This is a genomic window from Candidatus Spyradosoma sp. SGI.093 (assembly GCF_050314555.1).
In the GTDB taxonomy this organism is placed as follows: domain Bacteria; phylum Verrucomicrobiota; class Verrucomicrobiia; order Opitutales; family UBA953; genus Spyradosoma.
Window position 1 is genome coordinate 170,700 of the sequence record NZ_JBNPNH010000001.1, and the last position, 230,686, is coordinate 401,385.

The 230,686-nt window shown below is 64.2% G+C and carries 186 protein-coding genes, 7 tRNA genes, 1 other RNA gene and 1 pseudogene (2 of these 195 only partly in view); 93 read left to right on the top strand and 102 right to left on the bottom strand.

The annotated features are described in order from the left end of the window. On the top strand, positions 1–98 hold the 3' end of the coding sequence (locus tag ACQREB_RS00680; RefSeq protein WP_427764081.1) for an ATP cone domain-containing protein. Its footprint begins 2,299 nt before the window's first position; 98 of the gene's 2,397 nt are visible here — the last part of the coding sequence; its start codon lies beyond the left edge, outside the window; the stop codon is at positions 96–98. A gap of 238 nt (positions 99–336) precedes the next feature. Here the strand turns inward: ACQREB_RS00680 and ACQREB_RS00685 are convergent, their stop codons facing one another. From ACQREB_RS00685 to gdhA, 3 genes are all read right to left on the bottom strand, one after another. Further along, on the bottom strand, positions 337–1,260 hold the full coding sequence (locus ACQREB_RS00685) for a phosphatidate cytidylyltransferase (RefSeq protein ID WP_427764082.1): 924 nt from the start codon (positions 1,258–1,260) through the stop codon (positions 337–339). A 39-nt stretch (positions 1,261–1,299) separates the two neighbouring features. Then, a complete protein-coding gene (gene uppS / locus ACQREB_RS00690) occupies positions 1,300–2,052 on the bottom strand; it encodes a polyprenyl diphosphate synthase (RefSeq protein ID WP_427764084.1) in 753 nt (250 codons plus the stop codon). A 118-nt stretch (positions 2,053–2,170) separates the two neighbouring features. Next, complete coding sequence (gene gdhA / locus ACQREB_RS00695; protein WP_427764087.1) at positions 2,171–3,511, bottom strand: NADP-specific glutamate dehydrogenase; 1,341 nt, start codon at positions 3,509–3,511, stop codon at positions 2,171–2,173. 138 nt (positions 3,512–3,649) lie between these two features. Between gdhA and ACQREB_RS00700 the strand changes: the two genes are divergently transcribed. The 3 genes from ACQREB_RS00700 to ACQREB_RS00710 all read left to right on the top strand — a co-directional run bounded on the left by ACQREB_RS00700 (position 3,650) and on the right by ACQREB_RS00710 (position 6,064). After that, a complete protein-coding gene (locus ACQREB_RS00700) occupies positions 3,650–4,615 on the top strand; it encodes a hypothetical protein (protein ID WP_427764089.1) in 966 nt (321 codons plus the stop codon). Beyond that, entirely contained in the window at positions 4,612–5,358 is a 747-nt protein-coding gene (locus ACQREB_RS00705; protein ID WP_427764090.1) for a site-2 protease family protein, read from the top strand. Before ACQREB_RS00700 ends, ACQREB_RS00705 begins: the two co-directional genes overlap by 4 nt. A gap of 121 nt (positions 5,359–5,479) precedes the next feature. Further along, the gene (locus ACQREB_RS00710) at positions 5,480–6,064 is read left to right on the top strand and encodes a hypothetical protein (RefSeq protein ID WP_427764092.1); all 585 of its coding nucleotides are present in this window, start codon (positions 5,480–5,482) and stop codon (positions 6,062–6,064) included. Between the two features lie 142 nt (positions 6,065–6,206). On the opposite strand, the gene ACQREB_RS00715 is transcribed toward ACQREB_RS00710, so the two are convergent. Beyond that, entirely contained in the window at positions 6,207–7,223 is a 1,017-nt protein-coding gene (locus ACQREB_RS00715; protein WP_427764094.1) for an aspartate-semialdehyde dehydrogenase, read from the bottom strand. Positions 7,224–7,274: 51 nt separating this feature from the next. Between ACQREB_RS00715 and ACQREB_RS00720 the strand changes: the two genes are divergently transcribed. Then, positions 7,275–7,823 (top strand): L,D-transpeptidase family protein, encoded by a 549-nt coding sequence (locus ACQREB_RS00720; protein ID WP_427764097.1) that lies wholly within the window; start codon positions 7,275–7,277, stop codon positions 7,821–7,823. Positions 7,824–7,837: 14 nt separating this feature from the next. Here the strand turns inward: ACQREB_RS00720 and ACQREB_RS00725 are convergent, their stop codons facing one another. Beyond that, the gene (locus ACQREB_RS00725; RefSeq protein ID WP_427764100.1) at positions 7,838–8,206 is read right to left on the bottom strand and encodes a winged helix-turn-helix transcriptional regulator; all 369 of its coding nucleotides are present in this window, start codon (positions 8,204–8,206) and stop codon (positions 7,838–7,840) included. Between the two features lie 84 nt (positions 8,207–8,290). On the opposite strand from ACQREB_RS00725, the gene ACQREB_RS00730 reads away from it, so the two are divergent. Further along, the gene (locus tag ACQREB_RS00730; protein ID WP_427764101.1) at positions 8,291–8,737 is read left to right on the top strand and encodes a cupin domain-containing protein; all 447 of its coding nucleotides are present in this window, start codon (positions 8,291–8,293) and stop codon (positions 8,735–8,737) included. Positions 8,738–8,743: 6 nt separating this feature from the next. Here the strand turns inward: ACQREB_RS00730 and ACQREB_RS00735 are convergent, their stop codons facing one another. The 9 genes and pseudogenes from ACQREB_RS00735 to ACQREB_RS00775 form a co-directional block, all read right to left on the bottom strand. Continuing rightward, positions 8,744–9,652, bottom strand: a complete 909-nt coding sequence (locus ACQREB_RS00735; RefSeq protein ID WP_427764103.1) for a PfkB family carbohydrate kinase — start codon at positions 9,650–9,652, stop codon at positions 8,744–8,746. A gap of 123 nt (positions 9,653–9,775) precedes the next feature. Further along, a complete protein-coding gene (gene cysK, locus ACQREB_RS00740) occupies positions 9,776–10,741 on the bottom strand; it encodes a cysteine synthase A (RefSeq protein ID WP_427764106.1) in 966 nt (321 codons plus the stop codon). Between the two features lie 104 nt (positions 10,742–10,845). After that, positions 10,846–11,367, bottom strand: coding sequence for a hypothetical protein (locus tag ACQREB_RS00745; protein ID WP_427764108.1), 522 nt, complete (start codon positions 11,365–11,367; stop codon positions 10,846–10,848). Between the two features lie 24 nt (positions 11,368–11,391). Then, positions 11,392–12,024 (bottom strand): HAD family hydrolase, encoded by a 633-nt coding sequence (locus ACQREB_RS00750; RefSeq protein WP_427764111.1) that lies wholly within the window; start codon positions 12,022–12,024, stop codon positions 11,392–11,394. Between the two features lie 43 nt (positions 12,025–12,067). After that, entirely contained in the window at positions 12,068–12,832 is a 765-nt protein-coding gene (locus ACQREB_RS00755) for an NERD domain-containing protein (protein ID WP_427764112.1), read from the bottom strand. A 5-nt stretch (positions 12,833–12,837) separates the two neighbouring features. Beyond that, positions 12,838–15,363: a DUF3656 domain-containing U32 family peptidase gene (locus tag ACQREB_RS00760; protein ID WP_427764114.1), complete on the bottom strand. Its 2,526-nt coding sequence runs from the start codon at positions 15,361–15,363 to the stop codon at positions 12,838–12,840. A 101-nt stretch (positions 15,364–15,464) separates the two neighbouring features. After that, positions 15,465–16,525: pseudogene (locus tag ACQREB_RS00765) on the bottom strand (virulence RhuM family protein). Further along, the gene (locus ACQREB_RS00770; RefSeq protein WP_427764116.1) at positions 16,522–17,541 is read right to left on the bottom strand and encodes an alpha/beta hydrolase; all 1,020 of its coding nucleotides are present in this window, start codon (positions 17,539–17,541) and stop codon (positions 16,522–16,524) included. Before ACQREB_RS00770 ends, ACQREB_RS00765 begins: the two are co-directional and overlap by 4 nt. A gap of 10 nt (positions 17,542–17,551) precedes the next feature. After that, positions 17,552–20,440, bottom strand: coding sequence for an alpha/beta fold hydrolase (locus ACQREB_RS00775; protein ID WP_427764118.1), 2,889 nt, complete (start codon positions 20,438–20,440; stop codon positions 17,552–17,554). A gap of 274 nt (positions 20,441–20,714) precedes the next feature. Here ACQREB_RS00775 and ACQREB_RS00780 point away from each other — a divergent pair, with 274 nt between their 5' ends. Then, complete coding sequence (locus ACQREB_RS00780) at positions 20,715–21,125, top strand: RrF2 family transcriptional regulator (RefSeq protein ID WP_427764121.1); 411 nt, start codon at positions 20,715–20,717, stop codon at positions 21,123–21,125. A gap of 123 nt (positions 21,126–21,248) precedes the next feature. Further along, positions 21,249–22,532, top strand: coding sequence for an O-acetylhomoserine aminocarboxypropyltransferase/cysteine synthase family protein (locus ACQREB_RS00785; RefSeq protein WP_427764122.1), 1,284 nt, complete (start codon positions 21,249–21,251; stop codon positions 22,530–22,532). A gap of 43 nt (positions 22,533–22,575) precedes the next feature. On the opposite strand, the gene ACQREB_RS00790 is transcribed toward ACQREB_RS00785, so the two are convergent. Together ACQREB_RS00790 and ACQREB_RS00795 are read right to left on the bottom strand one after the other, a co-directional pair. Continuing rightward, positions 22,576–23,328 carry a glycosyltransferase gene (locus ACQREB_RS00790; protein ID WP_427764709.1) on the bottom strand — a complete coding sequence of 251 codons (753 nt, stop codon included), beginning with the start codon at positions 23,326–23,328 and terminating at the stop codon, positions 22,576–22,578. 5 nt (positions 23,329–23,333) lie between these two features. Further along, positions 23,334–23,801, bottom strand: coding sequence for a dUTP diphosphatase (locus tag ACQREB_RS00795; protein WP_427764124.1), 468 nt, complete (start codon positions 23,799–23,801; stop codon positions 23,334–23,336). A 60-nt stretch (positions 23,802–23,861) separates the two neighbouring features. On the opposite strand from ACQREB_RS00795, the gene ACQREB_RS00800 reads away from it, so the two are divergent. Further along, entirely contained in the window at positions 23,862–24,809 is a 948-nt protein-coding gene (locus ACQREB_RS00800) for a hypothetical protein (protein WP_427764125.1), read from the top strand. Next, positions 24,749–25,465 (top strand): TatD family hydrolase, encoded by a 717-nt coding sequence (locus tag ACQREB_RS00805; protein WP_427764128.1) that lies wholly within the window; start codon positions 24,749–24,751, stop codon positions 25,463–25,465. The genes ACQREB_RS00800 and ACQREB_RS00805 overlap by 61 nt, the downstream gene beginning before the upstream one ends. A 271-nt stretch (positions 25,466–25,736) precedes the next feature. Here the strand turns inward: ACQREB_RS00805 and ACQREB_RS00810 are convergent, their stop codons facing one another. Then, entirely contained in the window at positions 25,737–26,024 is a 288-nt protein-coding gene (locus ACQREB_RS00810) for a hypothetical protein (protein ID WP_427764131.1), read from the bottom strand. Positions 26,025–26,072: 48 nt separating this feature from the next. Between ACQREB_RS00810 and ACQREB_RS00815 the strand changes: the two genes are divergently transcribed. From ACQREB_RS00815 to ACQREB_RS00835, 5 genes are all read left to right on the top strand, one after another. After that, a complete protein-coding gene (locus ACQREB_RS00815) occupies positions 26,073–26,819 on the top strand; it encodes a PEP-CTERM sorting domain-containing protein (protein WP_427764133.1) in 747 nt (248 codons plus the stop codon). A gap of 117 nt (positions 26,820–26,936) precedes the next feature. Next, positions 26,937–29,948, top strand: coding sequence for a sulfatase-like hydrolase/transferase (locus ACQREB_RS00820; RefSeq protein ID WP_427764136.1), 3,012 nt, complete (start codon positions 26,937–26,939; stop codon positions 29,946–29,948). A 19-nt stretch (positions 29,949–29,967) separates the two neighbouring features. After that, positions 29,968–31,512 carry a hypothetical protein gene (locus tag ACQREB_RS00825; protein ID WP_427764138.1) on the top strand — a complete coding sequence of 515 codons (1,545 nt, stop codon included), beginning with the start codon at positions 29,968–29,970 and terminating at the stop codon, positions 31,510–31,512. Positions 31,513–31,541: 29 nt separating this feature from the next. Continuing rightward, positions 31,542–32,207 carry a PEP-CTERM sorting domain-containing protein gene (locus ACQREB_RS00830; RefSeq protein WP_427764141.1) on the top strand — a complete coding sequence of 222 codons (666 nt, stop codon included), beginning with the start codon at positions 31,542–31,544 and terminating at the stop codon, positions 32,205–32,207. Positions 32,208–32,307: 100 nt separating this feature from the next. After that, positions 32,308–33,756, top strand: a complete 1,449-nt coding sequence (locus tag ACQREB_RS00835) for a phytoene desaturase family protein (protein ID WP_427764143.1) — start codon at positions 32,308–32,310, stop codon at positions 33,754–33,756. Positions 33,757–34,217: 461 nt separating this feature from the next. Here the strand turns inward: ACQREB_RS00835 and ACQREB_RS00840 are convergent, their stop codons facing one another. Then, the gene (locus ACQREB_RS00840) at positions 34,218–36,260 is read right to left on the bottom strand and encodes a M3 family metallopeptidase (protein ID WP_427764145.1); all 2,043 of its coding nucleotides are present in this window, start codon (positions 36,258–36,260) and stop codon (positions 34,218–34,220) included. A 127-nt stretch (positions 36,261–36,387) separates the two neighbouring features. On the opposite strand from ACQREB_RS00840, the gene ACQREB_RS00845 reads away from it, so the two are divergent. The 3 genes from ACQREB_RS00845 to ACQREB_RS00855 all read left to right on the top strand — a co-directional run bounded on the left by ACQREB_RS00845 (position 36,388) and on the right by ACQREB_RS00855 (position 39,756). Beyond that, the gene (locus ACQREB_RS00845) at positions 36,388–37,722 is read left to right on the top strand and encodes an ATP-dependent 6-phosphofructokinase (RefSeq protein WP_427764148.1); all 1,335 of its coding nucleotides are present in this window, start codon (positions 36,388–36,390) and stop codon (positions 37,720–37,722) included. Between the two features lie 99 nt (positions 37,723–37,821). After that, positions 37,822–39,216, top strand: a complete 1,395-nt coding sequence (locus ACQREB_RS00850) for an ATP-binding protein (protein ID WP_427764151.1) — start codon at positions 37,822–37,824, stop codon at positions 39,214–39,216. 60 nt (positions 39,217–39,276) lie between these two features. Next, a complete protein-coding gene (locus tag ACQREB_RS00855) occupies positions 39,277–39,756 on the top strand; it encodes a response regulator (RefSeq protein WP_427764153.1) in 480 nt (159 codons plus the stop codon). 183 nt (positions 39,757–39,939) lie between these two features. Here ACQREB_RS00855 and ACQREB_RS00860 read toward each other — a convergent pair whose 3' ends face one another. From ACQREB_RS00860 to ssrS, 3 genes are all read right to left on the bottom strand, one after another. Then, positions 39,940–42,084, bottom strand: a complete 2,145-nt coding sequence (locus ACQREB_RS00860; protein ID WP_427764156.1) for an ATP-dependent DNA helicase — start codon at positions 42,082–42,084, stop codon at positions 39,940–39,942. Positions 42,085–42,106: 22 nt separating this feature from the next. After that, entirely contained in the window at positions 42,107–47,884 is a 5,778-nt protein-coding gene (locus ACQREB_RS00865; protein WP_427764159.1) for an autotransporter domain-containing protein, read from the bottom strand. A gap of 105 nt (positions 47,885–47,989) precedes the next feature. Beyond that, positions 47,990–48,172, bottom strand: a non-coding RNA gene (ssrS, locus tag ACQREB_RS00870) — 6S RNA. A gap of 187 nt (positions 48,173–48,359) precedes the next feature. Here ssrS and ACQREB_RS00875 point away from each other — a divergent pair. After that, positions 48,360–48,671 (top strand): hypothetical protein, encoded by a 312-nt coding sequence (locus tag ACQREB_RS00875; protein WP_427764162.1) that lies wholly within the window; start codon positions 48,360–48,362, stop codon positions 48,669–48,671. 9 nt (positions 48,672–48,680) lie between these two features. Here the strand turns inward: ACQREB_RS00875 and menD are convergent, their stop codons facing one another. From menD to ACQREB_RS00920, 9 genes are all read right to left on the bottom strand, one after another. Further along, positions 48,681–50,453, bottom strand: a complete 1,773-nt coding sequence (menD, locus tag ACQREB_RS00880; RefSeq protein ID WP_427764164.1) for a 2-succinyl-5-enolpyruvyl-6-hydroxy-3-cyclohexene-1-carboxylic-acid synthase — start codon at positions 50,451–50,453, stop codon at positions 48,681–48,683. A gap of 188 nt (positions 50,454–50,641) precedes the next feature. After that, entirely contained in the window at positions 50,642–51,100 is a 459-nt protein-coding gene (locus ACQREB_RS00885; protein WP_427764166.1) for an acetolactate synthase, read from the bottom strand. Next, on the bottom strand, positions 51,091–51,303 hold the full coding sequence (locus ACQREB_RS00890) for a hypothetical protein (protein ID WP_427764169.1): 213 nt from the start codon (positions 51,301–51,303) through the stop codon (positions 51,091–51,093). The genes ACQREB_RS00885 and ACQREB_RS00890 overlap by 10 nt, the downstream gene beginning before the upstream one ends. 28 nt (positions 51,304–51,331) lie before the next feature. Then, the gene (gene hemL, locus ACQREB_RS00895) at positions 51,332–52,624 is read right to left on the bottom strand and encodes a glutamate-1-semialdehyde 2,1-aminomutase (protein ID WP_427764171.1); all 1,293 of its coding nucleotides are present in this window, start codon (positions 52,622–52,624) and stop codon (positions 51,332–51,334) included. A gap of 34 nt (positions 52,625–52,658) precedes the next feature. Then, a complete protein-coding gene (gene lpxK / locus ACQREB_RS00900) occupies positions 52,659–53,873 on the bottom strand; it encodes a tetraacyldisaccharide 4'-kinase (RefSeq protein WP_427764172.1) in 1,215 nt (404 codons plus the stop codon). Positions 53,874–54,040: 167 nt separating this feature from the next. Further along, entirely contained in the window at positions 54,041–55,006 is a 966-nt protein-coding gene (locus ACQREB_RS00905; RefSeq protein WP_427764175.1) for a tyrosine-type recombinase/integrase, read from the bottom strand. A gap of 151 nt (positions 55,007–55,157) precedes the next feature. Further along, positions 55,158–55,562 (bottom strand): preQ(1) synthase, encoded by a 405-nt coding sequence (gene queF / locus ACQREB_RS00910; protein ID WP_427764177.1) that lies wholly within the window; start codon positions 55,560–55,562, stop codon positions 55,158–55,160. Between the two features lie 7 nt (positions 55,563–55,569). Continuing rightward, entirely contained in the window at positions 55,570–56,202 is a 633-nt protein-coding gene (locus ACQREB_RS00915; protein WP_427764179.1) for a bifunctional 4-hydroxy-2-oxoglutarate aldolase/2-dehydro-3-deoxy-phosphogluconate aldolase, read from the bottom strand. Positions 56,203–56,420: 218 nt separating this feature from the next. Continuing rightward, entirely contained in the window at positions 56,421–69,053 is a 12,633-nt protein-coding gene (locus tag ACQREB_RS00920; RefSeq protein WP_427764181.1) for an autotransporter-associated beta strand repeat-containing protein, read from the bottom strand. A 1,493-nt stretch (positions 69,054–70,546) separates the two neighbouring features. On the opposite strand from ACQREB_RS00920, the gene speA reads away from it, so the two are divergent. Further along, positions 70,547–72,529 carry a biosynthetic arginine decarboxylase gene (speA, locus tag ACQREB_RS00925; protein ID WP_427764184.1) on the top strand — a complete coding sequence of 661 codons (1,983 nt, stop codon included), beginning with the start codon at positions 70,547–70,549 and terminating at the stop codon, positions 72,527–72,529. Continuing rightward, positions 72,526–73,536: an SAM-dependent methyltransferase gene (locus ACQREB_RS00930; RefSeq protein WP_427764187.1), complete on the top strand. Its 1,011-nt coding sequence runs from the start codon at positions 72,526–72,528 to the stop codon at positions 73,534–73,536. The genes speA and ACQREB_RS00930 overlap by 4 nt, the downstream gene beginning before the upstream one ends. Positions 73,537–73,543: 7 nt before the next feature. On the opposite strand, the gene ACQREB_RS00935 is transcribed toward ACQREB_RS00930, so the two are convergent. Then, entirely contained in the window at positions 73,544–75,076 is a 1,533-nt protein-coding gene (locus tag ACQREB_RS00935; RefSeq protein WP_427764189.1) for a pyridoxal-phosphate dependent enzyme, read from the bottom strand. A gap of 146 nt (positions 75,077–75,222) precedes the next feature. Here ACQREB_RS00935 and ACQREB_RS00940 point away from each other — a divergent pair, with 146 nt between their 5' ends. Continuing rightward, positions 75,223–76,773 (top strand): carbon starvation CstA family protein, encoded by a 1,551-nt coding sequence (locus tag ACQREB_RS00940; protein ID WP_427764191.1) that lies wholly within the window; start codon positions 75,223–75,225, stop codon positions 76,771–76,773. A 34-nt stretch (positions 76,774–76,807) separates the two neighbouring features. Continuing rightward, complete coding sequence (locus ACQREB_RS00945; RefSeq protein ID WP_427764192.1) at positions 76,808–78,256, top strand: sodium:proton antiporter; 1,449 nt, start codon at positions 76,808–76,810, stop codon at positions 78,254–78,256. A 5-nt stretch (positions 78,257–78,261) separates the two neighbouring features. On the opposite strand, the gene ACQREB_RS00950 is transcribed toward ACQREB_RS00945, so the two are convergent. The 5 genes from ACQREB_RS00950 to ACQREB_RS00970 all read right to left on the bottom strand — a co-directional run bounded on the left by ACQREB_RS00950 (position 78,262) and on the right by ACQREB_RS00970 (position 86,411). Continuing rightward, complete coding sequence (locus ACQREB_RS00950; protein WP_427764193.1) at positions 78,262–79,434, bottom strand: HAD-IA family hydrolase; 1,173 nt, start codon at positions 79,432–79,434, stop codon at positions 78,262–78,264. Between the two features lie 194 nt (positions 79,435–79,628). Further along, positions 79,629–82,142 carry an alpha-amylase family glycosyl hydrolase gene (locus ACQREB_RS00955; protein ID WP_427764196.1) on the bottom strand — a complete coding sequence of 838 codons (2,514 nt, stop codon included), beginning with the start codon at positions 82,140–82,142 and terminating at the stop codon, positions 79,629–79,631. Between the two features lie 120 nt (positions 82,143–82,262). Beyond that, the gene (thrS, locus tag ACQREB_RS00960) at positions 82,263–84,122 is read right to left on the bottom strand and encodes a threonine--tRNA ligase (RefSeq protein WP_427764198.1); all 1,860 of its coding nucleotides are present in this window, start codon (positions 84,120–84,122) and stop codon (positions 82,263–82,265) included. Positions 84,123–84,145: 23 nt separating this feature from the next. After that, on the bottom strand, positions 84,146–84,712 hold the full coding sequence (locus tag ACQREB_RS00965) for an FKBP-type peptidyl-prolyl cis-trans isomerase (RefSeq protein ID WP_427764200.1): 567 nt from the start codon (positions 84,710–84,712) through the stop codon (positions 84,146–84,148). Positions 84,713–84,788: 76 nt separating this feature from the next. Then, positions 84,789–86,411 (bottom strand): CTP synthase, encoded by a 1,623-nt coding sequence (locus tag ACQREB_RS00970; protein ID WP_427764202.1) that lies wholly within the window; start codon positions 86,409–86,411, stop codon positions 84,789–84,791. A gap of 154 nt (positions 86,412–86,565) precedes the next feature. Here ACQREB_RS00970 and ACQREB_RS00975 point away from each other — a divergent pair, with 154 nt between their 5' ends. The 4 genes from ACQREB_RS00975 (at position 86,566) to zupT (ending at position 90,087) form a co-directional block, all read left to right on the top strand. Then, on the top strand, positions 86,566–87,582 hold the full coding sequence (locus ACQREB_RS00975; protein ID WP_427764203.1) for an NAD-dependent epimerase/dehydratase family protein: 1,017 nt from the start codon (positions 86,566–86,568) through the stop codon (positions 87,580–87,582). Beyond that, on the top strand, positions 87,579–88,199 hold the full coding sequence (ruvA, locus tag ACQREB_RS00980; RefSeq protein ID WP_427764206.1) for a Holliday junction branch migration protein RuvA: 621 nt from the start codon (positions 87,579–87,581) through the stop codon (positions 88,197–88,199). Before ACQREB_RS00975 ends, ruvA begins: the two co-directional genes overlap by 4 nt. Before the next feature lie 12 nt (positions 88,200–88,211). After that, positions 88,212–88,853: a LysE family translocator gene (locus tag ACQREB_RS00985; protein WP_427764207.1), complete on the top strand. Its 642-nt coding sequence runs from the start codon at positions 88,212–88,214 to the stop codon at positions 88,851–88,853. Positions 88,854–89,250: 397 nt separating this feature from the next. Then, positions 89,251–90,087, top strand: a complete 837-nt coding sequence (gene zupT / locus ACQREB_RS00990) for a zinc transporter ZupT (RefSeq protein ID WP_427764208.1) — start codon at positions 89,251–89,253, stop codon at positions 90,085–90,087. Positions 90,088–90,098: 11 nt separating this feature from the next. Here the strand turns inward: zupT and ACQREB_RS00995 are convergent, their stop codons facing one another. Further along, positions 90,099–90,431 carry a cupin domain-containing protein gene (locus ACQREB_RS00995; protein WP_427764210.1) on the bottom strand — a complete coding sequence of 111 codons (333 nt, stop codon included), beginning with the start codon at positions 90,429–90,431 and terminating at the stop codon, positions 90,099–90,101. Positions 90,432–90,602: 171 nt separating this feature from the next. Here ACQREB_RS00995 and ACQREB_RS01000 point away from each other — a divergent pair, with 171 nt between their 5' ends. The 5 genes from ACQREB_RS01000 to fmt all read left to right on the top strand — a co-directional run bounded on the left by ACQREB_RS01000 (position 90,603) and on the right by fmt (position 94,992). After that, complete coding sequence (locus ACQREB_RS01000; protein ID WP_427764211.1) at positions 90,603–91,151, top strand: RNA polymerase sigma factor; 549 nt, start codon at positions 90,603–90,605, stop codon at positions 91,149–91,151. Positions 91,152–91,204: 53 nt separating this feature from the next. Beyond that, positions 91,205–91,732: a hypothetical protein gene (locus ACQREB_RS01005; protein ID WP_427764213.1), complete on the top strand. Its 528-nt coding sequence runs from the start codon at positions 91,205–91,207 to the stop codon at positions 91,730–91,732. Then, positions 91,725–92,306 carry a hypothetical protein gene (locus ACQREB_RS01010; protein WP_427764214.1) on the top strand — a complete coding sequence of 194 codons (582 nt, stop codon included), beginning with the start codon at positions 91,725–91,727 and terminating at the stop codon, positions 92,304–92,306. The genes ACQREB_RS01005 and ACQREB_RS01010 overlap by 8 nt, the downstream gene beginning before the upstream one ends. 133 nt (positions 92,307–92,439) lie before the next feature. Next, the gene (locus ACQREB_RS01015; RefSeq protein ID WP_427764216.1) at positions 92,440–93,831 is read left to right on the top strand and encodes an MATE family efflux transporter; all 1,392 of its coding nucleotides are present in this window, start codon (positions 92,440–92,442) and stop codon (positions 93,829–93,831) included. 117 nt (positions 93,832–93,948) lie between these two features. Further along, positions 93,949–94,992 (top strand): methionyl-tRNA formyltransferase, encoded by a 1,044-nt coding sequence (gene fmt, locus ACQREB_RS01020; RefSeq protein ID WP_427764218.1) that lies wholly within the window; start codon positions 93,949–93,951, stop codon positions 94,990–94,992. Here fmt and ACQREB_RS01025 read toward each other — a convergent pair. The 11 genes from ACQREB_RS01025 to ACQREB_RS01075 all read right to left on the bottom strand — a co-directional run bounded on the left by ACQREB_RS01025 (position 94,986) and on the right by ACQREB_RS01075 (position 108,279). Further along, positions 94,986–96,896 (bottom strand): amidophosphoribosyltransferase, encoded by a 1,911-nt coding sequence (locus ACQREB_RS01025; protein ID WP_427764220.1) that lies wholly within the window; start codon positions 96,894–96,896, stop codon positions 94,986–94,988. The genes fmt and ACQREB_RS01025 overlap by 7 nt on opposite strands. 128 nt (positions 96,897–97,024) lie before the next feature. Continuing rightward, a tRNA-Gln gene (locus tag ACQREB_RS01030) sits at positions 97,025–97,098 on the bottom strand. A gap of 71 nt (positions 97,099–97,169) precedes the next feature. Next, positions 97,170–97,985 (bottom strand): class II aldolase/adducin family protein, encoded by an 816-nt coding sequence (locus ACQREB_RS01035; RefSeq protein ID WP_427764221.1) that lies wholly within the window; start codon positions 97,983–97,985, stop codon positions 97,170–97,172. Positions 97,986–98,013: 28 nt separating this feature from the next. Then, positions 98,014–99,120, bottom strand: coding sequence for a redox-regulated ATPase YchF (ychF, locus tag ACQREB_RS01040; protein WP_427764711.1), 1,107 nt, complete (start codon positions 99,118–99,120; stop codon positions 98,014–98,016). 135 nt (positions 99,121–99,255) lie between these two features. After that, on the bottom strand, positions 99,256–100,104 hold the full coding sequence (gene panC / locus ACQREB_RS01045; RefSeq protein WP_427764223.1) for a pantoate--beta-alanine ligase: 849 nt from the start codon (positions 100,102–100,104) through the stop codon (positions 99,256–99,258). 82 nt (positions 100,105–100,186) lie between these two features. Then, entirely contained in the window at positions 100,187–101,869 is a 1,683-nt protein-coding gene (locus tag ACQREB_RS01050; protein WP_427764226.1) for a GspE/PulE family protein, read from the bottom strand. 120 nt (positions 101,870–101,989) lie between these two features. Next, the gene (locus ACQREB_RS01055; RefSeq protein ID WP_427764228.1) at positions 101,990–103,654 is read right to left on the bottom strand and encodes an NERD domain-containing protein; all 1,665 of its coding nucleotides are present in this window, start codon (positions 103,652–103,654) and stop codon (positions 101,990–101,992) included. Positions 103,655–103,700: 46 nt separating this feature from the next. Further along, positions 103,701–104,375 (bottom strand): 16S rRNA (guanine(527)-N(7))-methyltransferase RsmG, encoded by a 675-nt coding sequence (locus ACQREB_RS01060; protein ID WP_427764229.1) that lies wholly within the window; start codon positions 104,373–104,375, stop codon positions 103,701–103,703. Positions 104,376–104,498: 123 nt separating this feature from the next. Further along, complete coding sequence (gene lpxA / locus ACQREB_RS01065; RefSeq protein WP_427764232.1) at positions 104,499–105,272, bottom strand: acyl-ACP--UDP-N-acetylglucosamine O-acyltransferase; 774 nt, start codon at positions 105,270–105,272, stop codon at positions 104,499–104,501. Positions 105,273–105,331: 59 nt separating this feature from the next. Continuing rightward, positions 105,332–106,660: a bifunctional UDP-3-O-[3-hydroxymyristoyl] N-acetylglucosamine deacetylase/3-hydroxyacyl-ACP dehydratase gene (locus tag ACQREB_RS01070; protein WP_427764234.1), complete on the bottom strand. Its 1,329-nt coding sequence runs from the start codon at positions 106,658–106,660 to the stop codon at positions 105,332–105,334. A 98-nt stretch (positions 106,661–106,758) separates the two neighbouring features. After that, on the bottom strand, positions 106,759–108,279 hold the full coding sequence (locus ACQREB_RS01075; RefSeq protein ID WP_427764236.1) for a sigma-54-dependent Fis family transcriptional regulator: 1,521 nt from the start codon (positions 108,277–108,279) through the stop codon (positions 106,759–106,761). 127 nt (positions 108,280–108,406) lie between these two features. Here ACQREB_RS01075 and trpS point away from each other — a divergent pair, with 127 nt between their 5' ends. The 4 genes from trpS (at position 108,407) to ACQREB_RS01095 (ending at position 112,919) form a co-directional block, all read left to right on the top strand. Beyond that, positions 108,407–109,423, top strand: coding sequence for a tryptophan--tRNA ligase (gene trpS, locus ACQREB_RS01080; protein ID WP_427764238.1), 1,017 nt, complete (start codon positions 108,407–108,409; stop codon positions 109,421–109,423). A 103-nt stretch (positions 109,424–109,526) separates the two neighbouring features. After that, positions 109,527–110,816, top strand: a complete 1,290-nt coding sequence (locus ACQREB_RS01085; RefSeq protein WP_427764239.1) for a hypothetical protein — start codon at positions 109,527–109,529, stop codon at positions 110,814–110,816. 37 nt (positions 110,817–110,853) lie between these two features. Further along, on the top strand, positions 110,854–112,218 hold the full coding sequence (locus ACQREB_RS01090) for a hypothetical protein (RefSeq protein ID WP_427764241.1): 1,365 nt from the start codon (positions 110,854–110,856) through the stop codon (positions 112,216–112,218). A 14-nt stretch (positions 112,219–112,232) separates the two neighbouring features. Beyond that, the gene (locus ACQREB_RS01095) at positions 112,233–112,919 is read left to right on the top strand and encodes an RluA family pseudouridine synthase (protein ID WP_427764244.1); all 687 of its coding nucleotides are present in this window, start codon (positions 112,233–112,235) and stop codon (positions 112,917–112,919) included. A 354-nt stretch (positions 112,920–113,273) separates the two neighbouring features. On the opposite strand, the gene ACQREB_RS01100 is transcribed toward ACQREB_RS01095, so the two are convergent. Together ACQREB_RS01100 and ACQREB_RS01105 are read right to left on the bottom strand one after the other, a co-directional pair. Next, positions 113,274–114,434, bottom strand: a complete 1,161-nt coding sequence (locus tag ACQREB_RS01100) for a hypothetical protein (RefSeq protein ID WP_427764246.1) — start codon at positions 114,432–114,434, stop codon at positions 113,274–113,276. Between the two features lie 698 nt (positions 114,435–115,132). After that, entirely contained in the window at positions 115,133–116,764 is a 1,632-nt protein-coding gene (locus ACQREB_RS01105; RefSeq protein WP_427764248.1) for a formate--tetrahydrofolate ligase, read from the bottom strand. Positions 116,765–116,913: 149 nt separating this feature from the next. Here ACQREB_RS01105 and ACQREB_RS01110 point away from each other — a divergent pair. Further along, positions 116,914–116,989 (top strand) — tRNA-Ala (locus tag ACQREB_RS01110). A gap of 106 nt (positions 116,990–117,095) precedes the next feature. On the opposite strand, the gene ACQREB_RS01115 is transcribed toward ACQREB_RS01110, so the two are convergent. Together ACQREB_RS01115 and ACQREB_RS01120 are read right to left on the bottom strand one after the other, a co-directional pair. Continuing rightward, positions 117,096–121,475, bottom strand: a complete 4,380-nt coding sequence (locus ACQREB_RS01115) for an acyl-CoA dehydratase activase-related protein (protein WP_427764250.1) — start codon at positions 121,473–121,475, stop codon at positions 117,096–117,098. A 34-nt stretch (positions 121,476–121,509) separates the two neighbouring features. Then, the gene (locus tag ACQREB_RS01120) at positions 121,510–122,136 is read right to left on the bottom strand and encodes a TetR/AcrR family transcriptional regulator (RefSeq protein WP_427764252.1); all 627 of its coding nucleotides are present in this window, start codon (positions 122,134–122,136) and stop codon (positions 121,510–121,512) included. 242 nt (positions 122,137–122,378) lie between these two features. On the opposite strand from ACQREB_RS01120, the gene ACQREB_RS01125 reads away from it, so the two are divergent. From ACQREB_RS01125 to ACQREB_RS01145, 5 genes are all read left to right on the top strand, one after another. Further along, a complete protein-coding gene (locus ACQREB_RS01125) occupies positions 122,379–123,578 on the top strand; it encodes a pyridoxal phosphate-dependent aminotransferase (RefSeq protein WP_427764255.1) in 1,200 nt (399 codons plus the stop codon). A 136-nt stretch (positions 123,579–123,714) separates the two neighbouring features. Further along, complete coding sequence (locus ACQREB_RS01130) at positions 123,715–124,026, top strand: YbaB/EbfC family nucleoid-associated protein (protein WP_427764258.1); 312 nt, start codon at positions 123,715–123,717, stop codon at positions 124,024–124,026. A 10-nt stretch (positions 124,027–124,036) separates the two neighbouring features. Beyond that, positions 124,037–124,639 (top strand): recombination mediator RecR, encoded by a 603-nt coding sequence (recR, locus tag ACQREB_RS01135; RefSeq protein WP_427764260.1) that lies wholly within the window; start codon positions 124,037–124,039, stop codon positions 124,637–124,639. 13 nt (positions 124,640–124,652) lie between these two features. Further along, positions 124,653–125,825: a methyltransferase domain-containing protein gene (locus ACQREB_RS01140; protein ID WP_427764262.1), complete on the top strand. Its 1,173-nt coding sequence runs from the start codon at positions 124,653–124,655 to the stop codon at positions 125,823–125,825. A gap of 22 nt (positions 125,826–125,847) precedes the next feature. Then, positions 125,848–126,822 (top strand): hypothetical protein, encoded by a 975-nt coding sequence (locus ACQREB_RS01145; RefSeq protein ID WP_427764265.1) that lies wholly within the window; start codon positions 125,848–125,850, stop codon positions 126,820–126,822. Between the two features lie 18 nt (positions 126,823–126,840). On the opposite strand, the gene ACQREB_RS01150 is transcribed toward ACQREB_RS01145, so the two are convergent. Both ACQREB_RS01150 and ACQREB_RS01155 read right to left on the bottom strand, forming a co-directional pair. Then, positions 126,841–127,284 (bottom strand): hypothetical protein, encoded by a 444-nt coding sequence (locus tag ACQREB_RS01150; RefSeq protein WP_427764268.1) that lies wholly within the window; start codon positions 127,282–127,284, stop codon positions 126,841–126,843. 7 nt (positions 127,285–127,291) lie between these two features. Further along, positions 127,292–128,602, bottom strand: coding sequence for a M48 family metallopeptidase (locus ACQREB_RS01155; protein ID WP_427764271.1), 1,311 nt, complete (start codon positions 128,600–128,602; stop codon positions 127,292–127,294). 394 nt (positions 128,603–128,996) lie between these two features. Between ACQREB_RS01155 and ACQREB_RS01160 the strand changes: the two genes are divergently transcribed. From ACQREB_RS01160 to nth, 3 genes are all read left to right on the top strand, one after another. Next, positions 128,997–130,328: a malic enzyme-like NAD(P)-binding protein gene (locus tag ACQREB_RS01160; RefSeq protein WP_427764274.1), complete on the top strand. Its 1,332-nt coding sequence runs from the start codon at positions 128,997–128,999 to the stop codon at positions 130,326–130,328. Positions 130,329–130,347: 19 nt separating this feature from the next. Then, a complete protein-coding gene (locus ACQREB_RS01165) occupies positions 130,348–130,866 on the top strand; it encodes a CinA family protein (protein ID WP_427764276.1) in 519 nt (172 codons plus the stop codon). Positions 130,867–131,085: 219 nt separating this feature from the next. Continuing rightward, on the top strand, positions 131,086–131,733 hold the full coding sequence (gene nth / locus ACQREB_RS01170) for an endonuclease III (RefSeq protein WP_427764279.1): 648 nt from the start codon (positions 131,086–131,088) through the stop codon (positions 131,731–131,733). A gap of 165 nt (positions 131,734–131,898) precedes the next feature. On the opposite strand, the gene ACQREB_RS01175 is transcribed toward nth, so the two are convergent. Further along, positions 131,899–133,941, bottom strand: coding sequence for a TonB-dependent receptor (locus ACQREB_RS01175; RefSeq protein WP_427764282.1), 2,043 nt, complete (start codon positions 133,939–133,941; stop codon positions 131,899–131,901). Between the two features lie 401 nt (positions 133,942–134,342). Between ACQREB_RS01175 and ACQREB_RS01180 the strand changes: the two genes are divergently transcribed. From ACQREB_RS01180 to ACQREB_RS01190, 3 genes are all read left to right on the top strand, one after another. Then, positions 134,343–134,419, top strand: a tRNA-His gene (locus ACQREB_RS01180). Between the two features lie 55 nt (positions 134,420–134,474). Beyond that, positions 134,475–134,963 carry a low molecular weight protein-tyrosine-phosphatase gene (locus tag ACQREB_RS01185; RefSeq protein ID WP_427764284.1) on the top strand — a complete coding sequence of 163 codons (489 nt, stop codon included), beginning with the start codon at positions 134,475–134,477 and terminating at the stop codon, positions 134,961–134,963. A 10-nt stretch (positions 134,964–134,973) separates the two neighbouring features. Next, a complete protein-coding gene (locus ACQREB_RS01190) occupies positions 134,974–135,402 on the top strand; it encodes a hypothetical protein (RefSeq protein WP_427764287.1) in 429 nt (142 codons plus the stop codon). A gap of 22 nt (positions 135,403–135,424) precedes the next feature. Here ACQREB_RS01190 and ACQREB_RS01195 read toward each other — a convergent pair whose 3' ends face one another. Continuing rightward, entirely contained in the window at positions 135,425–136,939 is a 1,515-nt protein-coding gene (locus ACQREB_RS01195) for a UDP-N-acetylmuramoyl-L-alanyl-D-glutamate--2,6-diaminopimelate ligase (RefSeq protein ID WP_427764290.1), read from the bottom strand. On the opposite strand from ACQREB_RS01195, the gene ACQREB_RS01200 reads away from it, so the two are divergent. From ACQREB_RS01200 to ACQREB_RS01215, 4 genes are all read left to right on the top strand, one after another. Beyond that, entirely contained in the window at positions 136,938–137,069 is a 132-nt protein-coding gene (locus tag ACQREB_RS01200) for a hypothetical protein (RefSeq protein WP_427764293.1), read from the top strand. The genes ACQREB_RS01195 and ACQREB_RS01200 overlap by 2 nt on opposite strands. A gap of 466 nt (positions 137,070–137,535) precedes the next feature. Further along, the gene (locus ACQREB_RS01205; protein ID WP_427764296.1) at positions 137,536–137,799 is read left to right on the top strand and encodes a hypothetical protein; all 264 of its coding nucleotides are present in this window, start codon (positions 137,536–137,538) and stop codon (positions 137,797–137,799) included. After that, entirely contained in the window at positions 137,796–138,137 is a 342-nt protein-coding gene (locus ACQREB_RS01210) for a hypothetical protein (RefSeq protein WP_427764298.1), read from the top strand. The genes ACQREB_RS01205 and ACQREB_RS01210 overlap by 4 nt, the downstream gene beginning before the upstream one ends. Then, a complete protein-coding gene (locus ACQREB_RS01215) occupies positions 138,121–138,249 on the top strand; it encodes a hypothetical protein (RefSeq protein ID WP_427764300.1) in 129 nt (42 codons plus the stop codon). Before ACQREB_RS01210 ends, ACQREB_RS01215 begins: the two co-directional genes overlap by 17 nt. A gap of 139 nt (positions 138,250–138,388) precedes the next feature. On the opposite strand, the gene ACQREB_RS01220 is transcribed toward ACQREB_RS01215, so the two are convergent. From ACQREB_RS01220 to ACQREB_RS01260, 9 genes are all read right to left on the bottom strand, one after another. Continuing rightward, positions 138,389–139,078, bottom strand: a complete 690-nt coding sequence (locus ACQREB_RS01220) for a DUF6150 family protein (RefSeq protein WP_427764303.1) — start codon at positions 139,076–139,078, stop codon at positions 138,389–138,391. 641 nt (positions 139,079–139,719) lie between these two features. Beyond that, positions 139,720–139,995, bottom strand: coding sequence for a hypothetical protein (locus tag ACQREB_RS01225; RefSeq protein WP_427764306.1), 276 nt, complete (start codon positions 139,993–139,995; stop codon positions 139,720–139,722). A 106-nt stretch (positions 139,996–140,101) separates the two neighbouring features. Next, positions 140,102–140,674: a D-glycero-alpha-D-manno-heptose-1,7-bisphosphate 7-phosphatase gene (locus ACQREB_RS01230; protein ID WP_427764310.1), complete on the bottom strand. Its 573-nt coding sequence runs from the start codon at positions 140,672–140,674 to the stop codon at positions 140,102–140,104. Further along, positions 140,671–142,035: an alpha-L-fucosidase gene (locus tag ACQREB_RS01235; RefSeq protein ID WP_427764313.1), complete on the bottom strand. Its 1,365-nt coding sequence runs from the start codon at positions 142,033–142,035 to the stop codon at positions 140,671–140,673. The genes ACQREB_RS01230 and ACQREB_RS01235 overlap by 4 nt, the downstream gene beginning before the upstream one ends. 109 nt (positions 142,036–142,144) lie before the next feature. Beyond that, positions 142,145–143,206 carry an adenosylhomocysteinase gene (locus ACQREB_RS01240; protein WP_427764316.1) on the bottom strand — a complete coding sequence of 354 codons (1,062 nt, stop codon included), beginning with the start codon at positions 143,204–143,206 and terminating at the stop codon, positions 142,145–142,147. A gap of 67 nt (positions 143,207–143,273) precedes the next feature. Then, positions 143,274–143,564, bottom strand: coding sequence for a hypothetical protein (locus tag ACQREB_RS01245; protein WP_427764318.1), 291 nt, complete (start codon positions 143,562–143,564; stop codon positions 143,274–143,276). Between the two features lie 3 nt (positions 143,565–143,567). Next, positions 143,568–144,737, bottom strand: a complete 1,170-nt coding sequence (metX, locus tag ACQREB_RS01250) for a homoserine O-acetyltransferase MetX (protein WP_427764321.1) — start codon at positions 144,735–144,737, stop codon at positions 143,568–143,570. Continuing rightward, positions 144,734–145,198, bottom strand: coding sequence for a low molecular weight phosphatase family protein (locus tag ACQREB_RS01255; RefSeq protein ID WP_427764324.1), 465 nt, complete (start codon positions 145,196–145,198; stop codon positions 144,734–144,736). The genes metX and ACQREB_RS01255 overlap by 4 nt, the downstream gene beginning before the upstream one ends. 186 nt (positions 145,199–145,384) lie before the next feature. Then, on the bottom strand, positions 145,385–147,877 hold the full coding sequence (locus tag ACQREB_RS01260; RefSeq protein ID WP_427764327.1) for a beta-N-acetylglucosaminidase domain-containing protein: 2,493 nt from the start codon (positions 147,875–147,877) through the stop codon (positions 145,385–145,387). A gap of 135 nt (positions 147,878–148,012) precedes the next feature. Here ACQREB_RS01260 and tatA point away from each other — a divergent pair, with 135 nt between their 5' ends. Next, positions 148,013–148,312, top strand: coding sequence for a twin-arginine translocase TatA/TatE family subunit (gene tatA / locus ACQREB_RS01265; RefSeq protein WP_427764329.1), 300 nt, complete (start codon positions 148,013–148,015; stop codon positions 148,310–148,312). A gap of 159 nt (positions 148,313–148,471) precedes the next feature. Beyond that, complete coding sequence (locus ACQREB_RS01270; protein WP_427764331.1) at positions 148,472–150,652, top strand: protein-disulfide reductase DsbD family protein; 2,181 nt, start codon at positions 148,472–148,474, stop codon at positions 150,650–150,652. Between the two features lie 413 nt (positions 150,653–151,065). On the opposite strand, the gene ACQREB_RS01275 is transcribed toward ACQREB_RS01270, so the two are convergent. Beyond that, positions 151,066–154,119 carry a beta strand repeat-containing protein gene (locus ACQREB_RS01275; protein WP_427764334.1) on the bottom strand — a complete coding sequence of 1,018 codons (3,054 nt, stop codon included), beginning with the start codon at positions 154,117–154,119 and terminating at the stop codon, positions 151,066–151,068. Positions 154,120–154,258: 139 nt separating this feature from the next. Between ACQREB_RS01275 and ACQREB_RS01280 the strand changes: the two genes are divergently transcribed. After that, entirely contained in the window at positions 154,259–154,516 is a 258-nt protein-coding gene (locus ACQREB_RS01280; protein ID WP_427764337.1) for a helix-turn-helix transcriptional regulator, read from the top strand. 54 nt (positions 154,517–154,570) lie between these two features. On the opposite strand, the gene ACQREB_RS01285 is transcribed toward ACQREB_RS01280, so the two are convergent. The 5 genes from ACQREB_RS01285 to ACQREB_RS01305 form a co-directional block, all read right to left on the bottom strand. After that, the gene (locus ACQREB_RS01285) at positions 154,571–156,385 is read right to left on the bottom strand and encodes a peptidoglycan D,D-transpeptidase FtsI family protein (protein WP_427764340.1); all 1,815 of its coding nucleotides are present in this window, start codon (positions 156,383–156,385) and stop codon (positions 154,571–154,573) included. Positions 156,386–156,389: 4 nt separating this feature from the next. Beyond that, positions 156,390–156,788, bottom strand: a complete 399-nt coding sequence (locus ACQREB_RS01290; protein ID WP_427764343.1) for a hypothetical protein — start codon at positions 156,786–156,788, stop codon at positions 156,390–156,392. Positions 156,789–156,812: 24 nt separating this feature from the next. Beyond that, a complete protein-coding gene (gene rsmH / locus ACQREB_RS01295; protein ID WP_427764345.1) occupies positions 156,813–157,736 on the bottom strand; it encodes a 16S rRNA (cytosine(1402)-N(4))-methyltransferase RsmH in 924 nt (307 codons plus the stop codon). Positions 157,737–157,824: 88 nt separating this feature from the next. Further along, positions 157,825–158,283 carry a division/cell wall cluster transcriptional repressor MraZ gene (locus ACQREB_RS01300; protein WP_427764347.1) on the bottom strand — a complete coding sequence of 153 codons (459 nt, stop codon included), beginning with the start codon at positions 158,281–158,283 and terminating at the stop codon, positions 157,825–157,827. A gap of 400 nt (positions 158,284–158,683) precedes the next feature. Then, positions 158,684–162,841, bottom strand: coding sequence for a beta strand repeat-containing protein (locus ACQREB_RS01305; protein ID WP_427764349.1), 4,158 nt, complete (start codon positions 162,839–162,841; stop codon positions 158,684–158,686). 479 nt (positions 162,842–163,320) lie between these two features. On the opposite strand from ACQREB_RS01305, the gene ACQREB_RS01310 reads away from it, so the two are divergent. The 4 genes from ACQREB_RS01310 (at position 163,321) to ACQREB_RS01325 (ending at position 165,098) form a co-directional block, all read left to right on the top strand. Then, complete coding sequence (locus ACQREB_RS01310) at positions 163,321–163,533, top strand: DNA-directed RNA polymerase subunit omega (RefSeq protein WP_427764352.1); 213 nt, start codon at positions 163,321–163,323, stop codon at positions 163,531–163,533. 78 nt (positions 163,534–163,611) lie between these two features. Further along, positions 163,612–164,085 (top strand): SsrA-binding protein SmpB, encoded by a 474-nt coding sequence (gene smpB, locus ACQREB_RS01315; protein ID WP_427764353.1) that lies wholly within the window; start codon positions 163,612–163,614, stop codon positions 164,083–164,085. Between the two features lie 53 nt (positions 164,086–164,138). Next, positions 164,139–164,621: a hypothetical protein gene (locus tag ACQREB_RS01320; protein ID WP_427764356.1), complete on the top strand. Its 483-nt coding sequence runs from the start codon at positions 164,139–164,141 to the stop codon at positions 164,619–164,621. Between the two features lie 243 nt (positions 164,622–164,864). Beyond that, entirely contained in the window at positions 164,865–165,098 is a 234-nt protein-coding gene (locus ACQREB_RS01325) for a hypothetical protein (protein ID WP_427764358.1), read from the top strand. A 152-nt stretch (positions 165,099–165,250) separates the two neighbouring features. Here the strand turns inward: ACQREB_RS01325 and ACQREB_RS01330 are convergent. Then, positions 165,251–165,325: transfer RNA gene (locus ACQREB_RS01330), tRNA-Glu, on the bottom strand. Positions 165,326–165,469: 144 nt separating this feature from the next. Here ACQREB_RS01330 and ACQREB_RS01335 point away from each other — a divergent pair. Then, on the top strand, positions 165,470–166,669 hold the full coding sequence (locus tag ACQREB_RS01335) for an iron-containing alcohol dehydrogenase (protein ID WP_427764361.1): 1,200 nt from the start codon (positions 165,470–165,472) through the stop codon (positions 166,667–166,669). A gap of 36 nt (positions 166,670–166,705) precedes the next feature. Here ACQREB_RS01335 and ACQREB_RS01340 read toward each other — a convergent pair whose 3' ends face one another. After that, positions 166,706–167,146, bottom strand: coding sequence for a TOBE-like domain-containing protein (locus tag ACQREB_RS01340; RefSeq protein ID WP_427764364.1), 441 nt, complete (start codon positions 167,144–167,146; stop codon positions 166,706–166,708). Here ACQREB_RS01340 and ACQREB_RS01345 point away from each other — a divergent pair. Next, entirely contained in the window at positions 167,136–169,577 is a 2,442-nt protein-coding gene (locus ACQREB_RS01345; protein WP_427764366.1) for an NPCBM/NEW2 domain-containing protein, read from the top strand. The genes ACQREB_RS01340 and ACQREB_RS01345 overlap by 11 nt on opposite strands. A gap of 21 nt (positions 169,578–169,598) precedes the next feature. Here ACQREB_RS01345 and ACQREB_RS01350 read toward each other — a convergent pair whose 3' ends face one another. After that, positions 169,599–170,681, bottom strand: a complete 1,083-nt coding sequence (locus ACQREB_RS01350) for an exosortase/archaeosortase family protein (RefSeq protein WP_427764368.1) — start codon at positions 170,679–170,681, stop codon at positions 169,599–169,601. Between the two features lie 271 nt (positions 170,682–170,952). Between ACQREB_RS01350 and ilvD the strand changes: the two genes are divergently transcribed. From ilvD to thiM, 3 genes are all read left to right on the top strand, one after another. Next, positions 170,953–172,779 carry a dihydroxy-acid dehydratase gene (gene ilvD / locus ACQREB_RS01355; RefSeq protein WP_427764370.1) on the top strand — a complete coding sequence of 609 codons (1,827 nt, stop codon included), beginning with the start codon at positions 170,953–170,955 and terminating at the stop codon, positions 172,777–172,779. 125 nt (positions 172,780–172,904) lie between these two features. Then, positions 172,905–173,522, top strand: coding sequence for a thiamine phosphate synthase (gene thiE / locus ACQREB_RS01360; RefSeq protein ID WP_427764373.1), 618 nt, complete (start codon positions 172,905–172,907; stop codon positions 173,520–173,522). A gap of 37 nt (positions 173,523–173,559) precedes the next feature. After that, entirely contained in the window at positions 173,560–174,360 is an 801-nt protein-coding gene (gene thiM / locus ACQREB_RS01365) for a hydroxyethylthiazole kinase (RefSeq protein ID WP_427764376.1), read from the top strand. Between the two features lie 33 nt (positions 174,361–174,393). On the opposite strand, the gene bioB is transcribed toward thiM, so the two are convergent. The 4 genes from bioB to ACQREB_RS01385 all read right to left on the bottom strand — a co-directional run bounded on the left by bioB (position 174,394) and on the right by ACQREB_RS01385 (position 178,575). Then, positions 174,394–175,665, bottom strand: coding sequence for a biotin synthase BioB (gene bioB / locus ACQREB_RS01370; RefSeq protein WP_427764378.1), 1,272 nt, complete (start codon positions 175,663–175,665; stop codon positions 174,394–174,396). Between the two features lie 175 nt (positions 175,666–175,840). Beyond that, positions 175,841–176,542, bottom strand: a complete 702-nt coding sequence (locus ACQREB_RS01375) for a PEP-CTERM sorting domain-containing protein (RefSeq protein WP_427764381.1) — start codon at positions 176,540–176,542, stop codon at positions 175,841–175,843. A gap of 320 nt (positions 176,543–176,862) precedes the next feature. Further along, positions 176,863–178,179 carry an exodeoxyribonuclease VII large subunit gene (xseA, locus tag ACQREB_RS01380; protein WP_427764383.1) on the bottom strand — a complete coding sequence of 439 codons (1,317 nt, stop codon included), beginning with the start codon at positions 178,177–178,179 and terminating at the stop codon, positions 176,863–176,865. A gap of 12 nt (positions 178,180–178,191) precedes the next feature. Next, complete coding sequence (locus ACQREB_RS01385) at positions 178,192–178,575, bottom strand: Minf_1886 family protein (protein WP_427764386.1); 384 nt, start codon at positions 178,573–178,575, stop codon at positions 178,192–178,194. A 117-nt stretch (positions 178,576–178,692) separates the two neighbouring features. Between ACQREB_RS01385 and ACQREB_RS01390 the strand changes: the two genes are divergently transcribed. The 6 genes from ACQREB_RS01390 (at position 178,693) to ACQREB_RS01415 (ending at position 182,905) form a co-directional block, all read left to right on the top strand. After that, the gene (locus ACQREB_RS01390) at positions 178,693–179,922 is read left to right on the top strand and encodes an OFA family MFS transporter (protein WP_427764389.1); all 1,230 of its coding nucleotides are present in this window, start codon (positions 178,693–178,695) and stop codon (positions 179,920–179,922) included. A gap of 80 nt (positions 179,923–180,002) precedes the next feature. Further along, the gene (locus tag ACQREB_RS01395; protein WP_427764392.1) at positions 180,003–180,443 is read left to right on the top strand and encodes a YhcH/YjgK/YiaL family protein; all 441 of its coding nucleotides are present in this window, start codon (positions 180,003–180,005) and stop codon (positions 180,441–180,443) included. 47 nt (positions 180,444–180,490) lie between these two features. Next, positions 180,491–181,387, top strand: a complete 897-nt coding sequence (locus tag ACQREB_RS01400) for a dihydrodipicolinate synthase family protein (RefSeq protein WP_427764394.1) — start codon at positions 180,491–180,493, stop codon at positions 181,385–181,387. 103 nt (positions 181,388–181,490) lie between these two features. Then, positions 181,491–181,943 (top strand): acyl-CoA thioesterase, encoded by a 453-nt coding sequence (locus ACQREB_RS01405; protein ID WP_427764397.1) that lies wholly within the window; start codon positions 181,491–181,493, stop codon positions 181,941–181,943. Positions 181,944–182,007: 64 nt separating this feature from the next. Beyond that, positions 182,008–182,084, top strand: a tRNA-Asp gene (locus ACQREB_RS01410). A gap of 488 nt (positions 182,085–182,572) precedes the next feature. Beyond that, entirely contained in the window at positions 182,573–182,905 is a 333-nt protein-coding gene (locus ACQREB_RS01415; RefSeq protein WP_427764399.1) for a hypothetical protein, read from the top strand. On the opposite strand, the gene ACQREB_RS01420 is transcribed toward ACQREB_RS01415, so the two are convergent. Beyond that, the gene (locus ACQREB_RS01420; protein ID WP_427764401.1) at positions 182,902–183,705 is read right to left on the bottom strand and encodes a hypothetical protein; all 804 of its coding nucleotides are present in this window, start codon (positions 183,703–183,705) and stop codon (positions 182,902–182,904) included. The genes ACQREB_RS01415 and ACQREB_RS01420 overlap by 4 nt on opposite strands. Before the next feature lie 324 nt (positions 183,706–184,029). Between ACQREB_RS01420 and glgA the strand changes: the two genes are divergently transcribed. The 3 genes from glgA to ACQREB_RS01435 all read left to right on the top strand — a co-directional run bounded on the left by glgA (position 184,030) and on the right by ACQREB_RS01435 (position 187,603). Continuing rightward, positions 184,030–185,736: a glycogen synthase GlgA gene (gene glgA, locus ACQREB_RS01425; RefSeq protein WP_427764404.1), complete on the top strand. Its 1,707-nt coding sequence runs from the start codon at positions 184,030–184,032 to the stop codon at positions 185,734–185,736. 64 nt (positions 185,737–185,800) lie between these two features. Then, the gene (locus ACQREB_RS01430) at positions 185,801–186,619 is read left to right on the top strand and encodes an inositol monophosphatase family protein (protein WP_427764406.1); all 819 of its coding nucleotides are present in this window, start codon (positions 185,801–185,803) and stop codon (positions 186,617–186,619) included. Between the two features lie 84 nt (positions 186,620–186,703). Then, complete coding sequence (locus tag ACQREB_RS01435; protein ID WP_427764409.1) at positions 186,704–187,603, top strand: YicC/YloC family endoribonuclease; 900 nt, start codon at positions 186,704–186,706, stop codon at positions 187,601–187,603. 10 nt (positions 187,604–187,613) lie between these two features. Here ACQREB_RS01435 and ACQREB_RS01440 read toward each other — a convergent pair whose 3' ends face one another. From ACQREB_RS01440 to leuS, 8 genes are all read right to left on the bottom strand, one after another. Beyond that, positions 187,614–188,693 carry an NAD(P)/FAD-dependent oxidoreductase gene (locus tag ACQREB_RS01440; protein WP_427764412.1) on the bottom strand — a complete coding sequence of 360 codons (1,080 nt, stop codon included), beginning with the start codon at positions 188,691–188,693 and terminating at the stop codon, positions 187,614–187,616. A gap of 135 nt (positions 188,694–188,828) precedes the next feature. Continuing rightward, complete coding sequence (locus ACQREB_RS01445) at positions 188,829–190,358, bottom strand: NADH-quinone oxidoreductase subunit N (RefSeq protein WP_427764414.1); 1,530 nt, start codon at positions 190,356–190,358, stop codon at positions 188,829–188,831. Positions 190,359–190,377: 19 nt separating this feature from the next. Next, the gene (locus ACQREB_RS01450; RefSeq protein WP_427764417.1) at positions 190,378–192,012 is read right to left on the bottom strand and encodes a complex I subunit 4 family protein; all 1,635 of its coding nucleotides are present in this window, start codon (positions 192,010–192,012) and stop codon (positions 190,378–190,380) included. Between the two features lie 132 nt (positions 192,013–192,144). Beyond that, positions 192,145–192,219, bottom strand: a tRNA-Arg gene (locus ACQREB_RS01455). A 15-nt stretch (positions 192,220–192,234) separates the two neighbouring features. After that, positions 192,235–193,128: a GTP cyclohydrolase FolE2 gene (folE2, locus tag ACQREB_RS01460; RefSeq protein ID WP_427764420.1), complete on the bottom strand. Its 894-nt coding sequence runs from the start codon at positions 193,126–193,128 to the stop codon at positions 192,235–192,237. A gap of 135 nt (positions 193,129–193,263) precedes the next feature. Beyond that, the gene (locus tag ACQREB_RS01465; protein WP_427764422.1) at positions 193,264–194,235 is read right to left on the bottom strand and encodes a tRNA dihydrouridine synthase; all 972 of its coding nucleotides are present in this window, start codon (positions 194,233–194,235) and stop codon (positions 193,264–193,266) included. A gap of 170 nt (positions 194,236–194,405) precedes the next feature. Further along, positions 194,406–194,996 carry a hypothetical protein gene (locus ACQREB_RS01470; RefSeq protein WP_427764425.1) on the bottom strand — a complete coding sequence of 197 codons (591 nt, stop codon included), beginning with the start codon at positions 194,994–194,996 and terminating at the stop codon, positions 194,406–194,408. Positions 194,997–195,051: 55 nt separating this feature from the next. Then, positions 195,052–197,649, bottom strand: a complete 2,598-nt coding sequence (gene leuS / locus ACQREB_RS01475) for a leucine--tRNA ligase (RefSeq protein ID WP_427764427.1) — start codon at positions 197,647–197,649, stop codon at positions 195,052–195,054. A gap of 151 nt (positions 197,650–197,800) precedes the next feature. On the opposite strand from leuS, the gene ACQREB_RS01480 reads away from it, so the two are divergent. After that, positions 197,801–199,009 carry a saccharopine dehydrogenase family protein gene (locus tag ACQREB_RS01480; RefSeq protein ID WP_427764430.1) on the top strand — a complete coding sequence of 403 codons (1,209 nt, stop codon included), beginning with the start codon at positions 197,801–197,803 and terminating at the stop codon, positions 199,007–199,009. 78 nt (positions 199,010–199,087) lie between these two features. On the opposite strand, the gene ACQREB_RS01485 is transcribed toward ACQREB_RS01480, so the two are convergent. The 5 genes from ACQREB_RS01485 to ACQREB_RS01505 all read right to left on the bottom strand — a co-directional run bounded on the left by ACQREB_RS01485 (position 199,088) and on the right by ACQREB_RS01505 (position 203,218). Further along, the gene (locus ACQREB_RS01485; RefSeq protein WP_427764433.1) at positions 199,088–199,357 is read right to left on the bottom strand and encodes a DNA methyltransferase; all 270 of its coding nucleotides are present in this window, start codon (positions 199,355–199,357) and stop codon (positions 199,088–199,090) included. A 79-nt stretch (positions 199,358–199,436) separates the two neighbouring features. Next, complete coding sequence (locus tag ACQREB_RS01490) at positions 199,437–200,807, bottom strand: ammonium transporter (RefSeq protein WP_427764435.1); 1,371 nt, start codon at positions 200,805–200,807, stop codon at positions 199,437–199,439. 50 nt (positions 200,808–200,857) lie between these two features. Further along, positions 200,858–201,199 (bottom strand): P-II family nitrogen regulator, encoded by a 342-nt coding sequence (locus ACQREB_RS01495; protein WP_427764437.1) that lies wholly within the window; start codon positions 201,197–201,199, stop codon positions 200,858–200,860. Positions 201,200–201,544: 345 nt separating this feature from the next. Next, complete coding sequence (locus tag ACQREB_RS01500) at positions 201,545–202,363, bottom strand: biotin--[acetyl-CoA-carboxylase] ligase (RefSeq protein WP_427764440.1); 819 nt, start codon at positions 202,361–202,363, stop codon at positions 201,545–201,547. Positions 202,364–202,621: 258 nt separating this feature from the next. Further along, positions 202,622–203,218 carry an iron-sulfur cluster assembly protein gene (locus ACQREB_RS01505; protein WP_427764443.1) on the bottom strand — a complete coding sequence of 199 codons (597 nt, stop codon included), beginning with the start codon at positions 203,216–203,218 and terminating at the stop codon, positions 202,622–202,624. Between the two features lie 417 nt (positions 203,219–203,635). Here ACQREB_RS01505 and ACQREB_RS01510 point away from each other — a divergent pair, with 417 nt between their 5' ends. The 10 genes from ACQREB_RS01510 to ACQREB_RS01555 all read left to right on the top strand — a co-directional run bounded on the left by ACQREB_RS01510 (position 203,636) and on the right by ACQREB_RS01555 (position 212,729). Beyond that, entirely contained in the window at positions 203,636–204,031 is a 396-nt protein-coding gene (locus tag ACQREB_RS01510) for a hypothetical protein (RefSeq protein ID WP_427764445.1), read from the top strand. Between the two features lie 44 nt (positions 204,032–204,075). Continuing rightward, entirely contained in the window at positions 204,076–205,476 is a 1,401-nt protein-coding gene (gene dnaA, locus ACQREB_RS01515) for a chromosomal replication initiator protein DnaA (RefSeq protein ID WP_427764449.1), read from the top strand. Positions 205,477–205,495: 19 nt separating this feature from the next. Next, positions 205,496–206,629 (top strand): acyltransferase family protein, encoded by a 1,134-nt coding sequence (locus ACQREB_RS01520; protein WP_427764451.1) that lies wholly within the window; start codon positions 205,496–205,498, stop codon positions 206,627–206,629. 62 nt (positions 206,630–206,691) lie between these two features. Next, complete coding sequence (locus ACQREB_RS01525) at positions 206,692–207,957, top strand: amidohydrolase (RefSeq protein WP_427764454.1); 1,266 nt, start codon at positions 206,692–206,694, stop codon at positions 207,955–207,957. Positions 207,958–207,990: 33 nt separating this feature from the next. Beyond that, a complete protein-coding gene (locus ACQREB_RS01530) occupies positions 207,991–208,977 on the top strand; it encodes a YeiH family protein (RefSeq protein ID WP_427764456.1) in 987 nt (328 codons plus the stop codon). A gap of 80 nt (positions 208,978–209,057) precedes the next feature. Next, a complete protein-coding gene (gene aroC, locus ACQREB_RS01535) occupies positions 209,058–210,140 on the top strand; it encodes a chorismate synthase (protein WP_427764459.1) in 1,083 nt (360 codons plus the stop codon). A gap of 89 nt (positions 210,141–210,229) precedes the next feature. Next, positions 210,230–210,997, top strand: coding sequence for a hypothetical protein (locus ACQREB_RS01540; protein WP_427764461.1), 768 nt, complete (start codon positions 210,230–210,232; stop codon positions 210,995–210,997). 13 nt (positions 210,998–211,010) lie between these two features. Next, positions 211,011–211,907 (top strand): 1,4-dihydroxy-2-naphthoate octaprenyltransferase, encoded by an 897-nt coding sequence (gene menA, locus ACQREB_RS01545; protein ID WP_427764463.1) that lies wholly within the window; start codon positions 211,011–211,013, stop codon positions 211,905–211,907. An 86-nt stretch (positions 211,908–211,993) separates the two neighbouring features. Beyond that, positions 211,994–212,416, top strand: coding sequence for an HI0074 family nucleotidyltransferase substrate-binding subunit (locus ACQREB_RS01550; protein ID WP_427764465.1), 423 nt, complete (start codon positions 211,994–211,996; stop codon positions 212,414–212,416). 4 nt (positions 212,417–212,420) lie between these two features. Continuing rightward, the gene (locus tag ACQREB_RS01555) at positions 212,421–212,729 is read left to right on the top strand and encodes a nucleotidyltransferase domain-containing protein (protein WP_427764468.1); all 309 of its coding nucleotides are present in this window, start codon (positions 212,421–212,423) and stop codon (positions 212,727–212,729) included. A 29-nt stretch (positions 212,730–212,758) separates the two neighbouring features. Here the strand turns inward: ACQREB_RS01555 and ACQREB_RS01560 are convergent, their stop codons facing one another. Genes ACQREB_RS01560 through ACQREB_RS01575 form a run of 4 tightly spaced genes read right to left on the bottom strand, consistent with a single transcriptional unit; the run spans position 212,759 to position 216,268 of the window. Then, positions 212,759–213,409 (bottom strand): phosphopantothenoylcysteine decarboxylase, encoded by a 651-nt coding sequence (locus ACQREB_RS01560; RefSeq protein WP_427764469.1) that lies wholly within the window; start codon positions 213,407–213,409, stop codon positions 212,759–212,761. Positions 213,410–213,414: 5 nt separating this feature from the next. Further along, complete coding sequence (locus ACQREB_RS01565; protein WP_427764472.1) at positions 213,415–213,699, bottom strand: hypothetical protein; 285 nt, start codon at positions 213,697–213,699, stop codon at positions 213,415–213,417. Positions 213,700–213,718: 19 nt separating this feature from the next. Beyond that, complete coding sequence (locus ACQREB_RS01570) at positions 213,719–214,621, bottom strand: hypothetical protein (protein ID WP_427764475.1); 903 nt, start codon at positions 214,619–214,621, stop codon at positions 213,719–213,721. 12 nt (positions 214,622–214,633) lie between these two features. Next, positions 214,634–216,268 carry a hypothetical protein gene (locus ACQREB_RS01575; RefSeq protein ID WP_427764477.1) on the bottom strand — a complete coding sequence of 545 codons (1,635 nt, stop codon included), beginning with the start codon at positions 216,266–216,268 and terminating at the stop codon, positions 214,634–214,636. Positions 216,269–216,536: 268 nt separating this feature from the next. Between ACQREB_RS01575 and ACQREB_RS01580 the strand changes: the two genes are divergently transcribed. Further along, on the top strand, positions 216,537–217,355 hold the full coding sequence (locus ACQREB_RS01580) for a hypothetical protein (RefSeq protein ID WP_427764480.1): 819 nt from the start codon (positions 216,537–216,539) through the stop codon (positions 217,353–217,355). Between the two features lie 8 nt (positions 217,356–217,363). Here the strand turns inward: ACQREB_RS01580 and ACQREB_RS01585 are convergent, their stop codons facing one another. Then, positions 217,364–217,711, bottom strand: coding sequence for a DUF6150 family protein (locus ACQREB_RS01585; RefSeq protein ID WP_427764483.1), 348 nt, complete (start codon positions 217,709–217,711; stop codon positions 217,364–217,366). Between the two features lie 279 nt (positions 217,712–217,990). Here ACQREB_RS01585 and ACQREB_RS01590 point away from each other — a divergent pair, with 279 nt between their 5' ends. Beyond that, positions 217,991–218,920: a hypothetical protein gene (locus tag ACQREB_RS01590; protein ID WP_427764485.1), complete on the top strand. Its 930-nt coding sequence runs from the start codon at positions 217,991–217,993 to the stop codon at positions 218,918–218,920. A 404-nt stretch (positions 218,921–219,324) separates the two neighbouring features. Continuing rightward, the gene (locus ACQREB_RS01595) at positions 219,325–219,609 is read left to right on the top strand and encodes a hypothetical protein (protein WP_427764487.1); all 285 of its coding nucleotides are present in this window, start codon (positions 219,325–219,327) and stop codon (positions 219,607–219,609) included. Between the two features lie 205 nt (positions 219,610–219,814). Here ACQREB_RS01595 and ACQREB_RS01600 read toward each other — a convergent pair whose 3' ends face one another. The 5 genes from ACQREB_RS01600 to ACQREB_RS01620 all read right to left on the bottom strand — a co-directional run bounded on the left by ACQREB_RS01600 (position 219,815) and on the right by ACQREB_RS01620 (position 224,536). Then, positions 219,815–220,390 (bottom strand): hypothetical protein, encoded by a 576-nt coding sequence (locus tag ACQREB_RS01600; protein ID WP_427764489.1) that lies wholly within the window; start codon positions 220,388–220,390, stop codon positions 219,815–219,817. A 226-nt stretch (positions 220,391–220,616) separates the two neighbouring features. Next, complete coding sequence (locus ACQREB_RS01605; protein WP_427764491.1) at positions 220,617–221,912, bottom strand: exo-beta-N-acetylmuramidase NamZ family protein; 1,296 nt, start codon at positions 221,910–221,912, stop codon at positions 220,617–220,619. Between the two features lie 130 nt (positions 221,913–222,042). Then, positions 222,043–223,032, bottom strand: a complete 990-nt coding sequence (locus ACQREB_RS01610; protein WP_427764494.1) for a diaminopimelate dehydrogenase — start codon at positions 223,030–223,032, stop codon at positions 222,043–222,045. Between the two features lie 50 nt (positions 223,033–223,082). Then, positions 223,083–224,372 carry a dihydroorotase gene (locus tag ACQREB_RS01615; RefSeq protein WP_427764496.1) on the bottom strand — a complete coding sequence of 430 codons (1,290 nt, stop codon included), beginning with the start codon at positions 224,370–224,372 and terminating at the stop codon, positions 223,083–223,085. An 88-nt stretch (positions 224,373–224,460) separates the two neighbouring features. Continuing rightward, positions 224,461–224,536: transfer RNA gene (locus ACQREB_RS01620), tRNA-Ile, on the bottom strand. A 126-nt stretch (positions 224,537–224,662) separates the two neighbouring features. On the opposite strand from ACQREB_RS01620, the gene pyrF reads away from it, so the two are divergent. The 6 genes from pyrF to ACQREB_RS01650 form a co-directional block, all read left to right on the top strand. Continuing rightward, positions 224,663–225,364, top strand: coding sequence for an orotidine-5'-phosphate decarboxylase (pyrF, locus tag ACQREB_RS01625; RefSeq protein WP_427764499.1), 702 nt, complete (start codon positions 224,663–224,665; stop codon positions 225,362–225,364). A 35-nt stretch (positions 225,365–225,399) separates the two neighbouring features. Beyond that, on the top strand, positions 225,400–226,713 hold the full coding sequence (argA, locus tag ACQREB_RS01630; protein ID WP_427764502.1) for an amino-acid N-acetyltransferase: 1,314 nt from the start codon (positions 225,400–225,402) through the stop codon (positions 226,711–226,713). A gap of 50 nt (positions 226,714–226,763) precedes the next feature. After that, positions 226,764–227,498: a hypothetical protein gene (locus tag ACQREB_RS01635; protein ID WP_427764504.1), complete on the top strand. Its 735-nt coding sequence runs from the start codon at positions 226,764–226,766 to the stop codon at positions 227,496–227,498. A 13-nt stretch (positions 227,499–227,511) separates the two neighbouring features. Continuing rightward, entirely contained in the window at positions 227,512–228,357 is an 846-nt protein-coding gene (locus ACQREB_RS01640) for a thymidylate synthase (protein WP_427764507.1), read from the top strand. A 125-nt stretch (positions 228,358–228,482) separates the two neighbouring features. Then, the gene (locus ACQREB_RS01645) at positions 228,483–228,986 is read left to right on the top strand and encodes a dihydrofolate reductase (RefSeq protein WP_427764509.1); all 504 of its coding nucleotides are present in this window, start codon (positions 228,483–228,485) and stop codon (positions 228,984–228,986) included. Between the two features lie 21 nt (positions 228,987–229,007). Beyond that, positions 229,008–230,686 carry the 5' portion of an O-antigen ligase family protein gene (locus tag ACQREB_RS01650; RefSeq protein ID WP_427764511.1) on the top strand. The gene runs 340 nt beyond the window's last position, so only the first 1,679 of its 2,019 coding nucleotides appear in the window; the start codon lies at positions 229,008–229,010; its stop codon lies off the right edge, out of view.

Below are 230,686 nucleotides of genomic sequence, written 5' to 3' on the forward strand. Positions count from 1 at the left end.
CGGTGGACTACACGCTGATGCGCGAAGACACGGACAACACCAACCTCCAGGGCGAGGCCGCCTGCGCCGGCGGGCACTGCGAAATCGTCCGCACCTGACGCGGGAACGCCCTTCCCGCCCGCAAAAAAAACTCCCGAAGCGCTTCCGCGTTCCGGGAGTTTTTTTTGCGGAAGAGGTGATGGAAGTGACGGAGTTGTGGAGGTTATGAGGTTATGAAGGTTATGAGGTTATGGAAGTTCTTTGCGCTCGGCTTCGCCGAAAGGATTTCGAAAATCTTTTTCGCGAAGCGAACGCAATCAACCTTCATAACCTCATAACCTCCTCCGCACTCCGCGCTCAGAGAATCACGAACTTCACCATGCAGTAGCCGACGGGCGCGACGAGGACGAGGCTGTCGAGCAGATCCAGCGCGCCGCCCATGCCCGGAATCGTCGCGCCGGAATCCTTTTCGCCCGCCTGCCGCTTGACGACGCTCTCGATGAGGTCGGAGACGACGCTCGTCAGCGCGAACGGAACCGCGCAGAGCGCTCCCGCGAGCGGCGAGAAGAAGAACGTCTCCGGCAGCACGATTTTTCCCGCGGGCGCGAGCGCGTCGCCGGAAGCGAGGTTCCACGCGCCGCAGGCGTTCAGCGCCCAGACGGTCAGCGCGCCGACGAGCATCGAACAGAGCACGCCGCCCGCGACGCCTTCCCAGGTCTTGCCCGCGGAAACGTTCGGCGCGAGCTTGTGCCGCCCGAAGAACTTGCCGCCGAGCAGCCCGCCGACGTCCGTGAATTTCGTCGAAAGCAGCACCCAGAGGCAGAAAAGCACGCCGTTCATTTCGTCCGCGAACTGCCCGACGAGCAGCGCGAAAAATCCGACCATGAACGGCAGGTAAAGCAGCCCGAGCCCCGTCGAAAGCGGCGCGACGAACGCGGGAAGCCGCCACGCCGCGTCGCGGTGCAGACGTAGCACGGCGTAAACGCTGAACGCGAGAACCGCCGCCGCGGGAACGAGCATCGCGATCTCCGTGCCCGACGTCACTTCGCCGCGGGAGGCGCCGAAATAGACCACGGGAACGAAGCACGCGCCCGCGACGAGCCCGACGAGACGGCGCGGCTTCCCGCCGAAACTCGGCTTCGCCGCGAGGCAGTAGAACTCGTGAAGCGCCAGCGTCGTAACGAGCGCCGCGAGACCGATCACGCCGTAGACGCGCCCGAAATAAACGGCGCAGAAAAGAACGGCGAGGAGAAAGAACGTGCTGAAGGTGCGTTTGAGCATGGTGAGATTTTCTGAGGATGAGGTTCGGAGGAAAAGGAGTCAGGAACTTGGTCCGGATTCGGCGCGGATCTGCGACGAAGTCTTGCCGAAGCGGCGTTCCCGCGACGCGTAAAAGGCGAGCGCATCGCGCAGCTCGGCCTCGCCGAAGTCCGGCCAAGGAACGTCCGTGAAATAAAGTTCCGCGTAGGCGCTTTGGAGCATCAGAAAATTGCTGAGCCGCGATTCGCCCGACGTGCGCACGACGAGATCGGGATCGGGGACGCCCGCCGTCCACAGGTAGCCGGAAAAGCGCTCCCAGTCGAGCGGCGTTCCCGCGGCGACGCGCCCGAGGCGCACGTCCTCGGCGTATCTTTCCGCGGCACGGAGCGTTTCCGCGCGCGACCCGTAATTGAGCGCGACGACGACCGTGCGCGCCGAAAACTTTTCGGTCTTCGCCTTGACGGCGGCGATCGCGTCGCGCACGTCCTGCGGGAACGGAGAAAGATCGCCGAGCGTTTCGAGACGGATCTCGTTCTTGAGAAAAACGGCCTCCTGCTCGTCGAGGAACCGCAGCATGATCGCCATCAGCGCGCGGATCTCCTCCGGCGGGCGGCGCCAGTTCTCCGACGAGAACGCGTAGAGCGTCACGTACTCGACGCCGGCGCGAAACGCGTTTTCGACGGTGCGGACGACGGCCCGCGTCCCCGCGAGATGCCCCTCGGCGCGCGCCAGCCCGCGCGCTTCCGCCCATCTGCCGTTGCCGTCCATGATGAACGCGACGTGGCGCGGAATTTTATTTGGGGGTAAATTCATAACTGCGCCATGAAACCCCGAAAGCCCCGCTCTGGCAATTTGAAAAGTGCCCGCGAGACAAAAAAACGCGTCCCCGCGGAGGCGGGAACGCGCTTCTTTCGTGAGCTTCGGAACGGACTCAGCAGACGCCCTGCGAGAGCATCGCGTCGGCGACCTTGACGAAGCCCGCGACGTTCGCGCCGCGCACGTAGTCGACGGAGCCGTCGGCGTTCTTGCCGTACTTCACGCACGCTTCGTGGATGTCCTGCATGATCTTGAGCAGGCGCGCGTCCACTTCTTCGCGCGTCCAGGAAAGGCGCAGCGAGTTCTGCGACATTTCGAGACCGGAGGTCGCGACGCCGCCCGCGTTGGACGCCTTGCCCGGCGCGTAGAGGATGCCGGCCTTCTGGAAGGCTTCGATCGCTTCCGGCGTCGAGGGCATGTTCGCGCCTTCGGCGACGCAGATCACGCCGTTCTTGAGGAGCGTCTTCGCTTCCGCGCCGTTGAGCTCGTTCTGCGTCGCGCACGGAAGCGCGATGTCGCACTTGACGGACCACGGGCGCTTGCCTTCGAGGTATTCGAAGCCGAACTTCTTGGCGGCTTCGGCGATGCGGCCGCGCTTCACGTTCTTCAGATCCATGATCCACGCGAGCTGCTTCTTCGTGATGCCGTCCTTGGCGACGATCGTGCCGTTGGAGTCCGAGAGCGTCAGCACCGTCGCGCCGAGCTCAAGGCACTTTTCCGCCGCGTACTGCGCGACGTTGCCGGAACCGGAGATCGTGACCTTCTTGCCTTCGAAGGAATCGCCGCGCGTCGCGAGCATTTCGCGCGCGAAGTAAACCGTGCCGTAGCCGGTCGCTTCGGGGCGGATCAGCGAGCCGCCGTAGGAAAGGGGCTTGCCGGTGAGGACGCCTTCGAACTGCTTCGTGATCTTCTTGTACATGCCGAAGAGGTAGCCGATTTCGCGGCCGCCCACGCCGATGTCGCCCGCGGGAACGTCCGCGTCGGCGCCGATGTGGCGATAGAGCTCCGTCATGAACGACTGGCAGAAGCGCATGACTTCATTGTCGCTCTTGCCCTTCGGGTCGAAGTCGGAACCGCCCTTGCCGCCGCCCATGGGGAGCGTCGTGAGCGAATTTTTGAAGACCTGTTCGAACGCGAGGAATTTGAGAATGCTCAAATTCACGGACGGGTGAAAACGCAGACCGCCCTTGTAGGGCCCGATCGCGTTGTTCATCTGAATGCGGAAACCGCGATTCACGCGAACGTTGCCTTTGTCGTCCACCCAGGGAACGCGGAACATGATCACGCGTTCCGGCTCGACCATGCGTTCGAGAACGGCGGCTTTGGCGTATTTGGGATTTTTTTTGAGGAAGTCTTTCAGCGAGTGAAGAACTTCGGCGACCGCCTGATGAAACTCGGGCTGGTCGGGATCTCGTGCAATCACGGATTGCATCACGGAGTCGATGATATCGGCCATTGATTTGATTGTATTGAATTTAAGTGCTGCCGAGGCGGGAAAGGATTTTCGCCGTCAGCGAAAAGGAATTATTTTACTTTGCCCTTTGCGCTTCAATAAAAAATTTCGTTCCCGTATAATTTCGGAAATTTTTTCGCGATGCCCGCCTTCCCGCAGACGCAAAAGACGCTCGCCGCCGCCGCGGCGCTCGCCGCCGCGCTCTTCCCCGCGACGGAAGCCGCGACGTGCCCCGACGCGGGAACGCCGGACGCGACCGCCGAAGCCGTCCGCGCCGCCGAGCGGAAGACGCGCGACGCGGAGCTGCTCGAAATCGTCCGCGCGCAGCGGGAGACCCTCGCGGAAATCCGCGACGCGAAGCTCTCCGACCTCGAGCGTTCCCGCCGCCTCGCGGCCGTCGCCTCGCGCTACGAAAACTTCCTCGCGCGATTTCCCGACGACGCGCGCGCGCTCGTGCTCTGCGCGAAATTTCTGCGCGACGGCGGCGAGGACGACGCCGCGCGGGAACGCCTCGAAAAAGCGGAAAAACTCCGCCCGGACTGGGCCGTCGTCCGCCAGCAGCTCGGCGCGATCGCCGCGGAGCGGGGAGACTTCGCCGAGGCCGCGCGGCGTCTGCGCGAAGCCGTCGAACTCGAGCCCGGAACGGCGGAATACCAAACGCAGCTCGGCGAAATCCTGCGCGTCTTTCGCGCGGAACTCCTCGCCGCGGGCGTCTTCGCCGACGCGGGAACGCTCGACGCGGCGATGCAGAACGCCTTCCGCGCCGCGCGCGCGCTCCGCCCCGGCGCGCTCGACGAGGCCGTCCGCTACGCCGAATCCTTTTACGACGTCGCCGAGCCCGACTTCGCCGCCGCGCTCGACGCGTGGACGCTCGCGAAAAATCTCGCGGCGGCGGCCCCCGAACTCGGCGCCGCCGATTCCGACGCACGAAAATTCGTCGCGGAAACGCTTGAACTGCATCGCGCGCGCGCGTTCGCGGAGCTCGGGCGCTTCGCCGAGGCGGAAAAAATCCTCCGCGCCGGCGCCGATCCGCGCCTCAAACGTTCCCGCGGACGCGTGCGCGAAATCCTTTCCGAAAAAACGAAAAACGTATCCGAAAAACCATGACGCATTCCTTCGACCTTTTCGCGGGCATCGCCTACCTTGAAAATCTGCGCCAGTCGGCGCTGCTCTTCATCGCGCTGCTCATCTCGATCTCGCTCCACGAATTCGGACACGCGTGGATGGCGGACAAATGCGGCGACCCGCTCCCGCGGCGGCTCGGACGCGTCACGCTGAACCCGCTCGCGCACGCGGACCGCTTCGGCACGCTGATTCTGCCGGGGCTGATGATCTTCGTTCCCGCCCTGCTCGGCGGCGCGCCCGGCATCATCTTCGGCTGGGGAAAGCCCGTCATGATTTCGCTCCCGAACCCGAAGACGCGCAAGCGCGACGACGTGCTCACGACGCTCGCCGGCCCCGCGATGAACCTGCTGCTCGCGATTCTCGGCGCCGCGCTGCTGGGCGTCTCCGCGGGGCTTTTCGGCGCGGGAACGCAGGACGCGATCGCGCCGCACGTCAGATTCTTTTCGCTCTTCCTGCAGCTCAATCTCGCGCTGATGCTCTTCAATCTCATTCCGGTTCCGCCGCTGGACGGTTCCCGCCTGCTCTTCAACACGGTGAAGATGAGCCAGGACGTCTTCGACAAGATCTCCCGCAACGCGTGGTGGATTCTGCTCGCGCTGATTCTGCTGCCTTCGCCGGGCAACTCGTTTCTGCAGATCGTGCTCGGGCCGATCTTCGGCGCTCTCGCGAAGCCGCTTCTTCTGCTCGCGCAGGCGCTGGAATCGCTCGTTCTCGCGCTCCGCTGAACTCCCTTCCGGACGCGGACCGGCGGGGATTGCGGAAGACGTTCCCGCGAAAGCGGCCGAACGCCCGTCCCGATTTTTCCGCTTTAAGCCCGAAAAATTTCGTCCTAAAATTTTCTTTCTTATGAAAAAATCAACCGTCTACACTTTAATCGCCGCCGTCCTTCTCGGGGCGCTGGCGATTTATTTCGCGCTCGAAATGCGCGCCGTCGCCGCCGAAAGCGAACAGAAGCAGGCCGTCGTCGAAAAGCTCCGCGCGGAAAACCGCGAGGTCTTCACGCTCAAGGAACGCATCGCGGCGCTCGAAAAGCTCAACGCCGAATCCGTCGAGGACAGCAAGAAGCTCCTCGAAGAGAACGACTCGCTCAAGAACGTCATCGCCGTCAAGGACAACGATCTGGCGAAGATGAAGCTCTTTTCCGACGACGCCGCGAAGCAGCGCCTCGAAGCGCTCGAGGCGCGTTCCCGCGCGGAAGCCGCGCTCGCCGAGGAAAAGGCGCGCGCCGAAAAGCTGCTCGCCGAAATCGAGGCCTCGAAACTGCGCGCCGACGAGCTCAACGGCGAAATCGTCCGCCTGCGCGAACTTTCCCGCGAAGCCGACGCCCTCGTCGCCGCGAAGAACGTCGAGCTCGAAGAGCTCAAGGGCGACCTCGCGGCGTTCGAAGCCGAACTCGCCGCCTCCCGCGAAATCATCAAAGAACTGCAGTAAGCGCGACGCCGCGCTTCGAACCGATCCCGCGGAACTCTCCGCGGGATTTTTCGCGCCGTCCTTTCCGGCGTTCCCGCATAAAAAAAACGCGCGGCGCTCCCCGGGCGGGAACGCCGCGCGCCTGCGGACCGCGCGGGAGGGCTTACTTCTTCAGCAGGCCCTGTCGGTCCATTTCTTCGGCGATCTGAATCGCGTTGAGCGCCGCGCCCTTCCAGAGCTGGTCGCCGCAGACCCAGAGCGCGAGACCGTTCTCGAACGCCGTGTTTTTGCGGATGCGGCCCACGCCGCATTTCACCTTGTTCTGGTAGTCGAGCGGCATCGGGTAAATCTTGTTCGCGGGATCGTCGCGGACTTCCGCGCCGGAGAATTCGGCGATCGCCTTGCGCGCCGCCTCGACGTCCACGGGCTTTTCGAATTCCGCGTCGATCGAAATCGAGTGCGCGCGGAACACGGGAACGCGCACGCAGGTGCAGGTGCAGACGAGGCTCGGCAGCTCCATGATCTTGCGGCCTTCGTTGAGCATCTTCATCTCCTCCTTCGTGTAGCCGTCCTCGAGGAACACGTCCACGTGCGGGAGCACGTTGAACGCGATCTGATACGGATAGACGGAGTGCTCGATCGGCTCGTTCGACGCCCACGCGACGACCTGCTTCTTCAGCTCTTCCATCGCCGCCGCGCCCGTGCCGGAAACGGCCTGATACGTCGAGGCGAAGAAGCGCTTCAGCCCGAACGCCTTGTGCAGCGGGTAAAGCCCCATGAGCGCGATCGCCGTCGAGCAGTTCGGATTCGCGATGATGCCCTTGTGGTTCTTCAGCGCGTGCGCGTTGATTTCGGGAACGACGAGCGGAACGTCGGGATCCATGCGGAACGCAGAGCTGTTGTCGATGACGACGCAGCCGCGCTTCGCCGCCTCGTGCGCGAGCGCCTTCGAGACGCTCCCGCCCGCGGAAAAGATCGCGAAGTCGAGCCCGTCGAACGCTTCCGGAACCGCCTCGCGGATCGTCCACGTCCTGCCGCCGAAATCGACCGTCTTGCCCGCGCTGCGCTTCGACGCGAGCGGACGCAGCTCCGCCACGGGGAAGTTTCTCGACGCGAGCAGCGAAAGAATTTCTTGCCCGACCGCGCCCGTCACACCTACGATACCGACTTTGTATGTCATATGATTTTGCCTTCTGCTGAGAAAAATTCTGAAAAATATGAGTGCGCAAGAATGCTCCTCGCCGAGCTGAAACGCAAATGCGAAATGCTGCGCCTTCCCGCGCTGGCGGACGCGCTCGTCGCCTCCGTTCCCGCGCAGCGGCTGTGGCACTTCCGCGCGGACGCGCTCGTCGCCGAATACCGCATCTCCACCTCGCGTGCCGCGCCCTCGTGCGTGAAAAATTCGCTCGGCACGCCGGACGGGCTTTTTTCCGTCGTCGAAAAAATCGGCGCGGGCGCTCCCGCGGGAACAGTCTTCAAGGCGCGCGTCTCCACGGGCATGCACTTTTCCGAATTTCTGAAGAACGCGCCCGACGAAAATCTGATCACCTCGCGCATCCTGCGCATTCAGGGCGAGGAGGACGGGCACAACCGCGGCGGCGACGTGGACACGTATTCAAGATTCGTTTACATTCACGGCACGAACCAGGAGCACAAACTCGGCGCGCCGAACTCTCACGGCTGCCTGCTGCTCGGCAACGCGGACGTCATCGCGCTCTTCGACGCCCTGCCCGACGCTCCCGCGGGAACGCCCGTCGCGCGCCTGCTCGTCGCGCTGTGAGCGCGCTCGGGCGATCATTCCGCGCCGCCGCTCAGCCCGCGGTAGAACTCGCCCCATTTCGCGACGGCCTTCAGCACGGGGCGCAGCGTCCGCCCCAGCTCCGTCAGCGAATATTCCACGCGCGGAGGAATCGTCGGGAACGCCTCGCGCGAGACGATTCCCTTTTCGCAAAGATCCTTCAGGTTGTCCGTCAGCACCTTCTGCGAACAGCCGACGCTCCGAAGCAGTTCGCCGAAGCGCTTCGTTCCCGAAAACAGGTCGCGCAGAATCAGAATGCGCCATTTGCTGCCCATGACGTCCAAAAAAATCTGCACCGGGCAGCGCGAAAGGCCGGTTCCGATCGTCCTGCTAGCCTCGATTTTATCATTAGTTTCTTTTTTCATACTGCATTATAAAATTGTGCCTGCTTCACAAAATAAACCGATAAGCGTAGAATTGTCGAACCTTAATCAGACAAAGGAAAAGCAATGAAGCACATCATCATCAAAAACGTCGAAACCGCCGAAGCGTTCCCGCAGACGGGACCGCGCGGCAACAGATTCACGATCCGCCCGATCGTTCCCGCGGAGGCCGTCGCCAAATGCGCGGCGAACTTCGTCGAGGTCGCGCCGGGCGAAAGCGCCTACGGCTACCACTACCACGAGGAGAACGAGGAAGTCTTCTTCATCGTGCGCGGCGAGGCCGCCGTGCGCACGCCGGACGGGGAAATCCGGCTGAAGGCGGGCGACGCGATCGCGTTCCCGGCGAATCCGAGCGGCGCGCACGTCGTCCGCAACCCTTCGGCGACGGAAACGCTCGTCTATCTCGATTTCGGCACGGCGAACCGCCCGGACGTCGTCCATTTCACCGGTCTCGAAAAGGACGCGGGCATGGTCGTTTCGCGCTCGGGCGAAATCATCCCGTTCGAACGCTGAAGCCGCTCAGAGGCGCGCCTTGAGCGCATCCGGAAGTTCCGGCATCGCTCCCGCGCGGGAGCAGACGAACGCGGAGACGTCCGCCGCGAGGCGATGCGCCTCCGCGAGCGGCCTGCCCGCGAGGAGCGCCGTCGTGAACGTCGCCGTGAACGAATCGCCCGCGCCGACGGTATCGACGACGCGCGTTCCCGCATCCGCCGCGACGAAGGAAAATTCGCCGTCGCGCGCGGCGATGAAGCTGCCGTCGCCGCCGCAGGTCAGCACGACGAAGCGCAGACACGGGAACGCCGCGAAGACGGTTTCGAAAAAGCGGTCGCGCCGCGCGGCAAAGGCGTCGCCCGCGGGAACGCCGAAGAATCCGCCGAGCACGCGCAGTTCGTCCTCGTTGATCTTGAGGACGTTCGCGAGCGCGAGCGATTCGCGCACGAGCTTTTCGGAATAAAAATCCGCGCGCAGATTCGCGTCGAAGACGCGCAGAGCGTTTTCGGGCGTCGCGCGCAAGAAGGCGCGGACGGTCTCGCGGGACGTCTCGGAGCGCTGCATCAGCGTGCCGAAGCAGACCGCGTCGGCGCGCGCCGCGAGATCGCGCAGGTGCTCCGTGAAGGCGAGATGGTCCCACGCCGAATCGCTCGGGAACGCGTAGCGCGCCGAGCCGGAGGCGTCGAGCGAAACCGCGACCGTGCCGGTCGGAACCCCGGAGACGCGTTGGAATTCCGCGCGCAGCGTTTTCCCCGCGAGTTCGGCGAAGATCGCGTCGCCGAGCGCGTCGTCGCCGACCGCCGAGACCGCGACGCCCTCCGCGCCCGTCTGCGAAGCGTGGTGCGCGAAATTCGCGGGCGCGCCGCCGAGCCGTTTTTCCTCGCCGAAGACGTCCCACAGGATTTCGCCGATGCCGATCACGATTTTTTTGCTCATGCCGCGGATTCTAAAAGATTCGCTCCCGCAAAGAAACACGCATTTTCGCCGAAACGCGGACATAGAAAAAGACGTTCCCGCGGCGAGGCGGGAACGTCTTTTCGCGTGCGCGGAAAACGCGCGTCAGGTTTCGGAGACCGTGAGGTTCGCCATTTCCTGAGCGGCGACGGCGGCGAGCGGCGTCGAAAGGTAGCGCTCGGTCGCGCTCGCGGCGATGGCGACGATGCGCTTGCCCGCGAATTCCGGACGCTTCGCGAGTTCGAGCGCGGCCCACGCCGTGGAGCCCGAGGAAATGCCGACGGGCAGCCCTTCGGTGCGGGCGATCGCGCGCGAGGTCGCGAGCGCGTCTTCCGTCTTCACGGGCAGGATTTCGTCGACGAGCGAGGCGTCGAAATTCTTAGGCACGAAGCCCGCGCCGATGCCCTGAATGCCGTGCGGACCGGGCTTGCCGCCGGAAAGCACCGGGCTTTCGGCGGGTTCGACGGCGACGCCGTAGAGCTTTGGATTCTTTTCCTTGAGGAAGCGGGTCGTTCCCGAAAACGTGCCGCCCGTGCCGACGCCGGCGACGAAGACGTCCACGTTCCCGCCGGTCGCCTCCCAGATTTCCGGGCCGGTCGTCGCGTAGTGCGCGGCGGGATTGGCGGGATTCTCGAACTGGCGCGGCACGAAGACGTTCGCCTGCTCCTTCGCCTTCTTTTCGACGTATTCGATCGCGCCCGCCATGCCGCGGCCCTTGGGCGTGATGACGACTTCGGCGCCGAGCATGCGCAACAGCGTGCGGCGCTCAAGCGACATCGATTCGGGCATGACGAGCACGCACTTGTAGCCCTTGGCGGCGGCGATCGCCGCGAGCGCGATGCCCGTGTTGCCGCTGGTCGGCTCCATGATGAGAGAGTCGGGCGTAAGCGTTCCCGCCGCCTCCGCCGCGTCGATCATCGCGGCGGCGATGCGGTCTTTCACCGAAAAGACAGGGTTGCGGAATTCGCACTTCAGATAAACCTCCGCGGGAAGATTCGCGCCGAGGCGGTTGAGGCGGACGAGCGGCGTCTTGCCGATCGTCTGAATGAAGGATGCAGGAGGATTGCTCATGATTCTTTGCGTGATGAATTGAAGTGAATTGGTTGAATTTCGGACATGAAACGCCTAAATCCCTACTTTGTCAATAGGGTTTTAATTCCGCCCGATTTCACGGCTCAGGAGGAAGCGTCCGCGCGGGAGCGGAGGTGGACCAGGTCTTTTTCGTCGCGGTCGAGCGCCTTCGCGAAAAGCTCCGCGTTCGCGCTCAGAAAATCGCTCCAGAGCGCTTCGAGCTTCTCCGCCGCTTCGGGCGGGAGCACCGTTCCGGAATGTCCCTTGCGCCAGTCGAAGCCGGGAATCCCGCGCTCGAGCTCGCTCAGCGTCAGAATCGGCATCGCCGCGGGATTGATCACGACGTCGGGCAGAAAATTCACGTAGAACGTTCGCCGCCCTTTTCCGCTCCAGTCCTCAGCCTCGAAGGGCGCGGAGACGATTTCGCCGCTCCCGACGATTCCGACGCTCCCGTGACCGACCTTCAGCCAGAAGAAGCGGTCGCCGGGAACGATTTTTTCATAATCCCAGACGCTCCAGTTGTAGTCCGGCGTCCCGCCGAACGCAGACTCCTCCATGTCGTAAATGTAATTGCCGATTCGATACGAGGAAATCGCGGGGTTCCACTTGAAGATGACGGTGTTCATGGTCGTGATTCTTGGGTTGAAAATTCAGGCGCTCAGGCGTTCCCGCAGGGCGAGAAGCGAAGGGAAGACGCCGGCGGCGTCGCGCAGGGCTTCGGGCGAAGGCGCGACGAGGTCGGGAACGAGCACGGCGACGCAGCCCGCGGAAAACGCCGAGCGGAAGCCCGTCGGCGAATCCTCCACGGCGAGGCACTCCCGCGCGGGAACGCCGAGCTTCGCCGCCGTCGCCGCGTAGATTTCCGGGTCGGGCTTGCCGACGGAGACTTCGTCGCCGCAGGTCGCCGCATCGACGAAGCGCCAAAGCCCCGCGCGCGCGAGTTTTTCCTGCGCGGACGCGCGCCGCGTCGAGGTCGCCACGCCGATCTTCCAGCCGCGGGAACGCGCGAAATCGAACATTTCCCGCGCGCCCGGCATCAGCGGAACGCCCGCGTCCACGAGCCGCGCGTAGTGTTCCCGCGCGGAGGCGACGACGCGTTCCCGCGGGAGCGCGCGCCCGACCTCGCGCTCGAGAATCGTCATGCAGTCGTCGGAGCGGTGCCCGACCATCTTCAGAAAAATTTCGCGCGTCACGCGTTCGCCGACTTCGCGCGCCGCCGCGTCCCACGCGCGCTCGCTCAGCCGCTCGGAATCGAGCAGCGTGCCGTCCATGTCGAAAATCACCGCGCGAAAGGATGCTCCGAAATCTGATTTCATCTTTCTTTTTTCACCTCGTCGTAAATCTGCAGCGAGGATAGTTTTCACACCCTCTAAAAGTTCCGTATTTCCCGTTACGAACAAGCAACCGTCCCCCGCATCGAGGGCAAACATCGTGATTTATGAGATCCTGCCGTTTCTCCACGCACTGCTTGACCGAATCGATATGCTCGTGTCTTTTCTCGACCTCCACAACGTTCTCCGTCTCAACTTTCCGGAGAAGCTCTTGAACTTCTTCTTGAGTAAAAATCTGATTTTCGCGGCGGCTTAAAATAAAGTCCGACAACTGAAACGAATAAATGACGGCGGACTTTGTCCTGCATTTGAGGACTGCAGACCCCACAAAGACGACAAGCGGAGTAATTTTGAATCTAGGAACGTTCAAAATTTTCGCCAACGCACAATGGTGCGAAAAATTCTGGCGTAAAGGGTTTCTGAACTCGTAACGCCTCCCGTAAACGCTCTGAGTCCAAAGCTCCGCGCCCTCACTTCCCAAAATCCATCCCTTGTAATTTTTGGTCTCGATGATGAAAATTCCGTAAACAGAAATCACGAGATGGTCAATCTGCACAGAACCCGTATCCGTCAAAAAGCATAGATCGTGAAAACAGAAATATTCTTCCGGAAAATCATTCAAAATGTGGGCAACTCGTCCTTCGCCTACGGCGCCCTTATGCTCTGCGGATTCCCAACTGAAAAGAGCTTTCGCCGTCCCGCTTCTAAAAAAGACGACGAAGAAGAAGACTATGAAAAGAACTGCGACGATGACCTCCACAGCACTCAACCTTTCAGCGTTCCTCGCGTGACGCCGAGCTTGGATTCGAGGCGAAGGCCTCGCCAGAGCGCGTTCCCGTCGATTTTTCCCGCGAGCAGATCGCGGTAGCGCGCGAGGATTTCCGTCACGAGCTCGGGCGTTTCGTCGACGAATTCGACGCGGAAGAAGCGCACGCCCGCATCGCGCAGTTCGTCGAAAAATTCCGCGCCCGTCTGCGCGCGCGCGTTGTACACCGTGTTGCGGCAGCCCGCGTCCGCCTTGACGAGATGCTCCAGCCCCGTGCGGTCGCGCAGGCGCACGACGTGCTTTTCGCACGGGCGCCCGCAGTCGCGGAAATCTTTTCCCTCGGAAAGAAAGGTGCAGAAAACGCAGTGCTCCATGTGAAACATCGGCATGTGCTGGTGCAGCGTGACCTCGATTTTCTCCGGCGCGGGAACGCGCGCGAGCATGGCGCGGAGCTGTTCCAGATTCATGTCGTAGGACGCCGTGACGCGCTCCAGCCCGCGTTCCCGCAGGAAATGCCCGGCGGTGAGATGATTGGCGACGTTCAGCGAAAAATCGCCGCGCAGACGCGCTCCCGCGAAGGCGTAAAGGTGCTCGTGCGCGCGCACGAGAAAGCCGTCCGCGCCGCATTCGCGCACGAGGCGGAGAATGCCCGCCTCGTCGTCCGCCTGCTTGAAGACCCGCGGCGGCTGCGCCCAGAATTCCGCGCCGGGCACGGCGTGCGCGCGCTCGGCGGCGGTCTTGTAGTCGCGCGGATTTTCGAACTCGGCGTAAATCGTCCTCGCGCCGAACGCGAGCGCGGCCTCGAGCTGCGCGAGCTCCCGCACGACGGGAATCAGCGCCGGCGGCGACGACTCATTTTCGAATCCCGAATTCCGAAGGGCGAATTTTTCCGCGTAATTTTTTTTAGGATACGTCGTCCACTTCACGGAATTTTCGCGGGCGGCGTCGAGGCGGGCGACGAGGGCGCGGCGGAGCTTGTTCGCGACACTCGCGGGAACGAGCGGCGCGCCGGAAATCGCGGCCTCCCAGCCGTCGAGATAATAGCCCGTGCCGCCGAGCCGCCCGAACTGCTCGCGCAGCCACGCGTCCGTCGCGGGCGTGTTCGTCGCGGGAACGAGCGGATCGCCCTGCTCCGCGGAGACTTCGTGCCCGCAGGCGTCGTCGCAGCTCGCGCGGAGCGGCGCGCCGACTTCGGCGACGACGCGCATGTTCACCTTGCGCGCCCAGCGCGGCTGTTCGCCGGCGAAGGTCTCGCGGATTTCGGAAGCGAGCGCGGGGTCGGCGGTCTTCCAGAGCCGGTCGCCGCGGCGCACGCGTTCCCAGCGGATTCCCGCGCGCGCGAAACGCACGAAGACTTCGCCGTTCCCGCGAGCCTTTTCCACGCCGTAAACGTAGCCGCCTTCCTCCTTCTCCTCGGGCGTTCCCGCGTCGAAGACGACGCCGTCGCCGGACTTCAGCGGCGCTTCGAGGCGCACGAAAACGCCGTCCTTCCCGAAGCCGGAAACCGTGCCGAGAAACACGCCGCGCTTTTTCCCGAAGCGCGCGTGGACGAGCTCGCGGTTGTTCACGCCGCGCAGCCAGCCCGTGTGCAGTCCGCGCGAAAACGCCATTTCGAGCGCGTAGCCGTGGCGTTCCCGCAGCTGCTTCGCGAACGCCGCGAGCGTCTCCGCGGGAACGCCGTCCGTAATCATGGAATGGATACGATCGACGCAGTCTCGGTACGCGCGCGTGATCGCGGCGACGTATTCGGGCGACTTCAGTCGCCCTTCGATCTTGAGCGAACGCACGCCGAGGCGCATCAGCTCGGGCAGCATCTCGATGCCGCACAGATCGCGCGGCGAAAGCAGGTAGCGGCGAGCGCCGAGCGGGACCTTCTCGCCGTCGCAGATCAGCTCGTAGGGCAGACGGCACGCCTGCGCGCACTCGCCGCGGTTCGCGGAGCGCCCGCCGAGAGACTCGCTCGTGAGGCACTGCCCGGAATACGCCACGCACAGCGCGCCGTGCACGAAAAGCTCCAGCGGGAGCGCGCACGCGGGATCGGCGTTCCCGCGCGCGACGATCGCGGCGAGCTCGCGCACGTTCACCTCGCGCGAAAGCACGGCGAGCGACGCGCCGAGTTCCCGCGCGAAGCGCACGCCCGCGGCGGACGAAATCGTCATCTGCGTCGAGGCGTGAACGGGAAAGTCCGGCGAAATTTCGCGGATGAGCCGCGCGACGCCCACGTCCTGCACGATCGCGGCGTCCGCGCCCGCCTCGATGATGCGGCGAAGCTCCGAAGCGGCTTCGGCGAGTTCGTCGGAAAAAATCAGCGTGTTGAAGGTGACGTATCCGCGCACGCCGCGGCGGTGCAGAAAGCGCATCAGCTTCGGCAGGTCGTCGGCGACGAAATTGTCCGCGCGCACGCGGGCGTTGAAGCGTCCGACGCCGAAATAAATCGCGTCCGCGCCGTTTTCGACGGCGGCCTTGGCGCACTCCCACCCGCCCGCGGGAGCGAGCACTTCGGGCTTGTGAAACTCCGGATTCATTGCCTCGAAATTTTCCACGACCCGCCCCGCTCTTTCAACCGCAAAGCGTTCCCGCGTCCGCGCGGCTTCCGCATTGCCAGCCGCCGGGAACACGGTCGCCCTCATTCGTCGGCGGCGTCTCCTTTTTCGCGGTGCTTCACCCGGTCTTCGAGTTCGAGCAGAAACCGGTCGTAGTCCGACACGAAAAGGCGGTCCTGAACGATGCGGTATTTTTCGAACTCGGTCTCGGCGTGGAGTTTCGCCGCTTCGGCGGTGACCGTTCCCGCGTCCTTCAGCAGCCCGAACTCGAACATTTCGATGAAGCGGTTGAGGCGCGTCTCCCAGTCCTGCATGGTCAGCGGGATTCTGCGCTTCGCCATGGATTCCGCGAAATCAAGGTAAGCGGAAACCATGCGGTTGAGTTCCCGCATTTCCGTTTCGCTCAGATAATTTTTCGCGACGGAGACGTCCGAACGCCGGATCTTTCCGTCGGGCGCGTCTTCCCAAGTGGTCAGCCCCATGTTCCGGCGACGGCTGTCGGCGCGCGCGACGATGAGCTCGGCGGCGGTTTTTCCGTGCACGGCGTAGTGCATCTTGTTCTGCACGCTCGCGTAAAAGCGGCGCGTGGCGAGCGCTGTCCGGTCGTAGTCGATCGCGGTCGCGTAGAGGTCGTGATTTTCTGATAGAACTTGCGTTCGCTGGCGCGGATTTCGCGCACGCGTTCGAGCTGCTCCTCGAAATATTTGTCCGTGAGCGCGCCGCCGCGTTTGAGGCGGGCGTCGTCCATCACCCAGCCTTTGATCGTATAGGTCGTCGCGATCTGATTGACCCACTTTCGGAACTGGACGGCGCGCTCGGAATCGACCTTGAATCCGACCGCCAAAATCATCTGAAGCGAGTAGTGTTTGGCGCGATACGACTTCCCGTCGGCGGCAGTTATTCGAAAATTTCGAATAACTGAAAATTCCTGCAGTTCCCCGTCTTCAAAAATTTTTCTGATATGGTAGTTGATCGTGGGAACGCCGACGTCGTAGAGCGCCGCGAGCATTTTCTGCGTGAGCCAGACGTTTTCGTCCTCGTAGCGGACTTCAAAGGCTTCCCGCGCGTTCCCGCCGGAAGCGATGAACGTGAGGTATTCCGCCGCGCTCGAGCGGAGAGAGGGATTTTCAGAAGATTTTTTCATGACGACGTCTTCTGCGTGAGTTCGGAGGCGAGGAAGGAGGCGGCTTCGGCGAGGACGGCGGCGGTCGCGAGCGGGAAGCCGGGCGCCGTCAGGAAGGCGTGCGGTACGCCGTCGATTCGGCGGGCGCGCACGGGAACGCCGTCCGCGCGGAGCTTCGCGGCGAGGCGTTCGCCGTCGTCGCGCAGCACGTCGCACTCGGCGGAGAGCACGAGCGCGCGCGGCAGCCCGGCGAGCGAAGTCTCCAGCGGCGAGAGCGCGCGCCCGAGCCGCGGCGTTCCCGCGGGCAGGTAAGAATCCTTCATCGCGGCGAAAAGCTCGGCGGAAAGCATGCCGCCGCGGTCGAACTCGCGGCGCGAGCCGGTCTCCTCGGCGGCGAAATCCTCGAGCGTCGCGACGGGATAGAACAGGAGCAGCCCGGCGGGCGTGCTTTCGCGCGCGTCGAGCAGCGCGAGCGCCGTGCAGAGCGCGAGCTGCGCGCCCGCGCTGTCTCCGGCGAAAAAGATTTTTCCGGCGTCGAGCCCGAGGGCGTCCGCGTGCGCGAAGACTCCGCGCGCGGCGGCGAGCACGTCGTCGTTCGCGGCGGGAAAGCGGGCTTCGGGCGCGTAGCGGTAGTCCGGCGCGAGCACGGGAACGCCGAGCTCGGCGGCGGTCTTCGCGCAGAACGCGGACGAATTCTCCACGCCGCCCAGGCACCAGCCGCCGCCGTGCACGTAGAATATCGCAGCGGATTTCGCGGCTCGGCGCTTCGGCGAATAGACGCGCAGGCGCATCGCGCCCGCCGCGCCGGGAACGCTCGTTTCCGAGACTTCGATCTCCGGCGGGAACGGCGCCTCAATCGCGGTCGCGACGCGGATTCTGCGCAGCAGGAGCGCGTTCCCGCCGATCGCCTCGCGTATCGCGCGCACGTAGAGCCCGGGCCAGGTCGCCGGCAGCGTCGCGAGCATCTTCCGCGACTCTTCCGTGAGCCTTCCCGCGAACGCGCATTCGTCGAGCGTCGTCTTCCGGTTCGCCTTCATGCGCGCGCCCTCACTCGCCGTCGTCGTGCGGCTCCTTGACGTAGTTGTCCGAGCGCCCGCGCGCCGTGCCCCATTCCTCGAAGAGGCGCCACGCGGAAATGCTCGGGCGGACGTGCGCGTCGTCGCGCAGCTCCGCGCCGACCGTGAAGCAGAAATTCAGATACTTCCAGCTGTCCGCGTACGCCTTGCCCATGCGCACGTAGCCGTCGAAGAGCGCGGAGGAGATCGCGCCTACGCCCTTCACGCCGGTGACGCGCAGCCCCGTGCCGTTGACGAGCGCGCGGTCGTCCTCGGCGCGCACGTCCAGGCAGACGAAATGCACGTCGCCGCAGGCGTCGGCGAGGCCGTCGATCACGCGCGCGAGCGTTTCCGAGCACAGCTCGCGGCGCACGACGCAGCAGGCGCCCTTGGACGGCGAGCCGATCGGCGCGAGCGCGAACGTTTCGCCGACCTTCAGCACCTTGTCCGCGCGGCGGAAATTCAGCTTCGAGAAAAGCTTGCCGTTGGAGACGGCGCGGTCGTCCGCCCAGATCAGATCCTCGAGCTTACGTTCGCCGTCGCCCTTGACCGCGACGAAATCCTTCTGCACGACGGAGAGCACACGCCCGAGACGATGCCCCGGACGCCGCGCCCAGATCACCTCGTACTCGTTCCCGCCGACGTATTCCTGCACGACGGCGTCGTCCACGTTCGCGTCGAGCCACGCGCGCAGGTGCGCGGCGGAACGCGCGACGTAAACGCCGACGCCGCCGTCGCCGAGCTCGGGCTTGACGACGCACGGGAACGGAATCTTCTCGCTCTTGAGAATCTTCAGCGCGTTCGTCCAGCGCGTCTCGAGATCCTTTTCCGCGGGAACGCGCGCCGTCTTCACGCCGAGCGGGCTCGCGCCGAGAAAGCGCACGTAGCGCTCGAACTTCGAGCCCGCGGAAACGCCGCCGTCCGCGCCGAGCGCGCGCCCCGCGAGCGTGAACACCGTGAACGAGCGGTGAGTGATTCCCAGCCAAAGAAACTGCAGCATGACCGGGAACGCCAGCACGGAATGCGGCCAGAACTCGTGGCGCGTGATGCGGCGGCGCGTCATGACGTGGCGGCGGCGTCCCCGCCACGTGAACGCGGGAATCACGTAATGGCTCACCAGATACAAAAACACGATCGCGCCGATGACGATCCACGCCGCGTTGTGGTGCCATTCCTTGAAGCGCTCGACGACGCTCGCGCCGACGTACTGCGCGAGCAGAATCAGCGGCGGCGTCCAGAGCGCGGCGGCGATGAAGAAGAGGATGAAAAGCTTGTGCCAGTCGAGCTTCATGATGCCCGCGGCGACGAAGGTCGGCACGCGCGAGCCGGGAATGAAGCGCGAGGAGACGATCAGCGCGAGCCCCTTCGGATTCTTGGAAAAGCGCTCGGACATCTCGTCGATCTGCTGTTCGGAGACGAGCCATTTCAGCGGCGGCTTGCGCAGAATCGGGCGTCCGAGAAAACGCCCGATCAGGTAGAGCGCCAGGTCGCCGATGAAGATCCCGATGAGGCACGCCGTCATCGCGGGAACGAAGCCGACGAGTCCCTGCGCCACGAGCAGACCGGAGGCGAGGCAGGTCGGATCTTCCGCGACGAAGGTGCAGACGAGGATCACCAGCATCAGCACGACGACGCGCGCGCCGCCCGCGGGCTCGATCGGCGGATAGGAAAATTCGCCGGACTCGGGAACGCCGACGTCCGCGCGGCGCAGCTTCGCCGCCTCGGAGGGAACGGAGAGCCGCGCGAGAAACGCCGCGTAGTCGTCCGCGAATCCGCGCGGATCGTCGAGCAGCGCGCCGTGTCCGCCCTCGACGAAATGCGTCTTCACCTGCGGCGCGAGCGCGACCGTGTATTCCGCCGACGAAAACGGCGAAATCAGATCGTCCGTCCCGTGCGCGACGTAGAGCGGCCCGTTCCATTCGCGGACGTAGCGCTTCAGCTCGCTGACGTCGGAATCCCACAGCACGCGCGCGTACGCCTTGTTCACGTTCCCGCGGTCCATCAGCCCGAAATGCGGCACGACGTCCTGAGCGAGCTTGAAGAAGCCGAGGTGAAACGTGTACACGATCTTGTTCACGATGTGGTTGCCGAGCAGCTCGAATTCCTGCGCGCCGACGGAGGACGCGAGCGCGAGCGACTTCACGCGGTCGGGCCGCCGATGCGCCATGTAGAGCGCGACGCCGCCGCCTTCGCCGAAGCCGAGCACGTTCACCGACGAGACGCCGAGCTCGTCCAAAAACGAAAACAGCGTTCCCGCCGTCGCCTCGACGGAATAGTCCTCCGCCTCGCGCGAGCTCGATCCGAAGCCCGGCAGATCGGGAACGATGACGCGCGCGACGCCCTGCGCCGCGAGCTCGCGCGCGACCGCCTCGAGCGAGCGCCCGTCCGTCGCGATGCCGTGAATCAGCAGCACGGGCGCCTGCGGTTCCGTGCGCCAGCGGCGCCAGGCGTCCGCCGCGACGGAGACGGATTTGTCCCACGCCACCCCGGCCTTTTCCAGCACGGAATCGACCGTTCCCGCGACGGCGTCGCCTTCCCGGGGCGCCAGATGCGGCGGCGGTTCCGGCGGCGGAGAAAATTCGCGGTAGGCGATGCGGAGCCGCTCGCCCGTCTCGACGAGCTTCGACACGTAAACGCCGCTCACGCGCGCCTCGCGCGGCGTTCCCGCGGCGATCTTCTCGTTCGGCGCCTCGAAGACCGTTTCGACGCGGTACGCCTTCGCCTCGACCTGCGTCTGACCTTCGCGGAGCTCGGGCGTCATCGGAAAATAATGCCGGACGAAACTCGAGGCGCCGATCAGCGCGAGGAGCACGAAAATCACGCGCCAGCGCATCGGAAGACGCTGCCAAAAATTTTTCTCTGAAGTCGTTTTCGCGGTCATGGGGAAAAAATTCTGGCGGCAGTCTAACGCGTTCGGCGGAACGCGGGAACGCTTTTTTCTGCCGAGGACGAAAAAGTTACGGAAAGTTATGGAGGTGATGAGGTTATGAGGTTATGGAAGTTCATTGCATTCGGCTGCGCCGAAAGGATTTCAAAAATCTTTTTCGCAAAGCGAAAGTCAATGAACCTCCATAACCTCATCACCTCTCCTCATCACCTTTCCTCCCCGAAAATACCGATTGATTTCATACGGGAACGGTAGTAATAGAATCGGCATGAAAATCTCGACCAAGGGGCGCTACGCGCTTCGTCTGATGGCGGATCTCGCCGAGCACGGGAACGGCGAGAGCGTGAGCCTGAAAGACATCGCGGAACGCCAGGAAATTTCGATCAAATATCTGGAGCAGATCGCGATTCTGCTCTGTCGCGCCGAGCTGCTCAAAAGCGAACGCGGCGCGCGCGGCGGCTATCGGCTTTCCCGCCCGCCGGAAAAATACGTCGTCGCCGAAATCCTCGCCGCCGCGGAATGCGATCTCGCTCCCGTGAAATGTCTCGCGGGCGCGCAGAACGTCTGTCCGCGCCGCAGGCACTGCCTGACGCTCCCGTTCTGGGAAGGTCTCGGCAAAGTGATCCGCGACTACGCCGAAAGCGTCACGCTCGCCGACATCGTCGCCGGTCGCAAGTGACGAAACCGCCGCGCCCGCGACACGGGAACGTTCTTTTTTTTAATTTCCTATTGACTTGATAGGAAATAAGGAGGATGATGCGCCGAAATTTTCAACGCATAACCTCAACAGGAGTTCAAAATCATGTCGGAAAAAATCAACGCACCCAAATTCGAAACGCTCCAGGTCCACGCGGGACAGGAATCTCCGGACAGCGCCACGGACGCGCGCGCCGTGCCGATCTACGCCACGTCTTCGTACGTCTTCCACAATTCGCAGCACGCCGCCGACCGCTTCGGCCTGCGCGACGCCGGCAACATCTACGGCCGCCTGACGAATCCGACGCAGGACGTCTTCGAACGCCGCGTCGCCGCCCTCGAAGGCGGGAGCGCCGCGCTCGCCGTCGCCTCCGGAGCCGCCGCGATCGCCTACGCGATCCAGAACATCGCGCACGCCGGCGACCACGTCGTCGCGCAGAAGACCATTTACGGGGGCACCTACAACCTGCTCGAACACACGCTGCCGGAATTCGGCATCACCGCGACCTTCGTCGATCCGCTCACGGAAAGCTACGACGCCGCCGTGCACCCGAACACGAAGGCAATCTTCATCGAGACGCTCGGCAATCCCAACAGCGACGTCTCCGACATCGAAGCCGTCGCCGCGGTCGCGCACAAGCACGGCATTCCGCTGATCGTGGACAACACGTTCGGCACGCCGTTCCTGATCCGCCCGATCGAGCACGGCGCGGACGTCGTCGTGCATTCCGCGACGAAATTCATCGGCGGGCACGGCACGGCTATCGGCGGCGTCATCGTGGACGGCGGCAAGTTCGACTGGGCCGCGAGCGGGAAATTCCCGGGACTCGTCGAGCCGAATCCGAGCTATCACGGCATCTCGTTCACGCAGGCCTGCGGGAACGCCGCCTTCGCGGTGAAGATCCGCGCGACGCTGCTGCGCGACACGGGCGCGACGCTCTCGCCGTTCCACGCGTTCCTGTTCCTGCAGGGGCTGGAGACGCTTTCGCTGCGCATCGAGCGCCACGTCTCCAACGCGCTGAAGGTCGTGGAATTCCTGAAGAACCACCCGAAGGTCGAGCGCGTCAATCACCCGTCGCTGCCGGACGCGCCGACGCACGCGCTCTACGAACGCTACTTCCCGAACGGCGCGGGCTCGATCTTCACCTTCGAAGTCCGCGGGAACGCCGACGACGCGCGCGCCGTCATCGACCGTCTGAAGCTCTTCTCGCTGCTCGCGAACGTCGCCGACGCGAAGTCGCTCGTCATCCACCCGGCGTCCACGACGCACTCGCAGATGAACGAGGCGGAACTGCTCGGCGCGGGCATCAAGCCGAACACGATCCGGCTCTCGATCGGCATCGAGCACGTGGACGACATCATCGCCGACCTCGCCCAGGCGCTCGGCTGAGAACGCGGAAATCCGGACACGAAAAAGCCCGGCGTCGAAGCCCTCAGAAGGCTCTCGGCGTCGGGTTTTTCGCGTGCGCGCGGCGGATCTTCAGGACGCTCGCGGCGGACGAAAAAATCGTCGGCAGAACGCGCACGTGCGTTCCCGCGCGCTCTTCCCAGCGCACCGGAATTTCCGCGAGCGCGCCCGCGCGTTCGGCGAGCAGCGCAAGCTCCGCGCCGAGCGCGTAATCCTCGGCGACGAGCGTTCCCGCGATTTCCTCGAACCACGCGCGCCGCAGAAACTTGAATCCGCACGCGGAATCCGTGAAGCGCGTGCCGAGCGCCAGGTTCACGCAGAACGCGTAAATCCGGGAAAGCGCGCGGCGCCCCGGCGCGCGCCCGTTCACGACGGACGCGGGCAGACGCCGCGAGCCGGAAACGAGGCGCAGGCGCGGGCGTTCCCGCAGCAGCGCGACGGCTTCCGCGACGTGCTCGGGCGCGGTCGCCATGTCCGCGTCGCAATAGCCGAGCAGCGCCGCGTCGGAGCTCGCCCACGCGGCGCGGAGCGCGTCCGCCAGGCTCGCGCGCGGCAGGTGAATCGCGCGCGTCGTCTCCGGAAACTCCGCGGCGAGCGCGTCGGCGATGCGCGGCGTCGCGTCGCGCGAACCGTTTTCGGCGATGCAGATCTTCGCGCCGCGGAAGCCGTTCCCGTCGAGCCACGCGCGCAGAAGCCGGAAACCGCGCTCGAGCCGCGCCGCCTCGTCGAACGCGGGAACGGCGATTTCGAGCGAATCCTCTTCCGCGGGAACGCGCATCGCGCTCACTTCACGCCGCTCGAGCCGTAGCCGCCCGCGCCGCGCTCGGTCTCGGAAAGCTCCTCCGCGACCTCCACGTTCACGTGCGGATAAGGCATGACGATGATCTGCGCGCAGCGCATGCCGGGCGCGTAAAGCTTTTCCGCGGCGACGAGCGCGTCCGTCTCGCCTTCCGGGCAGACGTCGAGCACGTCGAACACCGCCATCACGTTCCCGCGGTAGCCGCTGTCGATGACGCCGACGCTGTTGGAGAGACGGCAGAACGTCTTCTGCACGGAACTGCGCGGGAAGATCAGCCCGACGTGCCCTTCGGGAATCTCCATCTGAATCCCGAAATCCACCTTGATTTTCCTGGGCTCGACGAACTCGGCGGCGACCGCCGTCAGGTCCATGCCGGCGTCGCCGGGCTTGGCGTAGCGCGGCACGACCGCGTCGGAATGAACTTTTTTGATTTTCAGCGTGATCGAATTCATGACGCGGAACTCTACAAAAATTTGTCGCGGATTGAGAGAAAAAAGGTAGCATCGTCGGGCATGACAAAACCGTTTTCGAGATTCGCCGCGCTCGCCGCGGCCGCCTCCCTGCTCTGCTCCTGCGCGGCGCCGGACGCGGATCCGGGCCTTTCCGAGGAAGTCGGCGCGGAGCTCGCTCCCGAGACCGAATCCGCCTCCGTCGCGGCGGATCTCGAGGCCTGCCGCTACGACGACGCGCTCGCGCGCGCGCTGAAGGAAAAAACGTACGGGATCGCCAATTACATCGCCGAATACGTCATGGAGACGGACGAGCTGCTCGCCTTCGTCGCCGCGCATTACCCGAACGCGCCGGAGGATTCCGCCCCGGCGGAAAACGCCGACGGAGAGATTTCCGGCGCGGCGAACGAGGCCGCCAACGCCGTCCGCTACGCGCTGGCGCGGCGCCTCATGCGCGAAAACCTGCCGCAGCGTTCCCGCGAATTTTTCCCGCGGGAACTCCGGCCCGTCTTCGACGCCTACGTCGAGGCGATCCGCCGCGGCTACGATTTCGAGGCGGACGACGTCTCCCGCGCGCGCGGCTTCTGGGACGCGGCGGTGATCGTCCGCGGGAACGGCGACGCGCTTTTCTCGCTGTTTTCCGTTCCCGAGTTCGTCGAGGCGAAGGAATTCGCGACCGACGACGAACGCGACCGCGTGCTCTCGCGCGGCATCTCCGAGCCCGTCGTCTCCGTGCGGCAGCGCGCGGCGAATCTGGCGCGCTTCGCGGCAAGTCTGCTGCCGAACAACGACGAACGCACGGCGCGCCTGCTCTTCACGGCGGGCGTCTGGCTGCGCGCGCGCGACGACAAGGCGGCGGAGGAATTTTACAAGACGCTCGTCATCCGCTGCCCGAAGACCGAAGTCGGCAGACGCTGCATCGCGCTGCGCTGGCTGCCGAGCGACGTGCCGTGGACGCGCGAACAGGCCTGGGACGGCGTTCCCGCCGACGAAGACGCGGCGCGGCGATGAACTTCGACGCGCACGCGCATCTTCCGGAAGGCGGCGCGGAGAGCGTTCCCGCGGCGTGGCGCGGCGTCGTCTGCGCCGTCCGCGCGGAAGATTTCCCGAAGCTCGCGGCGCTCGCCGCGGCGCGGGAAGGCGTCGTTCCCGCGTTCGGCGTCCACCCGTGGTTCGCGGAAACGTTCGACGAAGACGCGTTCGCGGCGTTGCGGCGTTTTCTCGAAACGACGCCGCGCGCGCAGGTCGGCGAAATCGGGCTGGACGCCGCGCGGACGGGCGCCGCGCCGCTCGCACTCCAGCGCGAAGTCTTCGCCCGCCAGCTCGCGCTCGCCGCGGAAAAAGGCGTTCCCGCGCACGTCCACTGCGTGCGCGCCTGGGGCGAGCTGACCGCGGTTCTGCGCGGCGCGGAGCGTCTGCCGCCGCGCCTGCACCTTCACGCCTTTTCCGGCTCGGCGGAAACCGCGCGCGAACTGACGCGCCTCGCCGACGCGACGTTTTCGTTCTCGCCGAAGCAGCTCGCGCGCCGCTCGCCGAAGCTCGAACGCGTCCTCGCCGCGCTCCCGCGCGCCCGCGTCCTCGCGGAATCCGACGCCCCCGCGGACTTTTTGGGGAAGCGACTTTCCAGTCGCTTGTTGGAGTCTTTTCAAAGGAAAATTCCTTTTTAAGGATTCCGAAAAGCGACCAGAATGTCGCTTCCCCAAAACGCAGCAGCGCGGCGACGGCGGATTTTTCCGACGGTCCGCCGCCGATGAAGATCGGGTAGGGATGCGTTCCCGCGTCGGCGGGGAAAAACGCGCGGCGGTGGGTGTGCCCGCTGATCATCAAGTCGAGCCCCGCCTCGGCGTTTTCCGGGTTTCGGAAAAATTTGAAGACGAAATTTTCGGGAGGGAACGCTCTTTCGGCAAAATCGTTCTTATTCCATGCGCCGCTGAAGCTTCACCTTCGGTTGAAAATACCGAGGGGGAAACGCCGGCGAATCCGCATAAATAAAAGGATTTTCCCCTCGGTCAAATCGCGCGGATTTTCAATCAGGGGGGAGGCGACATTCTTGTCGCTTTCGCGGAAATCAGCTTTCGGAAAATTCAAAAAGCGGCAGGAATGCCGCTTCTCCCCTGCGTTCCCGCGATTTTTCGCCAAAGAAGCTTTCCGGACCTTTCCGTGTCTTTCGCGGTCGAAATTTTTGCTTGCCCCGGTATTTTCAATCGGGGATACTCGGAGTCTCAAAAAATTCCCTTTTCACAAAAAACGAACAACAAACCAACAAGGATGCTTATGAAAAAATACCTCATCACTGCGGCGGTTTTTCTCACGGGAACCGCCCTAGCGAACGCGGGAACCGTGCTGACGACGACGTTCGGCAACGCGGCGCAGGCGACCGCGACCGACGTCACGCTCACAAACAACTGGGCGGACGACTTGGACGCGGAAGTGCTGGCTCTGCTCGGCACCGTCAACGGAAACATCACGTCGCTGACCAACACCTCCGGCAACGTTACGCTTCAGACCTCTGGTGCCGCCGGTCAAAGTACGACGTTTTTCTCTCCTAACACAAACGTCGGCAACGGCAGTCCGTGGACGTCCGTCTTCACATATTCTGGCACTTCCGGACTGACGAGCATCGACGGCATCAATCTCCAGGTAGGTCTCTTCGATTCCAACGGAACATGGCAATCAAATCAAGCCTCTTGGACCGGGAACGTCGGATTCACGGCTCAGATTTTGGATTCGAGCGACAGCCTTCTCGGTTCGTTTACCGGTCAGCTTGGCGATGGAATCACTGGGCAAGGTTCTACAAAGTTCGACGTGAATCTCAGCGGCACAAAGCTCGTTCTCGATTCCGTCGACAACTTCAAACTTAAGATTTCCCTGACGGATAATCTCTCCAACGGCTGCTTCGTCGGTCTCCAGAGCGTCGCCTATTCCGGTTCCGTGATTCCCGAGCCTTCGACGTTCGGGCTGCTCGCGGGTCTGGGCGCGCTGGCGCTCGCGGGAACGCGTCGCCGCCGCCGCGCGAAATAAGGCGCGCGCGCCGAAAGGCGGCGTTCCCGTCGTTTCGCGAAAACCGATTTCGCCGAAGCTTCGGGCGCGCCGCCTTTTTCTTTCCCCTTTCCCCCGAAAAAATCCCCTCGTCGCCCCATGAAGATTTTTCCCCGTTCCCGCGCGCTCGCGCTGCCGCTACTGGCGTCGGCGCCGTTTCTGTTCCCGTCTCCGCCGCTGGGCGCGGAAAGCGTTCCCGCGTCGAAGCCGAACGTCGTGTTCGTGCTCGTGGACGACATGGGCTGGGGCGACCTGAACATCAACTGGGAGAAGCACGGCGCGGCGTTCGGCAACCGCGAGGGGCGCGCCTCGTACAAGACGCCTCAGCTCGACAGGCTGGCGGAAGACGGCATGCTGCTGCTGCGCCACTACACGGCGGCGCCGGTTTCGGTGGCGGCGCGCGCGTGCCTGATCACGGGCATGCACACGGGGCACACGCGCCAGGTGCGCGACAACACTTTCGACACGCCGATCGCGGACGTGCACACGCTCGGCAGCGTGATGCGGAGCGCGGGCTACGCGACGGCGGTCATCGGCAAATGGGGCGTCGGCGGCGGAGGCGAATCCAGCGACGCGACGTTGCGCGGGCGCCCGACGCGGCGCGGCTTCGATTATTTTTACGGGCACATGGCGCACACGTCCGGGCATTTTCACTATCCGGCGAACTCGCCAGCAATCAAGGACGTGAAGCTGCCGTTCGGGAACGCGAACGCGAAGGTGGAGCTCTGCGAGAACGACACGGTGCTGTGTTCGAGCGAGGTCGCGTCGTCGCTTTCGGGCGTTTACGCGTATTCGACGGATCTTTTCGGCGCGCGAGCGAAGCGGTGGCTCGCGGACAACGATCCCGCGAAGACGGGCAAGCCGTTTTTCCTGCTGCTGACGCTGACGGCGCCGCACGCCTCGCTGCGCGTGCCGCCGTGCTCCTACCCGAGCGGCGGCGGGCTGAGCGGCGGGCTGCAGTGGACGACGCTCGAAGACGGCACGGGAACGTGCAACACGTGCACCGAGGCGCTCGCGACCGCCGCGGGCGCGGAATGGAAGGGCGCGGACGGCTTCATCCACCCGGACAACGCGGCGTTCGGCGGCGTGCATTCCCGCCATTCCACGATGGTTCGGCGCGTGGACGACCTGGTCGGCGACCTGCGCGCGCTGCTCGACGACATGGGCGTCGCCGAGAACACTGTCATCGTCTTCACCTCGGACAACGGCCCGCACAACGAGCCCGGCGGCGACAACGGCAACGACGGGAGCAACACGGCGGCCGCGCCCGGCGCGCAGAATCCGACCTATTTCAAGACCTACGGCATGATGGACGGCATCAAGCGCGACTGCCACGAGGGCGGAATGCGCGAGCCGACGATCGTGTGCTGGCCGAAGCGCATCCGCGCGGGAAGCGTATCGACGCGCCCGAGCCAGTTTCAGGACTGGATGGCGACGCTCGCGGACATGGCGGGCGTGCCCGTTCCCGCGAGCTCGAGCGGCGTCTCGCTCGTGCCGGAGCTCACGGGCGAAGGCGAGCGCCCCGACAGCGACGTCTACGTCGAGTATTACTTCAACGGGAACGGCGCGAATTACGCCGATTTTCTCCCGAAAAACCGGAGCACGAGCGAGAACAACCAGCAGGTCGTCTATGTGGACGGCTTCAAGGGCTTCCTGCGCAACCTGGGGCAGAACAGCGTCATCGCCGATCAGACTTTCGAAATCTACGACACGGAGACGGATCCGCAGGAATCGACGAATCTGGCGGGAACGCGGATCGACGCGATGAACGATCTGCAGGCGCGGATGCGCGCGAAGCTGCTGCGGACGCGCCGCGCGCTGGACAACGCGACGTACGTCAAGACGAACGGCGGCAGCTACGCGAAGTCCGACAAGCCTTATTTCGAGCAGGCCGCGAACGCCGTTCCCGCGGATCCGCCGCGCCTCGCGACGCCCGGGCTCGCGTGGAAGCTCTACGAAAGCGACGCGGCGTTCCCGTGGGTGCCGAACTTCGCGCGCTCGCGCCTGACGCCCGTCGCCGCGGGAACGCTCGCCGCCGACGCCGGCACCGCGATGCCCGACGCCGCGAAGGCGAACGCCCGCGCGGTCGGCGTCGTCTTCGAAGGCTGGATCGACGTTCCCGAGGCGGGCGAATACGTGTTTTACCTGCGGACGGACGCGACGGCGGGCAGCCGCGCCTTCGTTCACCTTCACGACGTGATGCCGCTGATCGACGCGGACAAGCTCTACGTCGCGGGAACGGAGGCGAGCTCCTACATGAACGTCGGCACCGCCAAGGAACAGGGCACGAAGAAAGTGCTGCTCTCGGCGGGAAAGCACCCGATCCGGATCGCCTACGTGACGGACGCCGGCAACCCGGCGCCGAGCCTCGCGATGAGCTGGCTGAAGCCGAACGCGGACGCGGCGGAGGCGATTCCCGCGAGCGCGTTTTCGCGCGCGTCCGATTTCGGCACGGAGACGACGGCGCTCGAGACGACGAGCCGCGGCGGCGCGCGGAAGCTCGCGGTCGGCACGGAAAGCGGCGCGGCGGCGGACGTCGTCGTTTCCGCGGACGCGGACTGGATTTCCGTCTCGTTCGACGCGGAGACGGGAACGCTGAGCGTCGAGCTCGAGCCGAACGCCGAGGCGGACGCGCGCTCGGGAACGCTGACGATTTCCGACCCCGAGACGGGAGAGACGCAGACCGTCGCGGTCTCTCAGGCGGGCGCGCAGGGCTACGACGCGTGGGCGCGCACGGAATTCGCCGTCGCGCCGCCCCGCTCCGACGCGGATCTCGCGGCGATGGAGCCACTCGAAAGCTGGTCCGGCGACCGCGTCTCCAATCTGATGAAATACGCGCTGGGGCTCGACCCGACGGCGGCGCACGGCGCGCTCGGCGGGCTCGCCGAAGACGCGGCGGCGGGAACGCTGCGCGCGGATTATCCTTTCAACCCCGGCGCGACGGACGTCGTCTTCGTCGGCGAACGCTGGGACGACGCGGCGCGCGCGTGGACGAGCGAGGGCGTTTCGCTCGTGAAGGACGCCGCGGCGGGAACGCTCGCCGTCGAGGCGCCGAGCCCGACCGCGGAGGCGCGCGCGCTGCTGCGTCTGCGCGTGCTGATGAGCCGATGAGAAAACGGAGGACTCGAAGATGAAGGCGAAAATTCTGATTCTGGCGGCGGCCGCGACGGCGCTCTTCGCGGCGGCGGCGCGCGCGGCGGACGAAACCTGGACGATTCTTTTCAGAGACAAGACGGCGACGGCGATTTCCGCCTACGCGACGGGAGCGGGCGCGCCGGCGGACGTCTCCGTCTCGTTTTCCGGCGAGGCGGGAACGCTGAACCTGAAGACGACGGGCACGGTCGGCTCCGACGCGACGCTGTTCACGCCGGACACGAACGTGCAGCTGACGAATGCGGACGATCAGACGGTCGGCTCGTGGACGGCGACGCTCGCGTTCACGCCCGAGGCGGAGCGCGTCGTCTCGAAGCTCGTCGTGAGGCTGATTTCCTTCAACAGCGCCGGCGACCGCCATCCCGGCGAGCGCAAGCTGAAGCTTTCCGTCGGGCTGGACGGCGCGGAACGGAGCGCGGTCTTCACGCTCCCCGCGCCGGCGGACTTGAGCGGGAAGCCCTGCGAGTTCACGCTGGACGCGCCGCGGACGCTGAGCGCGGGAACGCCGGCGACGCTCGTCGTGAAGGCGGAACGCGACGACGAAAAGACCGGCTGCTATTTCGGCATCGTCTCGATCGAGCTGCCCGGCCTCATCGAAGACGCGACGACGCCGCTCGGCGGCGTGACGAAGCGGATCCCCGCGGGCGCGACCGCGACGCTCGCGGCGAACGTGCGCAAGCCGCTGCTGCTCGCCGCCGCGGCGGAGCTCTCCGCGGAAGGCGACTCCGTCTCGCTGACGGCGGACGCGGGCGTCGATTTCGGCGCGCTGCTCGAAAGCGGCAGGGCGTACGTGCTGGAGACGGATTTCGCGGAAGGCGAGGCGGCGACGCTGCTGAACCCGACCGCGTGGATCTTCGGCGCGGACGAATACGCGGCGGGCGGGAACGCGCTCGCGTTCGAAGACGAGGCGCTGGCGCGGCTGATCCGCGCGGCGGGCGGCGGCGTGCCCGTCGCGACGACCTTCCGACTCCGCGAAGCGTGGACGCTCGACGAGCTTTTCGGCGCGAGCTTCGAGGCGGGCGAGCTCAAGCGCGGGAGCGCGCTCACGGGCGACTGCGTCTTTCTTTACGCCGCCGACGGCATGACGCCGATCAAGTTCTACAATCACCCGACGCGCGGCTGGTGCGCGGTCGGCGTTTCCGCGCCTTCCGCCGTTCCCGGCGCGGCGCCCGCACACCCGCGCAAGCCGCTGAAGCTCTCGCGCAAAAAAGGCGCGGACCTGGATCTGACGCTGCTCGGCGAAGCGCCGCAGGACGACGCGCTCGTCGCGCTCGTCAAAGGCACGGACGTCGTCTGCTCCGGAAGCGCGTTCCCGCAGACGCTCGCGGACTCCGGGCTGGAAGCGGACGCGACGATTCTCGAAATCGCGGTCGGCGGAACGCGCTTCAGCTTCGACGACGCGACGGGAACGTGGCTCGCGCCCGACGGCTCGGACGCGGGCGACGTCGTTCTCGAAGACTGCTTCGAGACGCGGCGTTCCGACGCGACGCCGAAACACGTCCGCGTCCGCGCGGCGCGATGATTCTTTTCAAACCCCTGCCCCGAAAAGCCATGACCGAAAAAAGATTCCTCCTCCCCGCGCTCGCGTTTTCCGCGCTCGCCCCGCTTGCGGCGGACGCCGCGATCGAATTTTCGCTTTCCAACAGTCTGCCCGACAACGATACTTCGCTGACCTTCCTGGACGCGTCGGGAACGGCGGCGGCCGGCGGCGTCGTCGCGCTCGGTTGGTTCGACGCGGATCTCGCCGCGCTTTCCGTCGCGGAGACGCGCGACGCGTTTCGGACGAGCTTCAGCTGGAATGCGGATTCCGCGGATCCGGCGGGCGGAATTTCCTTCGGGAGCGTGAACGACTTCGCGGTCGCGGCGGCGCCGGACTCCTGGGGCGACGCCGCGGGCAAAACGCTGTACGCCTTTTTCGGGGCGGGAACGACGGTCGAAAGCTCCGACGCGTTCGCCCTGCTCCGTTTCGAGTCCGAAGGCGCGCCGCTCGTTTTCGCGGACGACGCGTTCGAGCTGATTTTGGGCGCGAACGCGGTTTTGGGAGCGGTAGATCCCGCGTTCCCGACCTGGGTCTGCGCGGTCGGCGAAGTCGTCGGCGAGGAAGGGACGACGATCCGCTTCTACGCGGTTCCGGAGCCTTCGGCGTTCGCGCTGCTCGCGGGCCTGGGCGCGCTCGCCCTCGCGGGAACGCGCCGACGGCGGAAAATCTCCCGCTGACCGCGCCCGCGCGGCGTCTTCTTTTGCTTTGCGCCCGAGCGCGCGAAATGACAGAATTGTCCTTTTTTCCGTTCATTTCACCTTTCAGAGACAAAAGAAGATGCACGCCAACAATCCGCTCAACGGAATCAGAAAGTTCTACGACGCCGTCGTCGTCGGCTCCGGGCTCGCCGGGCTCACCGGCGCGAATTACCTCGCCAAGGCGGGGCATTCCGTGCTTCTGCTCGAGCACCACTACCAGCTCGGCGGGCTCGCCACGTTCTTCAGGCGCCCCGGCGGGCACATCTTCGACATTTCCCTGCACGGCTTCCCGCACGGCATGATCAAGTCCTGCCGCAAATACTGGACGAAGGAAATCGCCGACTCCATCCGCCAGCTCAAGGACATCCGCTTCATCAATCCGGAATTCGACGTCCGCACCACCTTCGACCGCGAGGACTTCACGCGCATTCTCATCGAGAAGTTCCGCGTTCCCGCCGAGCGCGTGCACGCCTTTTTCGCGCACCTCGCGCAGATGAACTACTACGACCGCGACTCCCGCACCACGCGCGAGCTTTTCGAGGAGTTCTTCCCCGGGCGCACGGACGTGTGGCGCCTCCTGCTCGAACCCATCGCCTACGCGAACGGCTCCACGCTCGACGAGCCCGCGATCACCTACGGCATCGTGTTCTCCAACTTCATGAGCCGCGGCGTCTACATCTTCCAGGGCGGCACCGACCTGCTCATTCAGAAAATGACCGAGGAGCTCAGGAAAAACGGCGTGGACATCCGCCGCTCCTGCCTCGTCGAGAAAATCCTCACCGAAACCGGCGCGGACGGCGTTCCCGCGGTGCGCGGCGTGCGCGTGCGCGACGTGCGCTTCGGCGAGACCGTCGAGATCGCGTGCCGCTCCGTGCTCTCCAACGCGAACATCCGCGACACCGTCGAAAACCTGCTCGACGCGGGCACCGTTCCCGCGGATTTCCTCGCCGAATCCGAGACCGTTCGCGTGAACACGTCGTCGTGCCAGGTCTATATGGGCGTGCGCGAGGGCGAATCGATCCCGCACATCGGCGACCTCGTGTTCACCTCCGCGGCGCCGAAGTTCTCCAGCGAGGAACTCGTCGATCTGCACACGACTTCGCGCACCTATTCCGTGTACTATCCGGACACGCGCCCGCAGCGCGAGAAGCCGCACTACGCGATCGTCACCTCGATCAATCAGAAGTTTTCGAGCTGGGAAAACCTTTCCGACGCCGACTACGCGGCGGAGAAGAACCGCATCATCGAGGAATCCTTCGCGGGGCTGGAAAAATACGTTCCCGGCATCCGCGGGAAGGTCGACTGGGTCGAGGCGGCGACGCCGCGCACCGTGCGCCGCTACGTGCGCCACCGCGACGGCACGTCCTTCGGCACGAAGTTCGAAGGGCTGAAGATTTCGATGGAGCTCCCGGAAAAAGTACGCGGGCTCTACCACGCGGGCTCGGTCGGCATCATCATGTCGGGCTGGCTCGGCACGATCAACTACGGCGTCATCACCGCCAACAAGATGGCGCTCGCGATGAAGTGAACGCGGCGCGGGAAGGCGCCCGAAACCGCGAGCGATATTTCCGCCCCGAACGCGTCGGACCCGCAGGCCGGAGACGCGTTCGGGGCGGCGTCAGTTTCCGAGACGAGAGAGCCGTACGCGTCGTACGCAAAGTCTTCCGTGTCCGGGAAGCCCGCCGCCGTGACGGCGCGGACGAGCGCTCCGAGGCGGGAAAAGTCCTCGGAGGCGGGAACGTTTCGTGACGATCTTCTTCATTTTCGCGGAATCTTTCGGAACGACGGGAGAATCCCCGTCGGAACGAAGCTTACTCTTTTTCCGAAAATGAATTGTGTCGCAATTGTGACGTTTTACTTCCAGCCCGCTTAAACAAAGGGCTGAAAATTTTCAAAAAAAAATTTTCGGGCGGAAAAACGGGGGCGTTTTCCGCTAAAACCGCCCGAAAAGGCGCGCCGCGGGAACGCCGCGCGGCGCCGCCGTCCGCGTCAGTCCGCGAGGCCGTCGCGGGCGAGGAGCGCGCGCGGGTCGGGGCCGCGTCCCATGAAGTCGCGGAAAAGCGTTTCCGCGGGCGCGGCGTTCCCGCGGGCGAGGATCTTTTCGCGGAACTCGCGCCCGGTCTTCGGGTTCAGCACGCCTTCGTTCAGAAAGCGCGTGAAGCAGTCCGCCTCGAGCATTTCCGCCCATTTGTAGGAATAGTAGCCCGCCGCGTAGCCCGTCGGCTCGGAGAACAGGTGAAGGAAGCGGCACAGGTTCGGCGTCTGCGGGAACGCCGTCGGCACAAGGTAGTCGGCGAGCGCGACGTTCCAGTATTCGTCGAAGTCGCAGTCCTTGAATTTTTCCGTCTCGACGTGAAAATCCAGGTCCGCCTTGCCGAAGGAAAGCTGGCGCACGGCGAAATTCGCGGCGCGGAACTTCTGCGAGCGCAGCAGCTTTTCCAGCAGCCCGCGCGGGAGCGGCTCGCCCGTCTCGAAATGCCGCGCGAACAGCCCGAGCGATTCCGCCCGCCGGCACCAGTTCTCCATGATCTGCGAGGGCAGCTCGACGAAGTCCCACGCGACGTTCGTTCCCGCGAGCTCGGGGATTTCGACCTCGCTCAGCACGTGGTGCAGCAGGTGCCCGAACTCGTGGAAGATCGTCACGACCTCGTCGAAATTCAGCAGCGCGGGCCTGCCGTCCACCGACGGCGAGAGATTGCCGCAGATCAGCCCGAGATGCGCGGGAACGCCCTCGCCGCGCGTTTCGAGAAAATTCATCCACGCGCCGGCGCGCTTCGTCTCGCGCGGATGCCAATCGGCGTAAAACGCGCCGAGCCGCCTTTCGCCGTCGAAGACCTCGTACGCCTTCACCTCCGGGTGCCACACGGGAACACCGCTCTTTTCGACGATGCGGATGCCGTAGAGCCTTTCCGCGACGGCGAACGCGCCCGCGATGACGGCGTTCACCTCGAAATACGGGCGCAGCGCCTCCTCGTCGAAGTCGTAGCGTTCCCGCCGCATCTTCTCCGCCCAGAAGCCGACCGCCCAGGGCGCGAGCCTGCCCGTCGCCGCCGCGGTCGCGTCGCCGTGTTCCCGCGCGAATTCGACGAGCTCGGCGTTTTCCTTTTCGAAAAATTTCCCGACGCGCGCGCGCATGTCCTCGACGAAGCGGCGAGCGTTCGCACCGCTCTTCGCCATGCGGCGCGACGTCGCGCAGTCCGCGAAATTCGCGAAGCCGAGCAGCTTCGCCTTCTCGTCGCGCAGGGCGAGGATTTCGCGGACGTTCGCCGTGTTGTCGAACGCGCCGACGCGCGCGACGGCGTTCGACGCCTCCCAGAACTCGCGGCGCAGCGCGTCGCTCTCCGCGTACCGCATCACGGGCGCGAGCGACGGCGCGTGCAGCGTGAAGCGGAACTCGCCCGCGCGCCCCTTCGCCTTGGCGGAAGCGGCGGCGGCAGCCTTCGCGCTCTCGGGCAGCCCGGCGAGCTCCGCCTCGTCCGCGACGAATTTTTCCCACGCGTTCGTGGAGTCGAGCACGTTTTCGCCGAACTTCGTCGTGAGCGCCGCGAGCCGCGCGTTGATCTCGGCGAGGCGCGCCTTCTTCGCCTCGGGCAGCTCCGCGCCGCTGTCGCGGAAGTCCGCGAGCACCTCCTCGAGAAAACGCCGCCGCGTCGCGTCGAGCGTTCCCGCAGGAACGGCGTCCGCCGCCGCGCGGATCTTTTCCCAGAGCCGGGCGTCGAGCGTGAGCGAGCTGAAGAACTCCGTCACGCGCGGGAGCACGGCGTTGTAGGCCTCGCGCAGCGCGGGCGTGTTTTCGACGCTTTCGAGGTGGCAGACGCGCCCCCAGACGCGGGAGAGCTCGCGCGTCGCGCGGGCGAAGCCGAGCAGCGTGGCGTCGAAGGAAATCTCCTCGGGCCGCTGCGCGCGGATCTTTTCGACGTTCCCGCGGGCGCGTTCGAGCGCGAATTCGATGTCGGGCACGATGCGCTCGGGCGTCAGCCGCGTCCAGTCGACGTAAAAATCTTCGGGAAGAAAAGGATGTTCTGCGTTCATGATTTTCGGGCAAGTCTAACGCTCCCGCCCCCGCGACGAAAGCAAAAGGAGCCGCGCGGAAAAGAAATCGGCGGGGCGCGGTTTCACCTTGCGCGGGAAGGCTTTTCGTGGGAAAATCGGAAGCACTATGAGCGCAAACGAAATTCCCCAAATCAACGAAGCGGACACGCTGATCGAAAACCTCGGCGAGTGCAGATTTCCCTCGCCCTTCAAGAAAAACTGCTACACCGAACAGCTCTTCAAGACGGACGACGACCGCATCCTCTTCGACATCACCTACGCGGGAACGATGAAGGCGATCAAGGAAGGCCGCACGCTTCCGTCCTTCGAATCCGCCGGTCCGCGCGAAAGCATTTTCTTCAATCCTGCGGAGACGAAGGTCGGCATCGTCACCTGCGGCGGGCTCTGCCCGGGGCTCAACGACGTGATCCGCAACCTCGTCATGGGGCTACAGCATTCCTACGGCGTCTCGCGCATCTACGGTTTCCGCTACGGCTACGAAGGGCTCGTGACGAAGTACGGGCACTCGCCGCTGCTGCTGGACACGGACATGGTCTCGGACATTCACGCGCAGGGCGGCTCGATCCTCGCGAGCTCCCGCGGGCAGCAGGACACGCCGACCATCGTGGACACGCTGCAGCGCATGGGCATCGACATTCTCTTCGTCGTCGGCGGCGACGGCACGCTGCGCGCCGCGAACGAAATCTCGCAGGAATGCAAGCTGCGCAACCTCAAGAAATCCATCATCGGCATTCCGAAGACGATCGACAACGACATCATTCTGCTGGACAAGAGCTTCGGCTTCGAATCCGCGGTCTCGGAGGCGGTGAAGGTCATCAACTGCGCGCACGTCGAGGCGAAGGGCGCGCCGCGCGGCATCGGCATCGTGAAGCTGATGGGGCGCGACTCGGGCTTCATCGCCGCGTACGCCTCGCTGGCGAGCTCGGAGGCGAATTTCGTCCTCATTCCGGAAGTGCCGCTCAAGCTCGACGGGCCGAACGGCTTCCTCGCCAAGCTGCGGGAACGAATCACGACGCGCGACCACGCCGTCATCGTCGTCGCCGAGGGCGCGGGCCAGGATCTTTTCAAGGGCGCCGACCTGGGCACGGACGCGTCCGGCAACAAGCGCCATTCCGACATCGGCAAATACCTGCGCGACCGCATCAACGCGGACATGAAGGAGCACGGCATCGAGACGTCGATCAAGTACATCGACCCGAGCTACATCATCCGAAGCATTCCCGCGAACGCCTACGACAACGCCTACTGCTCCCACATGGCGCACAACGCCGTGCACGCGGGCATGGCGGGCAAGACGGGCATGATCGTCGCGATGTGCCACCGCGCCCACGTGCACCTGCCGCTCTCGCTCATCGCGAAGGGCCGCAAGAAAGTCAACGTGACGAGCGAGCTCTGGCGCGGCGTTCTCGAATGCACCGGTCAGCCGGTCTCCTGGGAATGACGCTCCCGCGCGGGAACGGCGCCGCATGACGCGCGCGCGCCGTTCCCGCCCGCGGCGCCGCCCCTTTCCTCCCGAAAAAACGCTCACCCCTTTCCTCTCGTGCCGACAGATTCCCCATCCCGCGAAAACAGCCTCGAACGCCTCAACCGCACGTATTTTTCCGATCCCGCGCGGAGGCTTTCCTTTCGCCGCGGCGACGTCATTTTCCGCCAGAACGAGCCCAACAGGCGCCTGTTTCTGATTCTGCGCGGCGAGATCATCGCCTATCAGCAGGACGCGGACGCGCCGGAGACGCGCTACGAAGTCTTCCGCGCGGGCGCCGGCTCCTACATCGGCGTGCAGAGCTTCTTCTCGCGCCGCTACGCGCTTTCCTCCGAAATCGTCGCGGAGACGGACGTCGAAATGGCGTTCATCGACGCGGACGTTCCCGCCGTCGAGCCGGAAAAATACGGCCCGCTCAGCGAACAGTTCATGCCGACGATTCTGCACGAGCTCGCGGAGCGCAACTCGCGCGTCTTCGCGCGCACGGTGGAAAAGGAGGCGGCGGTCAAGCGCATGCACCGCGCGGAAATGTCCGCCACGCTCGGCCAGCTCGCCGCCGGCATCGCGCACGAGCTGAACAACGCCGTCGGCGTGCTCGCCCGCAAGACGGACTTCGTGCTCGAATTTCTCGAAAATTCCCTCGGCGAGACTTCCGCCGAAAACCTCGACCTCTTCCGGCGCGGGCTCGACTATTCCGCCGTCACGTCGAGCGAGGACGTCCGCCGCCTCGCGCGGGAATTCGAGCGGGAATACGACCTGCCGCCGGACATCGCCAAGGTCCTCGTCCGCCTGGCGGGAACGCGCGAAGGCGCCGAAAAGCTCGGCAGAAAACGCATCGCCTCGCTCGAAAAGAACGCCCGCTACTGGGAGCTCGGGCACGACCTGCACGACATGCGCGTCGCCGCCAGACACGCGGCGAGCATCGTGCGCTCCGTGAAGCTGCTCGGCGGCGGCGGGAACATCCGCCGCGAAGACGGCGCGAGCGTCTACGAATCGCTCTGCGAAGCGATCGCGCTGCTCAAGTCCAATCTCCGCGACGTCCGCCTCGAATCGCAGATCGGCGAAGCCGCGGACTGCCCGACCATCCGCGCCGACATGACCGAGCTCGTGCAGATCTGGGTCAACATCATCAAGAACGCCTGCGACGCGCTGAAGATCGCGGGAACGCCCGACCCGACGGTGAAGATCCGCCTGCAGGTCGTGCCGACGGGAACGCTGCGCGGCTTCATCGCCGTGAGCATCACCGACAACGGCCCCGGCGTGCCCGAAGGCTTCCACCAGAAAATCTTCCAGCCCGACTTCACGACGAAGAAAAACGGGCTCAACTTCGGGCTCGGGCTCGGGCTCGCCATCGTGCGCCGCCTCGTGGACGCCTACGAAGGCGAAATCACGCTCGACAGCGTGCCCGGAAAAACGACATTCTGTATTCACCTGCCCTACAAAAAATTCTGAGCGCGCTCCCGCCGAAGAATTTTCCGGGCTCAACCGCATTCAACCCAACCAAAACCGTTTATGGAAAAAATCAACATCATCTGCGTGGACGACCAAGAGGAAGTCCTGGACTCCGTGCTCCGCGACCTGCGCCCGCTGGCGAAATTCTTCCGCATCGAAGGCTGCGAATCCGCCGCCGCCGCGCAAACGCTCATGGACGAAATCGCCGCCGACGGCGACATGCTCGGCCTCGTCATCTCCGACCACGTCATGCCCGGCAAAAACGGCGTCGACCTGCTCGGCTCGATCTCGAAGGACGACCGCTTCGCCGCGACGCGCAAAATCCTGCTCACCGGTCAGGCGACGCACGCGGACACGATCCGCGCCGTCAACGAAGCCCACATCGACTCCTATTTCGAAAAGCCCTGGAAGCCGCACGAGCTCCTCGCGCAGGCGAAGCACCTGCTCACGCTCTTCATCTTCGACAAGGGCGTCGAGCCGGCGGACTTCCTGCCCGTGCTCGACCAGGCCGTCCTGCTCGAACGCCTCCGCCGAGGCTGACGCGCGCGCCCGCGCCGCGACGAAACGCCCGCCGATTCCGCTCGGCGGGCGTTTCGCGTTTCCCGCGAATTCCGCGGTTTCAAAAAATCTGCGGGAATCTGCGCAATCTGCGGCAAGAAATTTGCGTCTGCGGATTTCGGAGGCGGTCGGGATGCTCGCCCTCCCGCAAAAAACTATCCGTCATCAATTATCCGCAGTCCGCCGTCCGTCATCCGTTCTCCAGGGACGGATCATCGTTTCGAGGAGGTCGGCGGAGAAGCGGACGTAGCCGCGGTGCGGAAGCGCGGAAAGGAACTCGCGTCCGTAGGATTTGGAGACGAGCCGCGAATCCGTCAGCACGAGCCTGCCTCGGTCGCTCGCCTTGCGGATCAGGCGGCCGATGCCCTGGCGGAACTGCAGCACGGCGTCCGGCAGCGACATTTCGAAAAAGGGTTTTCCGCCGCGCTCGCGGATCCATTCCATGCGCGCCTCGACGAGCGGCTCGGACGGGTTCGCGAAGGGCAGGCGCGGCACGATGACCTGCGCGAGCGCGCTGCCGGGCACGTCGATGCCCGTCCAGTAGCTCTGATTGCCGATCAGCACGGCGTTCCCGCGCTCGACGAAGCGGCGCGTCATTTCCTGGCGCATCAGTCCCTCGCCCTGCACGAAGATCTCGCGCTCGTCGCCAAGGCGTTCCCGCAGCGCCACCGCGAGCCGCGAGCAGAAATCGAAGCTCGTGCACAGAATCAGCGTCCCGCCCTCGGGCATCATGCGCACGCAGTGCTCGGCGACGCGCGCGTTGTAGGCGACGTTCGCGGCGAGGTTTTCGCCCTTGTCCGGCTCCGGGCAGTCCGTCGCGAGAAAGATCTCCATCGCCTTCACGTAGTCGAAGGGCGACGCCTCGCAGCGCGCGCGCACGGGATTTTCGCCGACGTCGGCGCCGCAGCGGCGCATGAAGCGCGACATGTCCTCCCTGCCGTCGCTGAGCGTCGCGCTGGAGAGCACGGCGCTCGTGCCGCGCCCGAAAAGCGCCTCGGCGAGCTGCGGGGCGACGTCGATCGGCGCGCCCGAGAGCGTGACGACGCGCCGCTTTCCCGCGGAGACTTCCGCCCAGTAAACGTAGTTCGGCGCGCGGCGCAGTTCGAGACATTCGCGCACGGCGAGCCGGTACGCCTGCAGCTTGTCCGCGAAGTCGTTGATCTCGTCCTTCGCCGCGGCGCGTTCTTCGACCTGCCCCGCCGCCTTCAGCCGGCGTTCGAGATTGCCGAGCGGCACTTCGCAGACGTTCTGCGCCCAGTCGCGCTCGCGGAAGCGGCGCGTGCGGTTTTTGCCGAGCACGCGGAAACGCACGTCGTTGAAAAAGACTTCCGTCGCGTCCTTCGCCTCCGCGACGAGGCGCTGCAGCTCCTTCGGCTCGCAGGCGGAGAGAACGCCGCCCTTGCGCGTCGCCGAAAAAATCTGCGAAAGCAGGCGCTGCAGCCCGTAGGAGCTCGCCTCGACGCCGAAGTATTCCGTCGCCGTGTCGGGAACGCGGTGCGCCTCGTCGAGCACGACGAAATCGTCCGCGTAGAGCACGCCGGGCGTGTCGCCGCGCGGCGCCGCTCCCGCGCCTATCAGCGAAAAAAGCAGGCTGTGGTTGACGATGACGAGATCCGCCTTGTCCAGCGCCGCCTTCGCGCGCCGGTGCGCGCAGGTCTCCGGCGTGCAGTTCTTGCGGGAACACGCGCGCGAATCGGCGCTGACGAGATCCCAGACTTCGTCGGCGACGCGGCGCGGCAGGTGCTCGCGGATGCCCGTGCAGTCCGGCCGCGCCCACCAGTCGCGGATCATCTTCAGTTCCTGCGCCTCCGCGGAGCCGTCGCTCCCGTCGAAGATGCCTTCGCGCCGCCGCAGCGCCTCCGCGAGCCGCGTGCCGCACAGGTAATTCGCGCGTCCGATCATCAGCACGACCTTGAAGTCCGCGAATTCCGCCAGCTCGGGGACGCCGGAAAAAAGCTCGCGGCACAGCGCGAGGTCCTTTTTCAGAATCTGCTCCTGCAGCGGAATCGTGTGCGTGGAGACGACGAACTTCTTTTTCGCGAGCTTCGCGTAGATCAGCCCGGGAAGCAGGTAGGCGAGACTTTTCCCGACGCCCGTTCCCGCCTCGAAAAGCAGCGACGAGCCCTCCGCGAACGTCTCCGCGACCGCCTCCGCCATGCGCGTCTGCTGCGGGCGGTTCTCCATGCGCAGGCGTTTCCGCAGCCATCCGTTCGCGCGGAAGATCTTCCGCGTCAGCGCGACGACTTCCGGCGCGAGTTCGCCGAAATTCGCCGAGCAGGACGCCTCGAAATCCTCCGAAAAGCCGACCATGACGCCGTTCCCGCGCCCGCGTTCAGAACGACAGGCTCACGCCGACGTTCGCGCGCGTCTCGTCGTAGCCCGAGCGCGTCGCCTCCGTAACGCCGCCGTAGATCGAAAGCCGCTCGTTCACGCGCCAGTTCAGGCGCAGCCCGTATTCGAAGGAGGAACGCTCGCCCTCGCGCGAGACGACGCGCACGTCCGAAAGCGTCGATTCCTGATACGCGTCGGCGGTGTACACGCTCGACCCGACGTCGTAGTTCCACGCGCCGTGGAGCGTGAGCTGCAGCGCGTCGAAGAAAAGATACGCGTAGGAAATCCCGAGCGTGCCGCGCGCCGCGAACGCGTCGGAGGCGTCGAGCGCGAACGCGTCCGCGCCGCCCTTTTCGCCGAAGCTCTCCGTGCGCGAATACGCGAACGCCATCGCGGCGTAGGGGCGGATTTCGCTCCACGCCTCGGGGCGGAACGTGATGCCGCCCTCGGCGCGCGCGCCCAGCTGCCAGGAATTGAAGTCCGCGTCGTTCGCGCCGCGCTCGGAATCATTCGCCGCCCAGGCGCCGGCGAGCGCGAGCGTGCCGTCCCAGCTCTTCCCCGCGCGCCGGACGAACGCCGCGAGCGCGTAGGAATCCGTCTCGATCTCGTGCGCGCCCGCGCCGGAGTGCTTCATGCGGGAACGCCCGTAGCCGAAGAGCGCGCCCAGCTCCGTCTCTTCCCCGACGGGCAAGCTGGAGCCGAGCAGAAACGCCGTCGCGTCCATGTCGTAGTCCGGATTCGCGACGTCCGTTCCCGCGCGGGAACGCGTGAAGTTCATCTGCGTCCAGGCGCGCTTCATCAGCGCGTCGGCGGCGCGGCCGAAATCGCCCGGCGCGTCTTCGGCGACGGGGGCTTCGGGCGCGGCCTTGTCCTCGGACTGGTCGAAGCGGCGCAGGCGCTCGAGGTATTTGCGCATGTAGCGCGACGTCTTTTTCGTCTCGCCGAAGATCGCGGGGCGGATCGACGACGCCGACGCGGGCGCGTTCACGGCGCTCATGAAGTCGTACATGCGGAAAATGTTTTCGCGCGTCAGGTCGCCGTAGAGCGTCGAGGCGATTTCGCGCCCGTTCAGCCCGAGGAAGACGTACGCGCCGTCGCGCCAGACGACGCGGTCGGAAATCACGCCGCCCGCCGCGTCCTCGATCGTCACGCCGTCGAGCGCGCCCGCGCTCAGCCCGCGCAGCCCGTCGAATTCCTCGCCCGCTTCCCAGTCGCCCGCGTCCACGACGAGCCGGCCCGCGAGCGAGACTTCGACGCCTTCGGCGAAAGTCAGCGACGCGCCCGAGGCGAGCGTCAGCGTTCCCGTGTCGCTCTGCGCGAAGCGCGTGGGGGCGGCGGATTCCGGATCGTTTTCGATCCGCGCCGCGCCCGCGACCGAAATCGCGCCGGCGTTCTCCAGCGTTCCCGCAAAGCGCGCGCCGTCGGAAAAAGTCACCGTGCCGCCGGTTCCGTTCGCGAGCGTTCCCGCCGTGAGAAACGCGTTTTCCGCGAGCGTCAGCCGCCCGGCGTTGGAGACGGTTCCCGTCACGCGCGGCGTTCCCGAAAACGAGAAACGGCGGTTGGCGGCGACGGAGACGTCGCCTTCGACGCGCGCGAGCGAAACGTCGCCCGAGCCGCTCACGTCGCCGACGAGCGTCCCCGCGCCCGCGAGCTTCGTCGTCGTGTAGTTGGAAAGCGTGATCTTCACGTTCGCGAGCGTCGCGTTTTCGCGGATCGTCAGCGAACCTTCGACCGAAAGCGTCTGCCGCGGATCCGTCGCCCCGGAGCTTCCCTCGCCCGTCTCGGCGAAGGTCGTCCGCGAGTCGGTTTCGGCGGGAGCGTCCTTGATCTTCACGTACGTCGCCGTGCCCTGTTCGTCACCGATCGCAACGCTTCCCTTCAGCACGAGCGAGTCGAGCACGAGCGGCGTTTCCGCGCTCGAGCCCGGAGCGACAAGCGCCGCGCCGTCGAGCAGCACGTGCCGCGCGCCCTCCGTCCAATTTCCGGCGGAAGGCGAAAGGCTCAGCGTCACGCCGGAGCGCGCGGCGAAGCCCGTCTCGATCTTCACGCCCGCGCCGATCGTCACCGCGCCGGCGTGAACCGTCGTCACGTCCTTGCCGGATTCGTCCTTGCTCGTCTCCGAAAACGCGGGAAATTCGATGCGCTTCGCGTCGTCCTCCGTCGCCTCTCCGGATTCGCCTTCGCCGGACTCGCCGCCTTCGTCCGCCGTCGTCGCGACTTCCTCGTAGAGGCGCAGCGTTCCCGAGCCGTCAATCTTCAGCGTCGCGTCCGTCGCCGTGCGCTCCGCCTTCACGAGCGCGAGCACGGCGTCCGCGTCGAGCGAGACCGTCGTCGTCCCCGTTTCCGTGACGACGAGCGAATCCGTGACCGTCAGCGTTCCCGCGCCGCGCAGCTCGAGCGTTCCCGCGCCGAGCGAAATTTTTCCGGCTCTCAGTTCGACCGACGCGGCCGCGCCGTCATCGCCGACGGGGCCGGCGAAATTCAGCGTCGTGTCCTTCAGCAGAAACGTTCCCGAGCCGGAAACCTTGGAATCGGCGGAAACTTCCGCCGTCGCGCCGTCGAAGGAAAGCGTGCCCGAAAGCGTCGTCGCGCCGCCCGTGAAGGCGAAAGTCGCGCCCGAAGAGACGTTCAGCGTTCCCGCGATTTCCGTCGCTGCCGCGCCGCGGAAATCCGCGCCGACGTTCAGCGTCGCGCCCGAGGCGACGGAAAGGCTTTCGAGCTTCGCGGTCGCGCCCGAAAGCGTCGCGACGCCGCCCGCGACGTCGAGAGAAATTTTCGCGGAGACGGGTTCTCCGTCCGCGTCCGTCGCGCTTCCCGAAGCGATTTCGCCGAGCGTCAGATCGCCGTCGCCCGTCTTTTCGATCGCGAGCGTCGTTCCCGCCTCGGCGAAAATGCGGTCGGAGACGGTCGCGGTCTCGACGTCCTCGCGTCCCGTGACGTTGCCGTCGTCGTCGCGGATCAGCGTCGCGGCCTGGTCGAAAATCAGCGTCGCGGAGCCCTGCGCCGCGTCCGCCGTTCCCGTGCCGACGAAGATGCCGTCGCTCGCGCCGTTCGCGGTGTTCCCGGAAATCGTCGTGTTCCCGCGCAGCGTGAGCTTCGCGCCCGCGCGCGAGGAGACGTCGAGATAAACCGCGCCGCCCGCGGCGACGCCGTTCGCGGCGACGGTGGCGTTGCCCGAAATCGTCGCGTCCGTCAGCGTCACGTTCCCGCCGCGCGCGTAAATCGCGCCGCCGAAGGCGTTCCCGCTCTCGGATTCCGCGCGGTTGCCGGACAGCGTCAGCGTTCCCGCGTTCTGCGCGAACGTCCCCGACGCGCAGATCGCGCCGCCGAACGCGTTCCCGTCCGCGCCCGCCGCGACCGCGCGGTTGCCGGAAAGCGCGTGCGCCGCGTCGCCGGAAAGCGTCAGCCGCCCCGAAAGATGAATCGCGCCGCCGCTCGCCTCGGCGTCGGCTTCCGCGGCGTTGCCCGTCGCGGAAAAAGCGCCGGAGACTTCCGTCGTTCCCGCCGCGTAAAACGCGCCGCCGCGGGCGCGCTCGCCGGCGACCCCGTTGTCCGCGAACGTCGCGTCCGCGAGCGTCGCCGTGCCGGAAGACTGATAGACCGCGCCGCCGCGCGCCGTGCCGGAGACCACTCCCGCCGCCGCGCGCCGCGCGTCCGCGCTGTTGCCGGAAAATTCAAGCGCGCCCGTCGCGGAGAAAGCGCCGCCCGCGAGCGCGAGCGCGCCGCCGTCCGCCATGCCGCCGTCCGCGAGCGTCTCGACGCAATTGCCGGAAAACGTCGCGCCCGCGAGCTTCAGCGTTCCCCTGGAAAAAACCGCGCCGCCCGCCGCCGCCGTGCGCGCGTCGGCGTCGCCGCGGGCGTCCGCGGAAGTCGCCGTCGCGCGGTTGCCGGAAAAAGTCGCCGCCGTCTCGAGCGTCAGCGAAGCCGCCGACGCGCCGAGCCAGACCGCGCCGCCGCGCGCCGAAACGCCCGAAGCGTCCGCGGACGCCTCCGCCGCGTTGTCGGAAAACGCGAGCGTTCCCGCCGCGCCGTCTTTCGCGAAAGTCTGCGCGCCGCCGAGCATCGCGATCGCGCCGCCCGCCGCCGCCGCGCCGTCCGCCCGCGCAAACGCCGTGTTCCCGCGGAAAGTCGTCGCCGCGCCGAGCGTGAATTTCAGCGTTCCCGCGTTCTGGAAAACCGCCCCGCCCTGCGCCGTTCCCGCGCCCGAAACCTGCGCGAGATTTTCGGAAAACGCCGAGGCGCCGGAAAGCGCGAAAGCCGCGTTCGTCTTTTCGCCGTCGACGAAGATCGCGCCGCCGCGCGCGAGCGTTTCCGCCTGCGACGCGTGCGCCTCGTTCGCGGAAAATTCCGCCGAGCCCGCGAGCGAAAATTCGCCGCCCGTGAGCGCGAGCGCGCCGCCCGCCGCAGCGGGAACGTAAGTTTTTTCCGCCGTCGTCGCGCCTTCCGTCTCCTCGCGCGAGGCGACGCCGCCGCTCACGGAAACCGTGTTGCCGGAAAAGGAAAACGCGCCGGAAAGCTCCGCGAGCGCGTCCTCGCCGTCGAGCCGTAGCGCGCCGCCGAGCGCGGAAGCGCCAGCCGCGTCCGCGACCGCGCCGTTCGCGGAAAACGCCGCGCCGTTCGCGAGCTTCAGTGTCGAAGCGGCGACGTGAACCGCGCCGCCCGCCGCCGTCGCGAACTCGCCCGAAGTCTTCGCCGTGTTGTCGGAAAACGCGAGCGCGGAGCCCTCGCCGAGCGTCGCGACCGCGGACTCTTCCAGCGCGAGCGCGCCGCCGAGCGCGGAGCCCTCGCCGAGCGCGGCGTTCCCGGAAAACGTCAGCGTCGTCTCCGTTCCCGCGAGCGCGGCGCCGGAAAGCAGAATCGCGCCGCCCGCCGCGTTTCCGCCGACGGCGGAATTCTGCGTGAAATTCACCTGCGTTCCCGCGCCGAGCTTCACGCCGTAATTCTCCGGCTCGTCCGCCGCCGCCGTGACGTAGAGCGCGCCGCCGAGCGCGTCCGCCTCCGCGGATTCCGCGCGGACGTTCTCGAACGCGACCGCGTTCGCGCCGGAAATCTTCAGCGTTCCCGAAAGGAAGATCGCGCCGCCCGCCGCCGTGAGCTTCGTCGTCGAAGTCTCGCCGGTCTCCTCGTCCGTCTTCGTCACGGTCTTGCCGTAGGTCGCGACGTTCTTGAACGCGATCGCGCCGTCGGCGGCGTCGAGCTCGATCAGGTCGAGCGCGCTTTCAGCGTAGAAGATTGCGCCCGCCGCCATGGCGTCCGCCGCGAAGAAGCGGTCGGAAAAAGTCGTGTCGCCGAGCACCTTCACGTCCGCGAGTTCGAGAATCGCGACGCGCGCGTCGGCGTTTTCGAGGTCGCCGTCGGTCGCCGAGCCGGCGATCGTCAGTTTGCCGAACGCGCAGCGCGTCCCCGGCAGCCCGAAGAGATTGCCCGCGCCCGCGGTCTTCAGCGTCGTCGCCGCCGAGCCGTCGCCGAGAATCGTGAAGTCCGTCGCCGCGGGAACGATCGCGCCGTTCGGATTGCTCTCGGAGACGCCGCCCGGCGCGAGCGGCACTTCCAGCGTCGGCACGGCGATCTTCACCGTGTAGCCGTCGTAAACCGCGGTCGGATCGTTTCCGTCGGAGCCGTCGGTCGTCTTCGTGAGCACCTCGCGGAGCTCTTCCGCCATGGAGACGGAGACGATTTTCTCGTCCTCCGCGAAGGCGGGAACGGCGCAGAGCACGGCGGCGGCGCAGAGCGCGGCGGGCGACAACGTTTTTTTCGTATGAATTGCGGAAAAAGGCATCGGCGGAAAATTTTGAAACGGCAAGTCTAACGCCTTCCCGCCGCCGCGCAATGTTTTCCGCCCCCGCGCGGGAACGGCGCCGCGGGGCGCTCCGCGAGGGCGCAAAAAAACTCCGCCTGTGCCGTCTCGCGCCAAATCTCTTGCACCATTTTCGGCAAGGTGGGCTTCAAATGCGGGAAAGATTGCTTCCGCCGAGGGCGGCGTGCGCCTTGTTCCCGCAGAGCGAATCCCGTAATTTACTCATAGGAAAAGAGCGTTTTAACGGAGGGTCGAACACTGCAGAGCGTCGCCAATCATGCGCGCCCTTCCCGCGGCGGCAAGCCAGAAATCCCTTCGGCGGACGAATTTTCCGCGTTCCCGCGCGCCGGGAAAGCGCGTTTTTTCGGACGAATCCTCCGGGGAAAAACGCTTACTGCAAACCGCAGTCAAGCTTAGTAATTTGAAGCCGGATTGCGCGGGTTCAAGACTCGGCGTTATGTCCAAATCCTCAAAGCAGATTGCGATCAATTTCCCGAACGAGTTGCTCGACATTTTCGAAAAATGCCTCCACCGGAAGCATTTTCGGGACTTCGTCCGCGAAGCGCTCGCGGAAAAGCTGAGCCGCGATTTCGACAAGGTCATTCCGCCCGAGTACGTCAACCGGCGTCTCGGCGAGCGCGTGGATCTGCGCAACGCCGGCGAAGACAAGCTCGCCGAGCTGCGGGAACGCGCCGCGCACGCGCGCCTCGTCAAGGCCCAGCGCCGCGCCGCCAAGGTGCTTCCGCCCCGCCGCTCGCCGGGACGCTGACGCGCGCGTTCAGCGGGAAAGTTCCGCGCGGAGGCGGCGCGAGGCCTCGCCGTCGGTGAAGATCTCGACGAGGTGCACGCCCTGGCGGGAACGGAAGCGAGCGAGCGCCGCGCCGAGCTCCGCGAGCGTTTCCGCGCGCGCGTAATCGACGCCGTACGCCGTCGCGAGCCGCTCGAAGGAGACGCGCTGCGGCGTCAGCCAGAAGCGCTCGAAATGCGGATTTTCCCGCGCGACGGGAAGGTGGCGGAAGATGTTCCCGCCGCCGTTGTTCTGCAGGACGATCGAGAGGTTGCCGCAGAACTGCGCCGCGAGCAGAAAGCCGTTCGTGTCGTGCAGCAGCGAGAGGTCGCCCGTGTAGAGAATCGTCTGCTCCATGCAGCCGTGCGCGACGCCGAGCGCCGTCGAGAGCGTGCCGTCGATGCCGTTCGCGCCGCGGTTGCAGAACGTCCAGAAGCGGCTTCCCGCCGGGCAGAACGCGTTCATGTCGCGCACGGGCATGCCGTTGGCGATGAAGAGCGCCGTCTCGGATTCGGGCAGATTTTCGCAGAGAAAGCGCGCGATCTGCGGCTCGAGCGGCGGCGTTCCCGCGGCGGCGGCGTTGCGGAAGAACGCGTCGGACTTCGCCCGGAAGCGCGCGTCCGCGGCGCGCCACGCGTCGAGAAACGCCGTGTCCGCGGGCGCGGCGGCGGCGGCGTTCCCGCCCCCGGCGAAGACGTTGTTCCACACGTCGCGGAAGCGCCGCGCGACTTTGACCGCGTTCGGGCGGCGCAGCGCGTCCGTGTCGTCGCCGCAGTAGTTGAAGAGATAGACGGGCGTTTCGCCGAGCGAGGCGAGCCAGGCGCGGAGAAACTTGCTCTCGGGCAGCGCGCCGATCTGCAGCACGACGTCCGGGCGGAGCGCGTCGAGCTCGGGCGCGTAAGGCTTGTCAGCAGTGCGGAAAATCGCGTCGAAGCGCTCGACGAGGCGGTCGCGCGCCGGCGGGAAATGGCGCAGCGGGTGCGTCGCGTCCGCGAGGATCGGCGCGGCGAACTCGCGGGAAAGGCGTTCGACGTTGAACGTGTCGTCGTGCCCGACGGGCGTCGTTCCCGCGACGACGAGCACCTTTTTCCCCGCGAGGGAAATCGGCGCGGGCTCCGCGCTTTCGGCGAGAAAATCGCGCAGCGGCAGGTGCGGCACGAGGCAGAACTTCGCCGGGTCGAAATCCGCGGGAACGAAATCTTCCCCGGGAAAACCGGCCTCGCGCACGGCGGGCGCGAGCGGGTCGCGCAGCTGCACGTTCACGTGCACGGGCGCGCGTTCCTCGGCGGCGACGCGGGCGGCCTCCGCGGCGGCGGCGCGCGCGTCTTCGAGCGAACTCCAGGTTCTCTCGGGCACGCAGTTCCGCTCGCGGACGACGAAGCGGGAGAAGATGCCGAGCTGCGGAATCGTCTGCCCGGCGTGCCGGTCCTGAAATTCCGGCGGGCGGTCGGCGGTCACGACGACGAGCGGCGTACGCGACATCTTCGCCTCGACGATCGCGGGCAGGTAGTTCGCGACCGCCGTTCCCGACGTGCAGACGAGCGCGACCGGGCGCGCCGTGCTCTTCGCGAGCCCGAGCGCGAAAAATCCGGCGGAACGTTCGTCGAGCACGGGAACGCATTCGAGCCCGCGCAGGTCCGCGGCGGCCGCCGTCAGCGGCGTCGAGCGCGAGCCCGGCGAAACGACGAGCGTGCGCACGCCCGCGTTGCGCAGCGTCCGCATAAAGACCGCGCTCCAAAGCGCGTTCGTGTTCCGGAATTCCATGCGCGACATTCTGCGCGCGCGCCGTTCCCGCCGCAAAGCAAATTTCGGACGAACAGATTCTTCAATGAATAACGAATAATGAATAATGAATAGTTCTCACCGAGGTTTTTGCCTAAGCAAAAACTTTGAATAATCAACTACTCACTATTAATTACTCACTATCCATTATTCATTATCCGCCATCACCCTCAGCGGGCGAAGTCGTCGAGGTCGAAGACTTCGACGCCGAAGCCGCTCAGAATGCGTTCAGCGAGCTCGGTCGCGTCGCAGGAGAGCACGATGGCGCTCTGCGCGTTCGGGCAGCACACGAACGGGTAAATGTAGTGAATGTTGATTTCCGCCTGCGCGAGCGAGCGCGTGACCTTCGCCAGGTCGCCGCCGTCGTGCAGCCGGATCGCGAGAATCGGCGTCTTCGAGAAGATCATGCCCGCGCTCTTGAGCGCGATTTCCGCCGCTTCGGGACAGTTCGGCACGATGCGCAGCACGGCGCAGTCCGTTTGGTCGATGCAGCTCAGCGCGAGAATGCGCACGTCGTCCTGATTCAGCCGCTGCAGCACGCGGTTGAGGCAGCCGACCTTGTTTTCGGCGAAGATCGAGAACTGGAAAATGTCCTTGCGGGGACGGGAACGCTGGGAAATCACGGACATGGCGGAGAATCGGGTTTCGGAAGATCTTCGGGAACGGGCGCGCGCGGGCTCGGCGCAGGAACGTCCGGCGCCTTCGCGTGCGTTTCGCGGTTTCCGCACCACGGGCAGAACCACGTCGCGCGGTCCTCCGGCGCGTCGCCGATCGAAAACCAGCCGCCGCAGCGCCCGCAGCGGAAATGCGAAAGTTTTTCGATCGAGACCATGGCGCGGAATTTTCGGCGGGAACGCGCGTCAGAGCCGCTTCAGCGCGTCGCAGAGCACGCGGATCGTCTTTTCCGTCGCCGCGTCGTCGTGCGCGGCGCAGAGGAAGCACGATTCGTAGGGCGAAGGCGGCAGGAAGACGCCGCCCGCGAGCGCGCCGCGGAAAAGGCTTCTGAATTTATCCGCGTCGGAGCGCGTCGCGACCGCGGCGTTTTCGACGGGAACGTCGTTGAAGAAAATCGAGAACATGCCGCCGCAGTGCGGCACCTGCAGGGCGACGCCGCGTTCCCGCGCCGTCTTTTCGAGCGCTTCGGAGATCGCGTTCCCGCGCGCCTCGAGCGCGGCGTAGGGCGGCTCGCGCAGCAGCTTTTCCAGCGCGGCGATTCCCGCGGCGAGCGCGACCGGATTGCCGCAGTACGTTCCCGCCTGATAGACGGGCCCGAGCGGCGCGACGCAGTCCATGATCTCCGCGCGCCCGCCGAACGCGCCGACGGGCAGCCCGCCGCCGATGATCTTCCCGAGGCAGACCAGGTCCGGACGCACGGCGTGCTTTCCCATCGTTCCCTGAAGCGAGATGCGGAAGCCCGTCATCACTTCGTCGAAGATCAGCAGCGCGCCCGCCCCGCGCGTGAGCTCGCGCAGGCGTTCCAGAAATCCCGGCTTGGGCATGATGAAGCCGACGTTGCCCGGGAAGGGCTCGACGATGACGGCGGCGATCTCGCGTCCGTGATTTTTGAATACGTTTTCGACCGCCTCGAAATCGTTGTAGGGCACGACGAGCGTGTCCGCCGCCGTTCCCGCGGTGACGCCCGCGCTGTCGGGGCAGCCGAACGTCAGCGCGCCCGATCCCGCCTTGACGAGCAGCGAATCGACGTGGCCGTGGAAGCAGCCCTCGAACTTCACGATCTTCGCGCGCCCGGTGAAGCCGCGCGCGAGGCGCACGGCGGACATCGTCGCCTCCGTGCCCGAATTCGTCATGCGCACTTTTTCGACGGCGGGAACGACGCGCGCGAGTAGCTCCGCCATGCGCACTTCGTCCGCGCCGTTCGTGCCGAAGCCGAGCCCGCGGTCCACGGCGGCGTGCGCGGCGGCGCGGATTTCGGGATCGTTGTGCCCGAAGATCGCGGGGCCCCACGTCAGCACGTAGTCGATGAATTCCTCGCCCTCGGGCGTGCGCAGGCGGCAGCCGTCCGCGCGCTCGACGTAGAACGGATCCGTGCCGACGTTGCGGAACGCGCGCACGGGCGAGTTCACGCCGCCGGGAATCACTTTGCGGGCGCGCTCGAAGAGCTTGGCGGAAACGGGAAATCGTAAGTTTTCCATGGATGCAGATTTTTTTCGCGGCGGCGGGAACGGGCTAAGCGCAGATGCGCCGGACGGCGGCCTCGAAGGTCTCCTTGCCGCTGATGATCTCGATCTCGAGGCGCAGGTAGTAAAGGGGAACCGGCGGCTTTAGGTCGCGGGAAAGGCGCACCATGTCCTTTTCCGTCGTGACGATGAGACGCGCGCCCGCGGCGACGGCGCCGGCGAAGACTTCCTCCAGGTCCTTTTCCGAAAAGCTGTGGTGGTCGAAGAAGCGGCGGTTGTAGGCGATCTTCGCGCCGTAGCGCCGCAGGAATTCCTCGAACTTGTCCGGCGTCGCGATGCCGGAGAACGACGCGATCTTCAGGTCCTTGAGCGCGTCGAGCTCGAGATCCTCGCCGTCGAAGACCGGGCAGAGCCGCTTGGGCTTGTGCGTGCATTCGATGATTTCCGCGCGCGGGTTGCGGCGGCGGATTTCGGACTCGAGCGCCTTGTCGCGTTCGCTCTGCGGCTCGCCGGGCAGGCGGTTCGACTTGGTCAGGAAAATGTAGCTCCCGCGGGAAAGGTGATCGACGGGCTCGCGCAGAATGCCGCGCGGTAGCAGATTGCCGTTCCCGAAAGGATTGGTCTTGTCCACGAGCAGCAGGTTGATCGCGCCGCGCAGCGGCAGATACTGCATGCCGTCGTCGAGAATGATGATGTCCACGCCGAACTTGCGGATCGCGTACGTTCCCGCGTAAACGCGGTCGCGGTCCACGACGACGCGCACGCCGTAGGGCAGCAGGTTGCGCGCGAGCATGTAGGGCTCGTCGCCGGACTGCGACGCGTCGGAGACGAGAATGCGCTCGCCGTCGGAGACGACGCGCGGCTCGGGGCGCGGCTCGTTCTTGAGCGCGCGTAGCAGGCGCTTCCACGCGGGCTCCTTCTTCGATTTGTAGCCGCGGGAAAGAATGGCGACCTTGCGACCGTTCTGCGCCATCACGCGCGCCATTTTTTCGACGACGGGCGTCTTGCCCGTGCCGCCGACCGTGAGATTGCCGACGACGATCACCTTGCAGCCCAGCGGCGTGTCGCGCAGCACGCGGTGCGCGTAGAGAAAGAAGCGCAGACGCACGATGAGCCCGAAAAGCGCGGAGAACGCGCGCAGCACGGCGGCGAGAATCTTCACGGCGCGCCCTTCTCTGCGGCGGTCGTAGATCACGTCCGTCGCGAACTGGATGACGCGTTCCTTCGCCGAACGCCTGTCGCCGCTCTCTTCACTCTCGCTCATACAATCGAAAACGGAAAAAGTTAAGCTTCCCGCCCCGCCTTTTCAAGGAAAAGGAATGAATAACGGATAATGGATAGTGGATAGTGAACAATGAATAATGAATAATGAACAGCGGACAATTATTCATTATTCACTATTCACTATTCATTATCCGTTATCCGTTGCCCTCACGCTCTCGGGTGCGCCTTTTTGTAGGCGGCCTTCAGGCGCGCGAGCGTGACGTGCGTGTAGATCTGCGTCGTCGAAAGGCTGACGTGCCCGAGCTGTTCCTGCACGAGGCGCAGATCCGCGTCGTGGTCCAGCATGTGCGTCGCGCAGGAATGGCGCAGCTTGTGCGGCGTGATGTCCATCGGCAGTCCCGCGAGCTTCAGATATTTTTTCAGCGCGAGCTGCACGACCTGCGGCGTGATCCGCCCGCCGCGTCGCGCCGGAAAGACCCACGCGTCCGCGCGCGCGCAGCCCGCCGCCGCGATCTGTTCCCGCAGCGCCGCCGACGCGATTTCGCCGACGGGCACGACGCGCTCCTTCGAGCCCTTGCCGAGCACGCGCACCGTTCCCGCGGCGCAGTCCACGCGCCCGGCGGTCAGCCCGCAAAGCTCGCTCACGCGCAGCCCGCCGCCGTAAAGCGTTTCCAGAATCGCCGTGTCCCGCGTGAAGACGTCCTCGGAAATCAGCTTCCGTTCGAGCGCGAGCGCGGGCATTTTCAGCAGACGCGCGACCTGCGCCTCGGTCAGGAATTTCGGGAGCGGCTTCGGCAGTTTCGGCAGGACGATCGCCGCCGTCGGCGAAGTTTCGACGAAGCCGCGGGAACGCAGAAAGCGGTAAAACGCGCGCAGCGCGGAAACGCGGTTGTGGATCGTGCGGCGCGCGAGCGGCGTCCCCTCGGCGTTCGCTCTCTGGCGCTCGATGATGAAGTCGCGCACGTTCCGCCGCGAAACGGCGCCGAAATCGCCCGCGAAGCCGAACGCCTCGCGCCCCCAGCGCGCGAAGTCGCGCACCGCCTCGCCGTAGTCGCGCACCGTGTTGGGCGAACAGCGGCGCTCGTGCTTCAGAAACTCGCAGAAACGCCAGATGAGCCCCTCGCCCGGCGGCGGGAGCGCGGCGTTTTTTTCGCTGACGAGAACGAGAGGCACGGATGACGGATAATGAATAATGAATAGTGGATAGTGAATAACGGACAGTGGATAGCGGATAACTATCAGTTATCAACTATCAGTTATCGTTCGTCTTCGCTGAGGAAACTTCCCTCGCGCGCAAGCGCGAATCGACTCTCAACCCTAAACTCTAATCTTTTTTTCCGTGTTCCGCGGTGACCTTGATCGAGATGCCGCCGCGCACGCCGAACTCGCCGACGACCTCGCACCACACGGGATCGAGCGCCGCCACGAGATCGTCCAGAATCTGATTCGTCACGTGCTCGTGAAACGTGCCTTCGTTGCGGTAGGACCACAGGTAGAGCTTGAGCGACTTGGATTCGACGATTTTTTCCGCGGGAACGTAGCGTATCGTGATCGTCGCGAAATCCGGCTGCCCCGTCGCCGGGCACACGCAGGTGAATTCCTCCGTGCGGAGCTCGACGACGTAGCGGCGGCCACGGTTGTGGTTCGGGAAAGTTTCGAGCCTGCGCGCGGGAACGTTCTTCGTCGCCCCGATTGAAAGCCCCTTCAGATCGTCCGGCTGCGTAAGCATGGTCGCCTCAGCCCTGCACTTTCACCAGCGTTTCGCGCACGCGGTCCGCGATCTGATCCCAGGCCTCCGCCTCGATCAGCTCTTCCGGGCAGATCCACGACGCGCCGACGGCGACCACGTCCGGGATCGCCAGCCAGTCCGCGATGTTGTCGATGTTGATTCCGCCCGTCGCGACGACCTTCACGCCCGTGTGGCGGAACGCCGAAAGAATCGCCCCGAGCATTTCCGTGCCCAGCACCGTCGCCGGGAAGAAGTTCAGCACGCGGCAGCCGCGGCGCAGCGAGCGCGAGACGTTCGACGGCGTCATCACGCCGGGAATGATCGGCAGGCCCGCGGCGATCGCGGCGTCCGCCACGATCGGGTCGAAGCCCGGCGTCAGCGCGAAGCGCGCTCCCGCGATGTGCGCGGCGCTGATGTCCTCCTCGTTCGTCACCGCGCCGGCGCCGACGAACATTTCCGGGAACGCCGTCGCGATCGCCTGGATGGATTCGGCGGCGTTCTGCGACTGGAACGAGACCGACACGACGTCGCTGCCGCCAGCGAGAAGCGCCTCCGCGAGCGGAATCGCGTGCTCCGGATTGCGGATCGTCGCGAACGGAATGATTTTCAGGTTCGAAAGTTGGTCGAATACTGCGTCCATGGGAAGAAAGGATAAATCGGAAAACGGAGAACGAAAAGAGGAAAATGAACGGGCGCTTCGCGCAGGTTATGAGGTTATGGAGGTTATGAGGTTATGAGGTTATGAAGGTTGTTTGCTTTTCGCTTCGCGAAGAGAATTTTTCGGAAATCCTTTCGGCGAAGCCGAGCACAATGAACTTCATAACCTCATAACTTCATCACTTCATAACTTTCCCAGAATCACCACGTGAAGCGGAAGCCCGCGTCCGCGCGGTGCGTCACGTCGGAATTCAGACCGAAGTCCGCCGTGTAGTTCAGGAAGACGCCCGTGTTCTTCGACAGCGAGAAGTCCAGCCCCGCGCCGACCGAAATCACGTCCTCCGCGAACGCCTTTTCCGTGCGCGTCAGCGAGCCGTCTTCCGTGCGGATCTTCGCGTCCACGTCGTCGTCGAGGCATTCGCGCGAATACGAGACGTCGAGCGTGAAGCGCGTCGGCACTTCGCCGAAGCCGAACGCGACCTGCGCGCCCAACCCGACGCTCGCGCGCAGGCTGTCCGCCGAAATCGAATCGACGTCCATCGCGCTCGTGCCGCGTTCCTCGAAGGATTCGACGTGCGTCGTCAGGTACGCCACGCCGACGTGCGGCGTGAGGAAGAAGCCGTCCACGCCCGTCGGAATCACGCCGCCGACCGTCGCGAACGCGCCCGCGCTCCACGCGTCGGCGTCGCCCTTGTTGCGGTCGTAGTCGCCCTTGCGGTCGATCTCGTTCGACGCGAAGCCGACGTGCGCGCCCGCTTCCGCGTAGAGGTAATCCGCGAACACCGTTCCCGCGTAGAGCGTGGCGCGGTAGGCGTCCGACGTGATTTCGCCCTGGTCGTCGTGAATGTCCGCCGTGCCGCGGTCATACGCGAGGGCGAGCCCGAACAGCGTCGATTCGCCCACGCGGACGTCCGCGCCGACCAGCGCGCCGTAAGTCGAATAGTCGAACGTCGCCGAATCGCTCTTGTCCGAGCCCGTGTCCGCCGACATCGTCTGCGCCTGCGCGAAGAACTGCCATTCGTTGCGGTCCTCGACGCCGAAGCGGCGCTGTTCCATGCGGCGGTGCAGACTGCGCACGTCCTGCGAGAAGGTTTCCGTCGGCAGCGTCACCATCGCCGCGTAGGCGAGGTTCATGCCCGTCGGCACCGCCTCCAGCGTCAGCCAGCCGTTGCGGTAGTGATATTCCACCTCGGAGCCGTCCGCGAGAACGATCGTCGCCGAATCCACGCCGGAGCCGTCGACCATGCCGCCCCGCTCCGTGTCCACGAGCCGGATTTCGGAAACGTCGAACGCGCTTCCGAGGTCCCCGCCGAGGAGCACCTCGACCGAGACGTTGTTCAGCGTCACGCTGCCGTCGCCGGAAAGCGCGATCGGCGCGACCCGCGCGTCCGGTCGGCTGTCCACGCCGAAGCTCAGCACGGCGCCCGCCTCGCCCGAAGCGGTCGTCGTCGGCGTCACCGAAATGCCGCTCAGCTCGACCGAGCCCGAGACGCCCGAGCTCGCGCGGAAGCCGCCCGAGGTCAGCGTCGAGGCGATGCCCGCCTCCGAATCCGCGCTCGTCGTGCGCACGTCCGCCGCGGCGGAAACGCGCGTGCTCAACAGCGTGAGGACGGAGCGTTCGCCGATCGAGACGCCGCCGCGCGCGTCCCACGTCGCCGCGTTCGTCAGCCGCAGCAGACCGTCGTCCGCCGTGAAGTTGCTCGCGGAAACCGCCGAAACGCCCGAGAACGTCATGTTCCCGTGGAAATTCTTGCCGGAGAGACCGTACACGAACGCGTGCGTTCCGTCTCCTTCGCCGCGCACGACCAGATCGCCCTCGCCGGTGACCGCGCGGTCCAGCGTGAACGTCTCGCCCGCGCGCACCACGATGTCGAGCGTCGCGCCCGCGGAGAGCTCGACGCCGCGCGTCGCGCCCAGCGCCGCCGCGTCGGAAACGCTCAGCGCGCCTTCCTTCACGGCGATTCTGCCCGTGAAGTCCGCGTTGTCCGCGTTCGCGAGCGTCAGCGTCGTGTCCGCGCCGGTCTTCGCCAGCATGCCCGAGCCCGCAAGCTTCGCCTTCAGCGTGCCCGCCTCGACGCTCAGCACGCCGGCGGCGCCGATTTCGACCGTCGCGTCCGCCGAGCCGAGCACTTCGGCGTGTTCGGCGACCGCGGAAGTCTCAACCTTCAGCGTTCCCGCGAAACCGTCGCTCGACGCGCCCGAAAGCGTCAGCTCCTTGGAGCCCGCCGCGAGCGTCGCCGTGCCTTCGCCCGAGAACGAGCCCGCGAACGCGCCGACCTCGGTCAGCTTGAACTCGACCGCCTTGTCCGCGTCCGCGAACACGATCGTTCCCGCGCCGAACGAGCCGCCCAGCTGCGCCGAAACGAGCCCGCCGTTCACCACGAAATCGCCCGAGAAATCGCCTTCGCCGCCGCGCAGCGTCAGCTTTTCCCCGTTGTCCGCGACGATCGTGCCGGTGCCGTGGAAATTCTTGTTGTAAACGGCGTCGGAGAACGCCAGCACGAGCGTGCCGTCGGGATTGACCGTCACGTCGGTCCCCAAGGCGGCGTCGCCCATGCCGTTCGCGTCTTCGAGCCGCACCGTGCCTTCATCGACGAAAAGCGAACCGCTGAACGCCGTGCTGTCCGCGGAAAGCGTCAGCGTTCCCGCGCCCTGCTTCACGAAGGTACCCGAACCCGAAATCCGGTTGCTCAGGCTTTCGTCGAAGGTCAGCAGCGCCTTCGCCGTCGCGTCTCTGCCGACGTTCAGCTCCGCGCCGCCGATCGAGGCGAAACCGTCCTTGATCACGAGCGTTCCCGCCGAAACCGAGACCACGTTGTCCGCCGTGAAGCCCGCGAGCTTGCTGTTCGCGCCGTCGGAAATCGTCAGCGTCTTCGTGCCCGCCTTTTCGAAGGTCAGCCCGTTCGTGCCGGAAATCGTGCCCGCGATCAGCGTCGCGAGATCCGCGTCCGCGTTCATGTCGAGCTTCAGCGTTCCCGCGCCGGAAACCGTCACGGGAGCCGCGAAGTATGCGTGAGCCGCGTCGCCGATCGTCAGCGCCAGCGTCGAGCCGGATTTGATCGTCGTCCTGCCGTGCTTCACGGCGTGTCCACCGCAGTCGAGCGTCAGCGTGCCGCCGCCCGTCACCTCGATCGTCTCCGGCGCGACGTCCTCGCCGAGCGTCACCGTCGCCGTGCCCGCGAACGTCACGCGGTCGGAATTCATGTAGGTTTCCACAAACGTCGTTCCGGTCGCGTCGGCGCGCGTCCAGACGGCGTTGCCGCCCACGTTCCAGACGCCGTTCCCGCCGTTCCAGAGCAGATCGAAGGATTTCAGCTCAAGCGAAATCTGCCCCGGCGCGACGTTCGTGAGAACCGACTCGCGGTGCGACGTGATTTCGACGCCGTTCACCAGGAAATTGTCCTTCGTCAGCGTGTCCCAGCCGTCGAGCGTCGCGCCGGACGCGACCTCGATCAGCGTGTAGGTGTTGACGTGCGAAACTTCCGCGCCCGTCTCGAAGCTCGGATTCGTCACGCTCGGGAACGCGACGTTCACGTCGATCTTCAGATCGCCGCCGACCGTCGTCGTGCCGTCCGCGATCGTCAGCTTCGTGAGCGCCGAATTTCCATCGAGGAAGCTCAGCGTTCCCGCCGTCAGCGTGTTCGTGCCGGAAAGCGTCACGTCGTCATAGCTGATCTTCAGCGTCTGCCCGGAGCCGAGATTCACGCCCGCGAGTCCGCCCGCGCGCAGATCGACGGTCTTCACCGTCGTTCCCGCCGCGAGCGAGAGCGTTCCCGCGCCCGTCTTCGTCAGCGTGCCCGCGCCCGTGACCGCCGTCGAAAGCGAACCGGTCGTGTCCGTCCAAATTTCGAGCTCGGAATTTTCGAGCACCGTCGTCGCGCCCGTGAACTCGGACGTGAACTTGCTCGCATGAGCGGTGATCTTGCCCGAGATTTCGAGCGCGCCCGTTCCCGCGACATCGTTGTTCAGCGTCCACGTGCCGTCGAGCTTCAGCGTGCCCTCCTTGATCTTCAGCGTTCCCGTGAAGGCGTCCGCGGGAGCGGCGGCGAGCGTCAGCGTGCCCGTGCCGAGCTTTTCGAGCGTGCCCGTGCCGGAAAGCGCCATGGCGAACGCCGCGTCCGCCGCGCCCGCGTCGATGCCGAGCGTCGCGTTGGCGCCGATGCTCGCCGCGTTGCCGAAGCCCGAGAACGCCGCGACGTCGTCGGCGTTGATGCCGAGATTCAGACGCGTTCCCGCGCCGAGATCGACCTTGCCTCCGAAATTGGAAAGCTGATCGCCGAAATTCATCGTCAGATTCGAGCCTCCCGTCAGCGCAAGCTTGCCGGCGCCGGCGTCGCTGTTCACCGTGTTCCCGAACGAAGCGAGACCACGCAGTTCCAAAGTCGCGTTTTCGGCAGCGAGAGAAACCTCGCCCGAACCAAGCGCGCTGGCGTTCGTCAGCGCGAGCGTTCCCGCGGAAACCGTCGTCGAGCCCGTGCGGTCGGCGGCAGCCGCCGCGCTCAGCGCCAGCGTGCCGTCGCCGAGCTTTTCGAACGTGCCCGCGCCGTCGAGCGTCGCGCCGACCGTCGTCTCCGAATCCGCCGCCGCGGAAACCTGCATCGAGGCTTCGTCCGCGACGTTCAGCGTTCCCGTGAAGCCGGAAAGCCCGTCCGCCGCGACCGCGACCTTGCTCGTGTTCGTCAGCGCGAACGTTCCCGCGCCCGTCAGCGATTTCGCGAACTCAGCCGCATCGTTGTCCGCGCCCGAAACGCCGCGCAGCTCGAGCGTGCCGTCCGTCAGCGTCACCGAATCCGCCGCGCCGAGCGCGCCGACGTTCGTCGCCGCGAGCGTGCCGCCGGAAACCTCCAGCGCCGCGAACGCGTTCCCCGCGTTCGTCAGCACCTGCGTTCCCGCGCCCGTCTTCGTCAGCGCAAGATCCGCGCCGATCACGCCGCGGAAGACGTGCTCCGTGTCCGCGTGCGCCGTCGTGTCGATGACGAGCGCGCGCGTCGTGCCGTCGCCCGGCGCCGCGCCGCCTTCCGCGCCGTACGCGACCTTGCCGGAATAAACCTTGGCTCTGTCGCCGACCGCCTCGGCGGATTCCAGACCGCCGACCGTCACGGAAGCCGCGTTCACGCCGAGCGCGAGCTGCGCCCCGGGAGACGCGAGCGTCGCGAGATTGACCACGGCGTTCTTCGCGATGTTCGCGTCGGAAAGCACGAGAGAAGCGGAACGCGTATCCCCGCCGTTTGTAGAAGAAACATTGATCGTTCCCGCGAAATCGCCGCTGTCCGTGACGCCGGACGCGCCGAGCTCATAAACGGAAAACAGGGCGGACGTCTGCTCCGAAACCAGATTCAGCGTCGCGGAAGCCGTTCCCGCCGCGAGGCTCAGCTTTCCGATCTGATAAGCGCCGTGCCAGTTCTGCGTCGTGAGCGTCGTCGAGGCGCCGCTCAGCGCGAGCTCGCCGATCGCGAGCGTCGTCGAAGCGTTAGGCGATCCTCCGTAATAAATTTTCAGATTCTCGCCGACGCTCAGCGAATTCGTGAACGAGATCGACGCGAGATTTCCCGTGGAAATCGTCAGCGTCGCGCCGTCGCCGAACGTCGTCGCGCCGCCGAAGGTCAACGTGCCGTTCGAATGCGTGATCGTCGCGCCGGAACCGAACGTCACGGGAGCGCTGAACGACAACGCGCTCGAAGAAGAATGCGTCAGCGTCGCGTTGTCGCCGAACGTCGTCGCACCGTTGAAGCTCGCGCTCCCTTTCGCGAAATTAAGTGTCGCGCCGTTCGCGAAGTCCGCGGTGCCGCCGAAAGTCGTCACGGCGCCGTCATTGCTGTTGTCCTGTTGCAGGAATCCGCCGAGAGCGACCGCGCCGTTGAAGGTCAGCGTACCGGCTCCGCGGCGGTCATACGTTCCCGCGCCCGTCACCGAGCCGTTGAAGGTCAGATTCGCGCTGCTGTTCTGGTGCACCTGCGTCGTGCCGTCGAGCACGAGATTCTTGCCCGCACCGAGCTCCACCGTAGAGCCGCCGGAAAGTTCGAAATTCACTCCGCCCGCGAGGTGAAGCGTATCGCCGAACTTCGCGTCGTTGATTCTGAAATTCCCCGCGGTGACGTAGGTCGTTCCCGCGAAACCGTCGAGCGAAAGCGCGTTGGTGTAAGTCGTCGTCAGCTTGAGCTTGACCGTTCCGGATCCGAGAATGTCGGAGCGGCTGACGCCCGCCTGCGCGTCGCCGCCGGAAAGGTCGAGCGTCACGCCCTCGCCGATCGTCAGCGTCTTGCCCGGATCAATCGTGAGGTCCGTGTAATTGACGCTGATCGAAGACGCTTCCGCGCCTTCCGCCGCCGAAAACGCGACGCTTTCGGAAACCGTCATCGTGCTCACGGAAAACGCTCCGGCGAGCTGAACCGCGGCGTCCGCCGTGCGGAAAGTGACGGACGACGCGTTCACGAACGTTCTGTTCGTCACTCCGTCCTCCGTCCAGTTGGCGTCCGTCGTGTTCCAGACGTCGTTCACCGCGCCGTTCCAATACAAATCGCCCATGAAGGTCGAGAAATAAAGGTTGCCCGCGTCCACGTAAATGCGACCGTCGCCGACGTAATTGAGGTTGAAGTCGCTCGTGGTTCCCGTGTAGCCGGAAAGGAGGAGCACCGTTCCCGCGGTCGCGAACTGCGCCGCGTCCGAAAATTCGATCGTCGCGTTCGAGAACGTGATGTTCGAAAGCGAAACGCCCGCCGCCGTTTCCGTCGCGAACACGTCGCCGAAGGTGAGCGTCAGGTCGCTGAGCGTCGTTGCCGCCGTCGCGCCGAAGCTCGTTCCCGTCGCCGCGAAGACGACGTTGCCGCTCGTGCCGAGCGCGCCCGCGCCCGCGATTTCGAGCGCGCCGCCCGCAAGCGTGACCGCTCCGGAGAAATTGTTGGTTCCGCCGTTCGGATCGAGCACGAGCGTTCCCGCGCCGGATTTCGTCAGCGCTCCCGTTCCAGAGAGCACGCCGCCGAGCGTGATGCTCTTGTCGGCAGCAGCATCCGCGACGACGGTTCCGCTCAGCTCCGCGTTCAGACTCGTGGACCAACCGTCCGCGCCGTCGCGCACGCCGAGCGCCGCATTGTTCAAAACAAGTCGTCCCGTTCCGCTGATTCCGCCGTTACCGACGTCTAAGCGCAGATTGGTAAGGGAAAGAACGGAATTCGCGCTCGTAAGAGCGACCGTCCCCGCCGAAACTTGAGAAGAATCCGCGCCCGCGCCCGTAAAGGAGTGGGTTTTGTCGCCCCATATCGCATTCAGCGTCAGCGCCGTCGTCGCGGAAAGAGTCGCGTTCGCGCCCAACGTGACGTCAAAATCGTTTCCGTTCGCGATGTTCGCGGCGCTCAGAGACGCATTGTCTCCGATGTTCAGAACGACGCCTACTTGGGCGAGGTCATACGCATTCTCCTCCCTCGTGCCGAATGTGCCGCCGACCGTCATTTCCGCGCCGCCCGCAAGCGAGACGATTTCGCCGTCAACCTGTCCGTTCGAAGACTGCTGAGCATCGCCCGTCACGTTGACTTTGCCCTGAATCGTCGCGGTGTTGACGCCGTCACCGCGCCCGTATTTCAGCGAGCCGACGGTGAGTCCAGACGTGCCGCCGTTCAAAGTCGCCGTGCCCATTTCGACCGTGCCCGAGAGCGTCGTCGCGCCCGCGCCCGTCTTTTCGAGTTCACCCGCAAGCGTGAACGCGTTCGCGTAGGAATAACCGTCCGCCGAAGCGTCTTCGATGACGAGCTTCGCGCCGCTCGCGACAGAAATCGCGCCCGTGCCGAGCGCCGTGCCCGACGCCGCAATCAACGTGCCTTCCGCGATAGTGCCGCCCGTAGTCCACTCTGCATTGTCGCCCGTGAGCTTCATCACGCCTCCGCCGAGTTTTTTCAGACGGTCGTTGGTATAGCTGAGATTACGCACCTTTCCGGAAACGAGCAGATCGACTTCCGCATCGCCGTCAGCGACGTTGAACTCAATGTCCGCCCCGGCATCGGCCGCTGTGTCGTTTCTGCGGAGACCGAGATTCACGTCGATTTCCGAAGTGACGGAAGACGCCAACGTCGTAATGCCGAGCGTCGAGGAGTAAAGGTCGATGTTCGCGTTGGCGGCATCGGCCGTTTTGGAAATCTTGGCGCCCGAGAGCGTGATTCCGCCGGACATATTGAAGGTCTGGTTACCGTTCGTCGCGACGACAAGCTCGCCGCCGTTGATGACGAGCGTGTTGATCGCGTTCGCTCCGCCGCCCCAACCGGTCGCGTCGCCTGTGGTCAACTTGACGACGCCGCCGTTTTCAATCGTCAGCACGCCATGAATGATGCTCTGCCCGCCGCCGGTCGAAAGCGAGAGCACCGTGCCCGTTCCCGTGACGAGCACGCCGCCCGCGGACGAAATCGAGCCTGAGCCCGCGAGCGTGTATTCGCCGCCCGTGAACTTCACCGTCTTCGCGCGGACCGCCTCGCCGACCGTCACTGTGCCCGCCGCGTTCGCCGTGAACTCGACGCTGTCGTCGTTCTGGAAGTCAGAGGCCGTGCCGCCGTTATAGGTCCACATCAGGTTGTCCGCAGCCGTATTCCACGTAGGCGTGGCGCCGGAACCATTCCACGTGAGCACGCGCGCGGCGGACGTCGCCGTGATTCCGCCTTCGGTCACATTGACCGACGCGATGCCGCGCGAAGGCGCGTTGAGGAAATCGTCTGTTCCGAGATTTTCTGTGCCGGAAAGCGTGCCGCCGTCGTTGACGACGAGCGTGTAAATGCCGTTTTCGTCCTCCAAATTCGCGAGGTTGAATTTCGTCGTATCCGTGAACGCGAGCGTCGCGCCGTTGGCGACGGTGATCGTTCCCGAACAGAAATCCGCCGAGGAAATCGTCACCGAACCCGCATCGACGGCGAAGCCGCCGGAAAGATTCACCGTCCCCGAAAGCGCGAGAGAGCCCGCCCCCGTTTTTCTCAGCGAGCTGGTAGAATGCGCCGGATTTCCGCTGCTCGTATTCGTTCCTTTGGCGATGACCTTGGAAACCGTCAGCGAGCCGCTCGCGTCCGTGATATCGAAAACAAGTTCCGCGCCGTCCGAGACGCTGACGAGCTGATTGGCCTCTCCGGAAACGATGTAGCTCGCTTCCGCTCCCGTGTAGCGGTACGTGCCCGTGCCGCCCGTGATGGCGAAGCCGCGCTGTCCGGCGCCGGTGCCGTCGGCCTGCGCCGCCGTCACCTCAAGAACGCCGCCGTTCGCGAGCTGAAGCCGATCGTAATTGAAGTTCGCGCCGAAATTCTTGGTCGCGCCCCAACCGAGATCCGCCATTCTGATGATGCCGCCGTCCGCGATGAGCGCGCCGTTCCCGCCTGAGTTTTCGGAACGCGAGTTGTTCGTCAGGTCGAGCGTCACTCCGCTCTCGACGATTGTCGTGCCGTAAATATTGAATTTCGTGAACGTCTGGTTGACGCCGTTGGTGAAGCGGAGCGTGCCGCCGTTGTTCAACGTCAACGTGCCTGCGCCCGTCACGGCGACGCCCAAATTCGACTCCGTCCCGCCGGCGATGGTGAGCGTGGAGTTCTCTCCGATCGTCACGGAACCGGAATTGCCGCTGAGCGACTTGACGGTGAATGTTCTCGGGTTATCGCTGTTCGCCGCAGCATCGACCGTCAACGCACCGCCCGAAAAGATAAAATCGACCGCCTCCGCGTTCGAGTTCCCGCCATTGTTCAAAATTCTGAAAGTTCCGCTTTCGACGTTGATTGTTCCTGCCGTGAACTGCGTGTTGGCGACGTAGAACGTGTTCGAGCCCTTTTTCGTCAGCGTGAACCCGACGAGATTGAAACTGTGAGAGCCGTAGCCGCCGGCAATCGTTCCGAAATTTTTGGTGCCGCCGACCGACGCGTCTGCAGTGAGCGTCACGTTCGCGAATTGCTGTTGACCGGTCCCGATTTCATTGGAGGCGTTGTTCACGACCGCGCCGTTGCCGTCCGCACCGTTGCCCGCAATCTTGATCGGCGTGCTGACAAGAGCGCTGTTCTTTCCGTTGAGGTCGAGCGTCCCGCCCGCTTTGATTTCCAAAGTTCCGGTACCGAAAGCCCGAAGCGTATCCGAATCCGTCGCAAGCCGCAACGTTCCCGCCTCGACGATCATGTCGCCCGTGCGGCTGCCGGAAAGCGAACTGCTGATTTCGAGCACGCCCGCGCCCGTCTTCGTCCATGTGCCGGAGCCGGCAATCTGATTAGCCGCGGAAAGATTGAAGCGCAACGTCACGTTCTCGCCGACGTCCGTCACGACGTCGCCCGGCGTAAGCACGCTCGACACGTTCACCGTGTAGGTGCTCGCCGTCTCCGTCGCCGCGATGTTGAACGTCACATTGTCAATATCGACGAACGCAGTCCCTTCGCCCTCTGCGGAATCCTTACCGAAGACGGTCGTGCTCGAACTGTCCCACGTCCCGCCGGAAGCGCCTTTCCAAAATAGATTATAGGCGCCGACGTCGCCGAAGGTCACCGTGCCGGCGTTCCCGTCCAACGTGACGTCCGTTCGAGCGGAGATTGGTTTGCCGTTCCAAGTAAAATCGCCGCTCGAGAGCGTTCCCGTCACCGTTCCGCCGTTGACCACGGCAATGTTCAAGGTTTTCCCGACAAGCGAATCGTCCGCCCCCGTGAACGCGTATTTGAGATTATCTCCGAGTTCGAGCGTGCCGCCGTTGAGCGTAATTTTCGCCGCGGAGTCCGCAGTGACGCCGGAAACCACGCCGTCAAGCTTGAGCGTTCCCGCGCCGGAAACCGTCAGCGCTCCCGCGTCCGCGAACGCGATGTTTCCGAGCGTGATCGTCGCTCCGTCGGTCGACACCGTGGAAGCTCCCGAATCGGAAACGACGCGCTTGGTCGTGTCGATCTCTACCGCGCCGCCGACGTTCAGCGTCACGCCCGCGCCCGTAGACCACGTGTCCTCCAACGCGCCGAGCGTGCCGCCGTTGAGGTTGTACTTTTTCGTGCCGTTCCCGTTGTTGCCCGTCGCAAGACCCGCAGAACCGACGTTCAGACGCCCGTTCCCGGAAAGCGTGACCATCGCGGCGTTGGTGCCTTGACCCGTCAAATTAATTCCTTTGAGATTCACTTCACCGCCGGAAATGCTCATTTCACCCGGCGAGCTGTATGAAACACACGCGACCGTGTTCGCGGCGTTCAGCACGCCGCCCGTCACGGAGAGCAGACCTTTGCCCTGTCCCCAGTGTCCGATAAGCACGCCTAAGTGAGTGATTTCTGTCGGGGACGTGTCCGTGTTCGTGCTCGAAATGTTCAGCACGCCTCCGGAAAGATTGTAGGTGGAAGTGCCGGATGCGCCGCCCGAATCGTGCAGACGGAGCGCGGTCGTGTTCACCGTACCGCCGCTTTGGTTGATGACGCCGCCCGCGTGCGTTCCGATGGACTGCGTGAGAGCGAGCGTACCGCCCGTGATGTTGAGAACGGAGCCCGATCCGGAGACAAGAACGGAATTGTCACTTCCTAAAATACCGGAAATTTGAGTACTGGAAATGCCGCCTGTAAACGAGCTCGCGCCGCCGGAAATCGTCACCGTCGCCCCTGAGGAAACTCCGAGTCCTAGACCGGAAACGGAGAGCCCGCCCGCGAACTCGCGCGAAACTCCGGAAAAGACGAGCGCGTCACTGCCGAGATCAAGCGTCACCGCGCCGTCAATCCTCACCGTCGTGGCGGACGCGACGGTGAAATCCGTTCCGATTTTACCATACGCGGCGGTGCCGTCCGCGTCCGTGAATTCGATCGTGCCGGAACCCGCCAATTTCACGCCGGAAACATTGTCGGCAAGATTAAAGAGGAAGGCAGTCGTGTCGAACGCAATCGTCGCGCCCGCGTTCGCGCGCAAGGTCGCAGGACCGGAAAGCGTCAACGAACCGGAGCCCGCGTTCGAAAGCGTGAGCGTTTTTTCTTCGCCGGAAACATAAATCGCGTCCGTGACGACGGCGGAATCGAAAGTCAGCGTCGCGTCCGCCGTCAGCGTGAAGTCCGCATAAGCGCCGTTCGTCGAAGTGATTTGTCCGGTTGCGGCATCAACCGTCGATTGCGAGTTCGCCCAAGCCGTGTCGAAAGAAACGCCGCTCCACGCAGCGTCTCCGCCGAGCGTCGCCGCATGCGCCGTTCCCGCGTAGGTCTCGACAATCTGCATGCCGGAAATCGTCGCACGCTTGGCAGAATCGTTTTGCGGGACATTCGACAGAGAAACAATGCCCGCCGTTCCCGTAACGAGAATCGCGTTCGTGCCGAGAGCGAGCGTTCCGCTCGTGGTTTGCCCACGATCGCCCCACTCCGTAGCGGTCCCGGCGAGTATGTTTGCGCCGCCGATGTAAGAAATGCCGTTCACGTTAACGGGGGAATACTTGTTCCCGTCACCGCTGAAATAGAGGTAAACGTCGCAGACAAGGAAAGGCGTATCGACGGAAATATTCCATGTGTTGTTCGCGCTCAAGTCCATATAGGAGTGCTGAATCGCGCTCAAAACGCTTCCCGTTTTGGCAGGTCCGCCCCCCCAAGGACCCTGCGCTCCCACCCATGTGACGGACGCGCCCTCAATCGTGTCGCCGTTGTAGTTTTTCAGTTCTGAATTCGTTCCGTTCTGACCAGTCGCATTCGACCACCCCGCGGCGCCGACGCCGGTAACAGTGGCGCCGCTCCCGTCCGTGTAAGTGACAAGCCCGGCGTTTCCCGTCATCTCTGCGGTGATGTTGTCTGCGGTCTGTCCGAAATTGATGCTGATGACTTCTCCGGCTCCGTACGCGGAAGCGCCCATTGCGGCGGCGGCGAAAAGGGTGGTCAGGAAAAATTTTGAATTTTTCATAAACGGGGGTTGATTTTCGGGTGATGCTGATGGTTTAAAGGGGGAATGCCGCGGGGAGGGTTTCCCCGCAGATTGTGCGTGAGTATTCGCCTTTTTCGGCGTTCCCGCAAGCGAAATCTCCCGCGTAACTCGCGGACGAGCGCAGAATTCTTAACAGGGATTGAAGTTTTTTAACCGCAAAGGCAAAGGAAATTGAAGAAAGGTTGAACAAAGGGAGAGGCGCGAAAAATCTCCAGCGGAACTCCGTTTCTCTGTTTCTCTGTGTTTGAAGAAAGGTTAAAGGTTAAGGGTTAAAGTTTAAAGAAAAGTTTTTATCGGGAGGATTTCGGGGGATTTTTTCCTTGCTTCGAGAGGAGAGCTCGCGGAAAATATGCGGAGATTTTCAAACAGCGCTTCCGTGTTCGGCGTTGGTGTCGCATGAATCGGAAGAGCGGCGGCGGAGAAGTTTCGGTTTCTCCGCCGCTTTGTTTTCAACGAGCCCGGGAGAAGGGCGCCGCAAGCGGAAATTTTGCCGCAGATGACGCGGATGAGCGCAGATTTTTTAACAGGGATTGAAGGGATTTCGGGGGATTTTAAACCGCAAAGGTAAAGGAAGTTAAAGAAAGGTTGAACAAAGGGAGAGGCGAGAAAAATCTCCAGCGGAACTCCGTTTCTCTGTTTCTCCGTTTCTCTGTGTTTGAAAAAAGCTTAAAGGTTAAAGGTTAAGGGTTAAGGGTTAAGGGTTAAAGAGAAGTTTCTATCGGGAGGATTTCGGGGGATTTTTAAACCGCGAAGGCAAAGGAAGTTAAAGAAAGGTTTTTGAAGCTTGCATCTCCAAAGCGAAGCCTGCATGCTCCGGGCAGTTTTTTGTTTTCCCGCGCAGGATGCGCGCGAAGCGCTTTATGCGTTACCCGCGCAACAAAAAACAGGAAGCGCTGCTGCTTGCGGCGGCGATCGTAACGGTGATTTCGGGCGTGCTCGAAATCCTTGAGAAAATCTGCCGCTGGTTGCTGTAGGCTTCCGGGACGTCGTTCTTCACGGGACGGCGTCCTTCTTCGTCAGAACGAAAAGCGGCGGAGACGCCGAAGCCTCTCCGCCGCCGCTCCGAGGAATTTCATGCGCTACCCTGTGCAACAAAATTCCGGAAGAGCTGTTTAAAGATTTTCGAACATTTTCCGCGCGGACGCTTCTCGAAGCAAGGAAAAAATCCCTGTAAAGGAAAGATTAAAGGTGAAGGGTTAAAGCTTAAAGAGAAGTTTGTGTCGGGAGGATTTCGGGGCAAGCGGGACGCTCGCCCTCCCGTGAAATTCGCGCTCATTCGCGGCAATTCGCGGTTTCAACCTTTCTTTAACTTTCCTTGACTTCGCGGTCTTTCTCTGCGTTCTTTGCGTTTTCCGATTTCGGGAGCAAGCGGGACGCCGCCCTCCTTTTCATCTTCCGCGCGCGAATTTTGCTGTTATCAAAGCCGGGAAAATGTTTTTTAATTGCCCGAAAATCTTTCCCGAAACGAAGCGATGAAGAAAAATCAGACGAACGCATGGACGCCGGCGGAGGCGGAGGAATACTACGGTTTCAGACGCTGGGGCGCCGGTCTCTTCTCCGTGGACGAGGACGGGTTCCTCAACGTCCACCCGCAGGGCGACGCGCGGCGCATCCGCATCACCGACATCATCAAGGAAGCGGAGAGCATGGGGCTGCGCCCGCCGATGACGATCCGGATTCAGGACGTGCTGCGTTCCCGCGTCATCCAGCTCAACCGCGCGTTTCAGGCGGCGATCAAGGACGAAGAATACCGCGGGAAATATCAGGGCGTGTTCCCGATCAAGGTCAACCAGCTCCGCGAAGTCGTCGAGGAGATTCTCGACGCGGGCGAGGACTACGACTACGGGCTCGAGGCGGGGAGCAAGCCGGAGCTGCTGATCGCGCTCGCGCTGCTTGAGAACAAGAAGGCGCTGCTCGTCTGCAACGGCTACAAGGACGAGGAATACATCCGGCTCGCCCTGCTCGGGCGCCGTCTCGGCAAGCGCACGATCATCGTCGTGGAGCAGCTCGAGGAGGTGGATCAGATCGTCCGCATCGCGCGCGAGATGAACGCCGAGCCCGTGATCGGCTTCCGCGTCAAGCTCACGACGAGCGGCGAAGGCAAATGGGCGAAGTCCGCCGGCGAATACGCGAAGTTCGGGCTGACGCCGGGCGAGATCATCCTCGCGGCGAAAAAGCTGAAGCACGCGCGCATGGCGTCCGCGCTGCGCCTGCTGCATTTCCACATCGGTTCGCAGGTGCCGAACATTCTGACCATCAAGAAGGCCGTCACCGAAGCCGCGCGCTTCTACTGCGAGCTCGCGAAGATGGGCTTCCCGATGGAGCACCTCGACGTCGGCGGCGGGCTCGGCATCGACTACGACGGCTCGCGTTCCAACTACGAGAGCTCCATGAATTATTCCATGGAAGTGTACGCGCGCGACATCGTGGCGAACATCAAGGCGGTCTGCGACGACGCCGACGTGCCGCACCCGACGATCACTTCCGAGAGCGGGCGCGCGATCGTCGCCCCGCACGCGATTCTCGTCACCGAGGCCGTGGGGCGCATCGTCTCCGCGGACGACACGACGACGCCGCTCGTCACGCGCAGGAAGGCGGCGATCGTCCGCGAGCTCGAGGAAGTGCTCCGCGACGGCGGGCGCTACGGTCTGCTCGAGCGTTTTCACGACGCGCGGCAGAAGCGCGAAGAGGCGCATTCGCTTTTCCAGCACGGCTACCTCAATCTCGAGAACCGCGCCGAGGCGGACCGTCTGTTCTGGCAGATCTGTCGTCAGATTCAGAAGGAGATTCCCTCGCTCGAAGGGAACGTTCCCGAAGAGCTTCTCGACCTCGACGTCATGCTTTCCGAGCAGTACGTCTGCAATTTCTCCGTCTTCCAGTCGCTGCTCGACAGCTGGGCGATCGGCCAGCTCTTCCCGATCGCGCCGCTGCACCGGCTCACGGAAAAGCCGACCGTTCCCGCGACGCTCGCGGACATCACCTGCGACAGCGACGGCAAGGTCTCCGAGTTCGTCGATTTCGAGGACGTCCGCAACACGCTGAACCTGCACCGCCTCGCGCCGGGAACGCCGTACTACCTCGGCACCTTCCTCGTCGGCGCGTATCAGGACATCATCGGCGACCTGCACAATCTCTTCGGGCGCGTGGACGAGGCGCACGTCTTCCTCGAAGACGACGAGGAGGACGGCTTCTACATCGAGGAGGCGATCTCGGGCTATTCCGTGGACAAGATTCTGAACATGATTCAGTACAACGCCGACGATCTGTGCCGCATGCTCAAGCGCGAGATCGACCGCGCGACCAAGGCGGACAAGGTGCGCCCGCGCGAGGGCATCTCCATGCTCGCGCTCTACGAAAAGCTGATCCGCGACAAGTCCTACCTCGTCCCCGTGCACAAGAAGCGCGCGCGCCGCAAAGCTCCGGAGAAGAAGCCCGAAGCGCCCGCCGCGGAATGAGAGCCGCCATGGGCGCCGGCGTTTCCGAGCTTCTCGACGCGGCGGCCGCGAAGAACGGCGGTCTGCTCAGCTTCCGCGATTTTTCCGCAATCGCGCTCTTCGCGCCCGGCTGCGGCTACTACGCGCGGGAACGCGAACGCGTCGGCGTCGCGCCGGGAACGGATTTCTACACGGCGTCGAGTCTCGGCGGCGAAGTCTTCGGCGGGCTCGTCGCGCGGGCGGCGCGCACGCTTCTCGAACGCGCCGGTGCCGACCCGCGCGAGTTCACGCTCGTCGAAATCGGCTCCGAGCCCGGGCAGGATCTCTTCGCGGGCGCGGCGGACGCCTTTGCGGGAACGCGGCGCTTCCGTCTCGGCGACGCCGTCGAAATCCCGGAAAAGGCCGTCGTCTTCGCGAACGAGCTCTTCGATGCGCAGCCCTTTCATCGGCTGATCTTCAGGGACGGCGCGTGGCGCGAAACCGGCGTCTTCCGTTCCCGCGAAAGCGGCGAATGGATCGAGACGCTCCTGCCCGCGCTCTCGACGGACGCGCTGCGGAGCTTCGTCGCGCGCGAGCTGCCGGCGGAGATCGACGAGGGCTGGCGGCTCGACATCGCGCTCGACGCGGAGACGCTGCTCGAAAAAATCCTCGCGGGCGCGTGGCGCGGCGCGATCGTCTTTCCGGACTACGGCAAGACGCTCGCGGACTGCCTCGACTCCTTCCCGGAAGGCACCGCGCGCGCGTATTTCCGCCACGCGCAGACGAACGCGCTCACGGCGCGCCCCGGCGAGCAGGACCTCACCTGCCACGTGTTCTGGGAACGCCTCGAAAAGACCGCGCGGGAACGCGGCTTCGCCGACGCGGGCGTGCTGCGCCAGGAAGCCTTCTTCATGAAATTCGCGCTGCCGGAGACGGAGCGCATCGTCGCGCGCGGCACGCCGCGGGAACGCGCCCGCCTCGTCGAGCTGATTCACCCCGCGAAGATGGGCCACGCCTTCCGCGTCCTCTCGGGAACGCGCGGGCTCTGAAGCGCGCTCACTCGCCGCAGAGGCGCGCGGCGACGTTCCCGCCGACGATCTGGCTGGAGCGCACGGCGTCGCCCTGCTCGCCCGCGAGCTTTTCCGTGAACGCGGCGCGCGCGGCGGCGTCCGCGAACTCGACGCCGAGCAAGGCGCGCCCGACGCGCTCGCCCGTGTAAAGGTAATTGAAGTAGCAGATGTTGTCGCCCGCGCCGAGGTAGCGCGAAATGAAGTCGTGCAGCGCTCCCGGGCGCTCGTAGAAATCGACGCGCACGAAAAGCGGATTCTTCAGCAGGCGGCGGTCGAAGGGAATCACGCGGAAAAGCGTGTCCGCGTCGCCCGTGACGTCTTCCCAGCGGACGCCCGCGGCGTCGAGCGTTCCCGTGATTTCGGCGAACTGCGCGTCCGAGACCGCGACGCCGACGACGGGCCGCGCGACGCTTTCGCTCGTCTTGCCGTACTGGAATTCCGTGATGCTGCGCCGCGCGAACGCCTTGCCGAAGACGTCCAGAAACGCGCCCGGCCGCTCCGGAATGTGCACGCGCAGGAAGCGGCGGCGCGCGCCGTTCACCTGCGAATTGCGGGTGATGAAGCCGAGCTGGCCGAAATCGACGTTCGCGCCGGAAATGACCGTCAGCACCTTTTTGCCCGCGAGCGAATCCGCGAGCTTCAGCGCGGCGGCGACGCCCATCGCGCCCGAGGTCTCGGGAATGATGCGGTTCGTCTCCCACAGCTTCTGAATCGCCCAGCACACGTCCTCGTTCGTGACGGTGACGATGCCGTCGAGCAGCTCGCGGCAGATTTCGAAGGTGAGCGTTCCCGCCTTGCGCACGGCGGTGCCGTCGCAGAAAATGTCCACGCGGCCGATGTCGGTCGGCTTTCCCGCCTCGATCGCCGCCTTCATCGACGCCTGGTTCGCGCCTTCGACGCCGTAGATGCGGATGCCCGGATACTGGCGCTTCAGCCAGACCGCCGAAGCGGACGCGAGCCCGCCGCCGCCGATCTGCAGAAACGCGACGTCGAACGGACCCTTGCCCGACATCACGACCTCGTCCGCGAGCGTGCCCTGCCCGCCCATCACGGCGACGTCGTCGTAGGGATGCACGAACGTCAGGCGCTCCTCCTTCGCGGCGCGCTTGGCGGCCTCGCCCGCGGCGTCGTAGGAATCACCGTGCAGCACGATTTCGACGAACTCGCCGCCGAAGCGGCGCACCGCCGACTGCTTCACGTCTGGCGTCGAGCGCGGCATGAAGATCTTGGCGCGGACGCCGAGCAGCTTCGCCGCGAGGGCGACGCCCTGCGCGTGGTTGCCCGCGGACGCCGCGACGATGCCGCGGGCGCGCTCCTCCGCCGTCAGCAGCGCCATGCGGTTGTAGGCACCGCGCCACTTGTACGCCTTGATCGGGCCGAGATCCTCGCGCTTGACAAAAAGGCGGAACGGCAGATTCGTGCCGACGAGTTCTTCCAGCGGCGTCGGGTTCGCCACGGCGTAAACGCGCTGGCGCGCCATCAGAACGGCGTCGAAAACTTCTTCACTGAGTGCAGACATGATGCGCGGAAAATACGCTCCTCTCCGAGGAAAATCAAAATAATTGCGCGCCGCGCGGGAACGCCGCGCGAAGGCGGGACGGGCAGAAAATTCTTTTCTCCGTTCCCTCAAAGGTATGCAATAGGCGGATTGCATTTTTTCGGAAGATGATCACGTTCTTCATCGCTTTGGCCTGCCTGATTCTGGGCTACGTCTTTTACGGCGCCTTCGTCGCGAAGCTCTTCGGGGTCGATCCCGCGCGAGAGACGCCCGTGCTGCGTCTGCACGACGGCGTGGACTACATGGAGATCCGCCCCTGGCGCGCGTTCATGATTCAGCTGCTGAACATCGCCGGGCTGGGGCCGATCTTCGGCGCGGTGCTCGGCGCCGCCTACGGTCCCGTCGCCTATCTGTGGATCGTGCTCGGCTGCGTGTTCATGGGCGCGGCGCACGACTTTTTCTCCGGCGCGATTTCGATGCGCTTCGACGGCTGCAGCCTGCCCGAGCTCATCGGAAAAACGCTCGGGAACGGCGCGCGGCGCGTGCTGATTCCGTTTTCCGCGCTGATGCTGCTCGCGATCGGCATCGCGTTCGTGAGCGGGCCGGCGGGGCTGCTCGCGCAGCTCTCGGGAACGCTCTCCGAGGTCGTTCCCGTCGAGGCGGTCGCCGAGGGCGGGCTCGTCCTGCCGTTCGCGGGAACGCTGAGCTGGACGGCGATCTGGACGGGCGCGATCGTGCTCTACTACGTCTTCGCGGTGCTGATGCCGATCAACAAGATCATCGGCAGAATCTATCCAATCTTCAGCGTGACGCTGATCTTCATGGCGCTCGGCGTCTCCGGCGCGCTGCTCTGGAAGACGGCGACCGGCGCGCTCGAAATGCCCGAACTGACTTTTTCCGCGCTGAGGAACTTTCACGCGGACGCGGGCGCGAACCCGCTCTTCCCGATGCTCTTCGTCGTGATCTCCTGCGGCGCGATTTCGGGCTTTCACGCCACGCAGTCGCCGATGATGGCGCGCTGTCTCAAAAGCGAACGCCACGCGCGCCCCGTGTTCTACGGCGGCATGATCGCCGAGGGCGTGATGGCGCTGATCTGGGCGTCCGCGGCGATCGCGTACTGCGGCGGCGCGGAAGGACTGAACGCCGCCGCGCAGGCGGGAAAGACGCCCGCCGTCATCGTGAACGCGATCTGCACGGACTGGCTCGGCGCCGTCGGCGCGGTCGCGGCGATTCTCGGCGTCATCGTCTGCCCGATCACGTCGGGCGACACGGCGCTGCGCAGCGTGCGCCTGATCGCGGCGGACGCGCTCGGCGTCTCGCAGAAGCCGCTGCTGAACCGCGTGCTCGTCTCGCTGCCGATCTTCGGCGTCGCGCTCGCGCTGAGCCAGATTTCCTTCGACGTCATCTGGCGCTACGTCGGCGTGGGCAACCAGACGCTCGCGGCGCTCACGCTCTGGGCGTGCGCGACGTGGCTGGCGCGGGAACGCAGGACGCACTGGCCGCTGAGCGTTCCCGCGGCTTTCCTGAGCGCGGTCTGCGCGACGTATTTCCTGAACGCGCCGCACAAGCTCGGCGGCCTCGCGCTCGGCTACGACGTCTCGCTGCTCGCGGGAACGCTGTTCGCGTGCGCGCTGCTCGCGTTCTTCGTGCTGCGCGTCCGCGCGGGAACGCCGCCGACGCCGCCCGCCGCCGCGCCCGACGGAACCGAATCTCGTTGAACTTCCCGCGCTTTTCTAAGAAACTTTTTTCACCATGAACGACCTTCTTCCGCAGATTTTTTCCGCCGCCGCGGAGACTCCCGTGAGGCTTTGGATGGCGATTCCGTTCGCGCTGCTGCTGATGCTGATCGCGGTCGCGCCGCTCACGCCGCACAGGACGAAGGAGCTTTGGGAGAAATACTATCCGCACGTCGCCGTGGGGCTGGGTCTCGCCGTCGCGGCGTTTTACTCGCTGTGGATGCCGAACGGCGTCGTCGCCGTCTGGCACTCGTTCAAGGAATACGTTTCGTTCATCGCGCTGGTGGGTTCGCTCTACGTGATTTCCGGCGGAATCACGATAAAGCTCAACGGCGAGGCGACGCCGAAGACGAACGTCGTCTTTCTGCTCATGGGCGCGCTGCTCGCGAATCTCATCGGCACGACGGGCGCGTCGATGGTGCTCATCCGCCCGTGGATGCGCATGAACAAATTCCGCCTGTCGCCGTATCACATCGTGTTCTTCATCTTCATCGTCTCGAACGTGGGCGGCGCGCTGACGCCGATCGGCGACCCGCCGCTCTACATCGGCTACCTGCGCGGCGTCGACTTCTTCTGGGTGTTCGAGCACGCGAATCTGCCGTGGAGCTTCGTCGTCGCCGCGCTGCTGGGCGTGTTCTACCTGATCGACGTGCGCAGCTTCCGCAAGGCGGGCGCGCGCGGACACGTCGCGGAACAGTCCGCGGAGGGCATGACGCTTTCCGTGAGCGGCATGAAGAACATCGGCTACCTGATGGTGGTCGTCTGCGCGGTGTTTCTGCCCGGGCAGGTCTCCGCGTCCGTGCGCGAAGTGCTGGAGACGTATTTCATCCGCGAAATCGTGATGATCGCCGCCGCCGCCGCGTCGTATTTCCAGACGCACCCGAAGATTCACGAGGAAAACAACTTCTCGTTCGAGCCGATCCGCGAAGTCGGGTTCCTCTTCATCGGCATCTTCCTGACGATGGTGCCCGCGCTCGCGTATCTGACCTCGCACGGCCCGGAAATCGGCGCCGCGCTGACGCATCCCGCGCACTACTACTTTGCGTCGGGCTCGCTCTCGGGCTTCCTCGACAACACGCCGACCTACGCGAATTTCTTCGACCTGATCCGCAGCCTCGCCGAAAACGATCCCGAAGGCGCGAGCGCGTCGAACGTCGTCACGTGGATGACGAATTCCGAAAACCACCAGTACAACCTGCTGGTCGTCGCGATTTCGCTCGGCTCGGTGTTCTTCGGCGCGCTGACCTACATCGGCAACGGTCCGAACTTCATGGTGAAGTCCATCGCGGAATCCGAAAAGGTGAAGATGCCGACCTTCTTCGGCTACATGCTGCGCTACAGCCTGCCGATCCTCATTCCCGTGCTGTGCCTGTGCGCGCTGATCTTCCTCGCGGCTCCGGACGCGGGAACGCCGCCCGCGGATCCGACCGCCGTCGAAGCGCCCGCGGGCGCCGCGGCGGAATAAGCCCCTCAGACGACGAGGACGAGGGAGCGGATTTTTTCGCCGCCGGGCAAGGCGCGGAGGCGGCGGAGCACCGCGGTCTTCTCGAACTCGAACTCGGCGCGGACGACGGCGTTCGCGCAATGCACCTTGAGGCGCGAGAACGAATCTTCGAGCGCGAGCGGCGACGTGCGCTCGGCGAGCCGCGCGGGAACGAGCTCCGCCCAGTCGCGCAGAATCCGCGCCTGCAGGCTGTGCTCGAAAAAGCCGCGGGAACGCAGCAGCTTCTCGAAAAACGGCGCGACGTCGCGCGGCTCGTCGTCGCCGCGTTCCCGCCGTTCTTCGGATTCGCGGACGAATTTCGACGAAATCCGCACTTCCTTTTCGCGGTCGAGTTCGCGGTATTTCCGCGGCGCGAGATCCTGCGGCGGCAGCCCGCGCAGCGAAGCGAAGAGATTCTGCGCGGAGCGCGGCGGCTTCTTCCACGCGAAACCCGAGACGAGCAGCCCGCGGATCCGCGCGGGAACGTCGGCGAGCGTCTCGAAATAAGGCACGTTTTCGGGCGGGAGCGCCGTCGCGCGCGGCGCGACCCAGACCGCGCGCGCGCCGAAGCTCACGGCGGGAACGATGTCCTCGCCGAGCGTGTCGCCGACGTGCAGCAGCTCGCCGCGCTCGATCTTCATTTCGCGGCAGAGATTGTCGAACGCCGCCTCGCTCGGCTTGGCGAATCCCGTTTCCGAGGAAAGAAAGACGCGATCGAAGAACGGTAGAATCTTCTTGTCCGCGAGCGCCTTGCGCCAACGGGAATCGCCGTTGGAGAGCACGACGAGGCGCACGCCGAGAAAGCGGATCGCCTCCAGCGCGGGAACGACGGCGGGCATCATCGCCCAGTGTTCGGGGCGCGAAAGCGCGTCGTAGATGAAGGCGACGGCGCGGTCGAACTGCGCGTTGGAGCAGCGCCCCGCGAAAATTTCCCAGAGCATGTCGCGCCAGTAGCGGCGGGAACGCGCTTCGCTGACGGGCGCGTCGCCTTTCGCCTGGGCGGCGAGGCGCGCCTGCGTCCGCCGGGCGTCGAACTCGGCGGCGGGAGGAATTTCCGCGATTCCCTGCGCGCGCATCGCCTCGACGCAGAGCGCGCCGAGCGACGGGAACGGCTTGAGCAGCGTCCCGGTGAGATCGAAGGAAACGACGGAAGGAAGCACGGCGGGAAAGGGGAAAGCTTCTTAAAGCTTAAACCTTAAAGGTTAAAGATTAAGGGTTAAGGGTTGAAGGAAGTTATGAGGTTACGAAGGTTCTTTGCGCTCGGCTCCGCCGAAAGAATTTCAAGAATCTCCTTCGCGAAGCGAAACGCAATCAACTTCATAACCTTCATAACCGCGATTTCATCGCCTGCGCCTCAGTCTTCTCCGGCGATCCAGAGCGCGACGGAGAGCGGCGGGAGCGTCATGAAGCCGCCTTCGTGCGAGAACCCGGCTTCGGCGGGAACGCCGTCGAGGTCGATTTTCTGCGAGTTCGCGATCTGGCGGAAGCCGTCGAGCGCGCTCTTCTGAATCTGCACGGTCGCGGGCTCGAGCTGCGGATTGAGCATGAGCGCGTAGCGCATTTTCCCCTGCGAGAAATCCGCGTTGTAGATCGCGACGACGGCGGTGTTGCGCTGGTCGGGATAAAAGCGGAAGAATTCGCGGGAGACGTGCGCGCGCTGGCGGAAAAGGCGGCCGCGCGGCGAAAGGCGGAAGCGGATCCAGCCGCGCACGAACGCGTGCGTTCCCGCGAAGCGCTTGAGGCGGGAATAGTCGAGCGCGTTCGCCTCGCCGTCGAGATAGGTGTTGTTCTTGCCGTTTTTCGTGCGGAGGAAATCCTGGCCCTCGGCGACCATCGGCGTGCCGAGCGCGGAGAGCAGGAAGGCGAACATGACGTGCGTGCGGCGGCGGTCGCGCTCGGTCGGATTTTCGGCGTTCGAGTTGCCGCATTCCGTGATCTTGTCGAGCCAGCAGCGGTCGTCGTGCGATTCGGTGTAGTTGACGGTCTGCGCCGGGAACGTCGCGAAGTATTCCGGCGAGCCGGCGAGGAAATAGCGGAAGCCGTCGAGATTGACGCAGTTGTGCACGTATTTCGCGGCGTAGTCGCGGAAGCCGTCGTTCCAGGAGGAGAACGTGGTCGCGCGCAGATTCGCGGCGATGTGCCCGCGGAAGCTCCACGGCTCGGCGATGAGCACGGCGTCCGGGAAACGTTCCCGCACCTGCGCCTCGACGACGCGCAGCGCGGGAACGCCGATCAGCTCCGCGAGGTCGAAGCGGAAGCCGTCCACGCCGTAGCGTTCGAGCAGCCAGATCAGGCTGTCGCAGACGAGCTTGCGCGCCATCGGGCTGTCCGCGTCGTAGTCGTTCCCGCAGCCGCTCCAGTTCGTGAAGTTGCCGTGCGGGTCGAGGTGGAAATAGTAGTTCTTGTCGATGCGGAAGAGGTGATTGGGCTCGCCGACGTGATTGTAGACGACGTCGAGCAGGACGGCGATTCCCGCCTCGTGAAACGCGTCCACGAGGTCGCGGAATTCCTCCGTCTGCGCGCCTGAGGCGGGATCGACGGCGTAATGCGAGGCGGGCGAGAACCAGTTGTTCGTCATGTAGCCCCAATGGTAGTCCTCGCGCTTTTCGGCGTCGAATTCCTGAATCGGCTGCAGCTCGACGGCGTTCACGCCGAGCTCCTTCAGGTAGCAGTCGGGCGAACGCACCCACGCCGCGAGATCGCGGAAGCCGAGCGTCTTTTTCCCGGCGAAACGCGGCACGCGCGCGATCAGGTCGCGCAGGTGCACTTCGGCGATGACGAGGTCGGCGACGTGCGGCGCGCTGAAGCGTTTTTTCGGGAAGCCGAACTTGTTTTCGTCCACGACGATCGCCGGGCCTTCGCGACCGCAGCACGCCTTGGCGTAGGGATCCAGAATCGCCGCCGACTCGAGGAACGCCGACGTGTTGTCCGCGTTGATGCCGCGGACGTAGAAATAGTAGAAGCAGCCCGAAAGATTGCCGTCGAAGACGTATTCCCAGACGCCCGCCTCGACCGGCGCGAGCTCGACGCGGCGCCGCGCGACGTTCCCGCTCCAGAACTCCAGCGACACGCCCTGCGCGCGCGGCGCGAAGAGGCGGAAGGTCGTCTTTTTGCCGTCGCGCGAGACGATGGAGCCCATCTGAAGCGGCGAAAAGATCTTCGACATCATGAAGCCCGTGCGCACGGGAATCGAGTGTTCCCGCCGCGGGCTGTCCCAGATGAGCTCTTCGGGCGAATTGAAGTCCACCGCGCGGTCGCAGACGAACTGGAACACGTGCCAGCCGGTCTGCCGGCGGTTCGCGCTCAGGTTGCCGTTCCCGTTCTCGTCGAGCACGATGTTCACCGCCTGCGACGGCGGCCCGAGCCATTCGGAAGAGGCGGTCACGAACTTGAACGAGACCTTTTCGACGCCTTCGCTGCGGAACACGCGCGCGAGCGGCGCCGTCAGCTCCCAGATGTCGTGCTGGCCCATGACCTTGCGCCGCAGCCGCCATTCGGGATTGCCGATCGCCTGCTGCCAGCCGTTGAAGTCGCCCGCGACGAAGATTTCCGATTCCGACGTCAGATGGTGGTTGCGGTAGAGCTTCGGGTGGAGCACGAAGACGACGTCCGTGCCGTTGAAATAATAGCCGTGCGTGATGCCGGCGATGAGCGGGGGCACGCGGACGATTTCGCGGATCGCGACTCCGGACTTCAGCTTCAGCGGCGGCATTTTGCGCGCGTCGCGCCAGTCGCAGGAAAGCTGAACGATGCCCGTGTTGCTCGAAATCCACATCGCGCGCTCAAGCGAGGCGGATTCGGACGAGGCCGCGTTGGCGAACGCGGGAAAACCCAGAAAGTCGGAAATTTTTTTCAGGATGGAAGGCATGAGGGGAAGGGGCTTGGAGCGGAAAGTTGAAGATCTGAAAACGGAACCGAGGAAAATCCGGAGTCCGACGCGGGAACGCGTTCGGGGGTGCGTTCCCGCGCCGGACTCGGCGGGCGCGCGTCAGGCGCCGGCCTTCTTCGCCGTGGGTGAATCGGGCGAGAGACGGCGTTCGCGGATGATCGGCAGCAGCCGGTCGATGAACGCCTGCAGCGTGCACGAGCCTTCGAGAGACTTGTCCGCGCGCGAGCGCACGTTGACGAGCCCCGCCTCCATCTCCTTCGCGCCGACGACGAGCATGTGCGGCACCTTGTCGAGTTCGGCGCGGCGGATCTTCGCGCCGAGCTTGTCGGAATGTTCGTCCACGCCCGCGCGGATGCGGTGCGCCTTGAGCTCGTCGCGCATTTTCCGAGCCGCGGGAACGAGCGAGTCGTTGAGCGGCAGGATGCGCACCTGCTCAGGCGCGAGCCACGTCGGGAAGTCTCCCGCGAAATGTTCGATGAGGATGCCGACGAAGCGCTCCATCGAGCCGAACGGCGCGCGGTGAATCATCACCGGGCGGCACGGGCGGTTGTCCGGGCCGGAGTATTCGAGCTTGAAGCGCTCCGGCAGATTGAAGTCCACCTGCACGGTGCCGAGCTGCCAGCCGCGCCCGAGGACGTCCTTCACGACGAAGTCGATCTTCGGACCGTAGAACGCGGCCTCGCCCTTTTCCTCGCTGACGGGAACGCCGAGCGTCGCCGCCGCCGCGCGGCACGCGTTTTCCGCCTTGTTCCAATTTTCGTCCGTGCCGATGTACTTCGACGACTCGGGATCGCGCAGTCCGACGCGCACGGAATAATTCGTCATGCCCAGCGTCGAGAGAATGATCTTCACGAGCTCGAGGCAGCCGAGCACTTCCTGCCCGATCTGGTCTTCCGTGCAGAAGAGGTGCCCGTCGTCCTGCGTGAAGCCGCGCACGCGCGTGAGGCCGTTCAGCTCGCCGGACTGCTCCCAGCGATAGACGGTGCCGAACTCGGCGAGGCGCACGGGCAGATCGCGGTACGAATGCGGCTGCGACGCGAAGATCTTGATGTGGTGCGGGCAGTTCATCGGCTTGAGCAGGAAGCCGTCGAGCTGACCGGCGGTGAGCAGGTTCGCGAGGTCGGCGCAGGACTTGCCCTCCGTCGCGAGCTTCTGAATCTGCTCCTGGTCGATGACGGGCGTGAACTGCGACTCGCGGTAGTACGGGAAGTGCCCCGACGTGCGGTAGAGGTTCAGGTTGCCGATGTTCGGCGTGAAGACCTGCTTGTAGTCCTGGCGGAAGAGCTGCTCGGAGATGAACGTCTGCAGCTCCTGACGCACGATCGCACCGTTCGGCGTCCACAGAATCAGCCCCTGGCCGACGTCTTCGTCGATGTGGAAGAGCCTGAGCTCGCGGCCGAGCTTGCGGTGGTCGCGCTTCTTCGCCTCTTCGAGATTCGTGAGGTAGGCGGCGAGCTCGTCCTTCGACGCGAACGCGACGCCGTAGATGCGCTGCAGCTGCTTGTTGTTCTCGTTCCCGCGGTGATACGCGCCCGCGACGGACATGAGCTTGAACGCCTTGATCTGCGACGTGTAGCGCACGTGCGGACCGCGGCACAGGTCGAGAAATTCGCCGTTGCGGTAGAACGTGATTTTTTCGCCCTCGGGAATGTCCGCCAGGCGGCCGGGCTTGAACTCGCGCAGGTAAGGCGTCTCCGCGACGAGCTTCTCCGCCTCCTCGCGGGAGACTTCGGTGAACTCGAACTTCTGGTTTTCCTTGGAGATCTTGCGCATCTCCGCCTCGATTTTTTCGAGGTCCTCGGCGGTGAACTTGTGCTCGAGGTCGAAGTCGTAGTAAAAGCCGTTTTCGACGGCGGGACCGACGTCGAGCTGCGCTTCCGGGAACAGCCGCAGAACGGCCGCGCCGAGCACGTGCGCCGCGCTGTGGCGGAGTTCTTCAATGGGCGTCAAAGTGGCCATGTGTCGTTTCTCCTTTCGCGGGTTCAGTCGCCGCAGCCGCATCCGCAGTCGCCGTCGCAGCCGCAGTCTCCGCCGCAGCATTCCCCTTCTCCGTCGCCGCCGTGGCAGCCGCAGGAGCAGCCCGGCATGTGCGGATGGCCTTCGGCGATCTCGCGCTTCGTCGCCTCGCGCACCGAGGCGATCTCCACGTCGAAGAAGAGCGTCACGCCCGCGAGCGGGTGGTTGCCGTCCATCTTCACGTTCTCGGCGTCGCTTTCGACGACGGTGAACGCGTGGACGTTCCCGTCCGCCGCCTGCGCGTGGAAGCGCATGCCGGGAACGATGTCGCCCTCGAATTCGATGTTTTTGCGCGGAACGGAAATCACCAGATCGTCGCGCTTGACGCCGTAGCCGAGCTCCGGCGCGACGACGACGCTTTTTTTGTCGCCGACCGCGAGGCCGACGAGCTCGCTCTCGAGCCCGGGAATGATGTTGCCCGCGCCGTGCAGGTATTCGAGCGGCTCGCGCCCGTCGGAGGAATCGATGACGTTCCCATCCTTGTCCTTCAGCGTGTAGTGGAAGCCCACCACGTGGTTGTCTTGAATCTTCATAAAGTCCTTGAGAAAAACGTAATTGAAATTGAATGACGCGGGAACGGCGGAACGGAGCCGCGTTCCCGCGCGAAGCTCATTTCGCCGCGGAAAGGCGCGTCCGGCGCTCGAGCGCGGCCTTGATGAACGCCGCGAAGAGCGGGTGCGGCGCCGAGGGCTTCGACTTGAATTCCGGATGGAACTGCACGCCGACGTACCACGGATGATTCTCCGCCTCGACGATCTCGACGAGATCGAGCTCGGCGTTCACGCCCGCGACCTTCAGCCCCGCGGCGACGAGCGCGTCGCGGTAGCGGTTGTTGTATTCGTAGCGGTGGCGGTGGCGTTCCTGAATCGCGTCCGCGCCGTAGGCCTCCCGCGCGCGCGTTCCCGCGACGAGCGAACAGGCGTAGGCGCCGAGGCGCATCGACGCGCCCTTGTTCACGATCTTCTTCTGCTCTTCCATGATGTCCACGACGGGATTCTTCGTCGCGGGATCGAACTCGGTCGAAGTCGCGTCCGCGAGCCCGAGCACGTCGCGCGCGTATTCGATGACGGCGATCTGCATGCCCAGGCAGATGCCGAAATACGGCACGCCGCCTTCGCGGGCGTAGCGCGCGGCGAAGATTTTTCCGGGAATGCCGCGGTCGCCGAAGCCGCCGGGAACGAGAATGCCGTCCAGGTCCTTCAGCGCCTCCGCGCCCTGCTCCGTCAGATTTTCGGAATCGATGCGTCGGATCTCCACGCCGCAGTCGTTCGCGATCCCGCCGTGCGTGATCGCCTCGTAGATGGATTTGTAGGCGTCCTGCAGCTCGATGTATTTGCCGACGACGCCGATCTTCACGTGATGCGCCGGGTATTTCAGGCGGCGGACGATGTCCTTCCACTGCAGCAGATTGCGGTGGCGGATGTGCGGATGATTTTCGAGATGGAGCGACTTGATGACCTCGTTGTCGAGGTGCTCCGTCGCGAGCATCAACGGCAGCTCGTAGATCGAGAACGGCACGTCGCGGCACTCGACGACGGCGCTCACGGGAACGTTGCAGTAAAGGCTCATCTTCTGGCGCATCTCGAGCGTCAGCGGACGCTCCGTGCGGCAGACGAGAATGTCGGGCTGAATGCCGATCTCGCGCAGTTTCGCGGTGGACTGCTGCGCGGGCTTCGTCTTCATCTCGCCCGCGGCGCGGATGTAGGGCACGAGCGCGCAGTGCACGAAGCAGACGTTGTCGCGCCCCTTGTCGAGCTGGAACTGGCGCAGCGCCTCGAGGAACGGCAGTCCCTCGATGTCGCCCGTCGTCCCGCCGAGCTCCGTGATGAGCACGTCCACGCCTTCGCCGCCGCGCACGATGCGTTCCTTGATCTCGTTCGTGACGTGCGGAATCACCTGCACGGTCTTGCCGAGATAGTCGCCGCGGCGCTCCTTGGCGATGACGGCCTCGTAAATCTTGCCGGAGGAGACGGAGTTGTCGCGCGAGAGCGTTCCCGACGTGAAGCGCTCGTAGTGACCGAGGTCGAGGTCCGTCTCCGCGCCGTCGTCGGTGACGAAGACCTCGCCGTGCTGATACGGCGACATCGTGCCCGGATCCACGTTAAGATACGGGTCGAATTTCTGCATGCGCACCTTCAGCCCGCGCAGCTCCAGCAGCGCGCCGAGCGCCGCCGCCGTAAGCCCTTTTCCCAAAGAAGAAACTACTCCGCCTGTGACAAAAATGTATTTCATAACCTTGGGAATTTAAGATACGCCAAATGCCCGTAAATGGAAAGCGCGATTTCGCCCGCGAAACGCGCGCGGAAACTTCGGGAGACGGGAACGCCGCGGGAACGCCCGCATTCTCCGCCTTTCATTTTCGGGAGAATTGCCGTATGATGCGCGCATGGAAAAGATCATCGCCGTGACCGGCGGAACCGGATTTCTCGGAAGCGCCGTCGTGCGCCGCTGTCTCGAACGCGGCTGGAGCGTGCGCGTCGTCGGGCGGCGGAAGAAGCCGGACGTCGAGACGCCCGGGACGGAGTATTTTTCGTGCGACGTCGGCAAAGACGCGAAGCAGCTCGCGGAAATCTTCGCGGGCGCGGACGCCGTCTTCCACGTCGCCGCCAAGGCCGGCGTCTGGGGCTCCCGCCGCGCGTATTCCGACGCCAACGTCGCGGGAACGCGCAACGTGATCGCCGCCTGCCGCGAAGCCGGCGTGCGCCGTCTCGTGCACACGAGCACGCCCAGCGTCGTCTTCAACGGGCGCGACATCGACGGCGGCGACGAATCGCTCCCGTACTGCTCGCCCCGCTCCGACGCCTGTCTCTACGCGCTTTCGAAGGCGGAGGCGGAACGCCTCGCGCTCGCGGCGGACGGTCCGAAGCTGCGCACGGTCGCCCTGCGCCCGCACCTGATCTGGGGCGAAGGCGATCCGCACCTGATTCCGCGCGTCCTCGAGCAGGCGTCGCTCGGCAGGCTGCGCATCGTCGGCGACGGCAAAAACCGCGTCGATCTCACCCACGTCGAAAACGCCGCGCACGCGCACATGCTCGCGCTCGACGCGCTTTTCCGCGACGACCCGCGCGTCTTCGGGAAAGCCTATTTCGTTTCCGACGGCGCTCCCGTCGCGCTCTGGGACTGGATCGGCGCGTTTCTCGAAGGCGTCGGCGTGCCGCGCCCGCGCGCGGACCGCGCCGTGCCCTTCCGCTCGGCGCGCTTCGCGGGAACGCTGCTCGAAATTTTCTGGAAGCTCTTCGCCGTCGCGGGCGAGCCGCCGATGACGCGCTTCGTCGCCTCCGAACTCGCGAAAAGCCACTGGTTCAAAATCGACGCCGCGCGGCGCAATCTGGGCTACGCGCCCGTCGTCGATCCCGCGGAGGCGTTCGCGCGTCTCGTCAGTCTTTACAAAGGAAGAACATGATCGTTTCTCTGAACGGAAAACTCCTCGAAGCCTCGATTTTCCGCGCCGTCGTCGAATGCGCCGGCGTGGGCTACGAGGTCAACATCCCGCTTTCGACCGCGGAAAAACTGCCCGACGTCGGCGGGAACGTCCGCCTGTTCACGCTGCAGACGTTCCGCGAGGACGGCCAGTCGCTCTACGGATTCGCCGCCGCCGAAGAGCGCGACTTCTTCAAGATGCTGATCGAAAAAGTCAGCGGCATCGGGCCGGGAACGGCGCTGAAGATCTTTTCGCGCCTCTCGCTGCCGGTGCTCCGGGACGCGATCCGCGCCGGCGACGTCGGCATGCTCTCGCAGTGCCCCGGCATCGGGAAAAAGACGGCGGAACGCCTCGTCGTCGAGCTGCGCGACAAGGTCGGCGCCGCCGCGAAGAGCGCTCCCGCCAAAGGCGGCGAAATCCCGGCGACGGCGCTCTCGGGCGACGCGGGAACGCCCTCGGCTCAGGCGGACGCCGTCGCCGCGCTCACGGCGCTCGGCTTCAAGCTCGACCAGGCGGACAAGGCCGTCCGCCGCGCGCTCCGGCAGTGCGGCGACGACGCCTCGACGGAGGCGCTCGTCCGCGCCGCGCTCGGCAACTGACGCGCCGCCGTCATGGGAATCTCCGCGCAGCTTTCGTTTCTGAGCGCGTCCGTGCTGCTGACGCTCGCGCCGGGACCGGACATTCTTTTCGTGCTCGCGAAGAGCCTCGCCGAAGGCGCGCGGGCGGGATTTTCCGTCGCCTGCGGGCTGATCACGGGAACGTTCGTGCACACGGCGCTCGCGGCGTTCGGCGTCTCCCTGCTCATTCGCCAGTCGCCCGCGCTGTTCGGCGCGGTGAAATGGCTCGGCGCGGCGTACCTGATCTTTCTCGGCGTTCGCGCGTGGCGGCATCGCGGCGAAAATCCCGCCGCGGGAACGTCTGCGGGCATGGGCGCGGCGAAGCGCGCGGGAGCGTTCCCGCGGCTGTGGGCGACGGGGCTGCTGATGGCGACGCTCAACCCGAAGCTCATCGTCTTTTTTCTCGCGTTCCTCCCGCAGTTTCTCCCGCGCGACGTCGCGGATCCGCGCACGTGCCTGCTCCTGCTCGGCGCGATTTTTTCCGCTCAGGCGCTGGCGGTCTTTTCGTGCGTCGCCGTCTTCGCGGGAAGGCTCTCGCGGGCGCTGCGGGAACGCCCCGCCTCCGCGCGCGTCCTGAACGCGGCGACCGCGCTGACGCTCTTCGCCGTCGCGGCGGGCGTCCTCTTCGCCTCCTGAAAATTTAACGAAGATTTTCGACCGCGAAGTCAAAGGAAGTCAAAGTAAGTCAAAGAAAGTTTTTAACCGCGAATTGACACGAATTTTCACGAATTTCGACCGGCGTTCCCGTGAAAACCGCCTCACTTCTCCAAAAATCTTTGCGTCTTGGCGTCTTTGCGGGGAAAACTTTGCGTTCCCGCGAACGTTTGCCCCAAAAATTTCCGTGTCTTTCCGTGTTTTCCGTGGTTAAAAATTCGGACTTGTCACGGTATTCATAACCGAGGGGCGGCGAATCGCGAACGCCGCCGCGGTCTGATTGCCTTGCTCGAACGGAAAGGTGCGCCCGGGCACAAGTTTTCTTCGCGTCCGAAATTTGCTCGCCGCGGCGCGGGCGGCGCGTTAGCGTTCCCGCATCATGAACGGAGAAATTTCCTGGGAACACATGCTGACCGTGCTCGCGCTGACGACGTTCGCGGGCATGGCGACGGGCATCGGCGGCGCCGTCGGCTTTTTCGTCAAAAAGAACGACGTGCGCCTGCTCACGTTTCTGCTCGGGCTCTCCGCCGGCGTCATGGTGTACATCAGCTTCGTCGAGCTGCTCGCCTCGGCGCAGGATTCGCTGGCGGAGGCGCACGGGAAGTTCTCCGGGCATCTGATCGGGCTTTCGGCGTTTTTCGGCGGCATGCTCGTCGCGATGCTGATCGACCGGCTCGTTCCCGAAGACGAGAATCCGCACGAGGCGCACGGCCCCGCGGAGCTGCACGTTCCCGTGGCGCCGCCGAAGCAGGACGCCGCGACCGCGCTGAAGATGCGGCGCTCCGGTCTGCTCTTCGCGCTCGCGATCGGCATCCACAATTTTCCTGAAGGCATGGCGACGTTCGCGGCGGGCATGAACTCGCTCACGCTCGGCGTGCCGATCGCGCTCGCCGTCGCGCTGCACAACATTCCCGAAGGCATCACGGTCTCCGTTCCCGTCTATCACGCGACGGGCTCGCGCGCCAAGGCGTTCAAGTACTCGATTCTCTCGGGGCTTTCGGAGCCGGTCGGCGCGGCGATCGCGATGGCGTTTCTCTATCCGTTCCTTTCGGAGACGACGCTCGCCGTGCTCTTCGCGGCGGTCGCGGGAACGATGGTCTTCATCGCGTTCGACGAGCTGCTGCCGATGGCGGAGCGCTGGGGCTTCCACCACATTTCGATCTACGGGATCATCGCGGGCATGCTGCTGATGGGCTTCACGCTCGCGGTGATCTGACGCGGGCTTTTTCAGTCGAGCAGAATCAGCGCCATGATGACGAGATTTTCCGCGCCCGTGTTGAGCAGGCCGTGGGAATGCCCGTGCGGCGTGAACGTGACGTCGCCGACGCCGATTTCGCGCACGTTCCCGTCGTCGTTGTAGGCGCCGCGGCCCGCGAGCACGTAGTAGGTCTCGCTCTCGTTCATGTGCTTGTGGAAGCCGATTTCGCAGCCCGGCTCGAGCGTGACCCGCGCGTACATGCGCGCGGAGCGCTTCATCTGCTCCGCGTCAAGCAGATGATTGATGATGACGTGTCCCTTGCCGCCGGCAAGGCCTTCGATGCGTACGGTTTTCGTTGCCATGGTCGCCGATTTTACGCCGCGGCTCCGAGAAAATAAACCCCTAATAAACCCTGAACCTTAAACCCTAACCCATAAACCTTAAACCATAACCGGCTCCGAAGGAGCTTTACTCGCTTGCCGCGCGCGTTCCCGCGAAACATTATCGCGGAAACGGCGTTTAAGGGAAAATCCATGGACGAGAACGAAACCGACATTCTGCTGATGCGGCGCATCGCCGAAGACGACGAGGCGGCCGCGCGCGAGCTCATACTCAAATGGCAGAAGCCGCTGATCAATTTCTTCTGGCGCTCGGTCAACGACGTTCACGCGGCGGAGGATCTCGCGCAGCAGACCTTCGTCAAGCTCTGCCGCAGCGCGGCGAAATACGAGCCCAAGGCGGCGTTTTCCTCGTACCTTTTTCACATCGCGCACAACGTGCTCGTCAGCGATTTCCGCGCGCGTTCCCGCCGGGGCGCCGAGCCGACCGATCCCGCGGAGCTGCCCGCCGTCGCCGCGCCGGACACGGATCTCGCCGAAAACGAGCTGAAGAAGAACTTCGCGCGCGCCGTCGAGGCGCTGCCCGAAAACCAGCGCACGGCGATTCTCCTGCTCTGCCAGCAGGAGCTTTCCTATGCCGAAATCGCCGACGCGATGAGCGCGCCCGTGCAGAACGTCAAAAACTGGATTCACCGCGCGCGGCAGACGCTGCGGGAATCGCTCGCGGAATTTCTCGAAAAATGAACCGCCGCGACGAAACCTTTTCCGGCCTCCGGAGTTTTAAGAAAAGACAAAGCATGAAAAACGAAAGACAAGACGCGGAAGCGACCCTGAACCGGCTCCTGGCGGAAATGCCCGCCGAGCCGAGCGGCGATTTTCCGTCGCGCGTGCTCGCGGAGCTCTCCGCGGGCGACCGCCGCCTCGCGCGCCTCTTCAGAGAAACGCCCGTCGTTCCCGCGCCCGACTTCGCGGAAAAGACGCTCGCCGCGATCCGCGCCGCGAAGGAAGAATCCGCGGACGCCGCCGGGCGGAACGCGGTGCCGTTCCGCCGCCCGCGCTTCTTCGCGGGAACGCGCCTCTTCCGCGCGGCGGCGCTCGCCGCGAGCCTCGCGATCGTCTGCGGCGTCGCGTTCCGCTTCGGCGGGAACGCCTCCGGCGACCGACTCGAAGAACGCCTCGCGCGGACGCTCGCGGACGATCCCGAACTTTACGCGCTCGCGCAGGCGGAGGACGAGACGCCGTCCTTCGACGAGCTGCTCGAAGCCTCGCGGATTCTCTCCAACATCGATCCCAACGTCCTGGAAATCTTCGCCTACAATGATTAAGAAAATCCTTTTCTTGCTCGCCGCGGGCGCGCTCTGCGCCTACGCCGCCGAGAATCCGCACCCGCGCCGACGCGGGAACGACGCGCCGCCGCCCCCGCCGCCGGCGGAAACGGAAGCGGAATGCCGCGACTGCGGACCGCTCCCGCCGCCGCCCCGAAACGTGTCCCCGCAGGAGATGCAGATGCTGAAGACGCTTTTTTCCATGTCCGACGCGGAGCTGGCGCGTATCCGCGAGCTCATTACGCGGCTGGAGCGGACGCCCGAAAGCAGGCGCAGGGAAATGGCGCGCGATCTCGAATGCGCCACTTCGGAAGATCCCGAAACGCGGGAAAAATTCATGACGGAAATGCGCCGCCGCTACGACGAACGCCGCCGCAACCTGCTCGCGCGCTACTACGCGACGCTGCCGGAAGACCGGGCGAAGGCGGAGGCGGAGGCGTTTCTGAAGATGTCCCGGCGGGAGCAGTTCGACTATCTCCGCGAAGTCCGCGAGAAGCTCGGGCTCCCGAAACCGGAAGCCGGCAAGCGCCGCGGCGCGGACAAAAAAGCGCCCCCGCCCCGCGACGGCGAGTGAGCGGCGTTCCCGCCGTTCTCCGCAAAAAAAACGCGCGACGCTTCGGACGCCGCGCGTTTTTCGCGTTCCCGCGCGCGCGGAGGGCGAAGGTTTTGCGTTCCCGCGGAAAAAAGTGTAGCGTCCGCCGCAAGTTATGAGTGAAAAAACGACCGAGATGGCGACGCTCGAAGGCGCGCCGATTTTCCCGCTGCTGGTGAAGTACTCGCTTCCCGCGATCGCGGGCATGGTCGCGTTCTCGCTCTACAACGTCGTGGACAGCATCTTCATCGGCCAATGGATCGGCGCGGACGCGCTGGCGGCGATCGCGATCGCGTTTCCGGTGATGAATCTGACGTTCGCGCTCGGGACGCTCGTCGGCATCGGCGGCGCGGCGGTCACGTCGATCCGGCTCGGCGAAAAGAAGCTCGGCGCCGCCCTCGCCGTGCTCGGGAACGTGCTGCTGATGAGCCTCGCGCTCGGCGTCGGCTTCGGCTGGGGGACGAACGCGTTTCTCGCGCCGATCCTGCGCGCGTTCGGCGCGGGCGAAAACACGCTGGAGCCCGCCTACGACTTCATGCGCGTCATTCTTTTCGGGCTTCCCGCGACGTTCCTGTTCTTCAATCTCAATCACGTGATGCGCGCCTCGGGCTATCCGCGCAAGGCGATGCTTTCGACGATCATCACGGTGCTCGTCAACGTCGCGCTGGCGCCGCTCTTCATCCGCGGCTTCGGCTGGGGCATGCGCGGCGCGGGCGCGGCGACCGTCATCGCGCAGCTTTTCGGTCTGGTCTGGATTCTGGCGCATTTTCTGAATCCGAAGAGCGTGCTCGCGTTTTCGCGCGGCATTTTCCGCCCGAGCTTCGAGGCGATGAGGAGCATCGTCGCCATCGGGCTTTCGCCGTGCCTGATGAACGTCTGCGCCTGCGTGGTGGTGGTCGTCATCAACCGCGCCCTGCTCGAGCACGGAGGCGACGTCGGCGTCGCCGCCTACGGCATTCTGAGCCGCGTGCAGATTCTGATCGCGATGATCGTCATCGGCATCACGCAGGGCATGCAGCCGATCGTGGGCTACAACCACGGCGCGGGCGCGACGGGGCGCGTGCGCGAAACGCTGCGCTACGGCGTGATCGCGGGAACGGCGGTGACGGCGCTCGGCGGGCTCGCCTGCGTGCTCCTGCCGCATCTGATTTCCGTCCAGTTCACGGACGACGCCGCGCTGCTCGCCGTCTCCGACGAAGCGTTGAGCCTCTCCTGTCTGGCGTTCCCGCTCGTGGGCATGCAGATCGTCATCGGCAATTTTTATCAGGCGATCGGGCACGCGAAGCTGGCGATCTTCCTTTCGATGACGCGCCAGATGCTTTTCCTGATTCCGCTGCTGATCGCGTTCCCGCATTTCTGGGGAATGCGCGGCGTGTGGCTGAGTTTCCCCGTCGCGGATTTTCTCGCCTGGGCGCTGAACGTCGTGCTCATTCTCGTCTTTCTCAAGAGCTACTCCGCCGTTCCCGCCGACGTCGCGGGAACGCTCGCGCGCCGCGAAAAAGCCTGAGGCCGCGCGGGCGCGAATTTGCTTTTCGTCGCGCGGGTTTTGAGTCAGAATCGCCGCAATTTTCCGCGTGAGGCATTCGCGCGCTCATCCCGATTGAAACCCGAAATCCGCAAAACAATGAACGAGCGCAAACGCATAGTATTTTTCGCATCGGACGGCATCGCGCTGCCCATTCTGGAGACTTTGATTTCGGCGCCCCTGCGCGCGCAGGTGAGCATCGAGGCCGTTTATTCCCAGCCCGACCGTCCGCACGGACGCGGGCAGAAGGTCAGCCCCAATCCCGTCGCGCGTTGGGCGCGGGACTTCGGCGTGCCGCTTTTTCAGCCCGAAAAACTCGGCGAGGAGGACGCGGCGCGCCTGCGGGAACTGCGCTGCGACATCGGGCTCGTGATGGCGTACGGTCACATTCTGCGCGAGAACCTGCTCGCCGCGCCGACGCTCGGTTTCTACAACTACCACGCGTCGCTGCTGCCGCACTACCGCGGCCCCGCGCCGATCGAGGCCGCCATCGCCAACAACGACGGCGGCGCCGGCGTCACGCTGCAGAAGATCGTTCCCGCGCTCGACGAAGGCGACATCGTCGGCAGCGCGGTCATTCCGCTCGACACGGGTTCGACGCGCGCCTCGCTGCGCGAAAAGATCGCCGAAGCGTGCATCTTCATCACGACGGACACGATTCCGCGCATCATCGCGGGCACTGTCGAGCCGATTCCGCAGAGCGAAAAGCACGTCTCCTACACGCGCAAGATCTCGCGCGCGGACTCCGGGCTGGATTTCCGCGTTCCCGCGAAGCTCCTCAGCGCGCGCGTCCGGGCGCTTTCCGGCTGGCCGGGCTGCACGATTCCCTACGAGGGCATGGAGCTCAAGCTCGGGCACGTCGAGGCGTTCGACGATCCGACGTTCCCGCAGGACGCCGCGCCGGGCACCGTCGTCTCGCGCAACAAGGGCGAGCTCGTCATCGCGACGGGGCGCGGGCTGCTGAACGTGTATTCGCTACAGCGTCCGGGCGGACGCATGCTGCCCGCGCGGGATTTTCTCACGGGGCTGAAGATTCCCGCGGGAACGGTGCTCGAAAGCCGCGAGATGATCCCGCTTTCGCGCGCGACGCCGTGGCCGCGCCCGGCGAAGAAGCCGTCGGGCGCCGACCGGGCGGCTCAGTAGGCGCGCGCGGCGCGGTTTTCGTAGAAATTGACGTACGCGCGGTTGAGGGCCCGGAAGCCGCCGCGCGTCGGATAATTCCCCGTGAAATACCACGCTCCCGCGCTGCCGGGGCACGCCTTGAGCAGGTTGTCGATCGTCTGATAAATCAGCACGAGCTCGCCGTGCCAGTCGCAGTCCGGATAGACGAGCTCGGCGCACTTGCGGGAGATCTCCTCGTCGGAGAACTGCGCGTAAATGCGGCCGACGTGGTTGACCATGTCGGGCTCGGGCTTTTCGAGTTCCCGCACGCAGTCGGCGTAGACTTCGCGGAGAATGTCGCCCTTGCCGCTCTGCTGGCAGAGCTGGACCGCCGCCTGGAACGCGAGGAACTTGCCCAGCTCGCTCATGTCGATGCCGTAGCAGTCCGGATAGCGCACCTGCGGCGCGGACGAGCAGACGATGATCTTTTTCGGATTCGGACGGGAAAGGATCTTGAGAATGGACTCGCGCAGCGTCGTGCCGCGCACGATCGAGTCGTCGATGATGACGAGGTTTTCGCCCTCGCGGACGACGCCGTAGGAAATGTCGTACACGTGCGAGGCGAGGCGGTTGCGCGTCTTTTCCTGCGAAATGAAGGTGCGCAGCTTGATGTCCTTGTGCGCGACTTTTTCGCCGCGCGGCCAGTTGCCCATGATGAGGCGTTCGATGAGCGCCTCGTCCACGGTGCCGTTCTTCACGGCGGCGAGCAGTTCCTCGCGCACTTCGCGGCGACGGCTGACGCGCAGCTCCGCCATCATGCCGTAGTAGGCGGTTTCCGCCGTGTTCGGGATGAACGAGAAGACCGTGTTCGCCAGGTCGTGGTCGATTTCTTCGAGAATCTGCGGCACGAGCGCGGCGCCGAGCGCCTTGCGTTCCCGGTAGATTGCGACGTCGTTCCCGCGCGAGAAGTAGAGCCTCTCGAACGTGCAGTGCGTCTTTTCGCCGGGCTCGAAGATCTTTTCGAAGCGCGTCTCGCCGTGGTTTTCGACGATCATCGCCGAGCCGGGCGTGAGCTCCTCGACCTGACTTTCCTCGGCGTTGAAGATCGTCATCAGCGCCGCGCGTTCGGACGCGACGGCGACGACTTCGTCCGTGCGCAGAATGAAGCACGGGCGGATGCCGTTCGGGTCGCGCATCGCGAACATGTCGCCGTTGCCCGTGACGCCGCAGAGCGCGAAGCCGCCGTCCCACTTGACGGAAGCTTTGCGGAGCACGTCGGCGAGGTCGATGCGGCGGGAAATGATTTCGGGCATTTCACGCCCGGGAACGCCCTTGTCACGCAGCTCGCGGAAAATCGTCGTGTGCGCGTCGTCGAGCCAGAAGCCGAGCTCCTCGAGCAGCGACTGCGTGTCCGTCGAGAACACGGGATGCGCGCCGCGGTTGACGAGGATTTCGTTGAGTTCGCCCGGATTCGTGATCGAAAAATTGCCCGCAATCATCAGGTTGCGCGTCGGCCAGATGGATTTGCGGGCGAAGGGGTGGCAGGTCGAAAGATCGTAGTTGCCGGAAGTGCCGTAGCGGAGATGCCCGATCAGCAGCTCGCCGCCGAAATTGAAGTTCTCCTTCACCGTGGCGGGGATTTCCGGGAAGATTTTGCCCTCGCGGACCTTCTCCTCGTAATCCGCGAGCTGGCGCGAGAACATTTCCGTGAGCGCCCCCGAGCCCAGCGCGCGGTCGCGCGCCATGAAGCTTTCTCCCGCGGGAACGTTGAGCTTCACGCATCCGATGCCGGCGCCGTCCTGTCCGCGGTTGTGCTGCTTTTCCATCAGCAGGAACAGCTGGTTGAAGCCGTACAGCGGCGTCCCATACTTGTGCTCGTAGTATTCGAGCGGTTTCAGAAGCCGGACGACGGCAATTCCGCATTCGTGTTTGATCGGATCGCTCATAGAAAATCGAAGGTGTCTAAAGAAAATCCTGTTGCGCCTCCCGCCTCAACAAAAAAACGCGCCGGAGAACCCGCGCGGGAACGCCCGCGGGCGCAAAAAAAGCCCGCGGCGTTTCGCGGGCTTTTTCGTGGTTGTCCGACCAGGATTCGAACCTGGACAAAGTGAACCAAAATCACTTGTGCTGCCATTACACCATCGGACAATTTTCGAAAAGAAGGCTTTCAAAAAAATTGTAAGGCGAAAACCTTGTCAACGCGTTTCCGCAGGCGCGCCTCACTTGATCAGCGCGGCGCGGATGCGCTCGAGCTCGCGCACCTTTTCCGGACGGATTTCGCAGAGGCCGCGTCCGAGCTGGAGCGCGATCGCGAGCGTGTGGCAGTACGCGTCGAGAATCTCCACGCGCCAGTAGGCGTCTTCGGCGTTCTTGCCCCAGCAGAGCACGCCGTGATTCTTCATGATGACGGCCTGGTGCCCGCGCGCGCATTCGGCGACGGTTTCGGCGAGCTCGGGCGCGCCCGGCGTCTGGTACTCCGCGATGCCGATGCTGCCGAGGAAGATTTCCGCTTCGGGAATGATGCCCTTGGCGGGAACTTCGTTGGAGATCGCGAAGGCGGTCGCGTGCGGCGGATGCGCGTGGACGCAGGCGCGCGCGTTCGGGACGCGCTTGAGCACTTCGAGGTGCGTCATCGCCTCGCTCGTGCGGCGCCGCGTTCCCGCGAGCTGATTGCCCGCGAAGTCGATCAGGCAGATGTCCTCGGGCTTCATGAAGCCTTTGGAGACGAGCGTCGGCGTGCACAGGACGAGGTCGTCGCCCACGCGGACGGTGATGTTGCCGCCGTTGCCGTCCACGAAATCCTTGGCCCAGATGCGGCGGCCGATGTCGCACATCTGCGACTTGATCCGGCTGATTTCGGGCGATCCGAAGAACGCCTCGATTTCCTCGGGCGTCTTCGCGTCGGCGCCCGGCGTCCATTCGTAGGCTTTGCCGAAGGGATTGACGGGGGCGACCTTCGCGGTCTTTTTTTCGAGAAGCGCGTCGAGCTTGGCTTCGATCGCGTTCAGGCGGGTTTCGATGTCGGAATTTTCCATGTCGATGAAACGAGGGGTTGAAAAAAAATCAGTTGGCGAAACGGAAGACGGCGACGTCGCCGTCCCTGAAGACGTATTCCTTGCCTTCGAGGCGGTACTTGCCGGCTTCGCGCGCGGCGGCGACGGAACCCGCGGCGATCAGGTCTTCGTAGGAGACGACGTCCGCCTTGATGAAGCCCTTTTCGAAATCGGTGTGGATGATGCCCGCGCACTGCGGCGCCGTCATGCCTTTCCGAAACGTCCAGGCGTGCACTTCCTTTTCGCCCGCGGTGAAGTAGGAGGCGAGCCCGAGCAGATCGTAGGAAAGGCGGATGAGCTGGGAGACGCCGGAATCCTCCACGCCGAGGCTTTCGAGGAATTCCCTGCCCTCCTCGGGCGAGAGTTCGCAGAGCTCCGCCTCGACCTGCGCGCAGATGACGCAGACGCGCGCGTCGTGGTTGTCCGCGACGTAGCGGCGGACGGCCTCGACGTAGGGATTCCTCGCGGGATCGGCGAGGTGGGACTCGTCCACGTTGCACGCGTAGAGCACGGGCTTCATCGAGAGCAACGAGAACAGCTTCACGCGCTTGAGCTCCTCTTCGTTCATCGGGAGCGACGCCGCCGTCCTGCCTTCGTTGAGGTGCGGAATGAGGCGGTTGAGCAGAGCGACGTTCGCCGCCGCCTCCTTGTCCTGCCCGCGCATCTTCTTCACGTTCTTCTCGAGTTGCGATTCGCACGACTGCAGGTCCGCGAGAACGAGCTCCGTCGTGATCACCTCGATGTCGCGCACGGGATCGACCGAGCCCATGTTGTGTATGATGTCGTCGTTGTCGAAGCAGCGGACGACGTGCACGATGGCGTCCACTTCGCGGATGTTGGCGAGAAACTTGTTGCCGAGCCCTTCGCCCTTGGACGCGCCCGCGACGAGACCGGCGATGTCCACGAACTCGATCGCGGCGGGAATGACGACGTTCGTCTTCGCGAGAACGCGGAGCGGTTCGAGGCGCGCGTCCGGCACTTCGACGATACCCACGTTGGGCTCAATCGTGCAGAAAGGATAATTGGCGGCTTCGGCGTTGCGGGAACGCGTCAGCGCGTTGAAAAGCGTGCTTTTGCCGACGTTCGGCAAACCGACGATACCTGCTTGTAACATAATGCGTTCATTCTGACATGTCCGCGCGGCTTTTTAAATCCGATTTTTGCCGCGTTCCCGCGCGCCGAGGCACGCGACAATGAAGAACCGCGCGCGACGGCGGGCGTCGCGCGCGGTTCTTCGCGGCTCGGGAACGGCTCAGGCGAGCACGTTGTCGATCAGGCGCGTCCGGGACTCCGTCATGCGCACGGCGACGGCGATCAGCGTCTCTCCTGGCAGGATTTTTTCGAGCGGCGCCATCGTGGAATTGTTCACGATCTCGATGTAGTCCGTCTCGAAGATCGGGTCGGCGGCGAGCGTTTCCGTGAACGCGCGCGCGAGCGTCTTCGCGTCGTCCGTTCCCGCGGCGATCTTTTCGAGCAGCGCGCGGAGCGTCGCCTGGATGCGCGGCGCGGCGGCGCGTTCCCGCGGCGTCAGGTACTGATTGCGGGAGCTGAGGGCGAGCCCGTCGCCTTCGCGGACGATCGGCGCGACGCGCAGCTCCACGGGCATGTGGAGATCGCGCACCATGCGCTTGAGCACGGCGACCTGCTGCGCGTCCTTCTGCCCGAAGACGGCGACGTGCGGCTGCGCGAGATTGAAGAGCAGATTGACGACGGTGCAGACGCCGCGGAAATGCGTCGGGCGGGAACGCCCGCAGAGCCCCTGCGAGCAGGCGTTTTCGGTGACGAAGGTGCTCGCGTCGGGCGCGTAGACGTCGCCGGGCGCGGGCGCGAAAAGCACGTCGACGCCGTGCGCTTCGCAGACCCGCTTGTCCGCCTCGAGCGTGCGCGGGTATTTGTCGTAGTCCTCGTTCGGCCCGAACTGCGTCGGGTTGACGAAGACGGAGACGACGAGCACGTCGGCGAGCGGGCGGGCGGCGTCCATCAGCGAGGCGTGTCCGGCGTGGAGGTTGCCCATGGTCGGCACGAGAGCGATCTTCTTGCCTCGGGCGCGGAGCTCGAGCGCGGTTTTCTGCAGTTCCTTCGGATCGTGAATGACAATCATCTTTGCTGAAAAAATTGCGCCCGAGGATACGCCGCGTTCCCGCCTTCCGCGAGAAAAAACGCGGCGCGGGAACGCCGCCCCGTCACCGCTCTTCGGCGGCGTGCTGTGCGTAGTTCATGATCTCCTCGAGCGAGGTGACGCCGCGCTTCACCTGTTCCCAGCCGCACCGCTGCAGCGAGCGCATGCCTTCGCGCAGCGCCTGTTCGCGGATCTCGCTCGCCGAACGCTTTTCGACGATGAGGTCGTGGATCTTTTCCGAAACGGGAAGAATCTCGAAGATTCCGACGCGCCCGCGGTAGCCGATGCCGCGGCAGTATTCGCAGCCCGCGGGAACGTTCGCCGTGCGGATTTCCGGCGCGAGCGCGGGATCGAGCCCGAGCGCGACGAGGCACGACTTCACGTACGCGGGATCGTATTTCGCGGGCTTCGAACAGCGCAGGCAAAGCCGCCGCACGAGCCGCTGCGCGATGATCATCTCCACCGAGGAGGCGATGAGAAACGGCTCGATGCCCATGTCCGTGAGCCGCGTGAGCGCGCCGGGCGCGTCGTTCGTGTGCAACGTGGAAAGCACGAGGTGCCCCGTGAGCGCGGCGCGGATCGCGATGTCGGCGGTCTCGCCGTCGCGGATTTCGCCGACCATGACGACGTCCGGGTCCTGACGCAGAATGCTGCGGAGCACGTTCGCGAACGTGAGCCCGATTTCGCTCTGCACCTGCGTCTGATTCACGCCGGGCACTTCGTATTCGACGGGATCCTCGACGGACATGAGGCGCAGGTTCGGCGTGTTGATGCGGCGCAGAAACGCCGTCAGCGACGTCGATTTGCCCGAGCCCGTCGGTCCCGTGACGAGAATGATGCCGTGCGGCAGGCGCAGGTGCGCGTTGATCGTCGCCTCGTCGTCGGGCAGGAAGCCGAGATCGCCGATCGTCAGCGACTGCGCCTTCGTGCCGAGCAGACGGAGCGAGACGGATTCGCCATAGAGCGTCGGCAGCGTCGAGACGCGGATGTCGATGGTCTCGCCGTTCTGCTGGGTGAAGGTGATGCGCCCGTCCTGCGGGCGACGGCGCTCGGAAATGTTCAGCCGCGCCATGATCTTGATGCGCGAGATGATCGCCGCCTGGAATTTGACGAGATTGTCCGGCACGTTCACGGGAACGAGCTCGCCGTCGATGCGGTAGCGTATGGCGAGCGTGTCCTTCTGCGGCTCGAAATGGATGTCGGTGGCGCGGTCGTTCGCGGCCTTCTGCACGATCTCGTTCACGAAGCGGATGATCGCGGCGTTCTCGTCCTCCTCGTCTTCGATCTTTTCCTCGGCGAGGTCGTCGAGCGTCGCTTCGTCGAGCGAGCCGGAGCCGACGCCGAAGCGCTTCGCGATGGTCTCGGAAATCATGTCCGGCGCCGCCATGATCCAGCGCGGGCGCCTGCCGCAGAGCGCGTAGATCCAGTCCGCCATGCGCGGCTCGGGCGGCCAGCCCGCGGCGAGCGTGAGCGTTCCCGCGGGCGCGTCCGCGCGGACGACGGGCAGGCATTGGTATTCGTGAATCAGGCGCAGCGGGAACGCGGCGCAGTCGGGCGCCAGCTCGAAGCGCGGCGCGAACGCGAGCCCCTCGCGCGCGGCGAGCCGCTCGGCGACGCGCGTCGTCGTCGTTCCCGTCGTCTCCGAAACGAGACGGCAGCGCAGCTCGAGCGGCGCGTCGAAGATTTCGCGCGCGCGTTCGGCGGAGATTTCGGGGAAAATTTCGGTGAGGTTTTCGGCGGTGATCACGATGAGAAACTTTCGTCTGCGAAGGAAAACTGCCTCAGAGCATGCGCGCTGCGGCATCTTCGGACAACGCAAAACCGCGCGGAAAGTTTCGCGGAAAGACGCCGTCGCGGCGTCCGTTTCTCAGCCGCGACGCGCGGGTTTCGGAGGCGCGTGGATGATGACGAGGCGGTTCACCGCGCGCGAAATCGCGGCATAGACGCGGCGCGGGCTCCAGTCGGAGGAACTTTCGTCGAGCTCGAAGAGGACGAGCGTTCCCGTCTCGCAGCCCTTGAAGCGCATGCAGGTGAAGTATTCGATCGTTCCGTCTTCGAAACGGCGCAGCGGCGGGGAGACGACGCGGAAACCGCCGACTTCGGCGGCGGAGCCGATGCTGGTGTCTTCGGGACGCGCGCGCGGCCCGATGATGGTGACGTCCGAGGCGGGAACGCTGCGCGTGCGCAGGCTGCCGAGCGTCTCCGCGAGCGCGGCGCGGCATTCCTCCGCCGTCTTCGGGAAAAATTCGCGGACGGGTTCGCCCTCCGGCGTTTCCGCGGGAAGCTCCGTTCCGTCCGGAAGGCGCTTGCGCACGGCTTCGAAGATCGCGCGCGTGTTGCGGCAGTTGCGCGAAAGCACGTGCTCGGGCGCGTCCGCGAGCGAAGGCGGGAGCGCCAGCTCGTCGCGGAAGATGTTCTGATTCGGATCGTAAAAAATCACGAAATCGCCTTCGGGCTTCGTCATCGCCTCGACGGCGAGCCACATTTCCGGAGAAAAATCCTGGGCTTCGTCGACGATCACGGCGTCGAATTTCAGCGGCGACTCGCGGAGATTTTCCGCGAGGCGGCGCGGGAGCTCCTCGAAAAACGCGGTGCGCAGCTCCGGCGGCACGGCGTCGCGCTCCGCGTCGGAGATGCCGAGACGTTCCCGCGCGAAGACGGAAAACGCGCGGACGAAGATGTTCGGGCGATTTTTCGCGGATTCGCGGAAATTTTCGCAGAGCAGCAGGTTGTAGCACAGCAGCAGCACGCTCTTGCCCGCGTCGGCGAGACGCTTCGCCTTTTCGAGGGCGAGAAGAGATTTGCCCGTTCCCGCGCCGCCGCGCACGCGGAAGCGCGCCAGCCCGCGCGTCGAGGCGTTGAGCACGCGCCCCTGCTCTTCCGTGAGGCGCAGAAACACCGCGCGTTCCTCCGCCGAATGGTCGCGAAGACGTTCGGCGATTTCGACGAGCCCGCGCAGCGCGCACTTCACGAGCAGCTCGTCGCAGTGCCGCCGCGCGTCCTCGCGGGAACGCGCGTTGCGCAGAAAATTTTCGACGACGGCGGGAAGGTCGTCCAGATCGTCCTTCCAAATCGCGTTCCCGCGAGCTTCCGGCGGCAGCGAATCGCTCCACACGCAGTCCGGAAAGCACGGCACGCCGACGACGGGAAACGGCAGGCGCTCTCTGCCGAAGAAGCCCAGTTCGCGCCTGAGGTATTCGCGGACGAATTCGACCTCGCTCCCGACCTGTTCCCAAGGCGAACGTTCGCGCGCGCGGCCGTTCTGCAGCCATTTTCCGCCGCGGCGGGCGAAGACGCCGCTCTTCACCTCAATCGCGAACACGCCGAAAATTTCGTGGTGCAGCAGAAAATCGATTTCGCCGCAGACGTAAGGCTGGAAGCGCGAGACGTTCGTCGTGTATTCGAGATTCGTCAGCACGGTCCACTCGTCGGAAAACTGTTCGAGAATCTTTTTCAGGACGCGGTTTTCCGCCGCGTTGCGCATGCGCGGAGCGCCTTCGGAATCGAGGAGGACGGGATAAATTTTAGCCATAGGGAAAAGAGATTCGGATTTTTCGGAGAAACGGGGCGCGGGAACGTCACTGCGGGGGCGGCGTGCAGCGCGCGCGGAAGACGTCCGGGTACGGATAGTGCAGAATGTATTTGCCGGAAAAATACGCGTCGCCGAGCAGCGATTCGAGCTCGACGATCTTCGCGGGAACGACGCCGAGCGCGTCGTTTTCGGGCGCGAGCTCGCCGCCTTTCCAGTAGAGCACGCCGTTCGCGAGCGAATGTTTCCTGCCGGGAGCGATCAGCTTTTTCACGAGCCCGAAGAACGCGGGAAGATTCGTGACTGCGCGCCCCGTGACGAAATCGAAATGCTTGCCGAGTTTTTCGACGCGGCCGACGCGCGTCTCGACGTTCTTCAGGCCGAGCTTTTCCGCGACGTCGGAGACGACGAGGATTTTTTTCGCCACGGAGTCCATCAGCGTGAAATGCGCCTGCGGGAACAGCACGGCGAGGAGCAGTCCCGGGAAGCCGCCGCCCGTGCCGACGTCGATCACGCGCGCGCCCGCCATGAGCCTGAGGAACGTTCCCGCGGCGAGGCACGGCGCGTAGTGGTGCCATTCGAGATTGTCCACGTCCTTGCGCGAAACGAGATTGATCTTCGCGTTCCATTCGCGGTGAAGCGCCGCCATGGCTTCGATTTTTTCCCACGCGTCGGCGGGAACGGACGGGAGGACGGATTTTAACTTCTCGACGGCTTCGGACATTTCTTGAAGGTGTAGGGTGTAACGTGTAAGGTGTAAGGAAAATCAGCGCTCAAGGAACAACGACGCGAAAAGCTTCTCCGCCTTTACACATTCCACGCTCCACCTTACACCGCGCTTCGCGCGTCACGACACTCCGCGCTTGCTCGTGCGGTAGAAATCGACGAGCTTCTGAATGTGCGGGTTCGCCGCGAGCTCGGGATCGGCGAGGATTTTTTCCAGCGCCTGCGTGCGGTTCAGATTTTCGTGGTAAATGATGCGGTGCGCGAGGCGGAGCGCCTTGACGTCTTCCGCGGGGAAGCCGTTGCGCTGCAGCGCGACGACGTTGACCATCTTCGCGGAAACGTCCGTCGTGCCTTCGACGATCATGTAGGGCGGCACGTCCTGCGTGATGCGCGACATCGCCGCGAGCATCGCGTAGTCGCCGATGCGCGCGAACTGGTGAATGCCCGTGCCCCAGCCGAAATTCACGTGGTCGCCGCAGACGACGTGCCCCGCGAACGCCGCCTGCGAGCTCATCACGAGAAAGTTCCCGATTTGGCAGTCGTGCGCGACGTGCGAATAGGCGAGAATGTTGTTGTCGTTCCCGAGCGTCGTGAACTCGCCGTCCTTCGTGCCGCCGTGAATCGTGACGTATTCGCGGAACGTGTTGCGGTCGCCGATCTTGAGCCCGACGCGCCCGCCGACGTATTTCAGGTCCTGCGTCTTTCCGCCGATGACGGCAAAAGGATAGACCTCGTTGTTCTCGCCCATCGTGGTGAAGCCTTCGACGCAGGCGTGGTGGTGGATCACCGTTCCCGCGCCGAGCGTGACTTCGCCGCCGATGTAGGCGTAGGCGCCGATTTCGACGTTTTCTCCGAGCTGCGCGCCCGGCTCGATTATCGCTGTGGGATGAATCATTTTTTTCGGAAAGATTGGAAATCTCGGCCTGAAGAAGAACTTCACGCCGTGAGCGTTTTTCAGAATTTCGGCGCTTCGGTGACGGTGAACATCACTTCGGCGGAGGAGACGACGTCTTCGCCGACCTTGCATTCGGCTTCCGCCGCGACGATCTTGTTCCCGCGGTTCTTCGTGATCTTCGCGTGAATGACGACCTGGTCGCCCGGCGTGACCGGCTTGCGGAACTTCACCTTGTCCGCGCTCATGAAGAAGCAGACCTTGCCGTCGATGCTCGCCTTGGAAAGCAGCAGCAGGCCGGAGACCTGCGCCATCGCCTCGAGCTGCAGCACGCCCGGCATGACGGGATTGCCCGGGAAGTGTCCCTGGAAGAAGGGCTCGTTCAGCGTCACGTTCTTCACCGCCGTGATTTCCTGCGCCTCGTGGTCGATGTCGAGCACGCGGTCCACGAGCGCGAACGGATAGCGGTGCGGCACGAGGTTGAGAATCTGCCGGATGTTCAGCGACTTCGCGTCGGGCGAGACGACGACCTTCGCGGGCTCCGCCTTTTTCTTCGGCGCGAGCATCTGTTCGCGGATCTTCGCGGAGAGCTTCGCGTTGAGCGCGTGGCCCGTGCGCACGGCGATGATGTGCGCCTTCAGCGGCGCGCCGAGCAGCACGAGGTCGCCGACGAGGTCCATGATCTTGTGGCGCACGAACTCGTCCTTGAAGCGCAGCGGTTCCTTGGAAATGATCTTGTCGCCGCGAATGACGATCGCGGAATCGAGCGATCCGCCCTGGATCAGCCCCTGCTTCAGCAGCGGTTCGATTTCCTCGTAAATCGTGAACGTGCGCGCGGGAGCAATGAACGCCTCGTAGATTTCCGGGGAAATGTCGATCGTCAGGTGCTGCGTGTGCACGCCGCGGTCGTCGGCGGAAGTGCAGGTGATGCGCAGCCCGTCGTGCGGAAGCGCGATGATGGAGCGGTTGCCGTCGGTCACGGAAACGGGCTCCTTCAGTTCGAAATATTTGCGTTCCTTGTCCTGTTCGACGATGCCCGCCTCCTGGACGAGAAGCACGTAGGGGCGCGCGGAGCCGTCGAGAATCGGCGGCTCGGACTCGTTCATCTCGACGTAGCAGTTGTCCACGCCCATGCCGGCGAGCGCGGAGTTGACGTGCTCGATGGTGTGCAGCTTGATGTGGTTCTGCTCGACGGTCGTCTGGCGCTGCATTTCCGAGCCGAGCACGAGATCGACGAGCGGACGCACTTCGGGCTTGCCGTAGAGATCCACGCGGCGGAAGACGATGCCCGTGTCGGCGGGAGCGGGCTTGAGCGTGAGCGTCACGTCCTTGCCGGTGTGAAGCGCTTTTCCGCGGATGGAGACTTCTTTCTGAATCGTGCGTTGTTTCATAAAATTGTTCTGAATGGGTTTGGGTTCTGTGCAGACTATGACAAAAACCGCCCCCGCCGTAAAGCGAACAAAACGCGCCGGCGGCGGGAACGCCGCGTTCACTTGCGCAGACGGAGACGGTTCATGCGGTAATTCATCATGCGCGGCGAGATGCCGAGTTCGCGCCCCGCCTCGGAGATGTTCCCGTCGCTGCGGTTGAGCGCCTGCGCGATGAGGTCGCGCTCGTAGTTGTCGAGCAGGATGTCGATCAGCGCGCGCCCGTCCGCGTCCTGCGGCAGGTCGCGGTGGATCTTCGGGCGCAGCGACTGCGGCAGATTGTAGTCGTGGACGCAGTCGTCCTGCGCGGTGAGCACGGCGCGCTCCATGCAGTTTTCGAGCTCGCGCACGTTCCCGGGCCACGCGTAGCTCATCAGCGACTTCACCGCCGCGGGCGAAAGCCGCGTGACTTTTTTCCCGTATTTGAGATTCATCTTCCGCATGAAGTGCTCGGCGAGCAGAATGACGTCGCTCTGCCGCTTCGCCAGGTCGGGAACGACGATCGGGAAGATGTTCAGGCGGTAATAAAGGTCTTCGCGGAAGAGCTTCTTTTCCATGAGCTCCTCGAGGTTGCGGCTCGTCGCGGCGAGAAAGCGCACGTCCGAGCGCAGCTCCTCGTTGCTGCCGACGCGCGAAAAGGTCTTTTCCTGCAGAAAGCGCAGCAGCTTCACCTGCGTCTGCAGGGAAAGGTCGCCGATTTCGTCGAGAAAGAGCGTGCCGCCGTCCGCCGCCTCCGCGCGCCCGACGCGCCGCGAAAACGCGCCCGTGAACGCGCCCTTCTCGTGGCCGAAGAGCTCGCTCTCGACGAGGTTTTCCGGAAGCGCCGCGCAGTTCAGCGTGATGAACGGCTTGTCCCTGCGGTTCGATAGTTCGACGAGCGCGCGCGCGATGAGCTCCTTGCCCGTGCCGCTGGAGCCGCGGATGAGCACGGTCGCGTCCGAGGGCGCCACCTGGCGGATCTGGCGGTAGATTTCCTGCATCTCGGGGCTGTTGCCGACGAGCGCGCCCGGCGTTTCGGGGCTGCCGCTGAGCAGGTCGCGCAGCTTGCGGTTTTCGGCGAGCAGCGATTCGCGCTCGGAACGCAGCGCGATGCACTGCGCGGCGGCGTCCGCCGTCATGCCCGCGACGATTTCGAGCAGCGCGACGTCGCGGTCGAGATCGTTCGCCGCGCTCGCCGGGCGGTCGATCGAAAGCGTGCCGATCACCTTTTCGCGGTGAATCAGCGGCACGCACAGAAACGCGACCGGATACGGGTAGCTGTGCGTTCCCGTGCGGTTGAGAAAGCGCGGATCCTTGCGCAGGTCCGGAATGATGTGGCTGCGCCCGGTCTCGGCGACGTGCCCCGTGATGCCCTCGCCGACGCGGTATTGCCCGAGACGCTTCTTCGTCTCGTTCATGCCGCGCGACGCCTCGATTGAAAGCGTGTCGCCGAAGAGCAGCGCGAACGTGCCCCGCAGCATCCCCATGCGCTGTTCGAGAATCGCCAGCACCTTTTCCAAAAGCTCGTTGACGTCCCGCTCGTGAATGAGCACGGAACCCACTTCCTGGATCATGGAAATCTCCGGGGGAATCGTCTGCTTCATGAATTCTTGATGAAAATACGCTTTTCCCGCCTTTTCAAGCCCGAAGCGCGGGAACGCCGCGTTCCCGCGCCGCCCTTTTCGCGTTGCGGGAACGCGGCGGCGCGCTCATAGTTTCGCGCAGAAGTTTATGGCAAATCCTGAAAACGTTTCCAAACCCGTCATCTTAACCGGAGCCCAGCCCACCGGCCGTCTCCACCTCGGAAATTATCTCGGCGCCGTGCGCAACTGGAGCGCCATGCAGGACGACTACGAGTGCTACTTCTTCGTCACCAATCAGCACGCGATTACGCTCCCGAAAGTCCCCGCCGAGCTGCGCAAAAACACGTATTCCTGCCTCGCGCAGTACATGGCGTGCGGGCTCGACCCGGCGAAGAGCCGCCTGTTCGTGCAGAGCCACGTTTACGGGCACAACGAGCTCGCGTGGGTGCTTTCGTGCATCTGCCCGCTCGGCCAGCTCGAGCGCATGACGCAGTTCAAGGACAAGGCGAAGAAGCAGATTTCCGTCAATTCCGGCCTGCTCTTCTACCCGGTGCTGATGGCGGCGGACATCCTGCTCTACAACGCGAACGTCGTTCCCGTCGGCGAAGACCAGAAGCAGCACCTCGAGCTCACGCGCGACCTCGCGGAAAAATTCAACGCGACGTTCTCGCCCACGTTCAACGTGCCCGAGCCCTACATCGGCAAGGCGGGCGCGCGCGTCATGTCGCTGCAGAACCCGACGGCGAAAATGTCCAAATCCGACCCGAACCATCTCGGCACCATCGATCTGATCGACTCCGCCGACGTCGTGCGCAAGAAGATCATGTCCGCCGTGACGGACTCCGAAGGCTCCGTCCGCGCGGACGCGGAAGCGAAGCCCGGCGTGACGAACCTCATTTCGATCTACTCCGCCGTCACGGGCAAGAGCGTTCCCGCGATCGAAGACGAGTTCGCGGGCAAGGGCTACGGCGACTTCAAGAAAGTCGTCGCGGACGCCGTTGTCGCCGAGCTCGATCCCGTGCGCGCGCGCTACGAGGAGCTCGTCGAAGACCGCGCGTATCTGGACGAAGTGCTCAAGGCCGGCGCCGAGGCCGCGCAGAAGACGGCGTGGAAGACGCTCTCGAAAGTCTACCGCAAGGTCGGCTTCCCCGAGCGCGCGCGCTGACGCGCGGGACGTCGGGCGCGGAGCCGTCGCGCCCGGCGGGGCTCCTTTCGCGTTCCCGCCCGAGAACTTTTCAAAATCCTCTTTTCAAAAATCCTAAGCCGCCATGGAACTCTCCACCGAAGAAACTCCCCGAAAAAAATCCTCCGCGCGCCGCGGGAACGCCCGCTGGACGGGCGTCGCCGTGTTCGTCGTCGCCGTCGTCGCCGTGCTGATCTACGTTTCGTCGCAGGAACACGACGCCGTGACACTCGCCCTGCTCTGCCTCGTGCTGCTCGCCGGAGAAATCTTCGCGGCCCTGCAGTGGCACGCCGAGTCCAAACGGCTCGCGGCGGACGAAGCGGCGGGCCCGCTGCTCGAGGCGTTCGACCGGCGCATGCGCCAGTCCTTCGCGAATCAGGAAATCATCCACAAGGAGGTTCACGACGATTTCGAGGCGCTTTCCGCCCGCCTCGCCGCGCTCGAGCGCGCCCTCGCCGACGTCGCGAAAAGCCGCCCCGACGCGCGCGGCGACCTCGACGAAATCGCCGACGAGATCGAAAAGCTGAACGAGCGCGTCGGCGCCCTCGCCGAAGAATTTTCCGAACGCCTCGAAGCGCACGCCCAGTGCGTGCAGGAGCATGTCGACGCCGCGAAGACGCCCGCGCCCGACCTGAAGCCGCTGCGGGAACGCCTCGACGCCGTCGCCGAAACGCAGGACGAAATGCTCGAAAAACTCGACGCGCTCTTCGCCGCGCGCGCCGACGAAAACGAGGAGGACGACGCCATCTTCGAAACCGACGAGCTGCTCGGCGACGAAGCCGACGACGCGGACGCGTTCCCGCTTCCCGAAAACATGCTCGAACGCGCGCGCGAGGCGAACGCCGCGACCGCCGCCTCCGCGGCGGCCAGGCTCATCGCCGACGTTCCCGCGAAGCCGGAAAAATCCGCTCCCGCGACCGTCGTCGTGATCGAGTATTTCCCCGAAGCCGCGAAGCCCGCGGACGTTCCCGCGGAAACCGCCGAAACGCCCGCCGAGCCCGCGCCGGAAAATCCGCCCGCGCCGACGCCCGCCGAGCCGATCGAGACGAGCGTTCCCGCCGAGCCGCGCCGACGCCCCGTCGCCGAGGACGAGCTGCCGCTCATCGAAGACCTGCCGCACACGGCGCTGATTCTCAAGGCGGCGTTCGGCGTCGGCGAGCGCCCGTACCTGCGCGGCAAGGCGCCGGGCCTTTCGCTGAAGAAATCCGTCCCGATGGACTACGCGGGCTCCAATCTCTGGCGCTTCGATTTCGGACCGATGCGCGAGGACGTCGAAATCACGATTTTCCGCAACGACACGAACGAGGCGCTCGACAAGCCGTTCCGCCTGCGCGCGGGCAAGGTGACGACGCTCGCCTTTTCGCCCAACGCCTGAAAAACCCGGCGACGAGCGGCGAACCGCAGACGACGAGATGATGCCGAAAGGACGTTTTTCCGAAGATTTTGTCCGGCGGAATCAGTCGCGCGCCCGCCGGTTCCGCGGCGTCTCGTTCGCGCTTTTCGCGCTCGCGGCGGCGTTCCCGTGCGGCGCGCGCGCGGCGGAGGAAGAACCCGCGGCGGAAACGCCCGAGGCGGAACAGGCGCGCATCGACGCGGCGATCCGCTCCCTGCCGACGATCTACGAGACGCGCACGCGCTTTTTCGACGTTTACGCGGGCGACGTCGCGCGCATGCGCCGCGTCGCCTTCGTCGCCGAACGGCTCGAATCCCAGCTCGCCGCGATTCTGCCGCGACGCCGCGACGCCGACGGCGCGAAGCTTTCCGTCCGCGTCGAGACGGACTCGCGGAGCGCGGCGCTCTTCGAGGTCGGGCGCGACTATCGCCGCAACGCCGCGTGCTCGCTCTTCGCCGACGTGCTGAAGCTCGACGACTACGAAATCGCCTACGCGCTCGCGCAGACGGCGCTCCGCCAATACGGCAAGGAAGTCGGGCTGACGTTCGCGAACGCGCAGCCGCCGCGCTGGGCGGTCTCGGCGCTCGCCGAAGAGACGGCGCTTTCCGGGCGGCACGGCGCGCTGCTGCTTTTCCGCAGACGCTCGCTCGAGCTCGCGCCGCCCTCCCTGTCCGAGCTTTTCGACGCGGCGACGGACGCGCGCGCCGCCGCGTTCCCGCCGGAACGGTTCCGCGCGGGCGCGTTCTGGTTCTACCGCTGGCTGCGCCGCCGCCCGCTCGCCGCCTGGCAGCAGTTCCCGGCGTTTTTCGTCGCCGTGCTGCGCGAGCCCGTCGCGACGGCGTTCCCGCAGAAGAAAAACGCGCCCACGGACGCCGCCGAGCTCGCCTGGCGCACGGCGTATTTCGCCGCGATCGAGCGCGTCCCCGCGGGAACGGAATCGCCCGGCGAATCCGGAAGACGCTTCGCGGAGGCGACGCGCTTCGTCGTCGGAAACGCCGACGGCAAACCCGACGAACGCGTCGGCGCGGACGCGCTCATCGAGCGCCGCGAAGCGCTCGGCGTGAAGAAGCTCGCCTTCGCGCGCCTCGTCGAAATCCGCGAAGCCCTGCCGACGACGAATCCCGTCTGGCACAACGCGTTCGTCGAGCTGGGAATCTTTCTCGAAAAAATCGCCGAGCGCGCGGACGAATCGCGCGAGCTGCGCGAAGGCTCCTCGATTTGGGCGCCGCAGGTCGGCACGCGCGACCGCCGCGAGACCGCCGAGCTACGTGCGCTCTGGGAAAGCGTCGAAAAACGCCGCGCCGAAGCCGAAACCCTGCAGCGGGAAATCCGCGCCCTGCTCGACGCGCCGCCGCCCGCGCCCGACGCGGAAACGCCCCGCTGAAAACGCACGCCGCCATGCCGAAACCGCCTCCGAAAAAATTTCTCCCGCGCGGCGTCCGCATTCTTTTCGAAGACGCCGACCTGCTCGTCGTCGAGAAACCCTGCGGGCTGCTGAGCGTTCCCGCGCGCTACGAGCCGGAACGCAACGCGCTCGCGCTGCTGACGCGCTTCATCCGCAAAGGACAGAGCCGCTCGCGCAAGGAGCTCTTCGCCGTGAACCGACTCGACCGCGAGACGAGCGGCATCCTGCTCTTCGCCAAATCCCTCGCGATGCGGGAACGCATGCACGAACGTTGGGACGCCGTGGAAAAATTCTACGTCGCCGTGCTCGCGGGCGCGCTCCCGCAGGACGAAGGCGAGCTGAAATCCTTTCTCGCGCAGGACGAAAACTACCGCGTGCGTTCCGTGCGCGACGAAACGCTCGGCAAGCTCGCCCGGACGCGCTGGCGCGTGCTCGCGCGCGGGAACGGCTGGACCTGCGTGCGCGCGGAACTGCTCACGGGACGCAAGAATCAGATCCGCGTGCAGTTCGCGGAAATCGGGCACGCCGTGCTCGGCGACCGCTTCTACGGGCACGCTCGAGCGGAACGCCTCGCCCTGCACGCGTGGAAAATCGCCTTCCCGCATCCGCGCACGGGCGCACGCGTCGAACTCGAAAGCCCGCCGCCGGAATTTTTCTCGCGCTTCCTCCCCGCGGAGTGAAATCCGTTCCGCGGGAACGCTAAGAAAACCGCAAAGTCAAAGAGGGGAGAGGCGACATTCTTGTCGCTTCATCGAAATCCTCTTTGCACAAATTTTTTCCCGCGGATTTCGCGGATTCCCGCAGATTTTTTAAAACCGCAAAGTTAAAGGAAGTTTTGGGGAAGCGACATTCCTGTCGCTTTTTTGAAATCCTCCCCGCACAATTTTTTTGCCGCAGATGACACAGATTTCCGCAGATTTTTTAATCCACGAATTGCACGAATTACACGAAAAGGAGGGCAAGCGTCTCGCTTGCCCTCCGAAATCTCCCAAAAACAAACTTCCCTTTAAGCCTTAACCTTTAACCTTTTTATTTCACTTCGCCGTCAGCAGCGTTTTCGGCGGATTCAGATAAACCTTGTCGGCGTTTTCGATACACTTTGCCGCCGCCGCTTCAATTTTATCCAAATACTTCTCCGCCTGAGTCACCACTTCTTTCACCGCCCGACCGCGGGGGGATTTTTTATCCAGCGCGTTTAACTCGCTTTCCATCCCCGTTTTGAACAGGTTACAGGAGGCTGTAACGGCCTCAAAATACCGTTTATAGGCAAAGTTTAACACCCGTTCCGGTTCGGTAGCCTGCCGTGCTTGATCCAACGATACCACATTCAGCCCCAAAAGTTTAGGAGTCGGATGGCCGTAACAATCGGCATCAGGTGCTATCCTTGCCTTCGGCACAAACGCTCGCGGATTGTAAAGCGGGGTCCCCAGGGTGTTTTGCAGGCGATAGGTGACCTCATCCCCCCCCCCCGCAAAATACTCTTTTACCTGTTCGGGTGACCGCGCAATATCCTTTTTACGCGTTTCATACATCTTTTGGGGCTGCACCAAACTTAACGGCCACATATACATGCCGATATACTCGCCCCGTTTCACCCGCTTCATATCCAAACGTGGGACGGGCGACGCCCCCAGGTAATGGATGTTGCGGTTCACCACTTCGGTGAACGCTTTGACATACGCCAAATCATCCCCCTTTAACGACCGCAATGTGGCGTTAGAGGGCGCCACATAGGGGCGCTTTGTTTTGGGGTTCACGGCCGGCGTCTCCATCGGTTCATCCACAAATTTCGTCGCTTTTAATTCAAAAATATCAACAAATAATCCCGCTCTGTTATCAAAAGAAAGATTAATCATATTTGTTCCAACAAATCTACCCACTCCCCGTTTATCAACAACAAATGTGTTGACATCTCCCTCAAAGATCTGATACATGTCCTTATTATGCTCAATTAAATCCTTGAATACTTGCGGCAAGGCTTGGAACTGTGGCTCCTTTTGTATCCGTTTCCACATGGTTTCGGCATCTTCCGGAGACAGGGGATGACGATTTTTATATGTTTTTTCTTTCCAATTGACCGTTTCCCAGTCTACCTCGGCGGGTTGGTTTATTGAGCTCGTTTCCGCATGCGCTTCCACCAAAAAATGAACGAACGGCAAGGCGAACAAAACAAAGATTAGAAGAGATTTTTTCATGGAGGTTTTTCGTTTGTAGGATTTCGAAAATCGGGCCGGCGGGAACACCGCGTTCCCGCGACGAAAACGCCCCGTTTTCGAGTTCGCGCAATTTTGCAAAAAAAAAATGCGCGTCAAGCGCGAACGCGACGACGGGCTTTTCGCGCCCGAAAACGCCTCCGAATCCGCGCCCCCGCGGCGACTTATTCACAGACGGCGCGCGACGGACGCAGGAACGCCATGCGGCGAAAATGCGTCCTCTAAAAATCGGGCGCCTCACGGACGAAGGCAGGAATGCCTTCGCCCCCAAAGGCGGCGTTCCCGCGGAGCTCCGTTTCCCTGCTCCTCCGTTCCTCTGTGTCAAAAGAAGAGCTTAAAGGTTAAAGCTTAAAGGGGAAGTTTGTGCGGGCGGATTTCGCGGGCAAGCGGGACACTTACCCTCCCGTAAAATTCGCGTTCATTCGCGGTTTCAAAAAATCTGCGCCAATACGCGTCGTCTGCGGGAAAAAATTGTGAAAAGAGGATTTCAAAAAGCGACAGGAATGTCGCTTCCCCCCTTTTGACTTCGCGGTCTTTCTTCGCGTTCTTTGCGTTTGAAAAGATTTCCGCGGGCGGATTTCGGCGACGCGGTGGGGGCGCCGCATTCCCGAAACAAAAAGGCCGGAGGGGGAAAATTTCCGCCCTCCGACCTTCAAGCGTTTCGGGTTTCGAACGTCGCGTCACACGCCGAGCATGCCGGTGATGTTGCCGGCGGCGTCGAGGTCGATCGTTTCCGCGCAGGGCGCCTTCGGCAGCGCCGGCATGCGCATGATGTCGCCCGTGAGCGCGACGAGGAAGCCCGCGCCCGCGGCGATTTCGAAATCGCGCACGGTGATCTTGAAGCCGCGCGGGCGGCCGAGCTTGGCGGGATCGTCCGAGAGCGAATTCTGCGTCTTCGCCATGCAGATCATCATCTTGTCTCCGCCCGCGAGCGTGAGCGCGTCGAGCTTCTTCAGCGCCTTCGGGAGAATGACGACGCCGTCCGCGCCGTAGATTTCCTTCGCGATGATCTCGAGCTTCCGCGCGACGGGAACGTCGAGCGGGTAAAGCGGCGCGAACGCCGGCGAAGGCTTTTCGCAGGCTTCGCAGACGAGCTTCGCCAGCTCCGTGCAGCCCGCGCCGCCTTCGGCGAACGAGCCCGCGTAGGCGGCGGGAACGCCCTGCGAGGCGCAGAACTTTTCCACCGCGGCGAATTCCTCCGCCGTGTCCGTCGGGAATTTGTTGAGCGCGACGACGATCGGGCGGCCGAATTTCTTGGCGGATTCGATGTGCGCGCCGAGGTTTTCGAGCCCGCGCTCGACGGCGGCGACGTCCGGCTCGGTGAGTTCCTTGAGCCCCTTGCCGCCGTGCATCTTGAGCGCGCGGATCGTCGCGACGATGACGACGGCGTCGGGCGCGATGCCCGCCGTGCGGCATTTGATGTCGAAGAATTTTTCGCCGCCGAGATCGAACGCGAAGCCCGCCTCGGTGATCGCGTAGTCCGCGTGCGTCAGCGCCATCTTCGTCGCGATGACGGAATTGCAGCCCTGCGCGATGTTGGCGAAGGGGCCGCCGTGCACGAACGCGGGAACGCCCTCGACGCTGGAGACGAGGTTGGGCTTGAGCGCCTCCTTCAAGATCGCCATCAGCGAGCCCGTCACGCCGATTTCCTCGGCGAAGACCGGCTTGTTCTCGGCGTCGAAGCCGACGACCATCCGGTTCAGGCGCGCGCGCAGGTCGTCGTAGTCTTCGGCGAGGCAGAGAATCGCCATGATTTCAGAGGCGACCGTGATGTCGAAGCCGCTTTCGCGCGGCACGCCGTTGCCGGCGCAGCCGACGACGATATTGCGCAGCGCGCGGTCGTTCATGTCCACGACGCGCTTCCACGTGATGCGGCGCGGGTCAAGGCGCGTGTTGCGGAAGTAAAGCTTGTTGTCGATCGCCGCCGCGAGCAGGTTGTGCGCAGACGTGATCGCGTGAAAGTCGCCCGTGAACTGCAGATTGATTTCCGTCGCGGGCTGGACGGTGCTCTTGCCGCCGCCCGTCGCGCCGCCCTTGCGGCCGAAGACGGGCCCCATCGAGGGCTGGCGCAGCGCGAGCGCGACGCTCTTGCCGATGAGCTTCATGCCCTGAGCGAGACCGATGGACGTCGTCGTCTTGCCTTCGCCCGCCGGCGTCGGCGTGATCGCGGAGACGAGGATGAGCTTGCCGCGCTTCGTGCCGCGCTTGAGCTCGTCGAGCGAGATTTTTCCCTTGTCGCGGCCGTAAGGCTCGACCGCGTCGGCGGGGATGCCGAGTTGCTGTGCGAGTGAAAAAATCGGAAGGTTTTCCATAAGTGCCGGCGAGCATAGAAACGGAGCGGCGGGAACGCAAGCGACGATTCGCCGAAACAGATTTTTTCGCGCCCGCGAAGCGCGAGCACGATTTTTTCTGTTGACGAGCTCGCGCTTCCGTGGTTCAATGGTTTTCACATTTCTTTTTTGGGGGTGTAGCTCAATTGGTAGAGCGTCTGCATGGCATGCAGAAGGTCGTCGGTTCGATTCCGATCATCTCCACCATTTTCCTTCCCGAATCGCCCGCAATCCCGCATAAACAAAGGGATTGCGGGCTTTTTCGCGTCTTTCCGCCCTACGCGAAAATGCCCGCGCGGGAACGCCGGGGCGGCTACGCGTCGTCGCGGGCGAGCTCGTCGCGGGCGTTCTTGATCATGAAGTGGAGGCGGTTGAGGACGTTCGCCTCGGAGGTGCCCGAATCGAAGTCGAGGAAGAGCAGGTTCATCTTCGGGTAGAGGCGCTTCACGCGCTTTTCGACGCCTTTCGCCACGATGTGGTTCGCGATGCAGCCGAAGGGCTGCAGCGAGACGGCGTTGTTCACGCCGTGCTCCGCGAACGAGGCGAACTCCGCGGGAATGAGCCAGCCTTCGCCGAACTGCGCCGCGAGGTTCACGATCGCGCCGCCCTTCTTCGCCTTTTCCTCAATGCTCCCGAAGGGCCGGTAGCGGCGGAACGCGCGGCACGCCCAGTCCGCCTTCGCGATCGCGGAGCGCGCGATCATCGAGAACGCGAGCGTGAAGCCCCAGGTGCGCAGCGAGCGGTGCGCGAGGTTGAGCTTCACGTTGATCTTGTTGTTCACGATGTCCTGAATCATGAAGTCCGTGACGTTCGGAATGATCGGCTCCACGCCGTTTTCGACGAGCCACGACACGACGTTCTTGTGCGAGAACGAATTGTATTTGACGAAGATCTCGCCGACGATGCCGATCGCGGGAACGCGTTCCGCGCGCACGGGAACGGCGTCGAACTCCTCCGCCGCGCGGCGCAGCAGGCGGAACATCTCGCTCACGCGGTTCCAGCGCACGCAGGGAATGAGCGCCGCCATGTAGCTGTCGCGCAGCTTCGCCGCCGTTCCCGCGACCTGTTCGCGCACGACGGTCGAGTAGTACATCTGCGAAATGCAGTCGCCGAAGACGATCGCGGAGACGGCGCGCTTGGCGATCTTCGACAGCGAGAAGCGCATGCCCGGCTGGTCGTTGATCGGCGAAGTGCCCACGCCGAGCGCGACGACGGGAACGTCGCCGTAGCCCGCGTTCGCGAGCGCCTTCTTGATGAGCGTGAGGTAGTTCGTCGCGCGGCACTGCCCGCCCGTCTGCGAAATGCCGACGGCGACTTCGTCGCGGTCGTATTTTCCGGAATCGAGCGCCTTGACGATGTCGCCCACGCACAGCGTCGCCGGATAGCAGATTTCGTTGTTGGAATGCTTCAGCCCGTATTCGACGGTCTGCTCGTCGCTCGGCGGGAGCATGACCGCCTTGTAGCCGCAGGATTCGAGCGCGGGCTTGATGATCGGCGAAAGGTAGCCGGAAATGAACGGGTAGAGAATGGTGCGGCGGCGGTCCTCGTCGCGGAAGACGGCGGTGTGCTTCGGCGGCGTCCGGCGCGCGCGCGTTCCCGCGAGCCCGCTCTTGAACTTGAGGCTCTCGATCAGCGAGCGCAGGCGCAGCTTGAGCGAGCCGACGTTGTTCACGTCGTCGATCTTCAGGATCGTGATGTTCTTCCCGCCGCGGCGGAGAATGTCCGAGACCTCGTCGATGATGAACGCGTCGGGCCCGCAGCCGAACGACGTCATCTGCACGTAGTGCACGGAGGCGTCCGCCTCGGCGACGAAGCGCGCCGCCTTGAGGATGCGCGTGACGTAGGTCCACTGCAGCACGCCGTTGATGCCGTCGAGCGCGTCGTCGTCGGAAAAGCGCACGACGTCCTCGGTGACGACGTCCGCGCCGAAGTCCGCCGCCATGTCGGAGATCTTGTGCTGCACGAGCGGGTCCGTGTGGTACGGGCGCCCGGCGAGCAGCAGCGTCATGCGGCCGTTCTTCCGCGCGTTCTCGAGAATGCTCTTCGCCTTGTCGCAGAGCTCGTGCGTGAATTTGCGCTGCGCGTTGAGCGCGACGGAGAACGCCGGCTCGAAGACGTGCTTCGGCACGCCGAGCCCGTGCAGGTATTTGTAGCAGGCGCGGCGGAGCAGCTTTTCGTCGGAAAACGTGACGACGGGCGAATCCAGCGGCACGCCGTATTTTTCGCGCGTCTCCATCGCGGAGGCGATGACCTGCGAATAGCTCGAAACGATCGGGCAGTTGAAGCTGCCGTTCGCCTCCTTGTCCTCCATGCGTTCCCGCACGACGTAGGGCATGAAGATGCGCTCGACCTTGCGGTTCACGAGGTCGAGCACGTGCCCGTGCGTCAGCTTCGCGGGGAAGCAGATGTTGTCGGACATCACGGAATGCAGCCCCTTTTCGTAAAGCGGCATCGTCGAAGTCGCCGAGAGCACGACGTCGAATCCGCACTCGGTCAGCAGCGCGTTCCAGAACGGGAAGTTCTCGAACGCGTTGAGCGCGCGCGGAATCCCGATCCGGCGCTTCGGCGTTCCCGCGGGAACGGTTTTTTCGGAAGACGCGGCGCGCTCCGCGGGAACGGCGCAGCGGCGGAAGATGCGCGAATACTTGAACGCGTACATGTTCTCGCCCTTGCGGAAGTCGCCGCCCTTGTTCGTGAAGATCTTCTCGCACTTGTTCCCGGAATAATACGTGTTCCCGTTGTCGAAAAGGAACTCGCGCACCTGACAGCGGTTCGTGCAGCCCGGGCACGTGAGCTGCTTTTCCTTGTAGGCGTTGTGACGGGCGAGGCGTTCGAGCGGCGTTCCCGCGGCGTCCGCGCCCTCCGTCGCCGCCGCCGAAGCGGACTTCGCGAAATGCTCCGACGCGACGAGCGCGCAGCCGTAGGCGCCCATCAGCTCGGGCATGTTCGTGAAGACGACGGATTTTCCCGTCAGAATCTCGAACGCGCGCACGACCGAGAGATTGCGGAACGTACCGCCCTGCACGACGATATTGTCGCCGAGCTCGGAGACGTCGCGGATCTTCAGCACCTTGTGCAGGCAGTTCTTGACGATGGAGAAGCTCAGCCCCGCCGCGATGTCGGGAACGCCCGCGCCCTCGCGCAGGCACTGCTTGACCTTCGAGTTCATGAACACCGTGCAGCGCGTGCCCAGATCGCACGGCGCCTCGGAGAAGCACGCCATGCGCGCGAACTCCGCCACGGGATGCTTCAGCGACGCCGCGAACGCCTCCACGAACGAGCCGCAGCCCGACGAGCACGCCTCGTTGATTTCGAGCCGGTTGATCGCCTGGTTCTCCACGAAGATCGCCTTCATGTCCTGCCCGCCGATGTCGAGAATGAACGAGACGTCCGGCCTGAACTTGCGCGACGCGCGGTAGTGCGCGATCGTCTCGACGACGCCCTCGTCCAGATTGAACGCGGACTTCACGAGGTCTTCGCCGTAGCCCGTGACGCAGCTGCGCGCGATGCGGATGCGCGTTCCCGCCGCGCGGCACTGCGCGAGCAGCGCGTTCAGCCCTTCCTCGACGGTGCCGAGCGCGTCGCCCTGCGATTTCTTGTAGAAGCGGTAGAGCACGCGTTCCCGCGAGTCGGTGACGACGATCTTCGTCGTCGTCGAGCCCGAGTCGATGCCGAGAAAGCACGGCGAGCCGTCGTGCTCCGCGAGCGGGATTTCCGGAATCACGCCGCCGCGCTTCGCGGCGAACCACGCGTCGAAATCCGCCTCGTCGCGGAACAGTCGCGGGAGCGCTCCCGCGCGCGGCGCGCGGCCGACGGCGTTCTTCTGCGCCGCGACGAGCGCCGGCATTTCCGAAAGCCGCGGGAACGCCTTCGCCGAGTCCTTTTCGCCCGCGCGCCGCGCCGCGTCCGCGCACGCCGTGAGCGCGCAGCCCCACGCGGGAACGATCGCCGCGTTTTCGCAGACGACGCAGTCCTCCTCGCGCAGATTCAGCTCCTCGACGAACGCCCGCCGCAGCGCGGGAATGAACGCGAACGGACCGCCGCAGAAGAACGCCTTGGGCAGAATGTCGAAACCGCGCGCGAGGTTGCCGATGCACTGCAGCGCCACCGCGTGGAAGATCGACGCCGCGATGTCCTCGCGCGAGACGCCGCGCGCGAGCAGGTTCTGAACGTCCGTCTTGGAAAACACGCCGCAGCGCGACGCGATCGGGTGCACCGTCTTCGCCGCGAGCGCGAGGTCGGACAGCTCCGAAACGTCGCGCCCGAGCAGCGTCGCCATCTGGTCGATGAACGCGCCCGTGCCGCCCGCGCAGCTGCCGTTCATGCGAATGTCGGGCGATTTCCCCTCCTCGAAGAAAATCATCTTCGCGTCCTCGCCGCCGATGTCCACGAAGGTCCGGGTGTCCGGATATTTCGCGCGGACGACCTCCGCCGCCGCGACGACCTCCTGCACGAACGGAAAGTTCCCGCGCTCGGCGACGCCCATGCCCGCCGAGCCCGTGACGACGAGATTCACCGCTCCGTCGCCGAGCTTCGCGAGCGCGTTCCCGAATCCGATTTCGAGCGCGCCGAAAATGTCCGCGTGGTGCCGCCGATACTCGGAATGAACGACGTCGCCGTTCCCGTCGGCGAACACCAGCTTCAGCGTCGTCGAACCGACGTCCAGCCCCACATTGTAAATTTTTTCTTCCATAAGAAACGGAAATCGCCCGAAACGCGTTCCCGCGTCATTCCTTCACCTCGATCTTCAGCGCCAGCATCGCGTTGCGGATCACGGTCTTCTTGTGCTGCTCGAGCGTGTCGCGGTAGCGCTCCGGATCGCGGTCCATCAGCGTCGCCTTCAGAATCGGCGAGACCAGAAACGGAAAAATGCACTGCCCGTAAAGCGAGAGGCAGAACGACTGCGCGTCGAAGTTCTTCAGCTTCTGCTTCTTCGCGAACTCGTCGAGGAGCTTCACCGCGTAGGCGATGTTCCCGTGGCGGCTCTCGACCTCAAGAAACAGCTTCGCCATGCCCTCCGGATCGCGGTAGATCTGATTGATGACGAAGTGCGGCGCCAGCGGCGTTCCCGCGAGCAGATCGACGTATTTGTTCACGAAGAGCCGCACCTTCTTCTCCGGCGTCTCGCCCCCGCGGATGATTTCGCCCAGCTGCGGCATGAACTCCTCGATGATGTCCTTGAAGATCGCCTGGAAGAGATTCTCCTTCGTGCGGAAATAATAGTGCAGCGACGGACGGGAAATCCCCGCCTCCGCCGCGATGTCGCTCATCGAAGTCGCCTCCAGGCCCTTCGAAATGAAAACTTTTTTCGCCGCATGAAGAATCTGCGTCTCGGTCTTCGTCTTTCTGTTCATGATTTTTTGAAAAAGGGCGCGTATGACAGCACTGACTGACAACACTGTCAAACTCGAAAGTCCGATTTCGGCGGACGGGAAATCCCTCCGCCGCGACTGGGCGCGCCCATGTTTTTCTGACAGCGTCGCCGCCTCCCCTTTTCGTCTCCCGAATTCGCCCGCGCGACCGCGACGGGGAGCAAAATGCGTTTGCGTTCCCGCGCGGGAACGGCAATGCTTTCGACTCCATTCCAAACACGAAAATGAGTAACGACAATTCTGCGTCACCTCTTTCCACCTGGGCGAAGAACATCGCCCCTTCACCGACTTTGGCGGTCGACGCCAAGGCAAAAGCCCTCAAGGCGGCGGGCAAGGACGTCTGCGGATTCGGCGCCGGCGAGCCGGATTTCGACACGCCGCAGTTCATCCGCGAGGCCTGCGCCAAGGCGCTCGCCGAAGGCAAGACGCGCTACGTGCCCACGCCGGGCATTCCCGCCCTGCGCAAGGCGATCGCGGCGGACTACGCGGCGCGCGGCTTCCGCGGCGTGGACGAGACCTGCGTCGTCGTCAGCCCCGGCGGAAAAATGTCGTGCTATCTTTCGATTCTGGCGCTCGTCAGCCCGGGCGACGAAGTCGTCATTCCCGCGCCGTATTGGGTGAGTTATCCGGAGATGGTCAAGCTCGCCGGCGGGAGCGTGAAGGTCGTCCCGACGACGGACGCGACGGGCTTCAAGATGTCCGCCGAACAGCTCCGCGCGGCGATCACGCCGAAGACGAAGCTGCTCGTCCTCACGTCGCCGTCGAATCCGACGGGCGCGGTTTACACGCGCGCGGAACTCGAGGCGCTCGTGAACGTCGCCGTCGAGGCGGGCATCTACGTGCTTTCCGACGAAATCTACGGCGCGCTCACCTACGACGGCGCGGAATTCGTTTCGCCCGCGACGTTCTCGGACGCGGCGGCGGAGCGCGTCGTCACGGCGTCGGGCTTCGCGAAGGCCTACGCGATGACGGGCTGGCGTCTCGGCATCGTCGTCGCGCCGAAGCCGATCGCGGGCGCGATCGCGAAGCTGCAGAGCCAGATGTCCTCGAACTGCACGACGTTCGCGCAGTACGGCGCGCTCGCGGTCTATGAGCAACCCGAACTCGCGAAGGCCGCCGTGGCGGAAATGCTCTCGCACTTCGACCGTCGCCGCAAGATGCTCTGCGACGCGCTGAACGCGATTCCGGGCGTTTCGTGCTACCGCTCTCAGGGCGCGTTTTATCTGTTCCCGAACATCGCCTCGTTCGGCATGTCCTCGACGGAATTCGCGGAAAAGCTCCTCGAAGAAGAGCTCGTCGCCGTCGTTCCCGGCTCGGCGTTCGGCGCGGAAGGCTACATGCGTCTCAGCTACGCGACCGCGGACGAAACCATCAAAAAAGGCGTCGAGCGCATCGCGCGTTTCTGCGCGCGGCACGCGAAGTGAGCGGACGCTCGTCCGAAGGCCGCGGGACGCCCGCGAAGGCGCAGCCCTTCGTCGTTCCCGCGGCCGCCGGCGCGCCCGCGACGATTCCCTTTTCTTTTTCCCCTCAAATTTTCAACCGTTCAAACTTTTCAAAAAAATGGCAGGCGTAGGCAAACTCCTCAAACAGGCTCAGAAAATGCAGAAGAAGATCGAAGAAGCGACCCAGGCGCTCTTCGACGAAAAGATCGAAGTCTCTTACGGCGGCGGCGCGGTGAAGCTCGTGATGAACGGGCACAGCGAGCTGAAGTCGCTCGAGCTCGACCCGGAATTTCTCAAGGAAGACAAGGCCGCCGTCGAGACCGCGCTGCTCGCGGCGTTCACGGAAGCGACCGAAAAGGCGAAGGCGCTCAACAAGGAACGCATGCAGGCGGCGACCGCGGGCTTCACGCTCGGCGGCATGGGCATGTGATCTTCCCCGCATGTCCCTCTTCGACGACGCGCGCGCGGAACTGAAAAAGCTCCCCGGACTCGGCTTCCGATCCGCGGAACGCATCGCGTTGCACCTGCTCGTCGAGCATCCGGAGGCGCTCCCGCCGCTGCTCACGGCGCTCGCCGAAGCCGCGCGCAAGATCACGCGCTGCCGGCTCTGCGGCAATCTCGCCGAGGGCGGCGAAGACGCGCTCTGCCCGATCTGCGCGGACGCGCGGCGCGACCCGTCGCGGCTCTGCGTCGTCGAGCACGTGCCCGACCTGATGGCTCTCGAGCGCGCCGGCGCGCACGACGGGCTTTACTGCGTGCTGCACGGGCGCCTTTCGCCGATCCGCGGCGTCGGCCCCGAACAGCTCAACTTCAAGGCGCTGGAGGCGCGCCTCGCCGACGGGAACGTCGAGGAAATCATCCTCGCGCTCTCCAACGACATCGAGGGCGAGGCGACCTGCCACTACATCCGCGAGACGCTGCTGAGCGCGTTCCCGCAGGTGAAGGTTTCGCGCATCGGCTTCGGCCTGCCCTCGGGCGCGACGCTGAATTTCGCCGATTCCGCCACGCTGAAGAACGCGCTCGATTCGCGCAGAAACTTCTGACCCCGCGGACGCGATGACGGAACGGCTCGAAAAATACTGGCTCGAAAAAGCCCGCACCGCGCTCGGCGTTCCCGCGACGGAAAGCGACGAAAGCGTCCTCGAAAAAATCCGCCCGCGCGTCGCCGAGCTCAGCGATCTCTTCACGACGGAACGCCCCGAGCGCTTCCGCGACTACATGAGCGACCCGCGTCTGCTCGCCGCCTACGGGCTTTTCTTTTTCCCGCAGAGCTTCGCGCGGGCGAGCTTCGCGGCGCGACGTCTTCTCGGTTTCTGCGCGCGCGTTCCCGCGCCGGGAGACGCGCCGATCCGCGTGCTCGACCTCGGCAGCGGCGCCGCGCCGACGGGCCTCGCCTTCGCCGCCGCGCTGCGGGAACGCTTTCCGGAACGCGCGGTCGAGCTCGTCGCCGCCGACCGTTCCCGCGCCGCGCTCGACGCGATTCCCGCCTCGCTTTTCGACGGCGTCCGCGTCCGCGCCGAAGCCGCCGACCTCAAGAATTTCCCGTGCCCGCGCGGCGCGTTCGACTTCGTCACGCTGGGCTGGTCGCTGAACGAAATCGTTCCCGCGGACGACGACTTTTCCGGCGAAAAGGCGCTCGCCTACCTGAAGCGGCTCGCCGCCGCGCTCGCGCCGACGGGAACGCTCGTCGTGCTCGAGCCCGCGCTGAAGACGACGACGGAGCGCCTCCAGCGCGTCGGCGACCGTTTCGCGGCGACGCCGGGACAGCCGCTTTTCCGCGTCGCGCCCGAGCTCGGCGACCACGCCGACCCGCTGCTCGCCGAAGGCGGCGAAACCTGGAACCACGAAGTGCGCCGCTGGACGCCGCCTCCCGCGCTCGAATTCATCAACCGCAGGCTTTTCCGCGAAATCCAGGTCGTCAAGTTCTCCTGGTGCGCTCTCGGCGCGGCGCCGCTCCTCCTTCCCGAACCGCCCGCGGGAGCGCCGTTCCTGCTCCGCCTCGTCTCGCCGATGGAAATCACGAAGCCCGCGCTGCGCTTCGTCGGCGTGACGCCCGACGGCAGAAAAATCCGCGTCGAAATTCCCGCGCGCGGGCTCCCGAAAAGCGAACGCAAACGCTTCGCGGAATCCTGGGAACGCGGCGACGTCGCCGCGCCCGCGGGAACGCTCTCCGAACTCGGCGAGCCCGGACATTTCCGCTTTTCGGGAACGCTGATCAAAATCGCCTGAACCTCAAAAATTTTCCGCCGCCGTGACGCCGCCTTCCAAAAACGCTTCGACGCGAGATTCGCGGGCCCGCCGCCTCGGAATCGCCCTGCTCGTCGGCTTCGTCGTTCTGCTCGCGTTCGTCGCGCAGACGTGGTTCGTCACGGCCTACCGCGCGCGCGAACGCTTCGCGCTGTATTTCCCGCAGACGATTCAGGGGCTTTCCGTCGGCGCCAACGTGCTCGCCGACGGCAGAAAAATCGGCCAGGTCGAATCCGTCGAGCTGCGCAGTCTCGAACGCGACGGCGTCGCGACGCACTGCGCGCTCGTCACGATCTTCGTCGACGTCCGCCGCGTCATGCCGCGCGCGCCAGCGTCGATGAGCCGCGGCGACGTCCGCGAACGCCTCGACCGCGCCGTCGAAGCCGGTCTTCGCGCGCGCCTGCTGATGCCGTCGCCGCTCGCCAACGGCCTCTGCATCGAGCTTTTTCTGGACAAATCGAAGCCCGTGCGGCTCGTCCACGACGCCGGCAACGACGTGCCCGAAATTCCGACGATTCCGGGCTCGATCACGGAAATCGTGGACGGTGTCAACGCCTTTTTCGAAAAATACAGGCCCGATGAAATCCCGCGCCGCTTCGAGGACGCGAAAAGGCAGCTGCGCGAAATCGAAGACGCCTTCGACGCCGCCTCCGTCGCGGACGCCGACGCCGCCCTGCTCCGCGCCTTCGAAAATCTGAACCGGGCGCTCGACCCCGACCTCGCGGCACGCCGCGTGAAGGCGCTCGACGACGCGCTCGCCGCCCTCGCGGACGCGCTCGAAAGCGGCGAAGGCGATTCCGCCGCGCTCCGCGAAGCCGCGGAAACGGCTCTGCGGGATTTTTCCGGACAGCTCCGCGACGCCGCCGAAGCCTTCCGCGCGGCGACGGATTCGCTCGACGGCGAAGCGCTGCGCAAGATCGAGACCGCCCTGCGCGACCTCCGCGAAACCTTGGCGCCGCTCCGCCGCGAAATCCCGTGACCCCGCGGACGCGCCTTTTCAGCGCTCGGCGAAGGGATTGCGGAGAAGGAGGGACGTCGGCCTGCCGTCGGTGAGGACGAGCGGGAAGCCGACCCAAAGGTATTTTTCGCCGCGCGGGAAATCGCTTATCGCGGGAACGTTCCCGTCCGCGTCCGGCGGCTGCAGGCGCGCGACGACGCGGTTGTTCCCGTCCACGAGAACGGCGACGAAGGGCTGCGGGAACGGCATCGGCGCGGGAACGCCGTCGGCGGATTTCTTCTCGGCGTGCGCGTATTCGATTTTGAGGCGCAGCGGCGCGCCGGGCGTCCGCAGCTCGGCTTCGTCGTTCACGACGCGCGCGCGCAGCACGCCGCCCGCGTCCGTGCGGGCGATGCTCGCCATGTCCACCGCGTCGCGGAACGAGGCGAAGAACGCGAACGCCGCGGCGGCGGCAACGAGAATCCAAAGCGCGAGACGTTTCACGGCGGCTTCAGCGTCCCGTCGGTTTCGCGTCTCCGCGCAGGGCGGCGGCGCGTTCGAAGAGCGTCGGATGCGAATAATGGAACGCGCTGTAGAGCGGGTGCGGCGTAAGGTTGGCGAGGTTTTCCGTGTGCAGCTTTTCGAGCGCGGAAATGAGCGGCTCGGGCGTTCCCGTGATCTCCTTCGCGAACGCGTCCGCCTCGTATTCGTGCCTGCGGGAAAGGCGGTTCGTCAGCGGCGAAAGCCAGAATCCGAAAAGCGGGAAGATCTTTCCGAGCAGCAGCAGCGCGGGAACGAACATGAAGCCGTCGCGGAACTCGAAGCCGAACGCCTCGAAGAATTCCGGCCGCCCGAGCGTCCACCCGACGAGCCCGAACACGACGAAGCAGGCGACCGCGGCGAAGACGAGCCCCTTCGCGACGTGCCCGCGCCGGGAATGCCCGATTTCGTGCGCGAGCACCGCCTCGATTTCGGCGGGCGAAAGCTGCGCGATCAGCGTGTCGTAGATGACGATGCGGCGCCATTTCCCGAAGCCCGTGAAGAACGCGTTGGAATGCCCGGAACGCTTCGAGCCGTCGATGACTTCGATCTTTTCGGCGACGAAGCCGGCGCGCGTCGCGAGCGCTTCGAGGCGTTCCCGCAGCTCGCCTTCCGGCAGCGGCGAAAGCTTGTTGAAGAGCGGCAGAATCCATTTCGGGAAAACGACGATCAGTGCCAGCTGAAACGCGAAGACCGCGCACGCCGCGAAGATCCACCACGTCCGCGGGAGCGCGTGATAAAACGCCGAAAGCGCCCAGACGAGCGGCACGCCGATGACGAAGCCGAGCGCGACCGACTTCACCTGGTCCGTGATCCACAGCTTCGCCGTGCTCTTGTTGAAACCGTATTTTTCCTCGATGCGGAACGTCGAATACAGATCGAACGGAATGCTCGTCAGCGAGAGCGCGACGGAAATCGCCGCGAGCGCGACGCCCTCGCGCCAGACCTGCGCCCACGAGCCGACGGCGACCGCGTCCGCACCGAGCAGCGTTCCCGCGAACGCGCACAGCGGCGCGTAGAGAAAAAGCACGAGCGCGGCGGACCAGAGCGCGTCCCAGGCGGTCTCGACCATGCCGAAATCCGTCTTCTCGACGGTGTAGTTCACGGTCTTGCGGTAATTCGCGTAAAGCCCGTCGCCGAGCTTGGGCGCCGTGGCGAAACCGTTCGCCTCGAATTCGTCCGCCTTCGCGAGCGCGTAGGCGCGGTTTTTCCGTTCCAGCCAAAAATCCGCCGCCGTCTTCGCGAGCAGCAGAATCAGAAAGGCGATCTGCAGGTGACTCATGGCGCGCGAGCCTACGCGCTTCGCCGCGGGAACGCAACGCGCTTTCAAAATCCGCGGGAACGCGAAAACGAACAGGGATTTCGGGGATTTTAAGGGATTCGATTCGCTCCCGCGGAGCTCTGTTTCTTCGTTTCTCCGTTCCTCTGTGTTTAAAGGAGAGCTTAAAGGTTAAGGCTTAAAGGTTAAAGGGGAGTTTGTGCGAAAAGGATTTCGGGGAAGCGACAGGAATGTCGCCTCTCCCATGAAACTTTTCTTTAACTTTGCGGGTTTCCGGGGCATACGGGACGGGCGCGCTCATGCAAAAACACGGCGGCGCGGGAAGGCGGATTTTCGGCTTTAAAAAGTTTCGGCGAAATCCTATTTTTCCGCGAAAATCGGTTATTTTGCAAACGACATGAATCAAGAAAAATCTTCAAGTCTGGCGCAGGAGGCGGCGCGTTATCACGCGTTCCCGCGCCACGGAAAAATCGAGGTTCTCCCGACCGTTCCCTGCGCGTCTCAACAGGATCTGACGCTCGCCTACACGCCCGGCGTCGCCGCGCCCTGTCTCGAAATCCGCGACGATCCCGCGAAAGCGGCGCTCTACACGGCGCGCGGCAATCTCGTCGCCGTCGTCTCCAACGGCACAGCCGTTCTCGGGCTCGGCGACATCGGTCCGCTCGCGGGAAAGCCCGTCATGGAAGGCAAGGGGCTGCTCTTCAAGGCGTTCGCCGACGTGGACGTCTTCGACATCGAGCTCGCGGCGCGGACGCCCGACGAGGTCGTCGCCGCCGTGAAGGCGCTCGAGCCGACGTTCGGAGCAATCAATCTCGAAGACATCAAGGCGCCGGACTGCTTCGAAATCGAAGATCGGCTGAAGGCGGAGCTGAAGATTCCCGTCTTCCACGACGACCAGCACGGCACCGCCGTCATCACGGGCGCGGCTCTCCTCAACGCCGCGGAGCTCACCGGGCGCGACATCTCGAAGATGAAGGTCGTCGTCAGCGGCGCGGGAGCGGCGGCGATCGCCTGCACGCGCTTTTATCTTTCGCTCGGCGTCCGCCGCGAGAACGTGTGGATGTTCGACTCGAAGGGACTCGTCCACGCCGCGCGCGCGGACCTGCACGCGAGCAAGCGCGAGTTCGCGCAGGAAAAGCCCTGCACGATGGCGGAAGCGCTCGCGGGCGCGGATCTCTTTCTCGGGCTTTCGCGCAAGGGGCTGCTCACGAAGGAGCTCATCGGACTCATGGCGCCTTCGCCGATCGTCTTCGCGTGCGCGAATCCCGATCCGGAAATCACCTACGAAGACGCCAAGGCGGCGCGCCCGGACTGCATCATGGGCTCCGGCCGCTCCGACTGGCCGAACCAGATCAACAACGTTTCCTGCTTCCCGTTCCTGTTCCGCGCGGCGCTCGACGTGCGCGCGACGCAGATCACCGAAGAGATGAAGATCGCCGCCGCGAAGGCGCTCGCCGCGCTCGCGAAGGAGCCCGTTCCCGAATCCGTCGTCGAGGCGTACGGCGGAGAAAAATTCTCCTTCGGCGTCGATTACGTGCTGCCCAAGCCGCTCGACCCGCGCATTCTCGAGCGCGAGAGCGTCGCCGTCGCGAAGGCCGCCGCGGAATGCGGCGTCGCGCAGGCGCCGATCGCCGACCTCGAAGCCTACGAAAAATCGCTGCGGGAACGCGTCGCGAAGACGCGGGAACGCCTCCGCGCGAACGCGGAGCGCGTGAAGGCCGCCGACTGAGAGAAGAAAGTTTTCCGTGATGTCTCCGACGCGAAACGTTTCCGGGGCGTCTCCCGCCGAACTCGCCGCGCGCGTGCTCGCCGCCGCGAAGGCGCGCGGGAACGCGACGCTCGCCTGCGCCGAATCGTGCACGGGCGGCGCGGTCGCGTCCGCGCTGACGGACGTTCCCGGCGCGAGCGCCGTCTTCCGCGGCGGCGTCGTCGCCTATTCCGTCGCCGTGAAGCGGAGCGCGCTCGGCGTTCCCGCGGAAACGCTGGCGCGCTTCGGCGTCGTCTCGCGCGAGTGCGCGGAAGCGATGGCGCGCGGCGCGGTGCGGACGCTGGGCGCGGATTTCGCCGTCGCGACGACGGGCGTCGCCGGCCCCGGTCCGCAGGACGGCGTTCCCGCGGGCACGGTCTGCATCGCCGTCGCCGCGCCGGACGCGACGTTTTCCGAAACCGTTTTTTTCCCGGGCGAAACGCGGGAACGCGTCAAATCCCTCGCGACGCGCGCGGCTCTCGGTCTCCTCGCGGACGTTCTGAGCGGAAAGGAAAAGTGACGGAGTGACGGAGTTATGAGGTTATGGAAGTTCATTGAGTTCGGCTTCGCCGAAAGGATTTTCAAAAACTCTTCTTCGCGGAGCGAAACACAATCAACTTCATAACCTCCATAACCTCATCACCTCATAACCTTTTCCTTACACCTTCCGCCCTGCGCGCACTGAACAACGTCCTTTTCCGTTTGCGCCGCGGGCGCGGGAGCAGCAGAATCATCCGCCATGACGAAAAAAGAACGCGCGCAGTTCGTCGCCGACACGCTGGAACGCCTTTACCCGGAAACGCCCATTCCGCTGAAGCACAAGGACGCGTTCACGCTGCTCGTCGCCGTCGTGCTCTCCGCGCAGTGCACGGACAGGCGCGTGAACGAAGTGACGCCCGCGCTCTTCGCGCTCGCGGACACGCCGCAGGCGATGGCGCGCCTCGCGCCCGAGACGGTCGAGGCGATCATCCGCCCCTGCGGGCTTTCCCCGCGCAAGTCGCGCGCGCTCGTTTCGCTCTCGCGCGACATCGTCGAGAAATTCGGCGGGCGCGTTCCCGCGAACTTCGAAGACCTGGAATCGCTCGACGGCGTCGGGCACAAGACGGCGTCGGTCGTGATGTCGCAGGCGTTCGGCGTTCCCGCGTTTCCCGTGGACACGCACATTCACCGCCTCGCCGCGCGCTGGCGGCTCTCTTCGGGGAAAAACGTCGAACAGACCGAGCGCGACCTCAAGGCGCTCTTCCCACGGGAACGCTGGAACCGGCTGCACCTTCAGATCATTTTCTACGGCCGCGAACACTGCACGGCGCGCGGCTGCGACGGGCACGTCTGCGAAATCTGCCGCGCGCTCAACGGGCCGCAAAAAAGCTTAAAGGTTAAAGGTTAAAGGGTTTAAGGGTTGGGGAAACGCGCCCCGACGGGGCGAAACAAAGATAACCCCATGCGCGTGTTCTTCTACGCGAAGAAAAAATGACGGGAACGCCGCGGGCGGGCGCGAAAAAAGGGACGGGCCGCTTCGCCCGTCCCTTTCGCGTTTTCGCCGCCGAAGCGCTCAGAACGAAAGCTTCGCGCCCGCGAAGGCCCCGAATCCGGGAGCTTCGTAGCCGATGTTGTAATCGTCGTATTCGCGGTCGAGCGCGTTCTCGAGACGCCCGAAAACCGAGAACTTTTCTCGTCCGTCCGCGTAGCGCGCGACGACCCAGCTGCCGTACACGCGCGCGACGAAGTAGTCGCCCATGTCCGCCTGCGCGTAGGGCCACGTCGGCTGACCGCCTTCGCGTCCCTTGACGAACGTTCCCGAAGCGCCGACCGTGAAGTCTTCCGCGAACGTCCATTCCGCGCCGAGCGTTCCCATGAACTGCGGCACGAGCTTCAGGCGCTCGTCCGTCTTGCGGTCCCACGCGTCCTGGAACGTGGCGTTCCCGTAAACGCGCAGCCCGGAAATCGCCTCGGGAGCCCATTCCGCCGTCAGCTCGACGCCGTTCGAACGCGCCTCGTCGATGTTGCGGAGAACCGCCGGATAGACGGAATAGTCCGCGACGAATTTGTCCTTCGTGTCGATGAGGAAGAGCGTCGCGCCGACGTTCACCTGCTTGTCGAAGAGCTCCTGCTTGACGCCGATTTCGTAGGAAGTCGATTTCTCCGCTTCGAGCGAATCCGCGGCGACGTTGCCCCAGTTCGGCGAAAGATCCGTGTAGCTCGGCGTGCGGAAGCCCGTCGAGATTTTCGCGAAGACGCTCGTTCCCGTCGCGTCGAAACGATACTGCGCCGCGAGCTCGTACGTCGTCCTGTCGCCGTACTTGTTCGTGTCCGTGTAGCGCACGCCGGCGGAAAGCTTCAGATCCTTGACGAGTTCCCACTGCGCGTTCGCCCAGACGGAATTGCTGTACTGCAGCAGGCTCGCGGGAACGCCGCCCCAAGACGGATCGCCTCGCGCGAACGCGTCGTCCTGAATGAAATCATAGCCCGCGGAAACGAGCAGATTTTCGAACGCCTGCCAATCCCACTGCATGGAGACCTGCTGCGCCTTGTTCTCGTTGTCCACGAGACCGCCGACGTAGCCTTCCGACTTGTATTCGGAATACGAATACAGGATTTTCCCCTGCAGGTTCTCGAGCGGCCTGACGACGAGCTCCGGAGAAATCATCCACGACGTGTCCTTTTCGCGGTCGGTGTAGCTCTTAGTGTAAGGCGAAATTCCGTCGCCCGGGCAGCCGTAGTCCTTTTGGAAAACGCGCCCGACGAGATTGAGCGAGAGCTTGTCGGAAATCTCCCAGTCGAGACGCGGTAGAAACGCCGTCTGCTCGTAGTCGTTGTTCCAGTTGTAGCCGTCGGAGGCGGAATAGGAAAGCCCCGCGGAAAAGCCGAGCCCGGAGGGCAGGTCGGTTTCGAAGCCGTCGGTGTTTCCGGCGATTTCCGCGCCGAAGGTGCGCGTGCCCCAGCTGCCGCCTTCGCCCCAGATCGAGCCGGTCGGCTTGTCGTAGTCGAGCCCGTTGCGCGTGCGCAGATCGATCGCGCCGCCGATCGCCGCCGAGCCGTAGAGCGTGGACGCGCTCCCGCGCAGAATCTGGACGCTCGCGAGATTGTCCGTCGTGAGCGTGTTCAGCCCGTACTGTCCGTAGATGCCGCTGTTCATGCGGCGCCCGTCGAGCATGACGACGGTCTGCTGCGAACTCGTGCCGCGCATCGAAAGCGAGGTCGGCGTTCCCGTGCTCACGCCGCCGAAGATCGTGATTCCCGCTTCGCGGCCGAGGGCATCGGCGACGCTGCGCACCTGCTGCGAGGCGAGTTCTTCTCCGGAGACGACGGAGACGGAGGGCGAGACCTTGTCGAGCTCGACTTCCGTGCGGGAAGCGACGACGACGGTCGTCGGGAGTTTGGCTACTTTTTCCGGCGTTTCCGCAGCGCTCGGCGCGGCCGTTTCGGCGGCGGGAGCGGCGGGCTCGGGAGGAGCGTCGTCCGCGAACGCGCGGGGCGCGGCGGCGACGCCGACGACGACCGCCGGCAGCAAGGCTCCGCAGGCGCGGAGGAATTTCAGGGAAAAGCCCGCGGAAAACGACGCTCCCGCGAGCGGTTTGGATTTTTGTGACTTCATTGTTTCGCGTGAAGAACGGCGCGTCGTCCGGCGGCGCGCCGCGTTTTTGGAATCCGCGCGGCAAGATATTCGGACTTCGAACTGTGCGGCGTTTCCGCCGCGCCCCGCGCTCCGCCTTCGCAAAGATTCCGGGAACGGCGTTCCCGCAAGATCTTCACTGGCGTTCCCGCGCGGTCCGCCCTTGTGGACCGCCCGTGGAGCTCGAGTCGTTCGTCACCGCAGCGCGTCTGTCGCCGATTTTCACGGCATTCCCTTCGCGCCGCGCGAAGTGGTTTCGGGCTGAGAAAGAACGGAATGCATCAAGGGAAACCCCCGCGCCGCGGATTCGCAAGATTTTTCCGCGCAAGAAAAAGCGCTTGACGGCGCGCGCGAAAAAAGGCTTAATCGCGTTTCCTTTTACGGTGGATGTAGCTCAGTCGGTTAGAGCATCGGATTGTGGTTCCGAGGGTCGCGGGTTCGAGTCTCGTCTTCCACCCCACTTCAAATCCCGCAGCGATGCGGGATTTTTCTTTCACGCGCAATTTTCCCCCTCCATGAAAAAAATTCTTTTCGTATGTCTCGGAAACATCTGCCGCTCCCCCGCGGCGGACGGCATCTTCTCGCGCCGCGTCGCCGAAGCCGGTCTCGCGGGAACGCTCGCGTGCGATTCCTGCGGCACGGGCGACTGGCACATCGGCGACCTGCCCGACCCGCGCATGCGCGCCGCGGGAACGCGCCGAGGCCTCGAATTCACGCACCGCGCGCGCCAGCTCCGCGACGAGGATTTCTCCGCGTTCGACCTTCTCGTCGTCATGGACGAACAGAACCGCCGCGACGTGCTCGCCCGCGCGCCCCGCGGCTTCGACGCCGGCAAAGTCCGCCTCTTCACGGAATTCTACACGGGAGACTTCGCCGCCCTGCCCGGCGTTCCCGACCCGTATTGGAGCGGCGACGACGGCTTCGACCGCGTGCTCGACATCCTCGAAAACGGCTGCCGCGGTCTCCTGAAAAAACTTGCTCCGGCGCCCGGCGACGCGCGATAATGCGCGCACCATGAAAAGACTTCTCGCTCTCTGCGCCGCCGCGCTGCTCGCGGCATCGTCCGCGCCTTCCTTCGGGGAAAGCGCCGTTCCCGCCGCCGCCGAAAACGCGGACGGCCGCGTGATCATCGTTCCGAACAAAAAGAAGAAACCGCGGAAGGAGCCGCTGCCGAAGCGCAAGCTCCCCGACCGCGAGTTCCGCCAAGCGCTCGCGCGGCGCCTCTACGGAAAAATCCGCGTCGTGAGCATCGGCGAGGACGCCAAGGTGCGCGTCGTCGGCATCGGCGAAGATCTGCGCGTCCGCGTCGTGAACATCGGCGAAAATTCTCCCGGTCTCTGGCGCTACGTGGACATCGGAGAAGACTTCAAAATCCGATTCGTGGACATCGGGGAGGACATCACCGTCCGCTTCGTAAGCATCGGCGAAGGGCCTTCGAACTGAAGCCGCCGGAGCGTTCCCGCGCTTAGGACCCGACGCGGCAGGCGCGCAGCGCGAGCAGTTCCCGCGCGACCGCGCGGTCGTCGAACGGCAGCGTGACGTCGGCGAATTCCTGATACGTCTCGTGCCCCTTGCCGGCGATCAGCACCACGTCGCCCGCGCCCGCGGCGTCGAGCGCCAGCCCGATCGCGCGGCGGCGGTCGGGCTCGAAGACGATTTTCTCCGGCGCGACGACGCCCGCGCGCATGTCGTCGAAGATGTGTTCGAGCGGTTCCCTGCGGGGGTTGTCGGAAGTCGCCCACGCGAAGTCGGCGAGCGCCTGGACCGCGCGCGCCATCTTCGGGCGCTTGCCGCGGTCGCGGTTGCCGCCGCAGCCGAAGACGACGAGCAGCCTGCCGCGGACGACCTTGCGCAGCATCCCGAGCGCGTTCGTCAGCGCGTCGTCCGTGTGCGCGTAATCGACGAAGACGTCGAACGGGAACGGGTTTTCGGAGACGCGCTCCATGCGGCCGGGAACGCCGGGGAAATCTGCGAGATCCGCCGCCGCGCGCGCGACGTCCCCGCCGAGCGCGGAGACGACCGCGAGCGCGCAGAGCGCGTTCGAAACGTTGTAATGACCCGGCAACGACGTTTTCGTCGGGAACGTTCCCGCCGGGCAGATCAGCGCGAAGCGGCTTCCCGCCGCGTCGGAGACGACGTCGCGCGCCTCGAAGCGCTCCGCGGCGGTCGGCGCGTTCCCGCCTTCCGTCCCGAAGACGACGAGGCGCGTCTCCGGCGCGACCGCCCCGATCAGGCGGCGTCCGTACGCGTCGTCCGCGTTCACGACCGCGACGCGCGGGAACGCGCCCTGCGAGCCGTCGAAGAGTCGGCGCTTCACGGCGAAATAGTTTTCCATGTCGCCGTGATAGTCCATGTGGTCCTGCGTCAGATTGGTGAAGGCGACGACGTCGAACGGCAGCCCGTAAACTCGGTTCTGCGCGACCGCGTGCGAGCTCACCTCCATCACGGCGCCCTCGCAGCCGCCGTCGCGCATCTCGGCGAGAAAGCCGAGCACGTCGAGCGACTCCGGCGTCGTCTTGTAGCTCGGCACGCTGCGCGCGCCCAGTTCGTAGCGCACGGTGCCGATGAGTCCCCACGGCGCGCGCGCCCCGCTCTGCCGCATCATCAGAAAGCGCACGATCGAGGTCACGCTCGTCTTTCCGTTCGTTCCCGTGACGCCAACGAGCCTCAGCGCCTTCTGCGGCTCGCCGTAAAACGCGGCGGCGGCGAAGGCGAGCGCGCGGGAGACGTCGGGAACGACCACCTGCGCGACGGAGGCCGGCAGCGCGAGGCGTTCCCGCGAGACGACGGCGACGGCGCCGCGCGCGACCGCGTCCGCGGCGAAGAGCGCGCCGTCCGTGCGCAGCCCGTCGAGCGCGAAGAAAAGCGCGCCCGGGATCACGCGGCGGCTGTCCGTGATGAGAATTTCAGGACGCGTTTTTCCGTCCCCGAAAATCGAGGCTTCGGGGACGCGGGCGAAAATTTCTTCGAGAGTCTTCATGGCGAAAATCGGAATGCCGCAGATGAACAACCGCGCGGGAACGCTGTCAATCGCTAATTTCCCGACGACGCCCGCCGCCCGCTCCGGAAGCGCCTGGGACGCAGAACTTTACGGAACGAAAAACTCCTAATTCACGAAACGAACTGAAAAATCTTCTCCGCTCGTGACGAACTGAATCGTGTAATTGTAAAAACTTTCGCAGAAACTCCAAGTCGAAGAAGAATACGCGTTTCGAGCCACGATGCGAACAGTCTTGTCCGCTCCGCTGTCGTTGCGGATCGCAGACCGTCGAGGTGCGCTTCGTGGACTGCGATTCCAAGTCCTGAAGGTTCGACGTCGCGAAGTTCGGCGCCGACGCGCTCCGCGGCGTTTTCTCCGGCATGAGAAAAGCCGCCGAAGCCATCATGAAACGCCGCGCGAAGAAACGCTGAGCTCCGCCGCGTATACGAAAACTGAATACGATGGGACACTCGAAGACTTCCGTCGAAACGCTCGCGGCGAATCCGAAAAGCCGAGTCTGGGAGACCGTGGACAGAAAGGGCGAGGTTCACTTCCTCAGGCACAGCAAGAACTCAAAAGGAAATGAATCTTCTCCGATGCATACTTACACAAAGACGAAGATCTACGTGATGCGCTACGAGAAAGGAAAGCTCAAGGGACAGGTGAAGGAAATCTCGATCATGAACCCGCGGACCGGAAAGAAGATGATGGACATTCACATGAAGGACGAGGGAATCGGCCCGCACGTCCACCATTGGAAGAGCTTCAAAAGGACGACGCGAGACGGTGAGCCTCTGACAAAAGCCCAGATGAAATTTATTGAAAACGTCGTCGAATTGGCGAAAACTGCAAAACAATGAATGAAGAACTGAAAGAAAAAATCGAATATGCAAGACAGGCGCTCTACGGCTACGTAATCGAAAACGAAATTGGAGTGCGCCTCAAGATCTTCGAAAAGGACAATTATTTTATTTCACATTACGAACTCCGACAAGACGAAGCCGCGCCGGACGAAGCGCGATCGTGTCCTTTCATTCTCCGCGACTGGTTCTACAACGAGTTCCCGGAGAAACGCGGAAAATTCGTCCGCGGATTCAAGGACGAGTTCGACCTCATGGAAAACTTCAAAATCGAAGGAAAATGCCTGCGCCAACTCATCGAAGACGGCGAGGTCGAATTCCTTGAACTGGACGAATAAACTCCTCTTGCCCCGGCACGCTACACAGACGAAGCACCACAGGACGCGGACGTTCGACCTCTACAACCTGAGCCTCTGCGCCGCGGCGGCGGAGGGCGCGGGCAGTGGATAATGGATAGTTGATAACTGATAATTATCCGCTATCCGTTATTCACTGTCCATTGTCAGACCGGGCGGAGCCGGAGACGTTCGACTTCTGCTTCAACGGGCTCCCGCGGCGTCGAAGCGTATCGAAAATTTTACGGCAGCAATTAACGCCAGTTAAAGCGTTCTTGCCCCTCGGGAACAAACGCAACGGTAATGTCCGCTTCCAGCCAAGACTGAACAAACGCGATTTTTATTCCGTAGGGATCCGTGGACAAAAACCACCGCCCAGGCTTGCTCGCCCTGTATTTATCGCAGAGGGAAATCAACAGTTTTGCATCGGACTTGTTCTTTTCAACAAAAACCCAATACCGCGCCTCGGAACGATTCTGAGTTACGGAAATCTTCCCGTAACATTCCTTCCAGATTCTTTCGCATTCGTCTTTATAAAAGCGCCCGCCGCGCATGACGGGAGAATCCGGCGCTTTCGCACCGGTAAGCACAAAAGTCGAGCAAAGCAAAAGCAGAAAAGCGAAAATTTTCTTCATGACCATGACTTTTAGCCTTCGCCCGCCGAGCTTCAACAGAAAAACGACTTCCGCCAACGCGAATCCCGTTCCCGCGGAGATGTCGTGAAAGGCCTTCGTCCAGCGGCGGACATTGTCCGTCGATTTGAAGACGCTCGCGAGGCGCCCGGCGACGGAGGCGAGCTGCTCGAAGCTCTGTGTTCCGTTCGCCGCCTGGTCGCGCAGTTCTTCGCAGAGCGCCTTCGACTGCTCCAGCCCGCCGATCAGCGGCGCGAGGCGCGTCGCCGCGTCCTCGAAACGCGCCGCCTGCGACCAGGCGGAGGAGAACATTTGTGCGAGGCGTCGGACTCCGTGTCCGACCATCGTCAGCGTCGCATAAAATTCCAGCCACGATTTTTTTGAATTTCTTGCGGCTTCTGCGACGCTGTCCGCGATTTTTACATTGGCTTCCCGGATTGCGGAGATGTCAGCGCCGAATCTGAATAAAACGTCTGTTCCCGTCATTGTTTTGACTTTCTTTTAAGAGTTGTTTTATGTTTCCGTCATGTTCGGACCGAGTGGAGTATCATTCAAAGACTTTTTAGGCGTGATTTTCTCGATATTGAAATTCGCGTTCGGGGTCTGTGTGTTTTGTCTCATTTCGGTTCCGTTTTCGCTGTTCGGGTTCTGGATCGGTCTTTTGTGTCTGCTCGCCGTTCCCTTCCTTGTTTTCGGTTTTTGTTATCTCGTCTTTCTCCTTGAGGATAGGGCTTACACTCACGGACGGAAGAACGGCGAGAAGAGCAGTGAACAGAGAACAACGGATAGTGAATAGTGAATAACGTTATTCACTGTTCATTATTAACTATTAATTATCGTTGAGGGTTGAATCGGCGGCGGAGCCGCCTGTTGATTCGGCTTCGCCGAGGACCCCTTCCTTTTGCCGCTTTTTTTCGTGTTCTTCGTGTTCATTCGCGGTTGAGTTTCGGTTTTCAGTTGAAGATTTTTTCGACGACGGCTCCCGTCGTCGCCAGGATCGCCAGGATTTTCCAGATCAGCTCGCGGTTGAACTTCACGCCGGTTTCGACGACCTTGATTCGCTCGTCGTGCCGCGCCGACGTGGTCGCCAGGTCGTCGAGTTTGCCCTTGATTTCGGCGGTGTCTTTTTCCTGGCGTTCTCCGCGCAGTCGTCCTTCTTCGCGCACCTTGTCGATGCTGTCTCCGATGTGCTTCAGCTTGGCGTCGAACACGTCGTCGTTCATGGTCATTTTTCGGAGAATTCGACGGTGAGGCCAGAGAAGCGTCCGCCTAAAAAAACTCGAAGGACAGGCGGGAGGCCTGCCCTTCTTCGTGCTTTCGCGTCTTTGCGAGAGCTCAGAATTCCGCGGCGACGAAGGCGGGGAAATCCGCGTGCAGCGCGACGCCGTTTTCGGCGAGCCAGCGGCGCGTTTCCGCGTCGATCGGCTTGCCCGTCGCGACGGCGGCGGAGCGGATGCCCGCGTTGAGCCCGCAGAGCCAGTCGGACTTGCGGTCGCCCACCATGAAGCAGCGCTCGGGGCGCAGCCGCGAGAACGCCGCGAGCTGTTCGAGAATGAAGTCCGGCTTCGGCTTGCGGTAGCGCGATTCGCGGTCGGGCGCCTCGGGCGCGACGCCGCACGCCGCGAACGCGTCCGCGGGAACGCCGAGCAGCTCGAGGAAGCGCGCGTGGCATTTTTCGTAATCCGCCATCGTGAAGAAGCCGCGTCCGATGCCGCTCTGATTCGTGAGCAGGAAAAGCAGGCAGCCGGAGTCGAGCGCGCGGCGGACGGCCTCGCGGACGCCGGGAATGAGCTCCACCTTTTCCGGCTCGTGCAGGTAGTCCTTGTCGAAGATGAGCGTGCCGTCGCGGTCGAGGAAAAGCGCGTCGGGGCGGATTTTTTGAGCGTCGTCGTTCATGGTCGTCGTCATTTCGTTTCGTCGAGTTTCACTTTCAGCACGGGGCAGAGCGCGTTCGGGTCGCCGCCGAGGATTTCGCCTTCGGGCAGATTTTCCGGGAGCGGCGTTCCCGCGGGAGGCAGAAAGACGTAGGCGAATTTTCCGTCCGCGCTCCGCGACGCGAACGCGCCCTCGAAGCCGTAATACGGGCGCGTGCCGTAAACCGCTTCGCCGTTCACGCGCAGCCAGGCGCCCACGGCGCGGAACACCGCCGCGACGTTTTCGGGAACGCTTCCGTCCGCCTTCGGGCCGACGTTCAGCAGCAGGTTGCCGCCTTTCGCCGTGCATTCCTCCAGCTGGCGGATCACGGTTTCGGCGGACTTGAAGTCGCCGTCGAATTTCGAGTAGCCCCAATGGCGCCCGACGGTCATGCAGCTTTCCCAGTCGGTGTCGGGATAGCCGTGCGCGGGAATGTGTTTTTCCGGCGCCATGTGGTCGCCGCAGCGCAGGTCGAGGCGCACATTCGCGTTCGTGTCGAAGCCGCCGTAGGCGTAGAGGCGGTTGTTCATCACGACGTCGGGCTGCAGCTCGCGGCACATTTCGATGAGCGCGGGAGCGTCCCAGCCGCGCTTGCCCGAGGCGGCGCCCTGCGAATAGTCCCACCAGAGCACGTCGATTTTCCCGTAGTTCGTGAGCAGCTCGCGCACCTGGTTTTTGAGATGGCGCAGATAGGCGGCGTGGTCGATCTCGCGCCCGGGAACGCCTTCGCGCCACGCGATCTGGCCGCTCGGGTAGCACAGCTGCGGGCAGATCGTGTAGTCGTAGTTCGGGTGCGACCAGTCGATGACGGAATGGTAGAAGCCGACGCGGATTCCGCGGGAACGGAACGCGTCCGTGAACTCGCGGACGAGGTCGCGCCCGAAGCGGTCTTGCGCGTCGTAGTCGGTCTGCGCGGAGTCGAAGAGCGCGAAGCCGTCGTGGTGCTTCGTCGTCAGCACGGCGTAGCGGCAGCCGGCCTCCTGCGCGAGCGCGGCCCACTGCTCGGCGGCGTCGGCGCTCGGCGCGAAGCGCGGGAACGCTTCTTCGCGGTAGGTTTCGGTGTCGGTCTCGACGTTCTTCTGAATCCATTCGCCGCCGGCGTATTTTCCGCGCCATTCGCCCGCGAGCCCGGAATAAAGCCCGAAATGGATGAACATGCCGAACTTCGCGTCGCGCCACCAGCGCATGCGCGCGTCGCGCTCGGCGCGCGTCTCAAAGACGGGCGCGTGGTCGGCGTCGCCCGCGATCACGGGAACGCGCGGCGCGGGCGTTTCGGAGCGCGTTCCCGCCGAGGCGGAGAGCGCGAGGAGCGAAGCGGCGAGCACCGCGGCGGAGATTCGGGCAAGGGATTTCATGGTCTCGGGAAAATACCGTTTTCGCGGGAACGCGCGAGCAGTTTTTTGCGTTCGCCGCGCGAAAAAAAAAAAGAGAAATCCGGACGCGCTTCCCGGGCGCGGGAACGCGTCAGAGTTCGGAGAGGACGGACATTTCGTCGGCAATGACGCCGCGGGAACGCGTGACGCGCAAAATCTCGTCCTCGATTTCGGCGGGCGGGAAAATCAGTCCGGGCGGGAGCGTTCCCGCGCGCTCGGCGAGGAAGAGCGCGCCCGCGTTGTGCAGCGCGAGCGTCGCGTCGATGTAGCGCAGGTGCGTCGGCTCGTCCAAAAAGAAGTTCAGAGACTTTTTGCCGCCCAGCACGCGCTCGGCGGGAACGCGCGGCCCGAATTCGTCCTCGACGCCCATGTTCGCGAGCAGCGCGCGGGAACGCGTCAGCGCGTCGGGCAGGTTTCCGCGGTCGTGCGCGCCGCGGACGCCCGTCGCGGAGACGACGGCGAACGCATCGCCGACGGCGGCGAGCACGCCCGCCTCGTCGCGGAAATCGACGATCGCGTCCGCCAGCCGGCGCACGAGCGGCGTCGCCGTCGCGGGATCGGTGACGACCGCGACGCGCGCGCCTTTTTTCTTCGCGTAGAAGACGAGCCCGGAGCCGACCTTGCCGCTGCCGAAGACGAGCAGGTTCCGCCCCGCCCAGTCGCCGAAGCCGCGCGCCGCCATCGCCCGGAAATAGCCCTCGCCCGTGCCGAGGCAGGTCTCGATGCGCTTGATCCTCCCGCCGTCGGCGAAGAAGACCGGCTCGGCGGCGCCCGCGTATTTTTCGGCGCCGGAGCGCGTCAGCTCGACGCGCCCGATCCGCGCGCGCCACGCGGCGAACGCTCCCGCGTTGTCGAGCACGAGGTCCGCGTCGAACTTCGCGCCGTCGTCGCGCACGACGGGAACGCCCTCGGATTCGAGGTATTTTCTGACGTCGGGCGCGTGCGGGAACAGCTCCGTGACGCCGACGGAAAGCTCGGCTCCGGCGGCGATCAGCGCGCGCCATTTCGTGAGCGTGTTGCGGAAGACGGGCGTGGCGTCGACGATCTTCATCCCGGCGAGCGGGCGCGTCTTCGCCCAGGTTTCGCACTGGGCGTTCAGCGCGGGAAAGTCGCTCGGAGAGTAATGTGCGGAAATGACGGAATCGAAAAGCATTTTCGGAAAAAGGTTAAGGAGTTGAAGGAGTTTAAAAGACGATTGCGCCTCCGCTCCTCGGCCCGCCTCACTGCCAGGCCTGAAGATTGAGGAGCGCGCGGTCGGCGGAGCCTTCGTTTTCCGCGAAATAGACGGCGAGGCGCAGCGCGGGCAGCGCGACCGCGGGTTCGGCGGCGAAATCGACCTTGCGGATTTCCGCGAAGAGCGAATCCGCGGAGCGTCCCCGCAGCTGGAAGACGTCGGAATAGCCGGCGTCGATCAGCCAGCGCGCGACGGCGACGGGCATGTGCGGAATGCGCATGAACGGGCTTCCGAGCGCGACGGGATCGGTCTTCTTCTTTTTGCCTTTGCCGCGCATGGTTCAGTTCTCCTCGAGAAAACGCGCCGTCGTCTCGTACAGATGCGGCGAGTTGAGCAGGAAGGAGTCGTGCCCGGCGACGGCCTCGATCTCGACGTAGCGCGCGTCCTTGCCCGCGCGCTTCAGCGCGATGACGATTTCGCGGTTCTGCCACGGCGGGTAGAGCCAGTCCGTCGAAAAGCCGACGACGAGCGTGCGCGCCTTCACGCAGGCGAAAGTCTGGTCCAGCGAATGCTCCTTCGCGAGGTTGAAGAAGTCGCTCGCCGCCGTGATGTAGAGGTACGAATTCGCGTCGAAGCGGTCGAGGAATTTTTCGCCCTGGTGGTGCAGATAGCTCTCGATCGGAAAGGTGATCTTGCGGAGAAATTCGCCGGTCTTGATGCGCCCGCCGGGCAGCTCGGGCGATTTTTCGCGGCGGATCTTCGCCGTCAGGCTGAAGTCGGAAAGGTAGGTGATGTGCGCCATCATGCGCGCGACGGCGAGCCCGCTGCGCGGTCCCGTGCCCTCGAGTTCGCCGTAGTAGCCGCCGAGCCAGTTCGGGTCCTGCGTGATCGCGGCGCGCGCGACGGAATTGAACGCCGTCGCCTGCGTGTTCTGCTTCGCCGCGCACGCCATGGCGATGACGTTCTTCACCATGTCGGGGAATTCGATCTCCCAGATCAGCGCCTGCATCCCGCCCATCGAGCCGCCGATGACGGCGTGGAGGCGCCGGATGCCGAGCGAGTCGATCAGCAGCTTCTGCGCGCGCACCATGTCGCGGAACGTCAGCACCGGGAAATCGATGCCGTAGGGATCGCCCGTCTCGGGGTTCACGGAAGTCGGTCCCGTGGAGCCGCTGCAGCCGCCGAGGCAGTTCGAGCAGATCACGAAATACTTGCGCGTGTCCACCGCCTTGCCCGGCCCGATGAAGTGGTCCCACCAGCCCGGGCGCTTGTCCTCGGGGCGATGGCGCCCGGCGACGTGGTGGTCGCCCGTGAGCGCGTGGCAGATCAGAATGGCGTTGGACTTGTCGGCGTTGAGCGCGCCGTAGGTCTCGTAGCGCAGCGTGAAGTTCGGAATCGAGCCGCCGAGCTCGAACTCGAAGGGCCGGTCGTAAACGAAATCCTGCGGAGAAACGAGGTCGGAAGCGCCTTCTCCGTTGATTTCCTGGGTCAGTTCGTCGTCGTCCGTCATGCGGTCTTCGCCTCCGGGAGTTTGCTTAAGAATTCGATGAGCCGCGGGAACGCCGCGCGTATGGCGTCGCGCGCGGCGCGGTAGCCGTCGAGCGTCGCGCCGAAGGGATCGGGCACGTTCACGACCAGCACGTGCGGTGGCAGTTCGGAAAAAAGTTCTTCGACCGCCTCGACGTGCCCGCGCGTGAGCCCGACGAGGACGAGCGTCCGCGCCAGAATCGCCTCGGAGATGCGGCGGGAACGGTGCGCGGAAAGATCCGCGCCGCATTCGGCGACCGCGCGGACGGCGTTCACGGAAGCCGTCTCGCCGTCCATCGCGGAAACGCCGCACGAAGCGACGTCGAACGCGTCCGCGAGCCCGGCGCGCGCCAGCTCCGCGCGGAAAAGCGCCTCCGCCATCGGGCTTCGGCAGGTGTTCCCGGTGCAGACGAAAAGAATGGTTCTTCGCGGTTCGTTCGGCATAAAATCAGTCAGAAATGAAACGACTTTCCGGCGGGTTTCGCAATGTTTTAAAGGAGGTTATGAGGTGACGAGGTTATGAAGTTCATTGAGTTCGGCTTCGCCGAAAGAAGATCAGACGCTTCAGCTTTTAAGCTTTTTCGACCTCCATAACCTTCATAACCGCCATAACCTCATCACTTCTCTAATTCACTTCGCGCGGAGAATCTCGAAGACCGTCACGCTCTTGCCCTTCGGCGGCGCGATCTTGATCGAGCCGTCCGCCTCGACCTTCACGCTCGCGGGATCGCTCGAAAGCACGAACGTCCGCCGCGCGCCCTTCTCCGCCGGCAGCGTCGCCGCCGAGGAAAACGCGTAGCCGGAGAACGGATCGCCGTCCGTCATGCTGGCGCGCGAAGTCGCCTTCGCGTCCGCGGGAACGTCGAACTTGAATTCCTCGAGCTTGATGTTCAGCGGCTTGCCGGACGTGTTCACGTAGCGGAAGAAGCGGATCTTCCGCCCCGCGTCGAGCCTGCCTTCGAGCTCGGCGCCCTTGTTTTCCGTCTTGAGCTTTTCCCACTTCACGCCGTCCCTGGAGACTTCGACGGCGCCGCTCTTCGACGCGTCCTTGTTCTCGAGGCGCAGATGGACGTATTCGCCGTGAATGCCTTCCGGCAGGCCGATGCCGACGAACTGCTTCGGCGCGAGCGTGAACGGCTCGAACTTCTTCAGCCGCACGAACTTGCCTTCCTCGCGCACGGGCTCGGCGCTCTTCAGCGCGGGAACGTCCGTCACGACGACGAATCCCGAGCCTTCCCCGCCGGCGGAGGCCGCGGCGCCCGCGGAGGCGCCGACCTGGCGGCACAGCTTCGCCCATTCGCCCCGGAACGCCTCGCGCACGAACGGCGTCACGTGCAGCCCGGCGACCTTCAGCGCGTTGGAATCCTTGCGTCCGATGACGGTCTCCTCGTTGCTGCGCTTCATGCGCGCCTCGGAGTAATGCTCGATCCTGTCGAACGCCTTGGCGACGCGCCCGGCGGCCTCGAGCTTCTTCTCCGGCGTTCCCGCGCCCGCCATTTCGACGGTCGCCTCGCCCGCCTCGCCGAGCATCGAAACGCCCTTGATCCAGTATTCGAGCTCGTGCCACAGCCGCGGGTTCGCCTTGGGCATCTCCTTCGCGAGCCTGCGCCCGGCGGCGTTCATCTTTTCGAATTCGGCGACGAGCGCCTTCCTCGTTCCCGCGGAAAGCTTGCCGCCCTCCAGCTCCTTCTTCGCCGCTTCGAGCGTCGGCAGAAAATCGACGGATTCCTCCTTGCGGTAGCCGTGCCCGTTCGGGCCCAGGTCGGAATTGTGCTTGGAAAATTCGTACATCGCCTTCGCGGAAACGCCCGGATAGACGAGCGCGAAGCCTTCCTTCCACGCGCGCTGCGAATCGAACGCGCCCGTGTTCCACGCCCAGCAGCCCGTGCCGAAAACGCCGATCTTCGACGCCTCCGGCTTGTCCATCGGGTTCGCCGTCATGCCGACGATCTTGCCCTTCGTCTTCGGATCGAGCCCGTAGGTGCGCCCCATGCACAGCGCGGCGCTGCGCGCGTAGTCGATGACCGGCCAGTTCCACCAGATGTAGGGCGCGCGGCGGATGCGCTTGCTCACCCAATCGACCGTGCCCTCGGTGATGTCCGTGCAGACGGAATCGCCCGTCCACATGACGTTGATGCTCGGGTGCAGCTTTTCGCCGAGCACGTCGAGATAGTCGCCGCCCGACCAGCCTTTGTTGTACTGGCTCGGGCACATGACGAGCGGCGCCACGTCGTTCTTCTTCGCGATGAAGTTTTCCTGCACGTAGTTGCAGACGCGCGCCTGCAGCTCGCCGTTGTGCGTGAAGATGTCGTCGAAGAACACGCCGAACGCGCGCACGCCGAGCCCGTACATCAGCTCGAACTTGTCCACGAGCTTCTTCATGTCCGCGTCCGCGTTCCCGGGATTGTTGATGATGCTGCCGACGTGCGCCGCCCAGACGAAGCGGACGTGGTTGTCCGTCGCCGCCTTGATCTGCTTTCTGAGCAGCTCCGCCTGCTCCTTCGGGTAGGGTTCCCACCAGTGCGCGTGGTGATACTTGTCGTCCTTCGGGCCGTAGATGTAGGTGTTCATCTTGAACTTCCCGTAAAGCTCGTACTGCGAGATGCGCGCGTCCGGGTGCCACGGATCGCCGTAGTAGCCCTCGACGACGCCGCGGAACGGCACGTCCGGCCAGTCCAGCACTTCGCCGCAGGCGATCTCGCCGTCGATGTCGATCATGCGCGCGATCGTCTGCACCGCGTAGAATTCGCCGTCCGCGTCCGCGGCGCTGATCCAGATCCCTTTCGGCGTCACGTTCAGCCAATACGCGCCTTCGCGGGGCTTCACCTTCGCCGCGGCGAGGCGTTTCTTCAGCGTCGCGCCGTCCTTTTCGAAGACGATGTTCACCGAGCCCGCGGGAGCGATCTTCTTGCCCTTGAAATGCCTGCACGCGGCGGCGATCGACGGATATTTGCGCGCCGCGGCGGCGGAAAGCGCGCTCGCGGGAATCTTCTGAGAGCCGGCGGGCTTCACCTGCTGCGGCGTCGGGAAAATGTCCTTCGCGGGCGCGGCGGAAACGCACGGCGCGACGAAGGCGGAAAGCGCGGCCGCGAAGACCGCAGGGAAAACTGAGTGGGGTTTCATGCCGGCAATTCAAGCTTTCCCGCGCCGCGAGGTCAAAAGGAAAAGCCGCCGCCGCGGGCGTTCCCGCTCGGGAAAAAATGCGTTGCGGGAACGCGCGCGGGAACGCATAGTTTCCGCATCAATTCCGTCACCGCCATGAACTTTTCGAACATCATCTTCGCCCTGCCCACGGGCGTCACCATCCTCGTCGTTCTCGTCGTGCTGCTGCTGCTCTTCGGCGGGAAGAAGCTGCCGGAGCTCGCGCGCGGGCTCGGCAAGGCGCGCCGCGAATTCAAGAAGGCGAGCGAGGAAATCGAGGACGAAGTGAAATCCGCGATCGAGGACGAGGAGCGCGCCGACGTCCGCCGCAGGCTCATCGAGGAAGAGGAGCGCGCCAAGATCCGCGCCCGCATCGAAGCCGAAGAACGCGCTAAAATAACGAATAACGAACAGTGAATAATGAACAGCGCCGTGCTCTCGCTTCGCGAAAATGAGGTCGAATCCTCTCTTTTTGCGGAGCAAAAAACGCAATGCGCCATTCACTGTTCATTATTCCTTGTTCACTGAAAGCCGTCCGCAACCGTAGCGGACTTTCGTTTCAGAAATCCGACTTACATGAAAACGCTGATATCCGTATTTTTTATTCTCGCGGCGTGCGCGGGAACGCACGCGCAGGAGGACGCCGCGCCGTTCCCGTTCTTCGCCGACGCGGGCGCGCCGTTCGCCGAAGCCGCCGACGCCGAGCCCGCGACGAGCGTCGCGCTCGCCGCGTCCGCCGAACGCGTTCCCGCAGGCGGCGAATTTTCCCTGCTCGTCAAAATTTCCCTGCGCCCGCACTGGCACGTCTATTGGAAGAATCCCGGCGAGGCGGGCATGCCGCTTTCCGTCGAATGGCGCGACGTTCCCGCCGGCGTCGAGTTCGGCGAATGGCGCTGGTCCGCGCCGAAGTTTTACGAGCTCATGGGCATCGGCAGCTACGTCTTCGAAGACGCCGCCTACGTCGAAATCCCCGTGAAGCTCGCGCCGGGCGTTCCCGCCGGAACCGCGCTGAAGCTCGCGGGAACGGCGTCCTGGCTCGCCTGCGACGACGACGGCTGCTACCCGCAGGACGCGGAGATCGAGGCGTCGGTCGCCGTCGCGCCCGCGGGCGAAGCCGCCGTTCCCGCGAACGCCGGGCTTTTCGCCGAGGCGCGGCGGACGTTCCCGCGGCGCGGCGAAACGCGCGCGGAATTCCGCGCCGGAGCCGACGGCGCGCCCGAGCTCGTCGTCGCCAGGAAAAACGGCGAGCCGCTCGACGCGCACGCGCGCTTTTTTCCCGAAGCCCAGAAATTTTCGGTCGCCGCGGCGAGCGTCGTTCCCGCGATCGAAGCGGACGGCGCGGCGCGCTTCGCGCTCCCGCTCAACGAGGGCGAGACGCTCGCGGACGCGCGCGAGCTCGCGGGCGTGCTCACGGACGGCGACGGGAACGCGTTTGAGATTTCTCCCGGCGAAATCCTCGCCGCTTCCGCCGTTCCCGCGGCGGACGTTCCCGCGCCCGCGGCGTCGGCGGCGCCGGAATTTTCCTTCGACCTCGCGTTTCTCGGCGCGCTCGCGGCGGCGTTCGCGGGCGGGCTGATTCTGAACCTGATGCCGTGCGTGTTTCCCGTGCTCGGGCTGAAGATCATGCACTTCGTCGGCAAGGCGGGCGCGGAAAAAAGCAGCATCGCGCGCCACGGTTTCGTGTTCGGCGCGGGCGTGCTGGCGTCGTTCTGGGCGCTCGCGGGCGTGCTCGTCGCGCTGCGCAGCGGCGGCGAGCAGCTCGGCTGGGGCTTTCAGCTGCAGGAGCCGGCGTTCGTGTACGGCATGATCGTGCTGCTGTTCGTGTTCGGGCTGTCGATGTCGGGCGTGTTCGAGTTCGGCGTCGGCGCGACCTCCGTCGGCGGCGGTCTGCAGGAAAAATCCGGCTACGCGGGTTCGTTCTTTTCCGGCGTGCTCGCCGTGATCGTGGCGACGCCGTGCGCCGCGCCGTTTCTCGCGCCCGCGCTCGGGAGCGCGCTGACGCTGCCCGCGGGGCCGTCGTTCGCGCTGTTCACGGCGATCGCGGTCGGGCTCGCCGCGCCTTACGTGCTGCTCTCGTGCGCGCCGTCGCTGCTGAAGTTTCTGCCGAAGCCCGGCGCGTGGATGGAGACCTTCAAGCAGGCGATGGCGTTCCTGCTCTACGCGCCCGCGCTGTATTTCGTCTGGGTGCTGATGGGGCAGATCGAGGACGCGTTCGCGCAGCGCGATCTGCTGATCTCGCTGGCGTTCGTCGCGCTCGCGTGCTGGATCTACGGCAAGTGGGCGGTCGCGTGGCGCCCGCGCGCGACGCGCGTCGCGGGAACGCTCGCCGCGCTCGCCGTCTTCGCGGGAACGCTGATCTACGCGGGAACGCTCCTCGGCGAAAAGAAGAGCGAGGAATGGATTCCGTGGACGCCCGAGGCGCAGGCGCGCGCGCTCGACGCGGGCAAGATCGTGTACGTCGATTTCACCGCGCGCTGGTGCACGACCTGCCAGGTGAACAAACGCGTCTATTCCGACGAGACGCTGCGCGCGGCGTTCCGCGACGCGGGCGTCGTGACGATGCGCGCCGACTGGACGAACCGGAACGCGACCATCGCCGCCGAGCTGCGGAAATACGGGCGCGCTGCCGTTCCCGTGAACGTCTTTCTGAAAAAAGGCGAAGCGCCCGTCATTCTCGGCGAGCTCTTTTCCGGCCCCGGCACCGTCCTCGACGGCCTCGCGGAAACGGAAAATCCCGCCGCCGCCGCGACGCGATGAGCGCCCCGCTCCGCCGCGTCCGCGCGGACGGAGAATCCGCGAATTGCACGAATTCTTAATGGAGGGTAAGCGTCCCGCTTGCCCCCGAAATTCGCGGCTGCAATCTTTCCCGCAGATCCCGCAGATTTTCGCAGACGCTAACTCCTTTTTCCTGACCACGGAAACTCACGGAAATCTGCACGGAAAAACCCCGAAACGCCGGGAGCTCGGAGTCACCGCGTGTTTCCGCGAGCTTCCGTGAGGATTTCCGTGAGTTTCCGTGGTAAAAAAACGTCCCCGAGGATCTCTCCCCGGGGACGCACACACTAACTAACACACACTAAGAAAAATGGGAAAAGTGGAGGAGTAGAGAAGGTTTAAAAGGTTGAAAAGTAATTACCTTTTAAACTCCTAAACTCCTCCACTTTTAAACTTTATTTTCTGCGGCGTCGGCGCGTTCCCGCGAGCGCGAGAGCCCCGAGACCCGCCAGCAAGCCGAACATACTCGGCTCCGGAATCGCGATGGAAAGCGTTCCCGCGCCGACGTTCCACGAACCTTCGACGTAAGCCCACTGCAGGTCTTTGACCCACGAGCCGTCTTCACCGTACGTGCCGACTTCGACCGCCGAGAAGAAGGAATTGTCGAACGCGCTTGCCGCCGCAATCGTCAGCGCGACGGAATCACCCGTCAGAACCGTATCCGTCAGCGCGCCGATGTCGAGATAGAGCGTCGCGCCTTCCGCGACCGTGAAGCTGCAGTCCGTCTCCGCCGTCAGCTGCGCGGAATTGTTCGCAAGCAACGAAACGTCGTGAAGCACGACGTTCGCCGCCGCCGCGTTCACGCTCCCGCCGAATGTAATCGTGCCGTGATCGGGATACATCACGCTCACATCGGAAATCTTGAGCATTCCCGAGCCGAGAGCGTTCGCGTGTTCGGCGCTCACCTTGACGCCGGCAACCTCAAGCCCGCCCGAGAAGGTGTTGTCGCCAGCAAGCGTCAACGCTTCATCGGTAAAGGTGGAGTACGTCGCCTTCAGCGAACCCGCGCCGGAAATCACGCCCGCAAGCTTGTTCCCGTTGTTCTCTGACTGCAGAATCAGCGTCTTGCCCGACGAGACGGAAATGTTGTTCCCGATCGTCAGCGCATTTCCGCTGCTATCCTCCGCGACCTTCAGAGTCACTTCGTTCACGCCGGTGCTTCCCGCCGCCGTCACGGTTCCCGTGCCGAGCGCGGAAGAATATTTCAGCACGATTTTGCCCTCGCTGAGCGTCACCGCGCCGGAGAACGCTTCATTCGTCTCGACCGCATCGTCTGCGAGATCGAGCACGAGAGTTCCCGAACCGCTTTTCTGCAAGGCTCCGTTGTTGGCAAGACGCCCCGTAATATTCAGCACCGCCGTTCCTTGGATGTCAAAATTCGCTCCGACGCTTCGAAGCCGAACCGGACCGGAGATGAAGGACTCTTTCTCAAAGGAGTTCTTCACGACGACCGTATTGATGGGACCGCCATTTCCGTTTTGATCATACCCGCAGAAATCAAGCACGCCGTAATACTTCTCGCCTGTCTTCTGGCCCGTTCCCGTGATCGTTCCTCCGTCGAGCACGATCGCGTTCCCGTTTTTCACCGACCAACGATTGTCGGCAAGATCGAGCGTCCCGCCGTTTTCGACAGTAATCGTATTCTGGATGGTCCCGCCAGTCGCGCTCCCGGAAGCCGCCAACTGGTCGGCCTTGGATGTTCCGCCTTGAGTGAACGTGGAACCCGTTCCGGAAACCGTGACGTTGCCCGCCAAGGACGTCCCGGTATAGGTCACGCTGTTCCCGTTGGAAACCTCAATATTCGCGCCCGCCGCAACCGCGCCGGAAATCGTCACTGTGCTCGTGTTCGTTCCCGCGAGCGTCAGCGACGAGCCTGCCGCCATGGAGGTAATCGTTCCCGTGACAGCGCTGTTTCCGGAGAGGCTCACCACCGCGTTCGCGCCGACGGCGACATTATTGAGTGTCACCGCATTATCCGTCGTTCCCGCAAGCTTCAGGGCGGAACCCGCCGCCATGGACGCGATCGTCAGATACTCGACGCCGCCGTTTTCCTTGACGTCGATGACGGCGTTCGCGCCCAGCGTCACGGCGCCCGCGTTATAGTCGGAAATCTTTCCTTCCGTCACGGAGAGCGTGCCGTTCTTGATCGTCGTCGTGATGATGAGGAACGTGCCCGCGCCGTCCTTCGTCAGCGTATGACCGCCCAAGTCCAGCTCCGTCGGAGCCCATTCCGCTCCGGCGAGCCCGAAATGCCTCGTAACGGCCGTGACCGTCGAATCCGCGGTCAGAACGACTTTGGAAAGCTGCCGTCCGATGCTAGTAGTGTTGCCGAGGCTGTCAATGTTGCCGAGGCTGTCTTTCAGAACGCCGCCGTTGAGATAGACCGTGCCAAGCCGCGCGCCGTCGGTGTCTTCTCCGTAGCAGACCGAATCCGCATTGCCGTTCAGGTCGAAGACGCCGCCCGCATTGACGGTCACGTCCCCGGCGAGATTCTTTGCGGACGAAAGCGTCAGCGTGCCGCCGTTCCCGACGAAAAATCCGGACTTCGCCGCAACTTTCCCGCCCGAGAACGAAACCGTTCCCGCGGAAATCGTCAGCGTGTCCACCGCGACGCCGGCGGAATCGACCGCGACGGTCGCGGACGAATCGAAGACGACGTCGTCAAGAGCCGCAGACGCGACATTCCCGCTTTCCGCCGAAGAATCGGAGTTCCACTGAGTGGACGAAGACGACCACGTCTCTCCTTTGGCGTTCCCGCGCCAATACAGCGTCGAAAACGTCGAAGCCGTGTAGGAGGACGTCAGATTGGAAATGGTGTTGGAACTACCCACCGAATTATCGCTCCACACGACAAAAAGCTTTTCCGTGCCGGTCAGAATAAGGTCGCTTGCGGAAAAAGTGACGTTGGCGTTTTCCGTAGTGGGAGAATAGGCAGTCGTCGTGATCTGCTGTTTGGCGAGTTGCGTCGCCGTCGTTCCGTCCCAACTCCACACGGAGAAGTAGGAGCTCGTCTGCACCTTGCCCGTGAAAGAGATGGAAATGTCCGTCATCTTTTTGTCGGTGCCCAAGAGCGTGTTCAAATCGACCGTCGCCGCAACGAACTCTCCGCTATATGCACTTCGCCCAGTAAAAGTAAAGCCGGTTGCAGTAAACGAAGAGTCGGAAGATTTATCTTCAGTCGACTTATTGTCCACGCTGAAGTGCCATCCGTCTTCTGCGAGCTTCGAACAGACAGAGAGATCGTTGGCGACGACACTCGCGCTGATATTGGAAGAGCCGAGACCTTGTTGCCAATCCGCGGTTTTATTGGTGCTGGTCAGATAAGTAACACCTGTTCCAGAGGAACCGAGCGTCGGCAAGAGCGTTCCCGTAGTCGTTTCCGCGAACGCGTTAGCCCCCATCGCCGCGGCGGCGAGGAGAGATGTGAGGAGTAATTTTGAGGATTTCATGGAATGTGCAGTATTGGTTGTTTTCGGTTTCTGAAATTGATTTGAGAGAAACACTATCTTTTTGACGGTGTGCGTCAAGCGAAAACCGCGTTTCTGACGGTGTTTCAAAAACGGAAAACACCGCATAATTGACGGTGTAATGTCGTTTTCCGTTTCAGAGAAGTTGAAGGCGCTCCGCAGCGCCTCGGGGCTGACGCAGGAGGCGTTCGCCGAGCTTGCGGGCATGGACTACAAGACGTATCAGCACATCGAAGCGGGACGGCGTCCGAGCGTGCGCCTGTGCACGATCGAAAAAATCTGCGACGCCTACGGAATCGAACTGCATCAGTTTTTCCACCCGGAGCTCCCGCGGCTGTCCGTCGCGGACGCGCCGCGCAAGGGAAAGCGCGGAAAATGAGGCTTTTTCAGGGAAGCGGCGCGCGGAGCGGCGTCGTCGCGTTCCCGGGAAGAATCAGCGCGCGGGCGGGAGCGGCTCCTCGACGGGCTTGATTTCGAGCTGACGGATGACTTCCTGCGCGACTTCGCGGAAGACGGGCGCGGCGACCGTGCCGCCGTAGCCGACGACGCCCTTCGGGTCGTCCACGACGACGGTGATGATCACCTTCGGGTTCCGCGCCGGGAAAAATCCCGAAAACGACGCGACGTGGTTGCGCGCGGACGGGCGGCCGTTGACGTATTTCTGCGACGTTCCCGTCTTGCCCGCGACTTCGTAGCCGGGGATGTCCGCCTGGCGCGCCGTGCCTCCGGGCATGCAGACGGCGCGGAGCATTTCGGCGACCGTTCCCGCGACTTCCGGGGAAATCACCTGCCCGCGGGAATGCGGCGCGTATTCGACGAGCTGCGCGCCCGATTCGTCGAGCACGCGCCCGACGAGCAGCGGCTCCAGAAATTTTCCGCGGTTGGCGATGACGCTCATCGCGTCGTGCGTCTGCAGCGGCGTGACGCTGATCGAATGCCCGATCGGCATGCGCGTGATGGTGAGCGAATCCCACTGCTCCGGCGCGGGCACCTTGCCGGGCGATTCGCCTTTTTCGCCGATGACGGAAATGAGATTCGTGCGGCTGCCGAAGCCGAACTTCAGCACGTAATCGTAGAACGCGCGCTCGCCGAGGCGCTCCGCGAAGCGCATGCCGATCTGCGCCGAGCCGCGGTTGGAGGACTCGCGGACGATGTCGCGCACGGACGCGGCGGGGCCGAGATCGTGCGTGTCGCTCGGCAGGCGGAGCGGCTTCATTTTCCTGCTGCGTCCGTAGATCGCGGTCGGCTTCGTGCAGTCGAAGCGCGTTCCCGGCGTGACGACTTTTTCCTGCAGCGCCATGGCGACGGTGACGGTCTTGAAGACGGAGCCGGGATCGTAGATGTCCGTGACGGCGCGGTTGCGCTGGCTTTCCGGCGGGGCCTTGGCGGGATCGTAAAATTCGTTGAGGTTGAAGGTCGGCCAGTTCGCGAGCGCGAGAAGGCGCCCCGTTCCCGCCTCGCTGACGATGATGCAGGAGAAATTCGGCGAGTATTTTTCGGCGAGCCTGCGGCATTCCGCCTCGGCGAATCCCTGAATGCGCGCGTCGATCGTGAGCTCGACCGTGTTTCCGTTGCGCGCGGGCACTTCGCGGGAACGGCGATAGACGAGCTCGCGCCCGCGGCGGTCGTGCATGATTTCCGTCCAGCCGTCGGAGCCGCGCAGAAAGCCGTCCATCGCCGCCTCGATTCCCATCGCGGGAACGCCTTCCTTGTTGACGAATCCGATGAGCTGGGCGGCGAGCTCGCCCTTCGGGTAGTGGCGCACGAATTTCGCCTGGCCGTAAACGGGCTTGAAGACGCGTGAAATCGGCTGCCCGTCCTTCACGACGCGGCGCGGCTGCAGCTCCATCAGCGCGCGGCGCACTTCGGGCGTCACGTCGCGCTTGAGCACGACCCAATGGCGGTCCTTGCGCGCGTATTTTTCGCGGATCTCCGCCTCGGGAACTTCGAGCAGCTCGGCGATTTTCGGAATCAGCGCCTCGTCGCCGTCGGCGAGTTCCGCGGGATCGACGCCGATGTCCCAGCGCTCGAAATTGTAGGCGAGCACCTCGCCGCGGAAGTCCGTGATTGTGCCGCGATGCGCGGAATACACTTCGCGGGAATGCGTCTTTGCGCGCGCGTCGCGGACGTATTTTTCCGGCGCGACGATCTGCAGCCAAGCCAGCCGGACGACGACCGCGACGACGCACGCCGCGATTCCGACGACGACCAGCGCGAACCGCCGATTCGACGCAAGCAGGCTTCGCATCGTCTCAACGCGCGGCGGAGTCCGGCTCGGAAAGCGGCAGGCGCGCCGGCGACGACGCCAGCGCGATCGCCTCGCTGCGGGAATCCGAGATCGAGCTGCGCCCGTAGGGGATTTTCGCGACGCGGACGCGGACGAGCTGGTCGTTGCGCACGTCGCGGAAGGTGCTGCGCACGACCTGCGTCCGCAGCGTCGTCGCGTTGCAGAAACCGTCCAGCTTCACGCGCGCCTCGGGAATTTCCTTCTCGAGCTGGCGGATGCGCTTGTCCATGCGCCGCGTCTCCGCGTTGAGCGCGTCGCGCTCCGTCTGAATCGCGACGACCGCGAACGACGACACGAACGCCACGACGAACATCGCGGCGACGGCTACGACCGAAAAAATGTTTTTCTGAATCTGGAAGGACATGGAGGAGAAACGACGTTGAAGGGTTCAAATTTTTTTGAGCGCGCGCAGGCGCGAGGAGCGGGAACGCGGATTTTCCGCGAGTTCCGAATCGGAGGGACGCACGGCCTTGTGCGTGACGGGCTCGGCGAGGCGGACGCGTTCGTCCTGCGGCCGGCCGTCGAATCGGTCCACGGGCTTTCCGCAGACTTCGTTGAAGAAGCGCTTGACGATGCGGTCTTCGAGCGAGTGAAAGGAAATGACGGCGAGCACGCCGCCCGGCTTCAGCGCGGCGAAGGCCTTCGGCAGCGCGCCGCGGAGCTCGCCGAGCTCGTCGTTGACGGCGATCCGGATTCCCTGAAACGCGCGCGTCGCGGGGTGGATCTTCGCGCCCGGGCGCCTGCCGACGCGGCTCTCGATCAGCGCCGCGAGCGTCGCCGTCCTGCCGAGCGTTCCCGTGCCGCGCGCGTCCTCGATCGCCTCGACGACGCGGCGCCACTGCGGTTCTTCGCCGAAATCGCGGATCGCCTCGACGAGGCGTTCCCGCGGCGCGGTCTCCAGAAATTCCGCGGCGGAAACGCCCGCGCGCGTGTCCATGCGCATGTCCGCGGGAGCGTCCTTGCGGAAGGAAAATCCGCGCGCCTCGTCGTCCAGCTGGAACGAGGAGACGCCGATGTCCATGAGCACGCCGTCGAACGGCGCCTCCGCGACTTCGTCCAGCCGCGAAAAGCGGAATCCGTAGAAGCGGAAGCGCTCCCCGAACTCCGCCGCGAATCTTTCCGCGCGCGGAAGCGCCGCGGGATCGCGGTCCATCGCGGCGAGACGCGTTCCCGCCGCCGCGCCGCGCTCGAGAACCGCGCGCGCGTGCCCGCCCCCGCCGAACGTGCAGTCGAGAAAGCTCCCGCCGCGCTCGGGCGCGAGCGCCGCGAGCGTCTCCTCAAAGAGAACGGGGATGTGTTTTTCTTCGGACATCGGACGGGGATTTGTGAATAAGCCGGGGAATAGTGTAAATAAATTTTAATTACATATTCACAGCGTGTGAAAAATTTTGTGAACAATCTCAGAGGCCGAGCTCGCCGAGCGTCCTGAAGACGTCTTCCGCGGAACCCATCTTCGCCATCTCGGCGTCGAAGCGCTCGGGATTCCAGATGTTGAACTTCTTGAACGCGCCGACGAGCACCGCGTCGCCCGAAATGCCCGCGTGCGCGAGCAGACGCGCGTCGAGGCTGATGCGGCCGGCCTTGTCGCAGACGACCTTGCAGGAGATCCGCGCGAGCATCGTCAGCGCGCGCTGCTTTTCGGGAGCGCTGAGCGTGGACTGCGAGGCGGCCTCCAGGAGCTGGGCGACCTTCTCCGGCGGCAGTACGGAAATGCAGCCGCTCGGATCCGGAATCGCCAGATACACGGAACGCGCGTCGTCCGCGGAAAAACGCCAATCCGACGGGATCGTCAGGCGGTTTTTCGCGTCCAACTTGTGCCGGAATTCTCCGACGAAGTACTGTGCGCTTTCTGTGGGCATGAAACGTGTTTTTCTGGGATTCGTTCCCAATGGCAAACACTTTCCCCCATTTCGCCCCACCCGTCAACTTTTTTCCCCGATTTTCTCCCAAAAACTTATTCACCGATTGTTCACAAAACGCGCCCGCGGGAACGCCGTCTCGGGGTCGAAGACATTCCAGTCTTCTTTCCTGACCACGGAAGCTCACGAAAGTCTCCACGGAAAAGCGCCGAAACGCCGACGGCTCGAAACCGCCGCGCGTTCCCGTGAGCGTCCGCGAGGATTTCCGCGCGTTCCCGCGGCAAAAAAAACGTCCCCGAGGATTTCTCCCCGGGGACGCACACAATGAAAAAGTCGAAGAGTCGAAAAAGTTTAAAAGCTTGAAAAGTAATTACCTTTTAAACTCCTCCACTTTTAAACTTTATTTCCTCCGGCGTCGGCGCGTTCCCACGAGCGCGAGAGCCGCCAGGCCCGCCAGCAGACCGAACTGCGAAGGCTCCGGAATCGACATCGTCAGCTTCAGCGTATTGCCCGCGTAAGCCAGCGACGACGTCCAGCCCGACTTGTCCCAGCCTTTCAGCTCGAGATAATTCGTCAGATCCAGAGCTTCGATTTCGCGGAACGAAAAGGTCGTTCCCGCCGCGAGAGCGAACACCGGCTCAAGCGAAACCGCGGTTCCCTCCGCGAGCGTCACCTCGAACGTTTCCGTCGCGTTCTGCAGCTTCGAGAAATCCACGACGATCTTCGCTCCCGGCGCGAGCACGATGCCGCCGGAAACGTCCGTGATCGTCACGCCCGCCGCGACGACGAGCTCGCCCTTCGCGCCGACCGTCACCGTTCCCGTGCCGAGCGCGGTCGCGCTCCCCACGACGAGCCTTCCCGACTCGATCGTCACGCCGCCCGAAAACGTGTTGTTCCCGCTCAGCGTCAGCGAGCCCGCGCCCGAAAGTTTCAGCGCTCCCGCGCCGGAAATCGCGTCGGAAATCACGATTTCCGCGCCCGAATTCGTGAACGTCTTCGTCTCCGTATCGTATTTGTTCGTGTTGACGAAATTCGTCGTGTTTTCGCCGAGCACGATCGGAAGCGAACCGCCGGAAATCGTCAGCGAGTTCGAGCTCGTGCCCAGCGTGCCGCCGTTCAGATTGAGCGAGCTTCCGCCGATTCCGTCCGAATTGATGCTCGCCGCGATCAGCGCGCCGCCGCAGTTCACGTTCATGACGCCGTCGCGCGACAAATTCAGCGTGCCGATCGTCGCCGTGTTGCCGATGTTCAGCTTCCCCGAACTCAGCGTCAGCGTGCCGATCGTCGCCTCGCCGCTGAAGGTCGTCGTCGCCGCGGCGTTCGTGAAGCCGCCGAGATTCACCGTTCCCGTGAGCGTCAGCGCGCCGCCGTCGGTACGCCTCAGCGTCCCTTTGCCGGAGATGTCGCTCGCGAGCGTGACGTTCCCGTACTTGTACACGCGGAGCACGCCGCCTTCCGCGCCGACTTCGATCGCCGTGGCGAACGTGCGGGAGACGTAGCCGCTCGCGCTCGAATCCGTGTTGTTCGCGTTGCGGAAAAGCAGGCCGCCGCCGTTGAGCACGACTTTTTGCGCGCCGCCGAGAAGCCCGGACTCAACCGCGGACGCTTCGCCCCCTTGCTGCATATTGAGGAGGCCTTTCACGACTTCCACCGTTCCCGTGAAACGGCTTCCGATCGGCATTCTGCTTAACGAGGGGTCGCCTCCTCCGGTGTCGGACAAGTCGCCGACCGCGTTGATGCGCAGCGTTCCCGTCCCGGAAACGCCGGCGAGAGAAATTTCGCCGTGCGCGGAATCCGTGATTTCGTAAACGGAGGAGCCGTCGACGAGAGTCGCCTTCGTTCCGTTCGCGCTGTCCGCGACGAGAGAAAGCTTCGCGTCGCGTCCGATCGTGATGCCGCCGACGACCGCGAGCCGGCCGCCCGAGAGCGAAACCGTCGCGCCGTCCGCGACGGTCATCGTTCCCGCGCGAACGCCGCCGTCCTCTATGGTCACGTTCGCGTCGCCGGAGAAGGTAACTTCGTCGAGATTGAAGAACGAAGTCGAAGCGGCGTCCGTTCCGATTGTCCACGACTTTTTGTCCGCAGCGTAATCCCATCTTCCCGAAGCGCCGCCGTTCCACGTCAGCTTGCCCGCCGTGCCGTCCACGACCTTCACCGTGCCGTCCGTCGCGAACGTCGCGCTCATGTCGCGCCCGACGACGGAAGAGTGCGCGGCGTCGACGTTCGCCGTGCCGAGCTTCGCCCAATCTTCGCCGAGCGCCTGCGGGCCTTCGAGCGAAACGAGCTTGAACGTCGTGACGCCGCCTTCGCGCGTTCCCTTCAGGCCCGCGAGCGCGAAGACGGTCGTGTTCGCGACCTTCAGATTCGCGCCGTCCGCGACTTCGATCGCGCTGGAAAGATTGACCGCTCCCGCAAGCGCGAACGTTCCCGCCGAAACGACGATTTTTCCCGCGCCCGTCGTCGTCAGCGTCTGATTCGCTCCTTGCGCGAACGTGCCGCCGGAAACCGAGATGTCGAGAACCCCGCCGGCGACCGTCACCGCGCCCGTGCCGAGCGCGCTCGCATGCGCCGCGACGAGCGTTCCCGACTCGATCGTCGTCCCTCCGGAATAGGTGTTGTTTCCGCTCAGCGTCAGCGTGCCCGTGCCCGTGACCTTCAGAGCTCCCGCGCCGGAAATCGCGTCGTCGATCGCGATTTGCGCGCCCGTGTCCGTGAACGCCTTCGTCGCCGTATCGTATTTGTTCGTGTTGACGAAATTCGTCGTGTTTTCGCCGAGCACGATCGGAAGCAGGCCGGCGGAAATCGTCAGCGAATCCGAGCTCGTGCCCAGCGTGCCGCCGTTCAGGTTCAGCGAGCTTCCGTTCAAAAAGTCCGCGGCGGCGACTTTCCCGACGATCAGAAGACCGCCCGAGTTCACGTTCAGAATCGAGCCTTTGTCGGCGCCTCCCGAACTCTGTCCGAACGTCAGAGTCTGCGCCGTGAGCGTGCCGCCTTTGTTGACGTTCACCGTCCCGAGTCCGTCGCGCGCGATCCGCAGATCGCCGCCGACGGAAACACTGCCCGAAACGTTCGTCGTCGCGACGGAGTCGAAATTCCCCGAAACGTTCAGCTCTCCCTTGGAGGCGATTTCGAGGGACGAGGAATTCCCCGCTCCCGAAGAACCGACGTAATCTCCCGTCACCGTCGCGACGTTCGAAACGTTCAGCTTTCCCGAATCATGCTTCAGCGCGCCGATCGTCGCCGTGTTTTTGATGTTCAGCTCCCCCGAGCTCATCGTCAGCGTGCCGATCGTCGCCTCGCCGTTGAAATTCGTCGTTGCCGCGGCGTTCGTGAAGCCGCCGAGATTCAGCGTTCCCGTGAGCGTCAGCACGCCGCCGTCGGTGCGCCTCAGCGTCCCTTTGCCGGAGATGTCGCTCGCAAGCGTAAGACTCCCGGAATTGTACACGCGGATCACGCCGCCCCGGGCGCCGACCTCAATCTTCGTGGAGAACGTGCCGGGTTTGTAGCTGGCCGTGTTCGAATTCGTGTTGTTCGCTCCGCGGAAAAGCAGACCGCCGCCGTTGAGCACGATTTTTTGCGCGCCGCCGAGCCGCTCGGGAGCAAGCTCGGACTGGTTGTTGATCGCGGAATAGGCGCCGCCCGCCAGCATGTCCACGAGGCCGTTCGCGATTTCCACCGTTCCCGTGAAATCGTTTCCGATCTTCACGGAGCTGAACGTCTTATCGCCTCCTCCGGTGTCGGAGAGGTCGCCGACCGCGTTGATGCGCAGCGTTCCCGTCCCGGAAACGCCGACGAGAGAAATTTCGCCGCCCGAGGACGCCGTGATTTCATAGACGGAATCGTCCGCCGTCGCGTCGCCTTCGGCGGTGTAGGCGGAGACGCCGGAGCCGCTCGCGAGCGAGTAGAACGCGGTCGCCGCGGGAACGGCGGAAAAGGCGCCGCGCACGCTGAAGACGGAGGCGGGAAGAAGCCTTCCCGCGCCGGAAGCGGAGGAAGTCGCCGCGTCGGAACTCGTTTCCGCGTCGGCGGCGCCCGCCGAACCGAGCGGAGCGATCACGACGGAACCATGCGCGAGCTCGTCGATTTCAGCATCCGTTCCCGCGGAGGAAACGGAGGCGGAAGCCGTCGTCTCGGACACGGCGGGAACGTCGGAATTCTCGGGAGCGACCGCAACGCCGCCGCCGGAAGAAAGACCGCCGCCGGTACCCTTGGCGGAACGGATGCCCGCGAAACGCGCGGAAACGACGTAGCGCGCGATCCACGCGCGCATCATCGCCTCAGTGGAAAATTCGTCGGCGGTTTTCTTCGCGACGCGAGAATCGGTTTTGGCGGAGAAGAGGAGTTCGAGAGCCGCGGCGTCGGCGGAGGAAACGTCGTTTTCGGCGTCGCTTTCGCTCTCGGCCGCCTTCTGATCGGCGCAGGCGAGAAGGTTTTCGACGTCTTCGGAGATTACGGTTTCAGAGAGAGCGGGCGTCGTCCGCGCCGCCTCGTTCGCGTAGGCGGTAAGTCCCGCCGCCGCGGCGATGAGCGTTGAAATGAACAGGCGTTTCGCATTCATGGTGAAAAGTTAATTCTCTATTTTTAAATTCAAATTGAGGTTTTATTATGGACGGTTATGAATACCGAGGGGGAACGCGCTGCAGCCCTTTGTTCATCACGTTTTGAGCAACAAATAAATATAAGTCTTGTTTTAACGCAAAGAACGCGAAGATTTTCGACCGCGAAGTCAAAGGAAGTTAAAGAAAGTTTTTAACCGCGAATTGACGCGAATTTTCACGAATTTCGACCGGCGTTCCCGTGAAAACCGCGTCCCTTTTCCAAAAATCTTTGCGTCTTGGCGCCTTTGCGGGGAAAATTCGCGTTCCCGCGAACGTCTGCCCAAAAATTTCCGTGCTTTCCGTGTTTTCCGTGGTCAAAAATTCGAACTTGCCACGGTATTCATAACCGAGGGACGGCGAATCGCGAAAGCCGCGCGCACGATAATTCTTGCCAATTCCGGAAAATCCGTCATGATTACTTATTCAATTTTTTATCAACGTGAGAGAAGAATACCTTAGACAAGCCAACAAGGTCATCAAAGACCCGAACATTCTCGTCAACGTCGTCTCGCGCCGCGTCCGCCAGCTTCAGCACGAAGGCATGCAGCCGCTCGTGGACACGCTCGAAAAGCTCGAACCCGAAGACGTCGCCCTGCGCGAGATCATCGAAGGGAAGCTTTCCTACGAGCTGCCCGACGAACTGCTCAAATAATCGACGGTTCCGCGGACATTTCGAAGGGCAGACTTCCTCTTCCTCGGGGAAAGTTCTGCCCTTCTTTTTTTTTACACGGTGAGCAAGAAAAAAGACAACGGGCGGCAAAGCGAGATCCGCAATCCGAAGGCGGCGCGCGACTACGAGCTCGGCGAACGCGTCGAGGCGGGGCTAGCCCTCACGGGAACGGAAGTCAAGGCGCTGCGCGCCGGCCGCGCGAACATCGCGGACGCGTTCGTGCGCATCGACGCCGACCGCATTCCGACGCTCTACCACGCGCACATTTCCGAATACGATTTCGGGAACGTGAACAACCACAATCCCTACCGCCCGCGCAGGCTGCTCCTGCACGCCAAGGAAATCCGCAGACTGCTCGGCGCGATTCAGGCCGGCGGCATGACGATCGTGCCGCTGAAGATTTATTTCGCGCACGGTCTCGCGAAGCTGCAGATCGCGCTCGGCAAAGGGAAAAAGCTCTTCGACAAGCGCGCCGACCTCAAAAAACGCGACGACGAACGCTACATTCGCCGCGTGCTCGGAAAACGGCGCTGAAAAACGGTTGACGCGCCGTTTCCGAAAAATTATATTGAACACTTATTTTGGATATGAAAACGAAAGCAACAAAAGCGAAACCTGCCAAAAAAGCCACGGTGAAATCCGCCGCGAAGCCCGCCGCCGCTCCGAAAGCGACGACAAAGGCTCCGGTGAAAGCCGCGGCCCCCGTCGCTCCCGCCCCGAAGAAGGCGTGCGCGACGAAGAAGGTCTGCGCCACCAAAAAGCCGGAAACGGCCAAGAAAGCGACGACGGAAGCCCCCGAGGCTCCCGCCAAGAAGAAACTGACGCGCATCGTCGCGCATGTCGATGTGGGCTGGGGCAAACAGCTCTACATCCGCGGCGAAGGCGCCGGTCTCAGCTGGGAACAGGGAATCCCGATGCTCTGCGAAAACGACACGGAATGGCATTGGGTCGCGGAAACGGACGCGGGTCCGATTTCCTTCAAGTTCCTCATCGACGACAAGACGTGGGCGCTCGGCGAAAACATCACCATCAACGCCGGCGACGTCCACATCTCGGAACCGACGTTCTGATTTTCCGGACAACGTCTCCGAACCAGGCAGAAACGCGCGACGATTTCGTTGCGCGTTTTTTTTGCGCCCGAAAACGCGGATTTCGGCGACCGCCCCGCCCGCGCCCTGCTCCGGAGGAAAAACGTTGACGGAAAGACGAAACCAGAGTTTCTTGGTGGGAATTATTTTGTTCGTCGTCGCTTTTTCGGAGCGTCTTTCCGCGAAAACCCGGGGACGCGCACGGCGGAGAACGTCCGCGCGATCGTGCGCGAACTGCGTTTATCGGGCTGCCCGAACTCGTGCACCTCGCACCAGTCGGGCCTCTTCGGCTTCAACGGCTTCAAGAAAATGCTCGACGGCAAGATGACGGAAGGCTTCGTGCTCTGGGAACGCCCGGCGGACGTTCCCGCGATGGGCGCGGACACGGGCCGCTTCGTTCCCGCCGTCGAGCTCCCCGACGCCGTCGTCCGCCTCGTCCGCGACGCCCTCCTGCGCTGAAAAGCGCGGGAGTCGCGCGGCGCGGAGAAAAGCGTCCGTTCGTAAATTTCTCTGCAAGGAAAGGGCATTTTCGGGCACTTTTCACGCTTCGGCGAAAGACACGAAAAAGCCCGCGAATCCTTTATTTATGCGGCTTAGCGGGCGATTTAAGATGGCACCCCGTAGCGGAATCGAACCGCTATTCTCAGAATGAGGTTCTGCTGTCCTAACCATTAGACGAACAGGGCGTTTAATGAGAACGAGAAAACAGAATTTCCCCGTTTTCGGCAAGCGAAAAATTCGCGCATCGCGTTCTTCTTCGGCGCGCGCGGACCGCGGGCTCCCGCGCTTTCCGTTTTTCATTTTCCTTTTTTCGCGGTATCGTCGTCGGCATGGAAAATTTCGTTTACGGGAACAGAACGCTTTGGATCTTCGGGCGCGGGACGCAGTCGCGCCTCGGCGAATTCGTCGAACGCTTCGCGGGAACGCGCGGCAAGGTGCTCCTGCACTTCGGCGGGAACAGCATTCGGCGCAGCGGGCTTTACGAGCTCGCGAAGACGCAGCTGCGGGAACGCGGCGTCGCGTTCGTCGAGCTGGGCGGCGTGGTGCCGAATCCGCGGCTCGCGCTCGTGCGCGAGGGCGTCGAGCTGTGCCGCCGCGAGGGCGTGACGTTCATTCTCGCCGTCGGCGGCGGGAGCGTCATCGATTCCGCGAAGGCGATCGCGGCGGGCGTTCCCGAGGAAAACGGCGACGTGTGGGAGACCTTCGTCTCGCGGCGTCCGCTGAAGCGCGCGCTCGACGTCGCGACCGTGCTGACGATTCCCGCGACGGGCTCGGAGATGAGCCCGAACACCGTGATCACCGACGAGGCGAGCGGCTACAAGCTCGGCTACGGCGACGAGAAGCTGCGCCCCGTCTTCAGCATCGTGAATCCGGAGCTGTTCTTCACGCTCCCGCCGAACCAGATCGCCAACGGCGTGAGCGACATGATGAGCCACATCTTCGAGCGCTATTTCTCGAACACGCCGCATTGCGAAATCACCGACGGGCTCTGCGAAAGCGTGCTGCGCACCATCGTCCGCAACGCGCTCGCGCTGCGCGAAAATCCGCGCGACTACGACGCCTGGGCGGAAATCGGCTTCGCGGGAACGATCGCGCACAACAATCTGCTCGGGCTAGGGCGCGAGCAGGACTGGGCCTGCCACGGCATGGAGCACGAAATCAGCGCCGTGTACGACGTGGCGCACGGCGCGGGGCTCGCCGTCGTCACGCCCGCGTGGATGCGCTACGTGCTGCCGGAAAAATCCGCGAAGCTCGCGCAGTTCGCGCGAAACGTCTTCGGCGTTCCCGCGGGCGCGGACGACGCGGCGACGGCGCGCGCGGGCATCGACGCGCTCGTCGCCTTCTACGAAAAAATGGGGCTGCCCGTGACGATGCGCGCGCTCGGTGTTCCCGACGATTCGCGTTTCGAGGAGATGGCGAAAAAGGCGGTGCTGGGGCGTTCCCGCGACGGCCGCGAAATCCCGCAGGGCAACTTCCGCCGCCTCTACTCCCGCGACATCGTCGCGATCTACCGCCTTGCCGCGGAGTGAGGCGACGGCGCGGGAACTCGCCTCTCCCGCGCGTTTTCAGATGACGTAGTCGCCGTACCAGTTCTGGTCGCGGGAGAAGATGCGCGAGGCCTTCGGGACGAGATAGACCGTCTCGCCGGGAGCGAGGGGCGTGAGCTCGAAGTCCGCCGGGAAAAGATGCACGTGCAGCAGATTCTTTCGCGAATCGACGAGTTCGATCTTCACCAGCGCGCCCGCGGGAAGGATGCGCGAAATCCGCGCGGGAACGCCGCCGCGGTCGGGCGTCTTGTGCACCTCGAAATCGTGCGGGCGCACGAGCATGCGCACTTCGCCGCCGTCGGCGGGAACGCCGGAATCGCCGCTGAAATACGCGCGCCCCTGGCCGAGGCTGCCGTAGAAGACGTTCACCTCGCCGAGAAAGTTCATCACGACGAGCGAGTCGGAGACTTCGAGCGCCTCCTCCTGGTCGTGCGTGACGAGGATGCTCGTGAGCTCCATCGTCTCGTATCGCCGCGGCGCGAAAACGCTCGCGCCGAGCGGGGGCGGCGGGGATAATCGCGGAATGAAGCTCTCGAAGATTTTTCCGATTCTCTGCGCGGCCGCGGCGGTAACGCTCGCGCCCGCTTTCGGCGGGAGCGCGGACGGCGGCGCCGTTCACGCGTCGTACTGCCGCACCATGCCCGTCGAGATTTCCAAAACGGCGCCGCTGCGCGGGCGGCAGGATTTCGGCGAGACGCGCATCGACGCTTCCGTCGAAGGCAATCCGCTCCGCATCGCGGGAACGACCTTCGCACGCGGAATCGGCACGCACGCGACGTCGATGATTCCGCTCGACGTGCCGCCGGAGGGAAGTTTCGGGGGAGGCATGCGCGCGGCGCGGCTGCTCGGCGCGTGCGGCATCGACGACGAGGCGGGCGGGCGCGGCGACGGCGCGGAGTTCCGCGTGCTTTCGGGAACGGAGGTGCTTTGGTCGTCCGGCGTGATGCGGCCCGGCGAGCCCGCGAAGCGTTTTTCCGTGAAGATCCCGCGGCACGCGGAGAAGATCTACCTGCTCACGCTCGCCGGCGGCGACGACGTCTGCGACCACGCGGACTGGGCGGACCTGAAGTGGGAAACCCGCCTTTTCGGCCGTCTCGGCGACGGCGGGGATCGTCTCGACGCGCGCGCGTTCGGACTCGTTCCCGGCACGGGGAAGGATCAGACGGCGGCGCTCCGCAAAGCGCTGAACGCGGCGCGCGACCGCCGTGCGCGGGAGCTCGTCCTCGAAAAAGGAGAGTACCATTTCTTCCGCGAGAACGCGCTCGAGCTCTCTTTTCACATTTCGAATCACGACCAGCCGGCGATTCATCCGGTGCAGATTCCGCTCGTCGATCTGCGCAATCTGAAAATCCGGGGCAACGGCTCGACGTTCGTCTTCCACGGGCAGAGCCTCGCCGTGCTCTTCATGGACTGCGAGAACGTGACGCTCGAAGGCGTGCGTCTCGACTACGCGCGCCCGATGTACTCCGAAGCGAAAATCCTCGGATTCGAAAACGGAAAAACGATCGTCTCCGTCGACGAAAAGGCCTTCCCGTACACGATAGAGAACGGCCGCCTGCGCTTCATCGGCGAAGGCTGGACGCGCGGCGTCGGCAGCGCGATCGCGTTCCGCGCGGGCTCGAAGAACATCGTCGAACGCACGGCGGACATCGTCTTCGGCGGCGAGGCCGAAAAACGCGCCGACGGCACGCTCGCGCTCGCCAAGGATTTCTCCGAAGTCGGCGCGGGCGCGGCGGTCGGCGACACGCTCACCCTGCGCTCGTGGGACCGCCCGCACCCGGCTTGCGTCATCTACCGCGCGAAAAACACCGAGCTCCGCGACGTCTCCATCCATTCGAGCTTCGGCATGACGCTCCTCGCCCAGCGCTCGGAAAACGTCCGCTTCGTCGGCTCCGGCAAGGCGGAGGACAAGACGGCGGGCGTCTTCCCGCGGCCGGAGACCGGGCGCGTCTATTCGGCGTCCGCGGACGCGACGCACTTCTCGAACGTCGCCGGCGTCGTGACGGTCGAGAACGCGTTTTTCGAAACGATGATGGACGACGCGATCAACGTGCACTCGACCTGCCTCGGCGTCGAGGCCGTTCCCGCGAAGAACCGGCTCCGCTGCCGATTCATGCACGGGCAGGCGGTCGGCTTCGAAGTCTTCATGCCGGGCGACACGCTGCGCTTCATCAAGGGGCCGACGCTGGAACAGGGTCCGGAAGTCAAGGTCGCGGCGGTCAGGAAACTTTCCTCGCGCGAGCTGCTCGTCACGCTCGCGGAAGACGTTCCCGCCGGATACGGACCGGGCGACGCGGTCGAGAACGCGGATTTCCAGTGCGCGGTGGTCTTCCGCGGGAACGTCGTGCGGAACAACCGCGCGCGCGGGGCGCTGTTCACGACGCCGAAAAAGGTCGTCGTGGAAAACAACGTCTTCCGCGACGTCGCGGGCTCGGCGATCCTGCTCGCGGGCGACGCGCAGGGCTGGTACGAAAGCGGCCCGTGCGAGGACGTCGTCATCCGCGGGAACAGGTTCATCGACAATCTGACGTCGGTCTTCCAGTTCACGGAGGCGCTGATTTCGATTTATCCGGAAGTGAGAAAGCTCGGCGAGCAGAAGCGGTTTTATCACCGCAACGTCGTGATCGAGGACAACGATTTCGACACGTTCGACGTGCCGCTGCTCTTCGCGATTTCGACGGAAAACCTGCGCTTCATGAACAACCGCGTCCGCTACAACGCGAATCACGCCGGCTGGGGGCGCAGGCCGTTCCGCTTCCTGCGCTGCCGCGACGTGGAGATCCGCGGGAACGTCGTCGCGCCCGCGGGAACGGCGACGCCGCTTCCGCAGAGCTGGACGCCCGCCGACTGCGACGCGACGCTGACGGAAAACCTGAAGATCGGCGACTGAGCCCGCGTCGGCGGGAACGCCTCACTCTTCGTCGTCGACGAAATCGAGCGCCATTTCCTCGTCTGTCTTTTCGAGCTTGAGATTGACGAGCGGCACGAGCGCGGCGAGCAGACCGAGCGTGACGAACATCGCGCCCCAGCCGACGACGTCGTGAACCGTGCCGAGCGTGAACGCCGGGCTGTCCGGCGCGTTCCCGAAAAAGTCCAGCTCCAGCGCCTCCGAGCCCTTGAACGACGACCAGACCGTCAGAAAGCCCGAGCGCAGCACGTTGAGCAGCAGCGCGAAGACGATCGAGACGGCGACGAAGAAAATCTTTTTCTTCAGCGTGCGCATGAAGACCGCCGCGAGAAACGAGCCCGTGAAAAGGCACGCCGTGAGCGAGCGCACGCCCGAGCACGCGTCCTCGACGCCGACGCGGTCGCCGCCCGGCAGCAGAATCGTGTTCGCCTCCTGCGTGAGGTCGAAGCCGAGAAAATTCAGCATCGCGACGACGGTCGCCGTCACGTTCGAAAGCAGCAGCGTCTTGATCTGGCGGTCGACGAGAAACGTGAACGGTCCGGAAATCAGCCAGACGCAGATCGGGAACAGCAGCAGCAGCGGCAGACGTGCGCGCGTGCGCAGATCGTTGCGCGTTCCCGAGAGCGTGCGCGCGCCCGCGAACCACGCGAGCCCGAAGCAGAGCCCGACGAATCCCGCCGTGTTCTCGTAGGTCGTGAACGCGTCGAATCCGTAGATCGCCGACCCGATCGCGCCCGCGGCGAAAAGCAGCGCCGAAGCGAGCGTTCCCGCGCCGAAGAGCCAGTTCAGCCACGCGGGAACGCGCGCGCCGGGCTTCGCCGCCCGGGCGGGCAGCGTGAATTCGTCGTCGGCGTCGTCCGCGTCCGGCGTTCCCGTGAAGACGCGCCGGATCTTGTCCCAACGTTCCCGCACGACGAACGCCGCGAACAGCGGCACGAGGTAGCCGAAAAGGTAATCGTCTTTGGCGTTCCAACACTGCACCTGGTCGAAAAGCAGCACGGCGCAGGCGACGAGCGCGACGCCCGCGTAGGCGAGCGGCGGGAGCGAATCGGCGGGAGCGGCGGCGGATGTCTTCGCGTTTTCCATGAAATTTTCGAAAGCGCTTAGGTTAGGCAATCCGCGTTCCCGCGCGAACAAAAATTTCGCGGATGAGGGAAAGTGATGGAGGTTATGAGGTTATGGAGGTTATGGAGGTTCTTTGCGTTTCGCTCCGCGAAAAAGTTTTTCGAAATCCTTTCGGCGAAGCCGAGCGCAATCAACTTCATAACTCCATCACCTCATCACCTTCCCGCCGCGCGAAGCGCCGCCCGCGCGCGCTTGATTCCGTGCGGGAACGGGCGTAGGATTTTCCGCCATTATGAAACTTCGCAGTTCACTCAGCACGGAAGGCCGCCGCATGGCGGGAGCACGCGCGCTCTGGCGCGCCAACGGAATGAAGGAAGAACAGTTCGGCAAGCCGATCATCGGCATCGTCAATTCGTTCACGCAGCTCGTTCCCGGCCACACGCATCTCCACGAAATCGGGCAGAAGATGAAGGCGTTCATCGAGGCGCAGGGCTGTTTCGCCGCCGAGTTCGACACCATCGCCATCGACGACGGCATCGCCATGGGGCACAACGGCATGCTCTACTCGCTCCCGTCGCGGGACCTCATCGCCGACTCCGTCGAATACATGTGCGAGGCGCACCGCGTGGACGCGATCGTGTGCATCTCCAACTGCGACAAGGTCACACCCGGCATGCTCATGGCGGCGATGCGCCTGAACATTCCCGCGATCTTCGTCTCCGGCGGTCCGATGGAGGCCGGCGAGTTCGACGGCGAAAAGAACGACCTGATCGACGTCATGGTCAAGGGCGCGGACGCGTCCTACTCCGACGAAAAGCTCGCCGAGCTCGAGCGCCTCGCGTGCCCGACCTGCGGCTCGTGCTCGGGCATGTTCACGGCGAACTCGATGAACTGCCTCAACGAAGTGCTCGGCTTCGCGCTGCCCGGCAACGGCACGCTGCTCGCCACGCACGCGCTGCGCATGAAGCTCTTCGAAAAGGCGGCGAAGCGCATCGTCGAAATGGCGTACGCCTACTACGAGCGCGGGGACGCGTCGGTGCTCCCGCGCCAGATCGCCACGCGCGCCGCGTTCCTCAACGCGATGACGCTCGACATCGCGATGGGCGGCTCCACCAACACCGTGCTGCACCTGCTCGCGATCGCGCAGGAGGCCGGCGTCGATTTCACGATGAAGGACATCGACTTCCTTTCGCGCCGCGTTCCCGTGCTCTGCAAGGTCGCGCCGAACACGAAGAAATATCACATCGAGGACGTGAACCGCGCGGGCGGCATCCTCACCATCATCGGCCGCCTCGCCGCCGAGGGCCTCATCGACGGAAGCGTGCGCCGCGCCGACGGGCTGACGCTCGCGGAGGCGATCGCGCAGAACGACCTCGACTCGCCCGCCGTCGCCGCCGAAGCGCTCGAACGCGCGCACGCCGCTCCCGCGGGAACGCGCAGCGTCCGCCTCGCCTCGCAGGACGCGCGTTATGAAAATCTGGATACGGACCGCGCCGCGGGCTGCATCCGCGACGTCGAGCACGCCTACGTGCGCGACGGCGGGCTCGCGGTGCTCTTCGGCAACGTCGCGCTCGACGGCTGCATCGTCAAGACCGCCGGCGTTTCGGAAAAAGTCTTCAAGTTCCGCGGCACGGCGAAAGTCTTCGAATCGCAGGAAGACGCGTGCGAGGGCATTCTCGGCGGCAAGGTCGGTCCGGGCGACGTCGTCGTCATCACGCACGAGGGCCCGCGCGGCGGCCCCGGCATGCAGGAAATGCTCTACCCGACGTCCTACATCAAGTCGAAGCACCTCGGCGAGCTCTGCGCGCTGATCACCGACGGCCGTTTCTCCGGCGGCACGAGCGGGCTCTCGATCGGGCACGTCTCGCCCGAAGCCGCCGCGGGCGGGAACATCGGGCTCGTGCGCGACGGCGACGTCATCGCGATCGACATTCCCGCGCGCACGATTTCGCTGGAAGTCTCCGACGCGGAGCTCGCCGCCCGCCGCAAGGAAGAGGAGGCGCGCGGGAACGCCGCGTTCACGCCGAAAAAGCGCGCGCGCAAGATCTCCAAGGCGCTCCGCGCCTACGCGAGCATGGTCGCCTCCGCGGACAAAGGCGGCGTCCGCGTCGTGGAATGACCCTCCGGAAGACCGCTTCAAAAAACAGACGTTCCCGCGGTTCGTTTCGCAGGAACGTCTGTTTTTGCGCGGCGCGGGAGCGAAAAGGCTTTAATTCCCACGAAAAAGGTATAGTATTCAGCTTCATGAAAAAACGATTCGATCTGAATTTGTATCTGGTGACGGACGAGCCGGCGAAATGCCGCCGCGGCATGCTCGAAACCGTCGAACGCGCCGTCGCGGGCGGCGTCACGATCGTGCAGTACCGCTCGACGAATCCCGACGCGGGAACGTGCTGGGCGGAAGCGAAGCCGATCGCCGACTTTCTGCGTTCCCGCGGCGTGACCTTCATCGTGAACAACCGCCTCGATCTCGCCCTCGCGCTCAACGCCGACGGCGTTCACATCGGCCAGCGCGACCTGCCCGTTCCGCTCGCGCGCCGGCTGATCGGTCCGGAAAAAATTCTCGGGCTCTCGGTCTCGAACCGCGCGCAGCTGGACGCCGTCGATCCCGCGCTCGTCGATTACCTCGGCATGGGTCCGGTGTTCCCGACGGTCTCGAAGAGGAACGCGCCACCGGAGCTCGGCGTCGAAAACTTCGCGAAGCTCGCCGCGCTGTCGCCGCTCCCGGTCGTCGCGATCGGCGGGCTGAACGCGGAGCGCGCCCGAGCCGTCCGCGCCACGGGAACGGCCGCGGGGATCGCCGTCGTCTCCGCGATCTGCGGCGCGGAAGACCCGGAAGCCGCCGCGCGCGCCCTGCTCTGAAAAAAATTTCGCGTCGCACGGACGCTTTTTTTACGCCATGAAGAAACTCCAAGACATCGCCGCGGAAACGCTTTCTCGGATTCGGGAACGTTCGCCGCTCGTGCTTTCGCTCACGAACAGCGTCGTACAGCCGCTCACCGCGAACCTCCTCCTCGCCGTCGGAGCGACGCCCGCCATGCTCAACGACGCCTCGGAATGCGCGGATATGATCGAGGCCTGCGGGAACGCCCTGCTCGTCAATCTCGGCACGCTGACCCGCGAACAGGCGGACGCGATGCGCGTCGCGACGGACACGGCGAACGCGCGCGGCGTGCCGTGGGTGCTCGATCCCGTAGCCGTCGGTCTGCTGAAATTCCGCACGGAATTCGCGCGCGAACTGCTCGCGAAAACGCCGACGGTCATCCGCGGGAACGGCGCGGAGATTCTGGCGCTCGCCGGCTACGCCGCCAAAACGCGCGGACCGGAAAGCACCTGCGGGAGCGAAGCCGCCGCGGAGGCCGCGCGGGAACTCGCCCGCGGATGCGGCGCGGCGGTGCTCGTCACGGGAGCCGTCGATTACGCGACGGACGGCGCGGGAACGCTCGCCTGCGCCAACGGTCACCCGATGCTGACGCGCGTCACGGGCGCGGGCTGTTCGATGGGCGCGCTGACGGCGGCGTGCGCGGCGGTCGCGGATTCTCCGCTTGAAGCGGCGGCCGCCGCCGCTGTGCTGACGGGCGTCGCCGGCGAAATCGCCTTCGAAAATTCCGGCGCGCCGGGCACCTTCGCAGTCAAGCTCCTGGACGCCTTTTACGAAATGACGCCGGAGCTCGTGCGTTCCCGCACGAAGGCAGTCTGACGCCTCGCCCGGGAACGCCGCGCGCGCGGCGCCTCAGTGGTCGTCGCAGTTGCAGCCGCGCGCCCAGGTGCCGTTCTCGTCGAGCTCGTGCGCGTGCTTCTTCGCGAACTCGGGAACGCCTTCGTCCTCCGACGACGGCGCCGCGAGCGCGGGAGCGGTCGGCACGACGGCGGACGGCGAGCGTTCCTCCTCCGCGGGCGTGAGCGCGGGAGCGGCGGGAACGGGCGTCGCCTCTTCGCGCGCCGCCGGCGCGTTCCCGTGCGCGTGTTCGTGATGATGGTCGTGCGAGTGGTCGTGCCCGCAGGAACCGTCGCACTTGCCGCAGGAGCCGTCGCCCTTGCAGCCCATCATCTTCCTGCGGAACTCCTCCGGATCGAGCGGACGCAGCCCGAGCTTCGCGAGCAGCGCGAAATCCTTCGACGCGGGACCGTTCGGCGTCGTGAGCAGCTTGTCGCCGAGGAAGATCGAGTTCGCGCCCGCGGCGAAGCAGAGCGCCTGGCCCTCGTCCGTCATCTGCGCGCGTCCGGCGGAAATGCGGATGATTGCCTTGGGCATGAGAATGCGCGCGACGGCGATGATGCGCACGAACTCGAAGATGTCCACGCGCGGGCGGCCTTCGAGCGGCGTTCCCGGGCAGGGAATCAGCGCGTTGATCGGCACGGATTCCGGCTGCGTCTCCATGTTCGCGAGCTCGATGAGCATCTTCAGGCGGTCGTCCACCGTCTCGCCCATGCCGAGGATCCCGCCGGAGCACACGCCCATGCCCGCCGCCTGCACGTTGCGGATCGTCGTCAGACGGTCGTCGTAGGTGCGCGTCGAAATGATTTCCGGATAGTATTCGCGGGACGTGTCGAGGTTGTGGTTGTAAATGTCGCAGCCGGCCTCCTTGAGGCGCGCCGCCTGCGCTTCGGTGATGAGCCCGAGCGTGCAGCACACCTGCAGCCCGAGCGCCTTCACGCCGCGCACGGACGCGAGCACGCTCTCGAACTGCGGGCCATCGTTCACCTTGCGCCACGCCGCGCCCATGCAGAAACGCGACGCACCCGCCGCCTTCGCCTTCTTCGCGGCGGCGACGACCGCCTCCGAGTCCATCAGCGGCTCGGGCTTCAGCCCCGTGTTCGCGCGCGCGGACTGCGGGCAGTACGCGCAGTCCTCGGAGCACGCGCCCGTCTTGATCGACTGCAGCATGTTGATCTGCACCGCGTCCGGCACCTGCGTCTGCTGGTGAATTTCCTGCGCGTAGTAAATCAGCGTCGGAAGCGGAAGGTTGTAGACTTTGCGAACGTCCTCAAGGTAGTAAATCATAATAAAAAAGTAATGATAGCAAATCGCGCAAGGCACGCGAGCGCGATTTGCGGAAAGCGCGCCGCGAAAAAAACGTTCCCGCGCCTCGCGACGCGGGAACGCCAACACACACTATGAAAAAGTGACGAAAAAAGCCGAAGGAGTAATTACTTTTAAACTCCTCCGCTCCTGAACTCTATTTGCGGCGGCGACGACGCGTTCCCGCCAGCGCGAGCGCGCCCAACCCCGCCAGCAGCCCGAACGCCGACGGCTCGGGAACGGGAGTGTAGCTTAGGCTGATATTGGAAATCGAAACAAGCGTATTACCCTTAAACTCCGCCACAGTAGAACTTTTTGAGTTTTCGAGCCAAACAGCAAAAATCTTTGAAGGCGAAATTTTTGCGGTGTCATATGTGCCCGAAAATGTTCCAGCCGAAGCTTCGAAAGTATCCCCTATCAACTGCGTGACAGACGACGAAGTCTCGTCATACGCCCAAAGCGAATAACTCACTTGATTATCCGAAGTAAAGCTCAGTGTAATCGATTGTGCGGACTCTGTTAAGTCTACGCCGAACATTACATACTCACCAGACAACGCAGGGCGACTTTTGAAAGAAAATCCTGTTGAAGATGAAATTGTAATGTCGTTATATTCGCTCTGACTCTTGTTCTGGCCTACACCTCCAAACCAGCCGACTAAATCTGTCCCAGCAGGAATCTTTCCAATGAGAGCACTTAGAACATCTCCAGACATTACACATTGGCGATTATCTCCAAATCCTGTGCTGTCTCCATTGACCCAAGTGAAATCAGAGGACTCGGGTAGCGTGATTGTTTCCGCGCTCGCGAGAAGCGTTCCCGCGGCGAGGAGTGATGTGATGGTGATGATTTTTTTCATAAGCGTTTACGGATCAGATTCTAAAAAGTGAACGCATTATCCCCGGTTTCGAATACCGGGGGGTAAACGCCGTCCAAGCCGCATAAACAAAAGGATTTACCCCTCGATCAAATCGCGCGGAATTTCGATCAGGGGGGAAGCGACATTCCTGTCGCTTCGGCGAAATCAGCTTCCGGGAAATTCAAAAAAGCGGCAGGAATGCCGCTTCTCCCCTGCGTTCCCGCGAGATTTCGCCGCAGAAAATTCCGTGTTCTTCCGTGCTTTTCCGTGGTCGAAAATTCGGACTTGCCCCGGTATTCGAAACCGGGGGCGCGGCGGCGTCACTGCAGGTCGCGGCCTTCGACGCGGGTTTCGCCGTCGCGGAAACGCAGCACGACTTCGCGGCCGAGCGTGACCGCGCGCGCGGAATCGAGGTATTCGCCCGTCGCGGCGTCGCGCGCCACGGCGAAGCCGCGCTTCAGCGTCGCGTCCAGCCCCGACGCCGAAAGCCGCGCCGCGAGCTGTCCCAGGCGCATCTTCGCGAGCTCGACGCGCGCGCCCGGGAAATTGCGTTCCAAGCGGAAGCGCGCCTTTTCGAGACGGTCGCGCAGCCCGGCGGAAACGGCGTCGGCGGCGGAGGCGAAGCGCCGCCCGAGCGCGTCCGCGCGTTCCCGCATGAGCGCGAGATACGCGTGCGGCGAGCGGCGTTCGAGCCGCATTTCCAGCATGTCCAGGCGCTGGGAAAAATCTTCGAGCGCGGAGACGGCGACGCCTTCGAGGCGTTCCGCCGCGTCGCGCGCGCGTTCGACGGCGTCGAGGCGCCCGCTCGAAATGTGCTCGGCGGCGGCGGAAGGCGTTTCCGCGCGCAGGTCCGCCGCGAAGTCCGACAGCGTGAAGTCGATCTCGTGCCCGACGGCGGAGATCACGGGAACGCGCGAAGCCCGCACGGCGCGCGCGACGATTTCCTCGTTGAAGCACCACAGATCCTCGATGGAGCCGCCGCCGCGCCCGACGACGATCACGTCCAGCCCGCGGATCTTTTCGGCGAGCCGGATGCCGCGCACGATTTCCTCCGCCGCGCCCGCGCCCTGCACCTTCGCGGGAACGACGTAGAGCGTTCCCGCCCAGTCGCGGCGGCGCATGATGCTGATGAAGTCGCGGATCGCGGCGCCCGTCGGCGACGTCACGAACGCCACCGTGCGCGCGAGCCTCGGGATTTCGCGCTTCCGCGCCTTGTCGAAAAGCCCCTCCTCCTCGAGCCGGCGGCGCAGCGCCTCGTATTCGGCGAGCAGTCTGCCCTCGCCCTCTTCGCTGAACGAGGTGACGACGAGCTGGTAGTTCCCGCGCGGAGGATAAACGGAAATCTTCCCATGCGCGACGAGCTGCATGCCGTCGCGCAGACGCGTCTTCGCGCGCGCGAGCGTCGCGCGCCAGACGACGGCGGAAATCTGCGCGCCCGCGTCCTTGAGCGTGAAATACGCATGCCCGCTGCTCTGCACGCGCAGCCCGGAGACCTCGCCGCGCAGACGCACGTCCGCGAACTCGGTTTCGAGACGCGCGCGGATGCGCGCCGTGAGCTCGGAGACCGTCAGCGGCTCCTCGCGGGAACGCGCGGGAACGGCGGCGGCGAAATCCGCGTCATCGAAAAAATCCGACACGGGAACGCCCTTCTATCGCGCTTCCCACGGCGCAAGCAGGCGCGCGCGGAAATCGTAAACGTCGTTGAAGTCCTCGATGGAATCCGTCTCGGACTTCGCGAGGATCTTTTCGTCGATGAGCGAATAGACGATTTCGCCGATGTCGCGCGTCTTCGCGAGCCCCCACGCGCGGAAGACCTGATACGTCATCGGGCCGAAGCGTTCGAGCGCGCAGTCCGCGACGCCCTCGGCGAGCTCGCGCCCGGAGACGTGGCGCTTTTCCGCCGGCGCCTTCCTGCGCCCGAGACGCCGCACGGTTTCGCCGAGCGCCTCGGACACGAAAAGGTACGCCTCGTTCGCGAAACGCGAATCGCGGAGCCGGATTTTTTCGAGAGCCTCTTCGATCGTCTGTGCCATAAGCGGGGCGTATCTTCGCGCAATTTCTCCGGAGCCGCAAGCGGAGAAAACGGCGCGGACATAAGCGTTGCGGGAACGGGCGAAAACCGTCAGAGTTTCCGTTTTACGAGAATGGACATGCTCAACAACAAATGGATACGCGGCGTCGTTCCCGCGCTCGGCATTCACCTGTGCATCGGCTCGGTCTACGCGTGGTCGCTGTTCGTCGAGCCGATCGCGGAGCACCTCGGCTGCGAAAGCCGGCTCGTGCAGATCGCGTTCAGCCTGGCGATCTTCTTTCTCGGCACGTCGGCGGCGTTCGCGGGACCGTTCGTCGAGAAGAACGTGCGCCGCTCGAGCCTGCTCAGCTGCGCGTGCTTCGTCTCGGGGCTGCTCGTGACGGCGCTCGCGCTTCACTTCAGAAGCCTCGCGGGGATCTATCTCGGCTACGGCTGCCTGATGGGCATCGGGCTGGGCATCGGCTACATTTCGCCGGTGAAGACGCTGATGATGTGGTTCTTCGACCGCAAGGGGCTCGCGACGGGCATCGCGATCATGGGCTTCGGCTTCGCGAGCACGCTGGCGAAATGGATCTCCACGCCGATTCTGGGCGCGACGGGCTCGATCGCCGCGACGCTCGCGATCCTCGCGGGAATCTACGTCGTGCCGATGCTCGCGGGCGCGCTGCTCATCAAGAAGCCCTACGACGACAGCGTTTCCGTCGCGCACGAGAACGAGGTGCCCTTCCGCTACACGGGCATTCTGCGCAACGGCGTCTTCGTGCTGATCTGGCTGATGTTCTTCCTGAACATTCACTGCGGGCTCGCGCTGATCTCGACGGCGAAGCCGATGATCGAGGCGTTCGCGGGAACGGAGATCGGCGCGGTCGCGGCGGCGGCGCTCGGCGGCACGGCGGTCGCGGTCATGGGCGTGTTCAACGGCGCGGGGCGGCTCGCGTTCTCGGCGGTCTCGGACAGATTCCGCTACCGCGCGAACATCTACATCGTCATCTTCGCGCTGTCCGTGGCGACGATCGCGGCGGCGATTCTCAGCGGGTTCAACCGCTACGCGCTCGTCGCGATGCTCTGCGTCATCTCCGCGACCTACGGCGCGGGCTTCTCCAACCTGCCGACGCTGCTCGCCGACCAGTTCGGCATGCGCAACATCAGCAAAATCCACGGGCTGAGCCTCACCGCCTGGGCCGCCGCCGGGCTGACGGGCAACCAGATGAGCGCGGCGATCTACGCGCGTTTCGGCAGCTACGACGCCGTGCTCTACTGCCTGATCCCGCAGTTCGCGCTCGCGCTCGGCATCGCCTGCTACGTGCTGCACAAGCGCCGGACGTCGCCCTCGCCGAAACAGGCGTGAGCGGGCGCGACGGCTTTCCCGTTCCCGCGGACAGAAAACGTTGATTTCGCGGCGGAAATGTGGACAATTGCGCGCACCCCATGATTATCGATACCTTGAAAAATTCCGCGCGCATTGAGGCACTCAATCCGCATTTCAAAAAAATCTTCGACTACATCAAGACGCACGACCTCTCGCGCGTTCCCGCCGGAAAAATCGTCATCGACGGCGACGACGCGTTCATCAACGTCGTCGATCATCCCGGCAAGACGAAGGAGACGGCGCGCCTCGAAAGCCACAACGATTTCCTCGACGTGCACCTGCCGCTTTCCGCGCCGGAGACGCTCGGCTGGACGCCGCGCGCCGACCTGCCGGAAACGCCCTACGACGCCGCGGGCGACTGCTCGCTCTACGACGGTCCCGCGCAGATCTACACGACGATCGTTCCCGGCCAGCTCGCCGTCTATTTCCCGGAAGACGTGCACGCGCCCGCGATTTCGCCGGTGCCCTTCCGCAAGCTCATCGTCAAGGCGCGCGTCTGAACTCCCCTCCATTTCATCCACAACAAAACGACAAGAAAGAAAAGATTATGGCAAAAAAACTCGAAGGACTCATCGCGGCGCCGCACACGCCGTTCAACGCGGACGGTTCCGTCAATCTCGACATGATCCCGAAGCAGATCGACGTGCTGCTCAAGCAGGGCGTCATCGGCGCGTACATCTGCGGCACGACGGGCGAAGGCATCTGCTGCTCCGTCGAAGAACGCAAGGCCGTCATGAAGAAATGGGCTGAATACGGCAAGGGCAAGCTCTTCATCATCGCGCACGTCGGCGCGCTCTCCATCGCGGACGCGCGGGAACTCGCCGCCTACGCGCAGGAGCTCAAGCTCGACGCCACCTCGATCGTGCCGCCGAACTTCTTCAAGCCCGGCTCGATCGACTCACTCATCGACTACCTGAACGCCGTGCTCTCCGCCGCGCCGAAACTGCCGTTCTACTATTACCACACGGGCATGTCGGGCGTGAATTTCGACATGGAGCAGTTCCTGATTAAGGCGGACGGCAAGATCAAGAACCTCGCCGGCATCAAGTTCAACTACCCGGACCTCTACATGTTCCAGCGCTGCCAGCGCGCCTGCGGCGGCAAGTATGACATCACCTGGGGCATCGACGAATGGTTCGCGGGAGCGCTCGCCTGCGGCGCGAAATCCGCCATCGGCTCCACGTACAACTACGCCGCGAAGCTCTATTACGACATCTGGAACGCCTACACGCTCGGCGACCAGAAGAAGATCGACAAGGGCATGGCGAAGGTCTGCAAGATCGTGGACATCCTCGTCCAGTACGGCGGCGTCGTCGGCGGCAAGGCGATGATGGCGTACCACAAGCTCGACATGGGCGGCGTCCGCCCGCCGCTCACCTGCCTCTCCGAAGAGCAGAAGGCGGACTGCGTCGCGCGCCTGAAGAAGATTCTCAGCGGAAAATGATCTCCGGATTTTTCCGGACCCGAAAAGCGTTCCCGCCGTTCCCGCGCGGGAACGCTTTTTTCGTCTCGCGCGGGAACGCGCCGACGCGTTAGATTCGTATGCCATGAAGCATTACGTTTCCGAGCCTTTCCGCGTGCGCTTTTCCGAAACCGACATGGCGGGCGTCGTTCACTTTTCGCAGATGCTCCGCTGGGCGGAAAACGCCGAAAGCGAGTTCTTCCGCGAACACGGACTGCCTTTCGTCGAAAAAGGCGAAACCGCGGGAACGCTCTTCGGCTGGCCGCGCGCGCGCGTCGCCGCGGATTTTCTCGCGCCCGCGCACTACGACGAGCGCATCCGCGTCCGCATCCGCCCGCGCGGCGTTCCCGCCGAGAACTCCTCGGCGCTGCACTGGGATTTCGAGATCGTCGCCGGCGAAGAATCCGAGCCGGAGCGCGCGATCGCCCGCGGCTCCTGGACGAGCGTCTATGCGCGCATCGATTCCGCCGAAAAATCCGTGCGGGCGGAAAACGTTCCCGAGACGGTCAGAAAAATTTTAAAAATCTTCGAAAACTGACTTGACGGAATCGGCGAAAAACTATTTAGTCTGTCCCATACGATTTTGAAATCGTATCCGACCTGGGGTGGTAGCTCAGCTGGTTAGAGCGCCTGCCTGTCACGCAGGAGGTCGCGGGTTCGAGTCCCGTCCATCCCGCCATTCACGAAGCCCGCAGCAATGCGGGCTTCTTCGTGTTCGGGCGGTGCGCGCACGATCCGCGCCGTCACCTTGAACGGATGCTCTTGCCCCGCCGCGCCGTCCTCGCCGTAGTCGCCGACGTCCAGGCTCAGCGTCGTCCCGCACGAAGATTCGCTCAGCTCAAGCCCGTCGCCGACGCTCAGCCGGCGCCGCTGCAGCTCGCTCTGCAGCTCCAGGCAGCACTCGACAAGCGCGTTCCACGCCTGCGCCGTGATCGCCTCTCCGGGCGAAACTCTGTTCAGATTAAAAATTCGCATTGTTTGGAAAGTTCCTTCTGATCTGTTTAATGTTTACCGTTTAAAGTGGAGGAGTTGAGGAGTTTAGGAGTAATTACCTTTTCAACTCCTCAACCTTTTCAACACCTCAACTTTCTTTTCAACTCCTCAACCTTTTCAACTCCTCGCCCTTTTCTCTTGCCGTTTCATCGTCCAAATTTTAAAACCGACTCCATGAAAAAAATCCTCGCCGCCTTGCTCCTCCTCGCCGCAGTTCCGCTCTTCGCGAAGCCGCTTCCTTCTTCCGGCCCCGAACGCAAGGCCGCGATTTCGAAAATCCACGGAAGAATAGCTCTCGTTCAGCCCGGTTTGGAGGACTACAAGGTCGCCGTCGTTCCTTTCGGATGCGAAGATCTGCGCGTCTGTTTCACCGAAGCCGGGCAGGGCGTGGGATGCTGGAAGGTTGTTCCCGCGGGTTGCGAAAATTTCAAAATCGCGATTGTTCCTTTCGGCTGCGAAGATTTCAGAATCTCATTCGTTGAATTCGGATGTCAGGGAATCAATTAAGAATAAAGCTCCTTGTCCCAGGATTCGCCTTCGGCCGAAGATTCATAGGTTTTCGTCACGGTGAAACCGTCCGCCGTAGTTCCTTGAGTGTTCACCGAAATCAGGCGCCAATTTCCTCCCTCCCAGGGTAATTTCGGAGCTCCTTTCGGATCCTCGATTTTCCCCAGACCTTTTTCTATCTTTATTGTGTTCTCCGTTGTCGCGACTGTAAGAACGTAGTGAACTGCCGTGCACGTTTTTTCTCCTGAAGAGATGTGCTTCCAGCATTTCATGATTGCATTGAAGTCCTCGCCTTCTCCTGTGAACTTCGAAACCACGTACGCGATCGTCACCTTTTGCGCTGACGTGTCGGGATCGTAGTCTCCGGCGCCTTTCTTTGAAGGAAAAACCATGTCCGCCGCCCCGTTCTTGAGCGCACGCTCAAAAAGCCCCCGGACGTTGGGGTATTTTGCAAACGCGGTTTTGTAGCTCGGATGCTTCAGCACGGACCTTTCCTTCGCGACGCTGTTCAGCGTGTAGTTCGCCGGAGTCTTCTCGATGGAAATCTCCTCGCCCGTCCACGCCGCTCGCTCGTAATAGGTGAGCGTCACCTGCCATGTTTCGCCGCCTAAAGGCTCCATGTCCGCCTTTTGAAGCACCGCCTCGCTCGCGAAGTGAGACGAACGCGTGCCGCGCGCGGGAATGCCCGCCTTCACGCTCTCATAAGTCCCCTTCTCTTTGTAGATCAGCGTGCCCGTGAACTTGTGCGCCCCCTCCAGCGAGAGGGTGCACTTCTTCGTCGTGATGGTCTTTTCTGCCATGGCTTGAAAGTTTAAGGTCGAAAGTTGATTCGCGCTGAGAGCGCGAGGAGTTCAGGAGAGATTAAGAGCTTAAAAGTTTAAAAGCTTAACGGAAAATTTTCTTTTCAACTCTTAAGCTCTTCAACTTTTAAGCTTTCCTCGACTCCTCGACTCTCTGTCGTCAGTCCGTTGTCCGTCATTGTGCGCCCGCGTTTCTTTCGGCGTTCGGAGGGATTTCCGCATTGCAAAAACGCGGGCGGAGGCGCATGATGCTCGCCGTTCGCTCCCGTGGAGGAAGCGAAACGTTATTTCAACCCATAAATCAAATTAGTTTCTGTATCGCTTATGAAAGTTCTGATGATTTCGCCGGAGGTGACTCCTTACTCCAAGACCGGCGGGCTCGGCGACGCGGTCGCGGCGCTCTCCAAATACATGGCGGCTCACGGGCATGAAGTCCGCATCGTGACGCCCGCCTACGGCTCCGTGAAGCGCGACGCTTCGTGGACGCGCTACCCGGATCCCGTCCGCGTCGAACTCGGTTTCGGCATGTACGCGGACTGCGCCGTGTGGAACGTGCCTTTCGGCGGCGCCGAGATTTCCTTCATCGAGTACAATCACTTTTTCGGCGGGAACGAAATTTACTCCAAGCGCGCGGACGACGCGCACCGCTTCGCGTTCTTCTGCAAGGCGGCGATCGATTTCTGCGAACAGGCGAACTGGATTCCGGACATCGTGCACTGCCACGACTGGACGACGGGGCTCGTTCCCGCGATTCTGAACACGCGCGACAACTGGCGCCGCATCGCCCGCGCGGGAACGGTCTTCACCATTCACAATCTGCAGCACCAGGGCTACGCGCCCAAGAGCGTCATCGACTACCTCGGGCTGCCGTGGGGGCTCTTCACCGCGGACAACTACGAATCGCTCGGCGGCATCAGCATGATGAAGGGCGCGCTCTACCACGCGACGAAGATCACGACCGTCTCGCCGACCTACGCCTATGAAATTCAGACGCCGCAGTACGGCTTCGGGCTCGACCACGTGCTGCGCCACCGCGCGCGCGACCTCACGGGCATCATCAACGGCATCGACTACGGCGAATGGTCGCCGCTGATCGACGATCTCGTTCCCGCGCACTTCAACGCGGACGATTTCTCCGGCAAGGACGTCTGCAAGGCGGAACTCCAGCGCCGCTGCGGGCTCGACGTCCGTCGCGACGTTCCCGTCTTCGGCGTCGTCTCCCGTCTCGCGGACCAGAAGGGGCTCGACCTGCTCGCCGCCGTGCTGCCGGATCTGCTCGGGCGCGCGGACATGCAGGTCGCCCTGCTCGGCAGCGGCGATCCCGCGCTGGAAAGCGCGTTCTCGCGGCTCGCGGCAATGTTCCCGGCGAAAATGTCCGCGACGATCGGATACAACAATCAGCTGGCGCACCTCATCGAGGCGGGTTCGGACTTCTTCGTCATGCCGAGCCGCTTCGAACCGTGCGGGCTCAATCAGATGTATTCGATGACGTACGGCACTCCGCCGATCGTGCGCACGACGGGCGGTCTCGTGGACACCGTCGCCGCGTGGGATCCGAAGACGCCGGGCGCGGGAACGGGCATCAACTTCCGCGACGCCGACGCCGGCGCGCTCCGCTGGGCGCTCGAACGCGCGCTGCAGCTTTACTACGATTATCCGCAGGACTACTACGCCGTGCGCTCCAACGGCATGCGCAAGGACTTCAGCTGGGACCGCTCGGTCGAAAAATACGAGGAAGTCTATCGCTCCGCGATGGAGATGCGCAAAGGCATGTTCCCGCCGCCTCCGCCGCCGAAGAAGAAGGCTCCCGCGAAGAAGCCGGAAACGCCCGCTCCCGAGGCGCCGAAGCCGAAGGCTCCCGCTCCCGCCGCGAAGGCGCCGGTGAAGCCCGCGCCGGAGGAACCCGCCAGGAAAGCCGCGCCCGCGAAGGCGCCGGAGCCGCCCAAGCCCGCCGCTCCGGCTCCGAAACCGGCGCCCGCGCCCAAACCGGCCGCCAAGCCGGCGAAGCTCGGCGGCAAGAAGCGGAAATGATTTTCGCAGGGGGAAGCGGCATTTTCGTCGCTTCCCCTTTCAATTTTCGTTTTATTCGTCCCCCATGCAAACGGCATCCGAACTTTCCCGAGAAACCTCGCTGCGCATCACGGCGGCGCGCGCCGTCGTCCGCGAAAACATCGCGTTCTTCGCCGAGAATTTCTCGCACGTGGAAAGCCGCTGGAAAAAAGACAACTCGCGCGTCACCGACGCCGACCTGACGCTCTCGCGCAACATCACCGAGGCGGTTCTGAAAAAATTTCCGGACGACGATTTCTGCTCCGAAGAAGCCCTGCCCCCGCCGGGCGCGCCGCGCTTCTTCAACGCGAAATTCGCCTGGGTGCTCGACCCGATCGACGGCACGAACAACTTCGCGCGCGGCATTCCGCTGTGCGCGATTTCGCTCGCCCTGCTCCGCGACGGCGTTCCCGTTTACGGCATCATCTACGACCACGCGCAGCGCTGCGTGCTCGAAGGCGGCGAGACCGTGCCGCTCTCGCGCGACGGCGTTCCCGTGAACCCGCCGCCGGAACTGCCCTACGACGAGCACAGCCTCATCAGCCTGCACTTCCCGCTCAAGCAGCACGAGCTGCTCGAACTCGCGCCGCTCACGTCCGTGAACGCGCTGCGCTGCCAGGGCTCGGCGGCGCTCAATCTCGCCTACAACGCCTTCGGCGCCGTGGACGGGAGCATCGACCATTTCACGCGCGTCTGGGACATCGCGGCGGCCTACGCGATGCTGCTCGCCGCCGGGCGCAGAATCGTCTTTCTCAAGAACAAGCCGTTCCCGCTGCGCGAGATTTCCGCCGACATGCCGAAACTGCGCTGGATCGCGGGAACGCGCGGCTTCCTCGCCCGCGCCGAACAGCTCGGCCTGCTCTGAAAACCGCGGGAAAACGCGCGGCGTTCCCGCGCGCCTCGCCGGAAAAATTTTGCCTTCCCGCCCCGCTCGGCGCATAGTGCGGGCATGAACAAAGTCAAATCCATGACCGGCTACGGCCGCGAAGCCTTTTCCGTCGAAAACGCGGATTTTTCCGTCGAGATCTCTTCCGTGAATCAGCGCGGACTCGCGATTTCCGTTTCCGCGCCGCCGGAATGGACGCCCGCCGCCGAACGTCTGCTCGCTCCGCTCGTCCGCGCGCGCGTCGCCCGCGGGAAAATCACGCTCGCCCTGCGCCTCGGCGGCGGAAAGAACACCGCACCCGCAGAAAGTTTTTCCTGGGACGAAGCCGCCGTCGCCGAAACGCTCGCGAAAATGCGCGCCGCCGCCGACCGCGCGGGCATCGATTTCGCGCCGGACGCGACCGTTTATCTGCGGCTCGCCGAGCTGCACCGCGCCCGCGCCGCGGCGCTCCCCCCGCTCGAAGACGAAGCCGTCGCCGCCGCCGTCCGCGCCGCCGTCGAACGCGCGCTCGCCGATTTCGTCGCGATGCGGGAACGCGAGGGCGCGAACCTCGAAGCCGACCTGCGGGAACGCCTCGCGCGGCTGCGCGCCTGGGCGGACGGCATCCGCGAAGCCTCGGCGGGAACGGTGGCGCGCAGCCGCGACGCTCTGCGCGCACGCCTCGCCGCGCTCGGGCTCGAAATCGATTCGGACGATCCGCGCTTCCTAAAGGAGATCGCGATCTTCGCGGACCGCTGCGACATTTCCGAAGAGCTGACGCGCCTCGCGAGCCACTTCGCGCAGTTCGAAAACTGTCTCGTCGAAGCCGAATGCGGCCGCAAGCTCGACTTCATCTGCCAGGAGATTCTCCGCGAATTCAACACGATCGGCAGCAAGGCGAACGACGCCGCGATCACGCGCCGCGTCGTCGAGGCGAAGAACGAGCAGGAACGCCTCCGCGAGCAGGTTCAGAACATCGAGTGAGCCGCCGAAATCATCGGTCGGCGCAGAGCTTTTCCGCGAAGCGCTCGGCGTAGAGCGGAATCCAGGTCACGCCCTTGGAGCCGAAGCCGTTGAAGAGAAAGAGCTTCGAAAACTTCTCGTGCGCGCCGACTTTCGGGAGCGCGCCCTGCACGGCGGGACGCACGCCCGCGCGGTGCGCGACCACGCGCGGGAACGCGCCGCCGGGCAGCTGCGGGAACAGCACCGCGAACGCGCGGCTCAGGCGTTCCGCGACGGCGGGCGTCGGCTCCGCGTCGAGCGTCTCGCGGTCGTAGTTCGTGCCGACGAGCCAGCGCGCGCCGCCGAGCGGCACCGCGACGACGTTGCTCTTGAGAATCTGCGCCTGAAAATCCTCCGTTCCCGCGAGCTCGATTTCGACGAACTCGCCCTTCGCCGGCTGCCATTTCAGGTGCGAGAACCACGGATTTTCGCGCACGCGGAAGCCCTCGCAGAAGACGATTCCGCCGCGCGCCTCGCCCCCGCGCCAGCGCGCGCCCGAGCGCGAGACTTCGACGTCGGCGCAGTCGAACTTTTCTTCGAGCAGCACGCCGCGGGAACGCCAGTCCGCGCGCGCGCGGTCGAGCAGTTTCGGAATGTCGAGCCGCCCCGCGCGGTTGACGAAAAATCCGCCGAGCCGGTCGGCGAGCGCGCCGCCGCAGAGCGTTCCCGCGGGAACGTCCTCGGAGAGCCAGCCCGCGTATTCGGGATCCGCCGCGCGCTTCGCCTTGACCTCGCGCTCGTGCTCCGACGAGTAGAAGCGGTAGAACGGGAGCTCGCGGAAAAACGTCCCGCAGAAACGCGCGCCCAGCTCCGCGTAGACGCGCTTCGCGGCGGGCAGGAGGTCGTCGACGCCGAGCGTCTTGACGATGCGCATCCCCGTGACGGGATTGAGCACGCCCGCGGCGACGCGCGAAGCGGCGGGACCGCCGTCGTCGACGACGAGCACGCGCTGCCCGCGCTTTTCGAGCTCGAGCGCGAGCAGCGTTCCCGCGAGCCCCTGCCCCACGACGATGAAGTCGTGGGCGGGCTCGGCGGCGGCGGCGCGGGATTTTTTGAAGAAATCGAATATCATGGCGTTTTCGGGAACGGGGACTCGGGAGACTCGGGGGACGGCGGAAAAAAGCCGACGTCCCCGAATGTTCTGCTTAAAAAACAAAGGAGGGGCGCCGAGAACGGGCGTCCCTCCCTGGAAAACGGCGCGCACGCCTTAGAGCGCGATCGCCGCGAAATAGACCAGACAGCCGAGGACCGTGAGCGCCGTGAAGAACACGAGCGAAATGCGCGACGCGACGCCCGGGCACGACAGCGCGGGAGCGGAATCCGCTTCTTCCGTCGCGAACGCCGAACGAATCCACACGAAATAGTAGTACACGCTGGCGACGACGCAGGCGAGCATGATCGCGGCGGGAACGTAAAGCCCCGCGGAGAACACGATCCAGAGAATGCCGAGCTTCGCGATGAAGCCTACCGTCGGCGGAATGCCGGCGAGCGACGCCAGCCCGGAAACGACCGCGCCCGCGAGCACCGGCGAACGCTTCGCCAAGCCGCGGAAGTCGTTCACGTCCTGCAGCGCCTCGTCGCCCGCGCCGGCGGGAACGCGCGCCATGACCGAAAAGATCGGATACAGAGACAGCACGTAGAACACGAGGTAGAGCGCGAGCGCGAAAAGCATGGAGTCGGACGCCGCGGAGCCTTGCGTCTGCAGAATCTTGCCGAACGCGAGCATGCCGAGCACCATGTAGCTCGCGTGCGAGACGCCGGAAAGCCCGAGCAAGCGCTTCACCTTGCGCTGGCCGAGCGCCGTGACGTTCGCGTACACCATCGAAATGAGCGTGAGCACGAGCAGCACCGGAAAAAGCACGTCGAAGACCGGCGCGAACACGACGAGAAACACCCCCGTCATTCCGAAGCCGACGCCCTTGGAAAGCGTCGCGAGGAAGAACGTGACGTGCGTCGGCGCGCCCTGATACGTGTCCGGAATCCAGAACTGCATCGGGAAGACGCCGAACTTGAACAGCACGCCGCAGAGCGTCAGCGCGACGCCGGCGAGCGCGACCGCGTTCGTCGGATCTTGATTCAGCAGCGCGAAGACGGAGCCGTAGCCGAGCGCGTCGGGCGCCCACGGAGCGGGCACGCCCGCCAGCGCGGAAGCGCCGTAGAGCAGCACGACGCCGAAGAGCATCAGCGCGCCGGAGACGCCGCCGGCGATCAGGTATTTCACGCCCGCCTCAAGCGAGGCGACGCTCGTGCGGTACGAGCCGACGAGCGCGTAGAGCGTGACCGTCAGCGTTTCGAGCAGCACGAAGAACGCGATGAAATTGGTGGACTTGAGAAGCGCCGCCGCCGCCGCCGTCGCGACGAGAATCAGATGATTCGTGATCGGCGCGGAAAATTCCGCGCGCTCGCGCACGGTGCGGGCGACGAGCGTCGTCAGAAACGCGCAGCCGATGAAGAAGAGCGCGAACGACGCGAAAAAGGGCGCCGCCATGCCGAAAATCGACCCGTCCGTTCCGCTCGCGAGCGCCGCCAGGTGCGGGCAGACGAGCTGAGCGACGGAAAACAGCGCCGCGACGAGCAGCACGCCGCAGGTCGCGGTGAAGCCGACGGCTGGACGCTTCTTCGAGCACCACACGTCGAGCGCGAGCACGAGCAGCGCGCCCGCCGCGAGAATGATTTCCGGCAGGAACGCGGAGACGAGCGCGCCCGTCGGCTGCCAAGCTTGGATGAATTCTTGCATTTTCGGAGAATTTTAAAGGTTATTGCTGCGGCGCGGGAACGGCTTCGGTCGCGGCGGGCGCGGGAGCGGCCTCCGCGGAAACCTCCGCGACGACGCATTCCGTGCACTCCGCGGCGGCGCATTCGACGCAGGGCTCGGAAACGAGCTTGTCCAGCGCGGGATTGAGCTCGTCCGTCACCAGCGACGGCACGAAACCGACGGCGACGAGCGCTGCGAAAAGCAGCAGCGCGGGAACGCGTTCGGCGGGCGTGATGTCGCGGATCGCGTCGAATTTTTCCGGCGGGAGCGTTTCCGCGTTCGGCTTGCCGTAGAACACGCGGGCGACCGCGCGCAGGCCGTAGATCGCGGAAATGACGATGGAGGCGACGACGAGCGCGACCAGCCAGAACGGCTTGAGGCTCGCCAGCGAAACGAAGATCGAGAGCTCGCCCCAGAAATTCGCGAAGCCCGGCAGACCGACGCTCGCCATCGTCGCGGCGACGAAGAAGCCCGCCAGCACCGGCGCGCGCGACGCCAGACCGCCCATCGAAGGCATGTCGAGCGTTCCCGTGCGGTCCGCGACGGACTGCGTCAGGTGGAACATCAGCGCCACGGAAAGCCCGTGCGCGAACATCATCATCACCGCCGCGCCGAGACCCGTGACCTCGCCGCCGCTGAACGCGAACGCCGCGATGCCGAGGAAGATCGGACCCATGTGCGCCACGGAAGAATAGGAGACCATGTGCTTCAGGTCGCGCTGCACCATCGTGATCAGGCCGATGACGAGCACGTTGCCGAGCGCGAGCGCGAGAATCCAGTTCGACCAGTCCGCAAGCCCGAGCGGCAGGAACGCCGCGCCGAGCTGAATCAGCCCGTAAAGTCCGAATTTCTTGAGCACGCCCGCGTGAAGCATCGAAACGGGCGTCGGCGCCGCCGAATACGTGTCCGGCGCCCACGAATGGAACGGGAACAGCGAAACGAGAATCCCGAAACCGAAGAGCAGCAGCGCGAAGAGCGTCGACTGCGTTCCCGTGTCGAACGAGACGAGCGCGTTCTTGATCGCGATGAAATCGAAGGGCACGCCCGCGTCCAGATTCACGTAGAACGCGATGAGACCGGCGAGGGAAATCATGGCGCCGAGCGTCAGATAGACCGCCATCGTGATCGCGGCGTTTTTGCGCGCGCAGCCGCCCCAGACGAGAATCGCGATGAAGGTCGGAATCAGCGCGAACTCGTGAAAAATGTAAAACGCGAAGACGTCCTCGGAAGCGAAAAGCCCCAGCAGCCCCGTCTCGATGAACAGCAGCGTCGCGTAGTAAAGCGTCGGCTTCTTCGCGTCCTTGGTCGCCAGCGCGCGCCAGCCCGCGGCGAGCCCGACGACCGCCGCCATCACGAAGAGCGGCAGCGAAATGCCGTTCAGCCCCAATTTGAGCCCGACGCCGAGACTTTCGACGCCGATCCACGGGCATTCCGAGAAGAACGCGTAGCCGGTCGCGGCGTCCTTCGCGCCCGAGAACAGGCAGAACAGCGCGATCGCGATCGCGCACGGAAGCGCGAAGCCCACGAGGGCGATCGCCTTGCGCACGGCGAGGGGCGCGCTTTTTGCCAAAAACAAAAGCACGCTCGCGACGAGCGGCGCGGCGACGGCGGTTTGGAGAAGATTTGCTGAATTCATGCTAAAAATTTTCGAAGAGCATAAAGCAATTCGGGCGCGCTATCAAGATTTTCGTCTAAACGGACGCTCCGACTTTTTCCGTTCCCAAACCTCGCAAGCTTTTCTTCACGCGCCCGCGCGCGGGCGAAAAAATGGCGCCCCCGCCGGGAATCGAACCCGGATAACCTGCTTAGAAGGCAGGTGTTCTATCCATTGAACTACGGGGACGCGCGAAAAGGCGCTTCAGCAAATCAGACTCTTGAAGTCGGAAAAGCCTTCGGAAATGCCGCCGGGAACGCCCTTGTTGAGGACGGCGACGGCGTCGTGGGAATGCAGCGATTCGAGGTGCGCGCAGACGATCTGGAAATCGCGGATGCGCGGGTCGGCGTCGAACTCGGCGAAGAGCTCGCGCGCGGCGTCTTCGACGAATTTGTAGTAGGCGCCGTTCATTTCGGCGAACGCCTGTTCGTCCTCGCGCTTGACCATCGCCTGCGTCTCGGTGTGGAGCGCGCGCAGACAGTGTTCCTTGAAGTCCTCGACGAAGATTTCGGGCGTTCCCGCGAGCTCGGCGCGGACGCGCGCCTTCGAGCGCTGCGAATGCGGAATGCCGAGAATGTTGCGGGAACGACGCGCGTGCTCGGAAAGCTCCGCCGAGCACGGACACGCGGAAGAATACACGAAATCGAAGGTCACGAACGCGCGGAAGGCGCCGTTTTCGAGAACGCCCTCGAACGCGCAGTCGTAATACTGATAGCCGACGAGCCCGCTGCGCAGGCTGCGCTGCGGAATCGGATAGGAAAATTCGAGACGGAGCTGCGCGCGCGAGGAGCCGATTTCGGCGAGGTATTTCCGCAGGATCTTTTCGAGCGTCGCGGGCGTGAAGACCTCCTCGGCGAACTCGTAGAAAATGCGGACGATGCGCGACATGTTGATGCCCTTGTGGCGGGCGTCGAGCGAGACCGTTCCCGTGACGGAAGTCTCGAGCGTCGCGGGCGCGGCGCCGTCGGGGCGCGCGAATTTCAGCGGCAGGCGGAAGTTGGACATGCCGACCTGGAGAATCGGCACGGCTCCGCCGTCGATGCCGGGCGCGTTTTCGTTCTGCATGTCCGGCAGCGAAGCGCGATATTCGGGAGTCATCCTGAACTCCCGGTCGTAAAACTTACGCGGCGACTCGTTGCTCATGAAATTGAAGGGCGATTCTCGCATTTTCCCGCCGGGATGTAAAGCAAGTTAAGGAAAGACGACCGGCGAAGCGCGACGGTTCGGGGAAGCTCAGAGCGCGGAATCGAGGAGGCGGCGGAGGTCGGAGAGCGTCGTGCACGCGTGCAGCCCGGCGCGGACGCGCTTGCCCGCGGGAACGCCGTAGGTGAACGGGTGCAGGCGCGCGAGCAGCCAGCGGACGTTTTCCGCGCCGGACGCGCCGCGCGTGCGGGCGAGCGTCTCGGCGTAGCGGAAAAGCGTCGCGAAGACGACGTCCGCCGCGGGCTTTTTCTCCTCGGGCAGCTCCGCTTCGGGCGTTCCCGCCTCGAGCGCGGCGAAACGCTTTTTTATGCGGGAGAAAATCCACGGATCGCCGAGCGCGCCGCGCCCGATCATGAGCCCGCGCACGCCCGTTTCGCGCACGCGCCGCACGGCGGTCGCGGCGTCGCGGACGTCGCCGTTGCCGATCACGGGAATGCTCACGGCGCGCGCGACTTCGCCGATTTTTTCCCAGTCCGCCTCGCCGGAATAGCCCTGCGCCTTCGTGCGTCCGTGCACGGCGACGGCGCGCACGCCCGCGTCCTCGAGCCGCTTCGCCGCCTCGACGTGCACGAACGAAGTCGAGTCCCAGCCGAGGCGGATCTTCGCCGTGACGGCGGTCGCGGGAACGGCGGAGACGACGGCGCGCGCGATTTTTTCCATCAGCGGCAGATCGCGCAGCAGGCCGGACCCCGCGTTGCATTCGACGACCTTGCGCGCCGGGCAGCCGAAATTCAGGTCGATGAAATCCGGACGCAGCCGCGCTTCGAGCAGGCGCGCCGCCGCCGCCATGGACTCGGGAACGGCGCCGAAAATCTGCACGCCCATCGGCCGCTGCTCGGGCGTGAAGTCCACGTCGCGCCACGCGCGTTCCCGCGCGCGGATGAGCGGCTCGCTCTGCACGAACTCGGAGACGAGCACGTCCGCGCCCTGCTCTTTGCACAGCGCGCGGAAAGCGATGTCGGTGAAGCCCGACATCGGCGCCAGATAAAGCGGAACGGACATGGGGCGAAGGACAGTTCAGGAGCGAAGGAGTTACAGGCGGCAAGCGTCTGAAAAGTTTAGAGTTGAGCGTTGAGAGTTGATTCGCGCTTGCGCGCGAGGAAAGTTCCCTCGGCGGAGCCGAATCAACAGGCGGCGCAGCCGCCGATTCAACTCTCAGCTCTCAACTTTGCTCACGCGAGCCCGAGCTTGCGGAGCTCCTGCGCGAGCAGCACGCGGAATTCCGAAACGTCCTGCGGCGAGGGACGGTAGTTCGGCGGAAGCCCGTCGAGCCCGAGACGCTCCGCCTCGTCCACGAACCAATTGCCCCGCGTCCCGTCGGAAAACCGCACGCCGCCTCCGACGAGCACGCCGGGCGCCTGCACGGGATCGACGGTGACGGAAACCTTGGAGACCTCTTCCGCGGCGGCGTTCGCGGCGGGCGTTCCCGCAGGCACTTCGTCCTCGTCGGCGAAGGCGTGCGGATTCGCGCCGCGCGGCGTCTGTCCGGGATGCTGCGGCGGCACGGGAACGGGGCTTCCCGGGCGCGGCAGCGCTCCCGCGGGAACGTTGGCGGGCACGCCCGTCGGCGCGGCGGCGGCGGGCTCGACCGGCTCCGGCTTGTCCTGCAGCTCGAGGTCGAGATCGTCCACAAGGAAACGCACGTCCATGTAAGTCAGCTTCACGCCGAATTCGTCGGCGATTTTCGTCTGCACTTCGGAGAGCGTCGCGCCGTCGGCGACCCAGCGCGCGACGGCATTTTTCTGTTCGTTGTTCAAATTCATGGCGTAAGTTTCGGTTTCGTTTTTACGGGAAAGCGGCGCGGGAAGGCCGCGTTTTTCATTTCACGACGATGTTCACGAGCTTGCCGGGAACGACGATTTCGCGGACGATTTCCTTGCCGTCGATGAACTTGCGGACGGAGGCGTCCGCGCGCGCGGCGGCGAGCATCGCGTCCTTCGTCGCGCCGACGGGCAGCTTCGCCTCGGAGCGGCGTTTGCCGTTGACGGAGAAGACGACCGTGATCGCGTTCTCGGCGCACTTCGCCTCGTCGCACACGGGCCACGGGCTTTCGCAGACGGATCCGGTCGCGCCGAGGCGGTGCCAGAGCTCTTCCGCGATGTGCGGCGCGAACGGCGCGATGAGCTTGAGCAGCCCGCGCGCGGTGTCGCGCGTGAACGCGGGCTCCTTGTCGAGCGCGTTCATCAGAATCATGAACTGCGAAATCGCCGTGTTGAAGCCGAGCGATTCGATGTCGGCGGAAATCTTTTTGATCGACTGGTTGAAGACGCGCTGGAAGTCCTCGCTCTCCGCCGCGGCGTCGGACACGCGCGCGGAGATTTCGCCCGTCGTCTCGTCCACGAACGCGCGCCACAGGCGGCGCAGCAGGCGCGCCACGCCCTCGATGCCCTTCGTGTTCCAGGGCTTCATCGCTTCGAGCGGCCCGAGGAACATCAGGTAAAGGCGCAGGGCGTCCGTGCCGTAGTCGGCGACGATCTGGTCGGGGTTGACGACGTTCCCGCGCGACTTCGACATTTTTTCGCCGTCCTCGCCGAGAATGATTCCCTGGTGAAAAAGGCGCGTGAACGGCTCGGGCGTGGAAAGCACGCCGATGTCGTAGAGGAAGCGGTGCCAGAAGCGCGCGTAAAGCAGGTGGAGCACGGCGTGTTCGGCGCCGCCGATGTAGAAGTCCGGCGTCTTCCAGTACGCGAACGCGTCGGGATCGACGGGGCCCTTGTCGTAGTCGGGCGAAAGGTAGCGCAGGTAGTACCAGCACGAGCCCGCCCACTGGGGCATCGTGTTCGTCTCGCGCGTCGCGGCGACCCAGCCCTCGGGCGCGGTCTCGCCCTCGGCGCGGGAACGCGTTTCGCCCGTCGAGAGGTTCACGAAGACGTCGACCCAGCCCTTGGCGTTGGCGAGCGGCGATTCGCCCGTTCCCGAAGGCTTGTAGGATTCGACCTCGGGCAGCTCCAGCGGGAGCGCGGACGCCGGGAGCGGCACGGCGACGTGCGTCGCGCCGTCGAGCGTGCGGTAGGAAATCTTTTCCGCCGGCATGAACTCGCGCAGCGCGGAGTCGGCGGGGATTTTTTCGTAGTCGCTTTCGGAGACCCAGACGATCGGGAACGGCTCGCCCCAGTAGCGCTGGCGCGAGAAAAGCCAGTCGCGCAGCTTGTAGTTGACGGTGCCGCGTCCCCAGCCGCGCTCTTCGACGTATTTCGTGATCGCCTTCTTGGACTCGCTCGTGGGCATGCCGGTGAACTCGCCGGAGTTGACGAGCACGCCGTTCGCGACGAACGACGCCTGCTGCACGTCCACCTTCGCGTCGGGATTGTCGACGACCTGAATGATCGGAATGTCGTGCGCCTTGGCGAACTCCCAGTCGCGCTCGTCATGCGCGGGAACGGCCATGATCGCGCCCGTGCCGTAGCCCATGAGCACGTAGTCCGCGACCCACACGGGAACGCGGTCGCCGTTGAGCGGATTGATCGCGTAGCCGCCCGTGAACACGCCGGTCTTTTCCTTGGCGAGGTCGGTGCGCTCGAGGTCGGACTTGTTGCGCGCCTTTTCGACGTAGGCTTCGACGGCGGCGCGCCGCTCGGGCGTCGTGAGGCGTTCCCGCAGCGGATGCTCGGGCGCGATGACCATGTACGTCACGCCGTAGAGCGTGTCCGGGCGCGTGGTGAAGATCTTGAGCTTGGTCGCGGGATCGTCGGCGATCGGGAACTCGACCTCCGCGCCCTCGCTGCGGCCGATCCAGTTCTTCTGCAGACGCTTGGTGGAATCCGGCCAGTTCAGCTCGTCGAGCCCGGCGATGAGTTTTTCGGCGTAGGCCGTGATCTTGAGCACCCACTGGCGGATCGGGCGGCGCTCGACGGGGAAGTTCCCGCGCTCGCTGCGCGGCCCCTCGTCCGTGTTGAGCACTTCCTCGTTGGCGAGCACGGTGCCGAGCTCAGGGCAGAACCACACCGGCTTGTCGTCCACGTAGGCGAGCCCGTGCTTGAAGAGGTTGAGGAAAATCCACTGCGTCCACCGGAAGTACTTCGGCTCGATCGTGGAGATTTCGCGCTCCCAGTCGATGGCGAAGCCGAGCATCTGCAGCTGGCGGCGGAAGTTGTCGATGTTCGCGAGCGTCTGCCCGCGCGGGTGCTTGCCCGTCTTGATGGCGAACTGCTCCGCGGGCAGGCCGAACGCGTCCCAGCCCATCGGGTGCAGGACGTTGAAGCCCTTGGCGCGTTTGTAGCGCGCGAGAATATCGGACCCGGTGTAGCCCTCCGGATGGCCGATGTGCAGCCCCGCGCCGGACGGATACGGGAACATGTCGAGCACGTAGAACTTCGGCTTGTCGGACTTGTTCACGGCGCGGAACGTCTTTTCTTCCGCCCAGAATTTCTGCCAGCGTTTTTCGATCTCGGAAAAATTGTATTCGGAGGAACTCATGATGAAAAAATATTTCTTTCAATCGTAGATTTTTCCCGCCGCGGGAGCAAATTGAAATTTGAAGCGCCGTTCCCGCCGCGCCGTTTTTCCGTTTGCGCCGCGGGCGCGGGAACGGATAGAATCCGCGGATATTTTCAAACCGTCCCCTCTTATGGAAAAAAGAACGCTCATCATCGGTGCGGGCGGCGTCGGCAACGTCGTCGCTCACAAAGTCGCGCAGAACGCGGCGGAATTCGGCGAAATCATGCTCGCCTCGCGCAACGAAAACAAATGCAAGGCGATCGCGACGGACGTCCGCAACTCCACCGGCGTCGTGCTCAAGACCGCGAAGGTCGACGCCGACAACGTGCAGGAGGTCGTCGCGCTGCTCCGCGAGTTCAGGCCGCAGGTGCTCATCAACGTCGCGCTCCCGTATCAGGATCTGCCTCTGATGGACGCCTGCCTCCACGCCGGCGTGCACTACGTGGACACCGCGAACTACGAACCGCCGAACCACGCCAAGTTCGAATACTCCTGGCAGTGGGCCTACCGCGAACGCTTCGAGAAGGCCGGCCTCACCGCCCTGCTCGGCTCCGGCTTCGACCCGGGCGTCACCAACGTCTATTGCGCCTACGCGCAGAAGCACCTCTTCGACGAAATCGAAACCGTGGACATTCTCGACGCGAACGCGGGCGACCACGGCTATCCCTTCGCGACGAACTTCAACCCGGAAATCAACATCCGCGAAATCACTCAGCGCGGACGCTACTGGGAAAACGGCGAATGGAAGGAGACCGGCCCGCTCGAAATCCGCCGCGAGTACGACTTCCCCGTCATCGGCGAAAAAAGCGCCTACCTGATGTATCACGAAGAGCTCGAATCACTCTGCCAGAACATCAAAGGGCTCAAGCGCATCCGCTTTTTCATGACGTTTTCCGACAAGTACCTGACGCACCTGCACGTGCTTCAGAACGTCGGCATGACGCGCATCGACCCGATCGAATACCAGGGGCAGAAGATCGTCCCGATCCAGTTCCTCAAGGCGATTCTGCCCGATCCCGCCTCGCTCGGTCCGCGCACCAAAGGCAAGACCTGCATCGGCTGCGAAATCACGGGAACGAAGGACGGCAAAAAGCGCAAAGTCTTCATCTACAACGTGTGCGACCACCAGGAATGCTACCGCGAAGTCAAGTCTCAGGCGATCAGCTACACGACGGGCGTTCCCGCGATGATCGGCGCAATGATGGTCGCGAACGGCAAGTGGCGCAAGCCCGGCGTCTGGAACATGGAGGAAAACGATCCCGACCCGTTCATGGAAAAGCTGAACGAATGCGGGCTTCCGTGGCACGTCCTCGAAATGGATCCCGAGGAGAAAGCTTAAAGGTTAAGGCTTAAAGCTTAAAGAGAGGCGTTCCCGCGGGCGAACCGCGGGAACGCTTTTTTTTTCGCGCGCGGAAAATCAGAACGGCGTCTCCTCCGCGAACTCCTCTCGGAGGACGAGCTCGGCGGGCTCCCGCGGGAACGCCGCGGGCGGCATTTTGAGGCGGGAACGCAAATCGTCGAACGTCGAGAAATTCTCGATTTCGCGGCGGCGTTCCCGCGCGAGCTTCAGAAAATTCTCCTCGCGCTCGACGCCGAGAAATCTCCGCCCGAGCAGATTCGCGGCGATGCCCGTCGTCCCGCTTCCCGCAAACGGATCGAGCACCCACGCGCGTTCCCGCGGGGACAAGAAAAGCGGCGGTCGGGAACGCCCTTCCCGGCCGCCGCCCGGCACGCGCGCTTCGAAGGCGCACCGCCGATCGTGCTTATTACTGGTTGCTGAAAATCTGGAATCCCGCGTAGGCTTCCGCGCCGTGTTCGTCGAGGTCGAGACCGCGCAGTTCCGTCTCCTCCTCGACGCGCAGGCCGAGCGTCTTTTTGATCGCCCAGAAGATGACGAGCGCGCACGGGAACGAGACGAATCCCGCCAGCACGCCGAGCAGCTGCACGCCGAACGTGTATTCGGGAACGGTCGAGAAGATCCCCACAGCGAGCGTGCCCCAGACGCCGCACACGAGGTGCACCGAAACCGCGCCCACGGGATCGTCGATGCGGATCTTGTCCACGAGCAGCACCGAGAGCACGACGACCACGCCGCCGATGAGCCCGATCAGAATCGAGGCGCCCCACGACACGCAGTCCGCGCCCGCCGTGATGCTCACGAGCCCCGCGAGGCAGCCGTTCAGCGTCATCGAAAGATCCGGCTTCTTCAGCACGATGCTGCTCGTCAGCGCCGCGCCCACGATGCCCGCCGACGCGCCGAACATCGTCGTCACGAGCACGAACGAAATCTTTTCCGGATCCGCGTTGAGCACGCTCCCGCCGTTGAATCCGAACCATCCGAACCACAGCAGGAAGACGCCGATCACCGCGAGCGGCATGTTGTGGCCCATGATCGGGCGCGCCACGCCGTTGACGAATTTTCCGATGCGCGGGCCGACGAGGATCGCCCCCGCGAGCGCCGCCCAGCCGCCGACCGCGTGCACGAAGGTCGAGCCCGCGAAGTCGTGGAAGTTCAGATCCGCGAGCCAGCCTCCGCCCCAGCCCCACGAGCCGACGATCGGATAGACGAGCGTCACGAACACGAGCGTGAACAGCAGGAACGAATTGAGCTTCGTGCGCCCCGCGACCGCGCCGGAGACGATCGTCGCGCTCGTCGCCGCGAACATGCCCTGGAAGAAGAAGTCAGTCCAGAACGTGAACGCGCCGTTGTACGCGAACGGGTCGCCCTCGGGCGGCGTCAGCCCGAAACCGGCGAAGCCGAACGCGTGCCCGAGCAGCCAGTTGCCCGCGCCCGGATACATCAGCGCGAAGCCGACCGCCGCGTAGGTCAGAAAACCGATCGGCGGCACCATCGTGTTCTTGAACAAAATGTTCGTGCAGTTCTTCGCCCGGGAGAGCCCGGACTCAACCGCCGCGAATCCCAGGTGCATCATGAAGACGAGCATCCCGCCGATGAGCACCCAGAGATTGTTCACGAAGAAGTTCTGCGCCGAATCCGCCGCGGGAACGGGCGAAACCGCGGGAACGACGGCCGCCGCCGCCGCGGGCGTTCCCGCCGCGTCCTGCGCGAACAGCGTTCCCGCCGCCGCGACCGACGCGCCGACGAGCGCAGTCAAAATCAGATTTTTTCTGTTCATAAAGTTTTTCCTTTGATTTTCAGAGATGAACTTTCGTCGTCCGCCGTTCCTCAGCCGATCGCGCCGGAATTCTCCTCCTTCGTGCGGATGCGGATCGCGCGCTCGAGCGGCAGCACGAAGATCTTGCCGTCGCCGATGTGCCCGGTCGCCGCGCCCGCCATGATGCCCTGAATCGTGCTCTCGACGAACTCGTCGTTCACGGCGATCGTGAGCTGCACCTTCTTGAGCAGATTCACTTCGACCTCCGCGCCGCGGTAGGCCTTCACGAATCCCTTCTGTTCGCCGCAGCCCAGCGCGTTGGTGACGGACATCTTGTAGATCCGCCGCATGTATAACTCCTGCTTCACGGCGTTGAGCCGCTCCGGCTTGATGTATGCGATTATCATCTTCATAACGTTGAAACGAAAAAGTGATGACCGCCGCAAAGCACGCGCCGTGCCAAGGAGAAATCCTTGATTTCATGCGGGTTCCGCGGCGATCCGCCGCGTTCCCGCGCGGGGCGGTTTTACATTTTTCGGAAGCCGTTCCCGCCAGCCGGTAAAGATTTTGTAAAGAAATCCGAGGCGATGGATAATGGATAATGGATAACGGATAGTGGATAATGAATAGTGAATAGTGGATAATGGATAGTGAGTAGCGGATTACGGATAGTGCAAGTCCCGTCGGGGCTTGGAGAAACCGGAAATTTTCCCTCAAAAAAAGCGTTCCCGCGAGAATGTCCGCGGGAACGCCGTTCTTTAAGCTTTCTTCAGCGTGACGTCGCCGGCGGAAAAGGCGCGGACGGCGCCCGAGGCGTCGCGGATGAGGATGCTGCCGCGCGAATCGACGCCCTGCGCCGTTCCCGCGATTTCCTCGTCGCCGTAAATCGCCGTGACAGGACGGCCCGCGAGCAGGTCGAATTTTCCCCAAAGCGCGGCGAGCGCGGCGGCGTGCGTTCCCGCGAGAAAATCCGCGTAGGCGCGCTCGACGGCGGCGAGCGTTTCCGCGCAGACGCGGTTCACGTCGAGCGGCGCGCCGCCGAGCGCCGAGCGCATCGACGTCGCGATTCCGCGCACCTCCGGCGGGAGGGTCGCGGGATCGAGATTGACGTTCAGCCCGAGCCCGAAGACGATCCCGCGCACGCGCCCCGCGTCCGCGTGCGCTTCGGTGAGCATGCCCGCGAGTTTTTTCTCCGCGCAGAAAATGTCGTTCGGCCATTTCACGAGCGCGGGAACGCCGAATTTTTCGCGCAGCATCTTCGCGACGGCGACGCCGAGCCAGAGCGTGAAGTTCGCGAGGCGTTCCGGCGGGAGCGCGGGCGGACGGAATCCGCACGAAAGATAAAGGTTGCCGGGCTGCGCGCTCGCCCATTTGCGGCCGATGCGTCCGCGCCCGGCGGTCTGCGTGTTCGCGACGACGGCGAAGTCGCCTTCGGGCGTTCCCGCGGCGAGCATCTTCGCGGCGTCGGCGTTCGTGCTTCCCGTCTCCTCGACGACGAAGACGCGGAGACGCGATCCCGCCTCGCGTCGCCGAGCGGCGAGCGTTTCGGAAACGATTTTCTGCGGGAAAGAGGACATCGGAAAAGCTCCTGCGGAGCCGTTTAAGGTGTATTGTTTAAGGGAATGACAGGTGACAAGTGACAGGTGTCGGGATCATTGAACAACGGATAATTAATAATGAATAGTGAATAACGCAGTGATGAATACAGTTTTGAAATCCTTTCGGCGAAGCCGAACGCAAGGCGTTATTCATTATTCATTGTTCGCTGTTCACTGCTCTGGTCGCTTGTCACTCAACAATGCACCTTAAACCATAAACGGCGCGAAGCGCTCTCTTCAAATCAGCCCCAGCTCCATTTTTCCTTCTTCGGAAATCATGTCCTGCGTCCACGGCGGCTCGAACACGATTTCGACGCGGGCCTCGTTCACGCCGGGAACGGCGAGCAGGCGGTTGCGCGCGTCTTCGGCGATGATCGGTCCCATGCCGCAGCCGGGCGCGGTGAGCGTCATCGCGACCTGCACGCCGTAGCGCTCGTCGCCGAGCGGCGCGGTCTCGAGCTTGTAGATCAGCCCGAGATTGACGATGTCCACCGGAATTTCCGGATCGTAAACCTGCTTCAGCGCCTCCCAGAGCGCTTCCTTGTCGGGCTCGCCGACGTGGCCGGGATGCTCCGCCGTGCCGAAGGATCCGAACGCCGTCGTTTCGCCGCCGTCCGTTCCCGCCGCGGCTTCGGGCGTCTCGCCGAGCGCGTCGGCGTCCTTGCCGAGAATGCGGAACATGCCGACGTCGCAGACGACGGTGAAGTTGCCGCCGAGACGGTGCGTGACGTTGACCTTCGTTCCCGCGGGCAGCAGCGCCGCGTCGCCCGAAGGGACGACCGTCGCGTCCGTGTCGCGCGTCAGAATACGATCATTGGAAGGCGATTGCATCATGATGAAATGCGGAATGATAGGATTTTCGGCGCGGAGATTCAAGCTCCGCGCAAGCCCGCCCTTGCCCGGAATTTCTCCGCGCCGCCCGCCGCGGAAACGAAGGCAGGAATGCCTTCGCCCCAATCCCGACGGAGAGACGGGCAGCGGCTCAGGGCGAAATGAGCGCGGCAAGCGCCCCTCATGTATCCGAATTAAAATCACAAAACCCTGAAAGGGCGGCGGACGAGGCGCGCGGGAACGCCGCGCGCGGGCTTTCGCGCCTTCGACGCCCGCGTTTCCGCAGGAAATTTCCCGTTTTCCGTTTTCTGCGTTCCGTTTTCGCGTCGCCCGGACGGAATCTTCCGAAATCGCCCTTTAAATAATTTTTTATTATGTTTTGATTTAGTTAAAATTATGTAAATAAGCTGTGAACAGGCTGTGAACGGCGGAGAACAAGTTTTTGAAAAAAATCCTTTACAGGCTCGCGCGGCTCTAAAAATGCGGTTTTTGGGGCGGAAAATTTTCCGTCCGGATTTTCAAGCCCGAACTTTCGGAAAGTTATCCACAATCCCTTGTGAAGATTCTGTTCATAAAAACACCTTGCGAAAAGGGCGCTCCGACCGCAGTCTCGAAGCATCGCCGGAACGCGGATTTTCTTTCGCGAAACCCCGGCGCAAAAGCCTCAACCACATGAACATTTCACCTTTCAGCCCTTTATTCATCAGCATTTCCGGAAATTCCGGCGATGCCTTTCCCGTGCGGACGTTTCCGCGCGTTCCCGCCGCACGCGCCCGTCGCGAAGCGCGTCCGAGCACAGTCGGTCTTCGCGGGTAATTCCCCGCGAATGTGAATAAATCGGGACTTATCAACCAAAAATCATGACTTCCGTGCTCACCGACTACGCAGAAACCTGGGAAATCGCCAAAAACGCGCTCCGAAACCGTCTTCCGAAGGGGATTTTCGAGCAGTGGTTCGAGGAAATCCGCTTCGCGTCGTTCGCAAACGACGTGTTCACGCTCGTCGCGTCGGACTCCTTCGCGCCGCTGTGGATCGGCGACAACTACGCCGACGTGCTCACCGAAGAGCTCGGCGCGGCGCTGGGCCGCAGCGTGAGCTACGAAATCGTCACGGAGACGCCCGCCGCCGTTCCCGCCGCGCCCGCAGCGACGCCCGTTCCCGCGACCGTTCCCGCCGCGCCGGAGCCGCCCGCGCGCCCCGCCGCGCCCGCCTGCGAGCTTTCGCCGGCGATCCGCCGCCAGAACACCTTCGCGAACTTCATCGAAGGCGCGGAAAACCAGCTCGCGCTGGCGATCTCGAAATCGCTCGCGAACAATCTTTCCGACCCCGACGCCGCGAATCCGCTCTTCATCTACGGCCCGTCGGGCGTGGGCAAGACGCACCTGATGCACGCCGTCGCGAACGCCGTCTTCGACAAGACGCCGAGCGCGCGCATCTGCTACGTGACCTGCGAAATGTTCACGAACGACTACACCTACGCGCTTTCGCAGAACGCCGTGCACGACTTCCGCCGCCGCTACCGCGACCTGAATCTGCTGCTGATGGACGACATTCAGTTCCTCGAAGGCAAAAAGGGGCTGCAGGAGGAATTCTTCCACACGTTCAACCAGCTCGTCATCAACGGCTGCAAGATCGTGCTCACGAGCGACCGCCCCGCCGGCGACATTCAGATCGAAGACCGCCTGATCTCGCGCTTTCAGCAGGGCATCTCGACGGAAATCCGCCCGCCGTGCCTCGAAATGCGCATCGCGATTCTGCTGCGCAAGGCGCAGGCGCAGCGTTTCGACTTCGCGCGTCACCCGGGCGTGCTCGAGTTCGTCGCGCAGAACATCACGCGCAACGTGCGCAATCTCGAAGGCGCCGTGAACACGCTCGCGCGCTACGTCGAAATCCGCGGGAACGCGCCGCTGGGCGTGCCGGAAGTCTCGTCGATTCTCGGCAATCTGCTCCGCCAGGAGGAATCCGCGAAGCTGACGCCGGAGCTGATCCAGCGCGTCGTCGCCGACGCCTACCGCATCGATCCCGCGAAAATGACCGCGAAGGACCGCTCCGCGAACGTCGCGTTCCCGCGACAGATCGCCATGTACCTTTGCCGCGAACTCATCAACATGACGACGGTCGCCGTCGGCGCCGCCTTCGGCAAACGCGACCACGGCACCGTGCTCCACGCGATCAAAACCGTGAAGAACCGCATCGACACGAGCGCCGAAGACAAGTTCAAGGTCGAACAGATCCGCGAAAAACTCTCTCAGCGCGCGTGAGGCGCGGCACGGGAACGCGATGACGCCGGAACCGGAAATCCGCGACGCGGCGAAGGCGCCCGCCTCGCCCCGGCTCGCCTCGCTCGACGCGCTGCGCGGCGCGGACATGCTCTGCATTCTCGGGCTCGACGCGTTCTTCCACGCGCTCCGCGCGCTGTTCCCGCAGAGCGGCGCGGCGCGTTTTCTCGCCGAACAGTTTTCGCACAAGGCGTGGGAAGGGCTCGCGCTCTACGATCTGATTTTCCCGCTGTTCGTCTTCGTGGCGGGCGCGTCCATGGCGTTTTCGCTGGAAAAGAAGCGTTCCCGCGGCGAAAGCCCGGCGCGGATCGTCGCGGAGCTCTTTCGGCGCGCGGCGCTGCTCGCGCTGATCGGCTTCGCGCTTCAGGGCGGACTTTCGTTCGCGTTCGCGGAAACGCGCTTCCCGTCCGTGCTCGCGCTGATCGGGATTTCGGGCGCGCTCGGCGGGACGATCGCCGTGCTGCTGCGCACGCCGCGGCGCGTTCTCGCGGCGACGCTCGCGCTCGCCACCGCGTTCGCCGCGCTGCAGCTTTTCGGCGGAGACTTCACGCCGGAAAACTCGCTCAACGCCAAGCTCGACCGCCTGCTGCTGCCGGGAAAACTGCACGGCGGCGTCTTCGACCCCGAGGGGATTCTCTGCGTCGCGGGCGCGACGGTCTCCGTGCTCTTCGGCTTTCTCGCGGGAACGCTGCTGCGCGCGGAAAATCTCGCGCCGAGGCGGAAAATCCTCGTCCTGCTCGCGGCGGGCGCGGCGCTGCTGCTCGCCGCTTGGGGCGCGGACGCGCTCGGCCAGCCCGTCGTCAAAAAGCTTTGGACGCAGAGCTTCGTCTTCGCCGCCGCGGGCTGGAGCGCGCTGCTGCTCGCGTTGTTTCACCTGCTTTTCGACGTCCTGCCCGGCGTTCCCGCGCTGCGCGCCGTCGCGTATTTTTTCCGCGTCGTCGGCGTGAACGCGCTCGCGATCTACGCGCTGCAGTGGGTCTTCGACTTCTTCGGGCTCTCGCGCCTGCTCTTCGGCGGCGTCGCGGGGCTCTGCGGCGGCGCGGGAACGCTCGTCCTCGTCGCGGGCGCGATTCTGCTCAAATGGCTTCTCCTGCGCGCCCTCGAACGCCGCAAAATCTTCATCAAGATCGGCTGAGCCCCGCGGGAACGGCGATTCTCGGCTTTGCCGGCGGAGAAAAATCCGCTATTTTCCCCGGCATGAAAAAAATCCTTCTGAAGGACACGCTGCTCGACGGCAGGCGCACCGACGTGCTCATCGCCGGAAACCGCTTCGCGAAAATCGCGCCCGGGCTCGCCGCCGACGCCGAGACCGAGGTCGCGGACGCCGCGGGAACGGCGATTCTCCCGCCGTTCTGCAACGCGCACACGCACGCCGCGATGACGCTGCTGCGCGGCTACGCCGACGACATGGAGCTCTTCAAATGGCTCAACGAACACATCTGGCCCTTCGAGGCGAAGATGAGCGCGCGCGACGTCTATGAGGCTTCGCGGCTCGCGATTCTCGAGATGATCCGCTCGGGAACCGTCTTCTTCAACGACATGTACTGGCACAGCGACGAGACCGCCCGCGCCGCGCGCGAAATGGGCGTGCGCGCCAGCGTCGGCATGACGCTGACGGAGTTCATCGGCGAGAAGAAGATCGAAGCGACGTTCGAGCGCCTCGCCGAGCTGCCGCACGGCGGGCACGTCGGCGACGAAGGCCGCGTGCGCCTCGCGCTCGCGCCGCACGCGGTCTACACCGTCCGCGAAAAGCTTTGGCGGCGCTGCGCGGAATTCGCGCGGGAACGCGGGCTGACGCTGCACATCCACCTCGCGGAGACGAAGAAGGAAGTCGAGGACTGCGTCGCCGAACACGGCACGACGCCGGTGCGCTGGCTGGATTCGCTCGGCGTGCTCGGCGAAAACGTCGTCGCGGCGCACGTCGTCCACGTGGACGACGAGGAGATCGCGATTCTGCGGGACCGCGGCGTGACGGTCGCGCACAATCCGTGCTCGAACATGAAGCTCGGCTCGGGCGTGTTCCGCGCGGCGGCGTTCGCGCGTTCGGGCTGCCGCGTCGCGCTCGGCACGGACGGGAACGCCTCGAACAACAATCTGGACATGCGCGAGGAGGCGAAGTTCGCGGCGCTGCTGGCGAAGGTCTCCGGCGACCCCGAAGCGCTCCCGGCGGAAACGGCGCTCGCGTGGGCGACCCGCGACGGCGCGCGCGCGTTCGGTCTCGACGCGGGCGAAATCGCCGAAGGCCGGCTCGCCGACGCGCTCCTCGTCGATCTGAACGACGTGCGCATGACGCCCTGCCACAACCTCGTCTCCAACTGGATTTATTCGGCGGACACGCGCTGCATCCGCGACGTGATCTGCGACGGCAGATTCCTGATGCGCGACCGCGTCGTTCCCGGCGAAGAGGAGATCCTCGCCTCCGCCCGCGCCGTCGTCGACGCGCTCCTCGCAGAAAAGCGTTGAGCGGCGCGGCGGGAACGGCGTATGCTCCGCGGCATGACAATTCTGGAGACCTTGCGCCGCGGCAGAAAAGCCGTTTACGTCGTCGTTCTCGCGCTGCTGTGCGCGTGCCTGCTCGCGGATTACGTGCCGCCGATTTCCGCGCTCGCGAAGGGCGTCACGCCGCCGGTCGCGCTTTCGCTCGGGCTCGCGTTCGCGCTCGTCTGCGGCCAGGCGTATCCGGCGTTCAACCGCAAGGTCTCGAAATATCTGCTGCAGTACTCGGTCGTCGGACTCGGATTCGGGATGAATCTGGAGGCGTCGCTCGCGTCGGGCAAGGAAGGCATGGGCTTCACGATCGTCTCGGTCGCGGGAACGATGCTGCTGGGCATGCTCGTCGGGCGCAAGCTGCTCGGCGTGGACCGCGACACGGCGTACCTGATCAGCTCGGGCACGGCAATCTGCGGCGGGAGCGCCATCGCGGCGGTCGGTCCCGTGCTCAAGGCGAAGGACGAGGCGATGTCCGTCTCGCTGGCGACGATCTTTGTGCTGAACGCAATCGCGCTGTTCATCTTCCCGCCGATCGGGCAGGCTCTCGGGCTCACGCAGCAGCAGTTCGGCACCTGGGCGGCGATCGCGATTCACGACACGAGCTCGGTCGTGGGCTCCGGCGCGGCTTTCGGCGAAGAGGCGCTGGCGGTCGCGACGACGATCAAGCTGACCCGCGCGCTGTGGATCATCCCGCTCGCGCTCGTCACATCCGTGATCTTCAAGACGGAAGGCAAAAAGATCTCGATTCCGTGGTTCATTCTTTTCTTCATCGCGGCGATCGTGCTGAACACGTACGCGCTCGACGGCGTGCCGCAGCTCGGGCAGGCGATCGCGGGGCTCGCGCGCAAGGGGCTCATCGTGACGATGTTCTTCATCGGCGCGGCGCTTTCCGTGGACACGCTGAAGGCGGTGGGCGTGCGCCCGCTGCTGCAGGGCGTGCTGCTGTGGATCGTCATCAGCCTCGGCTCGCTCGCGTACATTCTGAATTTCTGAGCGGGAAGCCGCCCCGCGCGCGTTCCCGCGCATTTCAAGTTTGCGGGGGAAAGGCGATTGCGGTTTGATTGGCGGACATCATGGGCAGCATTTTCGGCAAAGTTTTTCAGATTTCCACTTTCGGCGAAAGCCACGGCGCGGGCATAGGCGTCGTCATCGACGGATGCCCGTCCCTGCTCCCGCTCGACGCGGAGGAGATTCAGCGCGAGCTCGACCGCCGGCGCCCCGGGCAGAGCGACCTCTCCACGCCGCGCAAGGAAGGCGACCGCGTCGAGATTCTCTCCGGCGTCTATCAGGGAAAGACCACGGGAACGCCGATCGCCCTGCTCGTGCGCAACACCGACCAGCGCCCGCAGGCCTACGACAAGCTGCGCGACCTCTTCCGCCCCTCGCACGCCGACTTCACCTACGTCGCGCGATACGGCTTCCGCAATCCCGAAGGCGGCGGACGCGCCTCCGCGCGCGAGACGATCGGGCGCGTCGCGGCGGGAGCGGTCGCAAAAAAACTTCTCGCCGCGCTCTGCCCCGGGCTGAAATTCTCGTGCTGGGTCGAAAGCGTCGCCGAAATCGAGATGCCGCCGAGCGACGAATTTTTCCCGCAGGAAGCAATCGAGAGCGTTCCCGTGCGCTGCCCCGACGCCGAAATCGCGGCGCGCATGGCGGTGCGCATCAAGGCGGCGCGCTCGGACGGCGATTCCGTCGGCGGCACGATCCGCTGCAAGATCCGCGGCGTTCCCGCGGGGCTCGGCGAACCGGTGTTCGACCGTCTCGAAGCCGACCTCGCCAAGGCGATGCTGTGCATTCCCGCGACGAAGGGCTTCGAAATCGGGAGCGGCTTCGCGGGAACGCGCCTGACGGGCTCGACCCACAACGACGCGTTCGAGCTGCGCGACGGCGCAATCCGCACCGCGACGAACCGCTCCGGCGGCGTGCAGGGCGGCATTTCCAACGGCGAGGAAATCAATTTCCGCGTCGCGTTCAAGCCGACGCCGACCGTCGCGAAGAAGCAGCGCACCGTCACCGTCGCAGGCGAGCCCTGCGAAGTAATCGGGCACGGGCGCCACGATCCGTGCGTGCTCCCGCGCGCCGTCCCGATCGTCGAGGCGATGGCGGCGCTCGTCCTCGCCGACCACCTCCTCCGCTTCCGCTCGGCGCGAATCTGAAAAAATCAAAACCACGGATGAACACGAATCTCCACGAATTTTTCTCATTCGTGCGAATTCGTGAAAATTCGTGGTTCCTTTAAAATTTTATGTCAACGAATGCTTATCTTTTTCTGGGGACGCCGGGGTGCGGCAGACGCGCGATCATCGCCGATCTCGTCCGCGACGGCCTCGAAGGCGACACCACGCTCTACGTCGCCGAACCCGAACGCGCCGCCGAGGCCGAAAAGCCCCTCGCCGACGTTCCCGCGCTCACGACGCGCTCGTGGAAATTCGACGACGACGGCGGGATCGACCTCGGCGAGCCGCACGACGCCGGCGACAACGTCGTCTTTCTGACCGACGGCGAGGACGATCCCGTCGATCAGGTCGAAGCCTTCGCCGCGCTCGCGAAGCGCCTCGGCTGGCACGTCGCGCGTGTCGTGACGATCGCGGACTGCGCGTTCGCGAGCGCCGTTCCCGCGAGCGCCGAGTGGTTCGCCGCGTGCATTCATTTTTCGGATACGATTCTGCTGACGAACCGCGAGGGCGTCTCCAACAAATGGATCAACGAGTTCAAGGAGCCCAGCGTCAAGGCGTGCTTCCCGTGCACGTTCGAGCTCGTGAAGAAGCACCGCGTCGAAAATCCCGCGCGCGTGCTCGCGGACTCGCCGCGCCGCATGACGATGATCTTCGACGAGCAGGACCCGATCGACGACCTCGAATTCGACGAGGACAACCTGCCCGAAGAGCCGTTCGACCTCGTCTCCGCGCCCGATCCGTATTTCGAGACGACGGATTCCGGCGCGCGCAAGATCGTGATTCCGCGTACGGGCGAGCTGCTCGACGCCTACGACCGCCTCCGCGGGAACGCCTGAACCTTCCGCCGCCATGACCACCGCCATAGCGCTCTTTCTTGCCGCGCGCCCGCGCACGCTTCCCGCCGCGCTCGCGCCCGTGCTGCTCGGTTCCGCCTGCGCCGCCGTCACGGGGAAATTCTCGCCCGTTCCCGCGCTGTGCGCCGCGCTCTTCGCGCTCTTCGCGCAGATCGCGAGCAACCTCGCCAACGACTACGGCGACTTCAAGAAAGGCGCGGACGGCGCCGACCGGCTCGGCCCCGAGCGCGCGACGGCGCAGGGCTGGCTTTCGCCGAAACAGACGCTGACCGCCGCGCTCGTCTCGGTCTTCGTCGCGGTCGCGTTCGGACTCGCGCTGATCGAGTTCGGCGGGCCGTGGATGCTCCTCGTCGGCGCGCTGAGCGTCGTCGCCTGCCTCGCGTACTCGCTCGGGCCGTTTCCGCTGGCGTATCACGGGTTGGGCGACGTCTTCGTCGTCACGTTCTTCGGGCTGGTCGCGGTCGCGTTCACGACGTGGACGCAGGCGCTGGCGTTCCCGCCGTTCATGTGGGTCGTCGCGCTCGCGTGCGGGCTCGGCGCGGACAACATTCTGCTCGTCAACAACCTGCGCGACCGCAGGACGGACGCGCGCGCGGGCAAGCGCACGACGGTCGTCCGCTTCGGCGAAGGCTTCGCCGTCGGGCTCTACAAATTCAATCTCGTCTTCGTCTTTCTCTCGCCGCTGATTCTCCGCTTCGCGTTCGGCATGGACGCGCTCTGCGTGCTGCTGCCGATGGTCGTGCTGCCGTGGTTCATGGCTCCGATCCTGAAGACGCTGCGCACGTACGAAGATCCGCGCGAGCTGAATCCGCTGCTGGGCAAGACCGCCGGCGCGCTGCTCGTCTACGCGCTGACGCAGAGTCTCGGCCTCTTCATCCAGGCCGCCGCCTGACCCCGCGGCCCTCCCGCGCGCGTCATTTATCTCTCGCAAAATCCGGACGAACGGAGGAAAATCCGCCGCAAACCACCGAAACCGCCATGCAGCAAGACATACGTTGGATTCAGCGATACGACAGTTTTTCCCGAGCCTGCTCCCGCATTCTGGAGATCACGGAGTCGGGGAAGACGCCTTCGCAGCTGTCCGAGCTCGAACAGGAGGGGCTGATTCAGCGCTTCGAATACACCTTCGAACTCGCGTGGAAGACCCTTCAGGATCTGCTGCGGGAACGCGGCTACGCGGACTTCGTGCCCGGGCCGAACGGCGTGCTGAAAAAAGCGTTCGAAGTCGGGCTCATCTCCGATCACGACCTTTGGCGCAGAACGGCGAAGGCCCGGACTTCCACCGCCCACACCTACAACGCGGAAGACGCGCTCGCCGTGGTGAACGGGATCTTCGCCGAATACTCCGTCGCTCTGAAGGCTCTTCGGGAGACCCTGGCGACCGAAACGCGGAGGAGCTGACGCCGTGCCGTTCGGACTGAGCCCCGCCGTGATCGAGGAGATTCGCGGCGTATTCAGAAAACACGCGAACGTCGAACAGGCGATTCTTTTCGGCTCGCGCGCGAAGGGGAATTTTTCGGAAGGCTCGGACGTCGATCTCGCCCTCGTCGGGCAAGCCCCTTTTTCTTCGCGGGAGCTTTCCGACATCGCGCTCCAGCTCGACGACCTCGGTCTGCTCTACAAAATCGACCTGATCGACCGCGCCGCCCACGCGGCGACGCCCTTGGGCGAGCATGTCGCCCGCGTCGGCAAAATCTTCTACGCGCGCGACTGAGGAAGCGCGGCCCTCCCGCGCGGGAGCGCTCAGCGGGGAGCGGAGGCGCGGAAGTTTTCGATTTCGGCGACGAGGGCGCGCGCGATCTCGAGCTTCGGCGCGCGCGCGAACGCTTTGCGGAAGCCGCCGTTCCCGAGCAGCACGACCGCGTTGTCGTCCGCCCCGAACGCGCCGACGTTCCCGCGCCCGACGAGGTTCGCGACAATCAGGTCGAGCCGCTTTTCGCGCAGCTTCTTCAGCGCGTAGTCCTCGACGTCGCGCGTCTCCGCCGCGAAGCCGACGACGGTCTGCCCCGGCGCCTTCTCCGCGGCGAGCGTCTTCAGAATGTCCGTCACGGGCTCGAACTCGACGACCATGCCGCGGCCGTCCTTCTTGCGCTTCTGCGGCTCGTAATGCTTCGGGCGGAAATCGCAGACGGCGGCGGTCTTCACGAGCACGTCGCAGCGCGGGAACGCCTCGCGCGCGGCGGCGAGCATTTCCTCGCCGGTGACGACGGGCGTCACGCGCGCGCCCTCCGGCGGCGGGAGCGCGACGTTCGCGGAGACGATCTCGACGTCCCAGCCGCGTTCCCGCGCGGCGGCGGCGATCGCGTAGCCCATTTTTCCCGTGGACGGGTTGGAGATGTAGCGCACAGGATCGAAAAATTCGCGCGTGGCGCCGGCGGTTATCAGCATTTTCATGGTTTTCAGTCTCCTCCGAAGATGTTCCAGGCCCAGAGGCTTTCGTAAAGCAGCCAAAGAAAGAAAAGGTAAAGGGCGAAGATCGCGATTCTGCCGACCCAACGCCAGAAAAACGATTTCGGCGTGAAGTCGTCGGAAAACGGCGCGCCGAAAATCCAGCGCATCAGGCGTTCCCAGGCGGGCGGACGCGTCTCGCGCCACGCCTCCGGCAGGGCGAGCGTGACGCTCGAATCGTACCTGCGGGCGAGCCGGCGGCAGATCCACGTGAAGACGCTGCGGAAAAGGTTCACGGCCGTTTCGCGGGAACGTTCACTGAGAGCACCAGAGGCGGATCGCCTCCTTCGCGTACTCCGCCCAGATCGACTCCTTGTCGAGCGCGATCATCTCCTCGTAGATCTTCCACAGCTTCGCGCGGTCGTAGCCGGCGCGGCGCAGGCGCCCGGAGCACGCGGCGTAGATCTCCTGCTTCTGCCGCGGCGTGTAGCGCTCGCCGGCGGTCAGCTCCTTCAGCTTCGCGAGCGTCTCCTCGACGGAGAGCAGGCGCTTTTCCGGCTTCTTGTCGTCGAAGCTCGTGTCGTCCACGAGCAGCTTGAAGACGTCGAAGACGGCGCGCGCGGAGAGCGGCTCCTTCAGCTCGGGATCGTTCTCGCGGATGATCTTTTCCGTGTCCGGCGGCGGGAAGACGCCCTCGATCGCGGCGGCCTCGCCGTAGAGCTTCGCCTTTTCGCGGCCCTTCGCGCGCTCCGCCTTCTGCAGAATCGCGCGCTGCTTCTTGTAGAGCTCGAACTTCTCCTTCATCAGCGCGACGACCTTGTCCGCCGGCTGCAGCAGCTCGTCGCCGCAGATCACGTAATAATCCGCGCCCGCGGACGACTGCAGCACGAGCGCGGGAACGCTGCGCACGCGCTTCGTGCGCCGGAAGCCCTTGCCCTTTTCCTCGGCGGTCTTCCTGTCCTTTTCGCTCGGGCGCTGGTAGAGCGGAATCGCGACGAGATTCGCGTTCCCGCAGGCGCTCTTCACCTTCGGATTCTTCCAGAGATCGCCGAGCAGGCGCGGCCCGACCTTCTCCCAGTCCGGCCCGTAGAGGAAGACGACGACGCCGTCCGCCGGGTTGCCCTTCATCGCCTGTTCGTAGGTCTTTTTCTCCGAACCGGCGAAGAGCGTTCCCGCGAAGGCGAGCAGAAGCAGCGCGAAACGTAATGTCTTTTTCATGACGAAATCTCCTCAGTCCTCCTTGTTGCGCGAATTGCCCGACGCCCAGTCCGAAAAAATCTTCTCGTAGTCGGGGTTGCCCTTGAAGGCGCGCTTCCCGCTCTCGACGAACTTCTTCTTGCCGTCGGCGGAAAGATGCGCGCACTGCGCCTCCCAGAAGCTTTCCATGTCCCAGGTCGCCGGTCCCTTGCTCTTGAACGCGGCGAAACAGGCGTCGAAGAGCTTGAGCTTCTCCTCGTCCGTCTTCGTCTCCGCCAGGAGCTGCGGATAGACGAACGTCCGGAGGCCCGTCGCGCAGACTTCCGGATATTTTCCCGCGAACGCGGCGATGAACTTGTCGTGCGTCTGGAGCCAGAACTTCCTGTTCGCCTTCTGCGACTTCGCGTACCCGCAGGCGTCGCGCCAGACGAGATAGTTCAGCGGCTGCGCGGCGAGCGCCTGCGAATAGAGCGCGGACGCGGCGGCGCGGTTCTTCCCCGTCTCCGCGAAAAAGCGCGCGAGCGCCGCCTTGCGGAAGGAGTCCGGCGTCTTCTTCGCGTCAGAAAAAAGATCCTGCGTCAGGAAGATGAACGTCCACCCGCCGCCGTCGAGCAGCCGCCAATGCAGATCGCGCCGATGGGAGACGGAATTGTTGTCGCGCCACCGCCCGTTCACGCGCACGGCGAACGCGCAGTGCCCCGGCTCGCCCATCGTCAGCGCGGGAACGCCGTTGGAGACCGCTCCCGAGACGCCGTAGTGCGAAATGCCGCCGCAGACGGCGCCGACCTCGAGCGACATGGCGGACATGTTCACTTCGCCCTTCTTCGTGCTGAAATGCCGGCGGAACGGCGCGTAGTAGTCGGGATTGTGCACGCTGTCGCCCGCCTTGTTCCAAAGTCGGTAGTCGAGCTGGTGGATGTCGTAGGCGCTCGCGTAGCCCTCCTCCGTGAGCTTCACGTTGTCGCGCGCCCAGCGCATCGAATACTCGTTCCCGAAATCGTTGTCGCCCTTCCAGCCGCAGACGATGCGCATGTCCCAGTAGTCCAGCTCGTCGAACACGGCGTTGAGCTTGCCCGCGCGCCAGCTCTCCGCGAAGAAGCGGTAGCGCTTCACCGCGCGCGCGGGATTGTCGAGCGACCAGCCGTTCCGCGAAAACTCGGCGGCGGTCGCCGTCGCGATCTTCCGCAGCGTCGGGTCGTTGACCATCTTCTTGTCCTTCGCCGCGATCGCCAACAGCATGTCCAGAAACTTGTCCGCGTTCGTCGGCGTTCCCGTGTAGAGGTAACCGTCGAGCCACTTCTCGTCCGAAAGAAACTGAAAGAACGTCCGCCGCACGTCGAGCTTCTGGATCCGCTCGACCACGGCGTCCGCGCCCGCCGCGTTCATGAAGCGCCAGCGCGCAAGCGCGAGACGGTTCTTCGGCGACTTCAGAAACGCGTCCGTCTCCTTCGCGTCCTTCGCCTTGTCCGCCGGAAGCGCCGAGACGATCTTCGAGGCGAGCCCACGCATCACGAACTTCGCGTCGAGCCACTCGCGCCCCGTCTGGCTCTCCCCATTCAGCTCCGGATCGATCTTAATCTCGTCCGCCGACGACGGAACAACCGCGCAGACGGACAGCAGCGCCGCGCAGACGAAAAATTTTCCGACAACGAGATATCTCAAAATCATGCCGCCATGCTAAGACGGAAAGCCGAAAACGGGAAGCGGGAAATGACGGAGCAGACAATGGATAGGGGATAACGGATGATGGATAATCAGTAATTAATAGTGAATAATGAATAACGCCTTGCGTTCGGCTGCGCCGAGGAAAGCTTAAAAGCTGAAGAGCTTAAAAGTTGAAAAGAAAATTTTCCGTTAAGCTTTTAAGCTCTTAAGCTCTCCTGAACTCCTCGCGCTTCAGCGCGAATCAACCCTCAACCCTCAACCTTAAACATTCATGCCGTCCATCATCTTAGGAAATCAGGAAAAAATCGTCGCGACCGTCACCTACAAGGACGTGCTCGGCGACGACTCCAGCGGAACCATCACCTATTCGCAGAAGGGCTCGCTCAAGACCGCCGTCGCGGAAGCGCCCGCGCTCGGCACCAAGTCCGAGCTCTTTCCCGACGACAAGATCATTCTGCTCAACCGCTCCTTCTCGACGTCCGGAAACGGCGAGCTCATCGACGTCACGCTCTCCTACGGCGTGAAGGAATCCCAGCAGCAGAGCTCCGAAAACGAAGACGTGAAGAGCTACTCGCTCAAAGTGAATCCTGCTTCGCTTTCCATGCTCCTGCACCCGAAGCTGAAGGACAAGAACGCCAAGACGGTCGCGAAGAAGCTTCTTTCCGGCTGGACGCCGGCGGATTCCGTCATCTTCAAGGAAAAGGAAGGGACGCTGATTCTCTCCAAGGCTTCAGCCGACGACGAAAGGGCGGTCCCCTTTCAGATCGTCATCGACAAATACGCGAAGGACGACAAGATCGTCGCCGCCGTTCTCGCCGGGAAAAAGACCTTCAAGGGAGCAACCTGCACCTACTCGCAGACGAGCTACAAGAACTCCATCTCCGGGCTCAACAACGGCGTCGGCGACAGCGACGCGCCGGACGGACCGAACCCCGGCGGCAAATGGATTTACTACGGCGCGGAGGCTTCAAAAACCGAAAACGACAACTACTGGAAGGTCACGAAGAATTGGAAAACCGTATCCGAAGCCGAGTTCGACGAATCCGTTTACAAAGGCGAAGAAAAATCAAGCGGAGGCGCGCTGAAATGAGGACAGATTCAATTATTTTTCGGACCAACCCTGGCGTGGCTGTGTGTAAAGGCTATTGATATGTCAGCCGCTGTTTCGCTGTTCACGAAACGGATTGTGAAATCGCAATAATTATCATTCACGAAATACCAATATCCGGGTTTGTTCGCCATGGATATGTCTTCAGCGACGAAAACGAACAAGTCGGCCGTCCAATCTGAACTATCAGACACGTAAACCGAGTATTCAGCTTCATGAAAACTTTGGACTACTTTTATTCTCCCGTAAAGCTTTTTGGCCAATTCATGTTTTTTTTCGCTCGGAAGCGGTGGATGCGCTTCCGACTCCGGAACAGCGAACACGCCGACGCAGAGCATGACAAGCAGAGAAACAATCTTTTTCATGAACCCCGTTTAATCCCCCGAACGATGAACAGGCAAGAAAAAAGACTGTTCAGGAGAGCTTAAGAGCTTAACGGAAAGTTGAGGAGTTGAGAGTTGAATCGGCGGCTTCGCCGCCTGTTGATTCGGCTCCGCCGAGGAAACTTTCCTCGCGCCGAAAGGCGCGAATCAACTCTCAACTTTCACCTCTCAACGTTCTTTTCAACTCTTAAACTCTTCAGCTTTTAAGCTTTTCCCTTCCACCCTACGCCTTCCATGATCCTATACGTCAACACCAAGAAACAGCCGCCGACCGTGTCCGAATCGCTCAATGCGAAGACCGACGCAGACGGCGTCCTGCAGGTCTATTCCTCGTCCTTCGGCAGCGCCGTCTCCTCTTTACGCTTCAAGCGCGGATCCACAGTGCCGCTCGAATGCGTGTTCGCCGACGCCGCCCTCGCCGAGAGCGTCGCGAAGCTCCGCTTCGGGCTCAAGCTCGCCGGCAGGTTCGACGACCTGCTCGTCGTCGCCGCCGAGACCGACGCGAAGACGCTCAACGCCGACGGCACCGTCTCCTTCGCCCTCAAGCTCACGTTCGACGCCGCGGCGATCGACGCCGCGCTCAACGTCAACGCCTCCGCCGCGGACGACCTCGCCACCGCCGCCTTCGTCGCCGAAATCGAGTGGGAGAACGCCGACGGCTTCGATTTCGGAGAAGGCGATTTTGCCCTCGACCGCCATTTTTCGGAGCTCGGCGGCGGTCTTGTCCGGGTGGGCTGCGCGGACGGGCGTCCAGATGTCCACGCCCTTGGCGGCGAACATGTCGAGAAATCCGGCTTCGAAACGTCCGGACGCCTTGGATTTGACGAAATTTTCGACGAGCTCGTTGACGTCTCTTCCGAGCCCGGCGGAGATATTGTGGAAGGCGTCCGTCCATTTGCGGACGGCTTCGGCGGATTTGAACACGGAGGCGAGCTTTCCGGCGGAGGCGGCGAGCGTCTCGAAGGGGGCGGTTCCGTTCGCGGCGGATTCGCGGAGCTCGTCGGCGAGGCGGCGCGCGGTTTCGAGCCCGCCGACGAGAGGGGCGAGCCGAACGGCGACGTTTTCGAAGCGCGACGCCTGCGCCCAGGCGCCGGCGAAGAGCTGCACGGCGCGGCGCGCGCCGTGAATCGCCACGGTGATGTTCGCGAAAGGCTCGGCGAATGAGCCGATGCGCTCTCTGATGCCCTGAGCGGTCTTCGAGACTGTCGCATGAAATTCGAACATGGCTTTTCCGGATTTTCGGATTTCGTCCCCTGCGGATCCTACTGCTCGAGCGGCGGAATCTGACGCCTTGGCGAGAATCGAAGTTCCGTCTGCCGCAAGAATGGTCCCTTTCTTGAGCGTCTCCGCGGCGGAGGCTCCTCCGCGAAAAGCGTTCTTGACGTTTTCCATGGCGGCATTGACGGATTCCATCATTTCCTTCATTGCGGAAATGAGTCCGGACATATCTCCGGATACGGAAAGGGAAATGTCTGTAGAAGAGCTCATGAATGCTTCCTTGTCGTAAAAATCAACAGTTTGACGATACGCGGCTTGACAATACGCGCGGAACGCGTAAAAAAGTGAACATGGACTTCTTCATGTGGTGCGTCGTTTTTCCGATACTCTGCCTTTTAATAATAAGGGAGAAGTTCCCGGGGCTTATCTCGAAAATCGTGAAGGGATTCGGGAAGGTTATTGGAATCGGAGTCCTTCTTGGAATCGGTAATTTCCTTGTCGTAAAAATAGGGTGGCTTTGGCTTTTCGTGATTTTTGGCGGCGCGTTCCTGCTCTACACAGTGATTTTCTTCACGCTGGTGATTCGCTCCGTACGCGAAGAAAACCGCAGAAAATACGGAAAAAAGGATAACTGACTGTTGACTGCTGACAGTTATCCTTTGTCCGTCGTCAGCTACCCGATGAGGGCGGCGGATGGCGAGTCGTCGATGATTTTTCCGATGCTCTTGCCGGTTTCGAAACGTGAGCGTTCGAACGCGGCGCGCGTCTCGGCAGAGCGCGGCGCATGTTTCCAAGGTTCGGATTTCTGATTCAGAATGAAAAACGCCGATTCGAGGAAAATCAGCTCTCAGTCTTGCCCAGAAACCAGAACAAGGCGACGGCGGGCAATACCGCAGTAAGAACAAACGCGACGCCGGAGAGAATCTGGACGAGAAGCGAACAGTTTATAAAAACGACGACGAGCGCGATCACCTCGATGAGCACGTATCCAAGACAACCGTCGCGCAAAATGCTATTGTTCGAGACCTGGATATTCTTCTTCACGGACGCGCGTTTCTCTTCTGTCCAATAGCTCCTGAAACCCGCGCGCTCGCACTCTTGCGCGCCGAGACGAAGCGAAAGAATGGTATTGAACACGACGTCGATTTCCGCGGCAGGGTTATTGTTGGAGCGACGAAAAATTTCTTCGTAGAATTTTTCGTTCCAGCGGACGCACGCCTCAAGCCACGCGTCCATCGTGTTCTTGCGCGTCCGCACCCAACCGGATCGAAAATCCTCATACTGGCTCCGCTCCCATTGCCCGCTCTCAACGGCAAGGTCGAAGAGAAGTTCCGCCTCCCGATTCAGATCCCCGCCCGCCGCGACAAGCGCCTCGACGTAAGCAGGAGAACACACCTCGTAAATTGAATTAGTCATAGTTCTCACTTTCGTTCCCGCGACGGAATTAGGCAAGCAAATTGCGTTTTCCCGAAGCGTTTCCCGCGAAAAACTTCGCGCCCCGGAGAGAAAATTTTGCGCGGGAGGGATTCCAAAGGCAAGCGGGACGCTCGCCCTCCTTTTCGTTCCCGCGGAGTTCCGTTTCACTGTTCCTCCGTTCCTCTGTGTTAAAAAATTTGAGAGGAGGAATTTCAAAAAGCGGGGATCAGTCGTAGAGGCGGTGGCGGCGCATGCGCTCGGCGAAGACCTGCGCCTGGCGGCGCCAGAGGCCGCACCACGCGCGCACGTCGAGCTTCGCGCCTTCGCGCGCGAGCGCCTTGAAGAACGCCTCCGAGCCGACGTGCTTGATGAAGAGGTCGCGCTCGTTGACGGCAAGCGTCGCGAAAGGATTGCTTCCGCTCCAGACGCAGACCTGGCGCATCATGTGGAAGCTGATTTCGCAGGGCGCGAGCGCGTCCCAGTTCGCGACGGCGAGATAGGCGCCGTCCTTTTCGCCGATTTTGCGCGGGAGCGCGGTCAGCCCGCGGATGAACCAGGCGTTGATCGTGGCGACGAGCGTCTTGTCGGTTTTTCCCGGATACGAAATCCAGCGGAACGGGAACGTGAGCGCGCCGTCCGCCGCGCGGAACGTGTGCGAAAATTTTCCGACCTGCGAGCCGAGCCCGCTCATCGCGTAGCCTTCGGCGGCCTCGGGCGAACTGATGTAGGGCGAGGTCGGCACCCATTTCAGTCCCGTGTCGCGCCAGCGCATGGCACGCCGCCAGCCGGACATCTTCACGACGTCCACGCGCCCGCGGGAACGCGCGGCGGGCGTGAGCGAAAGCCAGTTTTCGCGCGTCGCCGCGAGCGCGAGCTCGCCGATCGTCAGCCCGTGCACGTAGGGAACGGGATACATGCCGACGTAGCTCTGCCATTTCGCGTCGAGCATCGGGCCGTCGGTCTTCAGCCCGCCGAGCGGGTTCGGGCGGTCGAGCACGAGCACGGGAACGCCCGCGTCGAAACAGGCCTCGAGCACGAGCCGCATGCACGAGACGTAGGTGTAGCTGCGCGAGCCGACGTCCTGCAGATCGACGACCATGACGTCGAGCCCGCTCAGCATCTCCGGCGTCGGCCGGCGCGTCTTGCCGTAAAGGGAAAAGACGGGCAGACCCGTCGCGGGATCGGTCTGATTCTGGACGATTTTTTCCGCGGGAACGTTCCCGTAGATGCCGTGTTCGGGGCCGAAGAGCTTCGCGAGCTTCACGCCCGCGCGGCGTCCGCGCGTGTGCAGCACGCGGATGGTGCTTTCGCCGCGGGAATTGACGCCCGCCTGATTCGTGAGCAGCCCGACGCGCTTGCCGCGGAGGCGGCGGAAGCCCTCGGCTTCGAGCACGTCGATGCCGAGCCGGACTTTCGGCGCGTTCCCGCCGGCGGTCTCCGCCGCGGCTTCGAGCGCGTTCCCGCCCAGCGCGAGCGCGAGTCCCGCGAAGAGAGAGGTCTTCAGAAATTCCCGACGAAGCAAGGCGGAGATGATTTTTGAGGGTGGAATGAATAATGGATAATGAATAATAGATAATGAATAACGGATAGTGGATAGTTGATAGTTATCAATTATCAGTCATCCATTATCGTCATCCATTATCGTCATCCGCTCAGAGCATCGTCGCGCGGAGCTCTTCGCCGGACTTCGGCGAAAGCCACGCCGGCGGCACGTCGAACACCGTGAACGCGCCCTTGCCGCCGTGAGCCGCGATGCGCGTCGCCGCGCGCGCGTAGGCGACGAGCACGCTCGCCGTGAATTCCGGATTCGAGCCGAGCTTGATCGCGTATTCGACGATGTGGCGCGTCTCGCCGTTCACGCCCGTCGCGCCGCTGCGGAGCACGAAGCCGCCGTGCGGAATGCCCGCGTGGTCGCGGTCGAGCTCTTCCTGCGAAATGAAATGAACGGTCGTGTCGTAGTCCGAAAAATAGTTCGGCATCGTCTTGATTTCGCGTTCGATGCGGGCGAGGTCGGCGCCCGGCTCGGCGACGACGAAGCATTCGCGCGTGTGCTTCTGGCGCGTCGTGAGATCCGGCGTTTCGCCGGCGCGCACGGCTTCGAGCGCCGCGGGAACGGGGATCGTGTACTGCTTCGCGTCGGCGACGCCCGCGATGCGGCGCACGGCGTCGGAATGCCCCTGGCTAACGCCCTTGCCCCAGAACGTGTAGTCCTTGCCCTGCGGCAGGAAGGCGTTGCCGAAGAGGCGGTTCAGCGAGAACAGGCCCGGATCCCAGCCGACGGAGATGACGGCGACCTTGCCGGATTTTTTCGCGGCGGCGTCCACGTTCGCGAAATGCTCGGGAATCTTCGCGTGCGTGTCGAAGCTGTCGATGCAGTTGAAGAGCGCGGCGCACGCGGGCGTCTGCGCGGGAAGGTCGGTCGCGCTCCCGCCGCAGAGGATCATCACGTCGATCTTGCCGACGAATTTTTCCGCGTCGGCGACGGAATAGACCGCCGTTCCCGGGAGCGCGGTCGCGACGCTTTTCGGGTCGCGGCGCGAGAACACGCCGACGAGCTCCATGTCGTCGTTCTGCGCGAGCGCGAGTTCCACGCCGCGCCCGAGATTGCCGTAGCCGTAAATGCCGATTCTGATTTTTTGCATAAGTCTGATTTCCTGAATTTGAAAAATTTTCCGAAAAGTCCGCGCGCCGCTCAGCGGGCCTCGTACACGACTTTGCCGCGAACGAGCGTCGCGAGCACCTTGCCGTGCAGCGTCCTGCCGACGAAAGGCGAATTGCGGGAACGCGAGACGAAATTTTCGGGAACGACCTCGACGGGCGCCTCCGGGTCGAAGATCACGACGTCCGCGTCCGCGCCGACGGAAAGCGTTCCCGCCGGAGAGCCGATGACGCGCGCGGGGCCGACCGTGAGCTTTTCGACGACGGCGGAGAGCGTCATCGCGCCGCTGCGGACGAGCGCCTCGATCGCGGCGGCGAGCGTCGTCTCGAGATTGATCGCGCCGAACGGAGCGTAGTCGAACTCGCAGTCCTTTTCGGTGGGCGTGCGCGGCGAGTGGTCGCTCGCGATCGCGTCGATGGTGCCGTCCTTCAGCCCCTCGATCAGCGCGAGCCGGTCCTTTTCCGCGCGCAGCGGCGGGTTGATCTTCTTGTTCGTGTCGTAGGCGCCGACGTCGGCGTCGGTCAGCAGCAGGTGGCTCGGCGAGACTTCCGCGGAGACGCGCACGTCGTGCTTCTTCGCGTCGCGGATCACGTCCACGGCGCGGAACGAGCTCACGTGCTGCACGTGCAGACGCGCGCTCGTGAGGCGCGAGAGCAGCGTGTCGCTGGCGACGACGATGTCCTCCGACGCGCGCGGCATGCCGCGCAGCCCGAGGCGCAGGCTCTTTTCGCCTTCGTGCATGACGCCCGTGCGCGACATGCTCGTGTCCTGGCAGTGGTCGAAGATCGGCATGTCGAACATCGAGGAATACTCGAGCGCGCGGCGCATGATCTCGTTGTTCGCGACGCCGCCGACCGAGTCGGAGATCGCGACGCAGCCCGCCTTCTTCAGCGCGCCGATCGGCGCGAGCCGCTCGCCCTCGCCGCCCAGCGTGATGTTGCCCGCGGGAAGCACGTTGACGACGCCGTCCTTGTCCGCCAGTTCCTTGACGAGGCGCACCGTTCCCGCGTTGTCCACGACGATCTTTTCGTCCGGCGTGCACACGACGGTCGTGAAGCCGCCCGCCGCCGCCGCCGCCGTGCCCGAGGCGAAGGTCTCGCGCGCCGTCTTGCCGGGCTGGTAGAGATGCGCGTTGAGATCGACGAAGCCGGGAGCGACGACCTTGCCCGTCACGTCGATGACGCGCGCGCGTTCCCGCTGTTCCGGGCTCAGCTCGGGAACGATTTTTCCGTCGGCGACCGCGACGTCTCCGACGCTTTCCCGTCCGTTGGCGGGATCGATCACCAGACCGTTTTTGATAAGAACGTAAGAATCGGCACTCATAAATTTTCTTTCCATCATAATCCCGCCGCGCCCGAAAATAAAACCCGAATTTGCGCGGCGCCCGCGTTTTTTAAGCGGGTTTCCGAAATGGTGGGCGCAGCAGGATTCGAACCCGCAACCAAGGGATTATGAGTCCCCTGCTCTGACCGTTGAGCTATGCGCCCGAAAAAAAAGTTTCGGGAGATTCTGCCCAAAAACCCTCCCGCCGCAAGGCAAGAGTTTTCGGACGAAGGCGGGAAAACCGCGTTTAGACGCTTGCGTTCCCGCGGGTTTTGTCAGAAATTTTCGGCATGAAAACAGAACTCATCCTCGCGGTCGACCTCGAAGACAAAGACGTCGCGAAAAAATTTCTCGCGCCGCTCGCCGGCAAGCTCACCTGGGTGAAGCTCGGCCTGCAGCTCTTCACGAAATACGGACCGGACGTCGTGGACGAATTCGCCGCGCTCGGCTTCAAGGTCTTTCTCGACCTGAAGCTGCACGACATTCCGAACACGGTGGCGAGCGCGATCAGAAGTCTGCGCGGGCGGCCGTGCGACCTGCTCACGATTCACACGCTGGGCGGGAGCGCGATGATGGCGCGCGCCGTCGAGGCCGCGGCGGAGGCGCTCCCGCGGACGCGCCTGCTGGGCGTGACGGTGCTCACGTCGATGGACTCGGCGCAGCTTGCGGGCGTCGGCGTCGGGCGGGAACCGCTCGAACAGGTCGAACTGCTCGCGAAGCTCGCCGTCTCGAGCGGGATGAAGGGGCTCGTCTGCTCGCCGCTGGAGCTCCCGCGGCTGCGCGCGTTTCTGGGCGAAGAGATTGCGCTCGTCACGCCGGGCATCCGCCCCGCGGGCGCGGCGGGAACGGACGACCAGAACCGCGTGATGACGCCGGCGGAAGCGGCGCGCGCGGGCGCGAGCGGCATCGTCGTCGGGCGCCCGATTCTGAAGGCCGCCGATCCCGCCGCGGCGGCGCTCGCGATCGAAGCCGAGCTGCGCGGCGTGAACTGATTTTTCACGAAAAAAACTTTCTCCGCTTTCCCGCCATGTTCTCCAACGGAAATCGCCTCGAGCGCCAGCTGAAGCCGACGGATCTGCGCGGCATCCTCAAATACGTGCCGATGTTCCGCGACCACACCTTCATCATCGCGATCGACGGCAGCATCGTCGAGCACGAGAATTTCCAGAACCTCATTCTGGACATCGCGGTGCTGCGCAGCCTGAACATCAACGTCGTCATCGTGCACGGCATCGGCAAGCAGCTGCGCGACATGGCGAAAGCGCAGCGCAAGGCGCTCAGCGACGTCTACGGCGAGGGCGTGACGGACGACGCGACGATGGCGCTCGCGCGCGAGGCGGTCGGCATCGTCTCGCAGAGCATCATCGAAGGGCTGACGCACGCGAACCTGAAATGCGCAATCACGAACGCCGTGCGCGCCACGCAGGTCGGCGTGCTCGACGGCGTGGACCAGAAGCTCACCGGCAAGGTCGAAAAGATCGACGCGCCGCTGATCCGCAGCCTGCTCGCGCAGGACATCATCCCGCTCGTCTCGCCGATTCTGTGCGACCGCAACGGCGTCTCGCTGCGCGCGAACAGCGATTCCGTCGCCGCGGATCTGGCGATCGCGCTCGGCGCGTCCAAGCTGATCTACCTGACGCCGTTCCCGGGGCTCGTCATCGACGGCGACCTGAAGGTGAACCTGAACCTGCAGGATCTCGTCGCGGAGCTGAAGCGCAAGTCCGTGACGATCGAAGAACGCCTGCGCGGGAAGGCGCATTTCGCGATTCACGCGCTCGAAAACGGAACGCAGCGCGCGCACATTCTCGACGGACGCACGAACGGCGGCCTCCTCGCCGAAATCTTCGACAAGGTCGGCACGGGATCGATGATCCACGCGAACGACTACGATTCGATCCGCCCGGCGAAGAAGAAGGACGCGCCCGCGATCTACGCGATCACGAAGAACGCCGTGCAGAAGAAAAGCCTCGTCCAGCGCACGCACGCGCACATCGAGGCGCACACCGAGGATTATTTCGTTTACGAAATCGACGGCAGCATCATCGGCTGCGCCTGCCTGCGCAAGTTCGACGACATGCCGGGAACGCTCGAAGTCTGCAGCGTCTACGTGCAGCCGTTCTACCAGAACCGCGGCGTCGGCAGAAAGCTGCTCGCCTACGCGGAATTTCTCGCGCGGGAACGCGGCGCGAAGTCGCTGATCACCTTCACGACGCAGACCTACGGCTTCTTCCGCAGCGTCTGCGATTTCGAGGACGCCGCGCCGGAGGCGATCCCGCCGTCCCGCCTTGAAGAAATCCGAGCCAACGGGCGCAACTCCAAGGCGCTCGTGAAAAAGCTCTGACGCCGCGCGCGCCCTTCCTTTCAACTTCAAATCCGCAATCCCTCCGAATCATGAAAATGAAAAAACTGTTTTCCGCATTGCTGATCTTCGCGGTCGCGCTGAGCGTTCCCGCGTTCGCCGCGCCCAAAAAGGGAGCCGCCGACGAAACTTCGCCCGCGCTCTGGACGAAGCAGACGAAAGTCTATCTCGGCAAGACCGTCTCCACCTACGTCGCCGAAATCGGCGCCGCCGGCTACGCGACGAGCGACGCGCCCTTCGTCGTCGTTCCGATCGAGACCGCGACCGCGAAAAACGACAAGAACGGCAAAATTTACGCGCTCATTCCCTTCGGCGCCTTCGAAGGCTTCGCCGAAACCTACGCGCCCCAGTACGAAGCCGACGGGAGCGCCTTCGGCAAACGCGCCGCGCTGAAAAAGATTTCCGGCGTCTTCTCGATTCACAAAAAAGAGCCCGTGCTCCTCGTCGGCGTTCCCGCCGCCAAGCTCGCGGACGCTCCCGCGGCTTCCGCGCTGCTCGAAAAACAGCTCGCGGCGGACGCGGAAAATTCCGGCGCGAACACGGCGTCCCGCCCCGGCTACGTGAAAAAGGTCTTCAGCGTCGGCGCCGTCGGCAAAAACGCCAAGCTCAAGACGGAATTCAACCGTCTCGTCGGTCTCTACAACAAAGGCAAAAAAGGCGCGGACAAGATGAAGCCCGACCAGATGCGCGCCGTGCTCGAGGACGACGGCGATCCCTACACGGTCTTCGACGAAGCCAAAAAGATCGAGTGGGAAATCCGCAAGTGAGCGCCTCCCCGCGATGAAAGCCTACCTCGACCTGCTCCGCCGCGTGCTCGAAACCGGCGAGGACCGCGCCGACCGCACCGGCGTCGGCACGCGCGGCATTTTCGGCGCGCAGCTCCGCTTCGACCTCTCGAAGGGATTCCCGCTCGTCACCACGAAGAAAGTCCACACGCGCTCGATCATTCAAGAGCTTTTCTGGTTCCTCGGCGGGCACACGGACAACGCGTGGCTGCGGGAACGCGGCGTCACCATCTGGGACGAATGGAGCACCGCCGAGCAGTGCGCGCGCTTCGGTCGCCGCGAGGGCGATCTCGGGCCGATCTACGGGCACCAGTGGCGCAACTTCGGCGCGACGAAAAACGCCGACGGCTCCTACGCGCGCGACGGCGTCGATCAGATCTCCGCGCTCGTCGCCGAGATCCGCCGCAATCCCGCATCGCGCCGCCTCATCGTCACGGGCTGGAATCCCGCCGAGGCGGACAAGGTCGCGCTCCCGCCGTGTCACACGCTCTTTCAGTTCCACGTCGGCGGGAACGGCCGGCTCAGCTGCCAGCTCTACCAGCGCAGCGCGGACCTCTTTCTCGGCGTGCCGTTCAACATCGCGAGCTACGCGCTGCTCACGCACATGATCGCGCAGGTCTGCGGGCTCGGCGTCGGCGATTTCGTCCATACGTTCGGCGACGCGCACATCTACAAAAACCATTTCGAGCAGGTGAAGCTCCAGCTTTCCCGCGAACCGCGCGCGCTCCCGACGCTCCGCCTCAACCCCGAAGTGACCGACCTTTTCGCGTTCCGCTTCGAGGACGTCGCGATCGAGAACTACGACCCGCATCCCGGCATCAAGGCGCCCGTGGCGGTGTGAGCAGCGAACAGTGAACAACGGATAATGAATAATTCTGTGCACACGGCTTCGCCGAAAGGATTTTTCCGCTGAAGACGCACTGCGTTATTCATTGTTCATCATCAACTATCAGTTTTTTTCGAAAAATGATTTCCCCGTCGTCCCTTCCTCGCCGTCCGCTCGCCGCGATCGCGGCGATGGCGAAAAACCGCGTCATCGGGCGCGGGAACGCCATTCCGTGGCGCATTCCCGAGGACTTCCGCTTCTTCAAGGCGACGACGATGGGCGGCATTCTGCTCATGGGGCGCAGGACGTTCGAGTCCATCGGGCGGCCGCTTCCGGGGCGCGTCACCGTCGTGCTCTCGCGCGCGGGAACGCTTCCCGCGGGAACGCCGCCTTCGGAAAATCTCCGCGCGATACGCGACCTTTCCGAGCTCGACGCGATCGCGCCCGAGCGCAAAGTCTTCGTCGCCGGCGGCGCGGAAATCTACCGTTGGCTCCTGCCGCGCTGCGCCGAGCTCTTTCTGACGACCGTGGACGCCGAGCCCGAGGGCGACGCGTTTTTCCCGCCCTTCGAAGACCTCTTCGACGCGGGAACGGAGCTCCTCCGCGGCGAAAATTTCGTCGTCAGAAGGCACCGCCGCGTTTAATGTGGCGGTTTTCGCATTTTCATGGATCCGATCGTCGAATTTTCACCGCAGTTCGAGAGCGATTTTCTTCACGGGAAATTCCTGCTCCGCATCCGCCGTCTGTTCACGCTCGCGCTGGCGGGCGCCTTCGGTTTCGCGTTCGTCGCCGACGGCGATCCGCGCTTCCTGCCGTTCGCGCTGGCGGCGGCGTGCCTCGCGCTCGCCTGCGAATCGCTGAGCTTCGTGAAGCGCGCGGGAACGGGCTCGCCGCTCGCGCTGGGCTTCCTCGCGTTCGCGCCGTGGTTCGCGTTTCTCGCGGCGGAATACTTCTTCTTCTCGGCGCGTCCCGCGTCCGTCGCGTTCGCGGCGGCGAAGGCGCTTCCGGCGCTCGCGCTCTTCGCGGTCGCGCAGCAGCAGAGCCGCGGGAACGGCAGCCAGTCGCGCCTGCTCACGTGGACGCTCGGCCTGCTGACGGCGGGAACGCTCGTCGGCATCGCGCGTAAGATCGGCGGGAGCGCCGACTTTTCCGGGCGGCTGACGGCGGACCTGCTCGCGGGACTTTTCCCCGACGTCGCCGACGCCGGCGCGACGTTCATTCTGATGTTCTTCACGGCGGCGGCGCTCGCGACGCAGCCCGTCGAAGACCGCGACGAGCGCGCCAAGCGGCTCTTTCCCGCGCTCGCGGGGCTGCTCGCGCTCGGGCTGATTTTTCTCACGCGCGACACGGCGGTCTGGCTCGCCTTTCTCGTCGGCGCGCTCGCGGCGGCGACGCTTTCCATCCGCAAAAAGACGCGCCGTTTCGCCGCGGCGGTCGCCCTCGTCTGCGCCGCCGTCATCACGCCGATCTTCACGCGGACGCATTTCAGCCCGCCCGCCGAAATCGCGCGCGCGCTCAGCACGGAAATCGCGGGAACGCGCGAAGCGTTTTCGGCGACGGAGTTCCCGAAGCGCGCCTGGAAAATCTTCACGGAAAATCCCGCGCTCGGCTCGGGCACGGGAACGTTCGCGGACGCCTTCCGCGCGGGCGCTCCCGCGCAGTGGCAGACGCGCCCGGAAACGGCGAACGACCTTTACCTGACGACGCTCGCCGAAAACGGGCTCGTCGGCGCGCTCGCGCTTTTCCTGCCCGCGGGGCTGCTGCTCGTCCGCGCCGTCCGCCGCTGCGCCGCGATTCCGCTCGAACGCGGCAGGCGCGACGAGACCGGCGCGGGGCGGCACGCGCGCCTGCTCGTCGCGCAGTCGCTCGGCGGCGTCGTCGGCGTGCTCGCGCTCTTCGCGATGAGCCGTCCGGATTCCGCGCTGACGCCGCTGCTCGGGCTCGCCGTGCTCGGCGGCGTGCTGCTGCACGAAACCGGCGGCGCCCGGCTCAACCGCGTTCCCGCGTGGACGCCTCGAAAAATCTCCGCGGCGTTCGCGGCGGCGGTTCTCGTTCCCGCGGCGGTTTTCGCGCTCGCGCTCCCGACGCTCCACGGCGCCGCGCAGCGCGAAATCGGCGAACGCGCCCTCGCGCCCTTCCTGCGCGACGTCTACGTCGCCGAAGACGCCGCCTCCTCCGCGGCCGCGCTCCCGCCGGAAGCCGAGCGCGCCCTGTTCCGCGCCGTCTCCGCGCGCGCCGACGACGCGGACGCCTGGCTCGCCCTCACGCGGCTGTACGCGCTTTCCGCATACAACGAACCGGACGCCGCGGCGGCGTTCGCGCGGGCCATGGAGCTGACGGCGGA

Coding starts and splice junctions, on each gene's coding strand:
- ACQREB_RS00685 (WP_427764082.1), bottom strand. CDS start 1,260: ATGCTCAAACGCACCTTCAGCACGTTCTTTCTCCTCGCCGTTCTTTTC.
- uppS (WP_427764084.1), bottom strand. CDS start 2,052: ATGAATTTACCCCCAAATAAAATTCCGCGCCACGTCGCGTTCATCATG.
- gdhA (WP_427764087.1), bottom strand. CDS start 3,511: ATGGCCGATATCATCGACTCCGTGATGCAATCCGTGATTGCACGAGAT.
- ACQREB_RS00700 (WP_427764089.1), top strand. CDS start 3,650: ATGCCCGCCTTCCCGCAGACGCAAAAGACGCTCGCCGCCGCCGCGGCG.
- ACQREB_RS00705 (WP_427764090.1), top strand. CDS start 4,612: ATGACGCATTCCTTCGACCTTTTCGCGGGCATCGCCTACCTTGAAAAT.
- ACQREB_RS00710 (WP_427764092.1), top strand. CDS start 5,480: ATGAAAAAATCAACCGTCTACACTTTAATCGCCGCCGTCCTTCTCGGG.
- ACQREB_RS00715 (WP_427764094.1), bottom strand. CDS start 7,223: ATGACATACAAAGTCGGTATCGTAGGTGTGACGGGCGCGGTCGGGCAA.
- ACQREB_RS00720 (WP_427764097.1), top strand. CDS start 7,275: ATGCTCCTCGCCGAGCTGAAACGCAAATGCGAAATGCTGCGCCTTCCC.
- ACQREB_RS00725 (WP_427764100.1), bottom strand. CDS start 8,206: ATGAAAAAAGAAACTAATGATAAAATCGAGGCTAGCAGGACGATCGGA.
- ACQREB_RS00730 (WP_427764101.1), top strand. CDS start 8,291: ATGAAGCACATCATCATCAAAAACGTCGAAACCGCCGAAGCGTTCCCG.
- ACQREB_RS00735 (WP_427764103.1), bottom strand. CDS start 9,652: ATGAGCAAAAAAATCGTGATCGGCATCGGCGAAATCCTGTGGGACGTC.
- cysK (WP_427764106.1), bottom strand. CDS start 10,741: ATGAGCAATCCTCCTGCATCCTTCATTCAGACGATCGGCAAGACGCCG.
- ACQREB_RS00745 (WP_427764108.1), bottom strand. CDS start 11,367: ATGAACACCGTCATCTTCAAGTGGAACCCCGCGATTTCCTCGTATCGA.
- ACQREB_RS00760 (WP_427764114.1), bottom strand. CDS start 15,363: ATGAATCCGGAGTTTCACAAGCCCGAAGTGCTCGCTCCCGCGGGCGGG.
- ACQREB_RS00770 (WP_427764116.1), bottom strand. CDS start 17,541: ATGAAGGCGAACCGGAAGACGACGCTCGACGAATGCGCGTTCGCGGGA.
- ACQREB_RS00775 (WP_427764118.1), bottom strand. CDS start 20,440: ATGACCGCGAAAACGACTTCAGAGAAAAATTTTTGGCAGCGTCTTCCG.
- ACQREB_RS00780 (WP_427764121.1), top strand. CDS start 20,715: ATGAAAATCTCGACCAAGGGGCGCTACGCGCTTCGTCTGATGGCGGAT.
- ACQREB_RS00785 (WP_427764122.1), top strand. CDS start 21,249: ATGTCGGAAAAAATCAACGCACCCAAATTCGAAACGCTCCAGGTCCAC.
- ACQREB_RS00790 (WP_427764709.1), bottom strand. CDS start 23,328: ATGCGCGTTCCCGCGGAAGAGGATTCGCTCGAAATCGCCGTTCCCGCG.
- ACQREB_RS00795 (WP_427764124.1), bottom strand. CDS start 23,801: ATGAATTCGATCACGCTGAAAATCAAAAAAGTTCATTCCGACGCGGTC.
- ACQREB_RS00800 (WP_427764125.1), top strand. CDS start 23,862: ATGACAAAACCGTTTTCGAGATTCGCCGCGCTCGCCGCGGCCGCCTCC.
- ACQREB_RS00815 (WP_427764133.1), top strand. CDS start 26,073: ATGAAAAAATACCTCATCACTGCGGCGGTTTTTCTCACGGGAACCGCC.
- ACQREB_RS00820 (WP_427764136.1), top strand. CDS start 26,937: ATGAAGATTTTTCCCCGTTCCCGCGCGCTCGCGCTGCCGCTACTGGCG.
- ACQREB_RS00825 (WP_427764138.1), top strand. CDS start 29,968: ATGAAGGCGAAAATTCTGATTCTGGCGGCGGCCGCGACGGCGCTCTTC.
- ACQREB_RS00830 (WP_427764141.1), top strand. CDS start 31,542: ATGACCGAAAAAAGATTCCTCCTCCCCGCGCTCGCGTTTTCCGCGCTC.
- ACQREB_RS00835 (WP_427764143.1), top strand. CDS start 32,308: ATGCACGCCAACAATCCGCTCAACGGAATCAGAAAGTTCTACGACGCC.
- ACQREB_RS00840 (WP_427764145.1), bottom strand. CDS start 36,260: ATGAACGCAGAACATCCTTTTCTTCCCGAAGATTTTTACGTCGACTGG.
- ACQREB_RS00845 (WP_427764148.1), top strand. CDS start 36,388: ATGAGCGCAAACGAAATTCCCCAAATCAACGAAGCGGACACGCTGATC.
- ACQREB_RS00855 (WP_427764153.1), top strand. CDS start 39,277: ATGGAAAAAATCAACATCATCTGCGTGGACGACCAAGAGGAAGTCCTG.
- ACQREB_RS00860 (WP_427764156.1), bottom strand. CDS start 42,084: ATGGTCGGCTTTTCGGAGGATTTCGAGGCGTCCTGCTCGGCGAATTTC.
- ACQREB_RS00865 (WP_427764159.1), bottom strand. CDS start 47,884: ATGCCTTTTTCCGCAATTCATACGAAAAAAACGTTGTCGCCCGCCGCG.
- ACQREB_RS00875 (WP_427764162.1), top strand. CDS start 48,360: ATGTCCAAATCCTCAAAGCAGATTGCGATCAATTTCCCGAACGAGTTG.
- menD (WP_427764164.1), bottom strand. CDS start 50,453: ATGGAATTCCGGAACACGAACGCGCTTTGGAGCGCGGTCTTTATGCGG.
- ACQREB_RS00885 (WP_427764166.1), bottom strand. CDS start 51,100: ATGTCCGTGATTTCCCAGCGTTCCCGTCCCCGCAAGGACATTTTCCAG.
- ACQREB_RS00890 (WP_427764169.1), bottom strand. CDS start 51,303: ATGGTCTCGATCGAAAAACTTTCGCATTTCCGCTGCGGGCGCTGCGGC.
- hemL (WP_427764171.1), bottom strand. CDS start 52,624: ATGGAAAACTTACGATTTCCCGTTTCCGCCAAGCTCTTCGAGCGCGCC.
- lpxK (WP_427764172.1), bottom strand. CDS start 53,873: ATGAGCGAGAGTGAAGAGAGCGGCGACAGGCGTTCGGCGAAGGAACGC.
- queF (WP_427764177.1), bottom strand. CDS start 55,562: ATGCTTACGCAGCCGGACGATCTGAAGGGGCTTTCAATCGGGGCGACG.
- ACQREB_RS00915 (WP_427764179.1), bottom strand. CDS start 56,202: ATGGACGCAGTATTCGACCAACTTTCGAACCTGAAAATCATTCCGTTC.
- ACQREB_RS00920 (WP_427764181.1), bottom strand. CDS start 69,053: ATGAAAAATTCAAAATTTTTCCTGACCACCCTTTTCGCCGCCGCCGCA.
- speA (WP_427764184.1), top strand. CDS start 70,547: ATGAAGAAAAATCAGACGAACGCATGGACGCCGGCGGAGGCGGAGGAA.
- ACQREB_RS00930 (WP_427764187.1), top strand. CDS start 72,526: ATGAGAGCCGCCATGGGCGCCGGCGTTTCCGAGCTTCTCGACGCGGCG.
- ACQREB_RS00935 (WP_427764189.1), bottom strand. CDS start 75,076: ATGTCTGCACTCAGTGAAGAAGTTTTCGACGCCGTTCTGATGGCGCGC.
- ACQREB_RS00940 (WP_427764191.1), top strand. CDS start 75,223: ATGATCACGTTCTTCATCGCTTTGGCCTGCCTGATTCTGGGCTACGTC.
- ACQREB_RS00945 (WP_427764192.1), top strand. CDS start 76,808: ATGAACGACCTTCTTCCGCAGATTTTTTCCGCCGCCGCGGAGACTCCC.
- ACQREB_RS00955 (WP_427764196.1), bottom strand. CDS start 82,142: ATGCCTTCCATCCTGAAAAAAATTTCCGACTTTCTGGGTTTTCCCGCG.
- thrS (WP_427764198.1), bottom strand. CDS start 84,122: ATGGCCACTTTGACGCCCATTGAAGAACTCCGCCACAGCGCGGCGCAC.
- ACQREB_RS00965 (WP_427764200.1), bottom strand. CDS start 84,712: ATGAAGATTCAAGACAACCACGTGGTGGGCTTCCACTACACGCTGAAG.
- ACQREB_RS00970 (WP_427764202.1), bottom strand. CDS start 86,411: ATGAAATACATTTTTGTCACAGGCGGAGTAGTTTCTTCTTTGGGAAAA.
- ACQREB_RS00975 (WP_427764203.1), top strand. CDS start 86,566: ATGGAAAAGATCATCGCCGTGACCGGCGGAACCGGATTTCTCGGAAGC.
- ruvA (WP_427764206.1), top strand. CDS start 87,579: ATGATCGTTTCTCTGAACGGAAAACTCCTCGAAGCCTCGATTTTCCGC.
- ACQREB_RS00985 (WP_427764207.1), top strand. CDS start 88,212: ATGGGAATCTCCGCGCAGCTTTCGTTTCTGAGCGCGTCCGTGCTGCTG.
- zupT (WP_427764208.1), top strand. CDS start 89,251: ATGAACGGAGAAATTTCCTGGGAACACATGCTGACCGTGCTCGCGCTG.
- ACQREB_RS00995 (WP_427764210.1), bottom strand. CDS start 90,431: ATGGCAACGAAAACCGTACGCATCGAAGGCCTTGCCGGCGGCAAGGGA.
- ACQREB_RS01000 (WP_427764211.1), top strand. CDS start 90,603: ATGGACGAGAACGAAACCGACATTCTGCTGATGCGGCGCATCGCCGAA.
- ACQREB_RS01005 (WP_427764213.1), top strand. CDS start 91,205: ATGAAAAACGAAAGACAAGACGCGGAAGCGACCCTGAACCGGCTCCTG.
- ACQREB_RS01010 (WP_427764214.1), top strand. CDS start 91,725: ATGATTAAGAAAATCCTTTTCTTGCTCGCCGCGGGCGCGCTCTGCGCC.
- ACQREB_RS01015 (WP_427764216.1), top strand. CDS start 92,440: ATGAGTGAAAAAACGACCGAGATGGCGACGCTCGAAGGCGCGCCGATT.
- fmt (WP_427764218.1), top strand. CDS start 93,949: ATGAACGAGCGCAAACGCATAGTATTTTTCGCATCGGACGGCATCGCG.
- ACQREB_RS01025 (WP_427764220.1), bottom strand. CDS start 96,896: ATGAGCGATCCGATCAAACACGAATGCGGAATTGCCGTCGTCCGGCTT.
- ACQREB_RS01035 (WP_427764221.1), bottom strand. CDS start 97,985: ATGGAAAATTCCGACATCGAAACCCGCCTGAACGCGATCGAAGCCAAG.
- panC (WP_427764223.1), bottom strand. CDS start 100,104: ATGATTGTCATTCACGATCCGAAGGAACTGCAGAAAACCGCGCTCGAG.
- ACQREB_RS01055 (WP_427764228.1), bottom strand. CDS start 103,654: ATGGCTAAAATTTATCCCGTCCTCCTCGATTCCGAAGGCGCTCCGCGC.
- ACQREB_RS01060 (WP_427764229.1), bottom strand. CDS start 104,375: ATGTCCGAAGCCGTCGAGAAGTTAAAATCCGTCCTCCCGTCCGTTCCC.
- lpxA (WP_427764232.1), bottom strand. CDS start 105,272: ATGATTCATCCCACAGCGATAATCGAGCCGGGCGCGCAGCTCGGAGAA.
- ACQREB_RS01070 (WP_427764234.1), bottom strand. CDS start 106,660: ATGAAACAACGCACGATTCAGAAAGAAGTCTCCATCCGCGGAAAAGCG.
- ACQREB_RS01075 (WP_427764236.1), bottom strand. CDS start 108,279: ATGAAGCAGACGATTCCCCCGGAGATTTCCATGATCCAGGAAGTGGGT.
- trpS (WP_427764238.1), top strand. CDS start 108,407: ATGGCAAATCCTGAAAACGTTTCCAAACCCGTCATCTTAACCGGAGCC.
- ACQREB_RS01085 (WP_427764239.1), top strand. CDS start 109,527: ATGGAACTCTCCACCGAAGAAACTCCCCGAAAAAAATCCTCCGCGCGC.
- ACQREB_RS01090 (WP_427764241.1), top strand. CDS start 110,854: ATGATGCCGAAAGGACGTTTTTCCGAAGATTTTGTCCGGCGGAATCAG.
- ACQREB_RS01095 (WP_427764244.1), top strand. CDS start 112,233: ATGCCGAAACCGCCTCCGAAAAAATTTCTCCCGCGCGGCGTCCGCATT.
- ACQREB_RS01100 (WP_427764246.1), bottom strand. CDS start 114,434: ATGAAAAAATCTCTTCTAATCTTTGTTTTGTTCGCCTTGCCGTTCGTT.
- ACQREB_RS01105 (WP_427764248.1), bottom strand. CDS start 116,764: ATGGAAAACCTTCCGATTTTTTCACTCGCACAGCAACTCGGCATCCCC.
- ACQREB_RS01115 (WP_427764250.1), bottom strand. CDS start 121,475: ATGGAAGAAAAAATTTACAATGTGGGGCTGGACGTCGGTTCGACGACG.
- ACQREB_RS01120 (WP_427764252.1), bottom strand. CDS start 122,136: ATGAACAGAAAGACGAAGACCGAGACGCAGATTCTTCATGCGGCGAAA.
- ACQREB_RS01125 (WP_427764255.1), top strand. CDS start 122,379: ATGAGTAACGACAATTCTGCGTCACCTCTTTCCACCTGGGCGAAGAAC.
- ACQREB_RS01130 (WP_427764258.1), top strand. CDS start 123,715: ATGGCAGGCGTAGGCAAACTCCTCAAACAGGCTCAGAAAATGCAGAAG.
- recR (WP_427764260.1), top strand. CDS start 124,037: ATGTCCCTCTTCGACGACGCGCGCGCGGAACTGAAAAAGCTCCCCGGA.
- ACQREB_RS01140 (WP_427764262.1), top strand. CDS start 124,653: ATGACGGAACGGCTCGAAAAATACTGGCTCGAAAAAGCCCGCACCGCG.
- ACQREB_RS01155 (WP_427764271.1), bottom strand. CDS start 128,602: ATGAGTCACCTGCAGATCGCCTTTCTGATTCTGCTGCTCGCGAAGACG.
- ACQREB_RS01160 (WP_427764274.1), top strand. CDS start 128,997: ATGAATCAAGAAAAATCTTCAAGTCTGGCGCAGGAGGCGGCGCGTTAT.
- ACQREB_RS01165 (WP_427764276.1), top strand. CDS start 130,348: ATGTCTCCGACGCGAAACGTTTCCGGGGCGTCTCCCGCCGAACTCGCC.
- nth (WP_427764279.1), top strand. CDS start 131,086: ATGACGAAAAAAGAACGCGCGCAGTTCGTCGCCGACACGCTGGAACGC.
- ACQREB_RS01175 (WP_427764282.1), bottom strand. CDS start 133,941: ATGAAGTCACAAAAATCCAAACCGCTCGCGGGAGCGTCGTTTTCCGCG.
- ACQREB_RS01185 (WP_427764284.1), top strand. CDS start 134,475: ATGAAAAAAATTCTTTTCGTATGTCTCGGAAACATCTGCCGCTCCCCC.
- ACQREB_RS01190 (WP_427764287.1), top strand. CDS start 134,974: ATGAAAAGACTTCTCGCTCTCTGCGCCGCCGCGCTGCTCGCGGCATCG.
- ACQREB_RS01200 (WP_427764293.1), top strand. CDS start 136,938: ATGGCGAAAATCGGAATGCCGCAGATGAACAACCGCGCGGGAACGCTG.
- ACQREB_RS01195 (WP_427764290.1), bottom strand. CDS start 136,939: ATGAAGACTCTCGAAGAAATTTTCGCCCGCGTCCCCGAAGCCTCGATT.
- ACQREB_RS01205 (WP_427764296.1), top strand. CDS start 137,536: ATGCATACTTACACAAAGACGAAGATCTACGTGATGCGCTACGAGAAA.
- ACQREB_RS01210 (WP_427764298.1), top strand. CDS start 137,796: ATGAATGAAGAACTGAAAGAAAAAATCGAATATGCAAGACAGGCGCTC.
- ACQREB_RS01220 (WP_427764303.1), bottom strand. CDS start 139,078: ATGTTCTCCTCCGCCTGGTCGCAGGCGGCGCGTTTCGAGGACGCGGCG.
- ACQREB_RS01225 (WP_427764306.1), bottom strand. CDS start 139,995: ATGACCATGAACGACGACGTGTTCGACGCCAAGCTGAAGCACATCGGA.
- ACQREB_RS01230 (WP_427764310.1), bottom strand. CDS start 140,674: ATGACGACGACCATGAACGACGACGCTCAAAAAATCCGCCCCGACGCG.
- ACQREB_RS01235 (WP_427764313.1), bottom strand. CDS start 142,035: ATGAAATCCCTTGCCCGAATCTCCGCCGCGGTGCTCGCCGCTTCGCTC.
- ACQREB_RS01240 (WP_427764316.1), bottom strand. CDS start 143,206: ATGCTTTTCGATTCCGTCATTTCCGCACATTACTCTCCGAGCGACTTT.
- ACQREB_RS01245 (WP_427764318.1), bottom strand. CDS start 143,564: ATGCGCGGCAAAGGCAAAAAGAAGAAGACCGATCCCGTCGCGCTCGGA.
- metX (WP_427764321.1), bottom strand. CDS start 144,737: ATGACGGACGACGACGAACTGACCCAGGAAATCAACGGAGAAGGCGCT.
- ACQREB_RS01255 (WP_427764324.1), bottom strand. CDS start 145,198: ATGCCGAACGAACCGCGAAGAACCATTCTTTTCGTCTGCACCGGGAAC.
- ACQREB_RS01260 (WP_427764327.1), bottom strand. CDS start 147,877: ATGAAACCCCACTCAGTTTTCCCTGCGGTCTTCGCGGCCGCGCTTTCC.
- tatA (WP_427764329.1), top strand. CDS start 148,013: ATGAACTTTTCGAACATCATCTTCGCCCTGCCCACGGGCGTCACCATC.
- ACQREB_RS01270 (WP_427764331.1), top strand. CDS start 148,472: ATGAAAACGCTGATATCCGTATTTTTTATTCTCGCGGCGTGCGCGGGA.
- ACQREB_RS01275 (WP_427764334.1), bottom strand. CDS start 154,119: ATGAAATCCTCAAAATTACTCCTCACATCTCTCCTCGCCGCCGCGGCG.
- ACQREB_RS01280 (WP_427764337.1), top strand. CDS start 154,259: ATGTCGTTTTCCGTTTCAGAGAAGTTGAAGGCGCTCCGCAGCGCCTCG.
- ACQREB_RS01285 (WP_427764340.1), bottom strand. CDS start 156,385: ATGCGAAGCCTGCTTGCGTCGAATCGGCGGTTCGCGCTGGTCGTCGTC.
- ACQREB_RS01290 (WP_427764343.1), bottom strand. CDS start 156,788: ATGTCCTTCCAGATTCAGAAAAACATTTTTTCGGTCGTAGCCGTCGCC.
- rsmH (WP_427764345.1), bottom strand. CDS start 157,736: ATGTCCGAAGAAAAACACATCCCCGTTCTCTTTGAGGAGACGCTCGCG.
- ACQREB_RS01300 (WP_427764347.1), bottom strand. CDS start 158,283: ATGCCCACAGAAAGCGCACAGTACTTCGTCGGAGAATTCCGGCACAAG.
- ACQREB_RS01305 (WP_427764349.1), bottom strand. CDS start 162,841: ATGAATGCGAAACGCCTGTTCATTTCAACGCTCATCGCCGCGGCGGCG.
- ACQREB_RS01320 (WP_427764356.1), top strand. CDS start 164,139: ATGAAAACGAAAGCAACAAAAGCGAAACCTGCCAAAAAAGCCACGGTG.
- ACQREB_RS01335 (WP_427764361.1), top strand. CDS start 165,470: ATGGAAAATTTCGTTTACGGGAACAGAACGCTTTGGATCTTCGGGCGC.
- ACQREB_RS01340 (WP_427764364.1), bottom strand. CDS start 167,146: ATGGAGCTCACGAGCATCCTCGTCACGCACGACCAGGAGGAGGCGCTC.
- ACQREB_RS01350 (WP_427764368.1), bottom strand. CDS start 170,681: ATGGAAAACGCGAAGACATCCGCCGCCGCTCCCGCCGATTCGCTCCCG.
- ilvD (WP_427764370.1), top strand. CDS start 170,953: ATGAAACTTCGCAGTTCACTCAGCACGGAAGGCCGCCGCATGGCGGGA.
- thiE (WP_427764373.1), top strand. CDS start 172,905: ATGAAAAAACGATTCGATCTGAATTTGTATCTGGTGACGGACGAGCCG.
- thiM (WP_427764376.1), top strand. CDS start 173,560: ATGAAGAAACTCCAAGACATCGCCGCGGAAACGCTTTCTCGGATTCGG.
- bioB (WP_427764378.1), bottom strand. CDS start 175,665: ATGATTTACTACCTTGAGGACGTTCGCAAAGTCTACAACCTTCCGCTT.
- ACQREB_RS01375 (WP_427764381.1), bottom strand. CDS start 176,542: ATGAAAAAAATCATCACCATCACATCACTCCTCGCCGCGGGAACGCTT.
- ACQREB_RS01385 (WP_427764386.1), bottom strand. CDS start 178,575: ATGGCACAGACGATCGAAGAGGCTCTCGAAAAAATCCGGCTCCGCGAT.
- ACQREB_RS01390 (WP_427764389.1), top strand. CDS start 178,693: ATGCTCAACAACAAATGGATACGCGGCGTCGTTCCCGCGCTCGGCATT.
- ACQREB_RS01395 (WP_427764392.1), top strand. CDS start 180,003: ATGATTATCGATACCTTGAAAAATTCCGCGCGCATTGAGGCACTCAAT.
- ACQREB_RS01400 (WP_427764394.1), top strand. CDS start 180,491: ATGGCAAAAAAACTCGAAGGACTCATCGCGGCGCCGCACACGCCGTTC.
- ACQREB_RS01405 (WP_427764397.1), top strand. CDS start 181,491: ATGAAGCATTACGTTTCCGAGCCTTTCCGCGTGCGCTTTTCCGAAACC.
- ACQREB_RS01415 (WP_427764399.1), top strand. CDS start 182,573: ATGAAAAAAATCCTCGCCGCCTTGCTCCTCCTCGCCGCAGTTCCGCTC.
- ACQREB_RS01420 (WP_427764401.1), bottom strand. CDS start 183,705: ATGGCAGAAAAGACCATCACGACGAAGAAGTGCACCCTCTCGCTGGAG.
- glgA (WP_427764404.1), top strand. CDS start 184,030: ATGAAAGTTCTGATGATTTCGCCGGAGGTGACTCCTTACTCCAAGACC.
- ACQREB_RS01430 (WP_427764406.1), top strand. CDS start 185,801: ATGCAAACGGCATCCGAACTTTCCCGAGAAACCTCGCTGCGCATCACG.
- ACQREB_RS01435 (WP_427764409.1), top strand. CDS start 186,704: ATGAACAAAGTCAAATCCATGACCGGCTACGGCCGCGAAGCCTTTTCC.
- ACQREB_RS01440 (WP_427764412.1), bottom strand. CDS start 188,693: ATGATATTCGATTTCTTCAAAAAATCCCGCGCCGCCGCCGCCGAGCCC.
- ACQREB_RS01445 (WP_427764414.1), bottom strand. CDS start 190,358: ATGCAAGAATTCATCCAAGCTTGGCAGCCGACGGGCGCGCTCGTCTCC.
- ACQREB_RS01450 (WP_427764417.1), bottom strand. CDS start 192,012: ATGAATTCAGCAAATCTTCTCCAAACCGCCGTCGCCGCGCCGCTCGTC.
- folE2 (WP_427764420.1), bottom strand. CDS start 193,128: ATGACTCCCGAATATCGCGCTTCGCTGCCGGACATGCAGAACGAAAAC.
- ACQREB_RS01465 (WP_427764422.1), bottom strand. CDS start 194,235: ATGTCCGTTCCGCTTTATCTGGCGCCGATGTCGGGCTTCACCGACATC.
- ACQREB_RS01470 (WP_427764425.1), bottom strand. CDS start 194,996: ATGAATTTGAACAACGAACAGAAAAATGCCGTCGCGCGCTGGGTCGCC.
- leuS (WP_427764427.1), bottom strand. CDS start 197,649: ATGAGTTCCTCCGAATACAATTTTTCCGAGATCGAAAAACGCTGGCAG.
- ACQREB_RS01480 (WP_427764430.1), top strand. CDS start 197,801: ATGGAAAAAAGAACGCTCATCATCGGTGCGGGCGGCGTCGGCAACGTC.
- ACQREB_RS01490 (WP_427764435.1), bottom strand. CDS start 200,807: ATGAACAGAAAAAATCTGATTTTGACTGCGCTCGTCGGCGCGTCGGTC.
- ACQREB_RS01495 (WP_427764437.1), bottom strand. CDS start 201,199: ATGAAGATGATAATCGCATACATCAAGCCGGAGCGGCTCAACGCCGTG.
- ACQREB_RS01500 (WP_427764440.1), bottom strand. CDS start 202,363: ATGTCCTCTTTCCCGCAGAAAATCGTTTCCGAAACGCTCGCCGCTCGG.
- ACQREB_RS01505 (WP_427764443.1), bottom strand. CDS start 203,218: ATGATGCAATCGCCTTCCAATGATCGTATTCTGACGCGCGACACGGAC.
- dnaA (WP_427764449.1), top strand. CDS start 204,076: ATGACTTCCGTGCTCACCGACTACGCAGAAACCTGGGAAATCGCCAAA.
- ACQREB_RS01520 (WP_427764451.1), top strand. CDS start 205,496: ATGACGCCGGAACCGGAAATCCGCGACGCGGCGAAGGCGCCCGCCTCG.
- ACQREB_RS01525 (WP_427764454.1), top strand. CDS start 206,692: ATGAAAAAAATCCTTCTGAAGGACACGCTGCTCGACGGCAGGCGCACC.
- ACQREB_RS01530 (WP_427764456.1), top strand. CDS start 207,991: ATGACAATTCTGGAGACCTTGCGCCGCGGCAGAAAAGCCGTTTACGTC.
- aroC (WP_427764459.1), top strand. CDS start 209,058: ATGGGCAGCATTTTCGGCAAAGTTTTTCAGATTTCCACTTTCGGCGAA.
- ACQREB_RS01540 (WP_427764461.1), top strand. CDS start 210,230: ATGTCAACGAATGCTTATCTTTTTCTGGGGACGCCGGGGTGCGGCAGA.
- menA (WP_427764463.1), top strand. CDS start 211,011: ATGACCACCGCCATAGCGCTCTTTCTTGCCGCGCGCCCGCGCACGCTT.
- ACQREB_RS01550 (WP_427764465.1), top strand. CDS start 211,994: ATGCAGCAAGACATACGTTGGATTCAGCGATACGACAGTTTTTCCCGA.
- ACQREB_RS01560 (WP_427764469.1), bottom strand. CDS start 213,409: ATGAAAATGCTGATAACCGCCGGCGCCACGCGCGAATTTTTCGATCCT.
- ACQREB_RS01570 (WP_427764475.1), bottom strand. CDS start 214,621: ATGAAAAAGACATTACGTTTCGCGCTGCTTCTGCTCGCCTTCGCGGGA.
- ACQREB_RS01575 (WP_427764477.1), bottom strand. CDS start 216,268: ATGATTTTGAGATATCTCGTTGTCGGAAAATTTTTCGTCTGCGCGGCG.
- ACQREB_RS01580 (WP_427764480.1), top strand. CDS start 216,537: ATGCCGTCCATCATCTTAGGAAATCAGGAAAAAATCGTCGCGACCGTC.
- ACQREB_RS01585 (WP_427764483.1), bottom strand. CDS start 217,711: ATGCTCTGCGTCGGCGTGTTCGCTGTTCCGGAGTCGGAAGCGCATCCA.
- ACQREB_RS01590 (WP_427764485.1), top strand. CDS start 217,991: ATGATCCTATACGTCAACACCAAGAAACAGCCGCCGACCGTGTCCGAA.
- ACQREB_RS01595 (WP_427764487.1), top strand. CDS start 219,325: ATGGACTTCTTCATGTGGTGCGTCGTTTTTCCGATACTCTGCCTTTTA.
- ACQREB_RS01600 (WP_427764489.1), bottom strand. CDS start 220,390: ATGACTAATTCAATTTACGAGGTGTGTTCTCCTGCTTACGTCGAGGCG.
- ACQREB_RS01610 (WP_427764494.1), bottom strand. CDS start 223,032: ATGCAAAAAATCAGAATCGGCATTTACGGCTACGGCAATCTCGGGCGC.
- ACQREB_RS01615 (WP_427764496.1), bottom strand. CDS start 224,372: ATGAGTGCCGATTCTTACGTTCTTATCAAAAACGGTCTGGTGATCGAT.
- pyrF (WP_427764499.1), top strand. CDS start 224,663: ATGAAAACAGAACTCATCCTCGCGGTCGACCTCGAAGACAAAGACGTC.
- argA (WP_427764502.1), top strand. CDS start 225,400: ATGTTCTCCAACGGAAATCGCCTCGAGCGCCAGCTGAAGCCGACGGAT.
- ACQREB_RS01635 (WP_427764504.1), top strand. CDS start 226,764: ATGAAAATGAAAAAACTGTTTTCCGCATTGCTGATCTTCGCGGTCGCG.
- ACQREB_RS01640 (WP_427764507.1), top strand. CDS start 227,512: ATGAAAGCCTACCTCGACCTGCTCCGCCGCGTGCTCGAAACCGGCGAG.
- ACQREB_RS01645 (WP_427764509.1), top strand. CDS start 228,483: ATGATTTCCCCGTCGTCCCTTCCTCGCCGTCCGCTCGCCGCGATCGCG.